Origin of the sequence: Paenibacillus sp. 2TAB23 (assembly GCF_052115165.1) — a bacterium.
Classification (GTDB): Bacteria; Bacillota; Bacilli; order Paenibacillales; family Paenibacillaceae; genus Pristimantibacillus.
Genome location: NZ_JBFRGD010000013.1, coordinates 1 through 219,214, shown reverse-complemented (window position 1 = coordinate 219,214; position 219,214 = coordinate 1). Strand labels below are relative to the sequence as shown.

174 protein-coding genes, 8 tRNA genes and 2 riboswitches are annotated in these 219,214 nt (G+C 47.8%); of the genes, 31 read left to right on the top strand and 151 right to left on the bottom strand.

The annotated features are described in order from the left end of the window. Nucleotides 1-250: 250 nt before the first annotated feature. From AB4Z29_RS19535 to yicI, 9 genes are all read right to left on the bottom strand, one after another. On the bottom strand, nt 251-907 hold the full coding sequence (locus AB4Z29_RS19535) for a 3D domain-containing protein (protein WP_441944677.1): 657 nt from the start codon (nt 905-907) through the stop codon (nt 251-253). A 122-nt stretch (nt 908-1,029) separates the two neighbouring features. Next, the gene (locus AB4Z29_RS19530; protein WP_441944676.1) at nt 1,030-1,851 is read right to left on the bottom strand and encodes a CAP domain-containing protein; all 822 of its coding nucleotides are present in this window, start codon (nt 1,849-1,851) and stop codon (nt 1,030-1,032) included. Nucleotides 1,852-2,087: 236 nt separating this feature from the next. Then, nucleotides 2,088-2,774 carry a peptidoglycan recognition protein family protein gene (locus AB4Z29_RS19525; protein WP_441944675.1) on the bottom strand — a complete coding sequence of 229 codons (687 nt, stop codon included), beginning with the start codon at nt 2,772-2,774 and terminating at the stop codon, nt 2,088-2,090. A 131-nt stretch (nt 2,775-2,905) separates the two neighbouring features. Next, nucleotides 2,906-3,742 (bottom strand): DUF4097 family beta strand repeat-containing protein, encoded by an 837-nt coding sequence (locus tag AB4Z29_RS19520; RefSeq protein ID WP_441944674.1) that lies wholly within the window; start codon nt 3,740-3,742, stop codon nt 2,906-2,908. After that, a complete protein-coding gene (locus AB4Z29_RS19515) occupies nt 3,739-4,296 on the bottom strand; it encodes an HAAS signaling domain-containing protein (protein ID WP_441944673.1) in 558 nt (185 codons plus the stop codon). The genes AB4Z29_RS19520 and AB4Z29_RS19515 overlap by 4 nt, the downstream gene beginning before the upstream one ends. Then, nucleotides 4,293-4,613, bottom strand: a complete 321-nt coding sequence (locus tag AB4Z29_RS19510) for a PadR family transcriptional regulator (RefSeq protein WP_183559080.1) — start codon at nt 4,611-4,613, stop codon at nt 4,293-4,295. Before AB4Z29_RS19510 ends, AB4Z29_RS19515 begins: the two co-directional genes overlap by 4 nt. 213 nt (nt 4,614-4,826) lie before the next feature. Continuing rightward, nucleotides 4,827-5,849: a Gfo/Idh/MocA family protein gene (locus AB4Z29_RS19505; RefSeq protein WP_183559082.1), complete on the bottom strand. Its 1,023-nt coding sequence runs from the start codon at nt 5,847-5,849 to the stop codon at nt 4,827-4,829. Between the two features lie 31 nt (nt 5,850-5,880). After that, entirely contained in the window at nt 5,881-6,651 is a 771-nt protein-coding gene (locus tag AB4Z29_RS19500) for a sugar phosphate isomerase/epimerase family protein (RefSeq protein ID WP_441944672.1), read from the bottom strand. Nucleotides 6,652-6,857: 206 nt separating this feature from the next. Then, a complete protein-coding gene (gene yicI, locus AB4Z29_RS19495; RefSeq protein WP_441944671.1) occupies nt 6,858-9,179 on the bottom strand; it encodes an alpha-xylosidase in 2,322 nt (773 codons plus the stop codon). Nucleotides 9,180-9,350: 171 nt separating this feature from the next. Here yicI and AB4Z29_RS19490 point away from each other — a divergent pair, with 171 nt between their 5' ends. The 3 genes from AB4Z29_RS19490 (at nt 9,351) to AB4Z29_RS19480 (ending at nt 11,749) form a co-directional block, all read left to right on the top strand. Continuing rightward, nucleotides 9,351-10,262 (top strand): AraC family transcriptional regulator, encoded by a 912-nt coding sequence (locus tag AB4Z29_RS19490; RefSeq protein WP_441944670.1) that lies wholly within the window; start codon nt 9,351-9,353, stop codon nt 10,260-10,262. 141 nt (nt 10,263-10,403) lie between these two features. Next, a complete protein-coding gene (locus AB4Z29_RS19485; protein ID WP_138754710.1) occupies nt 10,404-10,631 on the top strand; it encodes a 3-dehydroquinate dehydratase in 228 nt (75 codons plus the stop codon). Nucleotides 10,632-10,849: 218 nt separating this feature from the next. Continuing rightward, complete coding sequence (locus AB4Z29_RS19480) at nt 10,850-11,749, top strand: ArsR/SmtB family transcription factor (RefSeq protein WP_441944669.1); 900 nt, start codon at nt 10,850-10,852, stop codon at nt 11,747-11,749. A 3-nt stretch (nt 11,750-11,752) separates the two neighbouring features. Here the strand turns inward: AB4Z29_RS19480 and AB4Z29_RS19475 are convergent, their stop codons facing one another. From AB4Z29_RS19475 to AB4Z29_RS19435, 9 genes are all read right to left on the bottom strand, one after another. Next, nucleotides 11,753-13,393, bottom strand: a complete 1,641-nt coding sequence (locus AB4Z29_RS19475) for a response regulator (protein WP_441944668.1) — start codon at nt 13,391-13,393, stop codon at nt 11,753-11,755. Continuing rightward, nucleotides 13,386-15,209, bottom strand: a complete 1,824-nt coding sequence (locus AB4Z29_RS19470) for a cache domain-containing sensor histidine kinase (protein ID WP_441944667.1) — start codon at nt 15,207-15,209, stop codon at nt 13,386-13,388. The genes AB4Z29_RS19475 and AB4Z29_RS19470 overlap by 8 nt, the downstream gene beginning before the upstream one ends. A 10-nt stretch (nt 15,210-15,219) precedes the next feature. Then, the gene (locus AB4Z29_RS19465) at nt 15,220-16,524 is read right to left on the bottom strand and encodes an ABC transporter substrate-binding protein (RefSeq protein WP_441944666.1); all 1,305 of its coding nucleotides are present in this window, start codon (nt 16,522-16,524) and stop codon (nt 15,220-15,222) included. Between the two features lie 36 nt (nt 16,525-16,560). After that, on the bottom strand, nt 16,561-18,240 hold the full coding sequence (locus tag AB4Z29_RS19460; protein WP_441944665.1) for a glycoside hydrolase family 43 protein: 1,680 nt from the start codon (nt 18,238-18,240) through the stop codon (nt 16,561-16,563). A 189-nt stretch (nt 18,241-18,429) separates the two neighbouring features. Beyond that, entirely contained in the window at nt 18,430-19,263 is an 834-nt protein-coding gene (locus AB4Z29_RS19455) for a carbohydrate ABC transporter permease (RefSeq protein WP_441944664.1), read from the bottom strand. Continuing rightward, the gene (locus AB4Z29_RS19450; protein WP_441944663.1) at nt 19,264-20,160 is read right to left on the bottom strand and encodes a carbohydrate ABC transporter permease; all 897 of its coding nucleotides are present in this window, start codon (nt 20,158-20,160) and stop codon (nt 19,264-19,266) included. A gap of 110 nt (nt 20,161-20,270) precedes the next feature. Beyond that, nucleotides 20,271-21,557 (bottom strand): ABC transporter substrate-binding protein, encoded by a 1,287-nt coding sequence (locus tag AB4Z29_RS19445; RefSeq protein WP_441944662.1) that lies wholly within the window; start codon nt 21,555-21,557, stop codon nt 20,271-20,273. 214 nt (nt 21,558-21,771) lie between these two features. Further along, entirely contained in the window at nt 21,772-22,461 is a 690-nt protein-coding gene (locus AB4Z29_RS19440) for a hypothetical protein (RefSeq protein ID WP_441944661.1), read from the bottom strand. Nucleotides 22,462-22,570: 109 nt separating this feature from the next. After that, entirely contained in the window at nt 22,571-23,821 is a 1,251-nt protein-coding gene (locus AB4Z29_RS19435; protein ID WP_441944660.1) for an MFS transporter, read from the bottom strand. A gap of 242 nt (nt 23,822-24,063) precedes the next feature. Here AB4Z29_RS19435 and AB4Z29_RS19430 point away from each other — a divergent pair, with 242 nt between their 5' ends. Further along, a complete protein-coding gene (locus tag AB4Z29_RS19430; RefSeq protein ID WP_441944659.1) occupies nt 24,064-24,954 on the top strand; it encodes an ROK family protein in 891 nt (296 codons plus the stop codon). A gap of 152 nt (nt 24,955-25,106) precedes the next feature. On the opposite strand, the gene AB4Z29_RS19425 is transcribed toward AB4Z29_RS19430, so the two are convergent. From AB4Z29_RS19425 to rbsK, 3 genes are all read right to left on the bottom strand, one after another. Further along, on the bottom strand, nt 25,107-25,670 hold the full coding sequence (locus AB4Z29_RS19425; protein ID WP_441944658.1) for a WHG domain-containing protein: 564 nt from the start codon (nt 25,668-25,670) through the stop codon (nt 25,107-25,109). A gap of 21 nt (nt 25,671-25,691) precedes the next feature. Beyond that, nucleotides 25,692-26,402, bottom strand: a complete 711-nt coding sequence (locus tag AB4Z29_RS19420; RefSeq protein ID WP_441944657.1) for an MBL fold metallo-hydrolase — start codon at nt 26,400-26,402, stop codon at nt 25,692-25,694. A 76-nt stretch (nt 26,403-26,478) separates the two neighbouring features. Then, a complete protein-coding gene (gene rbsK / locus AB4Z29_RS19415; RefSeq protein WP_441944656.1) occupies nt 26,479-27,405 on the bottom strand; it encodes a ribokinase in 927 nt (308 codons plus the stop codon). 80 nt (nt 27,406-27,485) lie between these two features. On the opposite strand from rbsK, the gene AB4Z29_RS19410 reads away from it, so the two are divergent. Then, nucleotides 27,486-28,028, top strand: a complete 543-nt coding sequence (locus AB4Z29_RS19410) for a hypothetical protein (protein ID WP_441944655.1) — start codon at nt 27,486-27,488, stop codon at nt 28,026-28,028. Nucleotides 28,029-28,062: 34 nt separating this feature from the next. On the opposite strand, the gene AB4Z29_RS19405 is transcribed toward AB4Z29_RS19410, so the two are convergent. Then, on the bottom strand, nt 28,063-29,343 hold the full coding sequence (locus AB4Z29_RS19405) for an adenylosuccinate synthase (RefSeq protein ID WP_441944654.1): 1,281 nt from the start codon (nt 29,341-29,343) through the stop codon (nt 28,063-28,065). A 110-nt stretch (nt 29,344-29,453) separates the two neighbouring features. On the opposite strand from AB4Z29_RS19405, the gene AB4Z29_RS19400 reads away from it, so the two are divergent. Continuing rightward, complete coding sequence (locus tag AB4Z29_RS19400) at nt 29,454-30,341, top strand: LysR family transcriptional regulator (protein ID WP_441944653.1); 888 nt, start codon at nt 29,454-29,456, stop codon at nt 30,339-30,341. Between the two features lie 76 nt (nt 30,342-30,417). Here the strand turns inward: AB4Z29_RS19400 and atzF are convergent, their stop codons facing one another. The 20 genes from atzF to AB4Z29_RS19300 all read right to left on the bottom strand — a co-directional run bounded on the left by atzF (nt 30,418) and on the right by AB4Z29_RS19300 (nt 65,057). Continuing rightward, nucleotides 30,418-32,226, bottom strand: a complete 1,809-nt coding sequence (gene atzF / locus AB4Z29_RS19395; protein WP_441944652.1) for an allophanate hydrolase — start codon at nt 32,224-32,226, stop codon at nt 30,418-30,420. Next, the gene (gene uca, locus AB4Z29_RS19390; protein ID WP_441944651.1) at nt 32,223-35,858 is read right to left on the bottom strand and encodes an urea carboxylase; all 3,636 of its coding nucleotides are present in this window, start codon (nt 35,856-35,858) and stop codon (nt 32,223-32,225) included. Before uca ends, atzF begins: the two co-directional genes overlap by 4 nt. Nucleotides 35,859-35,912: 54 nt before the next feature. Continuing rightward, on the bottom strand, nt 35,913-36,563 hold the full coding sequence (locus AB4Z29_RS19385; protein WP_441944650.1) for an urea amidolyase associated protein UAAP2: 651 nt from the start codon (nt 36,561-36,563) through the stop codon (nt 35,913-35,915). Nucleotides 36,564-36,596: 33 nt separating this feature from the next. Beyond that, nucleotides 36,597-37,316 carry an urea amidolyase associated protein UAAP1 gene (locus tag AB4Z29_RS19380; protein WP_441944649.1) on the bottom strand — a complete coding sequence of 240 codons (720 nt, stop codon included), beginning with the start codon at nt 37,314-37,316 and terminating at the stop codon, nt 36,597-36,599. Nucleotides 37,317-37,372: 56 nt separating this feature from the next. After that, a riboswitch (guanidine-I (ykkC/yxkD leader) is annotated at nt 37,373-37,535 on the bottom strand. Nucleotides 37,536-37,597: 62 nt separating this feature from the next. Further along, entirely contained in the window at nt 37,598-38,398 is an 801-nt protein-coding gene (locus tag AB4Z29_RS19375) for an ABC transporter permease (protein ID WP_441944648.1), read from the bottom strand. Between the two features lie 6 nt (nt 38,399-38,404). Next, nucleotides 38,405-39,418: an ABC transporter substrate-binding protein gene (locus AB4Z29_RS19370; RefSeq protein ID WP_441944647.1), complete on the bottom strand. Its 1,014-nt coding sequence runs from the start codon at nt 39,416-39,418 to the stop codon at nt 38,405-38,407. Between the two features lie 144 nt (nt 39,419-39,562). After that, nucleotides 39,563-39,690: riboswitch (guanidine-I (ykkC/yxkD leader) on the bottom strand. A gap of 147 nt (nt 39,691-39,837) precedes the next feature. Next, complete coding sequence (locus AB4Z29_RS19365) at nt 39,838-41,616, bottom strand: sensor histidine kinase (protein ID WP_441944646.1); 1,779 nt, start codon at nt 41,614-41,616, stop codon at nt 39,838-39,840. After that, entirely contained in the window at nt 41,613-43,154 is a 1,542-nt protein-coding gene (locus AB4Z29_RS19360; RefSeq protein ID WP_441944645.1) for a response regulator, read from the bottom strand. The genes AB4Z29_RS19365 and AB4Z29_RS19360 overlap by 4 nt, the downstream gene beginning before the upstream one ends. Nucleotides 43,155-43,278: 124 nt before the next feature. Next, nucleotides 43,279-44,940: an extracellular solute-binding protein gene (locus AB4Z29_RS19355; protein ID WP_441944644.1), complete on the bottom strand. Its 1,662-nt coding sequence runs from the start codon at nt 44,938-44,940 to the stop codon at nt 43,279-43,281. A 77-nt stretch (nt 44,941-45,017) separates the two neighbouring features. Continuing rightward, complete coding sequence (locus AB4Z29_RS19350; RefSeq protein WP_441944643.1) at nt 45,018-45,914, bottom strand: carbohydrate ABC transporter permease; 897 nt, start codon at nt 45,912-45,914, stop codon at nt 45,018-45,020. A gap of 34 nt (nt 45,915-45,948) precedes the next feature. Then, a complete protein-coding gene (locus AB4Z29_RS19345) occupies nt 45,949-46,905 on the bottom strand; it encodes an ABC transporter permease (protein ID WP_441944642.1) in 957 nt (318 codons plus the stop codon). A 174-nt stretch (nt 46,906-47,079) separates the two neighbouring features. Next, a complete protein-coding gene (locus tag AB4Z29_RS19340) occupies nt 47,080-47,859 on the bottom strand; it encodes a YheC/YheD family protein (protein ID WP_441944641.1) in 780 nt (259 codons plus the stop codon). Between the two features lie 1,501 nt (nt 47,860-49,360). Continuing rightward, complete coding sequence (locus tag AB4Z29_RS19335; RefSeq protein WP_441944640.1) at nt 49,361-50,239, bottom strand: carbohydrate ABC transporter permease; 879 nt, start codon at nt 50,237-50,239, stop codon at nt 49,361-49,363. An 18-nt stretch (nt 50,240-50,257) separates the two neighbouring features. After that, the gene (locus AB4Z29_RS19330) at nt 50,258-51,118 is read right to left on the bottom strand and encodes an ABC transporter permease (RefSeq protein ID WP_441944685.1); all 861 of its coding nucleotides are present in this window, start codon (nt 51,116-51,118) and stop codon (nt 50,258-50,260) included. Between the two features lie 441 nt (nt 51,119-51,559). Next, entirely contained in the window at nt 51,560-53,257 is a 1,698-nt protein-coding gene (locus AB4Z29_RS19325; protein WP_441944639.1) for a sugar ABC transporter, read from the bottom strand. A 102-nt stretch (nt 53,258-53,359) separates the two neighbouring features. Next, complete coding sequence (locus tag AB4Z29_RS19320) at nt 53,360-55,000, bottom strand: response regulator transcription factor (protein WP_441944638.1); 1,641 nt, start codon at nt 54,998-55,000, stop codon at nt 53,360-53,362. An 18-nt stretch (nt 55,001-55,018) separates the two neighbouring features. Further along, nucleotides 55,019-56,743 (bottom strand): sensor histidine kinase, encoded by a 1,725-nt coding sequence (locus tag AB4Z29_RS19315; protein ID WP_441944637.1) that lies wholly within the window; start codon nt 56,741-56,743, stop codon nt 55,019-55,021. A 305-nt stretch (nt 56,744-57,048) separates the two neighbouring features. After that, the gene (locus tag AB4Z29_RS19310; protein ID WP_441944684.1) at nt 57,049-59,364 is read right to left on the bottom strand and encodes a beta-galactosidase; all 2,316 of its coding nucleotides are present in this window, start codon (nt 59,362-59,364) and stop codon (nt 57,049-57,051) included. A 195-nt stretch (nt 59,365-59,559) separates the two neighbouring features. Further along, nucleotides 59,560-61,533: a glycoside hydrolase family 2 protein gene (locus tag AB4Z29_RS19305; RefSeq protein ID WP_441944636.1), complete on the bottom strand. Its 1,974-nt coding sequence runs from the start codon at nt 61,531-61,533 to the stop codon at nt 59,560-59,562. Between the two features lie 185 nt (nt 61,534-61,718). Next, nucleotides 61,719-65,057 (bottom strand): DUF5107 domain-containing protein, encoded by a 3,339-nt coding sequence (locus AB4Z29_RS19300; protein WP_441944635.1) that lies wholly within the window; start codon nt 65,055-65,057, stop codon nt 61,719-61,721. A 233-nt stretch (nt 65,058-65,290) separates the two neighbouring features. On the opposite strand from AB4Z29_RS19300, the gene AB4Z29_RS19295 reads away from it, so the two are divergent. After that, nucleotides 65,291-66,127, top strand: a complete 837-nt coding sequence (locus AB4Z29_RS19295) for a helix-turn-helix domain-containing protein (RefSeq protein WP_441944634.1) — start codon at nt 65,291-65,293, stop codon at nt 66,125-66,127. Between the two features lie 64 nt (nt 66,128-66,191). Here the strand turns inward: AB4Z29_RS19295 and AB4Z29_RS19290 are convergent, their stop codons facing one another. The 16 genes from AB4Z29_RS19290 to AB4Z29_RS19215 all read right to left on the bottom strand — a co-directional run bounded on the left by AB4Z29_RS19290 (nt 66,192) and on the right by AB4Z29_RS19215 (nt 93,017). Continuing rightward, nucleotides 66,192-71,717 (bottom strand): glycosyl hydrolase 53 family protein, encoded by a 5,526-nt coding sequence (locus AB4Z29_RS19290; RefSeq protein ID WP_441944633.1) that lies wholly within the window; start codon nt 71,715-71,717, stop codon nt 66,192-66,194. After that, nucleotides 71,695-71,844, bottom strand: a complete 150-nt coding sequence (locus AB4Z29_RS19285; RefSeq protein WP_441944632.1) for a hypothetical protein — start codon at nt 71,842-71,844, stop codon at nt 71,695-71,697. Before AB4Z29_RS19285 ends, AB4Z29_RS19290 begins: the two co-directional genes overlap by 23 nt. A gap of 253 nt (nt 71,845-72,097) precedes the next feature. Next, the gene (locus AB4Z29_RS19280; protein WP_441944631.1) at nt 72,098-73,015 is read right to left on the bottom strand and encodes a hypothetical protein; all 918 of its coding nucleotides are present in this window, start codon (nt 73,013-73,015) and stop codon (nt 72,098-72,100) included. Nucleotides 73,016-73,028: 13 nt separating this feature from the next. Continuing rightward, nucleotides 73,029-75,152 (bottom strand): alpha-galactosidase, encoded by a 2,124-nt coding sequence (locus AB4Z29_RS19275; protein ID WP_441944630.1) that lies wholly within the window; start codon nt 75,150-75,152, stop codon nt 73,029-73,031. A gap of 26 nt (nt 75,153-75,178) precedes the next feature. Further along, on the bottom strand, nt 75,179-76,000 hold the full coding sequence (locus tag AB4Z29_RS19270; protein ID WP_441944629.1) for a carbohydrate ABC transporter permease: 822 nt from the start codon (nt 75,998-76,000) through the stop codon (nt 75,179-75,181). After that, nucleotides 75,997-76,878 carry a carbohydrate ABC transporter permease gene (locus tag AB4Z29_RS19265; RefSeq protein ID WP_441944628.1) on the bottom strand — a complete coding sequence of 294 codons (882 nt, stop codon included), beginning with the start codon at nt 76,876-76,878 and terminating at the stop codon, nt 75,997-75,999. The genes AB4Z29_RS19270 and AB4Z29_RS19265 overlap by 4 nt, the downstream gene beginning before the upstream one ends. Nucleotides 76,879-76,951: 73 nt before the next feature. Then, nucleotides 76,952-78,286 carry an ABC transporter substrate-binding protein gene (locus AB4Z29_RS19260; RefSeq protein WP_441944627.1) on the bottom strand — a complete coding sequence of 445 codons (1,335 nt, stop codon included), beginning with the start codon at nt 78,284-78,286 and terminating at the stop codon, nt 76,952-76,954. A 118-nt stretch (nt 78,287-78,404) separates the two neighbouring features. Continuing rightward, nucleotides 78,405-80,000, bottom strand: coding sequence for a response regulator transcription factor (locus AB4Z29_RS19255; protein ID WP_441944626.1), 1,596 nt, complete (start codon nt 79,998-80,000; stop codon nt 78,405-78,407). Further along, nucleotides 79,993-81,783, bottom strand: coding sequence for a sensor histidine kinase (locus AB4Z29_RS19250; protein WP_441944625.1), 1,791 nt, complete (start codon nt 81,781-81,783; stop codon nt 79,993-79,995). Before AB4Z29_RS19250 ends, AB4Z29_RS19255 begins: the two co-directional genes overlap by 8 nt. A gap of 129 nt (nt 81,784-81,912) precedes the next feature. Continuing rightward, nucleotides 81,913-84,987, bottom strand: coding sequence for a discoidin domain-containing protein (locus AB4Z29_RS19245; RefSeq protein ID WP_441944624.1), 3,075 nt, complete (start codon nt 84,985-84,987; stop codon nt 81,913-81,915). A 170-nt stretch (nt 84,988-85,157) separates the two neighbouring features. Next, the gene (hflC, locus tag AB4Z29_RS19240; protein WP_441944623.1) at nt 85,158-86,024 is read right to left on the bottom strand and encodes a protease modulator HflC; all 867 of its coding nucleotides are present in this window, start codon (nt 86,022-86,024) and stop codon (nt 85,158-85,160) included. Next, a complete protein-coding gene (hflK, locus tag AB4Z29_RS19235; protein WP_441944683.1) occupies nt 86,021-87,082 on the bottom strand; it encodes an FtsH protease activity modulator HflK in 1,062 nt (353 codons plus the stop codon). The genes hflC and hflK overlap by 4 nt, the downstream gene beginning before the upstream one ends. A 180-nt stretch (nt 87,083-87,262) precedes the next feature. Continuing rightward, nucleotides 87,263-89,323, bottom strand: coding sequence for an alpha-galactosidase (locus AB4Z29_RS19230; protein WP_441944622.1), 2,061 nt, complete (start codon nt 89,321-89,323; stop codon nt 87,263-87,265). 66 nt (nt 89,324-89,389) lie between these two features. Next, nucleotides 89,390-91,012, bottom strand: coding sequence for an extracellular solute-binding protein (locus AB4Z29_RS19225; RefSeq protein WP_441944621.1), 1,623 nt, complete (start codon nt 91,010-91,012; stop codon nt 89,390-89,392). Nucleotides 91,013-91,114: 102 nt separating this feature from the next. Beyond that, a complete protein-coding gene (locus tag AB4Z29_RS19220) occupies nt 91,115-92,002 on the bottom strand; it encodes a carbohydrate ABC transporter permease (protein WP_183559180.1) in 888 nt (295 codons plus the stop codon). 25 nt (nt 92,003-92,027) lie between these two features. After that, complete coding sequence (locus AB4Z29_RS19215) at nt 92,028-93,017, bottom strand: ABC transporter permease (RefSeq protein WP_441944620.1); 990 nt, start codon at nt 93,015-93,017, stop codon at nt 92,028-92,030. A 191-nt stretch (nt 93,018-93,208) separates the two neighbouring features. Here AB4Z29_RS19215 and AB4Z29_RS19210 point away from each other — a divergent pair, with 191 nt between their 5' ends. Both AB4Z29_RS19210 and AB4Z29_RS19205 read left to right on the top strand, forming a co-directional pair. Continuing rightward, a complete protein-coding gene (locus tag AB4Z29_RS19210; RefSeq protein WP_441944619.1) occupies nt 93,209-94,780 on the top strand; it encodes a response regulator transcription factor in 1,572 nt (523 codons plus the stop codon). Between the two features lie 16 nt (nt 94,781-94,796). Continuing rightward, nucleotides 94,797-96,554 (top strand): sensor histidine kinase, encoded by a 1,758-nt coding sequence (locus AB4Z29_RS19205; RefSeq protein ID WP_441944618.1) that lies wholly within the window; start codon nt 94,797-94,799, stop codon nt 96,552-96,554. Nucleotides 96,555-96,655: 101 nt separating this feature from the next. On the opposite strand, the gene AB4Z29_RS19200 is transcribed toward AB4Z29_RS19205, so the two are convergent. The 8 genes from AB4Z29_RS19200 to AB4Z29_RS19165 all read right to left on the bottom strand — a co-directional run bounded on the left by AB4Z29_RS19200 (nt 96,656) and on the right by AB4Z29_RS19165 (nt 104,946). Beyond that, nucleotides 96,656-99,682 (bottom strand): carbohydrate-binding protein, encoded by a 3,027-nt coding sequence (locus tag AB4Z29_RS19200; protein ID WP_441944617.1) that lies wholly within the window; start codon nt 99,680-99,682, stop codon nt 96,656-96,658. 287 nt (nt 99,683-99,969) lie between these two features. Continuing rightward, entirely contained in the window at nt 99,970-100,218 is a 249-nt protein-coding gene (locus AB4Z29_RS19195; RefSeq protein ID WP_441944616.1) for a hypothetical protein, read from the bottom strand. Between the two features lie 23 nt (nt 100,219-100,241). Next, entirely contained in the window at nt 100,242-101,432 is a 1,191-nt protein-coding gene (locus AB4Z29_RS19190; protein ID WP_441944615.1) for a hypothetical protein, read from the bottom strand. An 11-nt stretch (nt 101,433-101,443) separates the two neighbouring features. Next, a complete protein-coding gene (locus AB4Z29_RS19185) occupies nt 101,444-102,277 on the bottom strand; it encodes a hypothetical protein (protein WP_441944614.1) in 834 nt (277 codons plus the stop codon). Continuing rightward, nucleotides 102,274-102,963, bottom strand: coding sequence for an ABC transporter ATP-binding protein (locus AB4Z29_RS19180; RefSeq protein WP_441944613.1), 690 nt, complete (start codon nt 102,961-102,963; stop codon nt 102,274-102,276). The genes AB4Z29_RS19185 and AB4Z29_RS19180 overlap by 4 nt, the downstream gene beginning before the upstream one ends. After that, nucleotides 102,960-103,358, bottom strand: coding sequence for a GntR family transcriptional regulator (locus AB4Z29_RS19175; protein WP_441944612.1), 399 nt, complete (start codon nt 103,356-103,358; stop codon nt 102,960-102,962). The genes AB4Z29_RS19180 and AB4Z29_RS19175 overlap by 4 nt, the downstream gene beginning before the upstream one ends. A gap of 223 nt (nt 103,359-103,581) precedes the next feature. After that, the gene (locus AB4Z29_RS19170; protein ID WP_441944611.1) at nt 103,582-104,511 is read right to left on the bottom strand and encodes an SPFH domain-containing protein; all 930 of its coding nucleotides are present in this window, start codon (nt 104,509-104,511) and stop codon (nt 103,582-103,584) included. Nucleotides 104,512-104,517: 6 nt separating this feature from the next. Further along, a complete protein-coding gene (locus tag AB4Z29_RS19165; protein ID WP_441944610.1) occupies nt 104,518-104,946 on the bottom strand; it encodes an NfeD family protein in 429 nt (142 codons plus the stop codon). Between the two features lie 139 nt (nt 104,947-105,085). On the opposite strand from AB4Z29_RS19165, the gene uraA reads away from it, so the two are divergent. Continuing rightward, on the top strand, nt 105,086-106,396 hold the full coding sequence (gene uraA, locus AB4Z29_RS19160) for a uracil permease (RefSeq protein ID WP_441944609.1): 1,311 nt from the start codon (nt 105,086-105,088) through the stop codon (nt 106,394-106,396). Between the two features lie 165 nt (nt 106,397-106,561). Here the strand turns inward: uraA and AB4Z29_RS19155 are convergent, their stop codons facing one another. Then, nucleotides 106,562-107,038, bottom strand: coding sequence for a DUF523 domain-containing protein (locus tag AB4Z29_RS19155; RefSeq protein ID WP_441944608.1), 477 nt, complete (start codon nt 107,036-107,038; stop codon nt 106,562-106,564). Nucleotides 107,039-108,325: 1,287 nt separating this feature from the next. On the opposite strand from AB4Z29_RS19155, the gene AB4Z29_RS19150 reads away from it, so the two are divergent. Together AB4Z29_RS19150 and AB4Z29_RS19145 are read left to right on the top strand one after the other, a co-directional pair. Next, nucleotides 108,326-108,664 carry a L,D-transpeptidase gene (locus AB4Z29_RS19150; RefSeq protein WP_183559202.1) on the top strand — a complete coding sequence of 113 codons (339 nt, stop codon included), beginning with the start codon at nt 108,326-108,328 and terminating at the stop codon, nt 108,662-108,664. A 77-nt stretch (nt 108,665-108,741) separates the two neighbouring features. After that, entirely contained in the window at nt 108,742-109,641 is a 900-nt protein-coding gene (locus AB4Z29_RS19145; protein WP_441944607.1) for an AraC family transcriptional regulator, read from the top strand. On the opposite strand, the gene AB4Z29_RS19140 is transcribed toward AB4Z29_RS19145, so the two are convergent. The 11 genes from AB4Z29_RS19140 to AB4Z29_RS19090 form a co-directional block, all read right to left on the bottom strand. Continuing rightward, nucleotides 109,638-110,798 carry a Gfo/Idh/MocA family protein gene (locus tag AB4Z29_RS19140; protein WP_441944606.1) on the bottom strand — a complete coding sequence of 387 codons (1,161 nt, stop codon included), beginning with the start codon at nt 110,796-110,798 and terminating at the stop codon, nt 109,638-109,640. The two genes, AB4Z29_RS19145 and AB4Z29_RS19140, sit on opposite strands and share 4 nt — an antisense overlap. A gap of 196 nt (nt 110,799-110,994) precedes the next feature. After that, nucleotides 110,995-111,079: transfer RNA gene (locus AB4Z29_RS19135), tRNA-Leu, on the bottom strand. Between the two features lie 51 nt (nt 111,080-111,130). Then, nucleotides 111,131-111,206, bottom strand: a tRNA-Lys gene (locus AB4Z29_RS19130). A 51-nt stretch (nt 111,207-111,257) separates the two neighbouring features. Next, nucleotides 111,258-111,332 (bottom strand) — tRNA-Glu (locus tag AB4Z29_RS19125). 105 nt (nt 111,333-111,437) lie between these two features. Continuing rightward, nucleotides 111,438-111,755 (bottom strand): hypothetical protein, encoded by a 318-nt coding sequence (locus AB4Z29_RS19120; protein WP_183559217.1) that lies wholly within the window; start codon nt 111,753-111,755, stop codon nt 111,438-111,440. Between the two features lie 181 nt (nt 111,756-111,936). Then, nucleotides 111,937-112,021, bottom strand: a tRNA-Leu gene (locus AB4Z29_RS19115). A 52-nt stretch (nt 112,022-112,073) separates the two neighbouring features. Next, nucleotides 112,074-112,149, bottom strand: a tRNA-Lys gene (locus tag AB4Z29_RS19110). A gap of 50 nt (nt 112,150-112,199) precedes the next feature. Beyond that, nucleotides 112,200-112,274: transfer RNA gene (locus tag AB4Z29_RS19105), tRNA-Glu, on the bottom strand. A gap of 105 nt (nt 112,275-112,379) precedes the next feature. Beyond that, nucleotides 112,380-112,470, bottom strand: a tRNA-Ser gene (locus tag AB4Z29_RS19100). A gap of 5 nt (nt 112,471-112,475) precedes the next feature. Next, a tRNA-Asn gene (locus AB4Z29_RS19095) sits at nt 112,476-112,551 on the bottom strand. Between the two features lie 27 nt (nt 112,552-112,578). After that, a complete protein-coding gene (locus AB4Z29_RS19090) occupies nt 112,579-113,058 on the bottom strand; it encodes a SprT family protein (protein WP_441944605.1) in 480 nt (159 codons plus the stop codon). A 121-nt stretch (nt 113,059-113,179) separates the two neighbouring features. Here AB4Z29_RS19090 and AB4Z29_RS19085 point away from each other — a divergent pair, with 121 nt between their 5' ends. Further along, the gene (locus AB4Z29_RS19085) at nt 113,180-113,542 is read left to right on the top strand and encodes a hydrolase/acyltransferase (RefSeq protein WP_441944604.1); all 363 of its coding nucleotides are present in this window, start codon (nt 113,180-113,182) and stop codon (nt 113,540-113,542) included. Between the two features lie 78 nt (nt 113,543-113,620). Continuing rightward, nucleotides 113,621-113,764 (top strand): cortex morphogenetic protein CmpA, encoded by a 144-nt coding sequence (cmpA, locus tag AB4Z29_RS19080; RefSeq protein ID WP_441944603.1) that lies wholly within the window; start codon nt 113,621-113,623, stop codon nt 113,762-113,764. Between the two features lie 180 nt (nt 113,765-113,944). Here the strand turns inward: cmpA and AB4Z29_RS19075 are convergent, their stop codons facing one another. The 6 genes from AB4Z29_RS19075 to AB4Z29_RS19050 all read right to left on the bottom strand — a co-directional run bounded on the left by AB4Z29_RS19075 (nt 113,945) and on the right by AB4Z29_RS19050 (nt 119,547). Further along, nucleotides 113,945-114,625: a nitroreductase family protein gene (locus AB4Z29_RS19075; protein ID WP_441944602.1), complete on the bottom strand. Its 681-nt coding sequence runs from the start codon at nt 114,623-114,625 to the stop codon at nt 113,945-113,947. 181 nt (nt 114,626-114,806) lie between these two features. Further along, nucleotides 114,807-115,259, bottom strand: coding sequence for an RrF2 family transcriptional regulator (locus tag AB4Z29_RS19070; RefSeq protein ID WP_441944601.1), 453 nt, complete (start codon nt 115,257-115,259; stop codon nt 114,807-114,809). Nucleotides 115,260-115,353: 94 nt separating this feature from the next. After that, a complete protein-coding gene (locus AB4Z29_RS19065; protein ID WP_441944600.1) occupies nt 115,354-117,612 on the bottom strand; it encodes a Tex family protein in 2,259 nt (752 codons plus the stop codon). A gap of 22 nt (nt 117,613-117,634) precedes the next feature. Next, nucleotides 117,635-118,300: an MBL fold metallo-hydrolase gene (locus AB4Z29_RS19060; RefSeq protein ID WP_441944599.1), complete on the bottom strand. Its 666-nt coding sequence runs from the start codon at nt 118,298-118,300 to the stop codon at nt 117,635-117,637. Nucleotides 118,301-118,307: 7 nt separating this feature from the next. Beyond that, nucleotides 118,308-118,874 (bottom strand): thioredoxin family protein, encoded by a 567-nt coding sequence (locus AB4Z29_RS19055; protein ID WP_441944598.1) that lies wholly within the window; start codon nt 118,872-118,874, stop codon nt 118,308-118,310. 64 nt (nt 118,875-118,938) lie between these two features. After that, a complete protein-coding gene (locus AB4Z29_RS19050; RefSeq protein ID WP_441944682.1) occupies nt 118,939-119,547 on the bottom strand; it encodes a DedA family protein in 609 nt (202 codons plus the stop codon). 158 nt (nt 119,548-119,705) lie between these two features. On the opposite strand from AB4Z29_RS19050, the gene AB4Z29_RS19045 reads away from it, so the two are divergent. Both AB4Z29_RS19045 and AB4Z29_RS19040 read left to right on the top strand, forming a co-directional pair. Then, nucleotides 119,706-120,155 (top strand): cupredoxin domain-containing protein, encoded by a 450-nt coding sequence (locus AB4Z29_RS19045; protein ID WP_441944597.1) that lies wholly within the window; start codon nt 119,706-119,708, stop codon nt 120,153-120,155. Between the two features lie 81 nt (nt 120,156-120,236). Next, a complete protein-coding gene (locus AB4Z29_RS19040; RefSeq protein ID WP_441944596.1) occupies nt 120,237-120,548 on the top strand; it encodes a dehydrogenase in 312 nt (103 codons plus the stop codon). A 61-nt stretch (nt 120,549-120,609) separates the two neighbouring features. Here AB4Z29_RS19040 and AB4Z29_RS19035 read toward each other — a convergent pair whose 3' ends face one another. From AB4Z29_RS19035 to AB4Z29_RS18920, 24 genes are all read right to left on the bottom strand, one after another. Beyond that, on the bottom strand, nt 120,610-122,937 hold the full coding sequence (locus AB4Z29_RS19035) for a YcdB/YcdC domain-containing protein (protein WP_441944595.1): 2,328 nt from the start codon (nt 122,935-122,937) through the stop codon (nt 120,610-120,612). A gap of 176 nt (nt 122,938-123,113) precedes the next feature. Beyond that, nucleotides 123,114-123,299, bottom strand: coding sequence for an H-type small acid-soluble spore protein (locus AB4Z29_RS19030; RefSeq protein ID WP_441944594.1), 186 nt, complete (start codon nt 123,297-123,299; stop codon nt 123,114-123,116). 50 nt (nt 123,300-123,349) lie between these two features. Next, nucleotides 123,350-123,532: a hypothetical protein gene (locus tag AB4Z29_RS19025; protein ID WP_441944593.1), complete on the bottom strand. Its 183-nt coding sequence runs from the start codon at nt 123,530-123,532 to the stop codon at nt 123,350-123,352. Nucleotides 123,533-123,628: 96 nt separating this feature from the next. Next, nucleotides 123,629-125,053, bottom strand: coding sequence for a cardiolipin synthase (cls, locus tag AB4Z29_RS19020; RefSeq protein ID WP_441944592.1), 1,425 nt, complete (start codon nt 125,051-125,053; stop codon nt 123,629-123,631). Nucleotides 125,054-125,200: 147 nt separating this feature from the next. After that, the gene (locus AB4Z29_RS19015) at nt 125,201-126,172 is read right to left on the bottom strand and encodes a glycosyltransferase family 2 protein (RefSeq protein WP_441944591.1); all 972 of its coding nucleotides are present in this window, start codon (nt 126,170-126,172) and stop codon (nt 125,201-125,203) included. Continuing rightward, nucleotides 126,162-127,568, bottom strand: coding sequence for an undecaprenyl-phosphate glucose phosphotransferase (locus AB4Z29_RS19010; RefSeq protein ID WP_441944590.1), 1,407 nt, complete (start codon nt 127,566-127,568; stop codon nt 126,162-126,164). Before AB4Z29_RS19010 ends, AB4Z29_RS19015 begins: the two co-directional genes overlap by 11 nt. A 117-nt stretch (nt 127,569-127,685) precedes the next feature. Beyond that, entirely contained in the window at nt 127,686-128,624 is a 939-nt protein-coding gene (locus AB4Z29_RS19005) for a glycosyltransferase family 2 protein (protein WP_441944589.1), read from the bottom strand. Nucleotides 128,625-128,631: 7 nt separating this feature from the next. Next, entirely contained in the window at nt 128,632-129,471 is an 840-nt protein-coding gene (gene rfbD, locus AB4Z29_RS19000; protein WP_441944681.1) for a dTDP-4-dehydrorhamnose reductase, read from the bottom strand. 1 nt (nt 129,472) lies between these two features. After that, nucleotides 129,473-130,504, bottom strand: a complete 1,032-nt coding sequence (gene rfbB / locus AB4Z29_RS18995; protein WP_441944588.1) for a dTDP-glucose 4,6-dehydratase — start codon at nt 130,502-130,504, stop codon at nt 129,473-129,475. Nucleotides 130,505-130,513: 9 nt separating this feature from the next. Beyond that, on the bottom strand, nt 130,514-131,071 hold the full coding sequence (gene rfbC / locus AB4Z29_RS18990) for a dTDP-4-dehydrorhamnose 3,5-epimerase (RefSeq protein ID WP_441944587.1): 558 nt from the start codon (nt 131,069-131,071) through the stop codon (nt 130,514-130,516). 15 nt (nt 131,072-131,086) lie between these two features. Further along, nucleotides 131,087-131,830 carry a sugar phosphate nucleotidyltransferase gene (locus tag AB4Z29_RS18985; protein WP_441944586.1) on the bottom strand — a complete coding sequence of 248 codons (744 nt, stop codon included), beginning with the start codon at nt 131,828-131,830 and terminating at the stop codon, nt 131,087-131,089. A 14-nt stretch (nt 131,831-131,844) separates the two neighbouring features. Next, nucleotides 131,845-132,630, bottom strand: a complete 786-nt coding sequence (locus AB4Z29_RS18980; protein ID WP_441944585.1) for a glycosyltransferase family 2 protein — start codon at nt 132,628-132,630, stop codon at nt 131,845-131,847. 20 nt (nt 132,631-132,650) lie between these two features. Further along, nucleotides 132,651-133,463 (bottom strand): sugar phosphate isomerase/epimerase family protein, encoded by an 813-nt coding sequence (locus tag AB4Z29_RS18975; protein WP_441944584.1) that lies wholly within the window; start codon nt 133,461-133,463, stop codon nt 132,651-132,653. Then, nucleotides 133,460-134,230 carry a pyridine nucleotide transhydrogenase gene (locus AB4Z29_RS18970; protein WP_441944583.1) on the bottom strand — a complete coding sequence of 257 codons (771 nt, stop codon included), beginning with the start codon at nt 134,228-134,230 and terminating at the stop codon, nt 133,460-133,462. The genes AB4Z29_RS18975 and AB4Z29_RS18970 overlap by 4 nt, the downstream gene beginning before the upstream one ends. A gap of 2 nt (nt 134,231-134,232) precedes the next feature. Further along, complete coding sequence (locus AB4Z29_RS18965) at nt 134,233-135,225, bottom strand: glycosyltransferase (RefSeq protein WP_441944582.1); 993 nt, start codon at nt 135,223-135,225, stop codon at nt 134,233-134,235. Further along, on the bottom strand, nt 135,222-136,346 hold the full coding sequence (locus AB4Z29_RS18960; RefSeq protein ID WP_441944581.1) for an FAD-dependent oxidoreductase: 1,125 nt from the start codon (nt 136,344-136,346) through the stop codon (nt 135,222-135,224). Before AB4Z29_RS18960 ends, AB4Z29_RS18965 begins: the two co-directional genes overlap by 4 nt. Before the next feature lie 15 nt (nt 136,347-136,361). After that, entirely contained in the window at nt 136,362-136,712 is a 351-nt protein-coding gene (locus tag AB4Z29_RS18955; protein ID WP_441944580.1) for a hypothetical protein, read from the bottom strand. Nucleotides 136,713-136,726: 14 nt separating this feature from the next. Then, nucleotides 136,727-139,693 (bottom strand): hypothetical protein, encoded by a 2,967-nt coding sequence (locus tag AB4Z29_RS18950; protein WP_441944579.1) that lies wholly within the window; start codon nt 139,691-139,693, stop codon nt 136,727-136,729. Between the two features lie 38 nt (nt 139,694-139,731). After that, entirely contained in the window at nt 139,732-141,708 is a 1,977-nt protein-coding gene (locus AB4Z29_RS18945; protein WP_441944578.1) for a hypothetical protein, read from the bottom strand. A 25-nt stretch (nt 141,709-141,733) separates the two neighbouring features. Continuing rightward, entirely contained in the window at nt 141,734-142,621 is an 888-nt protein-coding gene (gene galU, locus AB4Z29_RS18940; RefSeq protein ID WP_441944577.1) for a UTP--glucose-1-phosphate uridylyltransferase GalU, read from the bottom strand. Between the two features lie 221 nt (nt 142,622-142,842). Then, a complete protein-coding gene (locus tag AB4Z29_RS18935) occupies nt 142,843-146,673 on the bottom strand; it encodes a glycosyltransferase (RefSeq protein ID WP_441944576.1) in 3,831 nt (1,276 codons plus the stop codon). A gap of 8 nt (nt 146,674-146,681) precedes the next feature. Beyond that, nucleotides 146,682-147,707, bottom strand: coding sequence for a class I SAM-dependent methyltransferase (locus AB4Z29_RS18930; RefSeq protein ID WP_441944680.1), 1,026 nt, complete (start codon nt 147,705-147,707; stop codon nt 146,682-146,684). 5 nt (nt 147,708-147,712) lie between these two features. Then, the gene (locus tag AB4Z29_RS18925; protein ID WP_441944575.1) at nt 147,713-149,008 is read right to left on the bottom strand and encodes an ABC transporter ATP-binding protein; all 1,296 of its coding nucleotides are present in this window, start codon (nt 149,006-149,008) and stop codon (nt 147,713-147,715) included. A gap of 13 nt (nt 149,009-149,021) precedes the next feature. Beyond that, nucleotides 149,022-149,822: an ABC transporter permease gene (locus AB4Z29_RS18920; protein WP_441944574.1), complete on the bottom strand. Its 801-nt coding sequence runs from the start codon at nt 149,820-149,822 to the stop codon at nt 149,022-149,024. A 313-nt stretch (nt 149,823-150,135) separates the two neighbouring features. Between AB4Z29_RS18920 and AB4Z29_RS18915 the strand changes: the two genes are divergently transcribed. Further along, the gene (locus AB4Z29_RS18915; protein WP_441944573.1) at nt 150,136-152,403 is read left to right on the top strand and encodes an O-antigen ligase family protein; all 2,268 of its coding nucleotides are present in this window, start codon (nt 150,136-150,138) and stop codon (nt 152,401-152,403) included. A 241-nt stretch (nt 152,404-152,644) separates the two neighbouring features. Here AB4Z29_RS18915 and AB4Z29_RS18910 read toward each other — a convergent pair whose 3' ends face one another. The 6 genes from AB4Z29_RS18910 to AB4Z29_RS18885 all read right to left on the bottom strand — a co-directional run bounded on the left by AB4Z29_RS18910 (nt 152,645) and on the right by AB4Z29_RS18885 (nt 157,222). After that, entirely contained in the window at nt 152,645-153,442 is a 798-nt protein-coding gene (locus AB4Z29_RS18910; RefSeq protein ID WP_441944572.1) for an ABC transporter permease, read from the bottom strand. Beyond that, nucleotides 153,435-154,355: an ABC transporter ATP-binding protein gene (locus AB4Z29_RS18905; protein ID WP_441944571.1), complete on the bottom strand. Its 921-nt coding sequence runs from the start codon at nt 154,353-154,355 to the stop codon at nt 153,435-153,437. The genes AB4Z29_RS18910 and AB4Z29_RS18905 overlap by 8 nt, the downstream gene beginning before the upstream one ends. 90 nt (nt 154,356-154,445) lie before the next feature. After that, nucleotides 154,446-154,694, bottom strand: a complete 249-nt coding sequence (locus AB4Z29_RS18900) for a hypothetical protein (RefSeq protein WP_415840002.1) — start codon at nt 154,692-154,694, stop codon at nt 154,446-154,448. A gap of 99 nt (nt 154,695-154,793) precedes the next feature. After that, entirely contained in the window at nt 154,794-155,267 is a 474-nt protein-coding gene (locus AB4Z29_RS18895) for a hypothetical protein (RefSeq protein ID WP_441944570.1), read from the bottom strand. Between the two features lie 11 nt (nt 155,268-155,278). Continuing rightward, nucleotides 155,279-156,661: a sugar phosphate nucleotidyltransferase gene (locus AB4Z29_RS18890; RefSeq protein ID WP_441944569.1), complete on the bottom strand. Its 1,383-nt coding sequence runs from the start codon at nt 156,659-156,661 to the stop codon at nt 155,279-155,281. A 48-nt stretch (nt 156,662-156,709) separates the two neighbouring features. After that, complete coding sequence (locus AB4Z29_RS18885) at nt 156,710-157,222, bottom strand: PilZ domain-containing protein (RefSeq protein WP_441944568.1); 513 nt, start codon at nt 157,220-157,222, stop codon at nt 156,710-156,712. 60 nt (nt 157,223-157,282) lie between these two features. Here AB4Z29_RS18885 and AB4Z29_RS18880 point away from each other — a divergent pair, with 60 nt between their 5' ends. Further along, the gene (locus AB4Z29_RS18880; protein ID WP_441944567.1) at nt 157,283-157,651 is read left to right on the top strand and encodes a helix-turn-helix domain-containing protein; all 369 of its coding nucleotides are present in this window, start codon (nt 157,283-157,285) and stop codon (nt 157,649-157,651) included. A 347-nt stretch (nt 157,652-157,998) separates the two neighbouring features. Here AB4Z29_RS18880 and gltB read toward each other — a convergent pair whose 3' ends face one another. Beyond that, complete coding sequence (gltB, locus tag AB4Z29_RS18875) at nt 157,999-162,603, bottom strand: glutamate synthase large subunit (RefSeq protein WP_441944566.1); 4,605 nt, start codon at nt 162,601-162,603, stop codon at nt 157,999-158,001. 659 nt (nt 162,604-163,262) lie between these two features. On the opposite strand from gltB, the gene AB4Z29_RS18870 reads away from it, so the two are divergent. Both AB4Z29_RS18870 and AB4Z29_RS18865 read left to right on the top strand, forming a co-directional pair. After that, nucleotides 163,263-163,835 carry an SGNH/GDSL hydrolase family protein gene (locus AB4Z29_RS18870; protein WP_441944565.1) on the top strand — a complete coding sequence of 191 codons (573 nt, stop codon included), beginning with the start codon at nt 163,263-163,265 and terminating at the stop codon, nt 163,833-163,835. A 20-nt stretch (nt 163,836-163,855) separates the two neighbouring features. Beyond that, nucleotides 163,856-164,101 (top strand): copper amine oxidase N-terminal domain-containing protein, encoded by a 246-nt coding sequence (locus AB4Z29_RS18865; protein WP_441944564.1) that lies wholly within the window; start codon nt 163,856-163,858, stop codon nt 164,099-164,101. Nucleotides 164,102-164,109: 8 nt separating this feature from the next. On the opposite strand, the gene kapB is transcribed toward AB4Z29_RS18865, so the two are convergent. After that, nucleotides 164,110-164,505, bottom strand: a complete 396-nt coding sequence (gene kapB / locus AB4Z29_RS18860; protein WP_441944563.1) for a sporulation phosphorelay system protein KapB — start codon at nt 164,503-164,505, stop codon at nt 164,110-164,112. Nucleotides 164,506-164,707: 202 nt separating this feature from the next. On the opposite strand from kapB, the gene AB4Z29_RS18855 reads away from it, so the two are divergent. The 3 genes from AB4Z29_RS18855 to AB4Z29_RS18845 all read left to right on the top strand — a co-directional run bounded on the left by AB4Z29_RS18855 (nt 164,708) and on the right by AB4Z29_RS18845 (nt 168,433). Next, nucleotides 164,708-165,823, top strand: a complete 1,116-nt coding sequence (locus AB4Z29_RS18855) for an MGDG synthase family glycosyltransferase (protein ID WP_441944562.1) — start codon at nt 164,708-164,710, stop codon at nt 165,821-165,823. An 85-nt stretch (nt 165,824-165,908) separates the two neighbouring features. Continuing rightward, entirely contained in the window at nt 165,909-167,324 is a 1,416-nt protein-coding gene (locus tag AB4Z29_RS18850) for an NAD-dependent malic enzyme (RefSeq protein WP_441944561.1), read from the top strand. Nucleotides 167,325-167,788: 464 nt separating this feature from the next. Next, the gene (locus tag AB4Z29_RS18845) at nt 167,789-168,433 is read left to right on the top strand and encodes a YqaA family protein (RefSeq protein WP_441944560.1); all 645 of its coding nucleotides are present in this window, start codon (nt 167,789-167,791) and stop codon (nt 168,431-168,433) included. Nucleotides 168,434-168,597: 164 nt separating this feature from the next. Here AB4Z29_RS18845 and AB4Z29_RS18840 read toward each other — a convergent pair whose 3' ends face one another. The 10 genes from AB4Z29_RS18840 to AB4Z29_RS18795 form a co-directional block, all read right to left on the bottom strand. Beyond that, nucleotides 168,598-169,602 (bottom strand): C40 family peptidase, encoded by a 1,005-nt coding sequence (locus AB4Z29_RS18840; RefSeq protein ID WP_441944559.1) that lies wholly within the window; start codon nt 169,600-169,602, stop codon nt 168,598-168,600. 338 nt (nt 169,603-169,940) lie between these two features. After that, nucleotides 169,941-170,846, bottom strand: coding sequence for a cation diffusion facilitator family transporter (locus AB4Z29_RS18835; protein WP_441944679.1), 906 nt, complete (start codon nt 170,844-170,846; stop codon nt 169,941-169,943). A gap of 293 nt (nt 170,847-171,139) precedes the next feature. Beyond that, a complete protein-coding gene (locus tag AB4Z29_RS18830; protein WP_441944678.1) occupies nt 171,140-172,798 on the bottom strand; it encodes a glycoside hydrolase family 13 protein in 1,659 nt (552 codons plus the stop codon). 115 nt (nt 172,799-172,913) lie between these two features. Further along, complete coding sequence (locus AB4Z29_RS18825; protein WP_441944558.1) at nt 172,914-174,005, bottom strand: carbohydrate ABC transporter permease; 1,092 nt, start codon at nt 174,003-174,005, stop codon at nt 172,914-172,916. Between the two features lies 1 nt (nt 174,006). Then, nucleotides 174,007-175,089 carry a carbohydrate ABC transporter permease gene (locus tag AB4Z29_RS18820; RefSeq protein WP_183559306.1) on the bottom strand — a complete coding sequence of 361 codons (1,083 nt, stop codon included), beginning with the start codon at nt 175,087-175,089 and terminating at the stop codon, nt 174,007-174,009. A gap of 336 nt (nt 175,090-175,425) precedes the next feature. After that, nucleotides 175,426-176,829, bottom strand: a complete 1,404-nt coding sequence (locus AB4Z29_RS18815) for an ABC transporter substrate-binding protein (protein ID WP_441944557.1) — start codon at nt 176,827-176,829, stop codon at nt 175,426-175,428. A gap of 269 nt (nt 176,830-177,098) precedes the next feature. After that, nucleotides 177,099-178,103 (bottom strand): LacI family DNA-binding transcriptional regulator, encoded by a 1,005-nt coding sequence (locus AB4Z29_RS18810; protein WP_441944556.1) that lies wholly within the window; start codon nt 178,101-178,103, stop codon nt 177,099-177,101. Between the two features lie 431 nt (nt 178,104-178,534). After that, nucleotides 178,535-180,154 carry an ABC-F family ATP-binding cassette domain-containing protein gene (locus AB4Z29_RS18805; RefSeq protein WP_441944555.1) on the bottom strand — a complete coding sequence of 540 codons (1,620 nt, stop codon included), beginning with the start codon at nt 180,152-180,154 and terminating at the stop codon, nt 178,535-178,537. Nucleotides 180,155-180,411: 257 nt separating this feature from the next. Continuing rightward, nucleotides 180,412-181,479 carry a Gfo/Idh/MocA family protein gene (locus AB4Z29_RS18800; RefSeq protein ID WP_441944554.1) on the bottom strand — a complete coding sequence of 356 codons (1,068 nt, stop codon included), beginning with the start codon at nt 181,477-181,479 and terminating at the stop codon, nt 180,412-180,414. 245 nt (nt 181,480-181,724) lie between these two features. Next, nucleotides 181,725-182,831, bottom strand: coding sequence for an MBL fold metallo-hydrolase (locus AB4Z29_RS18795; RefSeq protein WP_441944553.1), 1,107 nt, complete (start codon nt 182,829-182,831; stop codon nt 181,725-181,727). Nucleotides 182,832-183,095: 264 nt separating this feature from the next. Here AB4Z29_RS18795 and AB4Z29_RS18790 point away from each other — a divergent pair, with 264 nt between their 5' ends. Further along, on the top strand, nt 183,096-184,250 hold the full coding sequence (locus tag AB4Z29_RS18790; protein ID WP_441944552.1) for a virulence factor: 1,155 nt from the start codon (nt 183,096-183,098) through the stop codon (nt 184,248-184,250). Nucleotides 184,251-184,621: 371 nt separating this feature from the next. On the opposite strand, the gene AB4Z29_RS18785 is transcribed toward AB4Z29_RS18790, so the two are convergent. Continuing rightward, a complete protein-coding gene (locus AB4Z29_RS18785) occupies nt 184,622-186,124 on the bottom strand; it encodes a DHA2 family efflux MFS transporter permease subunit (RefSeq protein ID WP_441944551.1) in 1,503 nt (500 codons plus the stop codon). 231 nt (nt 186,125-186,355) lie between these two features. Here AB4Z29_RS18785 and AB4Z29_RS18780 point away from each other — a divergent pair, with 231 nt between their 5' ends. Then, nucleotides 186,356-186,940 (top strand): TetR/AcrR family transcriptional regulator, encoded by a 585-nt coding sequence (locus tag AB4Z29_RS18780; protein WP_441944550.1) that lies wholly within the window; start codon nt 186,356-186,358, stop codon nt 186,938-186,940. Nucleotides 186,941-187,189: 249 nt separating this feature from the next. Here the strand turns inward: AB4Z29_RS18780 and AB4Z29_RS18775 are convergent, their stop codons facing one another. The 5 genes from AB4Z29_RS18775 to AB4Z29_RS18755 all read right to left on the bottom strand — a co-directional run bounded on the left by AB4Z29_RS18775 (nt 187,190) and on the right by AB4Z29_RS18755 (nt 192,297). Then, on the bottom strand, nt 187,190-188,374 hold the full coding sequence (locus AB4Z29_RS18775; protein WP_441944549.1) for a transglutaminase domain-containing protein: 1,185 nt from the start codon (nt 188,372-188,374) through the stop codon (nt 187,190-187,192). Between the two features lie 167 nt (nt 188,375-188,541). Beyond that, nucleotides 188,542-189,519 carry an alpha/beta hydrolase gene (locus tag AB4Z29_RS18770; protein WP_441944548.1) on the bottom strand — a complete coding sequence of 326 codons (978 nt, stop codon included), beginning with the start codon at nt 189,517-189,519 and terminating at the stop codon, nt 188,542-188,544. An 18-nt stretch (nt 189,520-189,537) separates the two neighbouring features. Next, nucleotides 189,538-190,170: a bifunctional 4-hydroxy-2-oxoglutarate aldolase/2-dehydro-3-deoxy-phosphogluconate aldolase gene (locus AB4Z29_RS18765; protein WP_441944547.1), complete on the bottom strand. Its 633-nt coding sequence runs from the start codon at nt 190,168-190,170 to the stop codon at nt 189,538-189,540. Between the two features lie 28 nt (nt 190,171-190,198). Further along, on the bottom strand, nt 190,199-191,416 hold the full coding sequence (gene mutY / locus AB4Z29_RS18760; RefSeq protein WP_441944546.1) for an A/G-specific adenine glycosylase: 1,218 nt from the start codon (nt 191,414-191,416) through the stop codon (nt 190,199-190,201). Continuing rightward, the gene (locus AB4Z29_RS18755) at nt 191,416-192,297 is read right to left on the bottom strand and encodes an AraC family transcriptional regulator (RefSeq protein WP_441944545.1); all 882 of its coding nucleotides are present in this window, start codon (nt 192,295-192,297) and stop codon (nt 191,416-191,418) included. The genes mutY and AB4Z29_RS18755 overlap by 1 nt, the downstream gene beginning before the upstream one ends. 174 nt (nt 192,298-192,471) lie before the next feature. On the opposite strand from AB4Z29_RS18755, the gene AB4Z29_RS18750 reads away from it, so the two are divergent. Further along, complete coding sequence (locus tag AB4Z29_RS18750; protein WP_441944544.1) at nt 192,472-192,825, top strand: c-type cytochrome; 354 nt, start codon at nt 192,472-192,474, stop codon at nt 192,823-192,825. Nucleotides 192,826-192,882: 57 nt separating this feature from the next. Here AB4Z29_RS18750 and AB4Z29_RS18745 read toward each other — a convergent pair whose 3' ends face one another. From AB4Z29_RS18745 to AB4Z29_RS18720, 6 genes are all read right to left on the bottom strand, one after another. After that, the gene (locus AB4Z29_RS18745; protein ID WP_183559337.1) at nt 192,883-193,110 is read right to left on the bottom strand and encodes a hypothetical protein; all 228 of its coding nucleotides are present in this window, start codon (nt 193,108-193,110) and stop codon (nt 192,883-192,885) included. A 62-nt stretch (nt 193,111-193,172) separates the two neighbouring features. Next, nucleotides 193,173-193,571, bottom strand: a complete 399-nt coding sequence (gene acpS, locus AB4Z29_RS18740) for a holo-ACP synthase (protein ID WP_441944543.1) — start codon at nt 193,569-193,571, stop codon at nt 193,173-193,175. A 76-nt stretch (nt 193,572-193,647) separates the two neighbouring features. Beyond that, the gene (locus AB4Z29_RS18735; protein WP_441944542.1) at nt 193,648-195,747 is read right to left on the bottom strand and encodes a copper resistance protein CopC; all 2,100 of its coding nucleotides are present in this window, start codon (nt 195,745-195,747) and stop codon (nt 193,648-193,650) included. Between the two features lie 9 nt (nt 195,748-195,756). After that, nucleotides 195,757-196,818, bottom strand: a complete 1,062-nt coding sequence (locus AB4Z29_RS18730) for a DUF4198 domain-containing protein (protein ID WP_441944541.1) — start codon at nt 196,816-196,818, stop codon at nt 195,757-195,759. Nucleotides 196,819-196,896: 78 nt separating this feature from the next. After that, entirely contained in the window at nt 196,897-199,959 is a 3,063-nt protein-coding gene (locus tag AB4Z29_RS18725) for an EAL domain-containing protein (RefSeq protein ID WP_441944540.1), read from the bottom strand. Between the two features lie 128 nt (nt 199,960-200,087). After that, nucleotides 200,088-201,719: a hypothetical protein gene (locus AB4Z29_RS18720; protein ID WP_441944539.1), complete on the bottom strand. Its 1,632-nt coding sequence runs from the start codon at nt 201,717-201,719 to the stop codon at nt 200,088-200,090. A gap of 152 nt (nt 201,720-201,871) precedes the next feature. Between AB4Z29_RS18720 and AB4Z29_RS18715 the strand changes: the two genes are divergently transcribed. Next, nucleotides 201,872-203,038 (top strand): SGNH/GDSL hydrolase family protein, encoded by a 1,167-nt coding sequence (locus tag AB4Z29_RS18715; protein WP_441944538.1) that lies wholly within the window; start codon nt 201,872-201,874, stop codon nt 203,036-203,038. A 139-nt stretch (nt 203,039-203,177) separates the two neighbouring features. Here the strand turns inward: AB4Z29_RS18715 and AB4Z29_RS18710 are convergent, their stop codons facing one another. Then, a complete protein-coding gene (locus AB4Z29_RS18710; RefSeq protein ID WP_441944537.1) occupies nt 203,178-203,522 on the bottom strand; it encodes a DUF3243 domain-containing protein in 345 nt (114 codons plus the stop codon). Nucleotides 203,523-203,759: 237 nt separating this feature from the next. Between AB4Z29_RS18710 and AB4Z29_RS18705 the strand changes: the two genes are divergently transcribed. Next, on the top strand, nt 203,760-203,978 hold the full coding sequence (locus AB4Z29_RS18705) for a hypothetical protein (protein WP_441944536.1): 219 nt from the start codon (nt 203,760-203,762) through the stop codon (nt 203,976-203,978). A 58-nt stretch (nt 203,979-204,036) separates the two neighbouring features. On the opposite strand, the gene AB4Z29_RS18700 is transcribed toward AB4Z29_RS18705, so the two are convergent. From AB4Z29_RS18700 to AB4Z29_RS18660, 9 genes are all read right to left on the bottom strand, one after another. Then, nucleotides 204,037-205,227: an MFS transporter gene (locus tag AB4Z29_RS18700; protein ID WP_441944535.1), complete on the bottom strand. Its 1,191-nt coding sequence runs from the start codon at nt 205,225-205,227 to the stop codon at nt 204,037-204,039. Between the two features lie 127 nt (nt 205,228-205,354). Next, complete coding sequence (locus tag AB4Z29_RS18695) at nt 205,355-206,305, bottom strand: hypothetical protein (RefSeq protein WP_441944534.1); 951 nt, start codon at nt 206,303-206,305, stop codon at nt 205,355-205,357. 18 nt (nt 206,306-206,323) lie between these two features. Beyond that, a complete protein-coding gene (locus AB4Z29_RS18690; protein ID WP_441944533.1) occupies nt 206,324-206,710 on the bottom strand; it encodes a DUF2809 domain-containing protein in 387 nt (128 codons plus the stop codon). 286 nt (nt 206,711-206,996) lie between these two features. Continuing rightward, entirely contained in the window at nt 206,997-207,806 is an 810-nt protein-coding gene (gene nadE, locus AB4Z29_RS18685; RefSeq protein WP_441944532.1) for an ammonia-dependent NAD(+) synthetase, read from the bottom strand. A 15-nt stretch (nt 207,807-207,821) separates the two neighbouring features. Further along, the gene (locus AB4Z29_RS18680) at nt 207,822-208,256 is read right to left on the bottom strand and encodes a BrxA/BrxB family bacilliredoxin (RefSeq protein ID WP_441944531.1); all 435 of its coding nucleotides are present in this window, start codon (nt 208,254-208,256) and stop codon (nt 207,822-207,824) included. A gap of 102 nt (nt 208,257-208,358) precedes the next feature. Then, nucleotides 208,359-208,730, bottom strand: a complete 372-nt coding sequence (locus AB4Z29_RS18675; RefSeq protein ID WP_441944530.1) for a DUF3905 domain-containing protein — start codon at nt 208,728-208,730, stop codon at nt 208,359-208,361. 13 nt (nt 208,731-208,743) lie between these two features. Next, complete coding sequence (locus AB4Z29_RS18670) at nt 208,744-208,884, bottom strand: hypothetical protein (protein WP_441944529.1); 141 nt, start codon at nt 208,882-208,884, stop codon at nt 208,744-208,746. Between the two features lie 129 nt (nt 208,885-209,013). Beyond that, complete coding sequence (locus tag AB4Z29_RS18665) at nt 209,014-210,681, bottom strand: two-component system sensor histidine kinase NtrB (RefSeq protein WP_441944528.1); 1,668 nt, start codon at nt 210,679-210,681, stop codon at nt 209,014-209,016. Nucleotides 210,682-210,802: 121 nt separating this feature from the next. Continuing rightward, nucleotides 210,803-211,639, bottom strand: coding sequence for an alpha/beta hydrolase (locus AB4Z29_RS18660; RefSeq protein ID WP_441944527.1), 837 nt, complete (start codon nt 211,637-211,639; stop codon nt 210,803-210,805). Nucleotides 211,640-211,702: 63 nt separating this feature from the next. Here AB4Z29_RS18660 and AB4Z29_RS18655 point away from each other — a divergent pair, with 63 nt between their 5' ends. Beyond that, a complete protein-coding gene (locus AB4Z29_RS18655) occupies nt 211,703-212,956 on the top strand; it encodes an NAD(P)/FAD-dependent oxidoreductase (protein ID WP_441944526.1) in 1,254 nt (417 codons plus the stop codon). Nucleotides 212,957-213,058: 102 nt separating this feature from the next. On the opposite strand, the gene AB4Z29_RS18650 is transcribed toward AB4Z29_RS18655, so the two are convergent. Then, nucleotides 213,059-213,469: a hypothetical protein gene (locus AB4Z29_RS18650; RefSeq protein WP_441944525.1), complete on the bottom strand. Its 411-nt coding sequence runs from the start codon at nt 213,467-213,469 to the stop codon at nt 213,059-213,061. Between the two features lie 184 nt (nt 213,470-213,653). Here AB4Z29_RS18650 and AB4Z29_RS18645 point away from each other — a divergent pair, with 184 nt between their 5' ends. Continuing rightward, complete coding sequence (locus tag AB4Z29_RS18645; RefSeq protein WP_441944524.1) at nt 213,654-214,559, top strand: helix-turn-helix domain-containing protein; 906 nt, start codon at nt 213,654-213,656, stop codon at nt 214,557-214,559. 175 nt (nt 214,560-214,734) lie between these two features. On the opposite strand, the gene xylB is transcribed toward AB4Z29_RS18645, so the two are convergent. After that, nucleotides 214,735-216,231, bottom strand: coding sequence for a xylulokinase (gene xylB / locus AB4Z29_RS18640; RefSeq protein WP_441944523.1), 1,497 nt, complete (start codon nt 216,229-216,231; stop codon nt 214,735-214,737). Between the two features lie 20 nt (nt 216,232-216,251). Beyond that, nucleotides 216,252-217,565, bottom strand: coding sequence for a xylose isomerase (gene xylA / locus AB4Z29_RS18635; RefSeq protein WP_183559385.1), 1,314 nt, complete (start codon nt 217,563-217,565; stop codon nt 216,252-216,254). Between the two features lie 229 nt (nt 217,566-217,794). On the opposite strand from xylA, the gene AB4Z29_RS18630 reads away from it, so the two are divergent. Next, nucleotides 217,795-218,961 (top strand): ROK family protein, encoded by a 1,167-nt coding sequence (locus AB4Z29_RS18630; protein ID WP_441944522.1) that lies wholly within the window; start codon nt 217,795-217,797, stop codon nt 218,959-218,961. The last annotated feature ends 253 nt before the right edge of the window (nt 218,962-219,214 follow it).

Sequence of the window (219,214 nt, the reverse complement as noted above, 5' to 3'; positions counted from 1 at the left end):
TCAATAGCCTTCATTTTTACCTCTACGGGGTAACTCACTCTTGTTCCCAAGCAAAAACACCTCCAAGTTGTACGATTATTTTACAATAGTCGCATCTTCAACTTAAAGGTGTTTTATTTTGTCTCACGGTTTGGGGTCAGTTCCATAATCCTCTGCACCGCTTTTTTTTGAATTTTCTACTTATTTTTATAGTGCGAGCTGTTTCTTCAGCGAGCGACCCCCTTTGAGTCAGCCCGATTTTCTTTTACAGCTATTCAAGAATAAAAACTTTAACGTCTTGGAAGCCAAATGACAATGCTTGACTTGTTACGCCAGGTACGAAAATATCAATCCTATTGCCTTTAATCGAACCTCCGATATCCGTGGCTGTCGCGACCATGCCGCCTTGCGGAAGCCCGTTGTAGTCATAGCCCGTAACGTATAGCTTCGTTCCAAGCGGAATCATTTTCGGGTCAACCGCAATGGTTCCGACCTTAAGCTTATCGCCGAAATAATCAACGGCTCCCCATTTTCCATTCTCTGATGCTGCAGCAGTATATGCCGTTGCTTGAACGCTTATCGATTTGGAGTAAGCGTATTCTTTCCCGTTTATCGCTGTTATCGTCTGAGCAGATGCATCCTCAGTTGCTTTCATGGCAACAGTCTTTTGGACTGCCCCTGAAGAAACCGCTGCTTGCTTCGCCGCTACTGGTATGTTCAGCTTCAATCCCTTATATATGTTCTGCGAATTAATCTTTGGGTTCGCTTTCATCAGCGCATCCACGGAAACGTTATATTGTTTGGAGAGCTTCCAAAATGTATCATTGTCAGTCGTTGTATGTGTTTTTGAAGCTGCGTCCACTGTGCCTGCCGCCATCATAACGGATAATCCAATTACGGCAGCTGCTAAAGTACGTCTTTTAAACATGCGGTAAATCCTCCTGTGCGTCCCCGAAGTTTCACAACTTCGAGAGCGTTATTGATAAAGAAGGTCAAGGGCGGCAGCCGCCCTCAACGAATTGCTGCAAAGCTATTTTTAACTTGCTTGTACTAGCCGATAAACATTTGCACCCATTCACCATTTACATATCCAACGCCGATTTTAGTGAAGTTATTGCTCAGAATGTTCGCCTTGTGACCAGCGCTATTCATCCAAGCCGTCATAACGTCCTGTGGCGTTTTTTGGCCCGAAGCAATATTCTCACCAGCATAAGAATAAGTTACGCCGTAAGAACGCATCATATCAAATGGCGAGCCGTATGTCGGAGATGTATGGCTAAAGTAATTGTTAACATCCATGTCTCTTGCTTTCTCCGTTGCTACTTTCGTCAGCAAAGCGTCGCTTTTAAGAGCGGATAATCCGGCTTTTGCACGTTCTTGGTTAACGAGGGCAATGACTTGCGATTGTATAGCAGTCAAGCTTGTTGAACCTGAGCCTGTATTCCCTGAGCCTGTGTTTCCAGTTGTCGACCCACTACCCGAGTTGCCTCCAGTCGTATTGCCTGTCCCAGTGCCAGGCTTCGTTACCGTACCAGTTCCGCTTCCAGTGCCTGTCCCTGGTTTTGTTACTGTACCTGTTCCGCTTCCAGTGCCTGTCCCTGGTTTTGTTACTGTACCTGTGCCAGGTTTAGTTGTTCCTGTTTGGCTGCCAGTCGGCCATTTAATTGTACCGCCGTTCAAAAACTTGCTAATGTCTACTCCGTATCTATCTGCGATCTGCTGAATCGTATCTTGACTGATTATAATGGTTTGAAAGTTGGAGTATGTTTTCACAACCGGTGCTGCACTTGCTGATGGAGCTGTAAATCCTGCGCCGATTACCGTTGCTGCGATTATACCTGCGACACCTACGCGAATGGGTTGCATCTTCATGAATAATTCCTCCTAGAATAAGATAAGTTTTTTATACAAAAGCGACTTGCGCTTCCTGCTGAATTCCAGCAGCGCATTCGTTTTGTTTGCGTGTTGTTCTTACCGACGCCACTTATCTTACCATGGGGTTTTGGCCGATTCATGGCACAAAAACTGGTAATCATATGAAAACAGCCCGCAATACTGCACCGCTGCTGCTTTATGAGAATATGCTCATCAGCTGATTTGGCGCCTATTTAAAGCTGTCCGCTTGCTTTTCTGAGCTCATTGGCCAAACGATGAATCTCTTCACGCTCCGCTTTCGTTGTAGCTGCAAACCAAGCCGGAGACAACCATGTCGAAATGATTTTGTTCGCATCGGTAGGGCTCATATCGATATCCCTCCAATCACGAACGAGCTCCAGAAACGAGGCTTTGTTAACCGAGCTGCCTGGGCATGTTTTGGCCGGATTCATTTCGCGGTGGAATTTAATTTGCGAGTCCGGCAGCTTCCATTCCTTCGCAATATGGCTTGTCAGCTTAACGGCTGTGGCAAGTTGCGCCCCTTCGAGCTTCTCTGCTCCAATATCAAAGTTTCCGATCATCTCGAACATGAATGGATGGATACGGTCATTGTCCGAATCATTATAGCCAACCGCAGAGGCGGGAGCTTCAAGCAGCGAGCGGCCCTCCCATATATAACCATCCGGATCGATCGTCGCATGCTGAGCAATATCTCCCCAATTCTGCGTAACAGCGTGAAAGCGCCACATCGCTTGAATGATTTTCATCTTGTCCGATGCTCTGCGATAATCTGCAATCGTCGGCTTCCATGTGCCATGTACATGAATCTGCGAGAACTTTACTTTCGTTATAAAAGGCTTCAAATATGATACGTATTCCGCATAAGTAAACCTACGGAAGTTTTTGCGTTCGACAGCCATGTTGCATCCCTTCCCTTCGGATTAACAGTTGCTATAGTATATGCTGCAAATCGAATACCCGAGACGGCACGCATACAAAATAGCAGGCTGTGAACAATATTGTCCAAAGCCTGCTTTTGCTTTTTATTTTCTTAACGGTTTCCTAGCTTAATATTCCCGGTATCAGACTCTATGCTGATTTTGACATCACCTGAACCGATAGAGCGTTCTACCGTGTTGCCAGACTCCTTGTCTATTTCAAATCCCGACCAATCGATTTGGCTTCTTCCTGTATCTTTTCTAATTTTAATCGATGCTGAATCTGGTTGTTTGTCGACTTTAACCGTTATATTGCCTGTATCTGTATTGAAGGACACGTCACTTTGCAATTGTGCGGCTTCCAAACGGATATTTCCGGTATCCGTCTCGCCTTTGATCATTCCTTCTCCATCCGTAAACGTCGCGTTCCCTGTATCGGTATCGAATTCGATTTGCTTGAAGCTATAATTGGAAATGTTCAAATTTCCCGTATCAGCTGAAAGGAGAAGCTTGTTGCCTTGGATTTGGTCGATATCAATTTTACCCGTATCCGACTCCACATCGAAGGTGTCCCATATTTTATCCGGCAGTTCAATAGTCATTTTAAGGTTTACGATCGAGATGCCAAAATTAAAGCCGTTTTTCGTATCGCCGACGATATATAACGCATCTCCCTTTTTATCTGCTTTGAAAATAATCTTATCCTTAAGCTTTTTACTAACATTGCCTTCAAGCTTCATCTTTACATCCTGCGAATCGCTGTGTACGAAAGTAATATCAAAGGTATCTGTCTCCGTATGGATGGACCTGATATCGGAAGCATCCACCGTGATTTCATCCGTATAGGTATCCCCTTTAAACTTAATCAGGTCGTTTTCATTAAAAACGAAAAACGCGCAGATGATACCAATTCCGAGCATAATGATCGCAATAGCAGCCAGCTTCTTCATTTGTTATTCCCCTTTACCATTCTTGTGTTGAATTTCAAATATTTTAACGTCATTTTATAGAAGGAAGCCGTCAGCGCCTTTAATCCAATGAAAAGCAGAATAGCAACAGCGGTTGTAATGATGCTTACGGTTAAGGCTTGAGGCATGCTGAATGTCTCATTCAATAGGCTCTCAGCAATGACCGCTAAGCCTGCAATGCCGATAGATGCCGCAACCGCCCATAATGCTAGAAGGACCGCGGCTAACGCAAGGTATGGACCCAATATGAAAATAATATTGAATAAGCCGAGGCTCACCGTGGCGAACACCGCTTTGGATAGCTTCCCAAAGCTGCTGGTGCTCTCAGCCTGGTCTACGCGATAGCCTAGCAATATTTCGTTTGCGATCAGCTTAGGGTCTCCGAGCTCAAGGGCTGCATCCTCCTCGCTCTGTCCGTTCTCAACCGCTTGCTGAAAGTGAATATAATAATCGTACAGCCATTCCTTGCGCTGTGGCTCCGGGATAATAGTAAGCATGCCTTCCAGCTCCAACATATATCGATCTCTCGTCGTCATGGCTTCAAACCTTCCTCTATAATTTCATTTACGGACTGCGTGAAGCTTTCCCATTCGGCAATCAGTCTGCGCATGTGGCTCCAGCCTTCTTGCGTCAATTGATAATATTTGCGAGGCGGTCCTTCATTGGATTCCTTCAAATAGGTCGAGAAGTATCCGTCCTGTGTCAATCTGCTGAGCAGCGGATAGACGCTGCCGACGGCTACTTCGAACTTCTCGGATATTTTGACAGCAAGCTCATATCCATAACGATCGCCCCTCGTTGCCAGCACCAGAACGCATATTTCCAGCACGCCCTTTTTAAATTGGATGTTCATTTCCTGTCCTCCGTAAGCGAACGAACAATACATTCGCTTCAAAATAAATAATATCATGCATCGTTTACTATTCATCAATACAGTATAGTTGGCTGCGAGTGTTTTCTCTTTTTTCCAATTTAACACATACTATTCTACAATGCAAGATAGTGTTCAAAAAAGAATACCTCCGGCGGTTTGGCAAATGCCAACTCACCGGAGGTATCCAACTCATTAGTTTACGCTAATAAATTTACCCGTTGCTTGCGATTCGAATGCGCAAAGAATAACTTTCAAGGAAGCACGGCCATCTTCCCCGCTGACAGCAGGAGTCGTATTCGTTAGGATGCTCTCAAGGAAAGCATTAACTACGCCGCTTGTTTCTTGCTTATCGTTAGTGGAGATCGCTCCAACCTTATGCTTCTCAATCGTGCCGTTGCGAAGCTCAACGATTACTTGGTCATCGTGATGCGTACCGATTTTCATTACGCCGTTCTCGCACCAAAGAATCGTACTGTTGTCCTCGCCTTTGTAGTAAGTCCAGCTAGCTACAAGCGTGCCGATTGCGCCGCTCTTCATGCGAAGCAAGCATGTTGCGTTATCGTCAACCTCAGTGTCTTTTTTGTCCAGCGTCGCCACAAAGCCGGCAACCTCTGACACTTCATCATCAAGCATCCAGCGGATAAGATCGGATTTATGAACGCCTAGATCGCCCATAGCGCCCATAATTGCTTCAGGCTTGCGGAAGAACCAGCTCTCTGCGCCGTCAATACTCCAAGCATCCGGTCCAGGGTGACCGAATGATGTGCGGAATGTAAGCACTTTGCCAAGAATGCCTGATTTCAAAACTTGCTTAGCTTTCACATGCGGCGGCATGAAGCGTTGGTTATGGCCAACCATCAGATGAACGCCGTTTTTCTTAGCCGCTTCGATCATCGCTTCCGCTTCTTCGTCCGTTACGGCCATTGGTTTCTCTACCAGCACATGCGCGCCGGCGTTTGCCGCTGTAATCGACATCGATGCATGCAATGCGTTCGGTGTACAAACACTCACCGCATCCGGCTTGATCTCAGCGAGCATCGTTTCATAATCTGCGAAAGCTTTGCCGCCATGAAGGTTAGCGAAATGCTCTGCGCGCTCAATGATCGGATCAACGAAAGCGACTAGCTCTACGTTATCATGAGCCGCATATTCCGGCACATGACGGTATTTCGAGATGGAACCACAACCTATAACTGCTACGCGTACTTTAGACATTAATATTTTCCCCTATCCATTCTAAGTTAAATTATTGGTTAAGAAAGTTCTTTTTCATCCATTCCATGCTTTCCGCAACCGCTTCAAGCGGCGGGTTCGCGCATGTGTCCTGCTCTACGATCAACCATTCAACCGATGCCTTAGACGCTGCGTCAATAATGTCCAGAAGCGGCAAATCGCCTCTGCCAAGCTCGACGGTATCGATCTGCTGACCCTTTTCGCCTGCGCGGAAGTCTTTCAGATGCAGAAGCGGCAAACGGCCTGCGTATTTTGCAATGTAAGCAAGCGGATCAACACCGGAATATTGCACCCAGCCAATATCCATTTCAACTTTTAAATACTGCGCATCGATACGCTCATACATCGCATCAAACACGATTTGACCGTCAATTTCCACTTCAAATTCGAAATCATGGTTGTGGTAAGCGAAAGAAATGCCCGCTTCGCGGAAACGCTTTCCATACTCTTCGAATTTGACGAGGTGGTTGCGCCATGCGTCTGTATCGCGTGAATCAGCTGGAAGCCATGGACAGATCGCATATTTAGCTCCAATGGTTTGAAGATAAGCGATTTCTCCCTCAAGGTTCCCTTCAAGAAGATGCAGGCCAATATGGCTTCCGATTGCTTTCAGGTTCAACTCTTGCAGCAAATCACGCATATCTTCAGCTTTAATGTCTCCGTAGCCTGCGAATTCAACGCCCTCGTAGCCCATAGCCGCAACCTGGCGAAGTGTGCCTTCGAAATCCTGTGCCGTAGCATCCCGTACTGTGTACAACTGCAAACCAACATTCATTCGTGTCATGTGAGCCGCACTCCCTTGTATCTATTATTTTGATGTATTTGATTTTGCTTTCCGACTTTCATTATATCGGCAGTGGCAAGTGAAAAACAGCTATTTTATTAACATTTTCTTATGCGATTTTGGTAAATGCTCGTCTTTCTCCCGAATAAAGAGGAGCAGCCCCCTCAAGTCCGCTCAAGACTGTGAGAGAGCTGCTGCTTATATCCTTAGATATGAATGGTAAACGCCAATTGTTTAGGGCCGGCGGCAAGCTTCAGAATGCTGCCATCCACTTCCCCCGTAACACCGTCTACGGAAACGATTGAACCGAGACCTTTCAGCGCGAACGAGAACGGTTTGCCGCTGCCGTCGACTTGAACGGAAATCGCTCCGCCTTGGCGGCTAGCTGTAACCGTCAATTCCGTATGGCCTTTTACATCGCGAACGATCGTTGCTGCTGTTTTTCCATCCTCCAGATTATGAAGCTCCAGCGATACGCCGTCTGCATAGTCATAGTCAGGACGAACATCGTTAGCGCCAAGCGCGATGATCGAGTTCGGACGAACGAATAGCGGTAGGCTGAAGAAATCATGCTTCTCCTTGCGCCACGAACCGCCATCTACAATCTCGCCGGACAGCAGATGCGTCCATTTGCCCGCTGGCAAATAATAAGTAACATTGCCTTGCTCGTTAAAGATCGGAGCCACCAGCAACGAATCGCCAAGCATATATTGACGATCAAGAATCTCGGTAGTTGGATCCTCAGGGAATTCCAGCACCATCGCACGCATGGATGGCAAGCCGAGCTCCGTTGCTTGTACAGCCGTGTTGAACAGATAAGGCATAATGCGGCATTTGAGCTTCGTGAAGAAGCGGGTTACGTCCACTGCTTCCGTGTCATATGCCCAAGGCACACGGTACGATTTGCTGCCGTGAAGACGGCTATGGCTGGACAGCAAGCCGAACGCTAACCAGCGTTTGAATACATGCTCAGGAGCCGTATTCTCGAAGCCGCCAATGTCATGGCTCCAGAAGCCAAAGCCTGAAATGCCGAGCGACAATCCGCCGCGCAGGCTCTCCGCCATGGACTCATAGTCCGCATAGCAGTCTCCGCCCCAGTGAACGGGAAACTTTTGTCCGCCAGCTGTTGCCGAACGGGCGAACAACGCAGCTTCGTTTTTGCCAAGCTTCTCTTCAAGCACTTCAAATACCACTTTGTTGTAAAGCTGAGTATAGTAGTTGTGCATTTTCATCGGATCGGATCCGTCGAAATAAGCTACGTCAGTCGGGATTCGCTCGCCGAAGTCTGTTTTGAAGCTGTCAACGCCCATATCGACAAGCTCGCGCAAGTAGCTTGCATACCATTCGCATGCGGCTGGATTCGTGAAGTCAACGAGTGCCATGCCCGGTTGCCATAGATCCCACTGCCAAACATCACCGTTTGGTTTCTTCACTAAATAGCCATTTTCCTTGCCTTCTGCGAACAAACGGGAGCGCTGCGCGATATATGGATTGATCCATACGCAAATTTTCAGCCCTTTTTCTTTCAAGCGTGACAGCATGCCTACAGGATCCGGGAAGACGCGCTCATCCCATTTGAAATCCGTCCAGTGGAATTCACGCATCCAGAAGCAGTCAAAGTGGAAGACATGCAGCGGCAAATCACGTTCCGCCATTCCGTCTACGAATGAGTTAACAGTCGCTTCATCATAGTTAGTCGTGAATGAAGTCGTTAGCCACAGGCCGAATGTCCAAGCTGGCGGAAGAGAAGGCTTTCCTGTCAAATCCGTGTATTTGCCCAGAACTTCCTTCATGCTTGGGCCATCGATAATGAAATATTCAAGCGACTCGCCAGCCACGCTGAACTGCACTTTCTTTACTTTTTCCGATGCGATCTCAAACGATACAAGCTCCGGGTGGTTAACGAACACGCCGTAGCCTTTGTTCGTAATGTAGAAGGGCACGTTTTTGTATGATTGCTCAGAGCTTGTACCTCCGTCTTTGTTCCATAGGTCAACGACTTGGCCATTTCGTACGAATGGCGTAAAGCGCTCGCCTAGTCCGTATACCCATTCGCCGACACCGACGTCAAGCTCCTCACGCATAAAGGTATTGCCGTTGTCTTCTTTAATATAAGCCATCGACTTCTGCGTGCTGCCCGTAATGCGCTCGCCGTCGCGATAGAAATCGACTGCCCATACTGGACCTTTGCGTATGTGAACGCTCAAGCTTCCGCTAGTTAGCACAGCTTCTTCGTCATTCTCTTCAATAACGACATGGTTCCCCGTCTGCGAGGAAAGCTCGAATACCGGTCCGCGCTCTGTCACGCCGGCATGATGCACAAGCTTTACACCGATAATGCCTGGAAGCGGCGAATGGAAGTGGACGGTCAACAGCATCGTATCCAGCATATTGGAGCGTGTTACGATTGGCTGCGGCGATGCGTAAGCCGTCAGCTTTCCTTCATTTTGCTCGAAATCATGTACTTGTACGGCTCCTAATATTTTGTATTCATCACGAATGAGCCAGTTACCGTCTGTAAATTTCATGGACTGAACCAACCTTCCTGTTTTGTTTTATTTGCATTCCTACATAATTGCATTATACTGATTATGAATCCAACTAATCTAACAAAATAATGCTCATCTATAGCACTATTTTGACGAAATGCCTCTACTTAGGCCATCGCACCCTTTTCGAACACAGGAGGCCGTTTCCAAATGGATCAAACTACGCGCCATTCATTAAAGGAAGACCGTCTGCATGGCGACAACATGTTCCCGCTTGCTGCTTACTGGATCGAACATAGCGAGCCCGGCGTTCCCGTTCTGGATTGCCACTGGCATGCAGAGGCTGAGTTTTTTTATGTGCTTGAAGGGGAAGTGCTGTTCCAGGTAGACACCGATTATTTTCCCGTTCGAGCAGGCGAGGCCGTTTTTATTGACGGCGGCGATATTCATGCCGGACATGCGCTTGGAGACAAGGCTTGCTCCTTCTGCGCCATCGTCTTTGACACCCATTTGCTGTCAAGCGCAAGCTATGACGCCGTACAAGAGCAATACATTTCGCCGCTTCAAGACAAGAAACGCACGTTTCCTAGACATATTCAGCCCCAAACCAAATGGGAAATTGCGCTGCTTCGCCATCTGCAAAGCATTATGGACATTTGCGAGACACCGTCAAACGGTCTTGAAACAGCCGTCAAAGGCCATTTCTACTTAATGCTTCATGAAATTGCAGCAGAAGGACGCTTCTGCAACCGGAGCGAGACCAGCACATCCGACACAACCAAAATCGACAGGCTGAAGAAAGCCATTGTTTATATGCAGCAAAATTTCCACAGGCCGATCCGCATCGTCGAAATCGCCGATCAGATTCCGATGAGCGAGGGCCAATTCTGCCGCTTCTTCAAAACAATGACGAGACAGACGCCTATCGAATACTTAAATGCGTACCGGATCAGACAAGCGGCCGATCTGCTGCTTCGTCCGGAGCTTAAAGTATCGGCGGTAGCGCTTGATGTTGGCTTCGACCATATCAGCTACTTCGTTAAAGTATTTCGCAAAATGATGAAATGTACACCTTCTCAGTTCCGCAAAAAGCAGCTAGAGGCATCAGAACGCCGAGTTTGATCGGCAATAACGCTGAAAATACGGCGATTTCCCCAAAAGTTACAGCATTGTAACCAAATACTCACCGAATTTTAAGAATTATTTAATAATTGTAAGTTACACTAATAAAAAAAAATCCTTCGCGGGATGGAGGTCCTTACTATGAAAACCATGCTGATGTTCCAAAATAAAACGATACCCGTCTATTTAACCGATACGAATAAACAAGCCATCGAAAAACTTTCCACCGTACTGAATCGCAAGCTGACTACGGGGAAAAACGCGCTGAAAACCTGTCTCAAATCACTCATAAGCGTAGAGATCGTAGGCAGCGAGGCGACGCTTCATTCCTATTTCGAACGCGATACGCTGACCATTTCACTGTACTAATTCATGCTTCGGCGAGGTTTCGCCGTCCAATATAAGAGAGAGATTGACGTATGTGTACCATATATAATTGCAATTCGTTGTAAATAAGGGGCTGTCTCAAAAGTCATAAATGACTTAGGGACGCCCCTTCTTCATTTTTAAAATCATACACATTAAAGTTGTATGATTAACATCAGGGTTATATAATGATGGAAAGTGCCCAAAACGAGGAGCGAGTTATGAACATCGAGGTTAATAGCAGCAATCTAAAATTTCTTGAATGCTTTTCTTCAGATACACGAATAAAGATCATCGAATTACTGAACATCAGGCCGATGAATATTAAGGATCTGGCAGAAGCGCTCGGCATTTCGTCCGCCATCGTAACCAAACATATCCAGAAGCTAGAGGAAGCTTCTATTATAACGACGGAGAGCGTGCCAAGCACGCGCGGCCGCCAAAAAATATGCCACCTGACGCTTGATTCGGCAACGCTGCAATTTCGGGTAAAAGAACAAGCCGATCAGAACCGCTATGCGGTATCTATTCCCATCGGCCAGTATTCCTCCTACGAGGTAAAGCCAACCTGCGGCCTTTCTTCGGATACCAAAATCATCGGCATGGTCGACGATCCACGCTACTTTTCGGATCCCGAGCATGTAAAGGCTTGCCATCTGTGGTTCGGCAGCGGCTATATCGAATACCGAATCCCTAATTATTTAGTCGGGAAACAGCGGATTCGAAGCATCTCCATCTCGCTGGAAATCTGCTCTGAGGCTCCCCATTACAACGAGAATTGGCCGTCGGATCTTTCCTTCTATTTGAATGACGTGTGTCTCGGAACCTGGACCTGCCCCGGCGACTTCGGCGCTGTCAAAGGCGTATATACGCCCGCTTGGTGGGATCTTGGCACACAGCACGGCTTGCTCAAGCAGATAACCATCGATGCCGAAGGCTCCTATATCGATGGCATTCGCATGTCTGCCAAGAGCGTAGAAGACCTGGCGGTTGGACTTAACGAGGATATCCGCTTCCGCATCTGCGCGCCTGAAACCGCTACCCATAGCGGAGGATTAAGCATGTTCGGCAAGCAGTTCGGCAACTATGACCAAGATATTCAGGTATACGTCGCATATTGATCCTTATTTAATTTTCGAATTAGCTTCGGCTTGAAGCTGATCACGGTAATGCTTGGGCGACATCCCGGTTTCATTCTTAAACACGCGGTTAAAGTGGCGGATATTGGCGAAGCCGGTATGCTCTGCGATAGCCGCTATTTTTTGATCGGTTTGAGCCATCCTCCGCTTCGCTTCTTGTATCCGTACTTCCGTTAACCGCTCGATAAACGATTTGCCCATGCGCTGCTTGAACAGGGTACTGAAATACGCCGCATTCAAATATACGGCATCGGCCACTTCTTTGAGCGTCAATGCGTTCGCATAGTTCTGCTCAATATATCGAATCGACTTTTCAATCGGGTCACGCTCGGGCTTCGCGACGTTCTCCGCGATACAAGCCGCTAACCGAACGAGCAGGAGCGAGCACGCCTCCATAAGCTCCTCGCGTGAGGAAATGGAGCAAATGTGAAACAGCACGGCTTTCATATCTTTGCTGCCCAGCCATTCCTTTGTTATTCCCAGCTTCCCCGCCGTTTCGTAATAATGAAGCAAAAGCTTGCAAAGCTGCTGGTGAACCACTTCCGGTGAATAGGCCTTGCTGCACAGCTCGCTTACAAACGTTTGAACGGCTTCCGCCACCAGTTCCCGCTTCCCATTATGGACGGCTTGCTCCAGCAGCTCCCATGACGATGAACTTAATTCGCTGTAAAGACGATCGTCCCGGGTAATCTCGCCGTATGCGATTACCTTATCCCCGCCAATAATAAGACGATGGAGCAGCGCAATCTCGGCTTCGTTATAAGACTCTGCAATCGCTTTAAAGCCTTCAACAGCTTGGCCAATGCCGATTGTCACCGTAATGTTCGACAATGAGGTCATTTGCCTGCGAATGCTCTCGCCTATTTCCCTGATGTCTACCATCGCCTGCCCGCGGTCGGGAATATTGATCAGTGCTGCCACTTCAGTCTCTGACATGACGAAGCAGTAGCCGTTCACTCGCCTGCTTAGTACCTCTTGCACGAGCTGCTGGATATACAACTGGAATAACGATGGGTCGGCACGGTTGTATCGTTCGCTGCCGATCGAGCTTTTGTCCAGCTTAATGACCATGCAAGCAAAGTAGGGATGCTGAAACACGATACCAATCGATTGAAGCAGCTCCAAGTCCGCATCATTCACGCTTCCTCTGAGCAGAGCCGTGATCAAATGCTCGCTGACATGCTGCTTGATCCGGTGCTCCTCGCGATGTGATTTGACGGCGTTAGCCGGATCTGCTTGCAGACGCTGCCCCACCTGTACCTTCTCCCGCAGCTGGCTAAGCACCTTACCCAGCTCCTCCCGTTCGATCGGCTTCATCAAGTAGTCCATTGCACCTTGCCTCATCGATTGCTGGATATATATAAAATCATCAAAGCCGCTTATGACAACGCATAACATGTCTCTGAATCTCTCGCGCAGCAGCTGCTGCAGCTGTATCCCATTCATTCGGGGCATGCGTATATCCGTTAGCACCGCATCAGGCAGCTGCTCTTCTACCAATTGCAGCGCCTCATAGCCATCCCGTGCTTCACCGACAACCTCCCATTGCGGATCTAGCTCGGCAATCATTTTCCGCAGTCCTTTTCGAAAAATAGATTCATCATCGACAATGACGATTCTAGACATGGATATCCTCCCTCCCTTTAAACAGCTCTTCATGAACAGCGGGCAGCGTCAATATAACCTTCATGCCTTGGTAAGGCATGCTCTCTAGACTTAAGCCATATAACTCGCCGTAATGGAGAACTATTCTTCGATGCACGTTCAACAGCCCATTGCCGCTGCTTCCGCCAAGATCCTTTGAATACTGCAATCTGCGCCTAATCGCGCTTAGCTTTTCCTCGGTCATGCCAATGCCGTCATCCTCAATGACGATTCGCAGCAGGCTTTCATCGATTCGGCAGGATAATGAAATTTTCCCATTGCCGATCCCCTGGTCAATCCCATGGTTAATCGCATTCTCAACGATTGGCTGAATGATTAGCGGAATTACCTTACAGGTTAACGCGGCTTCAACACTTTCTAGCTGAAAATCAATTCGTTCCTCATAGCGCATTTTTTGAATCGTCATATAACCCCTGACATGATCCAGCTCATCTTTGAGGCTCACGCGTTCCTTCTGACCATTCAAACTGTAGCGCAGCAGCCGGCTTAAATTGTTCGTCATTTTGACGACCTCTTGATTGCCTTCGACCTCTGCATACATACTGATCGAGCCCAGCGTATTGTATAGAAAATGCGGGTTGATCTTACTTTGAAGGGCCGCAATCTGAGCGTCCTTCTCGCGAATTTCCGTTTCATACAGCAAATAGCCAAGCTCGCTTAGCTTCGACACCATCGTATTGAACGCTTTGCCCAGATGTCCCACCTCATCCCACTGCTTGACCGGGAATGATACGAGCAAATCGCCATGCTCCACCTTGCGCATCAGCTTAATTAATCCGCGCAGCGGCTTTGTAATCTGGAAAGCCAGAAAGACGGACATAAGCATAGCAAGGCCTACGCAGATAATACCGAGCAGCATGATGGAATTGCGTATAAGGAAACTGTCCTTCATCAGCTCCGCAACCGGAACGATGCCAATCGTTTTCCATTCAGTAACGGACGATGTCACATAGGAAACAAGCTGTCGCTCTCCGTTCACAGCTGCATGGGTTACCCCTTCGCGCTCGCCCTCCTGCAGGAGCGACGATATTGCAGCTATGGGCTGTGCATGCTCCTTGCCTGCGACTACGCCTCCGTTTTGATCGGTAATATATATGGCATCCCGATTTCCGAGGGTTACCTGTGACAGGATCTGGTGAATAACGGATGGTGCGACATCAATTACGATATATCCGAGTTTCTTCCCAGTATCGAAGCTCCGCAGCTCCCTGGCAATGGAGAACACGGGGAAAATCGTTCCGCCTGTCGACTGAATATTGTGGGTTCCAATAAAGGTGGATTGGCCGATGCTCATTTGCTCGTTTTTGAGCCATTGCGCATTCTCGTCAAGCTTGTAGGTGGTTACATATTGACTCTCGGGCAGCACAACATAGGAAGCGCCGCTCTCGCCAAACAAAGAAACGCCAACTATATCAATTCGGCCGTTCAGAAAAACCTGCGAAACGAACCCGTTGAGCTGCTTAATCTCCTCGAGCGTCAAAGCCTGCCCATGGTCGCGCTTGCTCTCCAGGAATGCAATGATCGGCTCATATTGATAGGGCATCAGCGTCAAGCGATCCAGCTCCGCCATGTACGTATCGAGGTTCAAGGTAAGCTGCTTCATCGTCTGCTGCTGATAATCGCCGACCTTCTGCTCCAGCGTAGCCGCGAATCTGCTAAAAGCGAAATAGCCCATAATGCTTAGCGGAAGCATGACAAGTATAAAGTTGATAAGAATAAGCTTTCTTGCAAGCTCCTGGTTTTTGAACCATCCGATCATGCTGCTGATCCGCTTCATGGCTGTCCCCTTATTTCTTCAGCTCGATGTTAACCCTCTTTGCGGCATTCTCCAGCGTTTGCTCTGGCGTTTGCTGCGAATAATTCATTTTTTCGAATTCTTGAATGAGTATTTCAACAATAGACCACTGCCTGACATGGCGCGGCCAATACGCAACATAATTGGCCGTTGCCGCATAAGCGCTGCGGTACTTCAAGCTGTTGAACGGCTCACTCGCCACAACCTTTGTCATGCTTGGCACATGCCCGGCTTCCGCCCACATCGCCCCATGCTCCACGCACCATTTGGCAAAAATCAATGCCGCTTTCTTCTTCTCATCGGTCATGCCATGCTTCGTAGGAATCGCAATCGTATGTGAATCCCCCCATACCGCGGCATGATCGTACAATACCGGCATCGGAATAACGCCGAAATCCAGTCCCGGCGCTTTCTCGAACGCACCTGTTCCCCACATTCCCGTAATAAGCACCGCTGCCTTGCCATCATAGAACAGCTTGAATGAATCGTTAATATTAGGAGGGATAAGCTCTTGCTTATACAGCTGGTTCGTATAATCTAACGCTTTCAGCGCTTTAGGATTGTTGAACACGGCTTCGGTAAGCTCTTCATTATAGAACGCGCCTCCGCCCTCAAGCTGATTATAAAGCGACCACCACAGCCAGACGGAATCGATCCGCGTGCTTGGCTGGGCTAGAGGGGCCGCATCCGGAGGGATACTCGCTTTCAACTGCTTCAAGAAGGCATGAAAGGCATCCGCGCCGCTGCTCATAATCGGCATATCGTTTCCATCAAGCAGGCCGGCTTGCCGCAGGTAGCTCTTGTTGTAATACATGACGAGCGCATGCGTATCCAGCGGCACCGCGTACGGGTTGCCGTCATATACGATCGATTCGAGAATATTGGCATTGAAACCTTTCCACTCCAGCCCAGCCTGGAGAGCAGGCTCCGTCAGCTTCTCGATATAGCCGTTCTGAACGAATTGAGGCAAGCTCGTCTGATGCAAAATAGCCAAATCCGGCGCGCTCCCAGACATAATGGCCGTCCTCAGCCTCGAATAATAATCATCCAGCCGTGTGTTCATCTGAACAACCTCAATCGACGGGTTTTCCTTATTGAACTGATTGACCATCTCCGTCATGAATTGATTGTCGCCGCCGCTAAACGGTGTCCAGAATTCAAGTTTCACTGCGGATGTCCGTGCTTCGCCTTGCGAATGATCCTCATCATCCTTGGAGGCGCAGCCGGTCAAAGCCGCGAGAAGGAGAGCCATAATCATATAAATCAGACATGACGTTCCTCTTCTGTGAATAAACATGGCTTAGCCTCCATTGTCGTTAAGCTTTTCCCTCATTTATTGATTATGGCGGACAAGATCCAGTACATCGATTTCCAGACGATCCGTCGCTTTCCCAAGGACAAGCGAGTTTGGTGAAGCGCCTAGCCTAACGGCTGCTTCTACCTCGATGAATTCATCACGCCCGGCTGCTTGGACCATCAGTCTCTCGCCACGTTCTCCATTAACAGACAGCTCAATCTGCTGCTCGTTTTCTGTTTTGTTTTTTAACCTCAGGCGTATTGTATAGGATCCTTTCACGGGTACCCTTATATTCTCGAATCTTACCGCTTCCTTCACTTCAGGCATAACGAGTACAGAACGTCCGCTCGAGCTCAGCGAGCTTTCCGCTATTTCGCTCTCTGGCGATAGCTGTGCGTATTCCGCTTCGAAACGCGATATCTCGATCGCTGACACGGCGCTAACCGCTCCTCCTCCGCTCATATCTACATGATTCAGTCCTTCTGTCAGCATCAGCTCCGTATAGACATAGCCGGTTTCGTTCGGCTGTGTAGGCGGCAGGGTCAGCTCTGAGCCTGCCTCTCCAGCAGCGCCAATCTGAATGCGCAAATCCTGCTCGCTTTCATTCGTATAATGAATGAGCATTGGCATGATTGCCGAAGTGGCAGAGTGAATCCCATCAAAAATAAGTTTGTCTGTTCCTTCAATGCGCGCATGCTTTGCTTGAATGACACCGTTGCCTGAGGGCACCTCAATTGCGGTCTGAAGCGCTAGCGGAGCACCGAATGAAGGAAGGCCGTCCGTTCCCCATTCGATACGCTGCGCCCGAGCCTTGCGGTTGTTCCAACCATCGGACTGCCCAGAGGTCGCATGATAAATGATCCAATCCTCCGTCCCGTCCTGCGATTGGGCAAATGTATTATGCCCCGGGCCGTAGACACCTGCTTCGCCATCCATTTGCATGAGCGGCTCCTTCGTCTTCCGCCAGCTGGCGGCATTTAACGGATCTCCGCCGGGCTCAAGGGCCAGCAGGCCTATGCTGTAGAAAGGCGTCCAGCTCCCTGCTCCGGAATAGGCAATAAACAGCCGATCGTTTTTTTTCAGAATCGCTTGCCCTTCATTAATAAACGGAGGGCCTCCCGCTTTCTCCCACTCCAAATCCGGCTCGCTCAGCAGCACGCGGGGGCCGCTAATCGTATAAGGATTGCTCATAGGCGCAATATACGTATTCTGCTGAATATTAAGATCGCCCTCCCAGCCTGACCAGACGAAATAAAGCTCGTCTCCGTGCTCCAGCGCAAGGCCGTCAATAGCCCATTTATTCGTCGAATCCGTTACTTGTCCCTTAAAAGCATAGGGCCCCATCGGATCATCCGTTTCCGTTTCCGCTTCCAAAGCATACATGCGGTGATTCGCGTTGTCTCCGTTATCGGCTGCATAATAAATATAGTATTTGCCTTGTATATATTGAATTTCCGGCGCCCAAAGATTGGCTGAATGCATCGTGTCGATTGGCGGATACCATACCACCTTGCGCTCTGCTTGATGAAAATCAAGGGTTCGTGATTTCATGACCATTATATCCGTACCATTATGCGTAAAGGTCATATAATAATAACCGTCTTTGTACAAAATGCTCGGGTCCGGCGTATCCATCTCAGCCAATGTATTTTTGAACGTTCCGCCATGACCATTATAAGCGCCGTCTGACGTAGTGTCATGTCGCGATTGACTCATGATTAATACCCCCAATATAAATAGGCTTACAGCTGCAGTAATCATAACAGCAAATGGCATTCGCCATCTATTCCTTATCATGCTATCCCTCCGCCTATATGCGCTGATGTGCAGAAAGAGACCTGTGAGGTCTCTTTTTTGCAGCATGTTCATTAACTCTATTAAGAAGAAACCATCTCGGATACCTCTCTATTTCACAGCTGATTGCGTTATTGCCTTCACGAAGGAACGCTGGCCAAGGATGAATACGATAACGACCGGCAGCGTCGCAATCGTTGTCATTGCCATCAGCTTGCCGTAGCTTTGCGTGTAGCTGCCTGTTGCCATCATGGCAATACCGGCCGTAATCGTTCGCATCTCTGGAGAAGTCGTCGCGTATAGCGGCCAGACAAAATCATTGTAGATGCCCATGAAGGTGAAGATGGCCAGCGTCACCATAATGGATACCGCTGACGGCAGTAGGATGCGGGCGTAAATTTGCCATTTGTTCGCCCCGTCAATCCGCGCCGCTTCTTCTATTTCTCTCGGGAAGGAGGAGAAAAATTGATAGAGCAGGAACACCCCGAACGCCCCTGCCGTGGCAGGCAGAATGAGGGCAGGATACGTATTGATCAAATTAAGCGCATTGAACTCCATATACATGGGAAGAAAGGTCAATACGCCAGGAATCATGAGCGATGCGATAAACAGGGACAACATGATCCGGCGAAGCGGCAGATCGTTTAACCTCGCAAGCGCGAAAGCCGCCATCGAATCGATGATGAGCACGATAACCGTACCGATAACGCCGACCGACAAGGAGTTGATAATCCAGCGGATAATGGGAACGTTCATAAGCTCGCCGTTGATGCCTTGTACGAAGTTATCGACCGTCGGCTTAAGCGGGAAAAAATTCATTTTGCCGGACAGCGCCTCAAAATCGTTTTTAAAGGAAGTCGAGATCATCCAAACGAGCGGCAGCAGGAAAAATATCGCAATGATAACGGCCAACAGCGTGACCCACAGCTTTCTCGTATTCACCATCTAAGCCTCCCCTTTCCGGCCGCTCGTCAGCTTGAACTGAACGATTGAAATCATAATAATGATCAGCGCCATTACGATTGCCATCGCAGAGGCTGAGCCGACTTCCTTGCGGAGGAAAGCCTGATCGAGCACATTAATGAGCAGAACCTTCGTCGTGTCACCAGGTCCGCCGCGGGTTAGCAGGAACGGCTGAGCGTAGATATTAAAGGAAGCAATCGTCGACGTGATCATAATAAACAGCATAACGGGACGAATCGACGGCAGCGTAATTTTCGTGAATGTATGCCAGGCGTTCGCTCCGTCGATCGAAGCGGCCTCATAATAATCCTCCGGTACTTCATTAAGGGCATTGATGAAAATAATCATATTAAAGCCTATCGTCCACCAAAGGGTAGTTAGAATAAGAGAAATCCATGCCCAAGGCGTATCCGTCAGCCATGGTATGCCCGTTACGCCGAGCTTGGCGAGCATGCTGTTCAGAAACCCTGCGTTCGTGTCGAACATCATCAGCCAAATGACTGCCATAACAGAAGCGGAAAGCGCATATGGCAGGAAATAGAAGGTACGGAACAGGCCGCGAATTCGGGCAGGAAGCGCATTAACGAGCATCGCTAGCGCCAAGCCGACAATGATGAGCAGCGGCACGGAAAATAACACGAACTGAGCGGTCACCCATAAGCCTCTAAAGAAAATATCGTTAATATAAGTGCCCGGGGTGAAAATGTTTATATAGTTAGCGAGCCCCACAAATTCGTAATCCTTGGATAACAGCTCGAAATTATGCAGACTGATGTAGACACCGTACAGAATGGGGAATAAGAGAAAAATACTGAATGCGGCCAGATAAGGCAATATGAACAAAAAGGAAGTCAAACGTGACGTTAATGTCGTCTTCAACCGGAGTCCCCCTAACGCTTTGCGAATTTTCTATCTCCTGCACACAGCCTTAGAGGCTGGGAACGGACTCTGCGATTCCCAGCCTCCGCGCTGTATCTGCTAAGGTCAAATTATTTTTTTAGCGCCTGCTGCGATTTGGCTACTGCATCGTCCAGCGCTTTCTGAGCATCCTTTTTGCCTAACAGCGCATTGTTAAGCTCGCCCCAAATCGGCTCGGATACTGTACCCCAATTCAACACATTCGGTGCGAATTGAACGTAAGGGAACGCAGAGGCCACACTGCTTTGGAATTCAAGAGCTTTGAAAGCGTCGCTCTCAAGCATCGGCTTGGAGGCAAGCGCTTGGCCTGATTCCGCCCAATCCATTGAATTCGTCGATACGTATTTCAAAAAGTCGCCTATGCCTGCCGTCATTTTCTCGTCGGTTACGCTTTTCGGAACGACAAAGCCGTGCGAGCCTGCGAACACCGCCTGCTTCACCTTGCCGATTTGCGGTACTGGGGCTACGCCAAAGTTCAAGCCGGCCTCCTCGAACTGGGATTTCATCCACGGCCCGTTAAACTGAATCGCATTTTTGCCTTGCAGGAATAGCGTGTTTTCGCCGTCCTGCTGTACGTTTGCCGGAGAAACGCCGCTGTCGACCATCCCGCGCAGCCACTGTACCATCTCAACCGCTTCCGGCGAGTTGTATGCGACATCCGTTCCGTTCCAAAGCTCGCCGCCGTTCTGCCAGACAAGAGTCGGGAATATGAATTGCTGCGGCCATAATGTCGGAACCGCATATCCGTAAACGCCATTGCCTTTATCGGTCAGCTTCTGGACCGCGTCATCAAATTCCGTACGGTTGGTCGGTGCCGCAGCAATGCCGGCTTTCTCGAATAAATCCTTGTTGTAGTACATCACAAGCGGATGAATATCGAGCGGTATGGAATACCATTTGCCGTCGAGCGTCGAATAATCGGTTGCCGCCTCGGCAAAGTCCGTTTTGTTAATGCCTGCCCCCGTGGCAAGGTCATCGATCGGTTGAAGCTGGTCCTTGCTCGCGTATGTCGGTACTTGGTCAACGTGCATAATCATCAGGTCCGGACTTTCTTTGCCCGTACTAAGCGCGACATCCAGCTGCTTGTAATATTCGCCGTTAGGCTGTATGACGAAATTTACTTTGTATTGATCCTGTGAGCCGTTATATTTATCTACGATCTTCTTCATGAACGGGCCGTCCGAGCCAGAGAATGGCGACCAAAACAAAATTTCCGTTTTCTTGCCGCTACCGGAGCTTTTGCCATCGTCCGGCGCATTCTCTCCGCCGCTGTTGCCGCCGCTGCAGCCTGCAGCGATTAGCGCCGCGCCCGTAACCGTTAGAAGCAGCATGGAAAACTTATTGCGAGCTTTACTCATTTTTTATCCCCCTAATGATGATGTTGGATAGACGCAGCGTCTACCGTGTTTTCATCATAAGCGGATTGAAAAGGCAAACATATGCCGCATTTATAGATGATATGGACATATTTTTGGATACCGCAGCAGCTGATCCCCGTCTCCAACGCAACAAAAAACGGCTAATCAGGAAATATCCCGATTAGCCGTTTTCATATCCCGCTCAATTGCTGTCCTAGCCTGCCGACGCTGCCTGCTCCTCCTGCTGCTGCGGCTGTCTTCCTCCTCCGCCTCCGCCGCCAAACCCGCCGGTACGAATCGTAATCGATTCCGCCTCCTGCGTGTCATCCTTCAGCATTACGGATAAAATATCATCCGCTTTGAGGTCAGCAAGCGCCACTTCCGTCTCCACCATTTGCTCATTTTCGAAGGCGACGCTCGTAATCTTCGTCGTGTCGGTCACCGTAATCGCAACAGTCTCGTCGGAGAACATCGCTCCCATGCCGCCCATTCGGCCGCCTTCCGGACGCTCGCCGTCTGCCGGCATTTCACCATCCGCTGGCATTTCACCATCCGCTGGCATCTCACCCTCCGCTGGCGGCTGCTGGCCTTCGCCTTCGGGAGGCGCGCCTTCGGTTCCGTCTCCCTGCGGCGGACCCCCTTGTCCCATCACGGACTTGTAGAGGGTAATGGTTTGTCCGTCTACCGACTTGATTTTGCCCATCAAATCAGCCTGTGCGCCCATTTGGCCCATTCCTTGCCTGTTCCCGCCTCGCTGCTGCGTTCCGTCGCCGGCGCCATCCTGCTGCACGTCTGCCTGGTCGTCTGCTTGCACCTCCGTGCCTGCCTGTTCCTCCTGCACGCCGCAGCCTGCCAATGCCGCTGCAATCACGACAGCGCTCAGCATCACTTTCCATTTGTTCATATCGTTCATCTCCTATGAATGTGGTTGACATTCCTTATGTCCATATCGAATTCTAGCATCCGATTATGAACGAGAGATGAACAAGAACCAAATGAAAGCTGAATATCATTTAACCTCTTCTTAGAAGCGGATTTCTTTTCCAGTTGCCCGATACGAACAGAAGCGTTCCGATCCAGCCGCAGATTGACGCGATAACCAGAAGCACGGTTAACGAAACGCTATTCGAGAGCGTACCGCTCAGGATTGGGCCTATGCTGCCCCTTACACCGAATAGCATCAAATGCAGCCCGAATACCATCGCCTCTCGGCCTGGAGCAAGCCGGAATACAAAGGCTAGAATCCCAATATCCCAGATCGCTTCGCCGATGCCCTGAATCGCATTGCCGGTAATGACCGCGGCGTATGTGCCCCAAAGCCCATACAGCATCGGAACGATCGCATAGGCAGCAATGCCGCAGAGCAGCGTATATTTGATATGTATACGGTCAATCATCCAGCCCGCAATGAGAAAGGTGAGCAGCAAGGCTGTGTAGTAGGCTACGCGGGCAAAGCCGATTTCTATATTGGAGAGCTCCAGTACTTTTACCTGAATAATCTGGTACAGCGGATTGGCGAGCATATTCCCAAAGCCGGCAAATGTCGTAGCCGCGAGGAAAACGCCTAACGTTCGGTTTTCCTTAACGAGCTTCCACTGCTCCTTCAGCGGGAAGCGGCTCGTCTTCTGAAGCACGATTGGCGTTTGCTTTGGCTCTTGAATCGGCAATTTTATTTTATTGAATAGCCCAATCGACAATAGTCCAATAACAGAAGCCGCAATAAGCGGTCCCGAGGGGCCGAATGCATCCGACCAGCTGCCTACAAGCAGCGCAAGCGGAATCATAATCCCTCCCATTGCCACACGCACGTACCCCATCAGTCTCCCCCGAAGGTCGGAGGGATACATCTGGGAGATGAGCGCTGCATAAGCAGGAGATTGTATGCCCATCAGCAATTGGAATAACAACGCCGCAACAACATAAACGGATGGATACGCAAATATTGCAGGCAGTAGCAGCAGCATTCGCCCCACCGCATTCGGGATCATGACAAACGGCTTCGGATTGTTCGCTCTTTCGATTAAGGTTGCCCAGAAGGGAGAGAACAACAGGCCGATTGCAGGAGCTGCCGCTAATAGACCAATCTCAAATCGGCTTGCCCCCTGCTGAATCGCAAACGCGATATAGAATTGATTCATGACCACATTGAACAAGCTGAATAAACAGGAGGCACCAAGGTCGATCCGGGCGTTGCGCCATACATTCTCGGTCATCGGCATTCCAAACTTCATGAAACGCGGGCTTGCTTTGGACTCTGACTTCATTTTTCGGCAACCTTCTTCGCTTAGTGGTTAGTCACGCTCAGAGGACCCTTTGCTTAGCAAAGGATCCTCTCTCTAGCCTTTCATTTGATTGGATATTACTACACTCCCCTGCATTTGTACAGGGTAAAATAAGCATGGATAAGAGGGCCTACCACCCCTGCGTTCTTCCTAATACGCCTGGAGTGTGGTAGACTTTTTCTCAGGCAAGCACTGTATTTTCTTCAATCATAGGAGGGCATTTCGTGGGTATTGCAATTGGAATTGATATCGGCGGTACAAAAATAGCATTCGGATTCGTAGACGAGCAAGGCGAAGTACTCGCCAAAGGCTCATTAAAAACGGATTTAACCGTTTCGCCATCAGAAATGCTGGGAAGAGTAGCAGATGCGGTAAAGCAGCTTGCGGAGCAGCAAGAATTATCGCTTGAAGGTATAAAAGGCATTGGCGTAGGCGCTCCCGGACCTCTCAACACGCAAAAGGGCGAGCTTACCTGTCCACCGAATCTCAAAAGCTGGTGGGGCTTTCCCGTCGTAGAAGAGCTTAACAAGCATTTTCCGCTTCCTATTAAAATGGAGAATGACGCAACCGCAGCCACGCTTGCGGAGAAGTGGATCGGAGCGGCAAAAGATTCGGAGCATTTTATATTCATAACCATAAGCACCGGAATCGGCGCAGGCATCTTCATGCATGGCAAGCTCCTTACAGGCTCGACAGGCAATGCAGGCGATGCCGGATTTATGCTCGTTGATCAAGCCGGTACCCCCTGGGAAAATGTTGCATCCGGAACGGCGGTTGCCCGCCAAGCGACCGAAATGCTTGGCCGCGAGGTTACCTCCAAGGAGGCCTTCGATCTGGCAGCACAAGGCGATCAGCAAATGTCTGAGCTTGTGAAACGCGTATTTACGTCGATCGGTATGGGCTGCGTATCACTCATTAACATACTCGACCCCAACAAAATCGTCATCGGCGGCGGCGTATCTCAGGTTGGCGAACCGCTTTTCTCGGCTGTAAGGGAATACGTATCCAAAAACGCGCTTAACCCATCGGGCAGAGAAGCGGCAATCGTACCCGCGCTCCTGCAGCAGGATGCCGGCCTGATCGGTGCTGCTGCACTCATCCAACAAGCCTACTAAAACAATAGCCGCAGCCCAAATGTTATAGGGCTGCGGCTATTTTCAAAATATAGGGAAGTATATGATTTCGCCATCCATTCTCTATATTTCTACGCGAAACGTAAGCTTAGCCTCCAGAGGACGGCTTCAGCCGTTTAAGCTTGTTGTTGCAGCTAAAGCTGGCGAAGTCCATTCAAATAAGTCTGAATGGCGATGCGCAAGCTTTCGTCGATGGCCTGCGGCATGCCGAAGCCGCCTTTCTGCTCAATCGAAGCGAAGCCATGCAGGAAGCTGCGAAACCCTCTTACGATGTGAATCGCCATGTCTCGGTCCAGCTCATAATAGCTAAGCTGATTCACAAGCATATCAACAAGCTTCTGTGCGACGGCCATATATTCCTCGTCATCCGCATCAGGCGATCGCAGCGTCAGCTCATATAACCCCGGTTCCGCTCTTGCGAAACGGATATAAGCAGATGCAATGGCATGAATGGCTTCATCGCCAGCCTGCTCCTTCAACGACTCATCGATGGCGGCAGTAAGCTTCTTCAGCCCCCAAATAGCAAGCTGAATCCGCAATCCCGGCAGCCCGCTCACATGATTATATAAAGAAGGAGAACGTATTCCGAGCCTTTGCGCCAGCGAAGCAAGCGTAACCTCCTGCATGCCATGCTCGTTGGCAATCGCGGCAGCCGTTTCCACAATTGTCGGCAAGTCGAGCCCTCTTCTTGGTGACATCACTAATCTCCTCCTGCGGATCTATTTGGCTAATGAACGCTCTGCCTCGGCAATTGCCTTCTCCATCCTTCCCAGCGGCTGGACAAGCATGTCACCATGTCCTGCTGCGAGCAGCGAAGGGTTTATATCTTTTAATCGGCGTGCTGATTCGAGGCTTGAACGCTTATCCCAGGTCGCCAATGCGGGAAACGGGAACATCAGCTTTATTTGTCCGGATACCGCCACGCCAGCACGGGTTTGAAACGCATCGCCGACAATGAGAATCCGGTTTCTCGTATCCATAAACGCCATGGAACCTGGCGTATGCCCTGGTGCAGCCACCGCAAGGAGCGAGCCTATTCGATCGCCATCCTCCAGCAATACATCAGGCTTTGTGAGCACTTTTGTGGGAACGCCGCCCTTGATTGGCCCGGCTGGCTCTCCCCTCTCCAGCGAACGGTCCCCTTTGAGCAGCTTTGCGTCTCTGCGAGAAATATACACCTCGGCCTTTGGGAGCAATGCCTTTAGCCCGTCGAGAGCACCGACATGGTCATCATGGGCATGGGTTAGAACGATACGCGTTATTGGTTTGCCCAGCTTCTCCGCTGCCTGCATAATCGCCTTTACGTTGCCGGGAAGAGCAGCATCGATTAATGTCAAACTCGTTTCTTCCTCCACCAAATAACAATTCACAGGAAAAACCTTCGGTAAGTACGTTAACTGGACCACCGTTTTCTCGCGCGTCATTCTCATGCTAAATGTCCCCCTCAAATAAACTAATGTTATTAGTTTTATAATAAACTAATACCGTTAGTTTATGCAAGCCTTTTTATTTCTCCCTCCGGCTTAGAAGAAATGCCTCGATTTCCGCTTTATTCGGGATCGAAGCTTGCGCGCCTTGCTTCGTAACGGCTAACGCTGCAGCTGCTGCCGCGAAGGTTAACGCATCCTCAGCTTGTAAGCCGTCTGCGCTGGCAGCCGTATATGCGCCAAAGAAGGTATCGCCTGCTGCAGTCGTGTCGACAGGCTTTACCTTGAACGCTGACACGGCGGCTGCTTGTCCTTTTTTATTCAAATAGAAGCAGCCCTTGGCTCCTAACGTGATGATGACTTCCTCTACCCCTTTATCCAGTGCCCACTCGGCTGACGCTTTTGCTGAATGCTCGTCGCTGACTGCCAAGCCCGTAATGACTGCCGCCTCAGTTTCATTCATAATTAAAGTATGCAACAGAGGAAATACATGATCAGGGAGAGAGCACGCGGGCGCTGGGTTGTAGAATACTCGGACACCGCTGCTGTGCGCGCTGCTCATAACGGCCAAATTCGTGTCCCACGGAATCTCGTTTTGCAGAAGAACTGCGAATACGCCGCCCCAGCTCCCGGCGCCTGCCGCCGCATCCTCCGCGGTGAGCTGGCCATTAGCTCCCGCAGTTAGCACAATATGGTTTTCACCTTCTTCATTAACGGTTATAATGGCGAAACCGGAGCTGCCCGGCTTGCGTAATATTTGTTCAGTGGCAATGTCATCCTGCTCCAGTGCTGAGAGCAATGCTGCCGCAAAAGAATCGTCGCCAACTGCGCCGAGCATGCCGCAATCCGCACCGGCTCTTGCAGCTGCGACAGCCTGGTTCGCCCCCTTGCCGCCCGGGAAGAAGTCCGTTCTTACACTGGCTATCGTCTCCCCCGGGAGTGGAAACTGACTGACGGTGCTGACAATATCCATGTTAATGCTGCCAACTACAAGCAACTTGCCCATACACGAATTCATCCCCTTTTTTTATGTGCTAAATAATGAAATCCTGCTACACTATTTTAACAGAAGGAGACATGAATAACATGATTACTGCCTTTATCATTGGATGCGAGATCGGCTTTTGGGTTTTCGTGCTTGCCGGCTTAATGTGCCGGTACATTTTCCGGCTTAAGAAGCTTGGAAAGGTGCTGCTGTACAGTACCCCGCTTATTGACCTGGCTCTGGTCATTGCCACTGTTTATGATTTGCGCGGCGGTGCGGAAGCAACCTTTGCCCACAGCTTGGCGGCCGTATACATCGGTGTTTCGATTGCCTTCGGACATCGCATGATTAGCTGGGCGGATGAACGGTTCGCGCACCGATTCGCTAATGGGCCCGAGCCTGTCGGCAAGCCGAAATCAGGCAAAGCGCATGCTCGCTACGAAAGGAATGGCTGGCTCCGCCATCTGCTAGCCTTCGTAATTGGCGCCGTTATTCTGTACGGCATGATTTGGATGGTCGATAATGAGGCTCGAACGGAAACCTTGCACGAAACGCTGCGGTTATGGCTTTTGGTGCTTGGCATCGATTTTGCCATCAGCTTCAGCTATACGTTTTGGCCGCGCAAAGAAAAAGCAGCTTCCTGATAGTCAGGACGCTGCTTTTTCTATTACGCCATGCTCAGCACATAATAAGCTGCTCGCGGTTCGGACCCACGGATACACTACCCACCTTTACTCCGATGGAAGCTTCCACGAAACGAACATATTGCTGCGCCGCCTCAGGCAGCTCATCGAAACGGCGTATTTGCGAAATGTCGCTCCGCCAGCCTGGAAGACGCTGCAGGATTGGTTTCGCTCCATTAAGCTTGGCTGTAACGGGAAACGAATCCTCAATAATCTCGCCATCCAGCTCATAACCGGTACATACCGGAATTTCGTCCAAATAACCCAGCACGTCGAGGTTCGTAAGCGCAACTTCCGTCGCGCCTTGCAGCATGCAGCCGTAGCGCGACGCTACAGCATCGAACCATCCCATTCTGCGCGGCCTCCCGGTCAATGCGCCGAATTCCCCTGCATCTCCCCCCAGTCGTCTTAGCTGATCCGCTTCAGCACCATGCAACTCGCTAACGAAAGGCCCGGCCCCAACGCAGCTGGAATAGGCTTTGACTACCGCAATAATTCGTGTTATCGCATACGGCGGCAGCCCTGCGCCAATCGGTGCATATCCCGCTAATGTCGAGGAAGAAGTGGAATAGGGGTAAATGCCATGGTCCGGATCACGAAGAGCACCGAGCTGGCCTTCCAACAAAATTGATTCCCCTTTTCGGTACGCGTCATGCAGCAGGCTGCTCGTGTCGCAAACATACGGCAGCAGCTTCTCCGCTTGCACTTTAAGTTGCGCGAGCAGCTCCCGTGCTTGAATGGGCTCCCGATTGTAGAGCTGAACGAGGAGCACGTTTTTGGCTGCCAGCGATTGCTCAAGCCTTTGCATTAGACGCTCCTCGTCGTAAAGATCCGCAACCTGTATGCCGAGCTTCGCATATTTATCCGCAAAGAAAGGCGCAATCCCTCTTTTCGTTGAACCAAAGCCAGCTTCGCCAAGCCGTTCCTCCTCTAACTCGTCAAACAAACGATGAACGGGAAGCACGATTTGCGCACGATCCGATACTCGAATTCGCGGCTCGGGCACGCCTCTTGCAAGCAACTCGGCCCTCTCACGAAGCAACACATCGACATCTAAAGCAGTGCCTGGCCCGATAACATTCATTATATTGGGATAAAACACACCCGAAGGCAGCATATGGAGCGCAAATTTCCCATAGCCGTTTATAATGGTATGCCCGGCATTGCTCCCCCCTTGATACCTAACGACGAAAGAAGAATTTCCCGCTAGCGCATCCGTCATTTTGCCTTTTCCTTCATCTCCCCAGTTTGCCCCTACGATTGCTGTTACGGTCAAAGCCATCGCCTCCCGATCTTGTTATCACCCTACGCCGTTTATTATAATAAACATATAAGCATCAGAATAATTGATATAACTAATACAAGATATTAGGTGGGATAATAACTATGATTGTTAATATGGAGTGGTATCGGGTTTTTTACTGGACAGCCAAAACAGGCAGCCTATCTCGTGCCGCAGAGCAGCTTTATATTACGCAGCCCGCTGTCACGCATACCATCAAGCAGCTCGAGGCTAAGCTCGGCGGGCCGTTGTTTTTTCGCATGGCAAAGGGAGTTAAGCTTACGACAGAAGGCGAGGTGCTCTTTCGTTACATCGAGCAAGCATACCGTTTCATGGAGACAGGAGAGAAAATGCTAGCTGAAATGCAAAATTTGCAAAGCGGAGAGATCAGCATCGGAGCCAGCGATACGCTGTGCAAGCATTATTTGCTGCCTTACTTGGAGCGGTTCCATGCAGACTACCCCGGCATCCGTATCCGCGTAACGAATCGTACGACACCTGAGACGATTATGCTGCTGAAAGAAGGTAAAATCGATTTCGGTGTTGTGCATATGCCTGCTTCAGACAATCAGCTTGAATTTCGGGTCAGTGCGCCCCTGCAAGATGTTCTCGCCTGCGGCGCTGCTTACTCAGAGCTTGGCGCATCTGTGCTGCAGCTGGGAGAGCTATCCGATTATCCGCTGCTGCTGCTGGAAAAAAGCGCCGGAACCCGCCGCTATCTCGACGCGTATGCGAAATCAAACGGCGTGTCGCTGGCTCCCGAGCTTGAGCTTGGCAGCTTCGACCTGCTCGCCCAATTCGCGCGCAGCGGATTCGGCCTTGCCTTTCTTGTACGGGAGTATATTCAGGATGAGCTGGCCTCAGGAGCGCTAATTGAAATTCCGCTTAATCCCGTCATTCCCGCGCGAAGCATCGGCATCGCTACTTTGCGTGGCGTGCCGCAATCCGCGGCTGCGAAACGGTTTCTTGAGCTGCTCCCCTTACTTACGTAGACCCTATATCAAAATAAAAAAATAGACTCCCAGGCCCAGTTAACAAGGCTAGAGAGTCCATTTTTAATTCTTCCTCTTATCCTAGCGGAAGGTGGCGCCAGCCGCCGTACGCGGTAATATCCTCCGCATCGACAGCTGCATACGCCTCGCAAACGAAGCCGGATACTTCAGTCCCGTCAAGCAGCTCAACCTTTCCGATGCCCAGCGGTGACGGAATTAAGGAAACAAATTCACCAAAGGCTGCGGCCGACATTTCCCACAGCTCGAGCTCGATACTTGCTCCTCCCTCCTGCTGCTTGATCATGCCCGGCTTCGCCGGCGTTGTCGGCAGCTTCACGAGCTTATAGCGCGGAGCGGAGCTTCCTTCACGGACAAAGCGGGCATGCAAGCCTTCCATCTGCTTCTCAAGCGGATAGCCGCGCATATGCAAACCACAAACCGCGACCGTAATCATCGCCTCAGAACGAACGGCTTCAGCTTTCTCTGCTTTCTGTACAGGTTCGTTTTCATTAGCTGCGGAAAGAGCCAGCTCCACACTGCCGCTTTGAATCGAGCGCGCGGCACCATCGATTAAATGCTCATTCTCGGCAAGCGCAAACAGCGTAATGCCAAATGGCAGCTTCTCGCCTGCATTGCCCGACGGCAAAGCTACCGCGCAAAGATCAAGCAAATTACAATGATTCGTATACCGGCCCATGTCGCTGTTCGCACCGACCTTGTTAAGGTTCAATTGCTCGCGCGTCCAAGTCCCGCCGCAGGTCGGCATGACGAGCACCGCATTCTGAAGCAGCTTTCTAGCTTTAAGCTTATAGGACTGCAGCTTATGCAGCGCGGTAAACAAGGATGCCGCGTCATATTCCGCTGCAGCGCCAGAACGCAATACCTGCTCCGTCACCGGAAATGCGACACCGGGATTTCCTTCGATAAATCCGCTTAAATCAGCCCATCGCTCAGCCACAAACGGACCTCCGTACAGCAGCTCCGCCGCAGCCGAGAAGAGCTCCCCATCTATATATTCGATCGGAATTCCGAGCTGCTCCAGCCGTTCAACCGAAGCTAGCCAAGCAGCCTCATATGGCTCTGCGAAAGGACCGTAGAATGCCGCTGCCTCCCTTGGCAAGCATAGCTTAGAAGGCCGTTCTGCTTTCAGCCTCGTAACCTCTCGCGACCAAGGATCATGTTCATCGATCCCTCTCGCAACACAATCCACTAGCAGAGATTCCTCCAAATGGTGAGCGAACACCGTTACGCAATCAAGGCTTGCGCAGGCAGGTACGACACCTTTGACCGGCCAGGCGCCGAGACTCGGTTTGTAGCCAACGAGTCCATTCAGTGCTGCAGGTACACGGCCAGAGCCGGCCGTATCCGTGCCGAGCGCAAACACCGCTTGGCCGCGAGCCACTGCGACTGCCGAGCCGGAGCTGGAGCCGCCGCTGATCAACTCCGGCCGCAGCGCGTTATGGGTTTCGCCATAAGGACTTCGGGTACCGACAAGTCCCGTGGCAAACTGATCCAGATTGGTTTTGCCAATCGGAATCGCACCGGCCGCAACTAGCCGTTCGACTACCGTCGCATGTTCTTTAGGCGTATAGGCGAACTCCGCGCAGCCAGCCGTTGTCGGTACATCAGCCATATCGATATTATCTTTGATGGCGAAAGGAATCCCCCACAGCGGAGATCTGCTCCGATCCAGCAGCGCAAGCCGGTCCAGATAAGGCTGCGCCAGCTCCAAGGATGGCGGCGTAATCCAGATATTCATAGACGCATCCGCTTCCGCTCGACGGACAACCTCTGCCAATACATCAGCTGGTGTCAGTGTCCCGCTGCTGTATGCCAGACGCAGCCACTCTACGGTCAACTTCTCAGGAAAATTCATCTCGCTCATACTGCCGCCTCCGCTTCCTTAAGCTGCATTATCCCGGCGATTAGCTGTCCGGAATGAACCTGCTCGCCAGGCTCTACATGCACGGAACAAACCATGCCGTCACATGAAGCCTGCTGCGAGAATTCCATCTTCATACTCTCGACGATAATTAGCGTATCGCCTTTCTTCACTTGCTGTCCTGGCTGTACGAGCACCTTCCATACGCTTCCCGGCATCGTGCAGCGAACCGCCGCGGCCCCCTCCTGCAGCGCATCCTCTTCGCCCGTGCGGGCCGGCTCCTGCTCCGCAACATACTCGGCAAGACCAAGCTCTTTCCAGCTCTCCCGCTCCGCTTGGAATGCCGCCTGCTGTTTTTCCTTGAATGCCGCAGCACTCTCCTCGATTTCATCCAAAAACTTTAAATATTGGCCGAGATCGAACGTCGTCTCCGTAATATCCGCTTCATAGCGGCCGCGAAGGAAATCCTCGCGCAGCTTCAGCAGCTCATCCGCTTCCACCGGATAAAACTGAATTTGGTCAAAGAACCGCAGCAGCCACGGCTTCCCAGGCTTAAAGCTCTCCGTGCTGCGCAGCCGGTTCCACATTTGAATCGTCCGGCCGACAAACTGGTAGCCGCCCGGTCCCTCCATGCCATATACGCACATGTAAGCTCCGCCGATACCGACTGCATTCTCCGGCGTCCATGTCCGTGCCGGATTATATTTCGTCGTCACGAGCCGATGCCGCGGGTCGACAGGGGTTGCAACCGGTGCGCCAAGGTAAACATCACCAAGCCCAAGCACCAAATAATTCGCTTCATATACGATTCGCTGTACATCGGCGAGATTATCCAAGCCGTTGACCCGTCTAATAAACTCGATATTGCTCGGACACCAAGGCGCGTCCGGGCGGACGGTCTGCTGGTAACGATCAATGGCAAGCTGCGTCGCTGGGTCATCCCATGATAACGGAAGGCGTACGATACGCGAGGGTACCTGTATCGACTCCAGTGGCGGAAGCGCGCTGTCGAGCTCCAAAATAATGCCGCAAGCCTCGCCAACCGTTATTTTGGAACGGTCAATATGCACCTGCAAGGAGCGAATGCCCGGCGTCAAATCCAACACCGGGATTTTTCCCGACTGCTCTATTGCCTGCATGAGCGCATGCGCTTGAAAACGCAGAAGCAGGTCCAGCTCTAGCTCGCCGTATTCAACAAGCAGATTTTCGTCGCCGCTGCAGCGAATGGTGATCGGAAAGCGGCAGCCCTCTGTCTGATGAACAAGAAGCGGGTAATCCGGCGACAACTCGGAGGCTTCAGCCGGAAGCTCCGAGGATGGCAAACCCTCTCGCACGCCTGCGCCAATCGAAGCGAGCCGCTGCTCCTGTGCATCTCTAAGCCCATCCGCTTCTTCCAGCGTTAGCAATTGGAATCGAACCTTATCTCCGGCATGCAGCTGCCCGATCTTCCAGAACTGTGCCGAAGCGGTCGTTACCGGACATACAAACCCGCCGAGACTAGGTCCGTCAGGACCTAACAGGATCGGCATATCGCCGGTAAGATCAAGCGTACCGATCGCATAAGCGTTATCGTGAATGTTGGATGGATGAAGCCCCGCTTCTCCGCCGTCCTCACGGGTCCATAGCGGTGCCGGACCAATCAAACGAACGCCAGTGCGTGAGCTGTTGAAATGCACTTCGAACACCGTCTCAGATAACTGCTTCAAATACTCAGGCTTCAAAAACTCACCTGTGCAATGCGGACCTGGAATAACGCCAATCGTCCAATCACGCGCCAGCTGCGGCCTCTCATCCATCGCAAGCTCCCGCTTAGCCGAAGGTACGGCTCCTTCGTTTATACCAAGAACGTCTCCCGACCGCAGCGCCCGGCCGCCATGTCCGCCGAAGCCGCCAAGCGTGAAGGTCGATGAACTGCCAAGAATGAGCGGCATGTCGAAGCCGCCGGCTACGAGCAAGTACGTGCGCAAGCCGAGCTGCGCCTCGCCGAAGCTGAGCACCTGTCCGCGCTCTGCGAACACCGGCTTATAAAGCTCCGTTCGCACGCCGTCCAGCTCCGCATCCATGTCAGCTCCCGTGATGCAGAACCATGCAGCGCTGCGGAATTTGTACGAGCCGCCGCGCAGCGTCAGCTCGAGGCCCGCTGCGTGATCGTCGTTCCCAAGCAGCTTGTTGCCGATTCGGAACGAGTACGGGTCCATCGGACCGCATGGCGGAACGCCTACGTCCCAGTGACCGACACGTCCCGGCCAATCCTGAACCGTCGTCTGGACACCGCCGTCGATGACTTCGATAGCCTGCTCTGCCGGCTCGAAGCCGTTCAACAGCTGCGTGTATACGTGGCCGTCCATGACTTCTTGATCCATAAGCAGTGCCCGTACATATTGCAAATTCGTCGTAATCCCGTACATCCGTGTCTCGCCAAGCGCCTGAATCAGCTTCTGAATCGCATCCGCGCGATTCGCGCCATGCACGATGACCTTCGCCAGCATCGGATCATAAAGCGTCGTAACGGTAAGCCCATCCCTTACCCATGATTCATTGCGAGCGTCAGCTGAGAATACGGCTTGATCCAGCTGCCCAGCGCTCGGACGGAAGCCCTGCAGGCAATCCTCCGCATAAATGCGGGCCTGAATGCTATGGCCTACTGGCTTTTTAATAAGCGTATGCAAATCGAAAAGCTCATTCGCCGCTTCGCGAACCATCCATTCGACCAAATCAATGCCCAGCACCTCTTCGGTTACGCCATGCTCGACTTGCAGCCTGGTATTGACCTCGAGGAAATAAAACGCGCAAGAATCCGGATCATACAAGTATTCAACCGTGCCTGCGCTGCGATATCCGGCTTCTGCAGCCAAGCGCTTCGCGGCGCCAAACATCGCGCTGCGAACCTCATCCGACAGATTCGGAGCCGGGCTCTCCTCTATCACCTTCTGGTTGCGGCGCTGAATGGAACAATCGCGCTCGCCAAGCGTGACAACCTCGCCATGGGCATTGCCGAATATCTGTACCTCGACATGGCGTGCCCTTGCGATATACTTCTCCAAAAACATGCCGCCGTTTTTGAAGTTGGTTTCCGCCAAATGCTTCACACCGTCAAATGCCGCACGCAGCGCTTCTTCATCCGCGCATACCCGCATGCCGATGCCGCCGCCTCCAGCTGTGCTTTTCAGAATGACCGGATAACCGATTCGCGCTGCCTGTTCGATCGCTTCCTCTAGCTCCGTTAGCAGCGCCGTACCCGGCAGCAGCGGCACCCCTGCACGCTCCGCCAATTCCCTTGCTGAATGCTTCAGGCCGAACATTTCCATTTGCTCCGGCGACGGTCCAATAAATACGATGCCATGCTCCCGGCAAGCACGGGCGAAATCCGCGTTCTCGCTTAGGAAGCCATAACCTGGGTGAATGGCCTGAGCACCGGTCTCAAGCGCGGTCTTTAGAATAAGCTCCGTATTCAGGTAGCTCTCTTTCGCAGGGCCATCACCAATGAATACCGCTTCATCCGCATTGTCAACATGTAAGCTATCCTGATCCGCGCCGGTATACACAGCCACCGAAGCGATGCCAAGCTTGCGCAAGGTGCGCTCTATTCGAACGGCAATAGCGCCGCGATTCGCAATCAATATTTTCGTAAACATCGTAACCTCTCCTCGCCCTATCAATCTATAATCTGTTTATTAGGCTGCATGCTGCTATTGATTCCAGATAAGCACCCTCACCGGCGTCGGGTTGTACGCGTTGCATGGATTGTTGAGCTGCGGGCAATTACTGAGCAGCGCCGTCACTTTGCATAGCGATTGGAGCTCTACGTAAGCACCAGGCGAAGACACGCCATCCGCAAATTGGAGACCGCCTTCGGCCGTTACGGGCACGTTCATGAAAAAGTTAATATTCGGAGCAAGGTCCCGTTTCGAATAGCTCTCGTTCCGCTTAGCCAGCTGGAGCATAAACGTGTCACGGCAATTGTGCATGTGGAGCTTATCATGCGAGTAGCGGACCGTATTGCTTTGGGCGGAGCAGGAGCCTCCGACTGTGTCATGGCGGCCGCAAGTATCCGCGACGATCTTCAGCAATTCTTTGCCGGATTCGGCCAGCAGCACAGAGCCAGTCGTGAGATAGATATTTCCTTGCCCGGCAATCGTCGCGACCGCGCTGTAATGGTCCTCGGGCTGCTCCGCATCGTAGAACAAGGTGTCTGCCGCCTGGTTCCCGTCCAAATCGACGATTCGAAGCACTTGTCCCGGTTCCAGGTCATACATCCAGCCATCTCCGGCTGCGATCACTTCGTCATATATGGCATCCTCCGCCATGCGCTGGCTCTCAACCCGATTAAATACTGTCATGCTTCATTCCTCCTAATTGCTCGTATTTAAGCTCTATAGCCCTTGCAGCAAATAATACTCCTGCGTATTCTCATAGGCGCGACGGTTCTCCGGGCGATAATTCAAGCAATAATCGTCATCCTGAACAGCTTCAGCCTTCAGTACTTCAACTTGTACAGGCACGGATGGATACTCGGCTCGCGGATCTAGCGGATTCGGCGTATTCGACAGAACCAGAAGGACATCCATATCGGTTCTAAGCGTAACGGAAGCGCCTGCCGGGCAGTGGCCCAAACTATAATGCATGCTGCCCCGTTCATCGCAATACACCTTGGAGAACAAATTGACGACAGGCATTAAATCCCTCACGCCTAATCCGTTTCGAACCAGCTCGACCGCCAAGTTCTCTTGACCGCTGTGCAGCCACTCATTCCGCAGCTCCTGATACGTCGTTTTTCCATATTTCGAATCCGTAGCCGCCCTGCTCGTATAGCCGCTTATCGGATCATGCCAGCCTAGCTGGTCATCGACGATGCTCGCCAATGATCTTCCGTTATCGCTCATAAGCACGTTCCCCCTCGTGAGATGCGAGGTATGCTGAGCTTTTAACGTATCCGGCATGTTGTAGCGCTCCGTCAAGTCCCCTGCGTGATATAAAAGCATGGCCAGATTAGCTCCTGCTTCGAGAGCGGTGAACCGGACCAATCTGCCTCTGCTAATCGTTCCAGACCATTTGCCTCCTGGCCGTATTGTCGTGCTCCAAATGCTGCTCATCGCCGTTTCCTCCTTGGAAATCACTATTTTAGATAAAAAGATAGCCTAAGAGAATAATCTCCCAGGCTTTTGTCCTTCCGTGTGCTACAGCTTCATCCATGACTGAAATAAGCAAGCTGTATGCCGTCTCTCGGACCAGACCAGCGAATGACAGACGGCAAGGACGTTTCGCCTTATATCCCGTCGGCCACTTGAAGCGGAACCCTAGACAGCTATTTGTTCTCAACGATAATCTTGAGAACCTATATTCAGTTGTCATGCCTTTCGCATACTCTCTGGCGTTAAGCCCAAGGGAAAAGCCTGCGATTCAAGAAGGCAAATATTCGGTCGCTGATTAGGCCAAGCAGCCCAATGACAATGATGCCTACGAATATTTCATCCGTGTTCAGGAAGCGCTGCGCCTTCATAATCTGGTAGCCCAGTCCGCTGCTGACCGCAACGAGCTCCGCAACGACGAGATAAGTCCAGGCCCAGCCCAATATGAGCCTTAACGTGTTCATTAACTGCGGCTGGATAGCCGGAATAATAACCGTTTCGATGGCCTTCCACCTTGATGCCCCAAGGGTGAAGGAAGCATGCAGCAAATCATGCGATACGCGTCTCGTAATATCGGACACCATCAGTACGAGCTGGAAAAAACAGCCGATAAAGATAAGCAGCACCTTCGCCCATTCGCCGATGCCCGCCCATACCATGATGAGCGGAATGAAAGCAACTGCTGGCATGTAGCGTATGAACTCCATTGGCGGCTCTACGAAGGCTTCGCCGTACTTGAATGTTCCGGCGAACACGCCAATCGGTATGGCGATGACGCAGGCAAGCAGGAAACCTGCCGTTACACGGAATACGCTGATTCCGATATGCCCCCAATATTCCGGGCTGCCCAGATTCAGAATAAGCTGCACGAGCACCGCGTGAGGCTTAGGAAGAAAGATGGGACTTACCGTCTCCGTGTAGCTGAGCAGCGACCATATTGCAAGCAGCAGGATGAAAGAGAAACCCGCCGTTACGGCAAACGGCCTAGGTCCGATGTCTTTGAAAATTTGAAAGGTGTGCGGTTTACGTCGTAATGGCGTTCTCATCGTCTATCACTTCCCAGCTTTGTTATTTACGAATTGAGGATCGAACAGCTCATCTACGCTGTCCAGCTTGTCGACCATATCCAAATTGTAAAGGAATTGTGCCGTTTTCATGCCCGTATAGCTCAATGAAGAGTACTCGTCGCGTTTCTCGAACGCTTTGATGTTGTCGTCCACCCCAAACAGCTTGATGCTGTCGAGGCCCAGCTTAAAGTCCTCCGGCGTAGACTCCGCTTTCTCGGCGAGCAGCTTAATCGCTTCTTCTTTATTCGCTTCATACCAAGCAAGTGCATCAAACCAAGCATCGACGATTTTTTGCACATCCTCAGGACGCTTCTCCACGACGGATTGACGGAACACGAGCAGATCGGGGATCAGCCCCGGCGTCTCCTTGGATGAATAAAGCACCTTGCCTTTGCCCTCTTTGACAGCCGTCGTCTGGAATGGCTCCCAAAGCACCGATGCATCCGTATTTCCGGAAATAAAAGCGGGGCCAGCATCATTCACGGTCATGTTCACATATTTGATATCCTTCTCGTCCATGCCGTTCTCGGCAAGCGCAGTCAGCAGCAGGAAATGATCCACCGTCCCGAGCTCAGTCGCAACAGTCTTCCCTTTCAGATCCTTAATGGAGTTGATGTCCGGTTTGCTCACAATGGCATCGCCTCCGAATGAATTATCATTCACAAGCACTGCCTTTAGACCAATTCCCTTCGACAGCGGCGCGAGCGAGTCGCTGAGCGTCTGGCTGTTCGCATCCACCTTGCCCGCCGCGATCGCCTGCAAAGAATCACTGTACACGGGGAAGAATTCCAGCTTCACGTCAACGCCATGTTGTTCAAAAAAGCCCTTCTCCTCCACCAAATACCACATATACCAGCCCGGCCAAGGACTAAGCGCGATCGTAATCGGATCGCCAGCCGTTCCACCTGCCGAATTCTTTGCGTTTCCGGAGCATGCTGCTACCAATCCCATAACTACGATAAGTATAAGTGCCGCTGTTGATCTAAGCGTTTTTTTCATTTTCCCCACTCCAGTCATCTGTTTTTTATAAAGTCCTCTTTGGAAAAGCAGTCGTTTCGCGTAGATAGATAAGCACATTTACATGTGAATACATGTGAATACATATAAATGCTTATATAAAAAAAATAAAAGCCTGGGAGAGTGATCTCCCAGGCTTTTATCCTTCCGTGTTATATAGATGGGGTCACGTAAAGCCCCTTCATCTATACGCCGTCTCTCGGACCAGACTTAACGACCTGCTCGGCGTTAACGGAACCCTAGACTGCTTGTCGTTCTCATTGCTCTTGCTCGAGAACCAATATTCACTTGTCATAAAACCTAACGTTTAACCGAATTATAGGTGGTAACGTACGGATGTGTCAATACTTATGTTAGGTTTTATTACATAAGTATTGAAAACAAACAAAAACGCCCTCACCTTAATGAGGACGTTCCTTTTCACCTTGTTTTTTATTTGCTGGAATCGTTATGCAAACCGACGTACCCATTCCGCGCTTGCTGACGATCTTGACGCCGTAATCCACGCCAAAGTGCAGCCTTATCCTTCCGTCAACGTTACGGATGCCGTAGCCGACATTCAGGCTCTCCACCGGATCTGACAGCTGGCGCAATATTTCGGGATGTATGCCGACTCCGTCATCAATGATTTGAAAGGTAATCAGACCGTCCTTCAGCTTGCCGACGATCCGGATGTTAATGCGATCCCCATACCATGCATGCTCCAATGCATTTTCGATAAAAGGCTGGAGTATGAGCTTCACAGTCGTAAATCGCAATATATCCGGGTCAATGTCAAAAAAAGCTTCCATTCCGTCGCCAAACTTCGTTTTCTGAATGTTAATGTATGCCCCGACCTGCTCCAATTCGTTTTTAATCGGAATGACCGTTCTTCCCTCGTTAAGCGACAAGCGGTAGAACTTTGCCAGGTCCAGCACCATCCGCTGCAGCTTATCGACCTCGCCGAATTTAGCCAGCCGGCTAATCGAGGATAACGTGTTGTAAAGGAAATGCGGATTGATTTGCGCTTGCAGCGACTCCAGCTCCGCTTCCTTTTTCTTAATATTCGTCATATACACTTCTTGAATAAGCTCGTCGATGTTCTGGCCCATTTCATTCAAGGCGACGGAAATCCGGGTGAATTCATCCTTGCCCTTGAACATAATCTTTTTCTGGAAATTGCCTTCCTGAAAGGCATCCAGCACGCGAATGATTTTGGATACCTTTCGCGAATAGAACCGTGAGATGAACAAGCCCGCGAAAGAGAATACCACATAGCAAGCTAAGCAAATGAGTACGGTCCACAGCCTTACTTCATTTGTCGCCTTTTCCATAATGTCCGTCGGTACGAGTGCAAGCAAATGCCAATTCAGCTCCGGAAGCTGCTCGTCAATGACCCAGTAATTAGAAATTTTCTCTTCGCTTAACGTCTCGCCAAGCCGGTAATCCGTATCGCCGGAGGAAAACATAATCTTGCGGTTTTCGTCGATCGCGAAAATTTTCGTGCCTTTGCCGATTTTTTCGGAATCGACGCTCTCCAGTAAATCTGTCAGCCGCAAGCTGATGCGAACGAAGCCAATCTCCTCCAGCGTGATGGGATCATTCATGTTCACAAGCCGCCTCAGCAGTGAAATATGACCGAATTTGGAATCCGCTTCGATCTGCTTCCATTGCAGCGTTTGTCCGTACTTCTCCTTCGGGTAGTTCATGTACCAAGCTTTATCCTTAATTCTCATGATATTGTATAGATCAAATAAAGGACCTTCGGAATTAAGCGGATCCATATTTTTGTAATTGTGGTAGATCTCAGGCAGAGTGTCATTGTGCAAATAAACCGCAAGGCGCATCTTGTTGTTTGCCGCTTCAATCGTCGTTTGGATTTTTGGAAGGAGCTGCTTCGTCGTTGCTTCATAGCTGACCCAGCCTTCCTCATAGTGCCTTAAATACGAAGCTAAATTGCTATCGAAATAAAGCATGTCCGATAAACGAGACATGTCATCCATTTTATAAGTAATATTATCCTTCATTTGCTCCAAGGTACCGTGATTGATCTCGCGCGTACGCTCTTGGATCGAGTTCGTAAATATGATATTGGCCGCATAGCCGACCAGCATGACCGGTATGATGATAAACAAACTGTAGGTAAGCATCAGCTTGATCCCAAACGGCATGTAGCGATGCTCCTGCTTCGCGTTCGTCATGTTCTTCTATACTCCAACGGCGTCATGCCGTACATTTCCTTGAATTGTCTGCTGAAATACGGCAGGTGGCGGTAGCCAACCCGGTCAGCGATTTCGTAAATTTTCAGATTCGTCATTTTTAGCAGCTCGCACGCCTTCTCCATTCGCAGCTGAATGAAATATTCGCTAAAGTTTTTGCCCGTTTCTTCTTTGAAAATCAAACCGAGATAGTTCGGCGACAAGGAGAACTGCTCCGCCAAATCACGCAGCGTAATATTATCATGCGTACGTTCTTTCATGAAATCGATGATTTGCTTGATCAGCTTCCAATTCTTTTTCTGCTTGTTCATTTGCAGCGTCTCGGAAATTTCATAGACGCGGCGCCGCAGCCAGAGATGAATGTCATTGATCGTTTCGAACTGCATCATAATATCATAATTGCTCAGCTCAAGGCCAAGCAGCTGGTATACGTTTTCGTTCGTTCTTTGCAAGTAATTGTCAAGCTTCATCACGATATAGAGAGCATAATTGCGCAGCGTCAACTTTGATTTCAAGCTTTTGGCAACCTGGAACAATTCGTCAAGCTCGTCATGAATCCGTACCAGCTCATAGCCGGACATGGCGCCAAACAACGCTTCCAGCTTCGCATCCAGATGCTTGACATCCTCTTTCTCGGAAAGCCTGACCTCACCGTGGCCGATTACTCTGCCTTTCCCGTAGAACATTTTCAGATCAAGCGCCTCTACTGCCTGCTTATAGGACTGCGACAGCTCGCCAATCATGCCGCATGAATCTCCGACGCCAGCCGTAATGGAGAATGCTAATTTCCGCTTCACCTGTTGAACAACCTGTTCCGGTATAGATTCACCCTCTGAATGCTCAATAAGCAGGGCGATTCGCGTCTTGTTTATTTTACAAATCTGCCGTACGCCAAGTTCCCTGCACAAAGTGACCACCTGCTGCATCTCATCGGTCTCGGTCTGACTTTCTTCGTTCGGCTTCCAAGAGCGATCGTCGATTTCAAGGACCGCGGCTATGCCGGGAAATTGGAACCGGTCCATTTCATATTCTTGGCTGAGGACCTCAATCGTCTTTTCACTGCTCGTCCCTTCGAGCAGCTGCAGCAAATATTCATTTTTCACAATCGGAACCATCTGCCAGTAGGCATCCTGTCGTTGACGCTCCTCGTCCAGATCGCCGCGCACCTTAAGCAGGGAATCAATCAGCTCTTGGTCATCCATTGGCTTCAGCACATAATTGACCGCGTTTAACGACAGTGCCTGCTTCACGTAGCTGAAATCCTGATAGCCGCTTACAAAAATAATTTTGATGTCCTTTGACCGCTCAAGCGCGCGTCTCGCCAGCTCAAGGCCTGTCATATTCGGCATTCGAACATCCGTTACGATAATGTCGACCTTCTCCGTATCGAGCACCTTGCACGCATCAAAGCCGTTCATTACGCCTGCTACAACCTCCATGCCAAGATCCTGCCACGGAATGAAGGTGCGCATTCCTTCCAAGTCCAGTCTCTCATCGTCGGCAAGCAATACTTTATACATGATCCTATCAGCTCCAATTTGTAAAAACACGAAATGTGAGGCAGCTAAAATAACGCTGGAAAAACGAAAAACTCGGGTATACTAAATAACTTAGTATACCCGTCGTTTTTCATGATCTATTTGATTATTGCGTTTTCATTTTTGCAAGATTAGCTTGCCATTTCTCTGTCTTGAACGCCAACAGCTTGTCGTAGCCGGCAGCTTGCGCATCCTTCTCCGCTTGATCTAGAATAGCCAGCACTTCCGCATCATTCTTAGCGAACAATGCTTTCGCTCTAACCTCAAGATACATATCCTCGATACGTTGACGGATGATGCCTTCCTCTGTATCCGGCTGCGGATCGATATTGATAAATTCCGTAGCGTTGGATTGCGTTTTCCACGTAATCTCACGTTGGTAACGAGTCGACCAGTTTTGCTGCTCTACAGGAAGCGTTGCTTCGAATTTCGCTTTCGTCGTATCAAGGAATACCGTATTGCCCACCCAGTTCAGGTTCGTCGTAATGGCTTGAAGCTTAGCCAGCTCGCCTGCATCGGAAGTGTATTTCTCCGTAAAGATCGGTGTCTCGCCATCAGCTTCTACGCCATCCCAATAGATGCCTGGAGGTCCCCACATCAATGCGCTTTGGCCTTCTGCACCAGTCAGCCAATCATAGAATGCGAAGATCGCTTCTGGATTTTTCGCTTTTTTCGTAATAACCGTTACGTTCCAACCAAGCATACCATAAGTGCCAGGGAAAACCTTGTCTTTGTCCATACCTTCTTTATGAACCGGCCAAATCATGAAATAACCAGCTTCCGGATCGTTTTTCACGAGCTCGGCATGCGCTTGCATGGCAATTTCAGTCGGGCTTGCCGCTGCGAATACCGCAACGCGGCCTGTCATTACTTTTTCCGTAATTTGATCGATCGTTTGCGTCATTGCATCCTGCGTGATCAATTTCTCGCGGAACAGCTTCGATGTATACTGCATATACTCACGGTATTGCGGATCAAGGAAGATCGAAGTCAGCTTGTCGCCGTTCGGCACAGCACGCATGCCCGGGAACTTCTGATCGTTTTCTTTGAATGCGGAGTACAGCACGTCAAGGCCTTGTCCGTCCTTTGCCAAATGCGGCTCATATGGAACAACATTCGGATACTTTTCTTTTACAAGCTTCAGGTAGCTGTATAGGTCATCCGTCGTTTCAAGCTTCGGCGAGCCAAGCTCCGTGTAGATTTTTTTATTAACGACATAACCAGCGTTGCCGTTAGGCTGTTTCGTGTACCAGTTCGGGAACTGGTACAGCTTGCCGTCCTCGGAGCGAAGCATATTGATGCCTTCCTCACCAAGCCACTTCTTCAGGTTAGGGTATTTGTCCAAGTAGTCGTCGAAAGGAACGAGCATATCCGCGCTGCGAAGCTTCTCTACATCCACGCGCTCCAGCCAGATGGCATCAGGCAGATCGCCRGTTGCGATCATCGTGTTCAGCTTCTGAGGCGCCGCTCCGCCGGAGTGGATCGGTTTCACATTAACCTTTTTCGTATCTCTGATCCATGTGCTCGTAATATCGCCGCCCCAAGCTGGCATCGTGTACCAGTCGTAGTGGCCGTATAGCGTAAAATCAAGCTGCTCCTTGCCAAGTTCATAAACCGATGCCGGTTTGTTGCTGTTATTCGCATCCGCCGTATTGTTTGCCGTTTCTCCGTTATTCTTTGTGCCGCCATTGCTGCTGCAGCCAGCAAGCATGGATACAGCCATAAACGCGGAGACGATAGGGACGAGCAGTTTACTTTTCGCTTTCATCTGTTTAAAATCCCCTTTCAAGCTCTTTTTTATATGTTCAAAGCTTACGCTCTAAACCACGCTACACTCAGTTCCCGCTACTCTTTCAATGATCCAACGAGTACGCCCTTGACGAAATACTTCTGTACGAATGGATAGACCATAATAATTGGAATGGTGGCCACCATCATTGTCGCCATGGATAACGACTTGCTCGTAACTGTCCGCATCTTGGCTAATTGGCCTTGCGCAGCAGAATCGAGCTGAGACATCTGATCGGAGACAATGTTCGAATTCAGAATCTGTTTCAGCATCGTTTGTATAGGCAGCAGCTTTTCATTGGTAATATAAATGCTTGGACCAAACCAATCATTCCAATGAAAAACAGCGGTGAACAGCGATAGTGTCGCAATTACGGGACCGGAGAGCGGAACGACGATTCGGAAAAATATGCCCCAGTTGCCGCTTCCATCGATTTTGGCTGACTCCTCCAGACCTGCGGGCAAGCCTTGAAAGAAGGTACGGAATATGATCATATTCCACACGCTGACCAATGACGGGATAATGAATACCCAGAATGTGTTCATTAGGTGAAGCTCCCGTATTAAGAGGAAGGAAGGAATTAACCCTCCGCTGAAATACATCGTAATGATACACAGAATCATATAAAATTTGCGGCCCATGAGCTCTTTTTTCGAGATGCCGTATGCGAATATGGCTGTCACGAGAATGGATGCTGCCGTACCGACAACAGTTCTGGCGATGGATATGAGGAAAGCGCCAACCAAACGCTCGTCCTTGAATACGATGCCGTAATTCTCCAGCGTCCATGACCGCGGCCAGAAGGTTATGCCGCCCATCGCAGTATCTATGCCGGCGTTGAAGGAAATGACCAGCGCATTCCAGAAGGGATAGAAGGTTAGAAAAGCCAATAGTGTGAGAATAATATAGATGGTTACCGTCATGATGCGGTCTCCGAAGCTAAGCCTGATCACTGCATCCTCCGCCTTTCCGGGCTAATTGTATCGTTTACCACAAGCTGCTGCCGGCTCTGCGCGCCAGGTAGTTCGCCATCGTCAGAAGTCCAACGCTGATTACTGCTTTGAATAGGCCGACCGCCGTTGCGTAAGAATATCTGGAGCTTTGAATTCCGACTCGGTAGACATAGGTGTCAATTACATCTGATACGTCCCTGAGCACCGGGTTAACCGCCAGCAGGAGAATATCTTCGAAACCCGCATTTAACAAATTGCCGATAGCCAGAATCATGAAGATCAGCACGACTGGCATAATGGATGGCAGCGTAATCAAGAAAATTTGCTTGAACTTGCTTGCCCCGTCCATGGAAGCCGCCTCGTACATGCTCGGATCGATGCTTGCGATTGCAGCCAGATAAACGATGGAGCCAAAGCCGATTTCTTTCCATACCCCAGTCGATACGAGGATGGACCAGAACAATTCCGGAAGCGAGAGGAAGTTGATCGGTTCCTCGATGAAATTCATTTTCTCGAGCAAAATGTTCACGCTGCCATTATCCGTCGATAACATCGACATGATGAGTCCTGAAACGATGACCCATGACATAAAGTGCGGCAGGTAGCTTACGGTTTGTACAAGCCGCTTGAACATCATATTCTTCACTTCATTCAACATCAAGGCCAGCACGATCGGTGCCGGGAAGCCGATGCAAAATTTCAGCATGCTGATCACAATCGTGTTGCGCATGACCTCAAAAAACTCCGGTGAGCTGAAAAACATGTCAAAGTGCTTGAGGCCAACCCACTCGCTAGCAAAAAAGCCTTTGAAAATGCTGTAATCCTGGAATGCCATCAATACGCCGTACATCGGAATGTAGCTGAAAACAATGATCAGAAGCAATGCCGGCAGCACCATTAGCTGGATGTCCATTTGCTTCAAAAATCGCATGAACGCATGTTTAGTTTTAGGTTTTTTAACGAGCTCTTTATTTACGGATAGCTGCGCCACTTACTCAATCCCCCTTGCTCTTGTTGTTCTTCTTGTATTCTATCTCGATCCTAAAACGACTAATAGCTATCTGAACAACTAAAAATGATACTTTTCAATCATCGAGGAAAGCGCCATCATTTATTAATATAAAAAAGAAGCAGATCCCCATTTTAGCGGACTGCTTCCAAATGTCTATTTCGCGTCGCGTCTGCCATAGCTTGCCGCAAAATGCTTCATTTTATCATAGGCTGCCCGGTCCAGCTGCTTAAGCGGATGGAACTGCGGGTGATTCGAATTCACCTCAAGCACCCAAAGCTGCTGCTCCTTCCCGTACGCGAAATCGATGCCGAGCTCATGCATGCCTGCACGTTTTTTGCTTAATGCCCGAGCTATTCGCAGCGCAGTATCCGTTAAGCGGCTGATGCGGCCAGCTGTCTCCTCGGGGGACAATCCTTGCTCTAAGCCGAGCCTATTCATGGAATAAATTTTCCCGCCCTGATAATAATTCGTTACGATTTTGCTGCGGCCGCCGACTTTGACCATAAAGCCCGTACAAACCCAGCTACCTCCCGGCTTGCGCTGAACCATCGCCCGGATATCATAAGGGCATTCATTCACTTGGTCTAGATAGATGCCCTTCTGGATAATGAGCTTGCGTCCGCTCTCCCTCAGCAGCCGCTTATACAGCCCATCTATTGATTCATAAGAGCGTCGAAATTGTTTTTTGCGGATGAGCTCATACAGCTCGAAGCCCGATTCCACTCGCATCAGCTTGAATATGCCAATCCCCAGCGAGCCCACATCGGGTTTGACATATACCATATCAAAGCGCTCCAGCATCATTTGCAGGTTAGCACGGCTAAACGAAACTGTTTTGGGCACAAAAGGCAGCAGATCGCGATTAGCCGATAAATATTTGCAAACTAGCAGCTTCCCTCTTATATTGCGACTAGCATATCTTTTTTTGTACATCTTCCATTCACCTCCATTTACTTTATGAACGGAGGCTCTATAGCAATTGTACGTATGTTTATAGATTGCAAATATAAGTAAAACCAACCTTCCAAGGCTTTTCGAACCCTCCCAAACCCTCCCTTCCAAGGGAGGGCCCCGAGGCGCTGCGCCCTCTGGACACCCGCAATTGACTAACGTTGGCTGAATAGAGGCGCTTGGATGATACGTTTGTGTAGGAGCGCTTTCGTCCTGAAGGGACACGCTTTCATACGTTGGAAGAGCCTCGTGGTCGATTGAATGGGTGCTTTCGATGGTACGTTTGTGTAGGAGCGCTTTCGTCCCTGATGGGACACGCTTTCATGCGTTGGAAGAGCCTAGCGTTCGATTGAATGGGCGCTTTCGATGGTACGTTTGTGTTGGAGCGCTTTCGTCCCTGAAGGGACACGCTTTCATGCGTTGGAAGAGCCTCGTGGTCGATTGAATGTGCGCTTTCGAGGGTACGTTTGTGTTGGAGCGCTTTCGTCCCTGGGGGGACACGTTTTCATGCGTTGGAAGAGCCTCGTGGTCGATTGACTGGATGCTTTCGATGGTACGTTTGTGTTGGATCGCTTTCGTCCCTGAAGGGACACGCTTTCATGCGTTGGAAGAGCCTCGTGGTTGATTGACTGGGGCTTTCGATGGTACGTTTGTGTTGGATCGCATTGTCCCTGAAGGGACAAGCTTTCATGCGTTGGAAGAGCCTAGTGGTTGCTGAAGAAACAGCTCGTACAGTCGAAAACAAGAAAAATATTTCATAAAAAAAACGTTGCAGAGGGCTATCCTGCACCGTTTTTTGATTTTGGTCTATTGCTGATTTCTTCAGCAAATTCTGGTAAACGGAGCATTTAAATGATTCTGGAGAAGCGTTAGCGCTCGTTTTTGTGAAGGGATCCCAACCTTACCTCGTTGATTCAATGGAATCCCTGAGCAATGGCGATCGGAAGAATATTTAAATGTGCAGTTTATGTTCAGTTTGGTATTTTGCCTTAATACCTAAGGGGATATTCCACCATCATTGAATGACTTACGGGACATATTCTTTGCAAATAAGCTGTTTTCTTCAGCATATGATTGCCAACGGAGCATTTAAATGATTCTGGAGAAGCGTTAGCGGTCGTTTTTGTGAAGGGATTTTGGCCTTACCTCGTTGATTCAATGGAATCCCTGAGCAATGGCGATCGGAAGAATATTTAAATGTGCAGTTTATGTGCAGTTTCGTGTTTTGCCTAAATAACTAAGGGGATATTCCACCATCATTGAATGACTTACGGGACATCCCCTTTGCTAATTAGCTGATTTCTTCAGCAAATTAAGGTAAACGGAGCATTTAAATGATTCTGGAGAAGCGCCAGCGGTCGTTTTTGTGAAGGGATTCCGACCTTTCCTCGTTGATTCAAAGGAATCCCTGAGCAATGACGATCGGAAGAACATTTAAATGTGCAGTTTATGTGCAGTTTATGTGCAGTTTATACGCAGTTCACTATTCCTTAACCGAGCCCATAACGAGGCCTTTGACGAAAAACTTTTGGAGGAACGGGTAGACGATTAGGATCGGGAGTGCGCCGATGAAAATTTGGGCTGATTTTACTGTTTTTTGCGAGATTAGCGCCAGGTCAGCCGGATTGATGCTCATCGAGCTCATATCACGCTGAATAATGACCGTTTGCAGAAAGGTAGCCAACGGATAATTTTTCGGGTCGCCAATGTAGAGTAAGCCGTCGAACCAGGAATTCCAGTGGAATACCATGCTGAACAATGCGAGCGTTGCAATGGCAGGCAGCGATACCGGCAAATAAATGCTGAACAACGTCCGGAAATGACCGGCTCCGTCAATTAATGCCGCTTCCTCCAGCTCTTTAGGGACGCCTCGGAAAAAGTTGAGCATCAGAATCGTCAGAAACACATTGACTGCGCCTGGTAGGACGAGCACCCAGAAATTGTCCATCAAGCCGATTTTCTGAATGACCATATAGAACGGCACGAGTCCGCCGTTAAACAGCATCGTGAACACGAACAGCCATGCATACACGTTTCTGCCGCGGAAAGCATTGTTTTCTTTTGACAAGGGATATGCGGCTAAGAAGGAGAGAAACAGCGTAAGCGCCGTTCCGATTGCCGTTCGTTTTACCGCAATCCACATCGAGTTTAAAAAGATCGGGTTGCTCGTCGTTTTCTTGTAAGCCTCAAGTGTAAAGTCTACCGGCCACAAGCCGACAATATTGGCGTCAGCCGCAGCCTTTGCGCTCAGCGATACAGCGAACACGTGCAGGAGCGGAATGATACAAAGCAACGATAGCACGATTAATAGAATCGTATTGAACGTGTTGAATATCCGGTAGGATGGTGATTTATGATACATGCCGCATGACCTCCTTTTTTAAAAAATTCTGTAATTCGCCAGCTTGTAGGCAAGGCGGTACGAAATGACGACCAAGATAAAACTGATTACCGATTTGAATAAGCCAATTGCGGTTCCAAAGCCCATCTCGCCATTCAATATTGCCGTCCGATACACAAAGGTATCGATGATGTCGCCCTTGGCATAGACCAAAGAATTGTACAGGTTGAAAATTTGATCAAAGCCTGCGTTCAGAACGTTTCCGAGCGCCAGCGTGCCAACGACGATGGCGATCGGAATCAGCGAAGGGACGGTGATGTGGATCGTTTGCTTCCAGCGGCTCGCGCCGTCTACCTCCGCCGCTTCATAGAGCGAAGGATTAATGTTAGCGAGCGCTGCTAGGAATACAACTGTCCCGAAGCCGAACTCCTTCCATACGTCGGATACGATAACAGTGAAGCGGAACCAATCGCCATTGCCAAGAAAGAAAATCGGCTCCATGCCGAAAACGCCAGTCAGCAGACGATTGACGAGCCCGCCTTCCGTAGACAGCAGGTCCGTCAAAATTCCGCCCAAGATGACCCAGGATAAGAAATGCGGCAGGTAAACGAGGGTCTGCACGAAACGTTTTACAAGCTGCTTTCTTATCTCATTGAGTAGGATGGCGAATGTAAATGGCGCAACCAGGTTGAGCACCATTTTGAAGATGGCGATGATCAGCGTGTTCCATATCACTTGCAGGCTGTCCTCCCGCTCGAATAAATACCGGAACTGGTCTAGGCCAACCCACTCTGAGCCTGTCAGGCCGAGCCAAGGTTTATAGTCCTGAAAGGCCATTACCAATCCGCCCATGGGCAAATACGCGAAAATAATGAGGAAAACGAGGGATGGAAGCACCATGAGATGAAACGGCCATTGTTTTATGAGGTAATAAAACAGCGGTTTTCCTTTTGATTGGACAACAGATACGGAGATGTCGTCTGGTTGGAGCGGTTGCTGCTGTGACATGATTTGTTCCTCCCGCTGGATGAGATGCGAAACGCGGTCAGCCTGTTGCCAGGCGCGTGTGCTACCTGCGTTCCTTATACCAAAATTATATCAGCGCGCCAAAAATCGAAGTAGCTAACAAACCCAACATTCATGGCACAAATGCAACCACTTTTAAGGCACGCATGCGTAAAAGGCTTTAGGCACGTATGCGTAAAAGGCTTTAGCCGCGCATGGCGGCATGCGCTCATTTCGCGATGAAATATAAGCAAGGTATACGAGGGTAGAAATATCCATTCCCTTAATACGAAATAAAAAAGCGGCCCAAGGGACCGCTCTCGCATGCTGGTATTATTATTTCGCAACGCTAGAATACCACTCATTGACTTCCTTCGTAATATCGTCGCCGCCGGATGATTTCCAGCTTTTCACGAACTCGTCAAACGCATCTGCAGGTTTCGCGCCATAGATGATTTCATTGAACGTTTGCGCTTCGATTTTTTTCAGATAGTCCATGCGCGACTTCATGGTTTTGGTAGGAGGACCAACAAACATATCCTTCTTCGAAATCGCTTCTTGCTCCATGATGACCGTTGCCGCAAGCGCCGTTTCCGGTCCATATTGCGCGATAACCTCTTTCTCGCGGTATGTTGTGGCTTCCTTGCCTTCTGCCAGGTTAAGCAGTGCTTTGAATTGCGCGTCTGGAATGCGTGCGCCGTCACGAACGACAAAGTAACGCAGCGGAGCGGTGATGGCACCGCCGGGAACATCATCCAAGTACAAAGCTTTGCCGCTTGCGTCAAGCGCGTAATCGTAGCCCTCGAACGCGCCTAGCTCAAATGGGCTTCCCGCTTGCGGGTCTGCAAGATTCTCGAACAGGTAGTTCTCATACGTAAAGAATGCTTCCGGGTTTTTCATGTCTTTGTTAATTAGAATAACACCGTTGACGAAATGGGTCCCGTGACGCATCGCCGTTCCGTCTTCGCCCGTCGGAATCGCATATGGCTTCCATACTGCGCCCTCTACATTTTTGGCGGTATCCAGGAGCGGCCAGCCGCTCATCCAATAAGGACCAGGAATAATGCCTGCCGTTCCGGCAACTGCCGGCTCTGAGGTTTTGTTCTCATCCCATAGCGCTGCTTCTTTCGGGATGTAGCCTTTGTCGCGCCATTCTTTCAGCTTCACGAGACCTTGCTTAATGCCGGCATTCGTAGAGCCATATTCAAGTGTGCCGTCTTCAGCTAGATTCCACTGCGCCGGCAATGTGCCGTAAGCGCCGAATACCCATGACGGATCACCCATCCACGTATTCATCGACGTTTTGAAGCCAACGCTTAGCGGTACGACTTTATCCGGTGCCAATCCTTGCGGATTGTTATTTTTGAACGCTTCCATTACGGCTTCAAGCTCAGCAATGGTTTTAGGCGCCTTCATATTAAGCTTATCAAGCCAGTCTTGGCGAATCCACAGCAGGTAATCGCTATTGTACGCGTAATCCAGCAATGGAATTCCCATGCGCTTGCCGTCGTTCACGTAAGCATTCCAAACGCCTGGATCAAGGTTCATCGCCGTTTTCCATTTCTCGCCTGCGTATTTATCAAACAATGCGCCAGCATCCTGGAACATGCCTGAATCGATAAGATCCTGTGCAAGCAGCTTGTCATTGATTACGGCAATGTCCGGCATTTTTTGCCCGGAGGACATCGCAAGCCGCATTTTGGTCGCGAATGCGCCATTTGTATCCGTCACAGACCAAAGCGAATCTACTTTTACGCCAAGCGTATCGAGTGCCCATTTCGTTGCCACATTGTTTTCAATCGTTTCGCCCTCGCGGAACGTAAGCGCCGGATCGACTCCCCATACGGTAGAGATCGTAACTGGCGGATCATATTTCTCTTTGTAAGGGTTTTCCTCATTGCCCGCGGCAGCGTTGCCATTCGCTGTATCAGACGGCTCCGCTTTGCTTCCGCTGTTCGAGCATCCAACGATGGCAGAGACGATCAGCAGCATGCAAACCGCAAACGTAAATCGTTTTTTTATTATCGTATTCATTGTAATCCCCCTCATGATTATGTTCTACACGTTTCATTATAGGTCTGAGGGCAGACCGAGCCTATGACACAAAGCGAACATATCAGCACCTTTTGCAACCATTTACTGCTCTCGGAACTCCTGGGGAGTCATGCCGTAATATTTTTTGAATGTTTTACTGAAATATTGCGGATTCTGGTAACCAAGCTCGCTTGTAATCTCATAGATCTTTTTATTCGTGTTTTTGAGCAAATAGAGAGCCCGTTCCATCTTCATGCCAATAATCCACTCGCTTAGGCTCTCTCCCGTTTCCGCTTTGAATACTTTCGAGAGATAGACCGGATGAAGGAAGACGCGGTCAGCGATCGTTTTCACGGTCGTATCCTGGCTTAGATTGGTCGCCACGATTTCCTGCACCTGCTTCACGATGAAGCTTTTGGCGCTTTCCTCCTTTACAGACAGCTCGCTTTGGAGCTTGTTCAGGACGCCGATCGCCCATTCCTCCAAACGATCCGGGGACAAGACCATCGTCTGGTCCAGAATAAAGTCGATGCCCAGCTCATTAATCTGCGATACGTATTGGCCCTGCCGATGCGCAATATACATAAAGGCGTTCGTCAACGCCAAATAGAYCTCGTAAAGATGCTCGCGCGAATATCTGGTTTCCTTCAAATCCGCAAAAACATCTTTGATTTTCTGCTCTACCGCATCCCAGCGCTTCGATTCCAGCAGCGTAATCATCGTTGGCGGCTTATATAGAGTTTCCATTGATTTTACGAAAATATGATCCTTGCCGACTCGGTCGTCCAAGAAATGGACCGAATGCTGTTCTTCATTCGCTATCATGAACATGGCGCCAAGCCCCGCGCGGTAAGCCGTCGTAATCGAATCAGGAAATTCGAACCAATCGGTCACAACGATAGAGATTTCCCCCTTGAGGTAATTGCTCACATTCGCCCGCAGCATTTTCGTTGCCTCCGCCAGCTTTGTTTTGCGCAAGCTTCTGCTCTCAGCGCTAAATTCAGACCTCTCATCCGTTTCGTATCTCGGCTGAGCCATAATAAGCAAATACTCATGCGGCGCTTTGCAATGCCAGACGTTGAAATGATCGGCGAACGACTCCTCGGCGATATTGCCGACCGCAAATTCCATCAGAGAGGAAGAGCTATAGTCCAAATGAGAGAATTGCTTGCCCAGCTGCACGAGCATCATTACTGTCGGTCTCTCCATCAATAACGGAATTTCATATTGCGACAGCTTCTCCTTTATCGTCTTCGGAGAGAGCTGCCTCCCCAATACGAGATCGACCATAAAATTCGCGCGCAGCACCTTGAAATCCGATTTGCGGTCGTACAGCAGCTGCTGGTATTTCTCTGCCTGCTCCCATTCATCTTTTAGCGCTTCTATTGCTCCTGAGACGGTCTTAACGAATTCGTCGTCGTTCACCGGCTTCAGAATATAATCAAATGCTTGCAGCTGCACCGCCTTCTTCGCATATTGAAAATCTGAATGGCCTGTCAGCAGGACACATTTGATATGCGGCCAGCGCTGCCCGATTTCCTGAACGAGCTCTAGTCCGTTCATCTCCGGCATGGCAATATCCGTAACGACGATATCAATGGCATTCTCCTCAAGCAGCTCCAATGCTTCAAAGGCTGATGCCGCTTGATAGACGCTCTTCACCCCGATAGATGACCAAGGAATCGTTTTCTCCAAGCTTCCGGTTACATAAGACTCATCATCGATCAATAAAATTTCAATCATTGGCATTCCCCTCTTTCTCTAAGCTGTCGACCAAGTAATCATGACTTTTAATCCACCGAGATTGGAAGAAGAGAAGCTTACCCCTGCAGTTCCGCGGAAGCGCAAATGCATGCGCTGGTGTACGTTCCATAGCCCGCAGCCCATATTCTCATCCATTTGATGCTGCATCTTGTGCTGAAGAATAAGCATCTCCTCAGCACTCATTCCTTTTCCGTCATCCTCAACGATCAACCTTGCGCCATCCTCGAACCATTCTCCGGTAATCCGAATGCTTGAAGCATCCGACCAAGCCTCAATCCCGTGGATGACCGCATTCTCCACGAGCGGCTGCAGCATTAACGGAGGAATCTCCAGATGCTGCATTTCCTGCGGCATGTCGATGGAGTAATGCAGCCTTGCCATGCGCATCTTTTGGATCTCCAAATAGCTAGTGACGAAGCTTATTTCCTCCGACATCGCAACAAGATCACGTTCCTGCCTCGTCGTATATCGGTAATAGTTAGACAAATGATGGGACATCGCAACGACGGCTTCGTTTTTCTCCAGCTTGGCCATACTCGATATGAAAGAAAAGCAATTATAAAAAAAATGCGGGTTAATTTGCGATTGCAGCTGTTTAAGACGAGCCTCGCGCACATGGATCTTCTCCAAATAAACCGTTTCGAACAGCTCCTGGATTTGAGCGACCATGAGATTGAATCGCGTATATAGAAAGCCGAACTCACTCCTGCCGCGCGGCTTCATCCGCACGGAATAGTCGCCGTTTTTCAGCTTCTGAAAGCCGATAACCAAACGTTTGATTGGTACCTGAACCTGCGCATACAATAGATAGGCAGCCGTGCAGCAAAGCAGCAGCAAGCCTGCCATAGAGACGTAGAACAGCTGATTCGTTTTTTGGATTGGCCTGATGATTTCGGAAATCGGAATGTAATCGATCAAATACCAGCCGATCATTTCTGATTTGACGATATTGACCATATATTTCTCCTCGCCTACTTGAACCGTTCTGCTTTCCATATCCTGAAGCGGTTCGGCCTGCAGCTCCGATAGAACCAGTTCCGTCCGTTCCTTATTCACAGAGCGGTTAAAAATGGTCCCCACGTTCTCCATGTAATAAAACGGTTCTCTTTGTCCTCCGCTCTTGAACTTATCCAGCATATCCTTAATATTCGAGCTATCGAACTGTACTTCTATGATCAGGTTCGCGCCGCTCGGATCCAAGTAACTAGAATACGGCATGACCGCATAGCGGGAGAAGACATAATGCTCGCTCTGTCCTTGATCCACCGGTTTTACCTGCCAGCCCGGCTTCAACCGTTTTTTCAAATCGGCGTCATCATACATGATGGCATCCCTATCCGTAATATCCCGATGCAAGATAGGCGAATAAATATGAAGGCTGCTGGTCCACTTCGACGAATTTTGCTGAATGGCGAGCTTCGTTTGAATTCTTTTGATCAACGTTATCGTATTCAGACTGAGTTCATTCATCTCGGTAAAGAAGTCGCGAAGGGAGGCAATATCGGGGTCTTGAATGAGCAGGTCCGGCCAAATTGCCAAAGAGTCAATCGTCGTATTAACCTCGTTCTGAAAAAAAACAAGCTGGTTCGTGTTCGATTTGTTCAACTCTTCGCGCAGGACGTCCGTGCTCGTCTTGTTGGAATAAAAATAAAGGAGCAGGATCGGCGTCAGCATGATGATGATCAAAGCGACGATCTTGGTAAAGAGATTAATTTTAGGCATTACGGCTTCGCACCTCTGATGGATGTGTTAGGGGCAGCTTATTGCGGCAATTCTCGCCCTCTTCAACATACGTGGACACTACGAATATATCAACCTGCAAAATCAAAACATATGCAATGTTTTCGCAACTCTTTCCAGAAGGATTCCCATATGCTGCGCAAGCGTAAACGGCTGAAGCTGTCCTCTGGCGGCTTTGCTTACGTTTCGCGTAGAAATATAGAGAAAGTTGGCGAAATGATATACTTTCCTCTATTTCAAAAAAACCGGAGTCTCGGCATAACAGCCGAAATTCCGGTTTTCTATGATTAATTAAAAGCTTTATATAAGGCCACGGTATAATACGGGATCGGCTCAATGTTATGGAATACCGCAATTTCAACGCCTTCAAACCTCTCGACGAGTGCTTGGTTCACGAAGGTGTGTACCGTACCTTTGCGAAGAGGCGTGATCGACAGATGCAGCTGCTTATGCTCCAGATCATCCTTGAATTGCTTGAGCCCAATCGGCCAAGCCTCTCCGTAATGAATATGGTCCGTAAGCATTTGGTTACCCAGGTGAGCAGCCGCTACATCGCCATCATACTCCACTTTCAGAAAGACATCAGATACATGGTTTGGCCAATTGGTGTCCAGCTCGACTAGGGCGCTGCGTTCAAGCGGCTTATTCACCGTCACCGCAGGCTCGTAGATCGGAACCTCAACCTGATACGTTTGAAACAAACCTTCCTGCTTCGCTTTAACCGTTCCCACGCTAGCAAGCAAAGCTTGGTCCGGCAGCGCAGGAGTAATGGATACGTTCCAGCACGCCTGGCCTTCAGAGGTCGCAACGAGGCACTCATCCTTTGCGTAAAGGCGGCTGTCGCTAATGACAAGCCTGTCCTCGCCCCAAAGTCGGAACTTATAGGTTTGAAGCGCCTCTTCTCTAGTAAGAACGAGAACGCTCACCTTTTGGCCATTAGTCAGCACCAATGTGAATGCATGCTCTTTGCCGACATGCGGCGCAACAATGATCTCGTTAGCTTCCTCTACAGCCTGCGAGGCATCCAGCGCAACGGATGCAACACTCGTACGACTGAATACGAGCTCAGGCGCAAGCGACGGATGAGCATAAAAGACAAGCATAGGCTGCCCATCTACGTCCAGCTTCGTAAGCGGTTGAACGGTCGCACTCACGATGAGCGCCCCTCCCCATTCGATGTTGAAAGGAAGTACCGCGCATACATCCCGTTTCAATGTGAGATGTCCTGAACGCGGGAAAGCAACTTTACCCTGCGCCGTGTCCAGTTCAATCCGTACCCCTTCACGGTCAGGAAGCTCCAGATGATCTTGGAAGTTGTTCAAGAACAAGAAACCCGAGCCGTCCTTCTGCCGTACGCACCAGCGCAGCGATTCCGTGTCTTCCGGGTGAATAGCCGACTGTCCTTCCGGCAGCACCGTACCCATCGGCGCCAATTTCGAACCGAATGCATCCATAAACAAAGACAAGGAACGGATACGGTCATAGGATTTGCCGACTCTTCCGAATTCACCTAGCGGTGATTGATAGTCGTAGGTGATTTTCGGAAGTCCGTATTCGTTAAGAAAGCCATGCTTGCCTACCGGATTAGAACCCCCATGGTACATATAATAGCCTAACAGATTGCTGCCGCTAGCCAGCTTGACCAGCGTCATCGCTTCTACGCTCTCTGCGCTTACATTCGGACGAGCGGTGTAGCTGACCTGCATGCCGCCCGCCATCTCGCAATAAGCGACGGGATAATCAAGCGTATCGTAGTTGACTTCCTCGGACGGCTTCACATGCAAATCCCGGTAAATATACTCACCGCTCGGCGGCTGATTTGGAATCCATGGCGTATAAGCATAACCTGCAAGCATCGGCAGCGTATCTGTCTCTGGCACGGCTGCCCCGCCCCATGCCGTAGCTGTGAAGAACATCGGCGTAATGCCTGCCTCCTCTGCGATTCGGCGCAGCTCGGACAAATGCGCGTTGCCGCCTTTCCCTGAGCTCATGAATACGCCGGCTTTATAGCCCCAAGAATCAAGCGGCGCACCGCAGTGCATATATTCATTCTCCAGTTGGACGGCAATGACAGGCCCTCCTTCAGCAAATAATGAGCCTTTGACTTGCTTGGCTATCTGTCGGTATAAACGCTTTGCATAGGAGAGATACAGCTCGTCATTCGAACGGATTTCTAGCGGTTTGCCGAATACCCAGTCGGGAATGCCGCCGTTTCTAACTTCACCGTGGCAGAATGGTCCTATGCGCAGCACAAGCGGCAGCTCATGCTTCGCACAGAGATCTACGAAATGACGTAGATTGCGATTCTCGCTCCAATTAAATATACCTTCCTCTTCCTCGTGATAATTCCAGAAGATATAGGTAGCGATGACATTCACGCCGCCTGCCTTCATCTTCAGCAGCTCTTCCTCCCAATGCAAATATGAGAATCGCGAGAAGTGGAATTCACCTACGACCGGAATAATGGGCTGATCGTTGCGCAGCATATAAAAATTTGTAAATCCAAAGCTTTCGCCCTTTGGGTTCGAGCCTTTGTTGCCAGCCAGCTTGCCTGGCCTAATCTCTTTATTCGGTCCGTCTAGCTTGAGCGAGTAAGTGGTCATAAATGTGATTCCTCCTGTAATAACGCCTAATCTATTGCTTTGCTTCATTAAGAAAGTACCTGGCTTATGTCTGCGTACCAAACATAGTTGATTCGTCATGATAGGAACCCCTGTTAGCGTAACAAACCAAGGGCTGCCTTTACAGGGTATATTCACAACATATTGGTTGCTTATACAACTACCATAGTTATGCTGCTATTCCGCTGCTGCAAAGGTGAGCCTGCCATCTAATACGGAGGATCCGGTTGGGCGGCAAATTTCGAAATCAAACCCGCTTCCCGTAAAAGTCTCACTCGCTGGAAGTACGAAGCTCCATTCCTCGCCTGGGCTCAAAGACGGAACAGCATATACACGGCTTCCATTCTCATTAGCCAGCGTCAGCGAATAACCACAGATCGCATGTCTCGGTATGTCGTCTCGGACTTTCCATACGACCGTTAACAATCCATTACGATCTGTATAAGCCTGCTTCCATGTAATGGGCGAACCTAACTCGCGAAGCGCCTGATAAGAGGGCTTAGGCTCTCCATACACATCTGTCGCGCCATGCACCCTTTGCCGCAATCTGCCTACGCCTTCTTCTCCCATCTGCGTACGGTAATCATTGAGACTGAAAAAGATAAGCGCCGCAATTCCCTCATGCTTGCGATACTCCTCGGTCTTCTCCTGCAAAATGCTAATCCGACGCTCGTCTCCGCCCGTATAGACCGGCTCGCATAAGCCGAATTCCGCAACAACAAGCGGCTTATCCGGATACGCTGACTCGATCGTTTGAATGGTCTCCGGCAAATCCAAATCCCCATGCCAAGTTCCGATATAATCATTCCACATGAGCAGGTCGCCTTCGCCCGTCGCATCGCTCTCCGGTCCGAAATGGATGGAGTTGCTCACGTAATTAATGAACCGATGCTTGTCCAGCTCCAGCATATGCTGCTTCAGATTGTTCATGTAGCTGACGGTGCGCTCATCCTGACCGTTCAGCTCATTGCCCATGCCCCACGCATAGATTGACGGATGATTGTAATGCCGAAGAATCATTTCCTCCGCATGCTGCTTCGCGATCGGCAATATGCTGTCACCCGGCTCTCCTGGCTGCTGCCAATGCGGAATTTCCTCCTGCACAAGAAGTCCGTTCCGATCGCACCAATCCAGCAGTCGGCTGTCCTGCTGCCAGTGAAACCTCGTAATGACGCAATTCGCGTGCTTGATTTGCTTCAGTACTTGAATCAGATCCTCTTCCGTCTCCGCCATGCCTCGGTCCGGATGAGAGCCCGGCATCCATTCCACGCCCATTAAACGCACAGGCTCGCCATTAAGCAGCATTTGATTGCCCGCTGTCTTAATCTCGCGAAAGCCGACATGCAGGCTCAACTGATCTTCTTCGGCGTTGTCCGACAGCAGCGTGATATGAAGGTTATACAGATGGGGGTGGTCGAAATGCCAAAGCTCCGGCTTCTCGATCCGCAGCTCTTTCAGCTGCAGGATACGATTGTGCGCAACCGTATCATACCGCTCGCTTGCGATTAGCTGACCTTCCCGCCAAACGGACAGCTTTACGGTCAAGGACAGCTTCTCTTCAGGCACAGAGTGCCAAAGCTTTATTTCGCCCTTGATTATGCCCTCGTGCGCGGAGTGCTTAGGCGTTGCGAATAGGGGGATGGCATCCACCTTCGCGTAATCGATAGCGAACTTCCCTGTCACGATCATCGAAACGCCCCGAATAATGCCGCCGTCGTCCGCCCAATCGAAGCTGTTCCGAATCGGCAAAGCATGCTCGCTATTCTCGTTTTGAACAGAGACGACAAGCCGATTAGTTTGACCATGCATGACAAAAGCAGAGATATCAACCACGAATGCCGTGTAGCCTGAACCGCCGTGCGAGCCAGCCTGCTTGCCATTCACCCAAATAACAGCATCTCGATACACCGCATCGAATTGCAGGCGAATCGTCTTCCCTATCCATTCCTCCGATATGTGCAGATCGCGGCTGTACCAAGCAAGCCCCCGATACTCCTCCAGTCCCTGCTCGATGTTCCACGTATGCGGAATTTGCACGGCGCGCCCATCCGGCAATCCACTCTCGAACCAGCATTCTTCCATGCCGAGGCCCGCAGGGTCCGCTTGAAACTTCCATTGCTCCGTTAATGCTGTCGTCGTCCGTGTAGACATGTCCTGACTCATTCCTTTTCTCATAAAATGAACATACGATATTCAGAAAATAAACAAGAGATATTTAGAAAACCAACATAAGATATTTAGAAAATAAACATACGGTATTCAGAAAATAAACATACGGTATTCAGAAATAAACATACGGCATCCAGCCGATATATCCGCTGGATACCGCTTTATCCTTACACGCCCATGCGTTTATGAATGGCTGCTCCCTGATGGCTGCGATCCATAGCTATAGCAAGCTCGAATTGCTCGGCCGCTTCCTGAATTCGACCTAGCCCCAGATGGCCAAGTCCCATCATGAAACGGCAATGGATCACATTCCGTTGGTTCAAATTTTCGTCAAATACGAGGAAATCAGGCAGCGATACCGCAAAATAATCGATTTTGACATCATCGAACAAATGCTTTTCGGCAAAATCGATCAGCTTATTGAAGCGGCGCTTTGCCTCTTTTTCATTCGCCATCTTCAACCATGCCAAGCCTTGGTAGAAAATCATTTCCGGCGGCTGGTCATTATAGTACATGGCGCTTGCCGGCTCTTCAAGTCCGTCCGACGCCGTCTTGAACGCCGCTTCTGCTTCTGCCTGTTGCTCGAGACCCTCGTACGCGCAGCCTAGGTAGTAATACACATTGTTTTCCTGCGCGCCAGCCAGCTTTGCTTCGCCAAGATTGTCTGGGTTATCGAGTGCCTGCTTAAGCAGCTGTAGGGCTTCGCTATAATCGTTCGCTGCAAGCTTTTTCTTTGCCAGCTCAACGAGTGCAAGCACGTATTGCCCAAGCGTCTTGCCTTCGCCGCCCTCCCAAGGGTGGAATCTGCGTAAAGCAAGCAGTTCGATTGCTTCTTCGTGCTTCTCAAGAAGATTATGCAGCGTTACATATTCCAAATACAAATCATCCCTAGCCTGAACGAGCGGCAAATGCTGCTGCAGCAGCGCTAATCTTTGTTCTGCCCCTAGGTCTATTTTCTTGTACAGCTGATCTAATTCATAGAACACGCGAGCGTCGGACTGGTCGCACATAAACGCCGCTTCCAGTGATTTTCTTGCTTTAGCAGCATCATTCAGCTTGTTGAAGTAAGCAAGCGCTACATTGCGGTGCGCAACCGAGAAGGATGCATCGCTTACGATTGAGCTTTCCCAGAGCGCTACGGCTTCCAAATGGCGTTTCTTGTCGTAGTAAAAATTGCCCAGGAAATAAAGAGCTTTGGCATCCTCCGGACGCGCTTCGACAACATACAGCAGCACTAAAAGATCGAATAGGCTGTTCGGGAAGCAATAGTCCGGGTTCGCTTGATTGCCAGCCGTCAAATAAAGGGCTGCCGCTTCCTTGTTGCTTTGCTTCGCATAGCAATAAGCGAGCGTATAATGAACCAAAGGATAAACATCTGATTGAGCATTCGGTGCGATATAGTGCAGGACTTCGATAGCTTCGGCATATAGGCCGGCTCCCGCATAATCAGATGCAAGCGCCATATGATTATGGACGTCTCCACGCAGCAGCGACTGCAAGTCCTTCAGAACGTGACTCGCTTCTGCCTCGTTCCCCGCTTCCTTGTAAGCCAAATACAGCTCGTTGTAGGCACCGAAGTCGGCAATGTCTAGCTTAAGCGTCTCCGAAGCATAGGCAATGGCTTCTTCCAGTCTGCCAAGCCTGCGAAGCATCGCTGTTTTTAAATCCCTTGCTTTGTAGTTGCGGGAATTGCGGATCAAGGAACGCTCCGTAAGCTCAAGCGCTTCGTCATAAGAGCCTTTCTCCGAAGCAATTTGCGCCAATGTGAAATAGCCGCTGTCCTGCCATGCTGCTGACCACACCGATTTGTATAATGCGGCAAAAGCTTCCTCCAATCGCCCTTGATGCTTCAGCGATACGCCAAGCTGGTAATAAGCTTCGCTGTCATAAGGATTCGGATTACGCCAAGTCAGGCGTCCAATCGCCTTGCGGAAATAGGCTTCGCTCTGCTTAAACATTCCTCTGCGAAGCAATAGCGTGCCATAAGCAACATTGATGCACGCATCGGATTCATCACGCTTCAGCCCTTCCAAGTAATATGCCTCCGGTTCAAATGTCGCATGGCGGTATTGTTCTAGATGAAGGCCCGCAAGGTACAGTTCTTCGTTTGTTTTGAGCTCCTGCGGCTCTGGCAGCGGCTTCGCGGCATCGGGCATTTCTTCGATGCCGGGCTTCTTCGGCTGGTAGCTGACAAGCAGCTGCCCTGAGGCATCCTTCACCGTAAGCTGCAAATCATGCTCTTGGTCGTCCGGGTGCAGGGGAACGATTGAAGTGAAGGTTAAGCTTGGCGACAAGTCTGCTGTTTCCAGCACATAATTTCTGCGGCTGCTCTTCAGCTCGATTGTAGCTCCCGCGCAATGAGAGGTCGCATAAGCGTAAATCGTCGCAGTTCCCGCTTGCGGATCTACCTCGACGTTAACCGCCGCGTCGATCGTAGCGTTTTTGACGACGCCAATGTTTTTATAGGGCATGAAGTATTGTTTAAATGACTTCTCCTCATAAGGCTGCAGCCACGTGAAATCCGGTTGATTATCCGTATATACGCCGGTCATCAGCTCAATGTATGGTCCATCCTCGTCCGTTAGGCTGCGATCCCAAGCTTGACCGAATTCACCGTTGCCCCAAGTCCATTGCTTCTTGCCTGGGGAGATATGGTGGTTCGCTACATGCAGCAGACCTGCCTGCACGGAATGATCGTAACCGCCGACGAAATTATAATCCGATTTGTAAGCCATATAGGAGGTAGGAACCGGGATGTTTTTATACCTTGAAATATCTACGCCATCCGAGTAATCCATTTTATAATAGGTGCCTGTTGCAATCGGGAACTTCGATACGTCGCGCTTGCCATGGTCGAATACGGCTGTTACGTCCGGAGGAAATACCGACTGTGTATGGTCGTTTACCGCAACGGCGGGGTTCGCCCACCAAAGGAAGGTTTGCGGCTCCGGCGTACGGTTGTAGAGCTGTGCATGAATTTCCAAGTAAGCCTTGCCGGGATGCAGCGTAAAGCCTGCCGTTACCTTTGTTCCGTACATACGGTCGATTTCACTGACCCATACGGTTGCGCTGCCATCCTCATTTTCCTCCAACCGGTATTCTACGGGGCCGAACGTATTCGGACGGTGATGCTGCGGCCAGTTGAACTCGATACCGCCGGAGATCCAAGGACCAGCCAGCCCAACGAGCGCCGGCTTAATCACCTGATTGTAATAAACAAAATCATATTGATTCGTTTTGTCTATCGCCCGGTAAATACGTCCGCCAAGCTCCGGCATAATGGCAATATGCAAATACTCATTCTCGAGAAAGACCATCTGATAAGGCTTTGATAACTTCTCATCTTCAATCTTATCGATAACCGGATGCGGATAGACGCGGCCGGAGCTTCCTTGATAGACGCGTTTTTCCAAAAACATCGGATTTTTATCGGGTTTGCCTACGCCATAGGTTGGAATGTGTACGACTTCCTCCCACACGCGCGCCCGTTGCTCGTTCTTATTCAATGCACTCACTCCTCATGGTCAGTTAACGATCCTATAGCTATACCTTACTGGAGCGGAACCATCCTTACCATTGATTATCCGCTGTTCATGATGGATGATACTCTGATTTTTGTTGATTTCAATAACTTGTTTTTAAACTAGCAGGAATGTAAAATACGTTTAGGCCAAACAAAGGAGGTCGAAGTCCTATTCTTCGAAAAGCAGAAGGCTTCCACGACGAAAAAATCATCGTATTGCCTCCCTATCAACTGAACGAAATAATCTCTCATCCGCTAATCAGCGATACCTATATAACCGATATCGGCTACTATCGACGTGCTAGAAGCCATTATCGCGAACGGYCGCAGGGCAGCGATTCCTATATTTTGATCTTTTGCGTAGGCGGAAAGGGCTGGATCAAGCTTGCCGGCCATAGCCCACTTATATTGATGGAGCAGACCGTTGCCGTTATCCCGCCGGACACCCCTCACGAATATGGGGCAGATGAAAGCGATCCATGGAGCATTTACTGGTTTCACCTCAAAGGGGAGCAGGTTGCTTCACTTATACAAAGCAGCGGGCTTGAAGCCGGACCGATTCATGTTTCCTTAACCGATTCCGACAAAATCAGGGAGCTTTTCAATCAATGCTACGATTTGCTTTCATCCAAGGCTTATTCGGCATCGCATCTCATTCATGTGTCGCATACGATGCGTTATTTGCTCAGCTTCATCGGGCTTATACCGCGCAGAAAGCAGGAGGCCAAGACACAGGCTTACATTGAGCAAGCCATCCTGTACATGCAGGAGCGGCTTGAGAAGAACATGACTATCGATGAGCTCATCTCGCATATATCCATTTCCAAGCAGCATCTTAATCATCTGTTCAAGCAGTCGACCGGCTACGCCCCCATCGATTATTATTTGCGGCTCAAAATGCAAAGAGCTTGCCAGCTGCTTGATTTGACCAACAACAGCATTAAGGAAATCAGCGTGTCGCTTGGCCTCAGCGATCCGTATTACTTCTCCCGCTTGTTCAAAAAAATTATCGGCGCCTCCCCCTCCGACTATCGCAGCAAGCTGAAGGGCTGATGACCGGCTTGATCCAAAGCAAACAGGATGCCTTCGATTGATGGCATCCTGTTTGTTAGGCTATTTAATAAATAAGGTGATATATTCTCTCCAGCATAACCGCCGCCTGCGCTCTTGTCGCGTTCCCTTGCGGCATGAATTCCCCATGCCCCATCCCGCTTACGAGCTCCGCTCGCCTCAGCGACTCCACTGCTTCCTTGGCGTAAGCCGAGATTTGCGGCTCATCCGAGAAGGAGGGTGTGCTTTCTTTTTCGACTAGCTTAGCATGGATCGCTTGCGCCGCACGATGCAGCAGCACGGCCATTTCCTCCCTTGTAATCGCTTCCTGCACGCCGAAGCTTCCGTCTGCTTTTCCTTTGACGATGCCTGAATGTTGCGCAGCTGCAATGGCGGAAGCGTACCAGGCATCCGCTTTTAAATCCGAGAAGGATGCAGGATCGGTCACTTCTTTCATTTCGATTACATTCATCAGCAACTGTACGAATTCCGCTCTCGTTACAGCAGCTGACGGTTTAAAGGTAAGGGCATCAAACCCGCTAATCATTCCCCTGGCTGCGAGAAATCCTATGCTTTCCTTTGCCCAAGCGGCTCCAGCAAGATCCGTAAACCGCGTTTCTTTGTAGGTTGCTGCATATTTGCTGAAATGTGTGGGGCTAAAAAGAATCGTTCCATTGCCTGGTTGGTAGCTCGCATTGTTAATAAGCTCAAGCTTGCCCGCTTCACTGATGAAATACACGATGACGTTAGAAGGCTGCTCGCCCTGCTGAAGCTTGTAAGGCAGCTCAATGTTAACCGTGCCAGGCTCAAACGTCATGATCTTCTTGCCGTCGACCGTTAGATTAAAGTCGAGCACAGGATGATTGCCAATCGACGCTCTGACCCCGCTCGGTAATGAAGCATCATCTGCTTCAGCAACCGAAAGCCTTACGCTGCCAGTTGACGAGCCTATATTTGAATTCACCATGCTTGGATTAAACGAGATCGTTGCCAATCCCGTATGAACGATAATGGCTTGCAGCTCTTCTTTCGCTGCTTCTGCTATCTGCTGCGCCGGAATATCGATATGCATAGCCGACCCGGCAGGTGACTGTACGTGCAGCGTAATCGTATGCTCGGCTTCATTCCTTGTTCCTTGCTTCAAATCCGCTTTAATTACCGGAACAGCTGGTGTCGCCGTAGATACCGGTGCCGGCGATGGCGTTACCTCCGGTGTTGGTGACGGTGTTGGTGACGGCGTTACTTCCGGCGACTGTGACGGCGTTACCTCCGGTGTTGGTGATGGCATTACCTCCGGTGTTGGTGACGGCGTCGGTGTCGGGGTTGCTTCCGTCTCTTCGACCGATAGCTGAATAGCCACACCTGACGTCGTCTGCTTATCCGCAACGCTGACGCCGACCGCTGTTCCTTGCAGGTAGCCTGCTTTGCTGGCAGCAAGAGCGTATCCGGCTCCCACAGGTATTTCCGATATAGTAAACGCGCCAGCCTCATCCGTCAAAGCCGTATACATGATGCCGTTAACAGTCAGCTTAACGCTCGCATCCGCTAACGCTTCGCCAGCCTCATCGGTTACGACTCCCGAGACCGCTCCGCTTCCCGCGCCTAAGTAGCCAACGGTTACCGAATCGATTAATGCCCAGTTTCCTGCATAAGCATCGGCATAGAAGCCGATCGTGAGCTCTCCGTTCTCTACCCTGGCATTCATGCTGTATTCCGTCATTGTATTTGTCTTCGGAATATCGAACCGCGCAAGCTCGCTGCTTGCATCCTTGGCATACATGTAATATTCCTTTTGATCGCCGCCGTTGTAGAACCAGGCCGTTACCTTGTAATAACCGTTAGCGATTCCGGTTAATGTCTGATTCGCGTCTGACGTGTACGCACCGGCCAGCCAATTCGAGAACACATAACGGCCGTCCTTCGCGTTCGCATGCGTCTGCGTAAAGGTGCCATTCTCCGTTCCCGTCACAGTCCAGCCTGGAATGACAAATTTATTCGCGCCCTGTGTCTCGAACCCGGCATTCGTTAGCGGAATTAGCGTCGCAAGCTGCACATTCACGGCCGTCGTTTCCTTCATCGCGGTCACGGCAACCCCAGCGATCGTTCCGCTCAAATACCCGGCCTTGCTAGCCTTTACCGTATATCCGCTTTCGCCCAGCACACCTGTCAGCGTATACCTTCCAGTGGCATCCGTTTGTGCCGTATAAGTTTTTTCGCCATTTGCAGCCGTTACGGTTGCACCGGCAACTGGAGCATAAGAGCTGTCTGTTACAATACCAGCAATGCTGCCGATATTATTCGTCATTGTAATATGAATACCGTTGGTTTGTTCGCCGACGTTTACCGTCACGTTCGACGATTCACCATCCAAGTAGCCGGACTTGCTCGCCGTTACCTTGTAATTCGTGCCGGCTGGAACATAGCTTAAATGGTATTGTCCGGCTTCATTTGATACCGCAGAATAGGTTTTCCCGCCTGTGATGACCTGAACCTGCGCCTCGTTAATCGGCATGTGGTCGCTTCCGAGCACCGTTCCTGTTATGGAGCCCGAATTCAAAGCGATTGCCAAATCAATCGTTGAGGTAACCGCTCCAATGGCAACGTCTACGCTGCCAACTTCTCCAGCTGCATACCCATCTAACTCAGCTTTGACCGTTATCCCTGAAGCAGCTGGCAGATCAGTCAGCGAATATTGCCCCGCAGCATTCGAAACGGCGCTGTAAGCAGCTCCTTCAATGACCGTGCTCACCTTTGCGTCTGCAACCGCGACATCGTGCTGGTTCCTAACGGTTCCCGTAATGGAGCCTCCGATTAATGTCACATCCTGATTACCCGTAAATTCACCTGCTTGCGTTACATTCACGGTAAGCTGCCCTTGCTGATATCCGCTTTTGGTTGCGGTAATCTCGTAGGCTGCACCGATTGGCAAATCAGGGATGAAGTAGTTGCCGGCTGCATCGGAAGTCGTACGGTAGACCGTGCTTCCAGCAGCTGCTTCAATTGAAGCGTGGGCGATCGCTTTCCCATTCGAGCCGCGGACAACACCCGAAATATGCCCAACGACCGAGCCTTCCGTATTTTGCGTATAGGCATCATGAGCAGGCAGCGCCTTCCCGCCGAAATCGAACAGCGTCGTATTCGATACGACGTTCAGGTCAGGCTGATCGTCGATTTCCTTAATCGCCCAGCCAACGCCAGGCACCGCTATCATAATCGGATCCCAGTATAGATCGCCGATCACTCTGCCGTTCTCTACGCTTTTCAAACCGTTGAACAAATTGATCATAAATTCTTTTTGCCCTTGCGGCGTGCTTGTGTCAGACGAATACGGGCCATTATCGTTCAATTGGCCGATCGTGCCGTTCGGCAGAGTAGCATTCCAGTTGTAGCCCGTTTCCATAATCATAATGTCTTTGTCATACTTCTGGCTGAAATAATTGCAGAACGCTACGATCTGTTCAATCGTCAAATCCGTCCAAAACGGATAATACGATGGACCGATAATATCGTAATCCACATTCCTTGCTTCGATCTGGTCAAAAAAGCTTTCATATTTGCTCATATTTCCCGCATCGTCTAGATGCAGAATCACTTTGGATTGCGGGGAAGCCTGCTTGACCGCTTCCGAGCCGGCTTGCAGGAACCTTGCAAGATTGCCCCAATTGGCGCTTGAAGCTCTGCCGTAAGGGAACAGAATGCCGGACTGCATTTCGTTGCCGAGCGAAACGAATTCAGGTGCGGTGCCCTGCTCGACCATCGCGGTCATCACGTCAAGCGTATAAGCGCGCAGGAGCTGCTCCAGCTTATCGACTTTTTCGCCTTCCGTTGCTAGTCCGCTAATAGCGGTCTGCCATTCATTCGGGATGTTATGCGTAGCGCCGTTCGTCCAATAATCGCTATAGTGGAACGAGAGCTGGATTTGCAATCCTGCAGCCTTTGCGCGCTTCGCAAGACTTAGGATGTCCGCTTTATCCATAATGCCTGCCGGGCGGTAATAGCTGCCGTCGCCATGTCCTTTGCCCGGCTCGTTATAGACGCGCAGCCGTACGATGTCATGCCCGTTTTCTTTTAAAATGTGGAAAAGATCCTTTTCATTGCCGCTTCTGTCATAGAACTTGCCGCCCTGCGATTCCACATAGGTGAGCTCGGAAACGTCCCCTCCTTTTAGAAAACGGTAGGGCTTGTCATCCTTTACAAGCTCGATGAAATCCAGCTTCGTCCAATTGCCTGCATTCGCATTTGTGTATAAACCGATCGTTGCCTTGCCGTCCGTAACCTGAACGCCTCGCAAATAAACCTTCGTCCACTCACTGTTGATTGGCAGTGCCGCCCTTGCCTCCGAAGTGCCCGTATCGCGTGCGAACACGTAGCTTGCTTGCTGTCCGCCGCTGTTTTGCACCCATGCCGTCAAGGTGTAATAGCCGTTCTCGAGGCCGGTCAACGTCTGGTAAGTCGACACTTGATAAGCGCTGCTCGACGAATGATTCAGGCTGCTGCTGCTTAAGTAGCCTGGCGCATCCGTAAACGAAGCATCGACGTCCCCCTCCTCCGACCAGGCACTAATCACTTGTGATTGGCTCTCTGTTTGAAAACCACGGTTCTCGATAGCCACGCCGCTCGCCTCCAATTCAACCTCTTCCGTTTTGACAAGCGTTATGAGGTCAATTCCGAGCCAGCTGTCTGCTCCACCATCCGCATAAAAACCGATAGTCGCGCTGTTGTTCTCTACGATAACCGGCACGCTGATTTGCGTCCAGGAGGTGGAGCTGACCGGAATTGTCTCCTTTACCTCTGCTCTGCCTGTATGGCTGGCGTACATATAGCTCTCTGTGAAGCCGTCGCTTCTTGCAACCCAAGCCGACAGCGTATAGGTACCGTTCGCAAGTCCTGTGACCGTCTGAAACGTATTCGCCGTATAGGCCTCAGCGCTCCAGTAATTCAAGCGGTTGGTCCCTCCGTTTGCAGGCGACCAATCCGCTTGAATCGCAATAGGCGTCGTGCTTCCCTCGGGTCCGAACTCCGTTTCCCATCCGGTTAAACCGCTTTCAAAGCTTGTATTCTCAAAAGCTTTGGCCGGAGCTGCTTCATCCAGCACAAGCGTAACCATATCCACCCCCATGTAGTTGCTCGCAGAAGCCATTCCATCTGCATAGAAGCCGATGGTCAGCTGATTGCCTGCTACGGTAACAGGCAGGCTGATTTGTGCCCATACACCGCTCTCGGGTATGTCGGTCTTTTCCTCTGCCCCGCCCGTATCCTTGGCATACATGTAGCTTTCATTGAAGCCAGCTCCCCGCTCGACCCAAGCTGACAGCGTATAGGTGCCGTTTACTAGGCCGGTAATCGTCTGATTGGTGTTCGCCGTATAGGCTCCCGCGCTCCAATAATCCAATCTTTTGGCGCCGCCGCCAGCAGGAATCCAGCTCCCCTGAATCGTCATAGGCGCAGTGCCTTCTGCCGGAGCAAAGCTCGTATTCCATGATTCCAAATCGCTTTCAAAGCTGCCATTCGGTACGTTAACCACCGTACCTGCCGCATGTGCAGCGGGCAGAGAAAAACCTGCGAATAGGCTAAAAACCATACAAAATGCCATGACGATGCTGATGCCCCTTCGTAAACTGCTTGCTTTGTTCACTCGTTGTCACTCCCTCAATCGTGAATTCAAACCCCATTCGTACTGCAGCAACCGAATAAAGCGCTGTCATTTTCCAGTAGGACATAACGGCTTCATCTATCTACCTCTTTAACTTTAAAGGTTTTCTCCGGATCTACAAGCGATACAAATGCAAGATTTTAGCAGGTTTTATAACCAGTTTCGCTATTAAAGAGATATAAGGCGGATATTGGATGGCATCTGCCATTAATCGAACGCCTCGCCCTCAAGTTGGCTGCAGCACGCGACAAAAAAAGGTGACTCCAATAGGCGCATTGCCTGGAAGTCACCTTCTATTGCAAACCATTATATCTCATTGCTTATCCCTGTCCCAGCTCAATGTCCAGATGCCAGGAATAGACCTCCTCCGGCATAAGCGTCTGTGCAGTCCCATTCTGAACAGCGGTATCTAATGCATCAAAGTAGCCAATACCCGGCTCCAGCGCACAAACGGTTCGGTCATTGAACATTCCTTCATCGATCCATACGCCGAAATAAGATACTTGCTCGAGAGGCCAGCACAGCCGCAAATAATTGCTGCTATCTAGCCCATGCAAAGCCGCACACCCTTCAGGAGCTTGGCCGGGATAATAAAATTTTCTGCCGTCACCGGTTACTTCCGGCCGCAATCGGCTTTGGCCAGCGAACTCGTAGCTTTGGCCCGCAACGAGCTGATTGCCGCCATATACGCATAGCAATTGCTGCATCTCGGAAGGAAGAACAATCTCTGTCGGCTCGTCTATCGCGAACTGGGGATGCGCAGCCCATAAAAAAGCTTGCGGCTTCTCCCCTTCGTTGCGAACCTCGTAGGTTAGCCTGATGCTACCATCTTCCATGAATGTAATCTCTCGGCTAAATAGAAACGGCAACGCCGCGCCTTTAACCTTACACGCAACGGAATTCCCGCCGCTTCGCTCATAAGACCATGGCAGCGACCATACTTCGCCATGATCGGGAAGCATCGCCCCGCCCTCGGTAACGCAGCTGTTTATCGTGGGGAAGCACTCATCCCAGCCGCTCATATCCCAGTTCGTGAAAGACGATCCATAGACAGGTGGAAGAAGCGGCCTGCTTCCCGAATCAATCAGCCATTCTTTGCCCGATGGCTTATAAACCAGCGAAACAAGCTTTGCGCCTAATTCGGGAATAAGCTCCAGCCGCACTAATGCATTCTCCATCACAACAGAAGCAATTCCTTTGTACGAAGCATCAAAAATCTGTGTCCCATCCGTTTTCATAAACGTTTGCTCCTTACTCCGCGAGCAGCTTCACGCGAACTAGGCTGCTTGCATAATCCCCGGATAACCCAAGTGGAATGCCGATATTCATCAGATTGGAACCATGTCGTACGATGCCGTGTCCGTTCTCGGACAACACTTCATATGTTCTGCCAGGCTCCAAGCCCTGCAGCTTCAGCCTCATTTCCTGATAGCCGAAATACTGCGCTTGCTGGAACGCGAAGACAACTGCCTCCTGCTTATCCCTGCTCACATACTGGCAGGCAGCTATATTTCCGTCCGCAAATGAAGCCAAACGGTACAAGCTGCCTTCTGTTACGGTGGATCTGATTTGCTTATAAAGTGCGATATACTGGCTGGCTTCCGCCGCCTCCTCTTCCGTCCAGCAGCTAATGTTGGCGCCAATTCCTAAGCCGCCCATCATCGCGCTATGGAAACGGAAGGACAGCGGCAGCCTTCTTCCGTTCAAGCCATGCGGGGATTCCGTGACCCAGCACATCATAACCGAAGGGCTGTAAGCAAAGCTGAATCCTTCTTGTATCGACAAGCGATCGCGGGCATCCGTATTATCGCTAACCCATGCCTGATCCGCATAACGAAGAATGCCTAGATCGATTCGTGCTCCGCCGCCCGCGCAGGTCTCGAGCTCCACGTGGGGAAAGCTCCTTCTCAGCTCTGCCCAAATCTCGTACAAGCTCTCGACATGCTTGTTCCACACCGATTCGCCCAGCTGCTCATGCAGCGGCAGCGCGCCAGGCTCCGTTACGGTTCGGTTCATATCCCATTTGATGAACGAAATATCGTATGTGCCGAGCAGCTCCTTCATGAAGCCGAGGACGAATAACTTTACTTCCGGCTTGCCGAGGTTAAGCAGCAGTTGATTGCGCAGCAGCGTGCCCTCGCGTGTCGGGAATTGATACGCCCAATCCGAATGCTTGCGGTACAGCTCGCTGTCAGGATTGACGGACTCGGGCTCGACCCAAATACCGAACTCCATGCCAAGGTCCTTCACTTCATCGATAAGCTCCTGCAGGCCATTCGGGAATTTCTCTGGATTCACCTGCCAATCGCCCAGCCCAGCTCTGTCGCTGTTCCGTCCTCCGAACCAGCCGTCATCCACAACAAATCGCTCGACGCCTATTGCCGCTGCCCGCTTCGCGAGCTCCTTCTGTCCTTGAACAGTTACGGCGAATTCCGTTGCTTCCCACGAATTATACAAAACCTTGCGAATACGGGAGCCCGGAAGAACACATTCGCTTTGGTAACGGTGCAGCTTTCTGCTCATGTCGCCGAATCCGTCTGAGGCGAACCCGCCAACGAACACCGGCGATTGGTAAGCAGAGCCGGGAGCAAGCGTGAAGGCGCCGTCAAAGTCGTTAATCCCGCCGCTCACCCGAGCGCGTCCGAAGTTAGACTTCTCAACGACCATTTTCCAATTGCCGCTCCAAGCTAACGCCCCGAACCATACGCTGCCGGAGCGTTCATCCGCTTTCCCGCTATCGATGGCAAACCAAGGATTGGCGCTGGCTCCGGTAAACCCTCGGCGGGATTCCAGCACCTTCTTGCCCTCGGTCAACCGGTCCCTGCGCAGCTGGAATTCCCCTGCCCAGCGGCCGCTAACATGCGTAAGCCGATAATCCGGCATGGCTGGCATGGACCAAGCTGCGGCAAGCGCCTGCTCGACAACGACAGCCGAAGCCTCCTCATTGCGAATGCAGACGCTTCGCTCGATTACGTCATATTCAGGAAAAACCTTGTAGCGAAGTTCGACCTTCAGCGCGTAATGCATATCTGCCAAGGCAATGATCAGCTCATTGTCATGAACGATCGCATAGCTCTTATATACAAGCTTCAAATCGCGAACGCCGTCTGCGAACCTCACCTTTAGGCAAGGCTCGGAGTAATGGCTTCCGCCCCAGCCGCCGTACTCCTCCATGTCCCGTTCGATGCTGGCATCAAAGGAGCTATGCCCCCAGCCTTTCAGCAGATCGGCGGTCTCCGATGCTTCTACCGGCTCACCCCAGTACAGGCTTTGGGGGTTTCCTTTCTCATTGATGCCGAAAATATAGGATGAGCGGTTTGTGCGAATGTCGAAGATCTTCGATGCTTCCAAATAAGTAATGGGCAAAATAAACACTCCTTCTGTTTATGCTCTGTTGAATGCTAGCCTTTGACGGCGCCAGCGGCAATGCCTTTGATGATGTATTTTTGCATGAACAAGAAAAAAACGATGATCGGAACCATGCCCATAACGGCGTATGCAAACGCTAGGTTTAGATCGCTGCTGTACTGCCCGAAGAAAAAATACTGCTGCAGCGGAATGGTCCGGTAAGACGCATCCTGTAAAAACAAGAGCGGCAGCAAAAAGTCATTCCATATATAGAGCGCATTCAGAACTAGCACCGTTGCCGTTACCGGCTTCAGCAGCGGCAGAATAATGCGGAAGAATATGCCCGGTGTCGAGCAGCCGTCGATGGTAGCCGCCTCCTCGATTTCCCTCGATATCGCCCTGATGAAGCCGGTATAGAACAGCACGCCCATCTGGATGCCTGCTCCGCCGTAAATGAGAATAATTCCCCAATGCGTATCGATCATATGGAGCGTTTTGCCAAGCTTATAGATCGGCAGCATCGTAATTTGGAAAGGAACCATCATCCCCGCGAGGAAGAGAACGAAAAACATCTGATAAAATTTTTTATTCCGCCTCGCGATCGAATAACCGGCCATTGCCGAAATCGTCACGATTAACCCGATAGCCACAACGGTAATAATCAAGCTGTTCATAAAAGCGGTCGGATAATGGGATGTATCCCACGCGTGCGCGAAGTTGGCCAAATCGAGCTTTGCCGGCAGCGCATAGAAAGCGTCATACGTTTCTTGGGGCGATTTGAACGCCATCAGCACCGCCACGTAGAAGGGAAACAGAAAGACAATTGCCAATACCGAAACGAGTATAAATACGGAAACATGCCTGACCTTCCTCATACCTCCACCTCTCTTCTTCTAAACACGGAGAGCTGAATGAGCGTCACGATGACAAGAACGACGAAAAAGATCATCGATAGCGCCATGCCGTAGCCCCCCTTATAGGAAGCAAAGGAGCTGCTGTAAATATAAGTGGACATAACCTCGGTAGCGAAGGCCGGCCCGCCATGCGTCGTTACAAACACCAGATCGAACACCTTTAGAGCACCCGTCAACGTAAGCACCATATTGATGGTGAAGGACGGGGCAAGCAGCGGAAGCACGATATGCCACAGCGTTTTGGACGTTCCCGCTCCGTCTATTCTTGCGCTCTCGACAATTTCCTGCGGAATGCCCTGCAGTCCCGCGATATATATAATCATAGGCGCGCCGATACCCTGCCAGACCGCAATGACGATGACGCCAAACAGCGCATAGCTGGGGTTGCCGAGCGGGCTTGTCACATTGTCAAAGCCGAAGAAGCTGAACAATTTGGGGAGACCTGTGCTGTAGTTGTAGCTCCATATAAAGCCCGAAAGCACGATAGAAATGACACTTGGCAAAAAGAATACGGTACGAAATACATTTCTAAATTTCAGATAAGAATCCAGCAGCAAGGCAAACAATAAGGATAAAACGTTCACGACCACCGTTAGAATAATTGCGTATTTAAACGTATTGATTAAAGCCATCCACAAATCATCATCCGTCAGCGCATTTTTGTAATTGCCCCATCCGATATAGCGAAGCGACTGGGAAACGCCGTCCCAATCGGTGAAAGAGTATCTGATTCCCATGCCGAGCGGAACAAGCAGCGCCAAAGCAAATAAACAAAAGCCAGGCATCAGAAACAGCACGTACCAAAATTCATTTTTTACCGTCCGTTTGAAAACGCTCATCGCTGCTCCTCTCCAAAAATACGGCCTAGCGGGAAATAGGCGCCCGCTAAGCCATGTTTTTGCATCCGTGAAGTTATTTATGATTTTTGGCGATCCAATCATCCATCTCCGCAATAATTTTGTCCGGCGTTGTTTTGCCGAAGAAGTATTTTTGCAGCTGCTGGCTGAATTGCGTTGACCAGTCAAGCGTCGTGTTCGCGAAATAAATTTGCGAGTCATACGTCAAGCCTTGATCGAAGTATGGCTGCAATTCATCCATCGCCGGCGCGATGCTTGTCGTAGAGCCCTTTACGTAGCTGAGCGACTTGATATTATTTACCCAAGCGTCTCCGCCCTGCTTGCTTGCCATGAACGCCATGAATTTCAAAGCGGCTTCTTTGTGCGGCGTATTGCTTGCTACGGCCAGTGATGCATCCGGATTAAATTCAAGCTTGTTTAATGCCGGATCGTTGCTGAACGGATACGGGAAATAGCCAAGGTCGTTATTATAAAAATCCGGATTTTTCTTCTCGATATCAAGGAGCGGCCACGTACCCATGTACATCATGCCGACTTCGCCTTTGGAGAAAAGATCCACCGCGCCGTTATAATCTACGCCCAGCTGATCCTTATTGCCAAGCTCGAACAGCTTCTTAGCGCGCTCTATGGTTACTTGGACTGCCGGGTTATCCGCGAATTTCGCTTGGCCGACCTCTAGCTTTTGGAAGAAGTCCGTTTGCCCCTCTTCAAGCGCCGTTAAGCTCGGAAGATCGCGAGTCGCCCACATGCCAAGCGTCCAGCCGTCCTTCCAGCCAAGCGCGAACGGCGTTTTCCCAGCAGCCTTGATTTGGTTGGCCGCATCCAGCAGGGCATCGTATGTTTTTGGAATTTCGAGCCCTAAATCTTTAAATATCTTCTTGTTGTAAAATACGGCAATCGGTCCGCCGTTTATCGGCATAACGAAATTTTTGCCGTCCGTCGCTTGCCCTTTCAGCACGCTTTCATCGAAGCTCGATAGAAACGGCTGTCCAGTCAGGTCCATGATATACCCGCCGTCCGAGAACAGCTTCGCTTGGCCGCCGGAGTTGAGCGTGAACACGTCGATAATGTCTCCGCCTGCCAGCTTCGTTTTGATCAGCGTATAATAATCGTCGTATTTGACCGGCTGAACCTCAACCTTGATGTTCGGATTCTCGTTCTCGAACTGCTCGACGATCTTGGCTACCCCGTCCGTCACGTCGCTCTTAAAGTGCATGAAGGAAATGGTCACGGGCTTCTCTTCCACGGGAGCCTGCGTTGCTTCTGTCTCCTCCGCCCCGTTATTGCCTGCCTCTTCCGTGGCTGCAGGCGCGCCGTTATTGCCGCCGCAGGCAGCCAGAAGCAGCATCAGCATGGCAAGGCAAATGCTTACGTATACTCTTTTGTTCATTCTAATTCCCCTTTGCGAAATATGGAGTGGCGAACGAATATGCTTCGCTCTACGTCTATCATAGAACCCGACAGCCCAAACGGTAATTTAAAAAATTGTGCACCTTATGTTCAATTTTTTAGACTGGGCTTTCTTGATCCAAGCTCGCTTCCCTATACTCGGAAGGCGTCTGGCCTTTCATTTTTTTGAAAACCTGGCTGAAATAACGCTGGTTCTCATACCCGGTCAGCTCCGCGATTTCAACGATTTTACGATCAGAGCCGCTTAGCAGCTCGCATGCCTTCTCTATTCTTTTACGGCTAATATACTCGATGAAGTTTTCGCCTGTAACCGATTTGAAGAGCTTGCTTAAATAGCTCGGATCGATATGAAACCTCGTAGCCACATCGACCAAGCTCAAATCCTCAAAATAATGCTCATCGAGAAACACGGCAATATCGCGAATAGACTGATCCGTTTCCGATTTCTCTTGGCTGAGCGCTAAGCTGTCGATGAATAAGGCCGTGCTGGCAAGCCAGCTGCCCAGCTCATTGCCATCGAGAATATGGGCTATTGCTTTCGGCTCTAAGAATGCAGGACGTGTCAAGGCTGCGCTTGAAGAGACGCTTAGCAGCTCAGCCAGAAGCGTAAGCTCCCTATGAACCTCGCGTATCGTTATATCCGGCAACTGCTTAATTTTGTTCGCTAAGCTCTCCACTATGCGTTTCATATCCTTGCCGCTGCGTGAAGCCAGTGCCTGATTGAACGCCTTCGCCTCGAAGGTATTAAACAAACCTCCGGCAGCGTCGATCCGGCTAGCTTCCTGCTCGCAGATGCACAGTCCTGCGGCATGGAAGCCATTTGCGAGCAATGCGCCATGCGCCGATTCGAAAGCCGCAGGGAGCTGCTCCAGCTTGGCGCCTATCTTGCATAGCCCAACAAGCACGTCGGCCGCGTACATCCTCTTCATCGCTGCCTGAAACCGATCAAGCAAGCTCATAATTTGAGCACGGTCATAGGCTGACTCAGGGAAAGCAAGCACGATCCGTTCCCGGTTATCCGTCTTGAACACGAGAGGCGAATCCGCGCTTAGAAGCTCATGCCAAACGTTCTCCACGCTGAACATCAATAGGTCCGCGTTGCCATGGAATTTAATGTCTGCAATCGGCCTATATTGCCGCAGCGAAACGAGCGCGACACAGAAACGGTCCTGCGCGTATGGAACGCCCAGCCTCTCCGCCTGCTCATAAATGTCGGCTACATTATGAATGCGGCCGCTCGCTATATGCTGAAGGAATGCTTCCCGCTTCAGGCTCTGAACATCCTCGGCATGTTTTTTCTGCTCCAGCAGGCTGGACTCGTTTTGAATGGCCTCGATCGCTTTCGCCATCGCTTCACGCAAATCCGCTGCCGAAACGGGCTTTAGCACATATTCGCAGGCACGGTAAGTGAGCGCCGCTTTTAAATACTCGAACTCCGAATACCCGCTAATCACAATCACTTTGATCTCGTTATATTCTCGGTGCAGCCTGGCCAGAAACTCCTGCCCGTTCATCACCGGCATATTCATATCCGTCACAACGATATGCGGCTTGCTGATCCTAATAAGCGCCAGCGCCTCCTCCCCATGCCTCGCTTCCGCGATGACTTCAAGCCGCGGCGCAAGCTCGCTTATCATTTTTCCGATCGCTTTCCTTCCCCACGGCTCATCGTCAACTACCATCACCTTATACATCTATAAGCTCCTTCTTTCTATCCGGTATAATGATAACGATTTCGGTACCCGCTCCTAATCGGCTGTTGATTTCTAGCCCGTAGGCAGGACCATACACGAGCTTCAGCCTCTCATGCACATTTTTCAGCCCGATGGACACGCCGTCGAACAGTTCCTTCGATTTATATTTGAGGTCCGACCTTAAAGACTCTAATTTGCTTGGTTCCATGCCAGGTCCGTTGTCCTGCACGGTTAGGATAAAATTCCCCGTCTTGCAGGCTGCGCCAATCCGGATCAGAAGCTCCTTCTGATCGTCTTTCACTAGGCCGTGCACAATGACATTCTCAATAATCGGCTGCAGCACGAACCGAATAATTGTCATATCCATTAGCTCCTCCTGCACATCAATCTCCAGCTCGATCGCATTCTCGAAGCGGAGCTGCTGAATATACAAATAATTATTCGCATGCACGAGCTCCATCCGTAGCGTCGATTCCATATTTCCTTCGTAGAAGCTGTAGCGAAACAGATCGCCTAACGCGCGGCACATTTCATGAATCTCGTAGTCGCCCATCAGCACGGCTTTGCCGCCAATCGTCTGCAGCGTATTGTAGAGGAAATGCGGATTAATCTGCATTTGCAGCGCCATAATATGCGCTTCCTTATTCCGCAGCTGCATTTCGTATTCGGTTTCAATCATCGTTCGGATCTTGTCCGTCATGAAATTAAAGCTGCGAGTCAGCTCCGATATGTCGTCGCGCCAAAGCGTCGGCTGTTTGACGGTAATTTGAAAATTGCCGTTCCTGACCGCCTTCATCGCTTTCCCTAGCAGAAAGAGCGGCTTCGTTATGTATTGCTGCGACAGCAGCGACAGCAAGAAAATGAACAGCAGCACAAGCACGAGTGCGCTGACCGTAATGTTCATGAGCTGTTTCCGGCTGTGCTCAAGCTCCGTATTCGGATATACGATCGATAATCTTATATTTCCGTTATTTATAAAGGAGGTGTTGATGAGCAAGCTCTTGTTCTCGGAGAAACGCAGATTATGCTTCTCTTTCCCAACGGGCAAAGTCAGCGGCTCATACGGATCAATGGCTGAAGCGTAACGGTCTGTTGTTTGATAGAACGGTTCGCCGTGCCTATTCTGCAAAATAATTTCATTCGGCTCGTAATTATAGGTTTTAATGATTTTATCGATCTCTTTGCTTTGGATATAAAATATTAGCGTTCCTGTTTTCGTTCGGTAGAACGGATCATAAATCGTTACTCCATAGACGAACAACCGCTGCTGCAGCGCAGCATCCGTGTAATTGAACATCAAGGAATGCTGGTACGGCAAATCCAGCAGTTCATCGAAATAAGGCGTATTCTCCCCAAGGCGTATATTGTCGTAGCTGGCCGCCCGCGACCAATTGTCGGCTAGCTTATTGTCTTTGCCGTAAATCATCACCTTAATGATATTCTCGTTCCTGCTCTCGACCAGCCGGTAATAATTGCTCAACGAGTCCTTCAGAAATAAAAATTCTTCGCTATTGTAATCAATGCCGTGCTCCATTAGGTTCATAATCCGTTGGAAGCCGTAAACCTGCAGTGCGGAAGCCGATAAATTCTGAAAGTATTTGTCCAGGTAGTCCGACACGTAGTCCGCATTCTGGTCAGAGCTCCGATACATGGTCCGCTCCAGGGAACGGGCATTGGTATCATAGAACAAATAAGAGAGAATAAGCAGCGGAATGAGAGATATGATTACGGTGCTCCATACGATCTTTGTCTTGATGCTGCGATTAAGCAGGAACCTGAGCATAAGTCTACCTCCATAAAGTCAATTCACACTTCTCTCTACGACAGCCGCTGCCCGAATCCCTTTATCCAAACAGGAAAAAGCGGACGTCCCGCAGCCGATTTCGCAGCTAGGACCGTCCACCTCTTGCCTTTATTTATAAATGGTAAAGATTAAATCGCGATTTCCGCTGCTTTCGGTTGACCAAGTCGAGCCGCCATTCGTGGAAAGTCTAGCGAAGCCGCCGGCGTAAGGATTCGCGTCGCTATACGCAAAACCGTACTTATTGCTTGTTGAGCTGTCGTCGAGCGTTTCCGGCGAGCGCAGCACGAGCCCGTATTTCTTCGTCGTATCCAGCCCCGTCAACCGCGGATAAACGGCATACGGCGTAGCAGCCCCAGGAATATTACTCGGATGCAGAGCGGCGCTGAACAGCGTCTGCACCGGGTTATTGCTTGCATCCAATAACACAATGTCGAGATACAAGTTATCCTCCGGCAATTTGTTCACATAGTTCTCGTACAGATAAACATCCATTCTCGGTAAGCTCGATTGCGTAAGGGTGAAAGTTTGCATCCGCTGAATCGAAGCGCGGATATCCGAATAGGTCGAATACGCTGATCCGCTGTTGTCCTGGTCGATCCGGCTTCCGGTATTGCCAGCTACGTTATAAACCTCGATTTCCTGAATGGACGGAATGAACCTTGCGGTCTTCACGTATAATCGGAGCTTCGATGTGGAGACAGTCGGGAAGTTGAATACTCTGCGGTCACCGACCGTAAAGTTCTGACTGAGATTCACATAGCTCGAACCATTCCAATATTGAAGCGCATACGTTTCGATCTGGAAGCTCTGGCTTCCAGATCCGTATTCGCTGACGACGACGCGGTTCACGTTTGTGGCAGACCCCAGATTAACCTCTAGCCACTGATTGCTGGATGTTCCGTTCTCGGCACTCCATCTTGTGCTTAGACTGCCATCGATCGCTTTGGATGCCTCATATCCAGCTCCGGCAGTCCAAGTGGACGATGCCGTCGCCGTTTTTCCGAGCGCTAGATTCGTCGGCGCCGTTGGAAGCGATGAGGCATTGGCCGATATCCGGATAATGATCGATTCGCCAGGCTTCAACGTCCTGGAGAAGCTGCCCGTGTACGTCCCGAGCTTCGTCTGGCTGTAGATTTCGGTCAAGGTAAACGCCCTGCTTGGGCTTAACCCAAGATCACTGAATGAAAGCGTAACGGGAGCAGTGTTGTTCATATCCCAATTCGAAAGCCCGACAATACGGTCTCCGTTCGTGTCCGTTAAGTAGATCGCGCTTGGCGAATGCTCGAGCTTATGATAGAAATTAGTCATTTTGACCGGCTTTGCGGCGTTTCCTTTTTTGACTAGATCCAGAATGCCCTCGTTTTGCAGAATAGCCATCCTGTCCTCCGAAATAAACGGTACATTGTCTCCAACTAGCCAATGTCCGCCTCCGAGCGCGATCGCCGTAGAGAGCAGCGTGCCTTCGTTAAGCGTCACTTTATTGAACCCGTCAATCACGCTTTCCGGGAAAATCATATCCACGTCGTTATAGGCATACAACGTTCCGTTCGTCCACCAGGATGCTGCCGCGTTGAACGCCTGCCGCTCTATGCCCGGATAGGACTCAAGCCCAATAGTCGTATCGACGCCAGTCCTTCTGCCATGAGCGTAACCGCCCGGTAGCAGCGGAGCGATCGATTCATTGATATAGATGTCCTGAGGAGCAGCCAGCAGCGTATCGCGCATGAGCTCCATCCCGATTCGATATGCTTGCATTCCGTTTTTCGTCGTGTCGTAAAACTTCCCGTCATACATGCCGAGGTCGATGAAATCAAGCTTTACGTAATCAAATCCCGGTGCTACATGGTAATTGTCCATGACCCACTGGATATAGGCTCTCCCACCTGGATGCGTCGCATCGACGATATACGTGTTGATATACGATTTGATCGGGCTGCCGCTCGCATCCTTCAGCGCGATATTGCCGAATGTGTAGGAGGTGCCCGGTACCGTAGCGGCTAAGTCGTCGAAGATCGCGAACGGTGCCGAGTAGGTGCCTGCTTTCATTCCCTTCCCGTGCACATAGTCCACGAAATCCTCTAGGTTCTGCAAATCGGTTGCGCCTTCCACGCCTTGGTAGCAGCAATCCAGATTCATGTAGTTGTAGCCAAGCGATTTCAGATGCTCTTCGAAATAATCGGTCATCGGCAGCATCGCGTCAGCTGTTGGATACGTGTAATAGGCATACCAAGTATTGAAGCCGATTGGCACATCGTCGGCCCAGTCCAGCTTCGGCTCGGCAACGGCATACATCTCGCCGAATTGCTCAAGTCCCGCTTGGTAATCAGAGAAATAGCCCAAGAAAAATTGATCGCTGGATACGGAGGTTCCGCTCTGCTGACCTCCGGCATTGTAGACAGAGAAGCCGGTTAAGCTGCCGTTAGCCGTGCTCGCCTGCCGCAAGTATTGCATGCTCTTCCACTTGAAGGTCGTCGCGGCGCCCGCAATGAAACCGTGCTTGTTCGTGTTGTCGAACATCGAAGCGACCCAGTAGCTTGTCCCGTTAAATGCGCCCCAGGTTTCTCCAGCCCCATAAGGCCTGTCATTCCCATTCTGGCTATTGCCGAAGTCATTGACAGGCGCCACCCCGAAATCGTAATTGTTCGTATAAGGCGTTGTATAAATGCGTTTATCCGATCCCGCACCGATATCCAAATTGGCGGATGCAATCGGCTCCATAAAGTTTATCGTTTGGCTTACGGACTTGTTCACCGTCATGCCTGCAAGCACGAATGACCGGTTCTCGTACATTTTGATCGTCAGAGTAATAGTGGAGCCAGACGCCAGCGTATTCGTAATCGTCAGCTGCTTGCCGCCTGTCCCGTATCCGTCAGCGCCAATTGATGCCCAGCTGGCTGAGCGAGTTCCAGCATCGTAAGAGCTGATGCGGCTTGTGCTGCCTACCACCCCATAATCCGAATAGAAGTCCGACATAATGACCGTGCTGCCGGATTTGAAATCTCCTCGCCCGTCAGACAAATCGTACGTAATCGCAAGCTCCCCATTGGTAGCGGTTACAACACTGCCTGACTGAGAAATGACAACCGCCGCTGCCGAGACAGCCGCACCGAACGGAATACTTCCCGCCGCCAATAGCATAAACGCAAGCATGACCTGCAAACCTCTTCTTATTCCCTGCTTCATTCCTTATTTCCCTCCCCATGGATGGATAGACGGACATTCGATATGCCCTTAGCTCTATCTTGCCTTTAGAGAGCGCTTCCAACAATGCAATATTTTGTGCATCCACCGTTTAAAATTTTGTAATAGGCACAAAAACAAATCCCCTTCGCCAAGGCGAAGGGGACGGCATGTTATTGGCCTAATAAAATTTTGGCATAAGGAGAATCGATCGGAATCATAATGACCGGCTCATTCTTAAGCGTGGTCGTGTAGCTTTCAAGCGTCCGATAGAAATTGTAGAACTGCGGATCGCTGCCGTATGCTTTGTTATAGATAACGGCAGCTTCGCGCTCGCCCTCCGCGACGATTTTTTTGGCGTCAGCCTGCGCCTGCGCAAGCAGCTCAGTCGCGGTACGGTCCGCTTTGGACGTAATTTTGCGCGACTCCTCATCACCCTCGGACAAGTACCTTGCCGCAATGGACTGACGGTCGGAGATCATGCGGTTGTATACACTCTGCTTGTTCTCCTCCGGCAAGTCGGTACGCTTGATGCGGACGTCAATGACTTCGATGCCGTAGTTGTCTCTGGTCAAAGCCGTCACGACATCTTTGGTAATCTCGTCATTGATATTGCCCCGCGCCGTGTTCTCGCTGATAATATTGTCGTAATTGACCTCGGACAGCTTACGCCTAACCGAGTTGTACACGGCCTCGTCGATCCGCTGAATGCCTCCGCTTACCGATTGCACCGTTCTCAAAAACTGCGATGCGTTCGTAATGCGCCAAACGGTATAGTTATCTACAACGATTGGCTTCTGGTCCTTTGTCAGTATGGTCGTCGGGCTGCTCTCATAGGTCATTTGATATTTCGGCAGCGTCGATACGTTTTCAATGAACGGCAGCTTGAACTTCAGGCCTGGATCGGGAACGGCTCGCATCGCTTCTCCGAACCGAAGCACAACCTTGTATTCGCCTTCCTTCACGATAAACATGGAGCCTGAGCCTAGAATAACAACGACTAGCGCAATAATGACCGTTATCCAATGGTTTCTTTTCATTGCGCATCACCTCCTTTTGGAGCTTCCGAAGCAGGCGGCGTTGTGGCAGGCGGCGTAACCGTGCTGCCGCTGCCGCTTTTCAGCAGCTCATTCAAAGGCAGGTAGTTGACGGTATCGCTGTTTGAATTCGTAATGAAAATTTTGGCGCTCGGCAATATTTTCTCGAGCGTCTCCAGCACCAAACGGCTTTGGGTAACGTTCGGGTTGTTTTTGTACTCGCCGAATATCGCGTTGAATTTGGCAACATCGCCCTCCGCGTTCAGGATACGCGATTTCTTCTGGCCTTCCGCGTTCTCAAGCAGAGCCTGCGCTTCACCGCGCGCTTTCGGTATGCGGTCGTTCTCATACTTCGCGGCATTGTTGATCTTGGTGTTCTTTTCCTCGCGCGCATTCGTTACTTCGCGGAAAGCTTCCGCTACCTGGCCGCTCGGAGGCTCGATGTCCTGAAATTTAATATCGATAATTTGAATGCCTGTTTTATACTTGGCCTGCAGCTCGATCAGCTTCTCCCGAACCTTATCTTGAATGACCGTTTTACCGTCGGTAATCGCATAATCAAGCTTCTCCGAACCGATTACGGCACGGATCGAAGAGCTAGCCGCATTGCGCAAAAACTGCTCTGCATCCGAGATATTGTATAAGTAATCATGAATATTGCTAATTTTCCACTGCACGACCGCATCTGCCGACACGATATTCTCATCGCCCGTAATCATCATCGCTTCCTCATCCACCGGAATGGATTCCGAGCCCTCTTGGCGGTAGCCGATATGAATGCGCTGAGTCAGCTCCGCCGGAACGGTTATGACCTGCTGAATCGGATAAGGCCATTTGAAATGCAGCCCCGCTGAGGTTTCGTTGGAATACTTCCCGAACGTAAGAATGGCTGCCCTCTCCTGCTCCTGTACCGTGTAGAAGGAAGTTGATCCTACATAAATAACAACGACTGCGGCTGCTGCGCCGAATATAATTTTCTTTAATGTACCCGGTTTCAGCTCTGGCGGCCGCCGTCCGCCGCCCATGCTATGATTCTGCGGCTGGTTCTGGTTCTGATCCATGAAGCTCAATGACATCTCTCCCCTTTCAAGCATCTCTTAGATATGCGATCAGAAATCGCTATAGGGGATAATACGGGAAAGTAAGCCAAAGGTCACGGATTTTTCGCAAATTGTTTGGTTTTTATGAATAAATAATCATTTCTCTTCGTTTTTCTACGATTTAAGCAGCTTATCCTTCGATTAAGCTTGTTTAAACAGCAGCAGCCTCGACTCGGCAGGCGCCAGCTCGTTGCCATGCTCGCCGCTTCCCGCTTCCAGATTAAGCTCTTGCCCGCTCCACAAATCCCGAACAACTATCCCCTTAGAGGAATCTATGCCAAGTCTTGCAAATGATGCAAGGATTGTGCATCCCGTATCTCCGTCAAAGTTGAAAGCAGCCGCATATACACCGTTCTCGGTATGGAGCACGAATACATTCTCGCCCTTGCTGCCGCTTCTTCCCTCAACGGGCTTAAAGGTTTGCCCCCTGCGCGCAAGTGCCATAACCTCGCGGTTCGTCATCCATGCCTTCGCCCGGCGCGCAGCCTCCGGCTCGCGGTAATCATCGCCGAGCAGCAGGGAGGTGCCTGCAATTACGGCACTGTTCAAGCGGCTTCTGCCCTCGTGCTCGGTAGTTGCGCGCTGGTTGTCGCTCTTGTACAGTACCACGTGATCCGGGTCGTTGTACCGATAGAGGTTGTCATTAATCCACCATCCGTAAGTTAGCGCATTAAGCATATATTCGGTATCGCTAATCATTCCGAAAGCGTCGCAGGATACGCGGCGGCTGTGCGCATAGCCATGCGGAAACAGCGGTGCAATGGACAAATTGATCAGGAATGGACGACCAACCCGCTCTGGGGCAAGCGTATCCCTAACAAGCGCCATCCCTATGTTATAGGCCTGAATGCCCGTCCGCACGCTCTCATCATGGAAGACCCCTTCCATCGCGCCATGCGTCAGGAAGTCGAGCTTCACATAGTCGAATCCGAGCTCCACGAAGCTGTCCAGACTTCTCTTGATCCGCTCCTGCGCTTCCGGATGCGTCGGATCGATCGGGAACGCGCCATCCAGCTTCGGAAGCGGCAGCCCCGCCTGATCCTTAATGAGAATATCGCGGTAGAGCACACGGCCATCCGTCCCTTCCACAGGTGAATCCGGGTTGCTTCCCCAGAATGCGAACGGCGTGTAGTAGATGCCTGGCTTCTGACCGTTCCCCTTCACCCTTCGAACGGCATCCTTTAGCTGCTCTTCGGGCAGGCTGTTCCAGAACGCATCAAAATTCACGTACAAGCTGTCGCTATCGTCGGCGAAGCCGTTCTGCTGCAGCTCCTTGGCAAAGAAATCGGAGGTATGCGTGTACACCTCGTAATCCAGCTTGCTCATTACGGCCGACCAGCTGTTCCAGCCCATCGGAATGCCGCCTTCCCATGGTAGTGCAGGTGTAAGCACAGCATTCGCCTTGCCGTATTGCTCAAGCCCGTCGCGATAATCGGCGAATGCACCTACGAAGATCGTCGGCGAAACGATGCTTTTCCCGCGAAGAGCCCCGTGCGCCAATGTGTCTCTCGTCTGCATGTCGGCTGCGCCGCCAAAGACGCGCAGCCGTCCGACCGCTTCTGCAAAGGTGCCTTCCACGACGATACCTGTTTTCCAGCTGTCATGCGTAACCGATCCAATGACAAAACCGTTCCTGCTCTGCGAACGGTAAATCGCCGTCGTCTCGTAGCTCTGCACGCTGCATGGAATCGCGTGGGAAGCAAAGCGCACCCATTTATCGTTATCGAAGGGAATGAACAGCGTTCTGATTTCCTCAACCGGTCCCGTGCTATCGCCGAATTCGGCTACGCTTCCATCATTCAAATACGCGGCAAGCGGTGTCAGTTCATTCGTCTCCCATTCGAATTCGCTTTCGGCCTCAAGCTCTGTCAGCAAATACGGCAGCTGCTCGTACATCCGGAAATGCTGGCGCAGCGTCGGCTTGCCAAGCTCCTCATGTTCAAAGCTCCAGCGCAAGCCTTTGCCAAACCCGTCCTCGATTGGTTGAATCTTGGACTCTTGAACGAGGTGCTTGCTGTAATAGGCAGTACGCAGCTGCGCCAGCCCGTAGCGTGCTTCTGCATAAAGGCCGCTCAAGGCTTCGCCGCTGCTCCAGCGCAGAGTCAGCTCGCCGCTCGCTAGGTTTGCGGTTGCCTGAATGACCTCATTAGCCACAATAAATTCGCCTTGTCCGTGCTCGATTTTGAATGTTCCGATTTCCATCTTCGTCAGCTCCTCTAATATAATGAAAGGAGGCCGGCTGAGCCGGCCCCCTTTGCGCCGTTTGGATTATTTCCAAAGCTCCACGCGTTCTTTGTAGTTTGTCGTAAAGATGGCTTCAACCTTCTCGTCGCCAGCTGCTTTCATATCGCTCAGCATTTTGTCATAGATCGTTCCTGCATCCTCAGCTGTCTTAGCCATAATCGCTTTCGTCAATGCTTGTTTCGTAATGTCGTTCACCTTCTGCTCATTCAATGCTTCAGGTGTTCCGCCCTGCGGCCCCAATGCGTCGTAGAGGACGGTATCGTAAACGGAATCAGACAAGTTCTTGATAGCCATTTGGTCCACAACTCCGCGCTCGTAGCGGCCAGCAAGGTCATAAGGCGTGCCGTCTGTGCCTTTGCCGTTCTTGATAAACCAAGTCCATTTGCGGATACCAGTAGACTTCGCATAGTTGTTGAAATCATTTTTGAAGCCTGCGAGCACCTCAGGACGCGGCGTGCGTTTGCCATCCTTCATATCCCAGTGAACGCCTTCGACGCCCCACATCAAGAGGTACTGCCCTTCCTCGCTAGCAAGGAAGTTCATAAATTTCATCGTGCGCTCTGGATTTTTGTTTTTCTTCGTAATTGTAATCGCGTCCCAGCCCAGCGAGCTGCGTCCGCCGTACGTCGTTTTGCCCGGATCTACGCCATCGGCAACCACTTTATACGGGAATAGCTGCGACTGCTCGCCGCGATCCTTCAATAAGATCGTATTGGCCGCGCCTGGATCCCAGTAGGAGCCGGTCGTTGAGAAAACGTTGCCCGTAGCGAGCTTTTGCTCCCATACTTGCTTCTTGTTAATCGCCCATTCCTTGTCGAGCAGGCCGCTGCGGTACAAGTCATTCATATACATAACCATATCGCGGTATTTAGGATCTTTGACATCAAATTGGATTTGGCCATTGTTTTCGTAGAATTGCTTCAGGCCAAACATCCCCTTGAACGTACCGAACGATCCGCCAAAGTTTTCGCCATCCATCGTAAGCGCTGTCGTTTCCTTGCCTTCGATCGTCGGATATTTTGCTTTAAAATCTTGCAGCAGCTGTTTGAACTCGGAAGCGGTGAACGGCACGCCGCCCTCAGCCTTATCCGGTGCAAGCTCCTTCAAAATATCTTTACGGATATTGAAGCTGTAAACCGGTTCATTTTCCACGCCGTACCAATTGGAGAGGTAGTAGTTTTTCCCGTCCTTGTAGCGTGTTTTGTTCAATACATCGCCATACATCGTCGTTACGTCAGGGCCATACTCATCGATAAGATCATTTAATGGGATAATGGCGCCTGATTCGATATATTTGTTAACGAGATCGCTTCTACGGTCAAACAAGATCATGTCCGGCAAATCGTCGCTCGCCAGCATCAGGTTAAGCTTCTCCGCCGGATTGCCCGTCGGCTGCTGGATTTCAACCGTAATGCCCGTACGCTTCGTAATTTCCTCCGCTACGGCATTGCTGAATTTATCGCCTGTATTTTTATCGAAAAAAGTAATGGTCAACGGCTCATTATCGCCTGCTTCCCCAGAAGTGCCATTCTCTGCGGCAGGAGAATTGCCGTTATTTTTTGAGTTATTATTGGAGCCGCAAGCGGATAACACCGAAATCACAACGATAACGCTTAGAAACATCACTAGCCATTTTTTCATTTTCATCGTATAAATCCCCCTTGTTCGTGATCTTATTATAGTACATTTTCAATCAAAAACATTGCGCCTGAGCGATCGCATCACCTCCACTAATAGCGCTTCGCAGGACTAGCTCTTAACAGCGCCCAGCGTCATGCCTTTCACGAAATACTTTTGAAGGAATGGATAAACCATCAGGATCGGCAGCGTTGCAACCATCGTCGCGGCCATCCGAATCGTATCCGGCGATACCGCCATCCGCTTGGATGCATCGGCAAGCTGCTGCGCATCGCCAACCATGGCTCCCGTCTGATATTGATTCAAAATTTTAACGAGCACCGCCTGCAGCGTTTTCAGATCTGAGCTGTAGGTGAAGACATAGGAATCGAACCATGAATTCCAGTGCATGATCGCCGTGAACATCCCGATGGTTGCAAGCACGGGCGTCGTCAGCGGCAAAATGATTTTAAAGAAAATTTGCATGTAATTGGCGCCATCCATTTTGGCCGACTCGTCGAGCTCCTGAGGAAGCTGCTGCATGAAGGTCCGCACGATAATCATATAGAAGACGTTCATCATGCTTGGCAATATAAAGACCATAAAATTGTCGATCAGGTGCAGGCTCTTAAGCACCATGTAATAAGGAATCAGCCCGCCGCCAAAATACATCGTAAATACAAAGTACAAGGACCAGAAACGATTGCCGACCAGCTCTTTCTTGCTGAGCGAGAAGGCCAGCATGCTGATGACGACGACTGCCAGCGGCGTACCGACGACCGTTCGCAGCACGGTTACTTTAATGGCCGTCCAGATCTCGCTGTCGGATAAAATTTGCTTATAGCTCGCCAAGCTGAAATCTCTCGGCCACAGATACAAATTGCCTCGCAGCGTATCCTCGGCGCTATTCAATGAAATAATGAAAATATTCCAGAACGGATAGAAGGTTACGATAAATACGGCGATGATGAATAAGTAAACGCCGGACATAAACAGAAAGTCATTTTTGGACTTGATCATAGCGTGATCTCCTCTTTCTTTTTTACTAGAACAACGACTGCTCATTCATTTTTTTGGCCATCGTATTGACGCTTAAGACCAGGATGAAAGCGACGACCGATTTGAACAAACCGACAGCTGCACCGTAAGAGAACATCCCGTTTTGCAAACCGTATTTATACGTGTACGTATCGATAACTTCGGAATATTGGAGCACGGTATTGTTTTGCAGCAAAAATTGCTGGTCGAAGCCTGCGTTCAAAATGCCTCCAACAGCCAGAATAGCCAGAATAATAACCGTAGGCTTGATCGATGGCAACGTGATATGAAGAATCTGCTTTAGCCGGCTTGCTCCGTCAACCTTCGCGACTTCATATAGCTCCGGGTTAATAGCCGATATGGCTGCCAAGTACATAATGGCGTTAAAGCCCATATCCTTCCACGTATTCGATATCGCGATAATCCACCAGAACAAAGGTCCCTTCTGCATAAACTGAATCGGTTCATCAATAAACCCGAGACCTGTAAGAATATTGTTGAGGACGCCTCCGGAGGAGAGCACCGTAATGATGATGTTGGCTGCGATAACCCATGAAATAAAGTGAGGCATGTAGGATACCGTTTGAAAGGTTTTCTTGAACCAGCCGTTCCTCAGCTCGTTGATCATCAGTGCCAGAATGATTGGCATCGGGAAGCCGAACAGCAAGGATAGGAAGCTTTGCGCCAGCGTATTTCGCATAACCCGGTAGAAGTCACCGTTCGTAAAGAAATAATTGAACCATTCCAGACCGACAAATTCTGTCGTGAAAAACTGTCCGAAAAACGAACCGCCGCCCGGAGAGTAATTAATAAATGCCATGTACAAACCGAACATCGGAACGTACGAGAACAACAGCGTGACGATTAAGGCCGGCAGCATGAGCACGTATAACAGCCGCTGCTCCTTCAGTCTCGCCCATACACTAGTCTTACTTATGCCGCGTTTCCCTTTAGGGGGTACGGATTTGCTTGGTTCCGCTTTCATTATTGATTCCATGTGATAGCCTCCTGCCAGTCTTGCGTTGCTTTGTGTTTTCATTATAGGTCTGGCTGGCGGCTCATTCTATACAAGCATTTACCGATTCGTAACCCAAAGCGACACACTTCCAAATGCTCCATTGTTGAAATGCGTCATAGCGGATAAACTAGTTAAACATCCCGTTACATGAGATAAAGGTGGGGACAGGCATGTTTAGTATTTTATTAGTGGATGATGAAGCGATAGAGCTCGAGACGATTGAGCATTACGTCCCGTGGGACAAAATCGGCATTACCGTGGCGGGTACCGCACGCAACGGCAAAGAAGCGCTTGGCAAGCTGGCCGAGCTGAAGCCCGATATGATTCTGACGGATGTCCGCATGCCGATCATGGACGGTCTTGAGTTTGGCAGAAGGGCGAAGCAAATCGACAAAAACGTCAAGATCATCTATTTAAGCGGCCACAATGAGTTTCAATATATTAAGGCAGCGCTCAACATTGAGGCTACAGGCTACTTATTGAAGCCGATTGATATGGAGGAGCTGCTTGCCCTTCTTGAGAAGGTGAAGAAAAAGTGCGAAGAGGATCAATTGGCGGATCAAAGCGGGGATTGGGTTCGCGAAAAGCTGATGATGCGTATGATCAGCGAGCCGGATCCGGCTGCCCGGTCGGAATGGATCAGGAGGTGGGAGCAAAGCGCGGCAGACTTTGTGCATGGCAGGCCGTTTACAGCAGCCTATGTGACCTTTGACTCGTCTGCGGCCTATCCCGCCCCTCTACCGTCTGCAGCTGTACCCGCCGACCGAACCGAATTCGTTCGGGCCTTTGCCAGGCAATCATGGGCATCCTTTACGATCGTGGAAGCTGCGCCGCATGCGCTGTTTATTCTTCATCAATGGAAGGAAGAACAACGCACACCGGAATTGAACGCTGGCTTCTGGGACAGCTTCCAAGCGCAGCTGTCCGTCTCCCTCGGCTTTGAGGTCACGATTGGCTTGTCTTCGCCGCAGATCGAGCTTGATCGGATTTGGGATGCGTATGTGCAAGCCCGCTCCTGCAATGAAGAGAAATTCTACCGAACGGGCGGTGGCATCATCATCCCTGAAGATCTTAAACCGACCGTGCAAACCGATGAGGATGTCGAACAGACCTCCGCGAAGCTGGCTTCTTTTATTCAAGCTGACGACATGGAACAAATTCGTATAGAGCTTGACTCTTTATTTGCACGCGTTCAAAAAGAACGGATGGATCGAAATTTTGCTATCCGTGCAGTTATTCGTTTGTTAACCGCTTTGGAGCAGCATTTCTCCATGCTGCTTGCAGGCTCGCTTAAGGAGCTGCTGCTGGCGGATCATTGGAAAGCGATATCAATGATGCCCTCTGCGGCGCATATCCAGGCCTATGTTCTTCATTTCTGCGATGAGATGAGAAAGGCCTCCAGTGAAAGGGAGATTGATCGCAATCAAGCGATCGCCGAGCAAATCGTCAGGATCATCGCCGAACGGCATCACTTGCCGCTAACGGTCGAAGAGATTGCCAAGGAGGTATATCTCTCACCGAACTATATCCGCACGATTTTCAAAGAAAAAATGGGCGAAACCATTCTTGATTATTTGACAAAGGTCAGGATTAATCACGCTGCCGAGCTGCTGAAGGATAAAGCGCTAAAGGTGCGCGAGGTGGCCCATAACGTCGGATATGAGAATGTCTCCTATTTCTGTTCGGTTTTCTACAAGCATAAGGGCAGTACCCCAAACGAATTTCGGAAAATGTATTTTTAGGCTGGAGTGAGCAACCATGAAACGTCTAACGGGCTGGATGACCAAGCCCTTTAATAATTTACGGCTGAGAGAAAAGCTATTTCTCATGTTTTTACTCGGTGCGATCATTCCCTTGCTCTTTTTTGTTTCCTATTCCTATCAAACGGTCAAAAGCGAGCTTTCTGACCAGATGTACACGAATTCCGTATCGTCAGTCGCCCAGATCAACTCAAACTTAGAGAACAAGCTGGATACCTACACGAAGCTTTCGGCGACGCTGTATTTAAACAGTACGCTCCGTGCCTATTTGACCAACGATTATTCGATGGACCCTTCTTTGTACGTGGATGCCTATCAATATATTAACAGCACCTTCTCCAACATGCTGACAACCAATCCGGATATTAAATCGATTTCGGTCTATATTAACAACGACTCGCTTCCAACGGACGATATCTATATCCGAAGAATGGATGACGAATTCCGCAAATCGAGCATTTACCGTTCGCTGCTCAACACCTATGGAAACGTACGGTTCATATCCACGCCGCCAGTCATCGACCAGCCGTCGATGTTCACGCTCTCGCGCATGCTGAATATCGGCAAGCTCGATACGGTATACGGCATTTTAACGATCAACATCCTGGAATCGGATATTTTCCGTTTGATGGAGAAAGAGTCTACGGACAAAACCGTGCTGATCGTTAACGAGCGAGGCATTATTATGTCCACGAAGGACAAAAAAATGCTGAACCGTCCTTTGCAGCAGTTTATAACGACTGACTTTCCGGATGGTGAGGAAGGCCGCTTTGACAGCACCTTTAACGGCGAGAAAATGCTAGTCGTCTACAACACGACCAAGTTCGGCTGGAAAAGCGTCTCACTCGTTCCCTATAGCAGCTTCCTATCCAAAGCCAACAAAACGGCAAAGCGGATACTGGTCTATGCGCTAATCAGCTTCAGCGTCATGGCACTCCTTATCTATGTCACAGCCAGATTGTTCACCAAGCGCGTAGAATATTTAGTCGGCATCATCCGCCGCATCGAACGGGAAGAATTCGAGCATATCGACATTCGTCCGCTCGGACGCGACGAGATTGGACAGCTCGGGAACGTACTTCGCAAAATGTCCCAGCGGCTGAGCAATCTTATCTCTGATGTCTACAAGAAGGAAATCGATAAAAAAGAAGCGGAAATGAATGTGCTGCAAGCCCAGATTAATCCGCATTTCCTATACAACACGCTCGCTTCCATTTCATCGCTTGCCATCCGCAATTCAGATCCAAGAATGAATAAAATGGTTACCGATCTGGCTAAGTTTTACCGCATCTCCTTGAACAAAGGGAAAAACGAAATCTCGATCCACGAGGAAGTGCAGCTTACCCGTTATTACGTCGCGATCCAGCAGGTTCGATTCGCCGAGCTTATTCGCGTTCATTATCAGATCGACGAATCCGTCTTGCCCTGCCCGATCGTCAAGCTGACGCTCCAGCCCTTCGTAGAAAATGCGATGAACCATGCCATTTGGGACGATAAGCTCGGCATCAGCATTATGATCAAAGCGTACCGGGAAGGCCCGGATATCATCCTCAAGGTCATTGATGACGGGATGGGCATGCGCATGCAGGCATGCGCTCCGCAGGAGTTTCCGGCAAGGGGCGACGCGTTATCGGGCTACGGCATCCGCAATGTCGACAACCGAATCAAGCTGCTGTACGGCGATTCCTACGGCGTTTCGATATACAGCAGGCTTGGCATCGGCACTACTGTAACGATCCGGATTCCAGGGCGGTAGGCATGGATGCGATGATCAAAATGACCAAAATGACCAAAGAACCCCCTTCGGCTGCTTATGCCGAAAGGGGTTCTTCGTTTAATGGCGGCGTACGATTCTTGCTACTTCACCGTAATTTTGAATAGCTTGGACTGCGCACCAAGCAAATCTACTTGCAATGATCCCGTCGCTTGAGTGGTTTCGTTGGTCCAAAGATCCGTCACCTTTGCTTTCGCTGCATGCGGCAGGCCGGCATGCGCGAAATCAACGGTTTTGACGGCTGCTTCATTCGTAAAGTTAAATACGGCGACATAATAGTCCTTGCCGTCCTTCAAGACGAATACATCTGCAGATGCCGTTCCTGTATTGCCTTCGACCGGTTTAAAGGCTTTGCCCTTCAGCGCAACCTCGTTCACCTGCTTATTCGTCAGCAGCTGCTTCATCAGCTCCTGTGCCGCCGGATCGTTAACGTCATCCGAGTTCATGAATACCGTACCCGAAATGACGGCCGAGTTAACCCTACTCTGCGATGCCGCATACGAGCCGCCTTTCACAAGGGTCATATAATCCGGATCGGTGTATGGATAGATCGTGCCGTTCTGCCACCAGCCGTAAGTCAAATTGTTCAACTGGTATTCGGTTCTGCCAAGCGTACCGTCGATATCGCAGGATATCCGCCTAGCATGCGCGTATTGGCTTGGGAATAACGGCGCGATCGATGCGCTGATAAACATTTTACCGCCTATCGACTTGTTCATATACGCCATGCCTTGATTATAAGCTTGAATGCCTGTCTGTACCTTCGGATCATAATGAACGCCTTCGAATGAGCCATGGCTCAAGAAATCAATCTTGATATATTCGAAGCCGTAATCTAGGAAACGCTTGAAGTAATAATCCATTCTTTGCTTCGCGCCCGGATGGGTCGGATCAACGGCGTAGGCGCCGTCCACTTTAGGAAGCGGATTGCCGCTGGCGTCCCGCAGTATAATATCGCCATACGTATATTTCCCGTTCGTGCCCTCTACGGGCTGCTCCATATTTTCTCCCCAATACACGAATGGTCCGTAGTAAATGCCTGCTTTCTGACCATTTTTGTTAATCACCTTTACAGCCTGTTTCAGCTGCTGCTCGGATAGATTGTCCCAGTAGGAGTCCATATTAATATACACATTGCCTTTGTTTGCAAAAGAGGATTTCTGCATATTTTTCTTAAAAAAGTCGGAAACGGCTACGACTTTGTCATAGCTCAGGCTGCTCTCGTAAGCGCCCCAGCTGTTCCAGCCTACGGGCACGCCTTTCGGAACGCCATGCTTAAAGGAAAGCGGCGGCGCCACGACCGCATTCGCTTCCCCGAAGCTCTCGAGACCATCGCGGTAATCCGCATAGTAGCCTACCAGAATTTGCGGCGATGTCAGGGTCGTGCCCGTTATTTTCCCATGCGGAAGCGTATCATGCGTCGAGCTTGGCGAAGTAAAGCCGCCGTATACCTTCAGCTTGTTCAAGCGGTCATTCGAACCGCTCCAAGACACGCCTGTTTTCCACTGGTCATGTGTTACCGAGCCGATGACCAAACCTCCGCGGCTCGTATTGTCATAAATCGCGGTCAGCTCGGAGCTGATATAATTATTCGTGTTCAAATTCGTGTTGATCGTTCGGGCTTGGTACCTGGACCAAGCATCGTTATCGAATGGAGCAACCAGCACGCGGTTGTCGCCGTAGCTGCCGATATCGATTCCCCCAGCTGCATTTAGCACGAGTGGAGACATTTCATTCGTGGTTAACGTCTGCTCCCCATTCACTTGCTGGCTAATCAGAAAATAAGGCTTTCCTTCATAGATCTGATACACCTGCTTCATCGTCGGCAGTCCGCTTTGACGGTTCTCAATCGTCACTCGTACGCCTTTGCCATGACCATCCTTGATCTTCTCTACACTTTTCATGGTGAATATATGCTCTGCGTATTTTTTGCTATCAAGCTGCGAATCTAGTTGAATGCTGCTGTATATGCCCTTGGCAACCGTCTTGCCGTTCCAATCGTAAGCAGCAAGCCCGGAATCGGTATTATACGTAACTTGATAGATGCCGTTCGACAGCGTCAACCCTGTCTTGTGCTGCGCTACTTTTATCGAACCGAATTTGGCTGCGGCAACCTGCGCTCCAATATTATCGATTCCATCCACGTCATCCGGATTTTCTCCCGGCGCCTCTGAACGAATGAGCTCGATTTTGTCCACATCCGGCGACCATCCGCCGTTGTCGTCAAACGTGATCGTATTGCTGCCTGCCTGCAGCTTCACTTCCATTGTGAATAAGCCCAGGGTGTCCCAGCTCGCTGTTGCCGGCAGCGAGTAAGGCTCAGGCTCGCCATCGTTCACTTTAATCGATACCGAACGGGGATCCCCGGAAATATAGCTGACCGCCAGCGTATAATTCCCTTCGGACTCCGCTTCTATTTGATTGAATTGCAGCTTGGAGCCGCCCCAAATATCGCCCACCTTTAGATTGCCGGAGCATGCCGTTTCCGCTTTACAAGCTCGGATACCTGCATTTCCCGATAACGTATTCAGGCTGGACTCCGCCTCATACGCTTGTCCGCTGCCCAGTGGAGGCTCATTCGGATCCGTTCCGGGTTCAGAAGCCTGCAGCTCGATGAGGTCAATATCCGGCGAGTAGCCGCCTTCGTCATCGAATAGGATTGTATTTGCGCCTTGCGCAAGCTCAATCTCCAGCTCATAAGTGCCGAGCGTGTTCCAATCCGCTGTTTTGGGCAGCGCATAGAGATCGCTTGGTCCGCCGTTTACGCGAACGGCAAACGATCTCGGATCGCCAGATATGTAATGCACCGTCATTTTATAAACACCTGCGGCCGCTACATTTACATCATTGAACCGAAGCGTTGAGCCGCCCCATAGGCTTCCAACCAGTTGATTGCCTGAGCAGCCGTCTGCCGCCTCGCATGATTTCACCTCTGCCTTGCCGGTAAGCGTGTTGCTTGCTGCCTCTGCTTCAAAGGCATAGACCGTTTCGTTCGCAGCCGTTCCGTCTGCTTCTGCAATCGCCATTGGAGCAAAAACAGCGGTTTGAAACAGGAGCAGCCATGCCACAAGCATGCCAACGCCTCTTCCATATTTCACTTTGTTCATCATTTATTCCTCCTCTTCGTTCTAATTTATAAAGCGCTTACTTTTCTAAGTGTAAAGCTGCGGCCTCTGCCGTACTAGCCAAGAATGTTACGATTCGTACTCGAAAATAACATACTTTACTTCCTCCGCGATAATTGCACAGCGCAATAAAAAGCCTTTAACGCCGCTTTTATGCGGAATTAAAGGCTGAACAGTACGGCTATTGGGGCAGCTCTCTACATGTAGGGCAGCATACAGATGGCATGTATCCCTTTATTCGGACCCTATGCCGAATATATTGGACGTTTCGCTCAAATCTGCGCCATTCGCAGAGACTGAGCTAACGAAATGCGAATAACGAGTTTTTTCATGCGGCTGCGAAGCTGCTCTGGCGTTTCGATCAGAAACGCCTCCTGCTGGCTAATTTCCAATAAGGCCGATTGGGAAGYAGCGGCCGCAGCGGCATCGTCTTGCAGTAGATAATGCGCAACCTGATAGGCATACGGCTCCAACGCTCTCAGCTTTTGCAATCTTTGTTGAAAAGAAAAAACATTTGTCATCGTACTCTCCGATATCCTTAGTCTTAGAGCTTGCGTTCAATTACTACATTATTCAAATGAAGCCTTCTCTTCATTTCCTCGTCCGTCTGCCCATTCCCGCTTGCTTGTACGGCGAACCCCTCGAACAGCAGCTTGCCGTCTTCAAGCCGAAGCACTGCAGCTCCCTTCACGCCCGCCTTCTCTAATCCAAGATATGCTCGATCCCTTTGAATCTGCACGGATTGGATCTCATCCACGCCAAGCTGCTTCGCGGTTACTGTGGCATATGCGCGCTTTCTCGCTTTCGTCTTCGTATGATACAAAGACAGGACCACCTCGTCCGGTGCAATTTCCGCATAATAAAATTGATCCTGCTGCAAGCTGTAAGTAAAAAATTCGCCGATGTCAGGCCCCCACAACGTCTCGCTTAATTCGGACAGCTTCCCTGTCCGATAGGAATAGGCATAATTCTTTCGGTTAAGCGCCTCGCTGCCTTCGCTGTACGTAAAATAAATGATATCGCTCGGTCTGCTCACGCTCTCGTTAGCGATCAAGCTCAGATCATAATCCGCTGCCGTGCTCTTTAGCTGGCTTTTCAAATCAATCCGGCGAAGCTGCTTACCCGTACCGCTATCAAAGGCGTATACCACTAAATTGGATGCATGGCTTTCATATTTATGGAATAGAATATGCACCTCGTTATCTATGCGCTGTACGTTCATGATGTTATAGATCTGTTCCGGCTCATCGAGCGCAATCGACTTGAACGTGGCGACTTTCCCCGTTGCCTCGTCGAGCATGGACAGCTCCAGCTTGGCGTAAGGCGCATTCGTATGACGCGTGCTTGTGGACAACTTGGCATAAATCACCATTTCCGCGTCTCGGTAAAAGCGGCCGCTATTATTTTTGCCTCGCATAAAGGCTTTATGATCCTTCAGTAGCTGCTGTATGTTTAGATCATGATAAAACCATTTACCTGCATTCGCCATGCGTTCTCTTAAATGCAGATTCTTACCCAAGTACTTACTGCCTTCCGTGGTTACGTCTAAAGGCTCTGACCGCATCGCTCCATAATGGGAGCCTGACAGCACGACCGCCGCGCCTTCCTTGGCATCGCCTTGGACGGTTTCGATAATATATTCGGGCAAATGGTCCCGAATGCCTATCAAGTAATAAGTGCCGATACCGCCCGCTGCAAGCAGAACGATCAGTATGGAAAACCAGTAACGCCTCATGTACATTCTCCTTACACCGTAATCTTTTTGGCGATCAGTCTCATGCCAAGCCACACGGATGCGCTGGCTACGAGCAAGAATAGCAGCAATAACATCAGGTAGATTTCCGTAGGATACAAATAAATGACGCTCTCATTAGTGCCAAATAACAGCATCGGAGACGCCACTAACAACCCGCAGCCTGACAAATACAGCAGCCCATACAAAATGCCCAGTCGGCGATAGCTGCGTTCCAGCAAAATGGCCGTAAACACAGCGGCTACAACGACTGCCCCTGCGCCGTACATATAAAAAAACTGCTCGAACTGGCGAGGGATAAGCTCGACTAGCGCTTGATTGCTGCTAATGATATCAATGATATGGGAGTCAGCCCTCAGCTCTGCAGGCACGACAAGCCTGATGACAAGCTCATGTACAGGGAGCATTGCGAGCTGGAAACCGACAATCGACAAAACGAACAGCAGCAACGCGGTTATTTTTGCCAGATAAATATTTCGCCTTGCCGTTGGAAGCATTAGCAATCGATAAATAAAGGCATTACGTCCGATCCAATCCCGATACCATATAAAGAAAACATACAATGAGAGCACGGAAATACAAAGCAGCACCGGTATGATAAACCACATTTGCGTATTAAACATGGCCCATTCAAACGTAATTCGAAGAGGGATCGACGAGAAATAAGTACCCGCTTCCGGATGCTCGCCCCGCAAATCGCTAAGCGCCCTCTTCAGTGTCCAGATTAAAGCGCTCATCTGGCAAAGCGCCGTTACCCCTATTAATACCATGAGTACGATGCGAAAGCGGTAAATCTCCATATGGACCAGCTTTAAATAACGGATCATGCCCCGTACACCTCTCTCATGACATCAATGACTGATTTTCCTTTCTCGCTGCGCATCTCCTCGCAATGAAACGAAAGGTTTACCTTGCCATCCTTCAATAAAACCGCTTTGTCAATGAGATGCTCCATTTCCCCGATTTCATGCGTCGTAAGCAGGACGCCGCGATGCTCCATCAAATCACTGGTGAACACCTCCGTAATGGCTTCCCTGCTGAACAGATCAATGCCGGAGAACGGTTCGTCCAGCAGCAGATAATCGGAATCCTGAGCAAAACCGAGCAATAAATTAAACTTAGCCGCCATTCCTTTCGACAGGCTGCCGATTCTCGCCGAATGCTCCAGCCGGAAAAACCGCATCAGCTCGTCTGCCCGTTTCTCATTCCAGCTTTCATAGAAATCAGCCATAAACCGGAGCGCCTCCGACAGCCTCATGCCGGAGGGCATCGTCAAATGATCCGGCACAAAAGCGATCTTCTCATACAGCTTCGGCTCCAACGCTTGTCCGTCTATTCGAATCGTCCCGGCAGTTAACGGAGCCAGCCCCATGATCAACTTCAGAATAGTCGACTTTCCTGCCCCGTTCACGCCGATAAGACAGGTGAGCTCTCCCTTCTCTGCCGTGAAGGAAACATTATTCAGCACATCTCTGCCGCGGTAACGTTTACGGATACCGGTTGCCTCAATCACTTCTTTTCCCCCTCTTCCCTGAAATGGCGCTCTACCAGCAGCAGCAGCTCTTCGATCGGGACATCGATATTTTTCACTTTTCCCCAGAAATCCCGAACCGCGTCGCCAAGCAGCTCCTCTCGTATTTGGTTCAATACTCGCGTGTCGCTCGTAATCCTGCTGGGAGAATTGCCCTCCGTTATAATCAATTGCTGATCCTCCATTTCCTTATAAGCTTTCTGCACCGTATTCGGGTTTATCTTCATGAATGCGCCAAGCTCTCTTCGTGATGGAATGATCTGCCCCGCCGTGGAGCGGCCTGTTGCAATTCGCTCCTTGAAATGTCTGACTACCTGCATGTACACGGGGTCCCTATTGTTGAAAGCGACTTCCGTCCAGCCTTCGATTGTGTTCATCGCATTCCCTCTCATCCCGAACATTTGTGCGTACCAATCAATTAATACATCATAAGTGTATTATGTGCGTAATACGCTTATGTGTCAATCCCTTCCAAATATTCAATCTAGCTGGATCAAAACAACAGTCTTCCGATGGCTCGTCCCCGCTTCAAAGAAAAGAACAGCGGAACAATAAGGTTTCCCTCTGTTCCGCTGTTCTCCTATCGGATATGCCAGCCGCTTACTCCTTGCTTGCCCGCAGCATCTCTCCCATCGCGCCGATGCTGCCGAGCGTATCCACCGCTCGTGTTGGGATGAATATTTTGTTAGCTGGCCCTTTGGCTATCTCCGCAAGCGCTTCTAGCGATCGGTACGTGAGAATATTATCGTCCAAGCCGGCTGAACGAATAAGCTCAATTCGGCTTTTTTCTGCCTCCGCGATCGATTGGATCGCCTTCGCCTCGCCTAACGCCTCAAGCTCCTGTGCATGCCGTTGCCCTTCTGCTTGGCGAATACGCGCCTCCTTATCCCCTTCCGCTTTCAAAATTTTGCTTTGCTTGTCTCCCTCCGCGCGCAGGATCATGTCCTGCTTCGCCGCTTCCGCATCAAGCACCATTGCCCGCTTGCTTCGCTCGGCTTTCATTTGTTTATCCATCGCATCCTGAATATCAACCGGCGGCTGAATATCGATCACCTCTACCCGCTCGATGCGCACGCCCCATTTCTCCGTCGCTTCATCGAGTGCAATCCGAATGTCCGACGATATTTTTTCCCGTCCGGACAACGTCTCATCCAGCTCCATTTTACCGATAATTTGCCGCATAGTCGCCGTACTGATGTTGCGCACACCGTACACGTAATCGGAGATGCCGTATGTAGCCTGCTCAGGGCCCGTCACCTGATAGAAAATGATCGTGTCGATTTTCACCTGAACGTTATCCTTCGTAATGACCGTTTGCGGCGGTACATTAGCTTGCTGAATGCGCAGGTCATGATACGTGCGTACATGATCGATAATCGGGATCAGAATATTGACACCTGGCGTCAGGAGGCGATTGAACTTCCCGAGGCGTTCCACAACGCCTATCCTTTGCTGCGGTACGATTTTGACCGATAAAGCCACAAATACAATGACGATAACCAATAATATAATCGCTACGATAATACCCATATGCCGCTAACCTCCCCATTTTTGCACATGAAGCACCGCGCTCCCGCGACTCACAACAACAACCGTTTCGCCCTTTTCCAGCCTTACCGTCGACAGCGCGCTCCATGTTTCGTTGCCTACCTTCACGATGCCCGGCGAATCGGCTCCCACGGCCTCCAGCACAAGCCCGTGCTTCCCGACCAAGTCGTCAACCGCATCCTTATACTCCGCCGCGGCATGAAAGCGACGAGTCAGCGGCTTCGTGAAGATCGTCAGCACGAGCACCACCACGCAGCCCGCCACCAGCTCAAGCACCAGCGATCCAGGCCAGATCCAATCGATAACCGCTGCTACTACGGCACCAATGCCCAGCCACAGCAAATAAAAAGTAAGCGTAAGCATTTCAACGACCAGCAAAATACCAGCAAGCACAAGCCAGATAGCCCATAGTTCCATGCCGTCACCGCCCTTCTTCCTTAATATATTCGCTTAGATCTATCCTATGATTAAGAAAACACTTGCCAAACCGATACTGAATATGTAGAATCATCAAGGGTCTTTTTTCAAACTACATATAATTGGAGGCAATTACATCATGAAAAATGCAATTGGGGTCCTTGATCGGCCGCCAGCGTTGCAAAGCTTTCTGCTCAGTTTACAGCATCTATTCGCCATGTTCGGCTCAACCGTGCTCGTTCCGAATATTCTCGGCGTCGATCCGGCGATCTGCTTGCTAATGAACGGAATCGGCACCTTGCTATACCTATGGATATGCCAGAATAAAATCCCGGCATACCTTGGCTCCAGCTTTGCGTTCCTTGCACCTGCTGGCGCTGTCATTGGCGATCATGCTGCCGGAGGCGGTAATTACGCAGCTGCGCTTGGCGGCTTTATTATATCCGGCGTAATTTTCACAATCGTTGCGCTCATTATCCAAGCTGCAGGCACGGGCTGGATTAACGTCGTATTTCCTCCGGCCGCCATGGGAGCCATTGTCGCGATTATCGGACTAGAGCTTATCCCTGTTGCCGCTCGCATGGCCGGCTGGATCATGCCGACAGATTTGGAGCCCGCTGCCGCTGCCTCGTGGGCCATGGATCCCCAAATCGTTACGCTCTCCACCGTAACGCTCGCCGTTACCGTGCTTGGCTCCGTGCTCTTCCGCGGCTTCATGCGCATCATTCCGATTCTAATTGGGATCGTTACCGGTTATGTGCTGGCTTATTTCATGGGCTTTACCGATTTCAGCAAGCTTGCGGAGAACGGCTTTATTCAATTGCCGCATTTCACCTTCCCTGCATTCGAGTGGACGGCGATCATCGCGATTGCGCCTGCTTCGCTAGTCGTAATCGCCGAACACATCGGTCACCTCGTCGTGACAGGCAACATCGTGGACAAGGATCTGTCCAAAGACCCAGGGCTGCATCGCTCCATGCTTGGGAACGGCATTTCCACCATCTTGTCGGGCTTCGCCGGCTCAACGCCTAATACGACCTACGGTGAAAATATCGGCGTACTCGCCATTACGAAGGTTTATTCCACGTTTGTAATCGGCGGCGCCGCGGTAATTGCGATCGTACTCTCATTCTCGGGCAAGTTCTCAGCCTTGATCTCCGGTATCCCCGCTCCTGTAATGGGAGGCGTATCGCTGCTGCTGTTCGGTGTTATCGCTGCATCAGGTTTCCGGATGCTGGTGGAATCCAAAGTCGATTACAGCAAGCCGACCAACTTGTTTCTAACGACTGTCGTGCTTGTAACGGGACTTAGCGGTGTTAAGCTTTCGATTGGCGACTTCTCCCTGACGGGCATGGCGCTTGCCACCGTTGTCGCGATTGTGCTCAGCCTGCTGTTCAAGCTGTTCGAAGTCATGAAGCTGTCCAATGACTTTGAATCTTCGGGTCATTAACAGAGCAAAGGGTGCCTGCATAACGTTGACGCGTTTGTGCTCAGCCAGTTGTTTAAGCTGTTCAGGTCATGAAGCTGTCCAATGACTTTGAATCCTCGGGTCATCAACAGAGCAAAGGGTGCCTGCATATTATGCAAGCACCCTTTGTTCATTAACGCGATATCCTCACACTTTGATCTGAGCCAATGCCAAATAATCGCTCAGCTCTTCCTCCGAAATCACCATTATGCCGTTCCTTTTTAGCAAAGCGGTCGTTACGCCGTTCCCAACTGCTCTTACTCCTTTGAATTCGCCATTGTAGATCATGGCGCTGCCGCAGGATGGACTGTATTCTTTCAGAACGACCACCACTGCTTTTACTTCCTTGGCTTTCTTAAGTGTCAAATGAGCACCGTTCACATAAAGCGCCGTAACATCCCGGCCCGATATTTCGAATACCTTAGCAGCACCATCAAGCACATCATCCCCATCGCCGCCTATGATCTCTGCCGGTTCTCTCGGCGTCGTAAAGCCTCCTAGCAATTCCGGGCATACCGAAACCGCTTTTTTCTGCTCCAGCAATTCCCGCACGGTTTCATTCAAGCTGTGCGTTCCGTTATATCTCACCTCGAATCCAGCGAGACAAGCACTTACGACGATCATAAACGACACCCCTGTTCTCGCTAGAATACGTTTCTTATTCCTACTTAGCATGATTATGCACGAAACCAATCGGCTGGTCACCATCTTTTTGTATAGCATTCACCGCTTTTACAGCGATAAATAATAGCCTTTCCAAATTGGTAAAAGCTTGCTTGTATTCTTCGGATTAACAATTGGGCGAACCAAACATGGACAGCTGCTTTCTCTTATCCATTACTATCCCATTTCTATCACATTACTATCTCCATGTTCTTTAAGCTGACACTCGCTATCTTGGACGAGCTACAAGATAGAATAGAACCATTTATTCGTTCAGGCCTATGCAAGCCAAAAAGAGATTTTTTATCCAATTATGAATAACTGCTAATTCATAGTCCTATATAAATGCTGTGTTTGCAAAGGTTAGGGATTAACAGCATACATAGCTACCCTTTTCCAGTTTCTATAAACAATAAGCACGCCCGTGTGCTTTCAGCTCCCCAAACCACGCCGATCGCGCGCTGTAAGAACCTATTTATGCTTACAGCCACTCGCACGCTTCTCACACTCGATTTTCCGAGGCTGTAAGCACGCCYGTGTGCTTTCAGCTCCTCAAACCCTGCCGCTCACACGCTGTAAGAACCTATTTGCTCTTACAGCCACTCACCCGTTTCTCACACTCGCTTTTCCGACGCTGYAAGCACGCCCGTGTGCTTTCAGCTCCTCAAACCCTGCCGCTCGCGCGCTGTAAGAACCTATTTRTGCTTACAGCCATCCGTCCGCTTCTCACGCTCGCCTTTCCGACGCTGWAAGCAYGCCCGTGTGCTTWCAGCTCCCCAAACCATGCCGCTCGCGCGCTGTAAGAACCTATTTGCGCTTACAGCCACTCGTCCGCTTCTCACACTCGCTTTTCCGASGCTGTAAGCACGCCCGTRTGCTTWCAGCTCCTCAAACCCTGCCGCTCGCGCGCTGTAAGAACCTATTTGCTCTTACAGCCACTCTCCCGCTTCTCGCTACTCGCTATTTCGACGAAATGCGCTAACAGCCACTCGCACGCTTCTCACGCTTGCTCTTACCACCACTCATACACCCGCTTCACTCTCTAACGATAAAAGTAACTATATTCTATTATACTTCTCACTATTTAATTAGGAGGTGTCACCACCAGCTTATCATTTCTTCTAGCCAGTTTTAATAAAATCACTCCAGCTTACTTCTGAAATCGGCCTCTGCGGCTTATCCTTTTTTCATCCTCGATGAAACCATCGCCTGTCCCGCATCATACGATAAGGAAAAGGAGTGAATCCCATGCCTGACTACCGCATAATTGTCGATCTTTCCGACCGGATGCTTCACCTGCTTGACAGCAATATCGTTATCCGCTCGTTTCCGGTAGGCATTGGACGAATGGTCACACAAACCCCTACTGGTGAATTTTTTATCATCAATAAGCAAGCCAACCCCGGCGGTCCGTTCGGCGCCTTCTGGATGGGACTCTCGAAGCCGCATTACGGCATACATGGCACCAATGATCCCGCATCCATCGGCCATTTGGTATCACATGGCTGCATTCGTATGTACAATGAGGATGTTGTCGCCCTCTCCAGAATCGTACCGATCAATACGCGTGTTACCATTAGGCCATAATTGATATTTCCACCCCAATAGACAAGATGATACACTAATGAGACAAAGCTAATTTTTGAAGCAAGGATGTGCCTGCCGTGTCAGATATTCATAGCCTCAACCTACGAGACCTCCCTCTCTACTTCACATACAAACGCCTAAACGATAAGGCTGACCATTATCAAGGGACTTTTCATGCCCACCAAGGCGTTGAAATATTAATCGTACACGAAGGCACAGGCACCCTCATCCTTGAACAAAAAAGCTATAAGCTTGCGCCGGGCATGTTATGCATATTCCAGCCTTATCAGCTTCACCATATTCAAGTCGATTTGAGCGAAAGCACACCTTTTATTCGTTCGATTGTACATTACGAGCCTACTTTATTCGAAGCATATATGGAGAAATGGCCTAATCTTCAAGCTTTCTATAAACATATTCATATGGGAAGCCTAGGAGAGCAATGCATGTATGATTCAGGGGCTGCGGGACCACTTGATAGCTTGCTCAGCAACTGGGAGCGGACTTTGCCGTTATTGCCTAAAAGCGATATCTACGAGGAATACTCCTTATTTCTAGTTGCCTTCCTTCGAATCTTCAAGCAGCTTTGGGAGCAGAAGCAGAAGCCTTCTGACTCCCAATCTGCTTCGAGAGTCCCTCACCAAGCAGAGAGAATATTAGAATGGCTCCAGGAGCATTACAAAGAGCCGCTGCGGCTGGAGCAAATCGCGAGCGAGCTGCACTTATCGCCCCACCATCTCTCTCATTTGTTCAAGGCGTGTACGGGGAGCAGCATATCCGACTACGTTTCCGCAAAAAAAATACAGCAAGCCATCCTGCTGCTAACCGCATCCGATTACTCCATCGCTCGCATTGGTGAAGAGATAGGACTAACAAATAGCTCTTATTTCTGCAAGTTATTCAAAACACAACTAGGTATCACTCCGCATCAATATCGAAAGCAATTCCGAAGCAAACGTTATCCGATGCCGCGTTAGCCTTGCGTCTTGTAATCGCTGCCTACAGTTATTGACATATCCGAGAAGCTCGCTATCGAGCCAGTTTTCTCATAGAAATGAGTGGCATTTGCTTGCATTCCGCTTCGTGAATAAAACGGATCGTCCGCCTGGATCGGGAAGGAGACAAGCTGCCTTGTACTTGCCGCTTTATAAATGCCTATTATGACTTCTAACGTTTGTCGCCCGCTTACGCCATCTATGAGCAGCGGAGTCCCGCTTTCGATAGCGGCAAGAACATTATCAATCTGCCCAGCATGCCCCTCAAAGATAACCTCAGGCAAAGTCTCGTATAGCTGCTCCAGCTCATCTTCAAGCAGCTTATTAGGATTAGGAAAGCCGTTCTCCCGCGAGGTAGACGCAACTACACGCCAAGGTGCCGATATACGTGCTTTCGTCCCTTGGAAAACAAGCTGCTGCTCCTCTCCATGATGCACGACCGAGCTCGTAACCTGAGCGAGAGCGCCTTCACCGTATCGCAAGATGCCGATCGACAAATCCTCTACCTCCGCATTGTCATGCACCGCGTTCGTCATAAATGCCTGCACCTCGGCTGGCCGACCCATCATCCATATCAATGCATCAATATGATGAACAGCATGGTTTAGCGTACAGCCGCCGCCTTCCTTCTCCCACGTTCCCCGCCACCACAAATCATAATAGCTGTGACCGCGCCACCAATGCGAATCAATCTGGGCATGCACAATTGTACCGGCTAATCCGCTATCGATCACCGATTTCAGCTTCATCATCGGTGACTTGAAGCGGTTCTGGGCAACGACCGACAGCAGCTTCCCGTTTTTTCGAGCTGCCTCGTTCATCGCATCACACTCCTCTAGCGACGAAGCCATCGGTTTCTCAACGAGAACGTGTACGCCTGCCTCAAGAAAAGCGACAGCAATCTCCGCATGGGTATAAGGCGGCGTGCAAATCGAAACCATATCCAACTCCTGCTGCAGAAGTTCCTTATAGTCAGAAACAGCCCGTGCGTCTAATTGATGCTGTATGATGCGATCCTCCGCTTTTTCCATATAAATATCACTGATGGCAACGACCTGACAGCGTTCCGGAAAATTCAAGTATGCCTCGATATGCGCATTCGATATAGCTCCTGATCCAATAATGGCTACTTTAAGCAAAGCTTCGACCTCCTTCAAGTTCTTGAGATCAGCTTACCAAGGAAGCGCTGCCAAATGTATGCATAGTTTGTGTAAAAATAACGCTACTTTGCGGTATCCAAGCGATTATCGATATTATTTGACCACATCAGCGTGAAATCAGCATATCCACGCAAAAAAGCGACTCTATGGCTAGAGTCGCAATGTTTATAAAGTATGGTGCGGTAGACAGGATTTGAACCTGCACGTCCATTGGACACTACCCCCTCAAGATAGCGTGTCTGCCGTTCCACCACTACCGCACATTTAAATGTTGAAGGTTCCCTTACTCCCGCTCTTGCAAGCTGAGTAAATGGTGAGCCATGAAGGACTCGAACCTTCGACACCCTGATTAAAAGTCAGGTGCTCTACCAACTGAGCTAATGGCTCTCACTGTGACGTGATCCGAGCTCATTAGAGCTGATACACATTGAGGATTATTGGTGACCCGTAGGGGACTCGAACCCCTGTTACCTCCGTGAAAGGGAGGTGTCTTAACCACTTGACCAACGGGCCATTCTTACAGATAACAAATGTTATCCGAGACAACAAAAATGATTATATCAGCTATTCAACTGAAGTACAAGCATTATTTTTCAACTGTTATTCCAAGCAATTAGATTAAGCTTCAATCGTCTCCGCTTTAAATACGTTATCCAGTTTATCTTCAGGAGTAAGTCTCTTTTTTAGCGGAACTTTAACATCTCTTCCGAGCTCCTTGAAGAACGTTTCTACGTCGCATTCAATTTTATCAACATAAACGGACAATACGCCTTTTTCAATAATGGCTTCATTGCCTTCTGCGGGAACGGTAACTTCAATGGAATATTTTTTCATCAAGGTATTGCTGTATCTCCCAAAAATCTCAAGCAATTCCTCGTTATTAAATTTCCCAATCGCCGCTTGACCCTTGTTCGTAAAGTTTAAGTTTATTTTCATGTTTACAGCTCCTCATCTCTAATGATGCATCTGTTTGGACGGTTCGAGTAACTTATAACGAAAAAACCACTCTCTAGTCAGATTTTATGATCTGAATATAAAGTGGCATCACCTATCAGAAAAGTGCTCATGCAATGACACCCTCTAAGTTCACCTATATACATCGGCAAGAAGTAAGTTATGGTGCGGTAGACAGGATTTGAACCTGCACGTCCATGGGACACTACCCCCTCAAGATAGCGTGTCTGCCGTTCCACCACTACCGCACATTTATATGTTGTTATCCTTCACTCACATTCGCTTAGTTGTACTAAGAAATGGTGAGCCATGAAGGACTCGAACCTTCGACACCCTGATTAAAAGTCAGGTGCTCTACCAACTGAGCTAATGGCTCTCGCTGTTATTTGCACTTGAACCCCTTAGAGCTCGTACACTTTGCAAAATTGGTGACCCGTAGGGGACTCGAACCCCTGTTACCTCCGTGAAAGGGAGGTGTCTTAACCACTTGACCAACGGGCCATTTATTCATTACTTTAATGCCATTACACAAAACCTGCAGCCTATGTGGCAAATAAAAAAGACCGGATGAACGGTCCTGCCGTTGCAAACTAATGTGAAAAATGGTGGCGGAGAGAGAGGGATTCGAACCCTCGCACCACTTACGCAGTCTAACCCCTTAGCAGAGGGTCCCCTTGAGCCACTTGGGTATCTCTCCAAATCTGGCTCCCCGAACAGGACTCGAACCTGTGACAACTCGATTAACAGTCGAGTGCTCTACCAACTGAGCTATCAGGGAAAAGTAAAAGTGACAAGTAATAATATATCATGTAGCATTTTGATTGTCAATCACTTTAAGCTTTAATTTTCCGCGGCATTTCCCGCAAGCGTATTTGGATGGATCAATCTTTCTCTTCCGCAAATACTCCATCCCGCATTTGATGCATACGAGCTTGTATCGAAACGGCTGCTGCTTCCGTTGTGCCCGTTCAGGAAGCGTCTGACAGTATCTAGAGCCCCCAACGTGAGCCAGCAAGGTTTTAAAATCCGGATCTCTATGCTGGTAGCCCCGCTTCATAATATGCAAATGATAATGGCATAGCTCATGCTTAATGATTTTTTCTGTTTCCTCGTGCCCGAATGCAACAAGCTGATGCGGACTGATCTCAATATTGTGCGAGCGCGTAAAGTAACGTCCGCCCGTTGCCTTCAAGCGGGCATTAAACGTCGCGTTATGCAGAAAAGGACGTCCGAAATAGGTGATCGATACTTGCTCAACCCATTGCTGCAAAGCCTCATTGTTCATCGATTATTCTCCCCCAACTACTTGAATTTTAAAGCCGTGATAGGCTACACTGTCAAGTAGGAATTATTAAATATGTCATAAATACGTACGGATGCATACCGAGGGGAGAACAACAACTATTATGGCAACGATGCGCTATGTCTTATTGAAACAAGAGGATACCGTTCTTTTTGTGGAAATGCCCGAATCGCACGCTTACCAGCTAAGCGCGCTTAACCTTCGTCTTCATAAGGAAATCGACAAGCTGACGGCTGAGCATGTTCCGGTCTTGCCTTACGCGATTGCGGAATGCAGCAATGTCGAGCTTCATGATTCGTCAATCCAAATTGTTTCCGGGCTTGATTACATTAATGGACTGGAGAAGGATTTTGCCGGCGTGCAAGAAAAGTCGTATCCGCTCATTTCGCTGCTGACAGAAATACGCGCTTTGCAGGCGCAACTCGAACAGTGGTATGAGGAGTACGAAGAGGAACAGAGCATTTAGGTTGGACCTGCACGGACACTCGCCCTCCCCCATATTGTAGTATTACAACAAGTTAGGCCCGGGAGGAGGACGATACGTATGCCACAGTGGCTGTGCAATCAACTCATGCGCGCTTTCCAGAAAAAGGATCGCAGACAAATAAAGCTGCTTAATGACTGCTGGTATTTCTACCGTAATAAACAAAGTCCGAAGGAAATCAGCAACGGCATCGAGATCCAATAAAGATCCATTTGAAGCACATAACTGCATACGATTCCTGTCATGAAGCAAGGGTATATGCGTCTGCAGTAAATATAAGTGAAGTTATACATGTGAGCGAATAACTGCTTATATTGTCAAAGCAAAACCGGCCTCAGCGCAATCGCTGGGCCGGTTTTTGTTTGCATAGCTCCTCTTGCAGCATTAAGCTTTGAAGGCGTTGTATGAAACGATGTCTTCAAGCGGCAAACGCGTCGTTGGATGTCCAGCAGCCGCAGCTTTTCCGATTGGCAGTACCAAGGTTGGCACGTAACGGTCCGAGATGTTGAACAGCTCTTTCAATTGATCCTTATTGTAACCGCCCATAGGAACCGTATCGTAGCCTTTAGCGCGTGCAGTAAGCATAATTTGCATAGCGACAAGGCCCGTATCGAAAATAACAATATCCTTCAAGCGCTCAGCAGGCAAGCTCGAGTACATGTTGGTGGAGTTCGTGATAAAGTTGTTCGCCACTTCTTCTGTCATGTAACCTGCTTTTACTGCAGCTCCGTATATTTGTTCAGATAAAGAGTACATTTCCGTATCCGCCAAGATCACAACAATCGCCGAAGCTTCTACGACCTGCTGTTGATTAAATGCGATCGGAAGAAGCTTTTGCTTAAGCTCAGCATCTGTAATGACAAGGAAGCGCCAAGGCTGCATGTTCGAGCCTGATGGGGCTTTTGTTGCGATTTCCAGAATCTCATTAATTTCAGCATCTGAAATAACTACGCTGCTATCGTATTTACGAACGGAACGACGCTCGTCAAGCACGGTATAAAAAGCAGGAGCTGTACCATCATTATTTTGAGCATTTACTTGTGAAGCTGTTTGCGTGTTAGACATTGGGTTTCCCTCCAAAGGATTATTTTTATCTGTGCATCAGTTTACTCAGTTATTCTCAAAAATAATACTGTGTCTGTTGCTGCACAGTAAACAGCGGAATGAACTGTAACATTTACATACACAGTATACGTTGCTCAATACGAATTTGTCAATTAGGTGAATTTGTGAAATTTTCATTGATCTAAGAAGAGTGAAGCAGCGTTCTCTGCGCAAGCTGGGCAATGGTATGCTGCTGCAACGTTTCAAGGGTCTTTTCTTCAACTTCCTTTGCAATGTCAACGAATGCAGACTGCATATGCGCATTCGAATCCCTGCAGCCAATGGTGTCCAACATGCCGCTGCATAGCGGTTCCCCTACTTTAAGAGCTCTATAAACATCTGCAAGCGTAATAAGCTCTGGAGGTCGCTTTAGCCGGTATCCTCCGTCACGGCCTTCCCGCGTTTCAATGAGCTGTGCGGCCGCCAGCTTCGCCAGAACTTTGCGCAGCAGCGTAGCTTCTGACTCCAACCGGTCGGCAATCGCCGCGCTCGGGTATACTTCTGATTTACGCGAAAGAACGACGAGTGCTTGCAGTGCCAGCCCAAACCATTTGGGCTGTGCCGAGCTAGTTAACCGGTCTACTTTCATAGTCATCTCACTCCTCTTGTGGGGTAGTTTGGGATGCCCATGTATTCCTTAAAGTATAAAGGGTTTGCCAGCAATCAGGCAAACCCTTTATATGGCTTTGTTAGTTAGGCTTGCGCATGGTTAAGCTTACGCGGCCTTTTTTGAGATCCACACTAAGCACCCACACCGTAACCGTATCACCGACGGATACGACGTCCATCGGCCTTTTGACAAACTTATCGCTCAATTGCGAAATATGGACTAGCCCATCGTTTTTAATGCCGATATCCACAAAAGCGCCAAAGTCGATGACATTGCGCACCGTTCCATGCAGCTCCATCCCTGGGGACAAATCCTCGATGTTCAGCACGTCCGTGTGGAAAATCGGTGGAGGCAGCTCCTCACGCGGGTCACGGCCTGGCCGAAGCAAGCTGTCCATGATGTCGCGTAGCGTCGGAACACCCACGCCAAGCGTAGGGGCAATGCGGTCCGCGTCCAGCTCCGCGAGCTTAGCTTTCAGCTCATCAGAGCCAAGCTGCTTCAGCTTAAGACCGAGCTCATTAAACAGCTTGTCTACCACCTCATACGATTCCGGATGGATAGGCGTACTGTCTAACGGATTGACAGGCTCCGCAATTCTTAAGAAGCCTATGCATTGCTCATAGGACTTGGCGCCAAGCCTAGGCACCTTTTGCAATTGATTTCGCTTCACGAATCGACCGTTCTCATCGCGGTACTTTACGATGTTTTTGGCGATTGTCGCATTAATGCCAGCTACATAGGAGAGCAGCGACGCTGATGCCGTATTGACATCAACGCCAACATGGTTGACCGCAGACTCGACTACGCCGCCCAGCGTTTCATCCAAGCGCTTCTGGCTAACGTCATGCTGGTATTGGCCGACTCCGATTGCCTTCGGCTCGATCTTCACAAGCTCAGCGAGCGGGTCCTGCAGCCTTCGTGCAATCGAAACCGCGCTCCGCTCCGCCACGTCAAGTGACGGAAATTCCTCTTGTGCAAGCTTAGAGGCTGAATACACGCTTGCTCCCGCTTCATTTACGATGATATATTTCAGCTCTGGACCGCCTGCTCCCGCTGCTTTGCGCTTGCCAATCAAGGTTGCGATAAACTGCTCGGTCTCGCGGGACGCGGTGCCATTTCCGATTACGATCAGCTCTACCTTGTACTTGTCAATTAATCCGTTAATCAATTTTTCTGCTTCAGCTACCTTATTGTTAGGAGGCGTAGGGTACGATACGGCAACCTCCAGCAGCTTGCCAATGTCGTCAATGACCGCAAGCTTGCAGCCCGTCCGAAAAGCGGGATCGACGCCTAGTACGACGTTTCCTCGAACCGGCGGCTGCAGAAGCAAATTGCGCAGGTTCTCGGAGAAAATCGAAATCGCATGCTCCTCTGCCTTCTCGGTCAGCTCACCGCGCACCTCCCGTTCGATAGAAGGCGAGATAAGTCGTTTATAGGAGTCTTCAATAACAGCCGTTAGAACGTCACGTACGCCTTGTGCGATGCCGTTGCGGAGCAGCCTCCGCTGGATATGCTCATGGATGCGCTCCGATTGCAATTCAAAGTTTACGCGAAGCACGTCCTCGCGCTCTGCGCGGTTAATCGCCAGCACCCTGTGAGGTGGTAGCTTGCGTACCGGCTCCTGATAGCTGTAATACATTTCGTAAACCGTTTCCTCGGAGGGATTTTTGGCATCGGTTTTGAGCAGGGCTTGATCGAAGGTGAACTTTCTGACCCAGGCTCTTATTGACGCATCATCAGCAATGTTCTCTGCAAGGATGTCCATTGCGCCGTTAAGCGCATCTTGAGCCGTAGGCACGCTCTTCTCCTCATTCACGTAACGAGCTGCTTCCGCGAGCGGATCACCACTGCGTGGCTGGGACCATAGCCAATCCGCCAGCGGCTCGAGACCTTTCTCCTTTGCCACGCTTGCTCTTGTTTTACGTTTTTGCCGATAAGGCCGGTAGAGATCCTCGATCTCCTGCAGCTTCACTGATTTGTTGATATCAGCGCGGAGAGTGTCCGTCAGCTTGCCTTGCTCATCAATCAATCGAATGACCTCGCGCTTGCGTTCCTCAAGGTTCCGCATATACTGCAGCTTCTCTTCAATGGACCGCAGGTCATTTTCATCGAGCTCGCCTGTCATTTCCTTGCGGTAACGTGCGATGAACGGTATCGTATTGCCTTCATCTAACAGGCTGACCGCCGATTTCACTTTGCTGGCGGGAATCGCTAGCTGTGCGGCAATACCGGCTATGATACGTTGACTCTCAGCCGTCTTTTGCTCCGTTGTCAGCTTCTGCTTCCCTGCTCCGTTTTCAGCATCCTCTATATATGGCTGAACCTTCGTATCTGTCAAACCTCATGCCCCTTCCTATCCATCATGCTCCCGTATAAGGGTTATTGGCCATTTCGAAGCCAATGGTAGTACGTCCGCCATGCCCTGGATACACGATAACCTCCGGGCTTAGCTTATATAGCTTCAAGCGAATGGAATCATATAAATCCCTCTCGCGTCCACCCGGCAGGTCTGTACGGCCTACAGACATCTTGAACAGCACATCTCCTGAGAAAAGATGGTTATCGCAGAGAAAGCTGACGCTTCCCGGCGAATGCCCAGGCGTATGCATGACTCGGAAGGATAAGCCGAGCAGCTTCAAGATTTGTCCCTCCGCAAGTGCATATTCGGCCGGATCGGTCGATAATGGAGGTGTAACGTCCTGCCATCGCATCGAACCGTTTTTGCGTGGATCTGTCAGCCAATCCGCTTCCAGATCATGTATGTAGACAGGACAGCCAGCCGCTTTGCGCAGCTCGTCTACTCCGCCCATATGGTCAAAGTGGGCATGTGTCAACAGAATGGCTTCTACCTGTACGCCTTCAAGCCGCTCAAGCAGCTTTTTGGGATTCATGCCCGGATCGATGACAATCGCCCGCTCCTTCGGTTTTTCGTTTTCATTTGCCGCAGGCTCGGTTACGGATATGAGATAAGCGTTGGTTTGGATCGGTCCAAGTGTGAAGGTTTCAATTCGCATCGTCGTTGTCATCGCGATCTTAGAATGACTCCAGCAAAGTGCGAAGCTCTTTCACAATAACGCTTTGGTAACCTGTACCTTCGCCATATCGGCGGCCAATTTCTTGCCTAGTCACAGCAAGATTGTCTTGGTAATCAGCCGCATCGCGATCCGGATTTTCTTTCTTGAATGCGACCATCGCTTCCTGAACATGCGTTGGGCGAGGGCCCCATTGACCAAGTACGGCTCCACCTGTATCAGCAATAATAACGACTGGTACCGAGCGTCCGCCCATTGTCAAAAATTGATCCATCGTATCCAAATGCTCCTCCATGATCAGAACCTCCGTTGGAACGCCGCTATTCTCAAGCGCTTTGAACACGACAGGGATGTTACGAACCACATCACCGCACCAATCTGCCATCAAAATCAATACGCGAAGATCATCGCGGTTGTTCAACGATTCGAAATACTCCTTATCGCTTTCATCGGACCAGACAAACTTCTCGGACCAATCCAGAAACTGCTCCTTGTTTTTAGTCATGCCGTCGATAAATTGCTGCGGGCTAATGCCTTTGCCCAGCTTATCTGCTATGCTCTTGCTCATCAGAATCCCTCTTTCATCTATTATTTAACGTTACGCAAAATAAAAAGTATGCTTACACTCTTCATTATACCGATTTACGGCGCGAGCGTACAAATTTGAATAACACGTAGACGATCAGCAATGCGATCGCAATCAGAATGGCCGGCTGGACATAAGGTGCCGCTTTTTCGTCGATTTTGTCCCAATTCTCGCCAAGCGATCTGCCCAAATAAACAAACAAAATGGACCACGGCAGAGATGCCAGCGCCGTGAGCAGCGTAAATAAGCCAAAGTTCATGCGCGCCATGCCCGCAGGAATCGAAATAACCTGTCTCATTACAGGAACAAAACGCGCGGTGAACACAATGCCCGCTCCGTATTTAATAAACCATTGTTCGGAAATATCAACATGCTTCTTTTTGATTTTAATGTACTTGCCGTACTTTTCAACAATTGGACGGCCGCCGTATCTGCCGATCCAGTACAAAATCCAGTTCTGACCGATCGCGCCGAGCGTTCCGAACAAAACCGCGCCCCAGAAGGAAATATCTCCTTTCCATACGAGATACCCGCCAAAGCCCAATACGATTTCACTTGGAATGACTTCAATTAAAAGTCCAATTAAAATACCGAAATAACCTAAACTCTCCACCCATTGCAGCACGCCATCCAATAATTCATGAATAAAATCCATTCCTGCTCTCAATCCGCCTTCCTTCTTCAAATAGGTCTTTCGCTTACGCTGAAGCTATTCTAACATACGATAAGGACAGCCTTCCACTTTTGTCATGTGCTGACAAGCCCATGCATAGACTAGCCTATAATGATACGAATGGATGAGGTGATCGTTTCATGGCCAAGGTTTTTATTGTAAGCAAGCGGCAAATTCAACTGTTTATCGTCGTCGCTGTCTTGATCATTTTGACAGGTGTCTACTTAAGCTGGGACCGTTCTCGAGAGGTTAACGCACAGCCTTCAGAGCCGCGTGTGTTCCAGCTGGTAACAGGCGAATACAGCACGACAACCGCAGACGGCAAGGAACTTGAGGTATATCGCTGGGACCCCGGTTCGATTGTCGTCAACAAAGGCGAGCCGGTAGAACTGCACATAACAGGCGTAAACGGAAATTCTCACCCGTTTGTTGTTGAAGGCCTTGGCATCCGCGGCGAGGTTTCGAAAGGAAAAACAACAATTGTCCGCTTTACCGCTGAAAAAGCCGGCACCTACCCGATTATTTGCCTCACCCATACCGATATGCGCCATGGCGGCCCGATGGTCGGATACATAACCGTTAACGATTAACAGACAATCCTGAACCGCTCCGCAGTGACCTACTCCTCCCAATCCGCATACATATGGGATAAAGAGAGGAGTCGGTTATCGATGAAAACAAATGCTCCCAAGCATAATGCCGGCTATCCGACCGCGCGTAAAATACGCAGGGCCTGCAGCAACGAGCTGTACCGAACCGTAAAGCGGATGAAGCTATGGATATCCAAAGAAAAAATGGATCAGGCAGAGGCAGTCTATTTCAAAAAAGTCATTCTTAATCTCAAGTGGATCGTTGAAAATGAAAGCAACCGCAAGGTGCAATCCGACTGGTGGGACGACAATGTCAGTGCGGAAATCGCGGAGCTATGGGAAGTTAACCGCGCTGAGCTCTGTGCAGCGTTCCGTGACGCTTATGGCGGCTGAATACGTAATAAAATAAACCTGGCTGCCGAATTGGCAGCCAGGTTTATTTGACTCAACATTTTTAAATAAGTGGGGTATCCAGCTTGTCCTGTAAGTTTGCGAGACGAATCAATAGTACGCTGGCCTGAGCTTTAGTCACGGGAGCATTTGGGTGAAACTTGCCTCCTGAGGACGTCAGCAATCCAAGTTTAATAGCGAGCGCAGCGGCCCCTTTATTTTGAATGGATGAAGCGTCTTTTAAAGAGGTGATGTCCTTATCCTTATTCATAAAAACCGATAGCTTATCGTAATCAAGCATTTGCACGAGCATTAATGAAAGCTGATCCCTCGTTAAGGTTTGCTCGAAAAATTCCGATTCCTCGTTTTTGTATACCTTCAGCCATTCTTGCTCATAAGTAAAAACAGGATAGTCATCTTCAGGCTCATCTTCTTCCAATCCACCAAAGTCCCTTTCAATATCAAATGGTAAAGATCCGTAATTATCACTATTGCCATGTACGACTCTTTCTAACATCGCTATCCAATCTCCGACGGTAATGGTGGAATCAGGATAGAGCTTTCCGTCTTCATCCGCCTCCAAAACACCATATTCGATCATCATTCCAAGCTGATTACTCGCCCAGTGCTTATCAATATCCGTTGGCTTGCTGATGGTCTCAATAACTGGAAGCTGCGTTTCATTATAAGCGAGCTCTAGCTCACCCGTTACTGCATTTACGATATGATCGTCGTTCGATTTATTAATAAGTGCTTCATAAACGAGCTTGACCGCAGTTTCGTTTTCTCCAGCAGCATCAGAAATTCTCTGATTTATATAAATCAAATCAGCACTAATCGCGTTCTGTAGCACACTGAGCGCTTTATCCTGAGTTACATTTTGCTTGAGAGTGCTTATTTTCTTCTCCAATTTCTCGGGGTCCACATACGATCGAATATACTCCCATAAATAGCCATCCCCATCCATCGTTACCCTCGCGTAGCTATCTCCAACAGGCGCACCGTTGTATACTTGGTTGAAATAAAAGGTATAAAAGGTTTGTCCATTATCCGTATACACGAAGACGTCGCTCTCTATTCGCAAATATTTGGCCGCATCTAGAAATACACCTGTCACAAGATCAATCGCCTTCTGCTTCGCGGTCTGCATCGAAATACTCGGCTGCTTCGCAGCGAGTTCAGTATCGTTTTCACTTTCTCTAATATTCGAATAGAATGCAAGCAGCTGCCCTGTCTCTGCGTCTACCGCTGCAGTCATTTCTTTTTGCAATGCAGCCTCCTTTTGCAATTGCCAATTTAACTCCCACACCGAATGGTCGCCACCATACCATTCATCCTGATAGGCAGCATTGCCACGCGTTGCATCAGGCGGAATACTTATCCTTGACAAAATAGCCGCTAAAGCTTGATCTTCGGATAATGTCCCGCTCTCGGGCTGTTTAAATGGCGAAGCCGACGATTTCAACTCAGAGTATATGATTTTTCCCTCCGTGTTTCCGTTGCTCCAACGCCCTAGCTTTTCGCCTGTTCTAGCATCTATATAGGGAGCTGCATTGCTCTTATCCCCATAAGCCATACGGTAGTCGCTTTTTAGCGGATTGTCGTAATTATAATTCTCATCATAAGTTGGTATATAAAACAATTCGAGCTCCACTTCATCTTTAAATTTGTCTTCCGCCTGCTGCTTCGTTACTCTCAAATCCGGCTTCGGATAGACGGCATCGGTAAGATAGGCGCTAAATGCAACCACATCGCCATTACCATTAATAATGACGTTAACACTCTCTTCATCGGAAGAAAATCCGTTAATAACCAAATGATAATTCAAAGAATAATAAGCCGGATAAAATAAAGATGATTTGCTAAACTGCGTATCCTCCGACTCAAGAATCAGATCGGATTCTTTTATGCCTGGTATCATTTTAGCTATAAAATGCTTTGCCTTCCCATCTGCATGCTCCAGTGTCGCTTTTAGAGGATAGATTGATTTGGCTGCAGCATGCAACGTGTTAAAATAGTCGATAATTTGACCGTTCAAAGCGTTCACCTGAACTGAAGTCACATATTGATTTGAAGTCGAGCTCTGCTTCCAATTGATGTTCCATTTAGGCTTGGTTTCATCCTCTTCATCGAGCTTGACCGATAATTCGTTTTCCCCTGCTTCCAGCAATCCTGGAAATAGCTTGGCTGTACGTTGAAGAGCTTGCTCCTCCGAAATGAGCTTCTTATTCTGGACTGCCTCCTCCTGCTCCGTGTATGCTTCCTCTCCCGCGGCAAAAGACGACTGTGAGAATATCGTACCGTTCAGTAATCCCAGTAAAATGGCAAACCCAACCATCCCTTTAATCCATTTGGAGCTTGTTATCCGCTGACCTTGCCCTTGTTTGTTCAAACCTATCACCCTCTCTTCTACCAATCATCTTGCTTGTCCTTACACATTATGAAAATATAATTCCCTGATTCATTCTAGGATAAAATTTCATTTTTTTCCATACAAAAATAACCATATGAACTCATGCTGCGGGCATGAACTCATACGGTTACTTAGACGCTTTTTGCTTTTAAAGCTTACTTCTCGATTTCCTTCAGCCGGTCACATGAAACCGTTTTTGTATGGATCGGGTTATTACCGACCGTTACAGTTACCATGCCGTTCGCCACATCGACATTTTCGATCCAGACAGAATCTGCATCGAGCTGGACGGCAATGGTCTGATCCGAATCATATATTTGCTTAGCGCGTGCCGTATCCATCAGAAGCATTTCCTCCTTTTCCATCTATTAGCTACAGAGTCTTTGTTCTGTTATTTGTCTTCCGGCTCCATCGTGTCCGTCGTTGACTCATCAATTAGGCCGTTCTGCATTGTAACATTTCCTCCGCCAAGTCCTTCATTGACCATTCTGTCAATGTCCATAAAATAATCATCGCGCCCCTCATGCTTCGGGTCCGACGCCGCTTGCTTTTCATTATTGCCCGCTTCGGTCATAGTTCTACCCTCCCACGCATCGCTTCATTTTCTTGAATGGCTCTTTCACAGCCATCTCGAAAAATATGCCCGAAAATACGCAATGCCATTCATCATTCATAACAAAGGCGATAGCATATGAAGCAAGGATTCCGCCATTTTCTGACCTTTTGGCCGTCTGGAGAAGGACTCGCGTTCCAGCTCGCAGCTGTGCTTTAGATCCTCTATAAAGTCAGCCTCTAATCGATTGATCGTCTCTTTCTCGAAGAGAACGGCATTGAGCTCAAAATTGCTGAGCAAGCTCCTCAGGTCAACATTTGCCGTACCGACCGTAGCAAGCATATGATCGACAATCATCACCTTTGCATGAATGAAGCCCTTCTCATAGCGATAAACCTTGACGCCAGCATCAAGCATCTCCTGGAGGTAGGATAACGTTGCCAACAGTACGAGCTTCGAGTCGCCTACACCCGGAATTATTAAACGAACGTCAACCCCACCAAGGGCTGCCGTCCTTAGTGCCATTGTCAAGCTGGGGTCAGGTATGAAATACGGCGTCGTAATATAGATTCTTGAGGTCGCCGCTGCAATCCCTGCAAACATAACCTCAACGATTTGATGATTATGCTGTCCTGGCTTGCTTGATACAATCAACACGCGCTCCTTGCCGCAGTCTGGCAGCTTAGGCATATAGCGTGATCCCGCAAGCTCCTCTTTGGATGCAAAAGCCCAGTCATTCATAAAAACTTCCTGCAAATAGGCCACACAATTTCCTTCAAGCCGCAAATGTGTATCTCGCCAAAACCCGAGCTTCGGATCTTTGCCCAAATATTCATCTCCAATATTGATCCCGCCGACAAAGCCCACCTCACCATCGACAATTACGATTTTACGATGGTTGCGATAATTTAATTTCCGATCGAAAAAGGCTACCTTAGGCGGTAAAAAGCAGCTTGTCCGCACGCCTGACTGATGAAGCTCCTCGATATATGCTTGGCTTAAATGAAGGCTTCCTATGCCGTCATACACAATCCGAACTTCTACACCTGCCTTCGCTTTCCTAGTAAGCACCTTCAGAAAACGTCTGCCGATCTCATCGTCCCGAATCGTATAATAGTCCATATGTATGTGATGCTCTGCAAGCTCAAGCTGAGCTAGAATCGATTCAAAGGTACTCTCGCCGTTAGTCAGTACGCATGTTTTATTATTTGCTGTAACAGGAAACGATGCTAAGCCGCTAAGCTTGCGATATAGGTCCTCCTGCTTATTCATCTGCTCGTCTCTTCTCGCTATGGGTACTGCGGCTCTCTCTGTAAGCTGCTCAGCATACCGCAGCGTCACTTCTTTGAATTGCTGGATACGTCTGCGTCTAGCATAATCTTTGCCAAGTATGAGGTAAGCGATAAATCCGATAATCGGACATGCGAGAACAATGAGTAGCCAAGCGGTCAGCTGTACCGGGCGCCGATGCTCCATAACAAGCACAACTGCAACTTGCGTCACGTATACAGCAAGCGCAGCTGCGATCCATAGTGACCACATGGGGTTAACACCTCTTTCCTTCATCCGTGCAGGCTCTGACAGATTTGTCTAGTTTGAGCGGGTGGTTAGGAACGTATACAGCGAAAATAAAAAAAGCCCTCCGAAGTTTGAAATTCGGCGGAGCTTATAATCATAGTATGAGTGGAATTATTGCTTCATAGCAACTCCTGACGCCTGATTCTCGATATGCGTGAGAATGAGTCGATGCATGCTTAATTTTCTTGTAAGAAACGAGGGAAGCAAGCGATAATTCATGCCCAGCTTGTAGCCAATCAGCTTCGCTGCCGATTCAACTGCAAGCTTCGGTACCAGCAGCCATTGACGTTCTTTATGCAGTTGTTTGAGCTGCAGCTTCACTAAATTCGAGCCAGCCTTTCCAACTGCGCTGTATGGCGTAATCCAAGTGTTGCAGCGCATCGAAATGCCGTTGTCGAAATATCTTTTAAACTGCTCGACAACCGAATAATCATGTGAATGGTAAACGGCTGCCTCGGCGCTATAAGCAATGTTATACCCGCTTAGCACGCATTTGGCAGCCATAAATAGATCCTCGTTAAAAATAACCGGCTCCTGAAAACGTCCCATTGCTTCAAAAACCTCTCTACGAATAGCCGAACACACATTGGAGCAGAAAAACGTCTTTATTCCTAGCTGGTCAATATCCTCATAGGATTTCAACTTCGATTCGGCTGGGTAGTTATGCTCTCTAGCTAGCCGCTCCAGTACGTTTGCTCCCGGCTTCGCTAACTGCCTGGCATAAGCATAAACGTTCTTCTCCGTCATTAGCAGCGGCTTAACCAATTCCTCGATAAGCTTCTCGTCGCGAGGCATCGCATCCTGTGTCATAAACATCAAGATATCGCCCTTGGCTTGCATTGCGGCATGATTGCGGGTTCCGCCATGATCGAACTCGCTTCGCTTCACAGGGATCACTAGCGCACCAGCCTCACGGGCTAGCTCAGCCGTTCCATCATTCGAGCTGGAATCAATGACGATCAATTCGTAGGGAGGCAGCGATTGCTGCTTCAGCCGTTTTAGCAGCTCATTCAGATCAGGGCCAGCATTTAATGTAGGAATAATGACAGACACGCGGCATACCAGGTTGCTCTTAGTAAGCATTTTTGTTAATCAAGCCCTTCAGAACTGTTTTAAGAATAATTTTGATATCGAAGAAAAACGTCCAGTTCTCTATATAAAAAATGTCGAACATGATTCTGTCTTTAATGGAAGTATCGCCTCTTAAGCCGTTTGTTTGTGCCCAACCTGTTATACCAGGTCTGATTTGATGCTTAATCATATATTTTGGAATTTCCTCTTTGAACTGATGTACGAAATAAGGACGCTCCGGACGCGGTCCAACCACGCTCATATGCCCTAGCAGCACATTGAAAAACTGCGGAAGCTCATCCAAGCTCGTTCGCCGAAGAAAACTGCCGAACTTCGTGCGTCGCGGATCGTTCTCGACCGTCCACTGCGTGTTCGAAACCGAGTCATCCGACACATGCATCGAGCGAAACTTGAACATATAGAAGGTTTTGCGATCAAGCCCCATGCGCTCCTGCTTGAACAGAATCGGGCCTGGAGACGTCAGCTTGAGACCAACTACGATGAACAGCATAATTGGAGAGGTTAAGATAACGGCTGCCAGTGAAAAAGCAATATCGAACCAGCGTTTAAGAATACGATTGCTGAGCTCATCAAGCGGAATGTCCCTTACGTTAATAAGCGGGATTCCTGCAAAATTATCAAAGAAGGGCTTTGCTGGCAGCAAATCGAAAAAGTCAGGTATAATCAGCGTTTTGACACCGGTCCGCTCACAAACCTCAATAATTTCCGCATACTTCGCATGGGCCTCCAGCGGCAGTGCGATGATGACCTCATCAATCGGCTCCTTTTCCAGCTTCATCCGCAGGTCGCTCAGCAGGCCGATAATCGGCTTCATACTCTGATGCTCCAGTGCATGCTCCTTCTGATAATCATCTAGAAAACCAACTACCTCATAGCCGAGATCAGGATGCTGCTGCAGGTTGGAATAGAAGCTGCGCCCCACAGTTCCCGCCCCTACGATGAGTACAAATCGTTTATTGAATCCTTTGCGGCGTAACGAAGCCAGTATTGATTTGACCCAATAGCGATATGACGTAATGGCTACGAAATTCATGACGAAAAAGATGGCGAGAAATTCCCGGGAAATATGTACCTCACGAGTGAAGAAAAATAAACTTAACAGCCCGAGAAAGCTAATCGTTTGAATCTGTAAAATGCGCAATATTTCATATGAATAATTTTTACGGCGTTTAGGTGAATAGAATTGAAAATAAAACCCGACAAGTACAGCAGAGAATGAATATATGGTTCCCCAGAGTAAATACGTAGAGAATGAAACGGAATTAAAACTTGGCAACAGACCGCTGTAAAATTTAAGCCAATACGCGGCCATAAATACGACCAATGTACAGAACAAATCCGCCAACATATACAATTGCGTCAAAAATCGTTGGTTTTGCCTCAGCATTCGCCGTAATCACCCGCATTTCCTTAAATTTCGACTCTACCTGCATTGTACCAAATATAATAAGCAAGGAGAACCCCATTTATTACCATATGATAAGAGAGATTCATTTATATGATCCTAGTAGAGATTCCTCTGCTTTGCTTTTTGAATGAGCCAATTACGTTTGGCAAGCATGCTCGGCATACTGCGAATAATCTCTGGCCAACAGCGAAGCAAGCCAGGTTCTTTAAGAATGATGTACCCTAGCTTAACAATCTCAGTAGCTGCTATTAACGGGCCTATCAACAACGAATGCCAGCCTAACGACTCATTCTTAATCAGCGTAAAAAAGCGGTTCTGATAAGAATGCTGGCGAACGAACAACGGCACATTGCTGCGTCCGCCCTTCTTCCAGCCTCGATGATGCAAAGCATACGCTGCAGGTACATAAAAAGCAGTCCAACCGAGCTTCCGTGCACGCCACGCAACATCGACATCTTCTTTATATGCGAAAAAATACTCGTCAAAAAATTGATCGGAATAGGAGATGTCATCGATCATTGCTCTTCGGTAAACAGCCGCTGCACCGGAAACTCCAAACACTTGCTTGGTTTCTTTCCAGTCGACTGCAGGCTCTCCCGCAGCCAGGTCATACGCATTTCTTGTATGCTTCATTCCAAGACCAGCGCTGTCCATTACATCCGTATTAGACGCAAAAACAAGCTGTCCGGTTGCACTTCCAACCGAAGGATTTTGCTCCATAAAACGTATAATCTCAGACAGATAGTTAGGATCAAGCGTCACGTCCGGATTCAAAACGAGCACATAATCCGAACGGGTCTGCCGAATAGCCTGATTCTGGCCACCAGCAAACCCGTTGTTCTCTTTGTTCGCTATGAATTGAACTTGCTTCTGCTTCGCATAAGGCATCACTCGCTCAGCCGTATCATCAGTGGAGGCATTGTCGATGATGACAATGCTTTCAGCAGGAAAGCTTTGCCTAAGAACGGCATCGATGCAATTTTCGATGTCATTTGCACTATTATAGGTAACGATACAAACGCTGGCTGTAGCCATCCAATTATCACTCACTGTCTTTGAGATAGTGGTTTAACGCTTCCCTCCACGGACGAAGGGGTTGAAAACCGTTACTGCGAATGGCAGAATGATCCAACACCGAGTAGGCAGGCCTTGGTGCCGGTCTCGGAAAATCAGCCGTTGCACAAGGATCAACTTGAATAGAAATCGCACTATCCTCGAAGATAGCTATGGCGAAATCATACCAGGAGCAGATGCCGGAGTTAGATGCATGATAGACGCCAAAATAATCTGTTTGTACAAGTTCTAGTAAAAAGGCAGCCAGATCATATGTATACGTCGGCGAGCCGACTTGATCTGACACGACTTTGAGTTGATCACGTTCGCCTGCCATCTTCAGCATCGTCTTCACAAAGTTATTGCCGTATTTCCCATACACCCAAGAAGTACGCACGATGAAAAATCGATCATGCAGCATCTGCACCGCAAGTTCACCTGCGAGTTTGGATTTTCCATAAACCGTTTGTGGATTCGTTCGGTCATATTCATTGTATGGTGTTGTACCTGTTCCATCAAAGACATAGTCCGTGCTGATATAACAAAACTTCGCACCAACCTCGCGAGCTGCAACCGCAACATTGCGGGTAGCTGCTGCATTCACACGAAAAGCCTCGTCCGGCTCGGACTCGGCTTTATCTACTGCCGTATAGGCAGCGCAATGAATGACGACATCTGGACGATGAATCGTAAATAAGTTGCGGCAAGCCGGAAGGCTCGTAATATCCAGTTCATTGCGTCCGAAACCGATGACTTCAGCCGTTTCCGTTTTCCATTCCGTCAATTCACGCCCAAGCTGCCCATTCGCGCCTGTAATGATCATTTTCATTTTAGACATTGGATTCGTTCGCCTCCAGGCGATCCTTATATTGCGTTTCATAGTATTGTTGGTAAGTTCCTGATGCCACCTGCGCCATCCATTCCGTGTTGTCGAGATACCAACGAATCGTTTCTTTAATACCATCCTCGTAATTGAACTTTGGCTGCCAGCCTAGCTCATTTCGGATTTTATCGGCATCAATCGCATAACGTCGATCGTGACCTAAGCGATCCTTGACATAGGAAATCAAAGATTCTGGCTTGCCTAGTTCCTCAAGGATGGTGCGGACAACTTGCAAGTTATTCCGTTCATTCCGCCCACCAACATTATAGACTTCACCAGCGCGGCCTTTATGCAGCACTAGATCAATCGCACTACAATGATCCTCTACATATAGCCAATCACGCACATTAAGCCCGTCACCGTAAACGGGAAGCGGCTTATCCTGAAGCGCATTCTGGATCATCAACGGGATCAGCTTCTCCGGGAATTGATAAGGGCCATAGTTATTCGAGCATCGCGTAATGTTCACATTGAGGCCAAATGTTTCATGATAAGCTCTTACGAGCAGATCCGCTCCAGCTTTGCTTGCCGAATATGGGCTGTTTGGAGCAATTGGCGTGTCCTCAGTGAAGAGACCTGTCTCTCCTAACGTACCGTACACTTCATCCGTCGACACTTGCACAAACTTGGCAACCTGATATTGTTTCGTCAGATCCAGAAGAGTTTGCGTCCCCAGTACGTTCGTTTGCACAAAAATCTCAGGATGCAAAATACTGCGATCCACATGCGATTCAGCTGCAAAGTTAATGACCGCATCGATACCTTGTTGGAACAACGGCTCCAATTCGCTTCGATTCGCGATGTCGGCTTTCACAAATTTATGATTTGAGTGATGCTCAATCGTACGCAAGTTTTCAAGGTTGCCTGCATAGGTCAGTGCATCTACATTTATGATTTCATAACTCGGATAGTTTTTGATCATAGATAAAACAAAGTTGCTGCCAATAAAGCCGGCACCACCGGTAATTAGTAATTTCATGAGACTAACTCACCCTCCATATACAAAGTTGAATTCCGCGTCAGCCAGCAGCGGATGTTTGCCATCCTTGTCCGATAATATCGGATTGGATGTCGGCCAGTCGATTGCAAGGGCTGGGTCATTCCAGGCTATGCCTCGGTCGTGTTCAGGTGAGTAAAGAGCATCCACCTTATACTGAACCTCGCAGTTGGGAACAAGTGTACAGAAACCGTGAGCAAATCCTTGTGGCACGAGCAATTGACGTTTGTTGGCTGCACTTAGAATAAAGCCTTGCCATTGCCAATACGTTGGCGAGCCTTTCCGAATATCAATAACAACATCATAGATTGCACCTGCTGTAACACGAACAAGCTTCGTTTGTGCCTTAGGTGACAATTGATAGTGCATGCCGCGTAGTACCCCAGCTTCTACGGATAAGGAATGATTATCTTGGATAAAGGAATGCATAATCCCATTATCATGTGCGACTTGTTCATTATAGCTTTCCATAAAGAAGCCTCTATGATCACCGTATACAGCAGGTTCTAGTAGTGTTACTCCTGGGAGCTTAGAGTTTAATACTTTCATATGTCACCATCTCTATTATAGTTTTAGTTTACCGAACTCTTCGCCAAAGGTAATGTCTTTAGCAAGCTCATTAGCTTTGGTCAAAGAAGCATGAGTACCTGCATCCGTCCACCAGCCTTGGAGGATATCATAACTAAGCTCATCTGCCTCAATATAGGCATTATTAACATCCGTTATTTCGAGTTCTCCGCGACCGGAAGGCTTGAGTGTTCTAACAATTTCAAATACCTTGCTGTCATACATATATATTCCTGTAACCGCATAGCTGCTTTTGGGCTGCTTCGGTTTCTCTTCAATGGAAACAATTTTAGACCCGCCTAGCTCAGGCACACCGTATCGCTGAGGGTCATGAACCTCTTGAATCAGAATTTTTGCACCTTTATTTTGTTCTTTAAAGTTACAGACAAAAGGGGCAATGCTATCAACAAATACATTATCACCTAAAATGACGACCATTTGGTCACCATTAACGAAATGCTCAGCTAATCCAAGCGCTTGTGCAATGCCTCCAGCTTCATCCTGAACCTTATAAGTAAATGATACTCCGAATTCATGGCCGCTTCCGAGTAAATTCACGACATCGCCCATATGTTCCTTACCAGTTACGATAAGAATATCATTAATATCCGCTTCTTTTAGCTTCGCAATAGAATGAAAAATCATTGGATATTTTCCTACGGGAAGTAAGTGTTTATTTGTTACTTTGGTTAAGGGAAACAGGCGTGAACCCGTTCCACCTGCTAGAATTATACCTTTCAATGAAATCCCCCCTATTATTTAACACTATATTTTCGGAGTGCTAGATTTGCTAATGTTCGAAGCAATAACATATTTCCTTTAATTGGACTTATTTTAGTAGGGATTTTCCCCTTAGGATAGACACGACTAACAGGTATTTCAATAACCTTCATCCCTATTTTAGGGGATATGTAAGATAAATATGCTAGCAGTTCGTAGGTATCAAAGATGTCTCTAAACGGACTCACACGCGGATCCATTAGAAGTCTTCTTGAATGTCCTCTAAATCCATTTGTGGTATCTGTATATCTAAAACCTGATAAAAGAGATAGATATGGAGCATGAATAAGTTTAATTGCTAATTTTCTACTCAGAGGAGTATTCACTTCATTTCCTCCAGGAACGTATCTTGAACCTTGAATAAAGTCAAAACCTTTTTCGAGTTGTTCGATAAATAAAGGTATTGAATCAACACTATCCTTATTATTACCGTCCATAGTAATTACTCCATCGTATCCTTGATCCAAGGCGTATGCAAAACCCATTCTTAATTGAGCACTAAGTTTTCCCTTATCTCTCTTAGTTAAGATCGATCTAATCCCATTACTTTTCAAAAAATCATCTTCTAAAGAACCATCTTTACTTCCTCCGTCCAAAATAATAACATCCACTGTATTTATAAATGATTTTATTTTAGAAAGCTGTTTCTGAATCTTTTCACCCTCGTTAATTACAGGGATACATAAACAGTAGCTATTTTTTTTTGATGAGAATTCTTTCACATCATGATTGGGAACCATCCACTCTAACCGATATACCATTCCTTATAAGTACCTCACCCTCATATTTGAAAATAATTTTTTCTCACATATTCCAGTGCTTGCAATAATGCTTCGTTATTATCTTTAAGAATACCGTTTTTCATCTCAATAGACACCCATTCCTGATAATCGCAATCATGAAGTACTCCAGCAATTGCTTCATGTCCAAGATTATAGTTTCCTGGAATATTTAGGAATGGATCACTAATATGAAAGTGACCTGTATATGGTAGGCACTCTGGCAGTATTATTTTTGGATCTTCCTCATTTAACAGTAGGGTACTAGTATCCAAATGAAGTTTCACTCCATCGCTGTTCACGGCTTTAACAAATTCTAATCCTTCTAAAGAGGTTGTAATAAAATCACATCCGTATTTTACTGGATTTGGTTCAATGCAAAGCTGCACACCTAATTGAATAGATTGTTCACCAATTTCTCTGAAAAAATCAATAGCTTCTCCATGTCTCATTTCACGATTTGAAGTACCGATCAGCCGATTTTTTGGTGATCCAAACACAACCGCTTTTATACCCAATTTGCTTGCTAATCTTAAAATAGAGATTAAATAATGCATCGTCTCCTGCTGAGTATCTCCAAAAATGGACAAATGACCTTTGTTGAACAATAATGATTGCATTGCTATTGGAGTAAGCCCCCGACTGATCCAAAATGTTTTATAATTTTCAATTGAATAATCACTGGCTACCGCTGGTTCCTCCCAATGCTTTGTTGGAGCTATTTCAATACCACTAACTCCAAATCTCTTTAACAAAGGAATAATTTGATCATTTTCATGTGATTCCCAGGCAATATTCGATATCGCTAGTTTCATCGTGTTTCCCTTTCGTTATTAACAAATTGTTTTACTTGCAAGAAAATTTCTTCCTTTGTATTCATATAAGGCCCTGATTTTCCGAATAAACCCGCGTACTTACTTCGCATATCATAATTTACCGGGACCTTGCTGTTGTCATTAGTGTAATTAGTACTGAAGCAATTACGTGCAATTTCCTCAGCTGATACCGGCTCTGTTGCAAAATTAATTACGGACACATCACTACCCATGACAACGTTTAAATCATTCCACAATCGTGACATATCATAAAATTGAAAAATGCTTTTATAATGAGTCAAATGTAGGCAATTATCATGAATCAAATCAAAAATAAAGTTTTTCTTTAGACCAATACCAAAGAGGCCAGGTAAACGTACAATAATACTGCGTTCAAACTTGTTCTGCACAAATTTCTCTAACAAATAACGATGCTTACCATAAGACTCCATCGCAACTTCAGATATCTCCGTTTCTTCATCAACCATTAGAGGACTCTGATAAACGTCTACGGTTGAAATCAAAACAAACTTTTTAGCTTTTATAGTATTCAAATGTGACATTAATCCTTCTAAATTGGCTAGATCTTCTTCAGGGTGCTGATTAGCTTTCCACTTTACAGCTGGGGCACCTGCGCAAACAACTAGATCGAAATCCATCCCTCTTATTTCTTTAATATTTTTAGAGTTGTAGCACTCATCAAATGTTGTTTGTGATAAAAGTGTTGTGCCTACAAAACCAGTAAAACCAATAAGCGCTGTTTTCAAATTTATCCCTCCTGTTTTGTAGCTGCGACCTCTAGATCACTGTTATACACATTTACATTTCTAATTTTCGATTTTATTACTTCAGTAGAGTTCGTGGTATACGCTGGACGATCTTGAATTTCAATTAATATTCGTGAAATATATTCCCCTAGCATTCCCACAATAAAAAACAATCCTGCAAATCCCGCACTTATTAGAATCATTAATGTAGTCCATCCTTGAACGACATAAGCGTTAAAAATGTAATTATATAAGGCATAAGCCCCCATAAACATACTAAAAAGAAAGAAGGCTATAGATAAATAATGCGAAAATTTTAAGCCTAAATTTGAAAATGAAACAATAATATCGAATGCTGTACCAATATTCTCACGATTAAACTTTCTAACTTGAACCATTTTGTTTTTGTCCGTTTTATAAGGAATACTTTCTTTTGAATAACCAGTATACGAATACAATGCCTTTCTGTAACGGACTTTCTCTTTTAGGTTTAACATAGAATTCAGTGCTCTCCGTGATACTAGTCGAGCAGACTCTGTCCTAAGGTCAAGATTTAAATAGGAAATTTTATTTATTATTTTATAAAACAATTTTGATGTCCATGATGGATTTATTGATGGTGTAAGAACTACAATATCTGATCCTTTCAAGGCAGTGTGATAAAGTTCAATAAGCTGCTCTAAATGGAAATCCATAATGGTACTTTCTAACTCAAATACGAAATCACCCATAGATTTTATTAACCCAGCCATCATAGCTTTCTCTACACCATGCTTTCTGGCTAGGTTCAATACAATGAGAGTACCATGCAAAAATTCCGAAGCAGATCTTATTCGTTCAAGAGTAAGATCATTACTAGCATCATTGATAACAATGATTTCATAGTGATAAAAGTATCTGCTCATTGTCTGATCAATTTGAACTAGCATATTTTTAATCGACTCTTGTTCATTATATGCATATAATACAACAGAAACAAAAACTTGTTCCTTCACAATAAGACATCCTCCAAATCATATATCGTATTAAACTTACCTGATAAAACCGAAATGAAAGATGGCTCGCTAGATGACGTTTTGATCACAGTTGGTCTGGAATCATCTAGTTCTGAAGAGTTTAATATCGTTTTTACTGAGAATAATGATTTCTCATACTCAAACTGCAATTTTGGACTTAAGTACTTTTGTGCTTGTTGCTTCATCCTTACCCATGCTGTATTCGGGCTTATAGAGCAAGAGTTACAGTTTTGCAAGGAAAACTCTGAACAATCTACTCTTTCGTCTTGACAAGTAAATTTAGGAAATTGACCATTCGCAGTTTCATGCGGTGTATAACTAACTGATGTCAGTGAGTGGTAGCCAGAAAGACCAAAAGGCATAATTGAAAAGAATGGTCCATCCATAACTGTTATACCTATATTATTAAGTTCTTTATTTGCTTTGGTTAATATAACCTCACATAATTCATATTTTGTTTTGAAAGGAGGCAGATTAAACACATTCAGAACCTGATTAATACTTGCATAGGTTGCATTAAGAACTTTTGGAGATTGTAACGTCAGCTGATCCGTTATGGTAATTATATAATTATCCACGTCACTATTAACGTTCTTAACCTGAGTGTTAAAATACATATCTACATTCGGGTAAGTTTTTAACAAATCAACGAACTTTTCTTTAATTTTTTTAGCATCGTAGGTATACTCTACTGTTTCATAAGCTGCTTCAATAACACCATCATTAAAAAATTTCTGAGGATTAATTTCATCAGCCGGAATACCTACATGCATGCAAAACTTTAAAAATTGTTCTGCATTCGTTAATGAATCATACTTGGATATAGCATAAATTTTCTTAAATTCGCTGTGAATGCCAAAATCAAACTCTCTATTAAAACGTTCATAGTAATGCGCAGACTTAGAAGCAGTTGAGACACTCCTCGGATAATGGTATCCATTATGCACTCTAGCTTGGTTGATATAACTCGCTCGCTGCAAGGGCTCAGAATCCATCTCAATTAATGCGACATGAAGACCTTGTTCTCCTAAATATTTAGCAGCATACAACCCATAAATTCCAGCACCTATTATCGCATAATCATAGTTAATCTTTTTCATGTAAGCCCCTTTATCTTATAAAAAAAGAATGATTGTACCCGCTATAAGAAGTATAAGCCCCACAATTTTCAATGCCGTTAGAGGTTCATTAAATAATATAACAGAAATAAGAACCACCCCTAAAGTAGTAAGCGCCTGAGAAACTGGAGAAATTCTGCTTAACTCGCCTCGTGATAACGCCATGACATAAAACAAAAAACTAATTCCGTAGAAAAATGCTCCTCCCCATATTTGAGGTAAGGCAATTAATTTAGTGAAAAATGTAACGCTAAGTGAATCAAACTTTATTCCAAGTACTGCTGTTTTTAAGAAAGATTGAGCAAGCAAGTTGAAAACTAATGCAAGTATTAACAATACAATTGTCATTAAACATACTCCTATTATTTGATAAGATGCAAAATCTTTATATTTTTCACTTCAAACTCTGTAGACTCGTCAAGCCCATCAATATCTAATCTTATATATCTTATCGCTTCATTTAATAACCAGCTTGGATTAGAACCTAATGGTAAAAGATAAGTACCATCATAACCATTAAAATAGAATGAATTCCTTTCAGAAATTTGATTTTCTACGTCCCAGAATAATTGTAGCTTGAATGGATACGTAGGAGTAGTTTTAAAATCCAACTCAAATGATATAAAGTCTGATTTCAAACCATCCATTGGAGCATTTACTTCCCAAGTAATATATGGATCTGTTCCAGTTACATGATTCCACCCAGTCTCAATCCTTTGAATGTTGCTTTTATTGATTTCTTTTAATTGAATATTAACTCCATCAAACCTATCTATTCTGGACAAATTTCGCCCCCATGCTATTGGAATTGACATTAAATCTTTCTGAACAAATACGTTTGACAATAATTCAACATTTTCCGATTTGCTTAGCGCAGTTCGATTTATTCGATTTGATCCAACTTCATTAACTAAGAACTGTAAACCTTTATATTCGTAATACTGATAACCATTTTCTAGATACCATTTATAAATACGATAAGACCTGAGAGATGAAGGTCCTCCATCATGTCTTATTGATGGACCAATGAACACAATTGGAGGTTTATTTTTCTTCAAATGTCCAACAACTTTACTTTGAATTGTTTCATTCGCTGCCAAATAATCAGCTGAATAAAGTGAAGGAACTTTTTTATTCAAAATATAATATAACATTGATCTATTAGTAAGATCTCCAAATGTTTCATCGTCCTTTAACACTTTATCCATTACTTCTTTAAAGATCACTAATTCTTCCAATCGCCCTGGCTCAATAAATATTTTTCCTAATGACGGTAAATTATAATCAGTACCATTTATAAGCATGGCTTGACTCGGAACTGATATTGGATTTGTCAATTTTTCCACTTTGAATGAGTTAGTGTTATTAATAAGAATACCCATGACACCTAGGGTAACTCCTAGAAAAAGCACTACACTTATTCTCATCGTTCTGTTTTTATAAATCATAAAAAACAAAAAAGGAAGAAATCCTGTCATGCATAGTATTGATATAGAACCTGATCGATTAAGTGACCAAGGATCAACCCTTCCAAAACTATATGAGCTAATTAAAATAATAAAAGAAAAGATAGTGAATATATAAAAATACATATTAATATCTTTACTCTTTTGCATAAGAAATTTATAACCCACCCAAAATAAAATCATTAATGTTCCGATCCAGCCACCAATCCGAACACTTTCCCAAATCAATCGATTCATCATATTATACTTAAACCATTGAGGGAACCATTCTGGCACTGTCTGATTACCAGCAAATACACCAACACCATAAGCAACTGTATTTGTAGAACTATTATCCAATAGATATACTACAGTTCCTATAATTGAGGGAAAAAGAAATATTAACGCAACCAACTGCAACGATAGATATATAAGCAGTTTGATTTTTTGATTATGCCACATTTTCTGAAAAATCTTATGTTTGATAGTGGTAGAAAGCATATACATCGCAAACGGCAATGTAGCAATTGTAAGCACCGCACCTATTGCAGGATTATAGAAACAATGAATTGCCGATAACCATATCCATAGAACAAACCATCTAACAGGTTTTTTTATTAAATTTGGGTAGAACAGTGTTAATAAGATTGGTAAGACTAAATAGACTCGGCTCATAATAGGACTAACCGCAATAGGTATATATAAAATTACAAATAGGAGCCCCCATTTTTTTCCGTAAAATATTGAAATAACAGAAATAGTTATTATCGAAAATAGCGCTGGTACTAAAACAAGTACAGAATTAAAACTGGACACCGTTCCACTGAATAACAATTCATTCATCCCGCTATATAACATTCCTAAAAGACCTTGTACAGATATAAATTCAGAGTTATATGATTGACCCAACTCAACCACTTGCTGCCATGGCAACAAAATTTCACCCATATGAAAGTCGTCATGTATAAGCGTACTATATATCGGTGTTGAATATATTACCACAAATGAGATTGAAGCCAATGTCGAAAAACTTATCGTTTCACTCCAGCGAAGTAAAGGTGTATTTTTCTTCCGCGAAAAATGAATGATTTGAAAACAAAACAGAAGACATACAAATAGTAATAAAATGATAAAAGATTTATTATGATTTATTTTAATTATCTCATTGTTGTAATAGTATGTAATTGTCACAGCACTCATAAAGGTAAATGGTGCAAATAATTGACTAGTCATAAGTAAATGCTTAATTAAACTAAAGGTTGAGTTAACCTTAAACTTTAGTAAAGTTAAAGCACTTAGCCATAGAATCAAACTAACGACTAGAGGTATGCTCTTCAAAGAACCAGTTAATAATTCATTAAAAACCAAATTGGCGATTACAATGACTCCCGCAGTCCCTAAATAAGTAATAGGTACGATTGTTAGAACACTCCAGAACATAGCTTCCTTTTCTTTCTCTTGTATCTTGGACACTATGTACTCAGTTATTAGCGGTACCAACGCAAATACTAATGATGGAGCATAATATGCGCCATTGGAAAAAATTAAAAGCGTTATTGAGTATACTAAAGAAAAAAAACAAAAATACACTCGATTATTTATAAAATGATGTCTGTTGAACTTCAAATCCATTATATTCAATAATCTACATAGTGATACGAAACAAATAATAAATATGAAAACTAGCCCAAGCACGACTTGATAATCCATCGTTTTAAAATAATCAGTCCAAATAATATTTCCTACCGTAATATCTGTATATTCTTGCTTTTTATCTTTTAGAATATCTTGTATTTTAATTATAGATACAAACGAAATTAATGCAGATAGTATAAAAGCAATGTTTAAATGCAAAGTAGATTTTGGAATCCATTTAATTAACATACGGAGGCTATCCTTCTCTCATAAAAAATATATCGCCTTCATTTCAACTTAATGATGCTTGGATTAATTTTTATTACATCCCCTTCGCTCATTCCATCAAAATCAAAACGAAGAAATTGAACTCCCCCGTTTGCTTGCCACTCCGAATACTTTCCAATGGGAATTATCAGTTTTCCATTATTCATTTTAAATTTATATGAATTGATTTCAGTAAACCCAGATTTATTAGCAGCCCAAAAGAGCTGACCATAAACGCTTTTTTCTTTTTCTATTGTATTGTTTATCTCCACTTGCAGCAAAAATTTTTCTCGGGTTTGAATTTCAGAGTTGATTTTCCACACAATATAGGAATCGGTACCAATAACCATCAAATCATTGCTATTATTTTTTTTTATATTGTTTAATAATTCTTCATTAAGTTGATAATTTTCTTTAAGTGGTAATACCTCTCTGCTCGCACCTAATTTAATGGGAATATTTGATAGATCATTCACCTCTAATTTTTTTTGTGACATTGCTTCTTCAATATTTTTTATATCGATCTCATCGAACTCTAGCTCATTCAACTTCGCAATTACATTATTATTAAATTGAGAGCTTATGATTATTGTGTTAGATAAAATAAAAGATGATAATACGACAAGCGTCAGTATTATAAACATTTGATATTTTTCAACAATTAYTTTTCTAATGTATATAATTAGAAGGATCGTAATTGGAATTATATTAATGTAAAGATATCTTCCTATCATAATATTTACATCTTCACTTATCGTACCGTATACAAGCAATAGTGGACCAAGTAACAAGGATAAACTGATTATTGCGATATAATTGTTCAAAGAATTTGCCTTTACTGCAATAAAATTTCGCGAATAGTTGATCAATTTGAAGCTTGCAATAAAGAATACGATTATAAGCAATATTGATAATATATTGGTGGACATGAGCAATAGTTGAGGTACACTAGGAAAATTATATTCTTGCGGAATTAAGAAAGAAGCTATTAGATATGGCAATTGTTCCAATACAAAGAAAAAACCATAATCTTGTTTTGAAGGATTTACAATTCCTTTAACATATTCCACATGAATGCCTGTACCAGTTAGTTTATTATATTGAGTTAGATTGTATACGACCCAAGGCAACACGACTACGAAAACACTAAAAGTATAAACCACTGCCTTTTTAATCATCTTTCTCTTTAGCAAAAATAAAACAACAATGACATATATAAATGCAACAGTCAGTTTAGTTAATATCAAACCTGCCGATACGAGTGATAAAAAAATGATATCTTTAGTACTTATTTCCTTTTTAAAAAATAGTTTTGATATAAAGTATATTTGCAGACTGAATAACAAAACGACTAAGCTTTCGTTAGATACTGTTACCATCCTTGTGAGGACACCTGGGTTTATGAAGATGACAAATATTATCACACCCGTTAAAATATTCGAACTTCCCAAGAATCCATGCTGTTTTAATACATTCTTAGTTTTAAATAATAAATATAATGATGTTAATAACATTGCTAAACCTAACAAACGTAAAACGAAAAAGTTTATTAATACATGATTAATAAATACTACTGAGAATAATGAGCCAAGAAGATAATATAAAGGAGGATGAACAGCTTCATACTGCATTCCCCCCGGTACGGCATACTCACTGATATTAGATAATCCAACTGAGTTTATATTATCAAATAGAGTTGGGATTTTTTTAAGCTCTATTATTTGTCTAATAAGATCAAAATGAGCGCCCTCATCAATTGGCGAGAACACTGGCGTCAACATTATAAATAATAAACCATAAAATAGAAGCATCCCAAAAAGAGCCCTATTATAAAACACTTTTATCAAATAGAAATGTGTAATCGATAAAATAATAGTCAAACCATACAAATGTTCTTTAACTATATTGTGTGAAAATAATATATAAACAATGTACAACATAGATAAGCAGCACATTATTACTGTTATTATTTTTATTTTTTTGTTGATTGTATCCATGTGACAGCCCCTAAAATGATGAAAATTATTTTCTTCCTGATTCATACATCAATTGTTTTAGTCCAGCTAAATACTCCAGTAAATCATCTCTCAACTCGTCCCTAAGTAATGCAAATTCAATAGAAGTTTTTATGAATCCAAGCTTTTCTCCTACATCATATCTAATACCCTCAAAGTGATAAGCATAAATATCCTCTTTATTAACTAAAGCGCTAATAGCATCTGTCAGTTGGATTTCATTGCCTGCTCCAGCTTTTTGATTACCTAAAATATTAAATATTTCCGGCGTCAAAATATATCGTCCCATTATCGCTAAATTTGAAGGGGCATCCTCTATTCTTGGCTTCTCCACTAAACTTCTGACTTTAAATAATTTATCGCTTATTTCACTATAGTCAACAATTCCATATCTCGAAACTTCCTGATAACTAACAGGTTTGACACCTATTATCGATGATTGGTATTTATTAAATAATTCCATCATTTGCTTCAAACAGGGCTGCTCCGATTGAACAATATCATCACCAAGTAAAACTGCAAATGGTTCATCTCCAATGAATTTTCGAGCACACCATATTGCATGTCCTAATCCTTTGGGCTCTTTTTGTCTAATGTAATGTATATCAGCTAGAGATGACGATTTTTGCACCTCAGATAAAAGCTCAAGCTTTCCATTCTCTCTTAGGCTAGCTTCTAATTCAAAACTACTATCAAAATGATCTTCTATAGCTCTTTTCCCTTTACCTGTTACTATTATTATGTCTTCAATACCAGATGCCACTGCTTCTTCAATAATGTATTGAATGGTTGGTTTGTCAACAATAGGCAACATTTCTTTTGGCATAGCCTTAGTTGCAGGTAAGAAGCGTGTACCTAAACCTGCAGCAGGTATAATTGCTTTACGAATTCTCATCTTTCTATCTTCCCTCACTATCTCGTCATTTCTTAATAACACTATTGAATTGCAACTAGAAGATAGAAACGTTCCCGCTGACTCATTGAGGCATTGTACAAATATGTGAAGAAGTAAGCCAATCAAAATAATGCTAGTACTATCCTATCCAGCAAACTTTCATTCTTACTTCTTCAATAATTATTAAATTCTATGGTCTAATTAATTAAGTTTTTAAAACTCTAATTCTGATAAGACTTCCCCAAAGAAAAATCTTCTCTGTCTTTTGTTAGATTAGGATTGTAGCATGGGTCATTATCTAATATGTAAGACCACCTATCACGCATCCATTGAATTTCTCCATGGAATCGTTTCTGTTTCGCTGGTGTATCTTCATGACCACGACTCTTTGATTCATAATGATACAGTCTAACTTGAGGCAGCCAAATATTTCGATAGCCTTTATCCCAAATTTTCAAACAAAAATCAACATCATTGAAAGCAACTTGTAATTCTTCTTCAAAACCGCCAACCTCATTATAAATATCTTTTCTAACCATTAAGCAGGCCGCTGTCACCGCAGTATAATTTGAAATCATCTCTAATCGTTTAAAATATCCAGGATGATGTAATGGGAAATGTTTATGGCTATGGCCTGCTACACCACCCAGTCCTAAGACTACTCCTGCATGTTGTAGAGAATCATCAGGATATAGGAGGCTCGCACCAATTGCCCCTATCTCTGAACGGGTGGCATGACCAACCATTTCATCTAACCAATCGGACGTTAATACTTCTACATCATTATTTAGTAGCAATAAAATCCCACCGGTGGCCTTTGTTACTCCATAATTATTCAGTTTCGAGTAATTAAATGGGATGTCTAATTCATAAACAAAAAACCTATTGGGTTCACATTCTGTCCAATGTCTATATAGTTGGTGAGTGCTCTCTTCTTTGCTCCCATTGTCTACAATAATAACTTCAAAATTAGTATATTGAGATTTATTAAATATCGATTCAAGACATTTATTTAATACCTCTGATAAATCTTTACTAGGTATTATTATTGAAACTTTCGGTTGTTCCTTCGAAATGTAGTGAACACGATACAAATTAGAACTATCCTCAAATGTTTCAACCCAACCATCAATTTTTCTTCTCAGTAATGCATCTTCAAGGGCTTTTAAGCCCGCTTCATGTGCATAATTTTTCACGTTTGCATTATTCGCTGTCGAATTCGGAATTGTTCTCCAATGATACAATATTTGTGGGATATGATGTATCTTGTTAGTTAGCTCCGACACTCGCAGCATTAAATCGTAATCTTGACTTCCCTCATATCCTATTCTAAATTTCCCTGCTTCAATCACTATTGACTTTCGATATACTGTCAAATGACAGGTATACATTTGAGATAATAATGTATCCGGTGACCAATCCGGTTTAAAATACGGAGAATGACGTTCACCATCAACTGTTATTTTATCTTCATCACTATAAATAACATCTGCATCTCGGAAATGATTTAATAGTTTTATATTTTCATATAGTGCGATAGTGGCTAACTCATCATCATGATCAAGCAATGCAATAAATTCACCTGTTGCTAAATCTAGCGCATCATTTGATGTTGCAGATATATGACCGTTCTCGGAGCGTATTTTAAACTTTATTCGATCATCTGTCTTTGAATACTCCTCCAAAACTTCCCTAATATGAGGTTTTGTTGAACAATCATCTACAAGACAGAGCTCCCAGTTTGTATAAACCTGTTTTTGTGCTGACTCAATGCAAAGGCGTAACCATTCTTCCTCTACGTTATATACTGGAACTAAAATAGACACAAGTGGTCTATATTTAAAAGTGAGACTTTCTTGTTTCATTGACTCTAATTTACTTTCGCTTGGTTCTTCTAATCTTAGGTAACTATTATAATCATTTTGTATCAAGTCCGATTGAATAGATCCTTGAAATAAGGACTTATTTTTTTTGATTAATCCATTTACTCCTTCATTTCTTAATACGATGCTAATCTTTTTTGACATATATTTTAGCGTACTAAAAGAGTAACCATGTTTTTGGAAAAAACTATTTAATGTACTATAAAACCGTTCTATCTTAGTAATCGATCGGATTGTTACGTTTTTTAATACAAAGTGCTGCTTTTTATCTCCAGGATCTAAACGCAATGTCTGAATATTATTAGGTAGAAATATATACTTCTTTTTTTGCAATAGGCCAGTATCGAGGAAACCAAAAGGAATAACATGTTGCTCTGACATCCCGGAACCAATATCATAATATAATGCTAATGCGGTATGAGATGATGCTGATCCTTCATATGAAATCTCGAACCATCCACCTGTAATTGTAGGCTCAATTAAAAACTGAGGATCACTTCCTGTAGATTCCCACTCACCAACATTATGTTGTATAACATCATGCAATGGCATTAGGCTGATTGCCTTTTGCCCTACTGCTCTTCTTGCCATTTTTTTTGTAATCCTAAATATTTTTTTCACAATGCTTCCGCTATATCTTATTGGTTTTGTCAATTTCCAAGACCGGCTGTTTTGATATTTCAATATTTCAGCAGTAGTTTCATATAGAACTAAATTTGTTTTACTAAGCAATTGTTCTACATGATTTAAATAGTTTGATTTTTCCTTCAGTTCAAATTCGCCCTTTATTGCTTTTAACTGTAAAATCTCTACCTTTTCTTTGAGATTATCTAAATGTTTGTTTACACTATCCAATTGTTGTACTACTTCTATGTCTAACTTAATTTCACTTAAATTGTGGATTGGTAATTGGTTAAAAACCAATTGCGGGTCACTTCTAGTAGTAGTTATAAAAATGCCTTCATCTAATTCAACTAAAGAAGTATATTGGTCCACTACATAAGGTGTTTCGTCTAACAAAGAGATCCAGCTACCATTTGCTTCTTTTATCATAATCGATTTTATTTCCAGGTGGCCTGGACTATTTATTGGATCGATTCGCAACGAAGTTATGTATTTGTTTAAGAGAAATGAAAATGTATGTTGATCGTTGATAAACGCTTCTTGTTTAAAGCTTCTATCCTCACTGAAAGATTGATCATATTGTTCATTCCAATAAATCTGTACAAATATTGAATCTTCCTTACTTACGTTTTTTTCAATCTCTAAAACTTCTGTTGGTGTTATGCCGAAGTATTCATAACAACGCTCCATAAAAATTTGTTCAATATTACTTTGAACAATTTCATTGTGTCCAATATCGTGTATCTTAGCTTGGAGATTCATTTCACTTATTAAGAAAACTAGAATAAGGAACCTGATATCGATATTTCTAGGCAACATTTCTTGAATTTTATTTACTGGAAACTCTTTATTTGAAATAGAATCTTCTAAATAATAAAAAAACCTTATGATGTCTATCCAAAATAATTGTGTATGTCTGCTAAGATCAAAATCCACCAAATATGGACCTTCATTTGTTATTATTATGTTATTCGCCGCTATATCTCCCGAACTTAAGATTGATTTGAATTTAAGTCTTTCGCCATATTTTTCAAGTTCATCTAAAAAACATTGAATTATTTCACTATTATCCGTTATTTTTTCAACTCGGTTTCTTATTTTCTCTATTTCATCATTAAAAGTGCTATCCATATTATTTCCAGAGATTATCATTAATTCTTGGACAATCAATTGAATTAACTGAAATGAACTATCTAAAAAACCATTCTCTTTAATTTCCTGTGTGAGTGTATGTCCTTGAATATATTGTTCAACAAGATAATAATCGAGGTTACCTTGATAAATCGTGAAAATTTTCGGTGCTCGTACAACTTTGTTTCCTTCTAATTTCTTTTGCAATTTTTTAGCTGCCTCAATATTAAAAAAATCAGTATTTGGCAATTTCTTAATTGAACATAATGGCTGGCCTTGAAGATGAACGAGGAAGCGTGAGGTTGCAGCTTTAGATGTTCTATAATGATTATTATTTATTGTTGTAATTCGAATATCTTTAGCTTGTTCTTCCTCAATAAGTCCTGATTGCAACAAAGCTATCATGAGTTCCATATTGCCATTCAACCTTTCTTTTTTAAGACAAACCCATAGGATGGACAGAAGTATTGAGCTACATTATTTAACGCCAAAGTATTATAAAGATGACGCAGTTCATTTTGATACTCAATACCATGACCGTTCGAGCCGTCATATTCCAAAACTTGATGTGAATTTTTTAACAGATATGAATTAACATCTTCAAGTTGAACCATAACTCGAATGAGTTTATAATCCGGGTAACAAGCATAAACTCTTTCAATCGACAATCCAGCATCCTGAAATAGCTGCTCATACTCCGATAATGACCATGTCTTAGCCGGAATAGATTTATTTCTAATCGCATTATACTTCTCATTCGCAAATTTTTCAGATAAATACATTAAATGAGACATACTAGTGTGATCATCATGAGTGCCCATAATATACTTAGCACCCAAGCTATTCTCAATTCCGATATAAATAATTCCATCATTTGTTAACAAACTCGCAGCTTTGCTTAGTGCATTTATTTGACACTCTTTAATAGATTCGTTTTCAGCTCTGCCGGACGCTATCCACTCCAATGATCCATTAAAGACAATCAAATCAAAAATTTCTTCATTAAAAGGAAATGTAAGGAAATTCCCTTGAATTCTTGATAAATTAACTTTTTCCTGCTTTGCAATCTCTAATAAAATGTCTAGTCGGTTTTTTGTTAGATCGAAAGCAATACTTTTTCCGTATCGAGCAAGTGGTATTGCTACTTGACCCCAGCCTGAACCAACATCTAAGTACAATCCACCAGGTTTGACATTAATAATATCCAAAAATTGCGAACGACCTGGATCTGTAATAATTCGATATAACCACGGTTGCTTCTTAAAATAACGTTGAGCAACAACCTCTTCCCACTTTTTTTGCTGTAATTCCTTGATTAAATTAATTTCTTCTTGCTCAGGTAGATCCGCATATGTCCCAGCATATTTATTTTCTATAAGTAATCCATCTTGAGATATGGTTACTTGTTCAGCACTTTTAAGTAAGTCTTTTAAAAAAATATTGTGCATCTGACTCACCTTACTTTCTCTTTCATTTCGTACACCAGATCTATTTCACTTTCCAAATTTGCTATCCCAAAGCTTCTGTCTCCTAGCAATGGAAGTATTTTCATTTCGATAACATCATATCTTCGATCTAAAGGAATAATATCACCATCTAATAGTTCAACAAATCCAAGAGAAATATAATAATCACCGGGTATTAGTCTCATAATATGTTTAAAGGTCACTTCAACCTGCTCATCCTGAACTAATGCACGGAATGGCATATTTCGGAAGTATGTATTGGATCCATATACTTCAAGACCTTTGATTGATTTAATTGTCATTGCAAATATAGGCTGCTGTATCTCTTTTAACGCCTTCGCTTTGAATGAGACGATTAGTTCCTCACCAGTGATCACCGTTTGATTAAAATCATCAACTTTCCCGTTCACAAAAACCTCATTAATGACTCCATCATTATTTCCATACCGATATTCTTTTGTTATTGTCTCGTCAATCAGATTCGCTCTTTTGAAATCGTCAGACTCTTCAACAGTGAGAGCATCATTCTGTTTTTTTTCAGTCGGAAGAGAATAATTAGAAAACAAAATTTTTGTATAGTGGTTTACTACTTCATTAGGTTCCCCAATTTGAATCAGTCTTCCCTGATCTATTAGGATTACGCGGTCACAGATTTGACGAATGGTTTGCAGGTCATGCGAAACAACAATGATAGTTTTCCCTGAATTTTTTAGTGCTTTTATTTTTTCAAAGCATTTAAGCTGAAATCGGCCATCCCCCACCGACAAAGCTTCATCTACTATCAAGATTTCCGGATCAACATTTACTGAAACAGCAAATGCAAGCCGAACGTACATTCCACTTGAATAAGTTTTCACTGGTTGATCTATAAAGTCACCAATATCAGCAAATTTCAACACGTCGTCCATCCGTTTTTCGATTTCATTACGACTGATTCCAAGAATAGCAGCATTTAGATATACATTTTCTCTTCCTGTGAATTCGGGATTAAATCCACTACCTAACTCCAGCAATGCTGCAACACGGCCATTTAAACTTATGTTACCTGTAGTAGGCGTTAGTGTTCCCGCTATCATTTGTAACAATGTACTTTTTCCCGAACCATTCCTTCCTACAATCCCTACTGCTTCTCCCTGTAATATTTCAAAGGACAAGGGATTCAGAGCTACAAAATCCTTATAAAACTTTTTTTTCTTAGCAAATATCTGCTTTAAACGATCTGAGGGTTTTTTATATATTCGAAAGGTTTTTGACACATTAGTTACGTTAATTGCTGTTTTCATATATACACCTTTCTTACAAGACATCCGAAAAGCCTTGTTTAGTTTTTCTAAACCATATTAATCCTAGTATGCTAATGATAATCGAAGAAATTAATTGTATTAAATATGAGTTGATACTAGGTAGTTCGCCCCAAATAACAACGTTACGAATATTTTCAACAAAATAAGTTATAGGATTCAATTGATAAAACCACTTGAACTCATTAGGTATAACATCAATAGAATAAAAAATTGGACTTAACAACATAAGGGCCTGAACCGCAACACCAATGATTTGGCCTATATCTCGTAAAAACACTCCTATAGAAGACAAAAACCACGATAGTCCAAGAGTATATAAAATCAATGGTAAAAGAACAAACGGCAGCATAAGAATGCTCCAGCTTAAACCACTGCCGAAGATCTGTTGGAAAATGATAACTAGTAAAAAATTTATACTTGCATTAATCAAGGCTGATCCAACTGCTATAATTGAAAAAGTTTCCACAGGGAATACCACTTTTTTAACATAGTTAGGATTACTAGTAATCAAATGAGGTGATCTTGAAATAACTTCGGCAAACAAGTTGTATGTAGAAAGTCCACAAAAAATAATAATAGCAAACTCTATTGTACTAGAACTATCCGTTTTCCATTTGGCCTGAAAAATTTCTCCAAACACAAATGTATAAACGAGTAACATTAATAAGGGTGTAATTATAGTCCAAGTAAACCCTAATTGTGAGCCTTTGTAACGACTTAAGGTTTCTCTTTTTACAAATTGTAAAATGATACTCTTGTTCCGCTTTAAATATTGCATACCTCGTACAACCAACTATTCCATCTCCAAACTATAGTTTCAATTTAAATCAGTACACCGATTTAATCCATATAGGTGTGAAATCCATTCTCGTTATCTTACCAAAGTTCCTCCCATTTTCATACCTAATTCTCCTTCCAAAACCAAACAAATTGTAGAATTTTTGCGAAACGTCGCCGTATTCGACAAATCCCATTACCTACAAATTTGTAAACAACATACAAATTACATCCCTTCTATTCTAGTAATCTCCCCCCCTATTTGTTAAAATACAAACAGAAGCAACCGATATTTATATACATATAACAAGGATGAGGAGTACTTACGAATGAGCGCACGAACGAATGAAAAAGCCAATACGCCTGCGACAGCCGCTGATGTCGCGCTGTTGCGTTGGATTGGAACAATTGGTATCGCCTTATTTTTGGTCATTTTCCCTTACGAGAAAGGCTTGTTTAATGGTTATGAACTAGCTTTTGAGAAACCCATTTATACTGCCGCTATTTTCGGATATGTGCTGCTGATTGCCGCAGCCGCCTACGTTTACCGTAAAGCCCAGCATCACAGCTACAGGGGCTTTTTGTCGATTGGCGTCATGATTTTGCCGCTCATTTATTGGCTCTCTTCCTTTCAAGCCGTATCCAGCTATTATGCAAAGTTCATGACGCTTGTGTTCTTCTTGCTCGCAGCTTTATTTATTGCCAGCCTCTATCTGGCGGAGTCTAAGCAATCCCGCAAGACGATCGAATATGCGCTCATGCTTTCTTCCTACTTGATTGTCCTGCTTGGTATTTTCAACTTATTTGGTCAAATGTACTACAGAGACGCGCTTTGGCTAGCCCATGACGGCTACCGTCTATCCTCGGTTTTTCAATATTCAAATACGTATGCGGGCTTTCTCGTCGCATTATTTCTAGTTAGCCTTTATTATGCCGTACACTGTATTCGTCCTTCTGCACGAATCATTCATGCGGCTATGCTTGTTCCAATCTGGATCTCCTTCATGTTTACCTATTCACGCGGGGCAATCGTTGTTATTCCGGTCATGATCCTGGTTTTGCTTCCGTTTCTTCGTTTCACGAAACAAATTGCTTATCTCATTTTCATGGTTCTATCCGTAATTGTCTCTATGGCCATATTAGGCAAGCTCACAACGAATGCGGATGCAATTGCTAAACTTGTGCAGCCAACAGAAACGAAAGCTGAAAGTCCAATTTCCTTGTTCAGCTCTTTGCCGTTGCAGAACTGGGGACTCCTACTTCTAGGAATGATTGTGACGACTGTTCTAGTTATGCTCTATCATGCCAAAGTGAGCGGCTGGATGGAGACAAAGCTGTCCAAGGTTGCCACGCGCAAATGGTCCTTCGCAGCCATGCCTGTTATCGCTATAATACTGGCTGCTATAGCTGCCGGAAGCTTACTTGGCAGCAGTGCCATTCGCGGCTTGCTACCTGACAAAATTGCTACCCGCTTTGAGAACATTAACCTTCAGCAGCATAGCGTACTTGAACGACTAACCTTCTACAAAGACGGTCTTCATGTAGCCGAAGATTACCCGTTGCTTGGCGGCGGCGGCGGCGCTTGGCAGGCGATGTACGAGCAATATCAGAACAACCCATATTGGAGCCGACAAGCCCATAGCTTTTTCGTTCAAGTACTCGTTGAAAGCGGCTGGTTAGGACTAATCGCGCTAATTGCTTTTCTAGCATTTGTATATGGCTTATACATTAGAAAATTCATTCGCCATCCTGAGCTGCGCGGCAGTCACTTTATCTTTTTCATCTTCTCATTAGGCCTGCTTATGCACAGTGCGATTGATTTCGATATGAGCTATGTCTTTATCAGCGCAGTTGTCTTTATCTGCTTAGGTTCCATGCTTGCGCCTTACGGAAGCAAGCTTACGTTTGAGCGAATAAGTTTAAAAACAGTAACAGACCAAGGTTGGTTCAAGCTTGCTGTCCCATCTCTATTAGCGATACTGTCCCTATTTGCGATCATTATCGCCGCTCGTGAAACCAGTGCGGTTAATAAATACGATAAGACATACGCGCTTGCCGTTCAACAGCAGACTTCTCTAGATGAACTGCTTCCCATGCTGGACGAGGCTATTGATGCATCGCCTTCGCATTCCGCGTTTGCACTGACGAAAGTTAATTGGCTCGAGCAAGCCTATGCGCAGACGAGCAATGCTGAACTATTAGAGGATGCTATTCAAACCGTCAATCTCGGAAGAGAGGCGGATCCCTATAACCGTGTCCTGCTTATGTCCCAGTATCGTTTGTTCCAAACGAAAGGCTCATTCGACGAATCCTTGGATGTCATTGATGAAGGACTGAAAAAATTCCCTTGGGACATTAATTTGTATGAAGCAGCGATCACGTCCTATGTCAAAGCTTACGAAACGGCATTAACCGGTAAAAATGAGCTGAGCGCAGGAAAATATTCACAGCGCGTAAACGAACTATCCCTTGAAATACAAAGAAGAATTGATCAGCTGGCTGAATTGCCGCCTGAACAGCAGCAGGGTCGCTCCTTCGCCTTCACGCCGGCTATTGAACAAGCTCTTTCACAGCTTGAGTTAGCCTCTGCAAAATAAAGTTTTATCCCGAGAAAACGGCTCGTCTGCATGCTTTGTGTGCAGCGAGCCGTTTTTTCGTATGCATTGACAATTCTGGACAGCAACTGATCAGCCACATATTATGCACAAAAAAACCTTCAACACCACTAGAAAGTGGAGCTGAAGGTTTTTGTTCATTCAATATTACTTACAAAGCAGAAACTGAGTCTCAAAAAAAAGTATTTCGAGACAGCCCATCAACAGATCGATTCGTCTATTCCTATGAAGCAACATCTCGCTTTTTAAAAATATACCAGGTTAGCGCGATGAACACGACATAATATACACCAAGCACGGCTAGGGAATACCCTAAAGTCATGCCTTCTCTCATTGGATTACCATCTAAATACTGAGTTAGATTTAAGTGGATAAACAACAAATAATCGATCCACGTATAATCCAGCATGGCAATGAGTCCAACAAAGCTATTCACCCCAAGCAGCAGGAACAACGCAAATCCGATAGCAAGCCCGCTGCTGCGGAATATGGTGGACAGCATAAAAGCCAAGGTTACTGTCACAACCAGTGAAATCAGCGTTAAACCGTAGTATTTCAGCATATAGGAAAACGGGCTGCCGCCTTCCATCCCTACAAAGGTTGTTTCCGCATCTGGACCTGCATTTATTCCAAAACAAATCCAGTTCACGAGCATCGTGCTGCCAAACAAGATGATAGCAAGCAAAAGCGCGAATATCATAATCGATATATATTTAGACAATAGTATTTTGGAGCGCGACCACGGGCGGATCAGCAGCAATTTAATTGTCCCGCTCGTAAATTCTTCTGCGACTCCCCCAGCTGCGATAACAACTGTAAATATCGTTACGAGCAAGAACAAAATGGATGATTCCATAAAGGCTACATCCCACATCGAGGTGCTGCTTCTCTCACCGAATATAAGCCATAAAATCGATATTGTTAATACTAGTAAAACCAGGATCCCTGCCATTACCCACGTACGAGGACGACGGTAAATTTTCATATTCTCATTCTGAATCAGCGGCAAAAAATTACCCAATTCGTTCCCCTCCAGTCACTTCGAGGAATTGATCCTCTAATGTTTTGACTTGTGCACGAATACCGTATACTTTAATACCAGCGGCGACGAGCGAAGCATTGATTGCAGCTGTGCTCTCCCGATCTGCTTCTACCGCAATCGTATTGGCACCCTCCAGCTCACCTGACAGGCCTGCAGCTTGCAATACGTTAATTGCTGCTTGCGGTTGATCGATCTCAATGACGACCCGATTGCTTGCCTTAGCCGCGTGCTCCCCTCTAATCGTCCTTACATCAATCAGCTTCCCGTTCTGAATAATGGCTACTCGGTCACACATCAGCTCCATCTCGGAGAGCAAATGACTCGATACGAATACAGCGATGCCTTCTTCCTTGGACAATAGGCGCAAGTAATCACGAAGCTCGCGAATTCCTGCTGGATCCAAACCATTCGTCGGCTCATCCAATATGAGCAGCTGCGGTTTATGTAAGATGGCCTGAGCGACACCTAGACGTTGACGCATGCCGAGTGAGTATGTTTTAACCTTATCGCGAATGCGGCCTTCTAGTCCAACCAGCTTAACGACCTCATGAACACGATGCTCGGTAATGCCTGGAATCATCCGTGCGTAATGAATCAAATTATCGTAACCGCTTAAATATTTATACATTTCAGGATTTTCTACGATTGCCCCAACATGACGAATCGCTTTCTCGTATTCTTTGGTTATGCTGTGCCCGCCAATCGTAATTTCTCCGTCAGTGAGCGACATCAAACCCACCATCATGCGAATCGTTGTCGTTTTGCCTGATCCATTGGGTCCAAGAAAACCAAATACTTCCCCAAGCGGCAAGTCAAGCGTCAATCGATCAATGATCGTTCTTTTGCCAATTTTTTTAGTTACGTTATGCAATTTAACAATAGGCTGCTCCATATCCGTGCTCCTCCTTCAAAAATCCAAATCTTATTCATTATAAACGATCAAGGAAACAATTGGAAGTTTACAAAAAAATACACCTCCATCCTACAGCTGAGCTGCGGAATGGAGGCTTGAATTATCATTCGTTCGATAGGGCTGTATAACATGTTCGGCAACTTTCGCATCTGCGCGAAGGAACATTTTATAGTCATAGTTACTGGTCTTACCCGCCGTTCCTACTATAGCATCCAGCTTATCCTGCTCCACGCTGCATGCTAAGCAATAACCCATTGGATGTACCACTCGGAAAAAACCTGTTCGGAATAAAATATCCGCTTCAGGATTTGTAAGCATCTCCCTGCAACTAACACAATAAAAACGGTCCTTTGAACATATCATCCGATAGATCGCTCCCTCTCTCTTTCGTAATGATTGTATCAACTTTTTTTTAGATTAATGTCCATTTCCAATTGCAGACGCTCGATTATAACGTCTATGGGCAGCCCACCTTGATATTTTTCTCCAATAAGGGATTTGCAGTACTGCAGCCTCAATCAATCGCGAGCGCCAATGATGTACATAAATGGCTCTGCCGTCCCTATGAACGGCCCTCAGCTTGCCGATGATTTGTGAATAGGAAACAGGTAGCTCCGGCACATCATAGGTATCAGCTCGGAATGTATAAATAGCTGGCTGCTGTTCGTCATCTAAGTCAATGATTCGATATAACAAAAGCTGTCCTTCTTTGTTTACAAACAAGCACACATCGCCAATCTGCAGATCATTCTCTCGTACTTTAACGAATGTGGATACGTTCCCATCCTGGACGAGGGGATACATCGCATCTCCGTAGCACGTAATATCGATAGATCCTCTGCTAGCCATGACCTTCGCAATAATGACAGCCAGCTCATTCCGAACCATCATACTCTAGTCTCCTATACCATATTAATTTGACTAGTAATCTCATCCCAAGTGATACCGAGCCTAATGATGTCGTCATCCGCGATCTGCTCGCCTGTTTGAACTTCGATCAACTCCATATTTACGATGGCACGTACGCTATGACGGGTTCGCTCCGGTATCGTTATCGTATCCCCCGGTCCAATATGCCTATACATTTCATCAAGAATTAGAATCCCCTCTCCTGATAAAACCGTCCATGCTTCCTTGCGTTTGAAATGCATCTGATAGCTCATATTGTTTCCAGCTGCAATAAATAGTCTTTTGGTCATGCTATGTAATCCTGAAGCAAGTATAACGGAATCTACTACCTTAGAATGCCCCCAGCGCCGTTCCTCGTATTTAGGCTTCTCGTTCATGGACTGAAGCTTTGCATTCAACATCGAATCGGCGTCTTTATTAGCAACAAGAATCCCATCAGGGCTTGCAGCCACTATGATATTGTTCAATCCAACAATTGAGATCGGTATGTCTAGTTCATTAAATAGCTGCGACTGGTCGCTGTCATGCGAGATGTCTCCAGCCCCCATCCTCTCAAAGGCTATTTCCTGGGATAAGGTTTTCCATGTTCCTAGATCTTTCCACTGCCCATCATAACGAATAACAGAGCACAATGCCGTTTTTTGCGTAACCTCAGCCTCGAAGCTCGCTTTAGGCAGCTTATAATATTGCTTGTATAACTCATCGTAATGGATTGGCAGACCGCGGTTCATGAGCATTGTGATCATAAAATCAAGCTTAAAAGCATAAATGCCGGTATTCCATAGCGCACCTGCTTTTATCAATGCTGACGCTTCAGCCTCATATGGCTTTTCCTTGAATAGCCTTACTGACTGCTCATACGAGCCTTCTTCCTCGCTCAGCCAGCTCGATTCCGGAATGATATATCCATATTGCTCAGATGGGCAGCAAGGCTTGGTCCCGACCATAAGCAGTTCTGAGCGACTCTCTCTCTCCAGTTTCGGGAGTCCTCTGATACATGAAAAGAAATCACTTTCCACAAATGCGTCAACCGGCATTACGATGACCGTTTCACTTAAAGATACACCTGCAATCGAATACAAATAAGCAGAAGCTAATGCCACGGCTGGATATGTGTCCCGCTGCTCGGACTCAAGAATGACCGGTGCTTCTGAACCAAGCTGCCTCTGCAGCAGCTCGAGCTGATCGCGGCAGGTCGAAATCCGCGTATGCTCCTGCAGATCAGCCTCATCTAGCTGTCGCCATATTCGCTGCAGCATGGACTCCATCGTCCCATCAGGGCTTTCTAGCACCGACAAATACTGCTTGGCCCGGCTGCTGTTTGATAACGGCCATAGCCTTTTGCCAGACCCGCCGGATAACAAAATAATTTTCAAAGCATAAGCCCCCTTCTTACAGGTCCTCGCCTAATACCTGATCATGACCTATCCGCTGTAATGCAGCCTTTTCGTATTCAATAGCCGACTATATAAATAATGGATTTTTTGCTGCTGTGGCTGTCTCTCCAATATTTCCTGATTCATTACACCTATGATCAAAGAACGCAGCGTATTCGAGCATTCGAACAATACGCCATGTGCATATTGATTATCCTGTTTCGCATTCCATACGATTCGACCTCTCACAATAATTTGCACATTTGAGATCGTCATCCGAAATTCCACAAAATAATTATGCTGAACGGGCAAATGCAGACCCGACAGAAAGCACAAACCGCTTTGACTCAAATTAAGCAAAAGAACGGTAGTTGTCGAGGGAGTCAACTGCTGACCGTCTTTGCTAACCAATCTTAACTCTGCCTTTACGCCTTCCGTGAAGCGAAGCCTGATGTGGGCGCGCGAGGTATCGTTTGCATTCGTCGCCATTTGCCATTCCTCCATCGTACCTAGTAGATAATTTGATTCTTTTTCCTCATGAATTTCAGCAAATGTATGCATAATTCTCACATCCGTATTAGAATAGATAGACAGAAGTTTTTTCATTACAGGAGGCATTGGATGAATATCGGCAATCGACTTGCGGCACTTAGGGCTGAGCGGAAATGGACGCAGCTGCATACCTCTGCCGCGTTAGGTATCTCACGCGCCGCATTATCACATTATGAAAAAAACCGAAGAGAGCCCGACTCTGAAACGTTATTGAAGTTTGCAAACTTATTTCAAGTTACGGTCGACTATTTGGTTGGCAGAACATCCATCCGTGGCCAGCAATTAACCGATGGCGTGCGGAATTTTGTCGATCAACTCGAGCTTTCCGATGATGATCTGCTGAATAAATATCAACTGACCATCGATGGCCGGGTACTTACTGCTGAGGAAACAAAATGGTTCATTAACTTTGTACGTGCAGAACGATTGGAGAGCTAGTACCATCTACCACTGCAGGCCATTTGGCCTTGCATATCCCGATCTGCTCGAATATGTCATCTATTATAAGAACAATGAAGGGTGAAGAAATGACTGCTTCTTCTGTTGTCATCTTGACTTCTACTCTACTCATAAAAATAAACTCCTAATAGAAAAGTGATAATGATACCAATATTAACATCATTATACCCGACCCGCCGGATGGAATTTGTCAGTTAATGGACGCATCTTTTTTCTAATTTGGTGGCATTTTGTCGAAAAACAAAAGGGACTGTCGCCTGAAGTAATTATTGCTACTTCAGGGACAGTCCCTTATTTCAATCATTCAGTTACGACGCTTAAATATATTATTTCCCGCCTGCGCGCGCAAGCTCTCTTTTATTCGCTTCGAAGGCAGCAAGCAATGCTGCTTCCCCAACTAAACCGGTATCCTCAACCTTACGGATTTGCTCAAGCATACGTTTGTAATCCTTCGGAATAACTTTGACGAATTTCGACAAAGAAGCATCCCAATCATTCAGCAAACGTGATCCAATTGCGCTTTCCGTATATTGCACATGTGATTCAACCAAGCCCCGCAGCTCTGCTACATCGACCGAGTCCTCAAGACGCTCCAGCAATACCATTTCAAGATTGCAATGATTGTAGAAATCGCCTTTCTCGTCGTAGATGTATGCAACGCCGCCAGACATACCAGCCGCAAAGTTGCGACCTGTGTTGCCTAGGATAACGACACGTCCACCTGTCATATATTCGCAGCCATGATCGCCTACGCCTTCTACAACGACATTCGCTCCACTGTTACGAACAGCGAACCGTTCACCTGCTGCGCCACGGATATACGCTTGACCGCTAGTCGCGCCATATAGGGCAGTGTTGCCGATAATGACATTCTCCTCAGCCACGAAAGTTGCCTTTGGAGATGGTGCAACAATGATTTTACCGCCAGAGAGGCCTTTACCGACGTAGTCATTCGAATCGCCTTCGATCGAAAGCGTGATGCCTTTCGGTACGAATGCGCCAAAGCTCTGTCCAGCCGTCCCAACAAAATGGTAAGAAATCGTATCTTCTGGCAATCCGGCTGCACCGTAGCGGCGAGTAACCTCACTGCCTAGAATCGTACCGACAACACGGTTCGTATTCAGGATCGGGAAGGTACCGCGTACGCGTTCACCGTTCTCAAGCGCTGCTTGCGCAAGAGGAACCAGCTGCTGCATATCAAGCGATAGCTCAAGGCCATGGTTCTGCTCTTGGATGTTGTAGCGAACAGCATCCTGCGGAAGATCCGCTTCGTACAGCAAGCCTGAAAGATCGATGCCCTTCGCTTTGTAATGCTCGCGAAGCTGCTTCGTTTCAAGAATATCAACGCGTCCGACCATTTCTTGAATGGTACGGAAGCCAAGTTCAGCCATAATTTCACGCAGCTCTTCAGCAATGAAGCGCAGGTAGTTTACCACATGACTTGGATCACCCATGAATTTCTTGCGAAGCTCAGGGTTTTGCGTTGCTACACCAACAGGACATGTATCCAGCTGGCACACACGCATCATAATGCAGCCAAGCACGATGAGCGGTGCTGTAGAGAAGCCATACTCTTCCGCACCTAGCAATACTGCAATGGCAACATCTCGGCCATTCATCATTTTGCCATCCGTCTCAAGCACGACACGGTCACGCAATTTATTAAGCATGAGCGTTTGATGCGTTTCAGCTAAACCAAGCTCCCAAGGCAGACCCGCATGACGGATAGAACCCATTGGAGAGGCGCCTGTACCGCCATCATAGCCGCTGACCATGATAACATCAGCGCGGCCTTTCGCAACGCCAGTCGCGATCGTGCCTACACCAACGCCGGAAACGAGCTTAACGTTAATCCGTGCGCGCGGGTTGGCATTTTTCAAATCATGAACGAGCTCCGCCAAATCCTCAATAGAATATATATCATGATGCGGCGGCGGTGAAATGAGTCCTACGCCAGGAGTGGAGCCACGAACCTCAGCTACCCAAGGATAAACTTTAAGGCCAGGCAGCTGTCCGCCTTCACCGGGCTTCGCGCCTTGTGCCATTTTAATTTGAATCTCGTCRGCATTTACCAAGTAGTTGCTCGTTACGCCGAAACGTCCTGAAGCTACTTGTTTAATTGCACTGCGTCTGGAATCTCCATTCGCATCAGGGATAAAGCGCGCCGGATCTTCCCCGCCTTCGCCCGTATTCGATTTGCCGCCAAGACGGTTCATCGCGATAGCAAGGCTCTCATGCGCTTCTTTACTAATTGAACCAAACGACATTGCTCCGGTTTTGAAGCGTTTCACGATCGATTCGATCGATTCGATTTCGTCTAACGGAATCGCTTGACGTCCATCCTTGAATTGAAGCAAGGAACGCAGCGTCAAATGCTTCTTGTCCTCGCCTTGAACGAGCGTTGAGAATTTCTTGTACAGCTTGTAATCATTCGCGCGCGAAGCCATCTGAAGCGTATGGATCGTCTGCGGCGTGAACAAGTGATCCTCGCCGTCTTTGCGCCATTGGTAATCGCCGCCCGAATCAAGCTCCTTCTCGCTTCCCTCTTGCTCTGAGAATGCACGGTTGTGATGCTTCAACGTCTCTTCAGCAATCACATCAAGACCGATACCGCCGATACGTGAAGGCGTCCATGTGAAGTACTCGTTGATAACATCCTCTTTCAAGCCGAGTGCTTCAAAAATTTGAGCGCCGCGGTAGGATTGGATCGTCGAGATACCCATTTTGGACAATATTTTAATAACCCCTTTAGTGGCGGCTTTGATGAAGTTTTTCACTGCTTTATCATGTGACACGCCGCGCAGCATGCCTTGGCGAATCATATCGTCCAGCGTTTCGAAAGCCAGGTACGGGTTAACTGCGCTTACGCCGTAACCAAGCAGCAATGCAAAGTGATGCACTTCGCGCGGCTCGCCAGACTCAAGCAGAATAGCTACCTTCGTACGCGTACCTTGACGGATCAAATGGTGATGCAAAGCGGATACCGCAAGCAAAGCGGGAATTGCAGCATTGTCTTTGTCCACACCGCGATCGGATAGAATTAACAGGTTATGTCCCTTAGCGATTACGCGGTCAGCAGCTTCGCACATTTGTGTAAGCGCGGCGCGCAAGCCCGTTTCTCCTTCGCTTGCAGGGAAGAAGATCGGGAGCGTGATGGAACGGAAGCCAGGACGACGCACATGGCGCAGCTTAGCGAATTGCTCATTGGACAAAATCGGCGTATCCAGCTTGATATGGCGGCAGCTCTCCGGCTCCGGGTTAAGCAAGTTTCGTTCAGGTCCGATTGTCGTACCCGTTGCCGTAATGATTTCCTCGCGGATTGCATCGATCGGCGGGTTCGTTACCTGCGCGAACAATTGCTTGAAGTAGTTGTACAGGCGCTGCGGGCGCTCTGACAATACAGCAAGAGGCGCATCATAGCCCATCGAAGCAATCGGCTCTGCACCGCTGCCAGCCATAGGCTCAAGCACTTTCCGCACGTCCTCAAACGTATAGCCGAAAGCTTGCTGTCTCAATTGAACAGTGGCGTGATTCGGCTCGGGAAGCTCTGGCGCTTCAGGCAGATCCTCAAGATCGACGAGATGCTCATTCAACCATTCGCGGTAAGGATGCTCTGTCTCGATCTCCGCTTTCACTTCCTCATCAGAAATGATGCGGCCTTTCTCTGTATCAACTAAAAGCATGCGTCCTGGACGCAACCGGTCTTTGTACAAAATATCTTCAGGCGGAATCTCAACGGTTCCCGCTTCAGAGCCGAGAATAATATGATCATCCTTCGTTACGTAATAACGCGCAGGACGCAGACCATTGCGGTCAAGCACCGCACCGATTTTCACGCCGTCCGTAAAACCAAGCGCTGCCGGTCCGTCCCATGGCTCCATCAACGTACTGTGGTATTCATAGAACGCTTTGCGCTCGTCGCTCATGTTCTCATGGTTGGACCATGGTTCTGGAACCATCATCATTGCGGCATGTGCCATCGAACGGCCCGACAAGAACAGGAATTCAAGCGTATTATCGAACATAGCCGTATCAGAGCCGTCAGGGTTAATGACCGGCTTAATTTTCTCGATATCGTCACCGAACAGCTCCGTGGCAAACAACGTTTGACGGGCATGCATCCAGTTCACGTTGCCGCGAAGCGTATTGATCTCGCCATTGTGAATCATGTAATGGAAAGGATGCGCGCGTTCCCAGCTTGGGAACGTGTTTGTACTGAAACGGGAGTGCACGAGTGCCATTGCCGATACAACCGACTCATCGTTCAGCTCCGTGTAGAATGAGCGAACCTGCTCGGTTGTAAGCATCCCTTTATAAACGATCTTTCTCGAGGACAAGCTCGAGAAATAAAACATATTGCCGCCTTCTTTGCCGGCATAACGAATCGCAAGCTCCGAACGCTTACGAATCACATAGAGTTTGCGTTCGAACGCCATGTTGTCCTTCAAGCTATCGTTCATGCCAATAAATAGCTGACGAACATATGGCTTAACAGCCAATGCCGATTCACCTAGCTTCTTATCGTCCGTTGGTACTGTACGCCATCCGATTACCGATTGGTTCTCTTCCAGTACAATCGATTCCACTTCACGCTCAATTGCGGTGCGAGCAGCTTCATCCTGGGGCATGAAAATCATGCCTACGGCATAATGCCCTTCGGCAGGCAGCATGATTTCTTGCTTCTTTAATTCAGCTGCAAAAAAGGCATGCGGAATTTGAAGCAATATACCCGCTCCATCTCCTGTATTCGGTTCGCTGCCTTGACCGCCGCGATGCTCCATGTTCTCGAGCAGCATCAGCGCTTGGCGGATGACCTTGTGTGATTTGATTCCCTTGATGTTGGCCACAAAGCCCATGCCGCATGCATCTTTCTCAAACTGCGGATCATAGAGCCCCTGCTTAGGCGGCAATCCCAAAATATGTTCTTTCATTGTGTGCAACCTTTCTATGAGAAGATTTTTGGGTAAGCGTGAACGTGTTGAAAATAAGCATCGATGAATACGCATTTCGCTTCATTTTTCGCTTGTTTTATCATAGAATGGTAGCCAGCGAGGCGCATCGGCCTGCTCCTTTCCACCCATAAGCTAAACGGCTGCTGCTTCGACAAAAAGAGCGCATCCGATTAATTGACCATATACCGGGCCTATACCGCGACATTGCGATTATTATATTATTTTAACATTAGGCCATAACGGAATCAATTTAATATTTTCATAATTATTTGCACTATTTTACTACAATAGCATAGGAATACTGCCTTTATTAAGCAATGCTGAGACCGATTCACCGCGAAATACAAGCATAGCACAGTTCGCTGCTTCTATTTCCTTATATTTTATCAGAAGGAAGTGTTCCTGTTGTATAGCAAGTTAAGGAAAGTGGCCGTTCAGCCTGCAGCATGCGTTATAATTGCGTTTTTATTTGTAAGTACGTTTGCATGACTTCCTCTGATTGGCCATACCGTACGGGCAGAGTCTGCCTCCCCATCAAGCATGGCGGCTCCCGCCACAGCCAAAACCTACCGTATCGTCGCTGTCGGAGACTCTGTGACTGCAGGCTATGAGCATGGCTTCACCGAGCAGTCCATTCCATGCGGCTATGTAGAGTTACGAGCAAGCCTTATTTCACGGATACCGCAGCAGCTACGAGCTTATCGTCAGCGCCAAGCGGATATGAATCCGAGCTCGAATCGGCGCTGCGGCTAATGCTCCGACTCCAGCCCCAAGCGCAAATCATTGTAGTAGACCAATACTTGCCTATTCCCAAGCCGATAAGACTCGGCGCTCTTGTTTTTCCATTATACCCAGAAGCCGACCGTTTGTTCCTTGAAGCAAGCGTCAAGCAGCTATGTGAGCGCCTTAACCTCATCGTTCAACGGCTGGCAAAAGACGGCTATCATGTGAGGTCGCAAATTGCCATAGCAGCTTTCGTACATAACGAGCTCGGATACACATTAATTGCAGACGATGACATACATCCAAGCGATGCATGCTACGCGGCTATGGGGAAAGCATTCGCCAGGGCCAGTTGGGGTGATTTTCGCGAGGTAAAAACTGCGGTGCAGGAGCTGCCTATTCATAATGTTATCGATGGCAAAGAGCTGCTCGGCACGAGCGGCTCCCGCATTGTAATTACTATGCTTATTTGCCACTTTGCAGCGTAGCGGATGCAATGGGGACGAGTGTGAAATGGAACCCCTCGGTGCGCACGGCTTCGATTAAGCTGGCGGATCGAACCGTCGATATCGCTGCCGGATCCGCAGCCATTACGGTTAATGGCGCAGCTCGGACGCTTGAAACGCCTCCTGCCATCATCAATAACTTCAGCAAGTCGCCAAACTTGTTTGTGCCGCTTGCAGCTTTGTCCGAAGGACTCCAGTTCCAGATCATCTATCGCGGCAGCTTAAAAACGGTCTTCATTAATAGATAGCCGTTTGTCTATTTGTATTCCTTCTGAAGCTGCTGCATCTGTTCAAGTGCTTTTGCCGCCCAGCGATGCAGGCGGTCAAGCGAAGCAACCTCTGCCTCAGCAGCAGCTTTCAATGACGCTCCATACTCCGGCACGGAGCCCGCATAGGGCAACACATCACGAAGCAGCACCGTTGTTTTTTCGGTATAGCTAAGGGCACGCCGCTCATGGAACATCGGAACATCCGGATTATAGGGATTATGCAAATCCCCCTGCTCCGGATGCTTCAGTACAGCGAGCACCTTGACTAAGGCGCGAGGTCCATTAATTTCGACGAGTTCCCCTATATAATGACCGGATCGAACCTCTGCTTTTACATGGTCTCCAACTTTAATACTCTTATCATTTTGATTTGCTATTTCCATTTTGATTAACCTCGCTTATTGTTTTATTATCGCTTGTAAAATATATGTAAATATAGTTGAGGACAGGGAAGCATAAGCTTATCACATGCACATCGTCATTCTAGGATAAATTATCCAAAGCTTTATTAGCAACCCTTAAGGATAAAACTTGTGTTAGTTGCACTTGCATCGTAATATGGAATTAGAAAAGTAGGTGGAATGAATGCGTAAGAAAAGAGTGCTCCTGCTCTCTGAAGGCTTTGGCTCCGGTCATACTCAAGCTGCCTATGCGCTCGCTGTCGGACTAAAGCAGTTAAGTCCGGGGATTCAGACCCGCGTCATCGAGCTTGGAAAATTTCTTAATCCGGTGCTTGGTCCATGGATAATATCTGCATATCGCAAAACAGTTAGCAAACAGCCCAAGATGGTCGGTCTTATGTACCGCAGCAACTATAAAAAATCGTTCAATCGACTTACACAGCTTGCGCTCCATCGCATGTTTTATACCCAGACCTCTCAAGTCATATCCCAATTGAAGCCGGATCTGATTATTTGCACGCATCCGGGACCCAATGCGGTTGTTGCAAGACTTAAGCGTCTTGGATTGGACATGCCGCTGTATACGTTAATTACGGATTACGACGCGCATGGCTCTTGGGTGAACAAAGAGGTCAACCGATATTTGGTTTCCTCGCCTCTCGTTAAGGAGAGACTGATTGATAAAGGAATCTCGGAGAATCGCATAGAAGTAACAGGTATTCCCGTTCATCCGAATTTCTGGCATACATACGATAAAGAGGAAGTACGCGAGCAGTTTCAGCTAAAAAATATGCCGACGGTTCTTATTATGGGCGGCGGCTGGGGAATCATGTATGAGGACAATGCCCTCGAATACATGACCAAGTGGCGCGAAACCACCCAATTGATCTACTGCGTTGGCTCTAATGAGAAGATGAAAGAAAAGATGCTGTCAGATCCTCTCTTCCGGCATCCGAATATTCGCATTCTCAGCTTTACCCGAGAGGTCAACAAACTGATGGACGTGTCCGATCTGCTCATTACGAAGCCAGGCGGCATGACTTGTACGGAAGGCATGAGCAAAGGAATTCCAATGCTCTTCTATGAACCGATTCCCGGTCAAGAAGAAGAAAACTGCGAATACTTCATTAGCAACGGTTTTGGTGAAATGCTCGATTCGAACGATACCGTCGATCGATGGTTTTCGCTCATTCACGAGCCTTATGCCTCCGGTCAATTCAGAGATGGTCTACTAACTAAGCGAAACCTACAATACGACCCAATGAGTTGTCCGAACGCCGTCCTGCGACTAATGCAGTGACGGCTTTCTTTTTTGAGGGAGATTATGAAGCATAAATAGGGTGTACTTATTCAAATAGTATAATGAATGAAGGGAGCTGTTTATTATGGGATCACAGATGACCGACGGCAAAACGATTATTTTGAGGGTTGAGATTGATACGAATATCGCGCAGTTTGGACGGGCAGCTACCGCGATTGAGCAAGCTAAGGGAGACATCATCGCAATTGACGTCATACATACGGATAAAAATAAAAGCTTACGTGATTTAACCGTGAAAATTACGGAAAATGGCGCTGCTGAACGGCTCACGTCCGCTTTGAAGGCAATTCCCGGCATTCGGCTCGTACACATTTCCGATCGTACCTTCCTGCTTCATTTGGGCGGAAAAATAACGATACAGCCTAAAACGCCTATTCAAAACCGCGACGACCTATCCCGGGTTTACACGCCTGACGTCGCAAGGGTTTGCCAGGCTATATTTGAAGAGCCCTCCAAGGCTTTTACGCTCACGGTCAAAAGAAACATGGTGGCAGTCGTGTCAGACGGAAGCGCTGTCCTTGGATTAGGCAATATCGGACCATACGCTGCCATGCCGGTTATGGAAGGAAAGGCGATGCTTTTCAAGCAGTTTGCCGATGTTGATGCTTTCCCGATCTGCCTCGACACGCAAGATACCGATGAAATTATTGCTACTATTAAAAACCTAGCGCCCGCTTTCGGCGGTATTAATCTAGAGGATATTTCCGCACCGCGCTGCTTCGAGATCGAGCAAAGGCTTCGGGATGAGCTTGATATCCCTGTGTTTCACGATGACCAGCACGGCACGGCCGTCGTCCTATACGCAAGCTTGCTTAACGCTCTGAAGCTGACTGGCCGGAGCATACGCGATACGCGAATCGTCATTTGCGGCATCGGAGCTGCCGGCACTGCATGCACCAAAATGCTGCTCGCAGGCGGTGCGGAACATATCGTTGGCGTCGATCGCGATGGCATCCTGACTGCCGACAAGACTTACGACAACCAGATGTGGCAGTGGTACGCGGACAATACGAACCCGGAGCGCCAAAGCGGCGGATTAGCAGAAGCTTTGAGCGGCGCTGATGTTTTTATCGGCGTCTCGGCTGGCGGCATACTGACTCGTGCTCATATTGAGACGATGGCAAAGGACCCGATCGTTTTCGCAATGGCTAATCCTGAGCCCGAGATCAGGCCAGAGCTTGCTGAGGACATTGTTGCGGTATTTGCCACTGGCCGCTCGGACTATCCCAACCAGATCAACAATGTCCTATGTTTTCCCGGCATCTTCCGCGGAGCACTCGACAGCCGGGCTACGACGATTAACGAGGAGATGAAGCTTGCAGCGGCAGAAGCGATCGCATCTGTAATTAGTGATGAAGAGCTAAGTCCGATGTACATTGTGCCGAGTGTCTTCAATACGCGCGTTGTCGAAGAGGTTCGCAAAAGGGTCATTCAAGCCGCTCAGCAAAGCGGCGTTTCCCGCCGTCAGACGCGGGAATAGCATCGGCTATCCTGCTGCTTTTTGAGCAATCTATTGGCTTCACGGTAATTACAACTGCCTCAAATGCATAGAGCACCCTTCGGGTTTTTAATAAACGCCGTATATCTATGGGACCATCCCGTAAATATACGGCGTTTATCTGTTCTAGTATGAATGGAAAAGCAAATTATGTTTCTGAATACATAAGGCACAAACCTTTATAATCAAATATGCGGTGTAATAAAAGTGATTGAAACCTTTAAGCGAATCATACGTATTCGTTCTAAGGAACTAGCATCAAAAATGAACACATGACAACTATCATCTTCTTAACCGAATTAATTGTGATATAATTAAAATATCAAGCGCTAAAGCGCTTTTTCAACAAGCTGCAGCATATATTAGCAAATATGGGAGTTTTTATTCTAGAATATCTCGATAAGCAGGCTTTATGTGCAGTTAGTTGATGGAAAGGGAGCCTGGTAATGTTTCAAGCAGTTGTCGACTTTTTAGAGAAATTCGGGCCTCTGGGACTATTTATTCATGCATTTCTTGACGCTGTTATCTTCCCCATTCCCGCGTTTTTTCTTCAAGTTTCATTGAGTCTACTCAACCCAAGTACAGCCTTATGGCTGGCTACCGTGGGCTATGTTGCTTGTCTCTTAGGTACACCTGTAGGGTATTATCTAGGCAAGGTGATGGGCAAATCAGTCCTATATAAGTTTTTGAAAAAGGAATGGATCGACGCTGCCACTGAAAAATTTCAGAAGAACGGTGAAGCCGCCATTCTCATTGGTTCTTTCACACCTATTCCATTCAAAGTATTTACGATTCTGTCAGGCTGCTTGAACTTTCCAATCTGGAGATTAATCGGGTATGCGGCAATTGGACGGGGCTTGAAGTTTTATATTGTCGGCCTCCTGTTTTATTTTTACGGCCAATCTGCAGAGGGGATGGTAAAAGACGTTTCCTTGTATATTTTCATTGGAGCCGTTCCCATCGTCGTCGTGTATTTGATCATTCGCAAGAAACGCAACAAAAAGAAGGCTTTAGCCGAACAGCAAGCACAGTCTACGGCGCAAGAACCAATGAAACAACCTGAAGGTACAACCATACAAATCGATTCTTAAATGCTAAGAAATATAAACAAACAAGCGTAAACGGCTGTCGACGTCCTCTGCGGCAAAAGCAGTCGTTTCGCGGAAATATATAAGTACATTTATAAGTGAAAACATATAAATTCTTATATATTAGAAAGGCCGATCAGACTTGTCTGATCGGCCTTTTCTCTTCATTATAACGCGCTTCCGCCAAACACGAGACGGTATTCCCAGTGCGTTCCTTCGATATTGCTAATTGTTACTCCTCCGCCTTCATTGGAGTACGTATGTAATACCTTTCCGTCACCTAAGTAGATGCCATCATGCGTAATCGTTTGCGAGGACTTATCGATACCGTTGTACGAGGAAGCTTTAGTCCCTTTATAGGACATGAAGAAAACCAAATCGCCTCGTTCAAGCGCTCTCCAATTCGTATTTGCTGTTCCTTTATCTTTAACATACTGGGCTTGCTGCCTTGAATCTGCCGGTAGCCTAACGCCCAGCCCGTCTAGAAACGATTGCCTAACAAAATCAGAACAGTCGAAGGTAGTCGTCGTGTTGCGGTCTGAACCGTATTCATAAGGCGTACCCAAATACTTCATTCCCGCAGCGATCATTTTCTCAACCGCCTCGTCCTTCGTCTCATCCGGTGCGGTTACTGGCCCGCCGTCATTGCCTGTTCCTCCATCCGGAATAGTACCCGTGACGCTTAGGTATGCAGCTTGCGTGCTCACATATCCCCTTACGCCATTGCCGTCCCGAACCTCATACCAATAGCTGTTCGTTTTGGCAATGACCGTCACTTTCTCGCCTTTCTTCAAATATCGGATGCGCTCGCCTGACGTGGATGCAGACTTACGGAAGGAAACCGACGCTTTCACGGTTGCATTGCCCGTTTGCTCCGGTGCTGAGCTTAGCAGCTCAATATATTGGGATGAAGTCGAAATGTATCCCGTTCTACCTGAGGAATCCGTTATTTTATACCAATAGGAATTGACCTTCTCGACTACCGTTACTTGTTCGCCTTTCTTTAGGCTTCGAATAATCGAGCCTGATGTGGAGGGAGCGGATCGCATATTTACGCCGGACTGAACCTCTCCTGCCTGTGCAGCGAGCGCTGCCGGAACCGAAATGGAGCTGAACAATAAAGCTGCCGTTAATGTTGCTGTTGCCATCCTTTGTTTCATCGTGTATTGCAAATTATACGCCTCCCTTGTTGTGAAAACAGTGAAAATATAACGGTTTCTGTTCCCATTGTAGTTTCGTTTCAGGAAGACAAGTATCGTCCAATACACCTATTTAGAGAAGCAATCAATTGGGCAGGAAGACATATACATCAGCTGTAAAATCATACAAAAAAGACGATTCCGCTTAGGAACCGTCTTTCCACCTATTGCTATTTACATTTCCAGCTGATTCAAGGCAGATAAATCATTTTCATCTCATAATATTGGGTCTTTTGGGTAGATGAATAAAATGATCCAAAAGAACCATTTAACGGTATATCAGCAAAAATTGGCAACAATTACCGCTTATTTCAGTGCTTTTCAATCGACATTATTTCGGAATTTTCGACATTTTCCTGAGGCTCCACATGAACATGGACACTCATAATATTATGCTTTCTACCCATTCGATGCTCAATCTCATCGCTAATCTGATGGCTCTCGATTAGAGAAAGCTCAGGGTCAACCTGAACGATGACATCAACGAGCACATGGCTTCCATGAACTCTTGCCTTGATATCCTTAATGGCCTTGACGCCTTTTGTCTTGGCAATCGTTGTGCGTAGTGAAGAAAGCTCATTCTCGTCAAAACCGTCTGTCAGTGCATGCGTCGAGCTATAAAAGATTTCCCAAGCCGTTTTGCAGATGATGGCCCCCACTGCCAAAGCCGCAACCGGATCAAGCCAAGGGAGGCCGAACTGAGCCCCAATAATGCCAATTGCTGCACCGATACTGACAAGCGCGTCCGACAAATTGTCCTTAGCCGCAGCAAGCAGCGCCTGGTTATTAATACGAAGGGCCAGCCTTCGATTATAAATATATACGCCGCCCATACAGACAGCCGCGAATAACGCGACCCAAGCAGAGTTTAAGTTCGGAATTTGGTGCTCCGAGTTGAACAATGACTTTACAGCGCCAATCAGTACCTGAATGCCTACCGTCGCCATAATAAAAGAAGCAATAAGCGCAGCAATCGTCTCTGCACGGAAATGTCCGTATGGATGATCCTTATCTGGCGGCTTCTGCGAAATTCGAAGTCCGATCAATACAGCAGCAGATGCCACGATGTCCGTTAGATTGTTGAAGCCGTCTGCAACGAGAGCTCCCGACACAAACCAGTAGCCCGCACCGAGTTTTAGCGCAGATAAAGCCAAGTAGGCCCCAATGCTAACCCAGGCACCTTTTTCGCCCTGTTTAATCTCCTCATACTGATTCAGTTTCAATACCCTCCCAAGCGTAAAAACGTATGTATTTGTAAAGCACTCCGATAACCTATCGGTATCATACCCGAAAGAACCCGTGTGGGTCTAGAGAAACAGTGTTTACCAGGTGCGTACTTTTATGCATGGATGCAACAATTATTGCCGTTGCCAAAGTTGAGGCTTACAAATAAAAGCGCTCTAGACGGAGGTCTAAAGCGCTTTTATTCCTGTCTCTATTTTCAAAAACAGCTTTCTATAGCGGTACTGTTGGCACATCGTTTCAGAAATAAACGAGCCGCCCATCAGTTTCAAATAACCTCATATATTCGTGCCTCGTAAGGCTTAAGCTCCATTTCGGTCGTCTCGCTGCTCCAATTGACCTCGGTCTGGCTGTAGTTGCCAAGCATTAGCTTCAAACTTAAACGATTATTGCCAAAATATGATTCTGAGAATGCAAATGAACGATGCTCTATACTGTGGTTGAGCAGCACAAGCCATTCCGTCCCTTCCAATTCGCGCACATAGACATACAAATGCGGATCATCTGCGCTTATATCAGTGAAGTCGCCATACACCATAATTCGGTTTGCTTTGCGTAAAGCGATAAGCTTGCGATAATAAGCCAATACCGAGTCCGGATCCTTCTCAGCTTGCTCAACATTTATTTCCTCGTAATTAGGATTGATTTGGAGCCATGGCTCCGCTTCTCCAAAGCCAGCATGCGGTCCATCATTCCATTGCATAGGCGTCCTTGAATTATCTCGGCTAAGCGGCTGCAAATCACGAAATACTGCCGCAGGGTCGCCGCCTTTCCCGATTTCCTCTACATATCGATTTATCATGGCGATATCCTTGTAATCACCAATTGTCTCAAATTTGACTCCTGTCATTCCGATCTCTTCACCTTGATAAATGTACGGAATGCCTGGAAGCGTATGGATCATAGTGCCGAGCAGCTTGGCTGACTCCACCCGGTACTCAGAATCATTGCCATACCTTGATACTTGCCTCGTATGATCGTGGTTGTTCAAAAACTGGGAGCCAAAGCCGCGCCCGTCCAACGCTTCTGCCCAAAGCCTCTGGATGCGCTTGAAGCGCAGCATGTCCCACTCCGGCATTTCGTCCGCCACCTCGAAGTGAAACAGCGTATTGAGCTCCTGACGCTCCTCATCAACGAATAGCGGTCCCGTCTCTGGTGTTGCAAAAGCAATTTCGCCAACAGTCATCATATCATAATGTCTGAACACCTCATGGTTCATTTCCTGCAAATACCGATGGAGCCCCGCATTATGTGTCAAATATCGAATGTCCCGCGGATTTTCTACATCGGCAAATAACGTCGGCTTAGCTAACAGCGCGAGAGCATCAAGCCGTAGACCATCGACCCCCTTGTCCAGCCAAAATCGCAGCATCTTGTAAATCTCTTGCCTCATTTCTTGATTCGCCCAGTTCAAATCAGGCTGCTCAACCGCAAAGGAATGCATATAATATTGATTCGATGCATCATCAAGCTCCCAACATGATGGATTGAAATAAGAGCGCCAATTCGTTGGCGGCCTGCCTCGATAGCCATCATGCCAAATATACCAATCCCGTTTCGGATTGCTAGCCGAAGATCGTGATTCTTTAAACCAAGCATGCTGGTCCGAGGTATGGTTCACTACGACGTCCATCATCAGCTTCATGCCCCGAGCATGCGTCTCTGCTACTAGCAACTCAAAATCTGCCATCGTGCCCGCTTTGTCCATGACTGTATAATAATCAGAAACGTCATAGCCGTTATCTTTGTCAGGAGATTCATTAAACGGGTTAACCCATACCATCGTCACCCCCAGCGACTGAATATAGTCCAGCTTCTCAATGACACCCCTTAAGTCGCCGATGCCATCTCCATTCGTATCGCGGAAGCTGCGCCAGTATACCTGATATACGACGGATTCCTTCCACCAAGCTTCATTTGGCTGCATGATGATCACTCCTTTATTTATCAGGTTGCCTGCCTTAGTCAAAAAAACGAATGGCGCATGCTCGGCATTCGGCAGAGGCGCTGCGCCATTCGTATCGTACAACATTCTTCCTATCCTAGCCTTTAATCGAGCCGCCAAGCATACCCCGTACGAAATACTTCTGCAAAGCGAAAAATACAGCCAAAGGCATCAGCATTGAAACGAATGCGGCAGCCGTCAGCAGATGCCAATCATTTCCTCTAGAGCCGACCATGTTGGCAATATTCATAGACAGCACCTGAACTTCCGGCTGGCTGCCAAGGAATATTAGCGATACTAAATAATCGTTCCATACCCATAAAAACTGAAATATACTAATAGATGCGAGTGCCGGAACCGACAACGGCAGGATCAGCTTGCTGAAGATCGTGAAATTTGTAGCTCCATCCATAAATGCCGATTCGAACAAATCCTTCGGCAATTGGCTGATAGATGTGTACATGAAATAAGTAATGAGCGGCAAACCAAAAGCCGTATGCGCAAGCCATATGCCGAAATAGGTTCCGTTTAGTCCTAGCGATGTGTAATCGCGCAAGATCGGGATTAGCGCCACCTGCAGCGGCACGACAAGCAATGCGATCACAATTACGAATAGCGTTTTTCGACCTGGGAAGCGAAGCCAAGCGAAGGCATATGCCGCAAAGGAAGCAATAAAGATCGGAATGACCGTTGCCGGTACCGTTACCGCGATCGTGTTCCAGAAGGAACGCGACATGCCGCTGCCCTTCTCTGTTTTCGTCGTCCCGTCCGGCATCGTAATCGAATAGCTTTTCCCGCCGAGCACCGTTTCGTAGTTTTGAGTCGTGAAGCTGGAAATAATCGTCCACTGCTTATCCTGTATATTCAGCAGTCTTGCACGTCGATTTTCCCATATCAATCGTTCTCCGTTTACCTCCACACCTGCACGCAACTGATCATCCGAATAGGTCGCTCCATTGACTTTAATCGGCTCCCGCAAATCTGTTTCCTTCGGAAGCTGAAGCTGCTCCGAGGTTTGCCAATCGCGATGGGGCAGTATGTTCCACCAGCCTGTCGACAGTATATCTGCGGCCGGCCGGAACGAGGATACCAATAGGCCGAGCGTCGGAATCGTCCATATGAGGCAGATGATGGCGAGCACCGTATTCACGAGCCATTTGGACTTGCGAATTTTTTTGTTTTTGCTCATCCTAGAATCCCCCCTCTCTACGGAACTGACGCAGGTTGACAATAATGACCGGAATAACCGCGATTAGCAATACGATAGCTAACGTTGAGCCGTAGCCGGCATTTTGATACATGAAGAGCTGCCTGTAGAACTGTGTTGCGACGACATCTGTTTCATATTGTCCGCCGGTCATTATCATAACCACATCGAATATTTTGAGAGTAAAAACAATAATCGTAGTCGTTACGGACAGCAGCGTCCCCGAAATGTAAGGAATCATGATTTTGAAAAAAATCCGAACCTCGCCTGCGCCATCCATCCTTGCCGCTTCCAGCGTATCCTCCGGGATGCTCTTAATCGCAGCCGAGAAAATAACCATGGCAAATCCCGTTTGCATCCATATAAGGATCGCGATCAGAAACAGATTGTTCCACGGCTGTATCATACTGAGCCACGCCTGCGGCTCGCCGCCGAACTTCACGACAATGGCATTCAATAGGCCGATTTGCTCCGTACCGGGCTGATAGTAATAAATGAATTTCCAGATTACACCTGCAGCGACAAACGAAATCGCCATAGGCATAAAGATCAATCCTTTAGCCAGCTTCTCGAAGCTGCTGCGGTCAGCCAATATGGCTATTAGCAAGCCTAAGCTTACGCATGCCAGCGTGCCAAAAAATACCCAAAGCAGATTGTTGCGAAGCGCCATTAGAAGAAGGCGATCCGTAAATACGGCAACATAGTTGGCGAATCCAACAAAGTTAACCGAGCCGGCATCAAAGAAGCTTAAATATAAAGTCCTAAGCGTTGGAAAAACGAGCAGCCAGCCTAGCAGCAGCACCGCCGGACCAACAAATACAAAAGGCAATATTCTTCGCTTCCATTGATCCGGATATTGCTCAACTACCCAGTTGAAGGAGTAGTAAATGGAATATATGCCTAGCGCCCCCCAAAGAACGGCTAGCACCGCATTGAATACAGGCGGCAGGCTTGAGTCGCGGAAGAATAAAAAGATGCCCCAATGAATGGCAATATTCAAGGCTGGCACCAACACCGATATCAAGAGCAAACGCAGAGCATTGCCTTTTCGAGCTTGCAGTTCCATATGAGTCCTCCTTAAAGGTTTGCGGAGCAAACCTTACTTCGTGAGCAACAGCTTAGGTTTGCGTAGCAAACCTTACTTCGTAAGCAACAGCTTAGGTTTGCGGAGCAAACCTTACTTCGTAAGCAACAGCTTAGGTTTGCGTAGCAAACCTTACTTCGTGAGCAACAGCTTAGGTTTGCGGAGCAAACCTAACTTCGTAAGCAACAGCTTAGGTTTGCGGAGCAAACCTTACTTCGTAAGCAACAGCTTAGGTTTGCGTAACATGTCTTTTAATAAAGCTATAGATTGTAGAGGTACTCGCTTTTCAGCGAGCACCCCCACTGTTTCTCTTGCGGCTTATTTTTTATAACCTGCTTGGATTTCTTTCAAAGCTGTGTCGAGATCAACCGTTCCACTTACCCAGTCAGTCATCCCTTTCCAAAACGTACCTGCGCCAACTGAACCCGGCATCAAGTCAGAGCCATCGAAACGGATCGTATCCGCCGTTTTTATAAACTCAGCCATTCTGCGTTCTTGATCATTCGGATACCATGAGGCATCTGCGTCGTTCATCGGCGCCGTTACGCCACCTGTTTGAATCCATGTTTTGAGGGATTCGCCCGTAGAGAAAAACTCAAGCACTGCGCGAACCTCTGGACGGTCATTGAACATCGCGTAGATATCGCCAGAGATTAAAGCAGGCTGGCCATACTGCTCATCTATCGCAGGCAGTGGGAACCAATCATAATCATCCGCAGTCAAGCCTTCTGGGAAGAAGCTTGTAATGAAGCCCGCTTGACGGTGAAGCCATGCCTTTGGCGGATTATCGAAGAGCGGTTTAACCGCATCGCCGAAAGAAGTCGTAGCGATCGATTTGCGGCCGCCATAAACATAATCCTCGTTGAACCAAATTTCAGCCATTTTTTCCGCGGCATTTTTCACAATCGGATCAGTAAACGGAAGCTCGCCGGTTAACCATTTATCATAGTTTTCCGGTGTTGTTGTACGGAGCATAATGTCTTCCATCCAGTCTGTTGCAGGCCAGCCTGTCGCAGTACCGCTCTCAATGCCAATACTCCACGCCGGATCGCCGTCTTTAGCGATTTGATCCGTCAGCGTCATAAGCTCTGCCCATGTTTTTGGAACCGTATAGCCAGCGTCTGCAAAAGCTTTTTTGTTATACCATACCAAGCTCTTCACGCTGCTCCGCGCCCATACGCCAGCCATAACGTCGCCGCTTGAGCCTTTCATCGTAGCCATATCCAGCCAGCTTTGATTGTACTGCTTTTTCAAATAGTCATCGCTCAAAAATGATTTCACGTCAATGACTTTGCCTGACTCTACAAATCCCTTCAGGAGGCCTGGTTGAGGAAAATCTGCAATATCCGGCGCATTGCCGCCGTTTACACGGACAGAAATCGTAGCTTCGAACTCTTTTGAGCCTTCATATGCAATATCAATTCCCGTTTTCTCTTCAAACGCTTTGATGCTTTCCGTAAATTTCACTTCATCAGCATCCGTAAACGGACCGAACATCGTTACTTTTTTCCCTTTGAAATCACCGTTCATCGCTTGGGCAAGCGCGCTGTCTCCGCCATTCGTATCTGTATTCCCATCATCAGCAGCTGCATCTGGCTTTTCCGTTGGCGTATTTGCCCCGTTATTTGTATTGTTTTTCCCTCCGCAAGCCGATATTGCCATGGCAAGTACGATCAACAGAATAAAGGCAGTCAATGCTTTCTTTGTGTTTTTCGCGTACATAGACCTCATCCTTTCTTATTTAAACAATCCAGTAATTACCTTAAACCTTCATGGCCTTTTCGAAACATCCAAAATAGCTATTCATTCCTCGCTTGCCTCACCTCCTTTAAAATGCCAATTCAGGCTTTTTTTATGCCCATTATTCCAGCTATGTTAGGTATTCCGTAAAGTAATCGCTTTCATTAAACTTGAAAAGCTTTTCAACATTTTCGAGCAGTGCTCGCTTCGAAAGCTATTATCAGCCTTTTAACGATCAAGCACTTATTGTATTAAGTCATTCTAGTCGATTCTCTTATCACAAGTTGATGAGGAAGCTTTTCTCTCAAAACGGCAACCTCGCCGTTCGTAATCAGCTCATGAAGCTTCTCTACTGAGCGGTAGCCGATATCATAGGTGGGTTGGTCAATCGTTGTCAGCTTGGGAATAAACATCTGCGCCATGCGGATGTTGTCAAAGCCAATGACAGACATTTGGTCAGGCACTGATTTCCCATGATCCCGCAAATAAGAAATGACCCCCATTGCGAACTCATCTGATGCGGCAAATATAGCCGTTAGCTCGGAACAACGGGCGAAAAGCCGTTCAGACGCCTCGTATGCATGCTCGAATCGATGCTCAGCAAACTCAATTTCATCCGTATTAGGGACAATTCCAAACTCTAGCAGCGCTTTCTTGTATCCTGCATATCGTGGCTTACCGGATATCGTATGCCCGAGCGGGAAGCTGATCATGCCAATGCGGCGATGTCCCGATTCGATTAAATGCTTTACAGCTTCATATGCACCCTGCTCATCGTCAATATCAACAGAGGGTATGTCATATTCAGGCGCATTCGTGGAAGCCAGCACGAAAGGCAGACGATAACGCTGCATTTCCTCGTAGTACTCCTCGTGCAGCGAGTCGCTCGCGAATATAATGCCGTCAACCTGCTTCTCAAAAAACGTCTGAACGTAAGCGATTGTCCTCTTCTTGTCCCGGTCTGTATTGCATATCATCAAGCTATGGTTGAGCATGACAGCAGCGTCCTGCATTCCCCGAATGAGTCCTGCATAATAGGGATTCTCGATATCCGGTATCATCACACCTAGCGTATCGGACTTTTTGTAGATTAGGCCGCGAGCGAACCCATTTGGCTGGTACTGCAGCACCTCGATCGCTTCCAATACCTTCACACGCTTCTCTTTAATCACTGTATCCGGTGCATTCATGACTCTCGATACCGTACTAATCGATACATTGGCATACTTCGCTACATCTCGTATGGTCGATTTCATAGTTGCACGTCCTTCTTGCTCATTAGGATGGTTTGGAGCACACAAACGCATTCTCCGTCTATCCCGCACATTCATGAAAAGGCTTTCTGAAAACCTTTTCAGGATTAGTATAGTCCCAAAAATCATGCTTTGCAACAATAATTTACACTTGCTTGTCCAACTAAAAAAGAAAGCATGCCTATTACGAAGACCGCTTTCTTCAATATGCTCTTATTCAATGGCTTTCACTCTTATCGCTCATCACTGCTCAAAAAAACGTTTTTTCTCAGCAGGTGTGCGCGGCCGTCCCTTATTCAGTCATAACATTGATATCATAGGTAAGCAGTTAAATCCTATCTACCTTCCAGTTGCTCTTATGTATTCTGATACAAAAAAAGAGTTCGTCTTCAAGGAAAACCTCGCAGGCGAACTCTCTATCTGATAGCATCAGCTTATACGGCGTACATACGTTCCCGAAGTGCTTTTACTTCCGCGCTCTCCAGATACTCGTCATAAGTCATCATCCGGTCGATTACGCCATTTGGCGTAATTTCAACGATTCGGTTCGCGATTGTTTGTACGAACTGATGGTCATGTGACGTGAATAGAATCGTACAATCTGTATCCGTCAAGCCGTTGTTTAGCGCCGTGATGGATTCGAGATCCAAGTGATTCGTTGGCTCATCGAGAATAAATACGTTAGCGCCTTCAAGCATCATTTTAGACAACATACAACGAACCTTCTCGCCCCCGGACAACACGCTAGCTTTCTTCATCGCATCGTCGCCTGAGAACAGCATACGTCCAAGGAAACCGCGAATGAACGTCTCATCCGGATCCTTAGAATACTGGCGAAGCCATTCCACCAGGTTCAGATCAACGCCGTCGAAATAAGGGGAGTTGTCTTTAGGGAAGTAAGCCTGTGACGTCGTTACGCCCCATGAGTAGCTGCCTGCATCCGCTTCTACTTCGCCAACAAGCAGTTGGAAAAGCAGCGTTTTAGGCAAGCTGTTCGGTCCAACAAACGCTACCTTATCGCCTTTGTTAAGTGCAATGGTAAGATTGTCGATTACTTTCTCTCCGTCAATCGTTTTGGTCAAGCCGTCAACCAGCAGTAGCTGCTTGCCTGCCTCGCGTTCGCCTTTGAAGAGGATGAACGGGTATTTACGATTCGACGGACGAATGTCGTCAAGCGAGATTTTCTCAAGCAGCTTCTGTCTTGAAGTCGCCTGCTTCGCTTTCGATTTGTTTGCGCTAAAGCGCTGAATAAACGCTTGAAGCTCTTTGATTTTGTCTTCCTTCTTCTTGTTCTCGCCGCGCATCAGCTGCAAAGCAAGCTGGCTCGACTCGTACCAGAAGTCGTAGTTGCCGACGTACATTTGGATTTTGCCAAAGTCAATGTCCGCAATGTGCGTACATACCGTGTTCAGGAAATGCCTGTCATGGCTGACTACAACAACAGTGCCTTGATAGTCGGCAAGGAAATCCTCAAGCCAGCGAATGGACTCAATGTCCAAGTGGTTGGTAGGCTCATCGAGCAATAGAATGTTCGGTGCGCCGAACAAAGCTTGAGCAAGCAATACGCGTACCTTCTCGTTGCCGCTAAGCTCTGCCATTTTCTTGTCATGCAGATCAGGTGTGATGCCAAGGCCATTCAGCATTTCAGCCGCTTCCGATTCAGCTTCCCAACCGTTCATGTCTGCAAAATCAGCTTCGAGCTCACCTGCGCGCATGCCGTCCTCATCAGTGAAGTCCGCTTTCGCATACAGCGCGTCCTTCTCCTTCATGACTTCATACAAACGCTTATGCCCCATCATAACCGTCTCAAGAACGACTGACTCATCGTACTCGTAATGGTTCTGCTTCAGAACGGCAAGCCGTTCGCCCGGCGTTATATGCACTTCTCCGTGCGATTGTTCTACTTCACCGGATAATATTTTGAGAAAAGTCGATTTGCCAGCGCCATTCGCGCCAATTAAGCCATAACAGTTGCCTGGCGTAAACTTAATGCTTACATCTTCAAAAAGCGCCCGCTTCCCGTAACGGAGCGTTATGCCACTTGTACTAATCATTCGTTTAATCCCGTCCTTCACTACAAAATCAGTTTATATCGAACCATTATACCACAGTATGCTCGGAAACCGAACCCTCTTTTGCCATTGTCACGGCCATTTCACAGGCTTAGCTTTTTATGAAAGGTAATTTCTTACAGGCTGCATGCGTAAAAGCCCTCCTTGAAGCTACCCGCGGTCAGCAAGCTTCAAGGAGGGCTAACACAAAACAAGCACATCGACACAGGGTGCTTTCGCTGTAAGGCGCTTTCGCTGGTTTAGTCCCAGTTCAGCTTAACTTCGTTGCCCGTGCGGGATGATTCGTAAATCGCATCTAGAATACGGTTATTGGTATAACCGGAAAGAGCGGAAGTAATCGGCTGCTTGCCTTCTTGAATACATTCTACAAAGTGGCGGCTCATCAGAATCCGATCCTCTTCTCCGTCCAGCGGTGTAATATCGATTTCGGCAACGCCCGTCTCGGCATGCGTTACGTACTTGCCGTATTTGCCTACGATCGCGACGCCGCCTTGTGTCCCCATGAGGTGGATGAAAGGCTCCTCCGATAGAAACGCCGCATGTGCGGCCCAACTGACTTCCAGTGACAGGGTTGCGCCATTATCGAGCTTGATCAGCGCGGATGCAAGATCCTCAACATCATAGTATCCATCCCAATTCGGCGTTCCCCAGTTGCCAATGCCCTCGCGCTTCGGTCCGAACTCTGCATAGGTTGACCCGTATACGGATACAGGCTTCGGATTACCCATTAGATAAAGAGATAAATCCAGCATATGAACGCCAATATCGATAAGCGGTCCGCCTCCGGACTGATCCTTGCGCGTAAACCATGATCCCCAGCCCGGAATACCTTTTTTACGGAACCAGCCCGCTTTCGCGTTGTATACTTGTCCAACATCGCCATTGTCGATATGCTGCTTAAGTGCCCGGCTTAGACCGCTCCAGCGCATTTGATGCGACATCATTAGAATTTTGCCTGATTTCTCTACTTCTTCAACAATCTCGCGTGCAGCATCCGAATTGATTGCCATCGGCTTCTCCAATAGAACATGCTTGCCGTGCTTAAGCGCTTCAATCGCAAGCGCAGCATGGTAGTTGTTCGGCACGCCAATGACGACGGCATCAATCGACGGGTCCTCAAGCAGGGCTTGCGGACTTGCATGCACGGTCTCGATGCCGTGCTCGGAAGCTCTTTGCTCGGCAAGAGGAAGGTAAACGTCCGTTACTGCCACGACATCGATGCCTTCTACCATTTTGAAAGTTTGCATATGAATGCTGCCGATCGCGCCCGCTCCGATAATGCCAAGGCGTATGTTAGCTTGACTCATTTGTTGCTCCTCCTTAAAGGTTTGTTTGCAAACCTTGCATCGTAAGCTTTACTTAGGTTTGCTTGCAAACCTTGCTTCGTAAGCTTTACTTAGGTTTGCTTGCATACCTTGCTTCGTAAGCTCTGCCTCAGGCATGCAAGCAAACCTTGATTCGTCATCATTTGCCAATCTATGCTCTAGAACAGTATAACCCGTTCTTCTACTGTCGTCATTGCGCGAATTTGGCGTGCATTTGTTCGCGTTTGTTATTTCCCAGACAATCGCCATGTCTCGCCAAGCGGCAAAATAACGATGCGCTCATCCGGAATACTTCGGCTCCTGCGCTCTGCTTCCAGCCGATCCAGCGCTTCGCGCGGCGTATCATCGGCTAGCTTGAATGCGCCGAAATGCATCGGCACGAACCATTTGGCCGACAAATCATCGAACGCTTGGAGCGCCTGCTCAGGCGTAATATGCTGCGGAGCCATAAACCATTCAGGCTCGTAAGCGCCAATCGGCAGCAAGGCTACATCAATCGGAAACCTTTTGCCAATTTCCTTAAAGCCTTGAAAGTAGCCGCTGTCACCCGCGAAATATATCGTCGGGAAATCCGCCACTAGAGGCCTCTCCAGCTCCGCCGCTCCGCTAAAGAACGGATGCAAGCGTTCAGCCTCCTCGGCTGCGCTGGCCGTCTCAGCGCGGGCCTCGGCATTTACCGAGGAGACCTTCACGGTCGAAGCCTCACTGCCCGCAGGCCTGCTAGCAAGCTTGCCGCTGCGCGACGCAGGACGTTCAATGACAAAACCTCCCCAGTGCGAGCTGTTCGTATCCCATGGACTGCGCCTCGTGGAATGCTGGGAAGGCACGAAGGTGAATTTGACTCCGCTAATCATAACGGATTCCCACCAGTGCAGCTCGTGGACGCGGATAAAGCCTTTTTTTCGAAGTTTAGCCCCTAGACCTGCCGGAACAAGCAGCTGCCTGCCACCGATCAGTCTCCTGAGCGAGTTGATATTCAAATGATCATAATGGGAATGTGAAATAAGAACAACATCGACAGGCGGAACATCGTCGATTGGAATACCCGGCGGTGAGAGCCTTTTTTGAAAAGCCATCTGGGTGGACCAGACCGGGTCCGTCATAATATTCAAACCGCCAAGCTGTATGAAAAAGGTCGAATGCCCGACCCAAGTGAGGGAAGGCCATTTTCGGTTATCTTCCAAATATGCGATGTCAGGCTCGACATTCGGAACGGTGAATGAATAATCCTTCATTCTCAGCCTGCGAATGCGCTCTTGACGCCATCTTTTGAATTGCTTCAACGATGTGTGCTGTTCAATCGGATCTATGTTTGCAAATCGTTTTAACCTCAACCGTTCATCCCTCCCCGCAAATTGTTTTGTTTTTATAAGATACCAAGGTGACAGCTTACAATGCAAATATGTTATTTATACGTAAAGCCTCCTGCCGCAAAATGATTCCGACCCGAATGCCGTTCAACGTTCGCATCCATTTCTAAAATCAGTTACACTTGGATATATAGGTTTTACACATAAGACTACGCTTTCGACGCAGCAAATGTTACTCAATTGCTGGAAACGAATGACGAATCCATCACCCTTTCAGGAGGTTTCCTTATGAAATTAATTTCCATAGAGCCCACGCCGAGTCCGAATTCCATGAAGCTGAACGTGGACGAGACGCTGCCGCGCGGTCGCAGATTTACGTATAAGGCGAGTGAGGCAGGCGAAGCGCCGGGCCTGCTGCAGCAGCTGCTTCAAATCAATGGCGTACGCAGCTTATTCCGTACCGCTGACTTTATCGCGCTGGACCGAAAGCCGGGAGCGGATTGGGCGGCCATACTCGCGGCGGCTGGACAGCTGCTCCAGAAGGATGCCGCTGATGGGGAGCAGGCAGGCGGCAAGGGACCTGCCACGAGCTACGGCGAAGCACAGGTTCTCGTCCAAATGTATCGGGGCATCCCTATGCAGGTACGCGTACGAATGGGAGATACGGAAGCGCGCTCTGCTTTGCCTGCCCAGTTCGGCGAAGCCGTAAGCCGTGCTGCCGGCTCAGGCATGATTCGGGAGCGCAAGCTGGAGGAATTCGGCGTCCGCTACGGAGAGCCTGATGAGATCGCAGTTGAGATCGTCCGAGAGCTTGAGGCCTCTTATTCGACTGAGCGGCTCGAGACACTCGTTCAAGCCGCGATTGAGCAAGGCCAAACAGGGATTGAGGAAGGCGCCGCGCCAGCTGTCGTTAGACCCGTGCCGCTAACGCTTGAGGAAGCAACTGCACAGTTCGCCTCTCCCGACTGGCAGGTACGCTATGCTGCGCTCGACAGATACGTATCCGCAATCGAAGGACTGCCTCTGCTAGCGGAAGCGATCAAGGACGAGAATACATCGATTAGAAGGCTTGCCGTCATTTACCTTGGCGATTTGCGTGCACCAGAAGCACTGCCGTACCTGTTCATTGCGCTCCGCGACTCCTCTACCTCCGTGAGGCGCACGGCTGGTGATACATTATCGGACCTTGGCGATCCCGCAGCAACGCAGCCGATGATTGAATCGCTTCGTGATAAGAACAAGCTTGTCCGTTGGCGGGCTGCGAGATTCCTGTATGAGGCTGGCGACGAATCGGCTGTCGAGGCACTCCGCGAGGCTGCTAAGGACAGCGAGTTTGAAATTCAGCTCCAAGCCCAAATGGCGCTTGAGCGGATCGAACGCGGCGAAGAGGCTGCCGGCTCCGTTTGGCAGCAAATGACGGCAGCGAGAAACAATGGTCAATAACGTACTGCCATGCATGTCAATTTCATTTTTCAATTGAACATCAAACGGGTGTGCGAGCCGAGAATAATACAGCTTGCACACCCTTTCTTCCATGCATGAAAAGAAATCTTAATTACGCAAGGTTGTCTATTGAGATCATATTCGGCCTTATTGCGCAGCTGCTGTGAAATAAATACGGCTCTCGGTTGTGATCATCAACAGGGTAGCACCTCAAAAATATAAAAACATATTACCGTAGCAATTTAATGAATTGGCAATACAAAAAAGGCTGGTGATCGCTCACCAGCCTCTCTTTCATGCTTCAGTATGCAGTTTTCAACATTCACTCGATGATTGAATAGCCTTCCTGCATACCCTTACCCATAAATTTCCTAAGTTGCACTAACGGGTTTCGGTTTTACAAGAACTTCCTTATTGCCCGTTTCTTCTTCTTCTGCCTGTCCTACTCGCTTAATGAAGAAGGAAAGCAACAGGCCAACAATTCCGATTCCGACGATAACGAGATACGAATCATTAATTCCTTGAATTGACGCCTCTTTTATAAGTTCCTTAGAAGCAGTCGCTACTCCGTTTGCCGTCATTTGGTCAACGAGATGAGACTCGGTTCTGGTCGTCATAACCGTGACCAGCAATGCCGTTCCTACGCCGCCCGCCACTTGCTTGATCGTATTGGAAATAGCTGTACCATGCGCATTCAGTCTTGAAGGCAATTGATTGAGGCCCGCCGTTGTGATTGGCATTAAGAAAAGCGCCATCCCTAAGCGTCGTCCTGTTGACATGAGGACTAGATACGTATAACTCGTTGAATCTGTCAGATTAATGAATCCCAGTGTGGTTACAATCGTAATGGCCATACCGATAATAGACAACCATTTCGCTCCGAACTTATCGAACAGCTTCCCAGCCACCGGCATCATCAAGCCCATTAACAGTGCGCCTGGGAGCATGAGTATTCCGGACTCCAACGCCGTATATCCACGAGCGTTTTGCAAATACAAGGGAAGCAGCATCATATCGGCATACATGACCATCGTAACTGCAATGTTGATTAACGTTGTCAGAGTAAACATGTTGTGTTTGAAAGCCCTAAGATCAAGAAGCGGACTTTTGATAACCAGTTGTCGCCATGTAAACAGGATCAATGCCACTACGCCTACTACAATAGACAGGACAACTTCCGTGCTCGACCAACCCTTGGCGCCAGCGCTACTGAATCCGTAAAGAAGGAAACCAAATCCGATTGTTGAGAGTACAGCGCCCCACGCATCGATTTTGGGATAGGTACGTTCGGAAACATTTTTTAAATATACAAAAGCAACGACAATAACAAGAACGGCAAATGGAATGATGCCATAGAAAAGAGCACGCCATGAATAATGCTCCAAAATATAGCCAGCTATTGCAGGACCAACAGCAGGAGCAAAAATGATGGACAGCCCCACCATTCCCATAGCAGCTCCACGCTTGTCAGGCGGATAGATGGTCAGAATAACATTCATGAGAAGCGGCATTAGAATCCCAGCCCCCGCTGCTTGAATCAAGCGGCCGGTCAACAAAACTTCAAAGCCGGGTGCAAAGGCAGAAACAATGCTGCCAATGAGGAAAATAATCATGGATGTTTGAAACAGCTCACGCGTCGTAAATCGCTGCATAAGGAACGCTGTTATCGGAATCAGAACGCCATTAACCAGCATATAGCCGGTGGTCAGCCATTGGCCTGTAGATGCCGAAATATCAAATTCGACCATGAGCTCCGGTAAAGCAACGCTCATAATCGTTTGATTGAGAATAGCAATGAATGCTCCCAAAATCATGACAAACAATAGCGGGCCTTTCTTAATCGTACTACTATCAAATGTTGCCGTTTTACTCATTTTACGTATTCCTTTCGAATTCAAATTACAACTAATTTACAGTGTGTGGTATAGTGAACTAGATGTAAATAGAATTATAATCACATATCCGATTGTTCACAAGCTACAGCTTTTATAAAAATGTTTATTAGTTGACGATTTCAACTCATTTGTCGTCTATCTATTACATAATCTACAAATTGCGCAGAATTTGTCGCAGAGTGCATTGGAAAAGAAAGGAAGTGCTTGCTCTTGTCAACAAAATCACAACGAACAGATCCGCGCGTACTCCGTACACGCCAATTAATTAGAGACGCATTTATTGAATTGCTTCACGAGCTTGAGCTTGAGAAAGTTACCGTGAATCGCATCGCGGAGCGAGCGACGATTAATCGCGTTACCTTCTATCTTCATTATCGAGATATTCCAGATATGATTGCTAGCCTAGCTGATGACATGATTAACGAAATGCAGTCCATCTTGAGGGAAGCTCATAACCAAACCGGCTTTAACATACAAATCATCGTCAAATTGCTTGAGCATATTGCGGAAAACTCGAATTTTTATAAGGTTCTGCTCGCTTCCAAGCGCATACCTGTTTTTACGGAACGGCTCATGGAGCTAATTGTTGATCTTATCACCGATCGCATGAACATGCGTGAGACATCTTCAACTTTGAACGTGCAAAAAGATATCGTGATCTGGTACGGCTCCTCTGCGTTCATTGGCACGATTGTATTCTGGCTCCGTAATGATTTACCTTATACGCCATTATTTTTGGCTACACAGCTTGCAGAATTGCTTCATCTCCCTAAACCAGAATCTCACAAGCTTTGAGATCGTCCCCCTATTGGTCCCCTATATGCGTAGATTAAATTTATTAGATACAATTACAAACTAAATACAGGGCTGTCCTAGAAGTCGCTATAGGCAACTAAAACTTCCTCTTTCTTGCCACATCATATAGAAATACAAAAAACCTCCATCCCCACTTTTATAGTGGTGTTGAAGGTTTTTGGGCATGTTATGGATGGAAGTCTCTGACTCTCTGCTGCCCTTTTGGGACAGCCCTGCGTGCCGATGCTATTATTTGCCGTATTCCAGCTGCAAGCGAACTAGAAGCGACTTATCTCCCGCATAGGGCTCATAACTCGCACGATAGCCTACCGCTATGTTGATTAGCTCGAACGCTGCTTTTAGCGCCGCCGGAAACTGGTCGCCTTGCTCATAACGGAATGCCAAGCTGGCTGACTTCGTATCCAATGCCGTTCGTATGACCTGCGCAAGCTGGTCCTCGCTAGATACCGTATACTCGGGATCCAGCCAGTGAAGGCCAAGTGCCAGCTTCAGCTTAGCGAAGCGGCTGCGCTCGCTGGAATGGCCTTGCTGCTCCAGCTCGCTTATCGTATCGGCATAAGATACCGATGCGGAAGGGTACGTCTTCGTCCATTGGTGGTCAGCCCTCAGCTCTTCGTCTGTCCGCAAATAATAATTATATCTAATTGTAGACTGTTCAGGATTAGCCGTTTTCGTTAGAGCGTCTTTGTCCGCTGCTTTAATGCCAACCGGGTCATCCCATGTAAAGTCCAGATGGTACCATGTATTGTCAAGCTTCACCATATTCCACGCATGCTCTCCCGTATTCACGGTGCCCTCAGCAATTAGTGCCGTCAGCCCGGCCGCTTTAAGCATCTTGTAGCCTAGCAGTGAATAGCCCTGGCAAACGGCTTCGCCTATTGTAACCGCTTGATAGGCTGTGTAATGGGACAACGATTGGTCATACTCCACATGGCTCACTATCCAATCATGAATAGCTTTGATTTTCTCATGATCGTTCATGCCAGGCTCAATAATGGATTGCAGCGCCTTTGCAACTTCGCGATCGACGACAGCTGTCTGCTCAAGCGTCTCGCGGTACCTTGCTTCGAGAGCGATTGTCGATTTATTGCCCCAGCTGCGAATCGTATAGATGTAGGATTCAAGAATATAGGCGGAGTAGTCATCATGTTTGAGCGCTAACCGTATGACATCCGTCATTTGATCAGACAGCTCTTGCTTGTCCCCTGTATATGTAACCGAGAATCGTTCTGATCGTGCCTGAAAATGTTTTGCGAGCTCAAGCTCCAGCGCTTCCAGCTTGTTCGTCTCGTCCATCGTCGCCACCTCTTCCGACTCGGCCGCTGCGGGAAACAAATCCAGCTTAAGATCTAGCCAGAACGCGGCAGCGATTATGACAACAACCACTAATAGTTTGGATCCTACTCTCTGCATTCGAACCTCCTGAACGGTATGCGAGGCAATTGCTCCTATATCTGAAGCATAGCATCGCAAGTCTTTTTTAAAGCAACTAGGCTTAACAGCTATGTAATGAAACTGTAATGTTTCTCTCAGCTTGGTTTCATCTTATGCTTATATAATGAATTCATGACCCCCCTTTATTATATATTCTCTCTTGAAGCCTGCAGCCTCGTGCCGCGGGCTTCCTTTTTGTTATCGCAATTGATGACCGACTCTTTCAGGAAAGGCAGCACACTCTCCCAAAAAGCAGGATCCTGCTCCGATTGGCTATGTCCGTTACCTGCTACAAACAAGGTGCTTACAATTCCGCTCGGCAGCTCATCCTTTAAATGCTTCAAATCTTCTGAGCTGATGAAATCATCGCCTACCGCATGTACCATCAAAACAGGAGTACGTCCTGCTCCGGCCTTTCCCGCTCGGCGCAAAAGAACATTCGGTATGTCAGCTTCCTTGAACTGCGATAGTGAAATTTTTGCGCGAATAAGCCATACCCTCGGAATCAGATAGGCTAGCGGAAAAATCGGTATTTTTTTGCGCCGCAGCTCCGACTTCATCATCGTCTCGAAGCGAACAGGCATAGAGTCCGTTATAACGCAGCTTACCTGCAAGCCCCGATCTAGCGCAAGAAGCGCTCCGAAGCCGCCCAGCGAATGGCCGATAACCGCAATCCGCTTCGTATCCATGCCGGGCAAGCGCCTCGCCGCTTCCACGGCAGCCAGCACGTCATCGCGAAACATAAGCGCTGATGGAGCCGCAATCGACTCACTGTCTCCGTGGCTTCGCGCATCGTACATGAAAACCGCATAGCCAGCTTCATAGATCGGTCTTGTATAGCGGAGCACTCGCGTTCGGTTAGAGCCCCAGCCGTGGGCAACCACGACAAGCGGGGAAAGTCCCTCCGCAAGCAACGTATCGTCAGCTGGCTGCAGCAGCCAGCCTTCCAGCCTAGAGCCATGGCTCATGAACGAGTGTCGCTCCCATTGCGTTCCAACCTCAGGGGAGTCTCCATTCGCAAGCTTGCGCGGCGTCTGGCTTTTAGCCCCCATTTGCCAAACCAGTACGGACATGAGGGCGATGACCAGTATAAGTACGAGTAACAAGATTAAGACAACGTCCACAAAGCTGCCTCCTTTACGTTACAATTCACGCACGGCCTCTACGAATTGCCGCGCTCTCTCCGTGACCTGCTCGAATTTCCCTTCGCGAATCCATTCCAAATTAACAAGCTTGCTGCCCATTCCGACTGCATTGGCACCTGCTTTGAAATAATCAGCAATATTATGCAGATCTACCCCGCCTGTGGCCATCATCGGGATAGCGTTCAACGGACCGCGAATTTCCTGCAAATAGCTTATGCCTAGCGTTCCCATAGGGAAAATCTTCACAGCCTCGGCTCCTGCCTTCCAAGCTTTGACAATCTCTGTCGGCGTCATAACGCCTGGCCAAACGGAGATTCCGCGCTCAAGGCCGTATGCAATCACTTCTTCGTCCAAATTAGGAGAGATAAGAAACTGCGCGCCTGCAGCAACCGCCTGCTCAGCCAGCTCCACATCCGTTACTGTACCCGCTCCAATTGCAGCCTTTGTCCCGAATTTGGCACGCCAACGATCGATCATAACCGCTGCGCCTTCCGTATTCATCGTAATTTCCATCATATGAATGCCGCCGTCGATCAAAGCCTCTCCAGCCGCATCCGCGTGCCGGTCCTCGATTCCCCTTAGAATCGCAACGATTTTGTGCTGCAGCAGCAGCTCAAGCATTTGGCCCATCCGCTTCTCCTCCGCCTCTTATATTCCTTTATTCCCAAAATTGCTTCAAAATCCGCAAAAATAGATTCGGAAACGGCAATGTTTCCATATCTTCTTTGCCAATCCAACGATATATGCTCGACGCTTCAACTTGTCCCGCTCGTGCGTCAGCCGCATATTCAGCTGTAGATTCAGCTGCAACAACGGCATTTCCCATGGCTGCCGACGCAGCGGCAGCTTCTAGCGCCCCTGCATCCTCTCCTAAATCGGCCAAATAAAACCGCATCTTCCAGTGGATATGGCTGAAAATATGATCAGCATCCGTAAACCAGCTTCGCGGACGAATTAACATTCCCGTATCCGATTCAAGCATTCTGCTGATCATCTCAGCAAGCTCCCCCTGCTCCTTAGGCGCCGTATCAGCCAGCAGCTTCGCTTTATCAGGCGGCAGCAGCAGATGAGGCAGCTCCCACATTTGGGCAAGCAGCCCCGTCTCCGGACGCTGACGTACTAGAATCTTGCCTGCCTGCTCCCCGCTTCCCATCACAATAGCTGCCGTCCTGAATTCCGCACGAGGCGGCTTCGCTTTCGTCTTGATCGGCAATTCTGTCTCCCTGCCGGAGAGCCTGGCCGCGCAATGCTCCATGACAGGACAAGGCAGGCAGCTTGGCGACTTTGGCGTGCATACAAGTGCGCCTAGCTCCATCAGCGCTTGGTTAAAGTCTCCCGCCGCCCCTTCGGGAATAAGAGAGGCTGCCAGCTTCTCAATGCTGACACGCGTGGATGGCTTCGCAATATCGTCCTCCAGGCAGAAATATCGGGAGAGCACCCGCATGACATTGCCGTCCACGGCAGGCTCCGGCCGGTTGAACGCAATACTCATAATTGCCCCGCTCGTATAAGGTCCTACGCCTTTCAGGCCCGCAACGGACGCTTTATCGTCAGGCACGATTCCGCCGTAACGTTCCTTTACTTCTCTGGCGCCTGCTTGCAGATTCCTTGCCCTTGAATAATAGCCGAGCCCTTCCCAGCTCTTAAGCACCTCGGTCTCAGGCGCCTCCGCAAGTGCGGTTACTGTTGGAAATTTGCTCATAAACTGATTATAGTAGGGTATAACGGTATCTACACGCGTCTGCTGCAGCATAATTTCCGATACCCATACCCGGTAAGGATCCCTGTTCATGCGCCATGGCAAATCACGCTTAATAAGCCGGTACCAGCCAAGCAGCTCCGTGCTAAAAAACGTTTTTATATCGTTCTGTTCCACTAGCTGTTTTCCTCCTCGATTGTCGCATTGGCAGACTGCAATCGAATACTGCCGTTATGCTTGCCGATTCGTCTGTATTGGACCGGCGTAATGCCTGTATATCTTTTGAACAGCCTTGATAGATAATGATTTTGCATGCCAACTTGCTTAGCGACAGTCGACACTGGAAGATCTGTCTCCATAAGCAGCTGCTTCGCAAGCGCAATACGCCGGTTCGTGACATATTGAATCGGCGAGCAGCCCATGATGCTTTTGAAAGAAGTTATGAAATAATTCGGATGCAGGAAAGCGAACTTCGCCAGCTCCTCTACTTGAATATTCATATGCAAATTAGCTTCGATATAAGCAAGAACCTCGTTCCACTTGATCTCGACCCCGGATTCATGCAATGTTTCACGCTGAGCATGGCTTTGATCCAAATAGATGGCAAGCAGCTCAAGCAAAATCGCCTTCAACCGCAGCTCCCTTGTCATTGTGCGCATCTGCTGGCATTCTACCAGCTTCGTGAACAACGCCTTAATCTTGTGCCTCTCTTCTACATAAATGAACCGAGGCAGCTGCAAGGAATTGATAACCTGCACGTCGCCGAGCTCCAGACGGAAGTGGCACCAATAGCGACCAAACGGTTCTGCGCCATCCGTACCAAATGATTGTAGCGTACCTGCAGGCAAGAAATAAAGAGTTCCCGGCTGAATGATATATTTTTCTTCTCCTATATCGAGCCAGGCCTTTCCTTTCTCGCAATAACAGAAACGAAAAAAGTCCGGCTCTGACCTCTGCTCGATCCAGCCTGGCATGCTATCTGTATATGCGCTTATAAGGACCTCGGCTTGGAGCTTATGCAGCTGGTTTTGTAAAATACTATCTATTGTCGGTTTCATGAATTCTCCTGTAACTTAAATTGCGATATAATAAAGGAAATGTGATTGTTATCGTTTACTAGCTTCTCTATTATACGAATTAATGTTGCAAATTCATATGGACGTCTTGTGAATCCACCTTGATAAGTCCAAAAATTCCATAATTATGAAATTTTGAGAGGAATGATATTATTTATGATTCACCAGATTTCGAAGGCCTCCTTTGCTTATTTTATTCCTTTTATGCTCGTACTCGCTTTAGCAGGATGCGGCAGCGGCGAAAAATCAGCAGATGACGACAAAAATGCGCTTGACGGACCTAGCGAGGCCGTCTCCGTCTACAAAGCCAACTGCGTAAGCTGTCATGGCACCGGACTGCAAGGCAGAGTTGGACCTGCAACCGATCTTCGCAAGGTTGGTGCCCGGATGAGCGCTGCGGATATTGCTCAGCAAATCGAAGAAGGCGAAGGCTCGATGCCTGCCTTTAAAGAACGCTTGAGTGCCGAAGAAATAGCTGGTCTATCCGAATGGCTAGCAGGCAAGAAATAAAAATAAGGATACCGAAGCAGCTGCGCCGCTTTCGGTATCCTTTTTAATAGCTATCGTCTAATAGCCGATGTGGTGACCGTTTATTTTGGGAGAATTCATGAAATGAAGGGCCGACTGGCCCGCATAGGTCCAGTGCGTTTCACCCATCTGCGGATGCAAGGGAAACAAATCGCCCTGCATCAGTACCAGGTCACCGCCCCAATCATCCGTATATAGGCCTTCGTATTCGACCCATTGCCCCGTCTTGAAACGGCGTTTCGTCTTCTGATGACGCTGCTCCTTCATGCCAGGTGATCCCCTCTCGACAAACCGACTTGGTATATTACATTCCAAGTATAGGCAAAAGGTTACTCCCTTATCCTCTCCACCACCGCAAAAGCAGATGCCAGCTTCCGCTCATGCGTAATCGTCACATGAATTCGCATGGTGTCCTGCTCCAAGCCAAGGCGTTCCCAAGCTCCAGCAGAAAGATAGCATTCCGGCTTACCGCAGCTTCCACGCAATATAGTAATATCCGTAAAGCCTAATACCTTCCCGATCCCGCAACCAAAAGCTTTCACGACAGCTTCCTTAGCTGCAAAACGGCCCGCTGTAAATTGATGAAGCCGCTCGCCTGAATATTCAGCTGCAAGATCGCGTTCAGCCGCTGAGAGCACACGTTCCAGAAATCTTTTGCCTGCGCTCCCATTCAGCACTTTAGCCATTCGCTCGATCTCAGATAAATCATGTCCGATGCCGATGATCATGCTAACACCCGCCTTTTCCCTGATGGTGACATTAGCAGATGCTTCTTATGAAGTCAAGCATTACACCAAGGCTCAGTTACGGATGCTGATGCTCATCTCCGAAAGATCGTTCGTAATGAAATTTATTGCCTTCTCCATCCTCGATATCTATTTGAATTAAGCTATTCTGGTTCGATTTAATAAATGCTCCAGCTGCCCGGTAAGTATATTTGGTATAACCGGGATATTCGAACAATTCCTCTTCGAGCGGCTGCAGCGCGAGTGGCATCGGCAGTTGCCCGCTAATACCGTCAACGGTGACAACTGCTTTGGCTGACACAGGCGCATCTTGACCTTCGGGAAGCCAAACGTCAAGCCTCGCCGATTGCTCTTTCGACTGCTCACTGTCTGAAATACGCATGCTCATATGCGCTTTATCACCCATCACATGCCAATAAATCGGCTCACTCAGCGCCGAAGCACTCTCTGCAGGCGGCGAGGTTGACGAGAGCCAGCCGGCTGCGACAAACAATGCAACCGCAAGCAGTACCTCCGCCCGGATACCGAGCAGCAGTCCCCGCCTTGCATCCGCCTTGGAAATTCGCGGCATGAATACAAACATATGAAGCGCTGCGATAACGAGCACAAGCAGCATTAAACCGATTTTCGCGACGATCAGCTTGCCGTATGCGGTGCTGAACAGCTCTCCCCATGCAGACAGCCTCGCTGAAGCCAGCCAGATTCCGCTTAACAGTACGAGAAGCATGCTTGGCAGCGCCCACGAGGAGAAACGCACGGCCGCTTCGTTCAAACGCTCCGCCGCCTTCTTCTCAAAAGTCATAGCGAACAAGCCCGCAAGCCCGCCGAACCAAACCGCCGCAGCCGCCATATGAAAGACATGCGCCACGATCGCAGTCGATGCACCGACTAAAGAGGCGTAAGCATGACCTGTTAATGGAAAGCTCGCAATTAATGCTGCCGCCGCAACGAACTTAACAGGATTTGCCCATATTCGTTCTTTGCTTGGAGCAAAGGCAAGCAGCAGCAGGAGAAGAGCAAGCGCTGGCCTGAGTATCGCAACTTTCCCGATCATAGAACCGGTGGCAAGCGCATAGAGGGAAATACCGCCAAATTGCTCGGATAACATGGATAACCGCGTTAACCCTGTTATGATCCATACAAATACAGCCGCAGCTGTAACGATTCGTTCGGCGTGAAGAGAGAAACCGAAAGGCGGCTTAGCCTCATCCTCGCGCCACATTGCATATCGGAAAAACAAAATGCCAAGCAGAAGCACGCTTGTCAAAATATCAAGCACACGCAGCGCGACCATGCTGCCATGCCCGCCTTTGTGCTCATGCTCGCCTGCTTCCGCATGGCTGCTGCCGTTGTGCTCACTGCTGCCGCTCGCAGCTTCCTTCAAAGGCGGAGTTTCCGCAGCAGCTTCAGAATCAGACGACTCGTCTGCCGTAGGAGTGCTGGCATTTCCCACTCCTGCTTTCCCGCTTCCCTCACCTCCATCATCTAACACAGCTGGTAATTCAGTTGCTTCCGGACTGCTTGCAGCCGTTTCTGTTTCGACAGGGACGGCAGTCGTCGCAACCGTTTCTGTTTCGACAGGGGCGGCAGTCGTCGCAACCGTCTCCTGCGGAGCTGCCGAAGGCGATATTGCAGCTGTCGGCTTAGGCGTGCTGCTCGGTTTGGCTGTAGGCTTCGGTTTTACCGTGGAAGTTGGTTTAACCGTTGCTGCTGGACTATCAGCTGATCCCGTATCCGTGCTTCCTTTACCCCCGCCGTCCAGAGAGACCGTATCATCAGGCTTCGTATGCGCAAGCTTGGTGCCGACTGCGAATTGGAAAGAGCCGTCCGTAATGTGGGAATCAAGCGAAAGCACCTGCCAGCTCACTTCATAAATGCCGTCATTCAGCTTAGGAATGGTATAGATAAGCGTTATGTCCTCATCGCCGCTTAACACGCCGGCCGTCTCGGCACCGTTGTCGATTCGTTTCAGTGTTACATTGCTAAGCTTCGTATCAATCTTTTCCGTGAACGTAAGTCGGATTGCAGGCGGTGCCGCGGTCAGCTCCGCATCCGAATAGGGGGTCGATTGCGCAATATAGGCATGCGCCGAGACTAAGCTCGGCAAGCATGCCCACATCACCATAAGAACCATTATGCATTTCAATGCGCGTTTCATCGTTCAGCCTTATTTCGTGTAAATCGCAACCGCTGCTTGATTTCCGCCTACCGCAGGGAAATATTCAACGGCAGCGCCTGCCGCTTCAGCTGCCGAGCGGAGGGTTACCAATCCTTTGCCTTGATATGCAGCGTCTACATTTTTCTTGATAAAATCCGCATCTACCATTGTCGTTCCTTGAACAATCGTAAGGCTGCTCGCTGCCGCAACGCTTCCGTTCACATAGACAAGCGGTTTAACCGAAGTCGCCATACCTGGCAGCTTAATCGATTTATTCTGAACGGTGAAGGTTAATGTTGCTTCATAATTTGTTGTACTGTATTCGCCTTCCTTTGCTTCCGTCGTACTAGGCTTGGCACGAACCAAGTAATAGTCGGCAGCCCCCGTTTTAAAGGTAACGATACCTTTCGCATCGGTTTTCAGCTGCGTCGCTTCCGAATTGCTGCGGCGAATGACGTCGACAGCCGTGTTCTCAAGCGGTTTGCCTTTCAATAGCAGCTGGATCGACACCGTTTCGTCCGGCGTCACTGCCGCTGGATTAAATGCTGGCACGAGCTCTGCACGGTCAGGACTAACCTGCTTAGCAAAGCCTTTAAGCGCGCTTACGCGCTCAAGCACCGGAATGTCGCTGACAGCTACGAAGGATTTCGCGCTGCGAAGCGTGCGGCTCGCAGCTTCCGCGCCTTTGAACACACTATCCGATTCAGTTGAAATAATATAAGCGCCTGGAATGCTTGATTTGAAGGATGCGACAAAATAGTTGTTAAGCGCTGGCGTTTCCTCCGTTGCTGGCTCCCCCGCGTAGAAGCGAGTACCCGTTATGTCCGATTTCACACCGGATGGCGTCGTTACGAAGACTTTGGAAGTACTCCCCCATTGCCCATCGATCCGATAGCTTTTATGCTCGTTTGAGTGGTTTCCATACATCATCTCCACATAGGATACCTGATTCTGCGCTACGATCGGCGAGCTCGTCTGTGACCAGCCGTCATGCGCAAATACCGGAACTGCCGCGCCCAACGTTAATACGGCAGCAAGAGCAGCGCCTACTAATTTCTTTTTTAACAACATGATAAAAAACCTCCATCGATTTGGATTAACTGTCCAAATTGTATCAATGGAGGTTGCCTTGCGCATGACTCGTTAGAGCTATTGAGCTGTGAACGATGTGTGAAGGCCTTCATGCTGCATAGCGTTGAACGACAAAAGCTCGAATTGCTCCGCTGCCAGCGGCTTGCTTATGTAGTAGCCCTGCACGCAGTGGCAGCCAAGCTCTTTCAGCAAAGCTTGCTGCTCTGCCTGCTCGACGCCTTCCGCTATGATTTTTAAATTCAAGCTGTTAGAAATAGATATAATCGCTTTTACAATGTCAATATCCTGATGCTCGCAAGTGATTTCGCTAATAAAGGATTTATCAATTTTCAGCATATTAAGCGGAAGCTTCCGCAATACGGATAGCGAGGAGTATCCTGTACCGAAATCATCCATGGACATCTGTATTCCATATTCGGCCAATTCCTTGAACATTGCAATCGTCGTATCCAAATCGTCAATAACTGTGCTTTCGGTTATTTCAAAGCAAAGATAATGGGGATCCATTCCCGTTTGCTCCATAATTTGCCGAACCATCCCCACAAATCCCGGCTGCTTCAGCTGTCTGCCCGAAATATTGACTGAAATTTTAAAGGGCTGGTATCCTTTATCGCGCCACTTGACGCTTTGCCTGCAAGCCTCGGATATGACCCATTCGCCTATGGGAATGATAAGTCCCGTCTCTTCTGCCAAAGAAATAAAGGTGAGTGGTGATACAATGCCACGGTCCGGCGAATACCAGCGCAGCAAAGCCTCGACGCCATACAGCTCGCCAGTAGCCAAGTCGATCTGAGGCTGGTAATGCAGCGCGAACTGCTCCTTCGCAATGGCTTCCTTCAATTCATTCTCCGTATTGATGCGCCACATCGTTTGCTCGATCATGAGCGGAGAGAATATCTCATAATCGTTTTTTCCGCTTTGCTTCACCTTGTACATGGCAATATCAGCCTTCTTGATTAAGGTGTCCGGGTCGGCACCGTCTATTGGAAAAAGACTGATCCCCGCACTCATCGTAATCGTAAGGTTGACTCCCTCGCCTAACAGCAGCGTGGACAAATGATGCGATATGGATCTTGCGAACGCATCCACCTCCTCCAGCTCGTCATAGCGATACAGAATAACGAATTCATCGCCGCCGAATCTGGCAATATGGTCATGCTGCCTAACCAGCGCCTTCAAGCCGTCTGCCACTAGCTGAAGCAATCGATCGCCCATTTGATGGCCGAAGCTGTCGTTTATTTTTTTGAAGTGGTCCAAGTCCATTACGATGACCGCAAACGATTGCTCATAGACGGCAGCCGCTAGGGCAATTTCCTCATAGAATCGGCGTCTGTTCGTAAGTCCGGTTAACGTATCGTGATAAGCCAAATAACGCATCTTGTCCTCGGCCTGCTTGCGTTCCGTAATGTCTCTGACCGAGCCTACCATCCGCAGCGCAATACCGTCCATATCCCTTACCGCTTCCCCTGAAATGGCTGCCCACACATACTGACCAGACTGCTTCCGAAGACGCGCATCCAGCATGAACGCTTTTCCCGTCTCCAAATGAGTGCCCAGCGCAGCCTGATACTGTGGCAAGTCATCGGTATGCAGCAAAGCCTCGAATCGACTAGCCTCTGTGCATAGCAGCAGGTCATAGAAACGTTGGTTCCAAGCAACGGCCCCACTCTGCAGATCTAATTCCCAGATGCCGTCATTCGAGGTTCGCGAGACGATTTCGAGCTGCTCGGCAATTTGGCGGTATTGAAAGCTCTGCTCGCTCACCTCCGCGATGAGGGCCTGCCGATCCAGCGTATTCGCGATCAAATCCAAGTAATGGACGATCGACATGTAATCGTTCATATGCTCGAGCGTGCTCGCCATAGTCGTTCCGAATGCGAGCACGCTCCAGTTGTCCGCAGCCGTGCGGTAAGGAATAACATAGGTCATCTCGCTATCTTCACCCGGCCCCGTTCCATCCGATTTTTCGAATAGCGGAAAGGATGAAATATCGATGACTTCAGGCTCTTCCGCAGCAGAGGTGTCGATTAAGTCCAATCCCCGCTGAAAATGATACCATTCGCTAATCCTTACCTTCGCCTGAGGCCGAAGCTGATCTAATGCTAGCCATTGACCTTGGCTTGCCCATTGAAAGTGTGGAGCAAGCACCCAGGATAAATCCTGTACGCGGTCGATATTATAATTCAGAATAAATTTATTGAATTCGTAATGGACGTTAAGCTGCGTCATTCGCTTAATGTCCGTTTCATAATCCGACAGCAGCTCGTTCTTTAGGGCCGATTCGTTATGTTGGTTAATGCAGCCGCAAGACGACCGACGTACAAGCGTACAATCAATGACATGCCGTTCAACGCCTTTGACCGGGTATTTCATTTGCCCAAGCAGCAGTTCGACTACCAAGGTCGCTGCTTGCGGGATATGCTGATCGATACTGGACATGCGCGGGTTGCTCGTCCTTGCCGTATCCGTATTGTCGAAGCCGATTAGAGCAAAATCGTCCGGCAATCGGCAGCCCAGCTCTGTTAAACGCTCCAGCATGCCGAACGCCGTCATGTCGGTGCAGACGACTGCGGCCTTGAATGGGAAACCGGCATCTGCGATGTTTTGGGCCGCGCTTCTCCCGCCGAGCACGCTGTGGTCACCAGGATCAATGACAAACTCCTCATGAAAGGACAGGCCCAATTGCTCCAGTCCCTGCTTATAGCCCTCGAACCGGCGTTTCATATCGTCCAGGCCCAAATTGCCGACAAACCCGATTTCAAGGTGCCCGTGCGCATATAGGTGATTCATTGCTTCCTTGATGCCGCCTTCGTTGTCGCAGACGACCATCTGGCCGTTCACCACTAACGAGGTTATATCCTTCGCAATGGTTATGAACGGCTTTTTCCATTTGCCGCTGAGCTGCTGGATATAATCATCCGATACGGCTTTATTGAGAATAATCCAGCCGTCGACATGGTCAAGCGAGATCGGACAGTTAAACCGTTTGCCCGCTGTGCGTATTGCAATAAGACGTGCTCCGCTCTTGTGAACTGCCTTCTGAATTTCGTTTATAACTTCACCAAGGTAGTTTCCGCCCAAGAAAGGCGTCAGTAAGCCAATTGTTGGTTTACGTTGCATCGCTAACAGCTCCCTTATGCCTTCGAAAAATGTTGTAATCGAATCATATCATTTCGACATTGAAAGCGATACCATTTCCTCGAGATATGCAGAATAAAGCTGTGAATTTTATGTAAAACACCCCCTTTTTATGTCGTGTATTGCGTGAATTCGACGGTTTGCCCATTTATTCTTCTTTCTACGCCGCCATTGCCTTCCATTTCAAGCATAAGTTCGACATGATCGCCGGTTATATAGCGTACATTCAGGCTCTCGCCCACAGACCATTCAGGCTTTCTGCTTCTAGCCGCTGACGCGAAAGCTTCAAAGCTGTCTATGCCAACGCCAACAGCTTCCTCCGCGCCGACTACCTCGATAATAATGCCGTTACGCTGCCCGCTGCTTGACACGTTGACCTTGTCGGATACACGCTCAAGCTCGCAGGGCTGCATGCTATAAACAACAAAGTATACTTGCTTGGACTGACCGAGCAGCATGCCTGGCTCTTGCATCCATTCTATTGGCGGCAATATACCAAATATACGATCCGATGTTCCATTTGGGATAGAATAAAGGGCCATTATCGTATTTCTGTAAAATAAAACCTCTGAATGTCCTGTTTGATGCCTCGGGTCTTCCTTTGCATTCGAATCCGAAGGATGGAAGAAATAAGCTTGGTTCACGCCAGCCTGTTTGCTTAAAGGCAGTGAAATGTCCCAGCGGTGCTGTTCGTTATCGAATTCCGCATAACGCTCCCACATTCCACCTGCGGCATAATCGTTCGTGATATATGCATAGCTGTGAAGCGTTGACGCACCCGCTCCCACTTGCTTCATTATGCGCTTTCTGACCTCTACGGGCTCCGTGCGATTCATCGCTATACTGCGAATCTCTGATGATGCTTCGTAAAACAAGAAGCCAGCATATTCGGTTCTCGGCATCTCGGCAGGCAATTCGAAATCTCCGAATTGCACATAATCATGCAGAACGTTGCTATCCAGCGGAATATCATGTCTCTGCGCACGGCAATGAGCACCTACGAAAGCGCCTTTCAAATAGAAGCTCGCCCGTTCCAGCCAGAGAAAATCCAGCATGCCGGCCAGCTCTTGCTTAATGGATTGGTCATCGATTAATTGCCAAGCGCATGTAAAGGCTTGCACCCAGTGCCAGAACCAAGGCAAGCTATTGTATTCAGACATGCCCTGCTTGTGAATATGAGCCAGCGTACGCTTGAGATTGCTGACTCCGTCTTCAAGTAAAGCGCTGTCATCGAACAGTTGGCCGAATATTAGCTTGGCGGATGTATACTTGGCGTCATGGTGGCCGAACACGTTGGTTTGCATATAGAATCGGCTTTGATAAACATGCTTCAATGCGGAAGCGAAAGCTTCCTGCAGCGGCATGCTTAGCCGAGAGCCGTAGCGGTTCACAAAATAAGCCATCAGGCTCCCCATCAGCTCAACAGGCAGAGGATTCGGAGCCGCTTCGCGCGGATCGGCGCCTAGATTCAGCGGCCAATGACCGTAGGTGGCGCTGCCTTGCTCCTTGTCCTGAAGATTTAGAATCGCAAGCAGCACGGCCTCAGCCGTTTGCTTAGCGGCTTCCGAGCCGCTAGTCCATTGTCCCGGCTGATCGTCTGCTGCGGCAAATAGATAGGACGCATAATAAAAGTTATCGCGAATATCGTGATGGAACCAGAGACCGCTGCTAAGTACGGGCAGCTGCTGCGCTGCTGCAGCAATTCGAAGCACAATTTCATTTTTCCTCGCTATAAAGCTCATCGTTCAGTTCCCCCCAGCGTGACATCATTTTCTTCTTATCATAGCTAATATGACTCGCTTAGGAAACCTCTCGTTGTTTTCCATAACAAATCATGATAGTTTGAAAGAAATGATCTCTTTAAACTGATATACATGCATAGGAGCTGAAGTTATTGTTTGAGGAATGGACATCTCTAACCACACTATCAAGTGCAGCTAACTTTATGTGGAGGCCGGAGCAGAAAACAAGCACAACCTTCCGTACCTATATTCGGCCTCGGGAGTTCGGCCTGCTTCCTATAAAGCTATGGCATAGCAATACGGTAGATTCAACCTGGGCAGACGGCTCTGAATCAAGAGCTAACGACCATGGCGGGCGCTGGCGTATCGAACGCTGTGTCGTTGCAGATGGCGGTTCTCTGCCGGACGGCAGTATAGTTGAGGGCAGCGAGCGCACCGTTATGTTTGACGGAGAAATCTCGCGAATCGTGGAGCAGGGCGAGCAGTTCTGGAGCGACGTTGCCACGGTTTATATACCCGATCAGCATTTTCTGGCATTCAGCTGGACCCTAACGATAGAAGGCCCTCTGAACGGGCTTCCCTACAACACAGAGACATTGCTTGCAAGCGCCTACGAGGCGGAAGGCGACCATGCCGCGCAATCCACGGGAGAAGGCTTCGTTCCGGGCAGCAACCGTCAAGTGCTCCCTTCCCTGCTCGTCTATAAGAAATCGGTATCGAAGCATATCGTCTTTCTCGGTGACTCTATTACGCAAGGTGTTAGGACAGAGCAAGACGAATACGCCTTCTGGGCAGCAAAAATCGCAGCTGGGCTTGGTCCGGAGGTTGGCGTCTGGAACGTTGGCAGCGGCTGGGCTCGCGCTTATGATCTCGTTCATGAAAGCGTCTGGCTAACCAAAGCGAAACAGGGAGACGAGGCTGTGATCTGTCTCGGCGTTAATGATATCGGAACGGCCAATCGCAGCGCTGAGCAATTAATTGCCGATCTCCGCTCCATAATTAAGCAGCTGCAAAGCAATAAGCCAGACGGTAAGATTTGGTTATGCACGCTGCCGGCATTCAACTTTGAAGGTGCTCAGGAGTTTGTGTGGCGTACTGTGAACGACTGGATCCGCCATACAGCCGCAGACAGCGTGACAGGCATCTTCGACATCGCAAAGGTGCTTGGACAGCCGGAGCCGCATGGCCAGCTGCTGCAGACCGCGTACATGAGTCCGCATAACGATCCTCATCCGAATGGACTCGCGGGCACTGCGGTTGCTGACGCTTTTCTAGGCTGGTATAAGAGCGAACGCAGCTTGATCATTTCTTCAGACTAGACCTTCGGCTCGCCGAGCGTGCTTATAAGACAAAAAGGCTGTTTCCTTAGGTTTATCAACCTAAGGAAACAGCCTTCTTTATCCTATAGCTTACACTTTGGCTTTTGGCTTTGGCTTACGCTTTGGCTTGCGCTTTGGCTTACACTTTGGCTTGCGCCAGCTTCACGAGCAGATGGGACAGCTTATGCTGCTCCGCCTCGTTGCCGACCTTCCATAGCTCCTGCAGCAGCTTTTCTTCCCGGTTGCGCGGCTCCTCGTGCTTCGCCAGATAACCGGCTACCTTCTGTGCGACCAAAGCCAGCTGCTCCTCGTTTAGGCCGATATTCTCGGCAAGCTCGATTCGCTTGGCAAGATAATCTTTGAATTGTTCGAAGTTTTGCAAGATCTCTTCTTTTTTATCCGAGTCCATCCGATCCAATGTTTGATCGATTTTCCCGATCTCCAGCTCTCCATCTTTATCCACGACATGGTTGATTTCTGACATATCATTTCCTCCTCGTATGGTAAATTTGGTGTCGGTCTATTTATACCCTTTCAAGGGGATAACCAAACATGGCATAGCGAATAGAAGCTAAAAGTGAATCAATGGCCGCTGCCGGAGCAAGAAACCGCTGCACGTCAGCGGTATCCTTCTTTTTGCTCATAATTGGGACATTCAATTGTTTGGCTCGCTCGCTGCTTGGGTAATTAAAACATAAATCGACATAAGAGGTGATCAAGCATGAATGAATTCGAGAAGGATGCAGACGGCGTATCAAAGAAAGGCAAACGGGACCATCCCGAGCAATACCCAACTGAGAACGAGAGCTTGTTCGATAAATTCAAGAGTCAGCAGACAGTCGATCCGATTCCGGTCGAAGATTTGAACCTGCAGGTGAAAGATGAGAAGCACAAGGAAGAAACGAAACAAAGCTCCTCAAGCGAGAACAAATATAAGTAATAAGCACGATGAAAAGGACGCCCAAATGATGGGGCGTCCTTTTTCATTCGTATAAGCATCATGCCTTTTCATCAACTCGTCCCCTCGGACGAAAGCGGAACCCAAGCATTGCGAAAGCAAGAAAAGCGGCACCAAGAAATAAGAAGATGCTGTGCAAGGATAAATACCGAATGCCGTAACCGCCAAGCGTCGGTCCCATAATGCTGCCCATGCTGAAATGGATGGATGCGATGACGTTCGCTGCGGGCATAATGGAACGCGGCAATATGTCCGCCGCATAAGCCAGTCCAAGTGAATAGAACGACCCCACCACACCGCCCGCGATTGTGAATAAGACAAACAATAAAGCCACATTGCTTCCTGCTGCAGGCACTAAGAAGAATACCAATGACCCTATGATGCCGCAAGCGATCAATATAGGCTTACGGCCAATTCGATCGCTCCATATGCCGAGCGGCAATTGAAGCATCAGACTGCCTGCGCCGAACGCGAGCAGCAGCAGGGAAATCCAGTGCTGGCTCAGCTCGATCCGCAAGCCATATAGCGGGAAGCTGCTGTTCATTGAAGCTTCCATCAAGCCGTACAGAAAACCAGGAATCAGAACGAACCATGCGACGCGGTACGTTCTGACGAAACGGTTCTCCGCTGCGGCGTCGCCGGCATGGCGCTCAGGCAGCTCGTTCTTCATGCGCAGTACAAGTAGTAGCACGATACTGAAAAAACAACAGGAAACAACAAACGGAACCGCCCTTCCCAGAGGAAGCAAATTGATGCCAAGCGGTCCTAGGCTAAAGCCCAATCCGTATGCCATCCCGTATAAGGAAATATATCTTCCGCGCTTATTCGCAGGACTTGAGCTTACGATCCAGAGCTGAGTCGCATAATGCAGCGAGCTGTCTCCCACGCCGACCAGCATCCGAAGAATAAACCATACCGCAAGCGAATGGGTGAATGGAAACAAGAGGCTGGCGAGAGTTACCAATGCGATCCCGGCAATGATTACATTCTTGTAGCCAAAACGAAGTACCGGCCTCTCCACAAAAAACATCGTACAGAAAATGCCAATATACATCGCGGCCGAGTTAATGCCATTAAGATCGGAGGAAATGCCTGAATCCTCCAGCATAATGGATAACAGCGGAAGCAGCAGTCCTTGACTCATTCCCGCAATCACAACGACAAGCAGCAGCGTAATTAAGCGGAAACGAAAAGATGAAAGCGAAGCTGAAGCAATAACACTAGGTGACAAGACTGTTGCACTCCCTACTTAAACAAGTAATCTATTTTCTCCTTACACATTGTATACGCCTCGTCCAAGGCTGACAACCGTCCTTTCATTGGCAGCTGACTCCCAGCCAAATTTTCAATCCATCCACTTAACGACTGATTATGTACCGGAACTTTTCAATAAATGGCGCTTCGCAGCTGCCTACTCGCTTCAAATGATCATAAAAACTGAACGGGAATTTAAAAGCATGGCCGAAATCCCAGTCATTCTTGCTATGCCCCTTCTCCCAATATCCAAGCTCAGTAGGCAGATACTCCGATCGTTCAGCCTGCTCCAATGGAACACGGTCAACAGAGGAATACAGCTTAATGGCCTCGCCTGGTGCAAGATGCATGCTTGCCTGCAATACGTTAACCAGCTTGCGCAGCGGCAGCTGTCCTCTCTGGAAAAAAGAGCGATGCCCCATATCGTATAGGAGATTCAATGCGTGGGAGAACGTCAGCATATGACCAATAAGGTCATGGTGTGACTCTGCCTCATAAATGATGGAGAAGCCCCCCAGCTGTTCCAGCACGGATGCAGAGAGCTCCTTTGGCTCCTGTGGGAGATGAAGCATTTCCGTGCTTGGCAGCTCAAGCCTCTTTACTTCCGAAACGGAATAGCCGATCCACGAACGCCCGGGAATGGTCCTTCGAAAAGAGAGAATCAGCTCGGATATGCCATGAATTTGCTCTTCCGTTCCCCAGCCCTGCAGCTCTCGTATCGCCAGCAGGCTAACCGCGCTGTAAATAACGTTATGACCGACCCAGTGGAGCCCGTCAATCGTTTGTTCTAGAGCATCCAAAATGACCGATTCCGCATAAGCAGGCTCGCATCGCTCATTATTCACATATAGGGATGCTGTGCCATGCTTGTTCAGCATTGCCTCCGTTTGAGAAAGAATCGCCTGAGAAAGAATCCTCTCCTCCTTATGTTCTTTGGCAAAAAAATAACCAGCGATCGCTGCCGCGCCATAATGCGCATGCCAGATGTCTCCGGTTTCTTGCTTGCATTGCGAGAGGATGGCGAGTCCCTCCTCTAATAGGTTCTTAGCCGGCATGCTCCCGTGTCCTCCTACTCATGATTTCCGTTTAAGCTGCAGGAAGCGGTCCAATCCTATCGCAAGTCCTATTCCTGCTGAATAACGAACCAAATCCACCGTCAAATAACCGCTTCCGAGCACAAGCGCGCCAATTGTTGTCCCACGGATCGCGTTTATCCACTCAGCCTGGTACAGCTGAGAGAACTCGATGCCAAAACTAAATAAGAAGCTCAGCAGCGCTGACCGCTTCAAACTCATTGAAGCGCCAAGCATGCGAATACCGAAATAAACCATACTCGCCCAAAGCGCATCGCCCATATGCACCGAAACGAATGCAGGAAGACTATCGGCGTACCGCCTTGAGCCATATCCAAGGAGCATCGCCGTTAATGCTGCAATTAGGTAACTTATTCTTGCATTCACGCTCTGCACTTCCTCCACTCCGTGCGCGCACCAAAGATGCTGATTCGGCCTGCTGACAAGAAAGCTTCCATACATGAAAGCTTCCAGATCCCTATTTGGACTAGCCCTGTAACAAGCGTAAACGACTGTCGCCTGCCTCTGTGGCAAAAGCAGTCGTTTCGCGGAGATATATAAGCACATTTATATATAAAAACATACAAATTCTTATATATTAAAAAAGACTGTCCCGCTCCGATTGATMGGTGGCTGGACAGTCTTTATCTTTCAAGCTGGCAAAAGCAGCAGCTTAAATACCTGGAATCGGGGACCGCTTATGCTCGGTTTTCACATATTGCTTCTCAAGCTTCTCACGCGCTTCAGCACTAATTTCCTTGCCTTCGAGGTAATCGCTATTGTCACCATATGTGATGCCAAGCTCATCCTCGTCGGTTTGTCCATCCCAAAGCCCAGCTGTCGGCGCTTTATCCAGGACGCTTTGCGGCACACCAATATGCGAGGCCAACTGACGTACCTGACGCTTGTTCAGGGTACTGAGCGGTGTCACATCTACCGCACCATCGCCCCATTTGGTATAAAAGCCTGTGATTGCTTCGGACGCATGATCTGTTCCGACTACAAGCAGGTTCAGATCGAACGCAAGCGCGTACTGCATAACCATACGCGTTCTTGCCTTTACGTTTCCTTTGCCTCCGCGGCTCAAATGGCGGGGAATACCGAGCGACTTGAAGCTGTGCTCCACTTCGATTGCAATCTCATCGACTGCTTCCGCAATATTCGTCTCCGCGCGATGCTTCAGCTTGAACGCTTCCGCAACGGCGTAGCTGTCAGCTATATCCGATTGGTTGCCATAAGGCTGGAACACACCTAGCGTCATATAATCCTTACCGGTTTCTGTACTCAGCTCATCCGTTGCCTGCTTGCAAAGCCCTGCTGCAACCGCGCTGTCAATGCCTCCGCTTATCGCAATCAGCAAGCCAGTCGTACCTGACTGAGTTACATACTGCTTCAAGAAATCAACGCGAGCCCGAATCTCGGCTACAGGATCAATTTCTGGCTTAACGCCCAGTCTCTCAATAATTTCTTGTTGCAAGCTCATAGTCACCTTCCTAAATTAGCGGCAGAACCGATCGAAAGCGTCCGAAAGATCAGCGGCAATGTCAGCTGCGGAACGATTCTCGATCTGGTGGCGCTCGATAAAGTGTACAAGCTCTCCGTCTTTCATCAAAGCGATGGAAGGGGAGGAAGGCGGGTATGGCGCGAAATATTCGCGAGCTTTGGCAGTTGCTTCTTTGTCTTGACCAGCAAATACCGTATACAAATGATCCGGCGTAATATCATGCTGCAGCGCATCCGCAACGCCTGGACGGCATTGGCCTGCCGCGCAGCCGCAAACCGAGTTCACGACAATAAGCGCCGTGCCTTTAGCATTAGGCAATTTTTCTTCTACTTCCTCAGGTGTGCGAAGCTCCTGGATACCGATGCGAGTAAGATCGTCCCGCATAGGCTGCACCATATCTAACATGTATCGTTCGAATGACATCGACATCGAAACACACTCCTTTAATTACTTTATTTTAGCTACTATTATACCGTCCGTAGTCAAAATAAAGCAACCGGAGCGTACTCGCTCCGGCTCTTCTTTTTCTGATCAGTCGCAAGACTCGTTAGACTTGTCCAAACCGTATGATGCATTTTTGTCAGGGTGAGTGAATATGCCCCCCTGCGGCGGCAAGCCTTCTTCGAAAATATCTCGGTTCTCGGACGTCAGAAATCCGATATCTTTGAACGGATGTATCCATTCATCACCAGCCATGACGGCTGGATCCGTGTCTACGCTCCATTGCGACAAAGGAGAGTCCGGAGATTCATATTGATGGTCTCCAATGACGATGCCATACTTATTCACGAATGGAGCACGGTTGCCTCGTCCCTCGCGAAACTTCGGAAGAAATGCAATCTCGTACGGATCAAGCGCTGGGTCATCAACATGCCGGCTCTCTTCTTGCTCGCGGTCAGCCATCAATCCCACCGTCCTAAACGGAAGGACGGTTAGGTCCGTCCAGCTTTTTGTCAAATGCAGCAGATTCGGGCTGTTCACCGCTGCCCGCCTTATTTTTTGCTTCCTGCTCTGCTTGCTCCGCAGAACGTCCTTTGTTCTCATTATTAGGTGTCATTGCCAACGCCTCCTCCCTAGAACACATCTAACCGCATGAGACGGTTATCCTTCATTGGTAGTATGCGCAAGCAGGTGCTTCCTTATTATTCCCCGTACGAAGTTGTTGACCTTAGCTAATCTACTTCAACTAGCTTGCCAGCACCCGAGATAAAAAAAACGTTACGATGAATGTTGTTCCTTCACCCTCGCGTGATTCTACGTCAATGCAGCCATTATGCCTCTCGGCTATGCTTAGGCACAATGGAAGTCCCAGTCCCGTTCCCTGTGTCTTCGTTGAAAAAAAAGGCTCGAACAAATGCTTCATTTGTTCAGGCGGTATTCCTGTGCCTTGGTCTTCGATTCGAAGCTCGACTTTATCTCCGAGATAACGGGTACTTATATGTAGCGAACCTTTATTCCCCATAGCCTCCATCCCATTGCGAGCGAGATTAAGAAACAGCTGCTTAATTTCCCTATTGTTCATCATAAGCAGCGGCATATGCTCGCACAGACTGACCTCGAGCAATTGTCCACGCAAATTCGCATCGGCATTAAGCAGCGGTACAAGCTCATTAATGATATCGTGGAGTGACGAAGGCTCCATAATAAGCGCCCGATTCTGGGCTAGCGATAGAAAGTCGCTAATAATCATATTCGCACGGTCCAGCTCCTCGATTACTATGCGGAAATATTCCTCCTGGTTTTTGGGGCTGCGCTCCTGAATGAGCTGAACAAAGCCGCGGATAACCGCCATCGGGTTGCGAATCTCATGTGTAATGCTGGCCGCCATCTGGCCAACCAAGCTTAGCCGCTCCATCCGCCCTACTTCATCCTGAAGATGGCGCAGCTCCGTTACGTCCTGAGCAATCAAGGCGGCTCCGGTTTTTTGCTCATCGAGAGGCATGCGAAGCGTAATCGTGGTCAGCAGCAGCATTTTTTCTCCGCTTACCAAAGGCACCTGGGATGATTTCTCCCCGCTTAGCGCTTGATTTAGCAAATTTACGTAGGTTTCGCCTTCACCGCTTTGGAATACGTGTGGGAAGGAAGTGCCGAGCAGCTCCCTTGCACCCATGTAATTAGGCCGCAGACAAAGCAAGGTTTTAGCGTTTTCATTAAAATGCGTGATCGCTCCATCCCCGTCTACGATGATGACGCCAAATGAGGTTTCATCAATAAATTGCTGCAGCTTCTCCACTTCGTTGCGGTATTTGACGGATAAATGCTTCACTTCGTCATATAGCTGCTGCTTCTCCTTCACATTCTCAATCATAAATATAGACAACCAAGTGGCAAACAGTGCCGCTGACGTAGAGATTAACAGCGCAACCAGCATGATAGGCGACCATTTCTCCTCTATGATCGAGATGAAGCCTATTATCGTAATCGAGTAGAATAGCATCATGCCCGACATAATCAAAAGCCCTTTTATTTTCTTGCGATCGGCAGAAATGCGTTGAAAGCGCCGAATAGCCATAAGGATGGTTGGAACGAATACGACAACGAACAGGCTAAAGCTAAATATTTCCCACATACTGTCTAGCATCGGAATTCGAATGCCTATGTATAAGAGCGTTAACAAGATTAGCGTAGGCACGCCTCCGTAAAGAGCGCCTATCAAATAGGGAATCAGACGAAAGTCGGCTTCATAGCCAAATACGGTCGTGGCTGTCAGCATGCACAGTATCATGGACAGACCGCAAAAAATACCCATAAAAGCAGGAATGCCCTTCCAGCTCGGCTCTTTGTTAAACCAAAGCTGGAAAGCAAATACGGGTACCAAGGACACGATGAATTGTAACAGCAATTCCTTTAACACAACGTTCGGTTCCCCCTGCCGCGCCTTGAATGCATGCCACATATTTAATTATCCATTATTTTATAAAGCGTTATCATAAATATAATCCTATTATTCCGATTAAAACACAAAATACATGTATTTACAATTGTTGTTCTATCCAATAAATAAGCTCGCCTATCGTCCGTTCCCCTTCGAGATCATTATGCAGCTCATGGTACCCGCCGTCCCATCGCCTAAAGCTGCAAACGTCTCCAAGCACACCCGCAAGCTGCTCGCTTGCTCCAATCGAAGTTACCCGGTCGGATGTGCCGTGCAAAAGCAGCATAGGCACGTGAAGGCTCGACGCATTGGCAAGCGCCCACTCGCCTCCATCGCTTATTTCCTTAAAGGTGCGAAGTGTAATTCGTGTATGGCAGAGCGGATCGCCTACAACGGCAGCAGCATGCTCGTAGCCTGGGCGAAACAGATCAGCGGGATTCAGCCCTGTCGATTGCTGCAGCGCCGGCATGACAGCAGCCAGCCTGCGGCCAACCCACTCTACTGCCGCATTAGGCTTGAAGGCCAGCTGCAGCCATGGACTGGTCAATATTAAGCCTTGAATGCCGGGGCGGAGCCGAAGCGCGCAATTGATGGCGACATTGCCGCCCATGCTGTGTCCATACAAAAAGATAGGAACGCCTGGGTGACGTTCGGCAGCCGACTCGATGACTAAACCAGCATCGCTTGCTGCTGCACCTAGCGAGTGCAAATGCCCTCTTTTGCCCGACGATCGTCCATGCCCATGCTGATCATGTGCAATCACCGCAATTCCTGCCTCTGTAAATCGGGCAGCAACATGACCGTAGCGGTCGCCATGCTCTCCCATTCCATGAATCAGGCAAACGACGGCCTTCGGCTTGCCCGTAACAGGCGTCCATTCCCTAACAAATAGCGATGCCCCTTTGGCCCCTATAATTAACCATTCCTCACGCAGCATCCGAACGCCGCCTTTCATTTGTGGTATGATAGAACCTACTAATAATATAGCAGGTGGATAGCGATGCAATATGATGCAATTGTAATAGGCGGCGGCTCAGCCGGACTAATGGCCAGCATAGCCGCAAGCAAGGACGGCGCTAAAGTGCTTCTTCTCGATAAAGGCGAAAAGCTAGGCCGCAAGCTCGGCATCTCCGGCGGAGGCAGATGCAATGTAACGAATAATAAGGATTTGGATGAGCTCATCAAGCATATTCCGGGAAACGGGCGTTTTCTGCACAGCACCTTTTCCAATTTCAATAATAAGGATATTATCGCTTTCTTCGAGAACCTCGGCATAGCCCTCAAGGAAGAGGATAACGGTCGGATGTTCCCCGTGTCAGACAAAGCGAAAACGGTGGTCGATACGTTAATTAATCAGGTTCGCAAGCAAGGCGTCAAAATCATATTGAACGCTCCCGTAGATCATATCATGTATGCAGGCGGAAGCGTGACTGGTGTTCGCACAAAATCTGGCGAAACCTTCAGCAGCAAAAGTGTAATCGTCGCTTCAGGGGGGAAATCGGTTCCGCAGACCGGTTCAACCGGAGATGGCTATGCTTGGGCGGAAAAAGCGGGCCACACGATTACCGAGCTTTTCCCAACGGAGGTGCCGCTCACATCGAACGAGCCTTTTATAGTAAGCAAGGAGCTGCAGGGCCTTTCCCTGCGGGATGTAGGGCTGTCCGTGTGGAGCCCGAAGGGGAAGCAGCTTATTAAGCATCACGGCGATATGCTGTTCACGCATTTCGGCATTTCCGGACCCATCGTGCTGCGTTGCAGCCAGTTTGTCGTTAAAGCGCTGAAGCAGTTCGGCACGGGCAATATTGAAGTAGCGATCGACCTCATGCCAGACAAAAGCAAAGACGAGGTCTATAAGGAGACGCTGCAGCTTACGGAGAACGAATCCAAAAAAACGATTAAAAACGTGTTAAAAAACATATTGCCCGAAAAAATGATTCCGCTTCTGCTTCAGAAGGCTGGATTGCCGGATAGCCTCACTTATGACAACATTCCAAAGCAGGACTGGCTTGTCCTCTCGCAGTTCATTAAGCATTTCCCGATTCGGGTGTACGGCTCCCTGTCGATCGAAGATGCTTTCGTAACGGGCGGAGGCATAAACCTGAAAGAAGTAGATCCAAAAACGATGCAGTCGAAGCTGATGAACGGGCTTTATTTCTGCGGAGAAATTCTCGACATTCACGGATATACCGGAGGATACAACATCACTGCCGCATTCTCCACAGGCTACACGGCAGGACTACATGCAGTACGATAACTGAACATGCAAAAGGCTGTCGCGAATGTCTTCAGGACACTGGACAGCCTTTTTTTGCCGTTTACCGGCTTCTATTCAGAAAGACTAGCTGGATCTATAGGATTAGATCCGAACATCTCCCGAGAAATGATCATAGGTGCCTGGATCCGGAAGAAATTCATCACGGTAGTCCGCGTCCTCGTCGCGGTTGCGAAGTTCTTCATCATCGACTAGCGTCTGATCTCCGTCTATCCAATCTTCATTGACAAGATGGGCCGGAATCGCGATCGCATCTAGCGAATACGCGCTGCCCGTAACGGCATCGGCATCAATCTGAGAGTGATCCACCAGTTGCCCGCCGTGCGACTGGGCAATCTCAAGAGCCGAGGTCAGGTCGCTGCCCGCAGTGTGGACATGCATGCGGCTTCCATCATGGAGAACCGTCTCATAGCCAAGCTCTCTAAGCGTATCGCAGGCCAATGCAGCGCTTTGAGCGTCATTGAAATCAAATAGTAATGCGGAATTGCTATTCATGTCCGATCATCCTTTCTACTAACGTTTGGGATAGCTTGCCCAGCTAGGAAACAATTATGTAATAAGCATGAAAACCGCATGACAAGATTTAGTCACAACTAACTATTTAATTATGTTAGGTTTTATGACATAATCATTACATACGCGTATGCCGCATACTTGAATCGATGGGAGGGTGTCACCGATGAATCATTTATTTTATTTGCTTTCAGATCCTATGCTTATCATCGAGTCCGACGAATCCCGTTGGTCCATTCGCGATGTCAATCAAGCCTTTGCTGTTTTTTCCGGTTTCAAGAAATCAGATCTAATGCTGCTTGACCCTTCTTCTATCATCTCTACCGAGGAAAACGGCCTGACCTTCGATCAAGCTATTCACCTGCTGTCGGATGATTTCGCGATTACTCCCCTTCTGGAATGCAAGCTGGTAACCAAAGCCTCTCTGCCTGCCGATGTCCGTCTGACCTGCCGTAAGCTGCAAATGGGCGAGCAAACCGTCTATGTGCTGATCTGCAAGGATATGCGCGAAGCCAAGTGGATTGATGAATATATAACTCACAAAAAAATAATGATATCGTCGCTCATTAACGAACGATACAGCATCATGAGCCTTAAGCATTATTATGTCCCCGTGCAGCAGCCCTCGTCTTCGTACGTGAACAAGTCGATATTCGACCTTGTCGCCGAGCATGACCGAAGCAAGCTCAAGCGTGTGCTCGACTATGCAAAAAACAACCGTACGGACGAAGCCGTAGATTTTCAGCTTAAGCTTGGAGACCGCTATTACAGCGCCGAAGCGGTTATCCAGCCTTTCTATAATGGAAACCGCACCTTCAAAAACTTCGTCGTCATTCTTACCTCTCTGAATGTTAACAACCAAGACGAGGATCCTTCCTATAAGCTCCGCATGCTCATGCTGAGCAAAAACATATCCGTCACCTCACTCGCGCAGTCAACCCTTATCTCCTTAACGACGATTTCCAAAATTCGCAATGGCAAAATAAAAAAGCCCCAGCGACTAACTGCGGAGCTGATCGCGGGCGAGCTGGGGGTACGACCGGAAATGATTTGGAGCAGCTATAAGCACTAATCGCTGCATTATTCCTTATTGACAGGACAGCTTAAGCTTCTAAACAGCGACATATTAAAAGCTTAAACTCTAAGCAGCGAGATTTTTAAAAGCTTAAACCTCTAAGCAGTGACATTATTAAAAAAATCAAAAAAAGAGCGGCCTGTCTCCTTAGAGGCAAGCCGCTCTTTGCTATTTATCCGCGATAAGGTGCCAACGCTTCATTTAATGATTTGGTTTGCTCGTAAACCTGCTGATAAACTTTGAAGATTCCCGCATAGGCAGCAACTGCCTCTGGGTTCGGAGAATACGAATCCGCATGCTTCACGAATTTTTCTGCACAGGATTCCAAACTTTCAAACCAGCCGGAGCCGTATGCAGCTAGCATAGCCGCACCAAGCCCTGGCCCCTGCTCATTCGCAAGCGATACGACCTTGGCATCAAAGATGTCTGCCTGCATTTGCAGCCAAACCGGGTTCTGAGCGCCGCCGCCGATCGAAATGATGGTGTCGACCTTTTTGCCCGCTTTCCTGAACATATCAACCGACTCGTTAAGCGAGAACGTAATGCCTTCCATAACCGCGCGAGCAAAATGAATCCGCTCATGCGAGCCGTCTATGCCGATAAAGCTTGCGCGAATAACGGAGTCCGGATGCGGAGTACGCTCCCCGACAAGATACGGAGTAAACAGCAGTCCGCCGGCTCCCGGCTTCACGCCGCCAACGCCGTCAAGCAATTGATCGAAGGATTCGTTTGGCGCAAATGTTTTCTTGAACCAGCTTAAGCTGTAGCCCGCAGCCAGCGTAACGCCCATGACGTAGAAGGAGTCTTCCTTGCCGTGGTTGAAGAAATGCACCTTGCCCGCGAAGTCCTTCGACTTGTCATTCTCATAAGAGAGAATAACACCTGAAGTACCGATGCTGCACAGCGTCAAGCCTTCGGACAGAATGCCCGAGCCGATCGCTCCGCATGCATTGTCGGCACCGCCGGCAAACACTTTCGTAGTGGCCGGAAGTCCGGTGCTTCCGATGAACTCCGGCAATAAATGACCGACTAAGCCATGTGATTCCACTAGCGGCGGACAGAAGCTCGCTGGAAGCTCAAACGCTTCAAGCACCTCGCCGCTCCAAGCCTTGCCAGCTACGTCAAGCAGCAGCGTGCCTGCCGCATCGGAATAATCCATATGCAGCTCGCCCGTTAGGCGGTAGCGAAGGTAATCCTTCGGAAGAAGGAACAGCTTTGCTTTCGCAAAGGCTTCCGGCTCGTTCTCGCGCACCCAAAGAATCTTAGGAAGCGTAAAGCCTTCTAGAGCAGGGTTGCGCGTAATGCTAAGCAGCTTGTCGCCAAGCTTTTGCTCGATTTCGCGGCATTGTCCGGTTGTACGAGTATCATTCCAAAGGATCGCGTTGCGGATCGGGTTGCCTTCGCCATCGAGCAGCACAAGTCCATGCATTTGTCCGGAGAAGCTAATCCCTTCAATCGCGCTGGCGTCAATGCCTGCAGCGGAAGTAAGCTCTCTCAAAGCCTCAACTGTCCCGTCAACCCAATCATCCGCACGCTGCTCGCTCCAGCCGGTGTGTTCATGGAACAGCGGATAGCTGCGGGATGCTTCCCCAGCCACCGTGCCGTTCTTATCAACAAGAAGCACCTTAACGGCGCTCGTTCCCAAATCTATCCCGATTACGTAACTCATATGCTCAAAAGCCTCCCAACTTAAACGCTGAAAATAACTTCGCTCAAGATCAGGCTAATGCGCTCTTGACGGCCTGATTCGTTTTTGATCGGGTTGTTTTGAAGCGCATACTGCTCAAGTGACGCAAGCGTTGCTTTGCCCGAAACGATTTCTGCGCCGATGCCTTCTTTGAAGCTGCGGTAACGGTTGTCAACGATATTGTCGAGAATTTTCTCTTCCGTCAGCTTAGCTGCCGCTTTAAGACCCCAAGCGAAGCTGTCCATGCCTGCGATGTGGCCTAGGAACAGATCTTCCGCTTCGAACGAGCCGCGACGAACCTTCGCGTCGAAGTTAATGCCGCCGCGGCCGATGCCGCCAGCTTTCAATACTTCAAACATCGTAAGCGTAGTGGAGTAAAGATCAACCGGGAACTCATCCGTATCCCAGCCTAGCAGCAAGTCGCCTTGGTTCGCATCAAGCGATCCCAGCACGCCGTTAATAGCAGCCGTACGGATCTCGTGCTCGAATGTATGACCAGCAAGTGTTGCATGGTTCGCTTCAAGGTTAAGCTTGAAGTGGTCTTTCAAGCCGTATTTTTGCAAGAATGAGATCGTTGTTGCCGCGTCAAAGTCGTATTGGTGCTTCGTTGGCTCTTTCGGTTTAGGCTCGATCAGGAATTGCGCATCGAAGCCAATTTCATTGGCATATGCGATTGCCATATGGTACAAGCGAGCAAGGTTATCAAGCTCAAAGCCCATATCCGTGTTAAGAAGTGTATCGTAGCCTTCGCGGCCGCCCCAGAAAACGTAGTTTTCTGCGCCAAGCTCTTTGCCGACTTCAAGGCCTTTCTTTACTTGTGCAGCTGCATAAGCATAAACATCTGCATTAACCGCTGTTCCTGCACCATGTACGAAGCGCGGGTTCGAGAACATGTTAACCGTGTTCCAAAGCAGCTTTTTGCCGGAGGATTTCATGTTGTCCTTCATTAGTTCAACGATAACATCCAGGTTTTTGTTCGTTTCTTGCAGCGTTGCGCCTTCTGGAGCGATGTCCACGTCGTGAAACGCGAAGTAAGGAACGTTCAATTTGTTCAAAAATTCAAAGTTAGCCTCTACGCGCGCTTTCGCACGGTCAAGCCCGTTATATTGATCCCAGCCGCGAACCATAGTCGGTGCGCCGAACGGGTCTGTACCGTTAGCGTTGAATGTATGCCAGTAAGCAACAGCGAAGCGAAGATGCTCTTCCATCGTTTTGCCTAGAATGACTTGTTTAGGATCATAATGTTTGAATGCCAGTGGATTATCGGAACCTTTACCTTCAAACTGGATCGTGTTGATTTCTTTGAAATAACTCATAGAAATTGAAATCCTCCTCATCGGAATTCGATATTTTTGTTAGTGCTTACATTTAGAATAACACGGGTTAACTTAGTTTGTCTATTAAACAAACTAAGTTTTTATGTTAAACTAAGCGTACCTTGCAATTTCGTGCATCGCCGTATTCAGTATGCGAAGCCAGCAAGCCGTATATTCGACATTTCGTGATACAATGATAGATATTGTGACTTGGACGGAGGCCTATTTTTTGAAAATCAAACCAACAGGAGACTTAGCGCTCATCAAAAAGATCAATACGGCCATCGTGCTCGAAGCCGTACTAAAGCATGCCCCGCTCTCGCGGGCGCAAATATCCGAGCTGACCGGGCTTAATAAAGCAACCGTCTCAAGCTTGGTGCAGGACTTAATCGACAGCCATCTCGTACTCGAGAATGGACCCGGACAATCGAGCGGGGGGCGCAAGCCCGTCATGCTGCTCTTCAACGGTACGGCAGGCTATGCGGTAGGCATAGACCTCGGCGTTAATTATATCCGCGGGATTCTAGTCGACATGGAAGGCAATGTCATAGCCGAGCAGCTGCGGGGACTCAAGCAGCAGAATGCCGAGCAGGCAATCGACCAACTAACTGCCTGCATCGAGCTGTTAATAAACGAAGCTCCCGACAGTCCATATGGCATCGTAGGCATTGGGGTAGGCGTTCCCGGCATCGTGGATGACAACGGCACCATTCTATTCGCCCCCAATTTGAAATGGCGTCAGGTTGAGCTGCAGAAGCAGCTTAAGGAGCGCTTTGGCCTGCCTGTCACAATCGACAACGAAGCCAATGCAGGTGCACAGGGCGAACAGAAGTACGGAGCAGGCCGCGGTATCCCCAATCAAATTTATGTAAGCGTGGGAATCGGAATCGGAACAGGAATTATACTGAATAAAGAGCTCTATAAAGGGACTTCAGGATTTTCCGGCGAGCTCGGGCATCTCTCGATTGAGTATGACGGCAAACCCTGCAGCTGCGGGAACAGAGGGTGTTGGGAATTGTATGCATCTGAGAATGCGCTGCTTGAGCGTGCTTCCTTACTCGGCTATGAAAGCCTCGAGGAGTTATTGGAAGCAGCCGCCGAGGGCGATGAACGCGTCGTGGCACTCATTCGTTCCATTGGTGATTATTTAGGCGCCGGCATTGCCAATATCGTCAATGTCTTTAATCCTGACGTGGTCATCATTGGCAATCGAATGAGCCGTGCGGCGCAGTGGCTGGAGCCCGCTGTGCAAGCAGCCGTTGACCAGCGTACGCTGCCCTATCATCGTGAGCGGATGCGAATATTATTCGCTGAGCTTCAAGATCAATCCGCCGTGCGTGGAGCCGCTTATTACGCGATCAGTACGTTTTTCTCCAAAATAAAAAGCGGACAATAGCAGACAGTAGTAGACATAGCAGACATAGCAGACATAGCAGACATAGCAGACATAGCAGACATAGCGGACAGTAGCAGACATAGCAGACAGTAGCAGACATAGCAGACAGTWGCAAACATAGCAGACAGTWGCARACATAGCAGACAGTAGCAGACATAGCAGACAGTAGCAGACATAGCAGACAGTAGCAGACATAGCAGACAGTAGCAGACATAGCAGACAGTAGCAGACATAGCAGACAGTAGCAGAGCAG

Excerpts from the sequence above, each read along its gene's own strand:
- AB4Z29_RS19535 (WP_441944677.1), bottom strand. The coding sequence starts at position 907 with ATGTTTAAAAGACGTACTTTAGCAGCTGCCGTAATTGGATTATCCGTT.
- AB4Z29_RS19530 (WP_441944676.1), bottom strand. The coding sequence starts at position 1,851 with ATGAAGATGCAACCCATTCGCGTAGGTGTCGCAGGTATAATCGCAGCA.
- AB4Z29_RS19525 (WP_441944675.1), bottom strand. The coding sequence starts at position 2,774 with ATGGCTGTCGAACGCAAAAACTTCCGTAGGTTTACTTATGCGGAATAC.
- AB4Z29_RS19520 (WP_441944674.1), bottom strand. The coding sequence starts at position 3,742 with ATGAAGAAGCTGGCTGCTATTGCGATCATTATGCTCGGAATTGGTATC.
- AB4Z29_RS19515 (WP_441944673.1), bottom strand. The coding sequence starts at position 4,296 with ATGACGACGAGAGATCGATATATGTTGGAGCTGGAAGGCATGCTTACT.
- AB4Z29_RS19510 (WP_183559080.1), bottom strand. The coding sequence starts at position 4,613 with ATGAACATCCAATTTAAAAAGGGCGTGCTGGAAATATGCGTTCTGGTG.
- AB4Z29_RS19505 (WP_183559082.1), bottom strand. The coding sequence starts at position 5,849 with ATGTCTAAAGTACGCGTAGCAGTTATAGGTTGTGGTTCCATCTCGAAA.
- AB4Z29_RS19500 (WP_441944672.1), bottom strand. The coding sequence starts at position 6,651 with ATGACACGAATGAATGTTGGTTTGCAGTTGTACACAGTACGGGATGCT.
- yicI (WP_441944671.1), bottom strand. The coding sequence starts at position 9,179 with ATGAAATTTACAGACGGTAACTGGCTCATTCGTGATGAATACAAAATA.
- AB4Z29_RS19490 (WP_441944670.1), top strand. The coding sequence starts at position 9,351 with ATGGATCAAACTACGCGCCATTCATTAAAGGAAGACCGTCTGCATGGC.
- AB4Z29_RS19485 (WP_138754710.1), top strand. The coding sequence starts at position 10,404 with ATGAAAACCATGCTGATGTTCCAAAATAAAACGATACCCGTCTATTTA.
- AB4Z29_RS19480 (WP_441944669.1), top strand. The coding sequence starts at position 10,850 with ATGAACATCGAGGTTAATAGCAGCAATCTAAAATTTCTTGAATGCTTT.
- AB4Z29_RS19475 (WP_441944668.1), bottom strand. The coding sequence starts at position 13,393 with ATGTCTAGAATCGTCATTGTCGATGATGAATCTATTTTTCGAAAAGGA.
- AB4Z29_RS19470 (WP_441944667.1), bottom strand. The coding sequence starts at position 15,209 with ATGAAGCGGATCAGCAGCATGATCGGATGGTTCAAAAACCAGGAGCTT.
- AB4Z29_RS19465 (WP_441944666.1), bottom strand. The coding sequence starts at position 16,524 with ATGTTTATTCACAGAAGAGGAACGTCATGTCTGATTTATATGATTATG.
- AB4Z29_RS19460 (WP_441944665.1), bottom strand. The coding sequence starts at position 18,240 with ATGAGTCAATCGCGACATGACACTACGTCAGACGGCGCTTATAATGGT.
- AB4Z29_RS19455 (WP_441944664.1), bottom strand. The coding sequence starts at position 19,263 with ATGGTGAATACGAGAAAGCTGTGGGTCACGCTGTTGGCCGTTATCATT.
- AB4Z29_RS19445 (WP_441944662.1), bottom strand. The coding sequence starts at position 21,557 with ATGAGTAAAGCTCGCAATAAGTTTTCCATGCTGCTTCTAACGGTTACG.
- AB4Z29_RS19440 (WP_441944661.1), bottom strand. The coding sequence starts at position 22,461 with ATGAACAAATGGAAAGTGATGCTGAGCGCTGTCGTGATTGCAGCGGCA.
- AB4Z29_RS19435 (WP_441944660.1), bottom strand. The coding sequence starts at position 23,821 with ATGAAGTCAGAGTCCAAAGCAAGCCCGCGTTTCATGAAGTTTGGAATG.
- AB4Z29_RS19425 (WP_441944658.1), bottom strand. The coding sequence starts at position 25,670 with ATGTCACCAAGAAGAGGGCTCGACTTGCCGACAATTGTGGAAACGGCT.
- AB4Z29_RS19420 (WP_441944657.1), bottom strand. The coding sequence starts at position 26,402 with ATGAGAATGACGCGCGAGAAAACGGTGGTCCAGTTAACGTACTTACCG.
- rbsK (WP_441944656.1), bottom strand. The coding sequence starts at position 27,405 with ATGGGCAAGTTGCTTGTAGTTGGCAGCATTAACATGGATATTGTCAGC.
- AB4Z29_RS19410 (WP_441944655.1), top strand. The coding sequence starts at position 27,486 with ATGATTACTGCCTTTATCATTGGATGCGAGATCGGCTTTTGGGTTTTC.
- AB4Z29_RS19400 (WP_441944653.1), top strand. The coding sequence starts at position 29,454 with ATGATTGTTAATATGGAGTGGTATCGGGTTTTTTACTGGACAGCCAAA.
- atzF (WP_441944652.1), bottom strand. The coding sequence starts at position 32,226 with ATGAGCGAGATGAATTTTCCTGAGAAGTTGACCGTAGAGTGGCTGCGT.
- uca (WP_441944651.1), bottom strand. The coding sequence starts at position 35,858 with ATGTTTACGAAAATATTGATTGCGAATCGCGGCGCTATTGCCGTTCGA.
- AB4Z29_RS19385 (WP_441944650.1), bottom strand. The coding sequence starts at position 36,563 with ATGACAGTATTTAATCGGGTTGAGAGCCAGCGCATGGCGGAGGATGCC.
- AB4Z29_RS19380 (WP_441944649.1), bottom strand. The coding sequence starts at position 37,316 with ATGAGCAGCATTTGGAGCACGACAATACGGCCAGGAGGCAAATGGTCT.
- AB4Z29_RS19375 (WP_441944648.1), bottom strand. The coding sequence starts at position 38,398 with ATGAGAACGCCATTACGACGTAAACCGCACACCTTTCAAATTTTCAAA.
- AB4Z29_RS19370 (WP_441944647.1), bottom strand. The coding sequence starts at position 39,418 with ATGAAAAAAACGCTTAGATCAACAGCGGCACTTATACTTATCGTAGTT.
- AB4Z29_RS19365 (WP_441944646.1), bottom strand. The coding sequence starts at position 41,616 with ATGACGAACGCGAAGCAGGAGCATCGCTACATGCCGTTTGGGATCAAG.
- AB4Z29_RS19360 (WP_441944645.1), bottom strand. The coding sequence starts at position 43,154 with ATGTATAAAGTATTGCTTGCCGACGATGAGAGACTGGACTTGGAAGGA.
- AB4Z29_RS19340 (WP_441944641.1), bottom strand. The coding sequence starts at position 47,859 with ATGTACAAAAAAAGATATGCTAGTCGCAATATAAGAGGGAAGCTGCTA.
- AB4Z29_RS19335 (WP_441944640.1), bottom strand. The coding sequence starts at position 50,239 with ATGTATCATAAATCACCATCCTACCGGATATTCAACACGTTCAATACG.
- AB4Z29_RS19330 (WP_441944685.1), bottom strand. The coding sequence starts at position 51,118 with ATGGTGCTTCCATCCCTCGTTTTCCTCATTATTTTCGCGTATTTGCCC.
- AB4Z29_RS19325 (WP_441944639.1), bottom strand. The coding sequence starts at position 53,257 with ATGAATACGATAATAAAAAAACGATTTACGTTTGCGGTTTGCATGCTG.
- AB4Z29_RS19315 (WP_441944637.1), bottom strand. The coding sequence starts at position 56,743 with ATGCCTAAAATTAATCTCTTTACCAAGATCGTCGCTTTGATCATCATC.
- AB4Z29_RS19310 (WP_441944684.1), bottom strand. The coding sequence starts at position 59,364 with ATGACCACTTACTCGCTCAAGCTAGACGGACCGAATAAAGAGATTAGG.
- AB4Z29_RS19305 (WP_441944636.1), bottom strand. The coding sequence starts at position 61,533 with ATGTCTACACGGACGACGACAGCATTAACGGAGCAATGGAAGTTTCAA.
- AB4Z29_RS19290 (WP_441944633.1), bottom strand. The coding sequence starts at position 71,717 with ATGGCATTTTGTATGGTTTTTAGCCTATTCGCAGGTTTTTCTCTGCCC.
- AB4Z29_RS19285 (WP_441944632.1), bottom strand. The coding sequence starts at position 71,844 with ATGTCCTACTGGAAAATGACAGCGCTTTATTCGGTTGCTGCAGTACGA.
- AB4Z29_RS19280 (WP_441944631.1), bottom strand. The coding sequence starts at position 73,015 with ATGAAAACGGATGGGACACAGATTTTTGATGCTTCGTACAAAGGAATT.
- AB4Z29_RS19270 (WP_441944629.1), bottom strand. The coding sequence starts at position 76,000 with ATGAGGAAGGTCAGGCATGTTTCCGTATTTATACTCGTTTCGGTATTG.
- AB4Z29_RS19265 (WP_441944628.1), bottom strand. The coding sequence starts at position 76,878 with ATGAGCGTTTTCAAACGGACGGTAAAAAATGAATTTTGGTACGTGCTG.
- AB4Z29_RS19260 (WP_441944627.1), bottom strand. The coding sequence starts at position 78,286 with ATGAACAAAAGAGTATACGTAAGCATTTGCCTTGCCATGCTGATGCTG.
- AB4Z29_RS19255 (WP_441944626.1), bottom strand. The coding sequence starts at position 80,000 with ATGTATAAGGTGATGGTAGTTGACGATGAGCCGTGGGGAAGGAAAGCG.
- AB4Z29_RS19250 (WP_441944625.1), bottom strand. The coding sequence starts at position 81,783 with ATGCTCAGGTTCCTGCTTAATCGCAGCATCAAGACAAAGATCGTATGG.
- AB4Z29_RS19245 (WP_441944624.1), bottom strand. The coding sequence starts at position 84,987 with ATGAAGCAGGGAATAAGAAGAGGTTTGCAGGTCATGCTTGCGTTTATG.
- hflC (WP_441944623.1), bottom strand. The coding sequence starts at position 86,024 with ATGAAAAGAAACCATTGGATAACGGTCATTATTGCGCTAGTCGTTGTT.
- hflK (WP_441944683.1), bottom strand. The coding sequence starts at position 87,082 with ATGGATCAGAACCAGAACCAGCCGCAGAATCATAGCATGGGCGGCGGA.
- AB4Z29_RS19230 (WP_441944622.1), bottom strand. The coding sequence starts at position 89,323 with ATGGAAATCGGAACATTCAAAATCGAGCACGGACAAGGCGAATTTATT.
- AB4Z29_RS19225 (WP_441944621.1), bottom strand. The coding sequence starts at position 91,012 with ATGAAAATGAAAAAATGGCTAGTGATGTTTCTAAGCGTTATCGTTGTG.
- AB4Z29_RS19220 (WP_183559180.1), bottom strand. The coding sequence starts at position 92,002 with ATGATCAAGTCCAAAAATGACTTTCTGTTTATGTCCGGCGTTTACTTA.
- AB4Z29_RS19215 (WP_441944620.1), bottom strand. The coding sequence starts at position 93,017 with ATGGAATCAATAATGAAAGCGGAACCAAGCAAATCCGTACCCCCTAAA.
- AB4Z29_RS19210 (WP_441944619.1), top strand. The coding sequence starts at position 93,209 with ATGTTTAGTATTTTATTAGTGGATGATGAAGCGATAGAGCTCGAGACG.
- AB4Z29_RS19205 (WP_441944618.1), top strand. The coding sequence starts at position 94,797 with ATGAAACGTCTAACGGGCTGGATGACCAAGCCCTTTAATAATTTACGG.
- AB4Z29_RS19200 (WP_441944617.1), bottom strand. The coding sequence starts at position 99,682 with ATGATGAACAAAGTGAAATATGGAAGAGGCGTTGGCATGCTTGTGGCA.
- AB4Z29_RS19190 (WP_441944615.1), bottom strand. The coding sequence starts at position 101,432 with ATGAGGCGTTACTGGTTTTCCATACTGATCGTTCTGCTTGCAGCGGGC.
- AB4Z29_RS19185 (WP_441944614.1), bottom strand. The coding sequence starts at position 102,277 with ATGATCCGTTATTTAAAGCTGGTCCATATGGAGATTTACCGCTTTCGC.
- AB4Z29_RS19175 (WP_441944612.1), bottom strand. The coding sequence starts at position 103,358 with ATGAACACAATCGAAGGCTGGACGGAAGTCGCTTTCAACAATAGGGAC.
- AB4Z29_RS19170 (WP_441944611.1), bottom strand. The coding sequence starts at position 104,511 with ATGGGTATTATCGTAGCGATTATATTATTGGTTATCGTCATTGTATTT.
- AB4Z29_RS19165 (WP_441944610.1), bottom strand. The coding sequence starts at position 104,946 with ATGGAACTATGGGCTATCTGGCTTGTGCTTGCTGGTATTTTGCTGGTC.
- uraA (WP_441944609.1), top strand. The coding sequence starts at position 105,086 with ATGAAAAATGCAATTGGGGTCCTTGATCGGCCGCCAGCGTTGCAAAGC.
- AB4Z29_RS19155 (WP_441944608.1), bottom strand. The coding sequence starts at position 107,038 with ATGATCGTCGTAAGTGCTTGTCTCGCTGGATTCGAGGTGAGATATAAC.
- AB4Z29_RS19150 (WP_183559202.1), top strand. The coding sequence starts at position 108,326 with ATGCCTGACTACCGCATAATTGTCGATCTTTCCGACCGGATGCTTCAC.
- AB4Z29_RS19120 (WP_183559217.1), bottom strand. The coding sequence starts at position 111,755 with ATGAAAATAAACTTAAACTTTACGAACAAGGGTCAAGCGGCGATTGGG.
- AB4Z29_RS19090 (WP_441944605.1), bottom strand. The coding sequence starts at position 113,058 with ATGAACAATGAGGCTTTGCAGCAATGGGTTGAGCAAGTATCGATCACC.
- AB4Z29_RS19085 (WP_441944604.1), top strand. The coding sequence starts at position 113,180 with ATGGCAACGATGCGCTATGTCTTATTGAAACAAGAGGATACCGTTCTT.
- cmpA (WP_441944603.1), top strand. The coding sequence starts at position 113,621 with ATGCCACAGTGGCTGTGCAATCAACTCATGCGCGCTTTCCAGAAAAAG.
- AB4Z29_RS19075 (WP_441944602.1), bottom strand. The coding sequence starts at position 114,625 with ATGTCTAACACGCAAACAGCTTCACAAGTAAATGCTCAAAATAATGAT.
- AB4Z29_RS19070 (WP_441944601.1), bottom strand. The coding sequence starts at position 115,259 with ATGACTATGAAAGTAGACCGGTTAACTAGCTCGGCACAGCCCAAATGG.
- AB4Z29_RS19060 (WP_441944599.1), bottom strand. The coding sequence starts at position 118,300 with ATGACAACGACGATGCGAATTGAAACCTTCACACTTGGACCGATCCAA.
- AB4Z29_RS19055 (WP_441944598.1), bottom strand. The coding sequence starts at position 118,874 with ATGAGCAAGAGCATAGCAGATAAGCTGGGCAAAGGCATTAGCCCGCAG.
- AB4Z29_RS19050 (WP_441944682.1), bottom strand. The coding sequence starts at position 119,547 with ATGGATTTTATTCATGAATTATTGGATGGCGTGCTGCAATGGGTGGAG.
- AB4Z29_RS19045 (WP_441944597.1), top strand. The coding sequence starts at position 119,706 with ATGGCCAAGGTTTTTATTGTAAGCAAGCGGCAAATTCAACTGTTTATC.
- AB4Z29_RS19040 (WP_441944596.1), top strand. The coding sequence starts at position 120,237 with ATGAAAACAAATGCTCCCAAGCATAATGCCGGCTATCCGACCGCGCGT.
- AB4Z29_RS19030 (WP_441944594.1), bottom strand. The coding sequence starts at position 123,299 with ATGGATACGGCACGCGCTAAGCAAATATATGATTCGGATCAGACCATT.
- AB4Z29_RS19025 (WP_441944593.1), bottom strand. The coding sequence starts at position 123,532 with ATGACCGAAGCGGGCAATAATGAAAAGCAAGCGGCGTCGGACCCGAAG.
- cls (WP_441944592.1), bottom strand. The coding sequence starts at position 125,053 with ATGTGGTCACTATGGATCGCAGCTGCGCTTGCTGTATACGTGACGCAA.
- AB4Z29_RS19015 (WP_441944591.1), bottom strand. The coding sequence starts at position 126,172 with ATGCTTACTAAGAGCAACCTGGTATGCCGCGTGTCTGTCATTATTCCT.
- AB4Z29_RS19010 (WP_441944590.1), bottom strand. The coding sequence starts at position 127,568 with ATGCTGAGGCAAAACCAACGATTTTTGACGCAATTGTATATGTTGGCG.
- AB4Z29_RS19005 (WP_441944589.1), bottom strand. The coding sequence starts at position 128,624 with ATGGCTACAGCCAGCGTTTGTATCGTTACCTATAATAGTGCAAATGAC.
- rfbD (WP_441944681.1), bottom strand. The coding sequence starts at position 129,471 with ATGAAAATGATCATTACAGGCGCGAATGGGCAGCTTGGGCGTGAATTG.
- rfbB (WP_441944588.1), bottom strand. The coding sequence starts at position 130,504 with ATGAAATTACTAATTACCGGTGGTGCCGGCTTTATTGGCAGCAACTTT.
- rfbC (WP_441944587.1), bottom strand. The coding sequence starts at position 131,071 with ATGAAAGTATTAAACTCTAAGCTCCCAGGAGTAACACTACTAGAACCT.
- AB4Z29_RS18980 (WP_441944585.1), bottom strand. The coding sequence starts at position 132,630 with ATGGTATATCGGTTAGAGTGGATGGTTCCCAATCATGATGTGAAAGAA.
- AB4Z29_RS18975 (WP_441944584.1), bottom strand. The coding sequence starts at position 133,463 with ATGAAACTAGCGATATCGAATATTGCCTGGGAATCACATGAAAATGAT.
- AB4Z29_RS18960 (WP_441944581.1), bottom strand. The coding sequence starts at position 136,346 with ATGAAAAAGATTAACTATGATTATGCGATAATAGGTGCTGGAATTTAT.
- AB4Z29_RS18955 (WP_441944580.1), bottom strand. The coding sequence starts at position 136,712 with ATGACAATTGTATTGTTAATACTTGCATTAGTTTTCAACTTGCTTGCT.
- AB4Z29_RS18950 (WP_441944579.1), bottom strand. The coding sequence starts at position 139,693 with ATGTTAATTAAATGGATTCCAAAATCTACTTTGCATTTAAACATTGCT.
- galU (WP_441944577.1), bottom strand. The coding sequence starts at position 142,621 with ATGAGAATTCGTAAAGCAATTATACCTGCTGCAGGTTTAGGTACACGC.
- AB4Z29_RS18935 (WP_441944576.1), bottom strand. The coding sequence starts at position 146,673 with ATGGAACTCATGATAGCTTTGTTGCAATCAGGACTTATTGAGGAAGAA.
- AB4Z29_RS18930 (WP_441944680.1), bottom strand. The coding sequence starts at position 147,707 with ATGCACAATATTTTTTTAAAAGACTTACTTAAAAGTGCTGAACAAGTA.
- AB4Z29_RS18925 (WP_441944575.1), bottom strand. The coding sequence starts at position 149,008 with ATGAAAACAGCAATTAACGTAACTAATGTGTCAAAAACCTTTCGAATA.
- AB4Z29_RS18915 (WP_441944573.1), top strand. The coding sequence starts at position 150,136 with ATGAGCGCACGAACGAATGAAAAAGCCAATACGCCTGCGACAGCCGCT.
- AB4Z29_RS18905 (WP_441944571.1), bottom strand. The coding sequence starts at position 154,355 with ATGGAGCAGCCTATTGTTAAATTGCATAACGTAACTAAAAAAATTGGC.
- AB4Z29_RS18900 (WP_415840002.1), bottom strand. The coding sequence starts at position 154,694 with ATGCTTACAAATCCTGAAGCGGATATTTTATTCCGAACAGGTTTTTTC.
- AB4Z29_RS18895 (WP_441944570.1), bottom strand. The coding sequence starts at position 155,267 with ATGATGGTTCGGAATGAGCTGGCTGTCATTATTGCGAAGGTCATGGCT.
- AB4Z29_RS18885 (WP_441944568.1), bottom strand. The coding sequence starts at position 157,222 with ATGCATACATTTGCTGAAATTCATGAGGAAAAAGAATCAAATTATCTA.
- AB4Z29_RS18880 (WP_441944567.1), top strand. The coding sequence starts at position 157,283 with ATGAATATCGGCAATCGACTTGCGGCACTTAGGGCTGAGCGGAAATGG.
- AB4Z29_RS18870 (WP_441944565.1), top strand. The coding sequence starts at position 163,263 with ATGCGGCTATGTAGAGTTACGAGCAAGCCTTATTTCACGGATACCGCA.
- kapB (WP_441944563.1), bottom strand. The coding sequence starts at position 164,505 with ATGGAAATAGCAAATCAAAATGATAAGAGTATTAAAGTTGGAGACCAT.
- AB4Z29_RS18855 (WP_441944562.1), top strand. The coding sequence starts at position 164,708 with ATGCGTAAGAAAAGAGTGCTCCTGCTCTCTGAAGGCTTTGGCTCCGGT.
- AB4Z29_RS18850 (WP_441944561.1), top strand. The coding sequence starts at position 165,909 with ATGGGATCACAGATGACCGACGGCAAAACGATTATTTTGAGGGTTGAG.
- AB4Z29_RS18845 (WP_441944560.1), top strand. The coding sequence starts at position 167,789 with ATGTTTCAAGCAGTTGTCGACTTTTTAGAGAAATTCGGGCCTCTGGGA.
- AB4Z29_RS18830 (WP_441944678.1), bottom strand. The coding sequence starts at position 172,798 with ATGCAGCCAAATGAAGCTTGGTGGAAGGAATCCGTCGTATATCAGGTA.
- AB4Z29_RS18825 (WP_441944558.1), bottom strand. The coding sequence starts at position 174,005 with ATGAGCAAAAACAAAAAAATTCGCAAGTCCAAATGGCTCGTGAATACG.
- AB4Z29_RS18820 (WP_183559306.1), bottom strand. The coding sequence starts at position 175,089 with ATGGAACTGCAAGCTCGAAAAGGCAATGCTCTGCGTTTGCTCTTGATA.
- AB4Z29_RS18815 (WP_441944557.1), bottom strand. The coding sequence starts at position 176,829 with ATGTACGCGAAAAACACAAAGAAAGCATTGACTGCCTTTATTCTGTTG.
- AB4Z29_RS18810 (WP_441944556.1), bottom strand. The coding sequence starts at position 178,103 with ATGAAATCGACCATACGAGATGTAGCGAAGTATGCCAATGTATCGATT.
- AB4Z29_RS18805 (WP_441944555.1), bottom strand. The coding sequence starts at position 180,154 with ATGATTAGTACAAGTGGCATAACGCTCCGTTACGGGAAGCGGGCGCTT.
- AB4Z29_RS18800 (WP_441944554.1), bottom strand. The coding sequence starts at position 181,479 with ATGAGTCAAGCTAACATACGCCTTGGCATTATCGGAGCGGGCGCGATC.
- AB4Z29_RS18790 (WP_441944552.1), top strand. The coding sequence starts at position 183,096 with ATGAAATTAATTTCCATAGAGCCCACGCCGAGTCCGAATTCCATGAAG.
- AB4Z29_RS18785 (WP_441944551.1), bottom strand. The coding sequence starts at position 186,124 with ATGAGTAAAACGGCAACATTTGATAGTAGTACGATTAAGAAAGGCCCG.
- AB4Z29_RS18775 (WP_441944549.1), bottom strand. The coding sequence starts at position 188,374 with ATGCAGAGAGTAGGATCCAAACTATTAGTGGTTGTTGTCATAATCGCT.
- AB4Z29_RS18765 (WP_441944547.1), bottom strand. The coding sequence starts at position 190,170 with ATGGGCCAAATGCTTGAGCTGCTGCTGCAGCACAAAATCGTTGCGATT.
- AB4Z29_RS18755 (WP_441944545.1), bottom strand. The coding sequence starts at position 192,297 with ATGAAACCGACAATAGATAGTATTTTACAAAACCAGCTGCATAAGCTC.
- AB4Z29_RS18750 (WP_441944544.1), top strand. The coding sequence starts at position 192,472 with ATGATTCACCAGATTTCGAAGGCCTCCTTTGCTTATTTTATTCCTTTT.
- AB4Z29_RS18745 (WP_183559337.1), bottom strand. The coding sequence starts at position 193,110 with ATGAAGGAGCAGCGTCATCAGAAGACGAAACGCCGTTTCAAGACGGGG.
- acpS (WP_441944543.1), bottom strand. The coding sequence starts at position 193,571 with ATGATCATCGGCATCGGACATGATTTATCTGAGATCGAGCGAATGGCT.
- AB4Z29_RS18735 (WP_441944542.1), bottom strand. The coding sequence starts at position 195,747 with ATGAAACGCGCATTGAAATGCATAATGGTTCTTATGGTGATGTGGGCA.
- AB4Z29_RS18730 (WP_441944541.1), bottom strand. The coding sequence starts at position 196,818 with ATGTTGTTAAAAAAGAAATTAGTAGGCGCTGCTCTTGCTGCCGTATTA.
- AB4Z29_RS18725 (WP_441944540.1), bottom strand. The coding sequence starts at position 199,959 with ATGCAACGTAAACCAACAATTGGCTTACTGACGCCTTTCTTGGGCGGA.
- AB4Z29_RS18720 (WP_441944539.1), bottom strand. The coding sequence starts at position 201,719 with ATGAGCTTTATAGCGAGGAAAAATGAAATTGTGCTTCGAATTGCTGCA.
- AB4Z29_RS18710 (WP_441944537.1), bottom strand. The coding sequence starts at position 203,522 with ATGTCAGAAATCAACCATGTCGTGGATAAAGATGGAGAGCTGGAGATC.
- AB4Z29_RS18705 (WP_441944536.1), top strand. The coding sequence starts at position 203,760 with ATGAATGAATTCGAGAAGGATGCAGACGGCGTATCAAAGAAAGGCAAA.
- AB4Z29_RS18695 (WP_441944534.1), bottom strand. The coding sequence starts at position 206,305 with ATGCCGGCTAAGAACCTATTAGAGGAGGGACTCGCCATCCTCTCGCAA.
- nadE (WP_441944532.1), bottom strand. The coding sequence starts at position 207,806 with ATGAGCTTGCAACAAGAAATTATTGAGAGACTGGGCGTTAAGCCAGAA.
- AB4Z29_RS18680 (WP_441944531.1), bottom strand. The coding sequence starts at position 208,256 with ATGTCGATGTCATTCGAACGATACATGTTAGATATGGTGCAGCCTATG.
- AB4Z29_RS18675 (WP_441944530.1), bottom strand. The coding sequence starts at position 208,730 with ATGGCTGACCGCGAGCAAGAAGAGAGCCGGCATGTTGATGACCCAGCG.
- AB4Z29_RS18670 (WP_441944529.1), bottom strand. The coding sequence starts at position 208,884 with ATGACACCTAATAATGAGAACAAAGGACGTTCTGCGGAGCAAGCAGAG.
- AB4Z29_RS18660 (WP_441944527.1), bottom strand. The coding sequence starts at position 211,639 with ATGCTGCGTGAGGAATGGTTAATTATAGGGGCCAAAGGGGCATCGCTA.
- AB4Z29_RS18655 (WP_441944526.1), top strand. The coding sequence starts at position 211,703 with ATGCAATATGATGCAATTGTAATAGGCGGCGGCTCAGCCGGACTAATG.
- AB4Z29_RS18650 (WP_441944525.1), bottom strand. The coding sequence starts at position 213,469 with ATGAATAGCAATTCCGCATTACTATTTGATTTCAATGACGCTCAAAGC.
- AB4Z29_RS18645 (WP_441944524.1), top strand. The coding sequence starts at position 213,654 with ATGAATCATTTATTTTATTTGCTTTCAGATCCTATGCTTATCATCGAG.
- xylB (WP_441944523.1), bottom strand. The coding sequence starts at position 216,231 with ATGAGTTACGTAATCGGGATAGATTTGGGAACGAGCGCCGTTAAGGTG.
- xylA (WP_183559385.1), bottom strand. The coding sequence starts at position 217,565 with ATGAGTTATTTCAAAGAAATCAACACGATCCAGTTTGAAGGTAAAGGT.